This is a genomic window from Microbacterium lushaniae, assembly GCF_008727775.1.
Classification (GTDB): domain Bacteria; phylum Actinomycetota; class Actinomycetes; order Actinomycetales; family Microbacteriaceae; genus Microbacterium; species Microbacterium lushaniae.
In genome coordinates this window covers 2,263,339-2,489,684 of record NZ_CP044232.1, presented here as the reverse complement: position 1 = coordinate 2,489,684, position 226,346 = coordinate 2,263,339, and the positions used below count along the sequence as shown (strand labels likewise).

Below are 226,346 nucleotides of genomic sequence, written 5' to 3'. Positions count from 1 at the left end.
CGAACCAGTCGGCCAGCGCGCCGACCATGCCGCCCTCCGCCGCAGCGCGCACCCACTGCACCCACGGATACCGCTCCTGGAGCGGGAACGACACCGCGAACACGATCGCCATGAACACCAGCGCCCCCAGCGCGACCGCCTTCATGGTGCGCAGGGCGCGGCGCCGCTCCTGGTCGGCCGGGCTCAGCAGAGCGGTCGGTGTGGAGTGCATCCGGTCATCCTCGCACGCGCGTCCTCGTCGCGGGCCGCGCGTCAGCGCTCCTGCGGGCCGAGCCACGCCGTGGCGGCGGCGGCGTGGGCCGACTCGGGGTCGGAGGGGTGGAAGAGGCCGGCGAGGACGTCGCGGTACAACCGGGACAGCTCGTTGCGGGAGAAGTAGGACGAGCCGCCGGCCACGAGCATCGCGTCGTCGACGACGCGCTTGGCCGTCGTCACGGCGCGGTGCTTCACGCCCGCCAGCAGCGAGAACCACCGCCCCCCGTGGTCGACCAGCCCGTCGACGTCCCGCGCGAGCGCCGACAGCTGCGGGGGCAGCGCGTCGTAGGCGATGCCCATGTCGGCCACGCGCCAGCGGATGTCGGGGTCTTGCGCGTACGACGTCCCCGTCTTCTTCGAGCGGCGCGTGGACGCGGCATCCACCGCCAGCTCGAGCGCGCGGCGCGCGACCCCCGTGTAGACCGAGGCCAGCAGGATCTCGAACACGGCGAAGATGCCGAACACGAGCGGGTCGGGCTGTGGCCCCGGATCCACCCGCCGCGCGATGCGGTCGGCCGGGGCGACGGCGCCGTGCAGCTGCGTCGTGCGGCTCTGCGTGCCGCGCATCCCGACGGTGTCCCAGTCCTCGCGCGTGATGACGGCGTCGGTGCGGGGAAGGAAGCCGTAGACGAGCTTCGGCGCGTCGGGGGAGGTGGTGTCCAGGCCGTGGACGCCCAGCTGCGTCCAGACGGGGGCCAGGGAGGTGAAGATCTTCGTGCCGGTGAAGGCGTAGCCGCCGTCCGCGGTGGGCTCGGCGACGGTGTCGCTGCCGAACAGCACGAGGTCGTTGCCGGCCTCGCTGATGCCGAAGGCGAAGACCTCGCCGGCGGCGGCGCCGGTCTGGACGAAGGCGAGGTCGTCGACGCCGCGGTCCTGCAGGACCTTCGCCACGCCCGTCCACACCAGATGCATGTTCACGGCCAGTGCGGTCGCCGGGGCCGCTGTGGCCAGTCGCTGCTGGAGGACGGATGCCTCGGCCAAACGCAGGCCCGATCCACCCCGGTCCTCGGGCACGAGGATCGCGAGGTAGCCGGCGTCGCGCAGGTCGTGGAGGTCGTCGACGGGGAAGGTGTTCTCGCGGTCGTGGACGGCGGCGCGCTCGCGGATGCGCTCCAGGAGCTCGTCGGGAAGGTGCTGGGCGGGGTCGAACGCGGCCGTCATGCCCCCATTGTCGCGCGCGCGGGGATGGGCGGGTCGATCGCGGAGGTTCAGCCCACGGCCGCGAGGAGCGCCGCGATCGTCTCCTCCGGCTTGTCGCGGTGCGGCGAGTGGCCGGCTCCGGCGACCACCGACATCGTCACGACCGGGTTCTGCCGCACCTCCTCGGCCAGCGCGCCGGAGAAGATCGAGTACACGGCGGGGTCGGCGGCGATGATGTGCGTCGGGCACGTCAGTCGCGCGGCGGCGCCGCGGACATCCCACGCCGGATTCTGCAGGCTCGTCTGCTCGACGGCCCACGCGCTGGCCTGCTGGGCGGAGAGGGCCTTCAGCTCGATGTCCTGCGGGTGCCACCCGGGGTGCTCGGCACGCACGGCCGCGGTGGTCGGGTCGGCGAAGGCGCGTTCCTGGCTTTCGCGGACGATCTCCCGGTCGCGGGAAGCGAGGTGGATGGCGGGGTCCACGAGCACGAGGCGCCGCGTCCAGCCGGGGTCCTCTGCCGCCACCACGGTGGCGGCAGCCCCTCCCAGCGAGTGCGCGATGACGAGGTCCCACTGTTCGGCGTCGTCGGGCCGGGTCTGGCGGATGTCGGCGGCGTACGCGTCGATCCGGTAGTCCAGTGCGCGCGGGGCCGTGCCATGACCGCGCAGGTCGACCGCATCCGCCCGCCATCCCGCCTCGGCCAGGGCGACGCCGTAGCGCCACATGAGGGCGCCGTTGGATCCGAGGCCGTGGACGAGGAGGGCGCGGCGGGGGGCCGAGCGGTCGCCCCAGGCGAGGCGGGGGAGGGTCACGGCGAAGGTCATCCCCCCATGCTATTCACGGCCGCCACGGCCCCCATCCGGGGCCGGGCCGACACAATGGAGGGATGATCTCGACCGAGGCGGCCCTCGCCCTGCGTGAGGCAGGGCTGGAGTGGCGGCCGCGCTCGGGCGACCGGTTCCAGCTGGACGAGCCCGAGTTCGACGCCGACGTGTTCACCGTGAGCGACATGACGATCGAGCCCCGGTCCTATCCCACCGGCACGATCCTCGCCTTCAACGGCACGACCGAGTGGGCGCTGGACTCCGTCGCCCTCGAAGACGCCCTGTGGCTGCCCTCCGAGGGGCAGCTGCGCGAGATGCTGCGCGGCTCCTTCCGGCATCTCCGACGGCTCGGCGACACGCACGAGGTGGAGATCGTCTTCGCCGGCGAGCGCCGCACGTTCCAGCATCCCGAGCCGGCCGACGCGTACGCGTTCGCCGTGCTCGCGCTTCTCGCGCGCATGGCGTGAGCGGTCGCCCTCCCGCGAGCCGGCCGGCGGCGTGAGCCGGACCGCCTACGTGATCGTGGAGACCGGCTCGGTGTCGGGGATGGGACTGGCGTCGCGGTCGCGCAGATCGGGGAATCCGCGGACGCACGCGAGCGCCACCAGCACGCCGACCCCGGCGAACCCGGCCGCGGCGACATAGGCGCCCTGCGGGCCGACCCCGTCGATGAGGAAACCGGCCACCGCCGACCCGGCTGCTGCTCCGATGAGCTGGCCCGTGCCGATCCAGCCGTATGCCTCGGCGGTCTCGCTGAACCGCACGCTGGCGGAGGTGATGGCGAAGATGACCGCCAGGGCCGGGGCGATCCCGATGCCGGCGAGGAAGAGCGTTCCGCCGAGCCACCACACGTCCAGCGCGAAGATCGCCAGCGCCAGGCCCACGGCCACGATCGTCAGGCGCCGGGCCATGGCCCACGGCCCGATCGGGATGTGCCCGAACGTCAGGCCGCCGGCCAGGCTCCCGACCGAGAAGACGGCGAGCACGAGGCCGGCCGCGGCCCCGGAGTGACCGAACGTGGCCACGACGCCGACCTCGACCGCCGAGCATGCCGCGATCAGGAGGAACCCGGTGACCGTGGCCAGCAGGACGGGGGCCTTCAGCAGCACCCGTCCGAAGCCGCGGCGGCTGCGCGGGATGCGCACGCGTCCGACCTCGGGGGACAGGATGAACCAGCTCCCGCCGCCCACGAGGATCACCACGATCAGGAGCAGCGCCTCGAGGGTGCCGATCTGGGTGGCCACGAACGTGATGACCACGGGCGCGACGATCCAGATGATCTCCTGCAGTGACGCGTCGAGGGAGAACAGCGGCGTCAGCTGGCGCGAGGTCACCATCTTCGGGTAGATCGTGCGCACGGCCGACTGGACGGGAGGGGTGGACAGCCCGGCGATGAGGCCGAGCGCCATGTAGCCGGGCACGGGGAGGGGCAGCAGCGCGAGCGCGGTGATCGCCAGCGCGCACACCGCGAGGGTCAGCACGAGCACCGGACGCATCCCCCAGCGGCCCATCCAGCGGCTGGTGACGGGGCCCGCGACGGCCTGGCCGATCGAGGTCGCCGCCAGGACCAGGCCCGCGGCGGCGTACGAGCCGGTCACCCGCTCGACGTGCAGCAGCACCGCCAGGCTCGTCATGCCGTTGGGGAATCGGGCGGCCAGCTGTGCGGTCATGATCCGCGCGACGCCGCGCGTGCGCAGGAGATCCCGGTAACCAGCCACGACATCCCACGGTACCCACTCGTCCCGGCTGCGGCGAACGTCCCGGGACCGGCGAGGGGCGTGCGGGCGCGACACGCCGACCGCGCGCATTCCACAGAAGTCCGCATGTCGGAGGTCCGCCCTACCCTGGCGCCTGTGGACAGATCTCGCCGCGGCGGGGGAAACGAGCGGGATTCAGGGCTTTTCCGGTCTCGGAAACCGTGCCGCGCCTGTGGATGAAACGGTGGACAACATGTGTTGTATCTGGGGAGAGCGGTGGAAAACTACACGAATGTAACTACTAGCCCTTGTGGTGCCTTCCAATGTCGGCACCCATATGTAGTATTGAGCTCCCGGGACAGCAGTACTCCGGGAAACCAGGTCCTTGAGGGGAGAAACGGGTAATCATGGCCATCACGGTGTACACCAAGCCTTCGTGCGTGCAGTGCACGGCGACCTATCGCGCGCTGGACTCGAAGGGCATCGAATACGAGGTGCAGGACCTGTCTCAGGATGCCGCCGCCCTCGAGCAGGTCAAGGCCCTCGGCTACCTCCAGGCGCCGGTCGTCATCACGGATGAGGACCACTGGTCCGGCTTCCGCCCCGACAAGATCGACGAACTCGCCTCCCGCCTGGCCTGAGCTTCGACCGGCTCAGGGGCCGCCGTCATGAGTTCTGTCGTGACCGCCACCGAAGTCCCGCTCCTGGTCTACTTCTCGAGCGTGTCGGGCAACACCGCGCGTTTCATCGAGAAGCTCGGGATGCGGGCGGTGCGCATCCCGCTCCACGCCACAGACGCCCCCCTCACCATCGACGAACCGTTCGTGCTCGTGACCCCCACGTATGGCGGGGGTCAGGGGCGCGGCGTCGAGAAGGGCGCCGTCCCCAAGCAGGTCATCCGGTTCCTCAATCACACCGGCAACCGCAGCAACATCCGCGGAGTCATCTCCGCGGGCAACACGAATTTCGGCGAGCATTTCGGTCTCGCCGGCGAAATCATCAGCCGCAAGTGCTCCGTGCCGCACTTGTACAAGCTCGAGCTCTTCGGCACACCCGACGACGTCGCTCGCGTCAGCGAAGGATTGGAACGATGGTGGAATCAGCACTAGAGGCGGCACTGACCGCGAACGACTTCAAGGCCGACCTCCGGTTCGACGGCATGGACTACCACGCCCTCAACGCGATGCTCAACCTGTACGACGCGGACGGCAAGATCCAGTTCGACGCCGACAAGCGCGCCGCGCGGGAGTACTTCCTGCAGCACGTCAACCAGAACACGGTGTTCTTCCACTCGCTCAAGGAGCGCCTGGATTACCTCGTGGAGAAGGAGTACTACGAGCCGGCCGTGCTCGAGAAGTACTCGTTCGAGTTCATCCAGCAGCTCAACGACTTCGCGTACGGGAAGAAGTTCCGCTTCGAGACGTTCCTCGGCGCGTTCAAGTACTACACGAGCTACACGCTGAAGACCTTCGACGGCAAGCGCTACCTGGAGCGCTTCGAAGACCGCGTCGTGATGACCGGTCTCGCCCTCGCCGACGGTGACGAGAAGCTCGCCACCGAGATCGTCGACGAGATCCTCTCCGGCCGGTTCCAGCCGGCGACCCCGACCTTCCTCAACGCGGGCAAGGCCCAGCGCGGCGAGCTCGTCAGCTGCTTCCTGCTGCGCATCGAAGACAACATGGAGTCGATCTCGCGCGGCATCAACTCCTCGCTGCAGCTGTCCAAGCGCGGCGGGGGCGTGGCCCTGCTGCTGTCGAACATCCGCGAGGCGGGTGCGCCGATCAAGCAGATCGAGAACCAGTCCAGCGGCATCATCCCCGTCATGAAGCTCCTCGAAGACAGCTTCAGCTACGCCAACCAGCTCGGCGCACGCCAGGGCGCCGGCGCGGTGTACCTGTCGGCCCACCACCCCGACATCCTGCGCTTCCTCGACACCAAGCGTGAGAACGCCGACGAGAAGATCCGCATCAAGACGCTCTCGCTGGGTGTCGTGGTGCCCGACATCACGTTCGAGCTGGCCAAGAACGACGAGGACATGTACCTGTTCTCGCCGTACGACGTCGAGCGCGTGTACGGCGTGCCCTTCGGTGACATCTCCGTCACGGAGAAGTACCGCGAGATGGTCGATGACCCGCGCATCAAGAAGACCAAGATCAACGCGCGTGAGTTCTTCCAGACCCTCGCGGAGATCCAGTTCGAGTCGGGCTACCCGTACATCATGTTCGAGGACACGGTGAACAAGGCCAACCCGATCAAGGGCCGGATCAACATGTCGAACCTCTGCAGCGAGATCCTGCAGGTGAACACCCCGACGACGTTCAACGAAGACCTGTCCTACGACCAGATCGGCAAGGACATCTCGTGCAACCTCGGTTCGCTCAACATCGCCCTGGCGATGGACGGCGGCGACCTCGCGCGGACCGTGGAGACCAGCATCCGCGCGCTCACCGCGGTCAGCGAGCAGAGCCACATCCGCTCGGTGCGCTCGATCGAGGAGGGCAACGACCGGACGCACGCGATCGGCCTCGGCCAGATGAACCTGCACGGCTACCTCGCCCGCGAGCACGTCTACTACGGCTCGGAGGAGGGTGTCGACTTCACGAACATCTACTTCTACACGGTGCTGTTCCACGCGCTCCGCGCGTCGAACAAGCTCGCCATCGAGCGCGGTCAGGCCTTCGACGGCTTCTGGGACTCGGCCTATGCGTCGGGGGAGTTCTTCGACAAGTACATCGAGCAGGTGTGGGAGCCCGAGACCGACAAGGTCAAGAGCATGTTCGCCGGTCACCACATCCCCACGCAGGACGACTGGCGTGAGCTGAAGGCTTCGATCCAGCAGTTCGGCATCTACAACCAGAACCTGCAGGCCGTGCCCCCGACCGGGTCGATCTCGTACATCAACAACTCCACGAGCTCCATCCACCCCATCGCGGCGAAGGTCGAGATCCGCAAGGAGGGCAAGCTCGGACGCGTGTACTACCCGGCGGCGTTCATGACGAACGACAACCTGGAGTACTACCAGGACGCGTACGAGATCGGCTACGAGAAGGTCATCGACACCTACGCCGCCGCCACGCAGCACGTGGACCAGGGCCTGTCGCTCACGCTGTTCTTCAAGGACACCGCGACCACGCGCGACATCAACAAGGCGCAGATCTACGCCTGGCGCAAGGGCATCAAGACGATCTACTACATCCGGCTGCGCCAGATGGCCCTCGAGGGCACCGACATGAGCGAATGCGTCTCGTGCACGCTGTGACGCGCTGACCAGGATTCGAGAGAAGAAGAAGATATGAGCGAGAAGCTCCAGCTCCTGGATCACGTCCAGGCCATCAACTGGAACCGCATCCAGGACGATAAGGATCTCGAGGTGTGGAACCGCCTCGTGAACAATTTCTGGCTGCCCGAGAAGGTGCCGCTGTCCAACGACATCCAGTCGTGGAACACGCTGACCCCCGACGAGCAGCTCCTCACGATGCGGGTGTTCACCGGACTGACGCTCCTGGACACCATCCAGGGCACCGTCGGCGCGGTGTCGCTCATCCCGGATGCGATCACCCCGCACGAGGAGGCGGTGTACACCAACATCGCTTTCATGGAGTCGGTGCACGCGAAGAGCTATTCGTCGATCTTCTCGACCTTGTGCTCGACGAAGGAGATCGACGAGGCCTTCCGCTGGTCGGTGGAGAACCCGAATCTGCAGAAGAAGGCGCAGATCGTCATGGAGTACTACCGCGGCGACTCGCCCCTGAAGCGGAAGGTCGCCTCGACGCTCCTGGAGTCGTTCCTGTTCTACTCCGGCTTCTACCTGCCGATGCACTGGTCCAGCCGCGCCAAGCTCACCAACACCGCCGACCTCATCCGCCTCATCATCCGCGACGAGGCCGTGCACGGGTACTACATCGGCTACAAGTTCCAGAAGGGCCTCGAGAAGGTCTCCGAGGCCGAGCGCGCGGACATCAAGGACTACACGTTCTCGCTGATGTACGAGCTCTACGACAACGAGGTGCAGTACACGCAAGACCTCTACGACGGCGTCGGGCTGACCGAAGACGTCAAGAAGTTCCTGCACTACAACGCCAACAAGGCGCTCATGAACCTCGGCTACGAGGCCATGTTCCCGGCGAGCGTGACGAACGTGAACCCGGCGATCCTGTCGGCGCTCTCGCCCAACGCCGACGAGAACCACGACTTCTTCAGCGGGTCGGGTTCGTCCTACGTCATCGGCAAGGCCGAGGCCACCGAGGACGACGACTGGGACTTCTAGAGTTCCGCATCCGCACCGTCGGATGATCGCACGAAGGTCGGAGGATCCCACCCGGATCCTCCGACGTTCGTCATTTCCTCCGACGTGGTGATGTCCGCGGTGCGCGGGAGCATGAGGGCATGACCCGTTGATGCCGCCGCCGCCCTCCGGATCCCGTGCGACCGCCTGGCGGATCGCCGCGCAGAACGACTGGGCCGACACCGCCCTCGCGGTGGCGTCCCTTCAGGCGGACGCGCTCATCACGGCCGACCCTGCGCTGGCCGCCGCGGCCGCGGGCATCGTGCGGGTGGCTGACATCGGCGAGCTGATCACGCCCGACGGGACGAGCGTCTGACGCGCCGCGTCGGAAGATCGCGCGAACGTCGGAGGATTCCGCCCGCATCCTCCGACCTTCTTCGCCTTCTCCGACGTCGGTGATGGCAGGGTCAGCGCTTGACGGAGGCGGTCACCGTGAACTTCGGATTGCGGGCGATCTGCCGCGTGGGGCCTACCAGGCGGTTCAGGGCCGGCCGGTACTGCAGGGCCGAGTTCCACACGGTCCACAGCTCACCGCCGGTGCGCAGCACGCGCGCGGCATCGGCGAAAAGGGAGGGCGCGATGCCCTCGTCGATGGCGGCGCCGCGGTGAAACGGCGGGTTCAGGGCGATGAGAGACGCGCTGGCATCCGGGAGCGCCGACAGCGCGTCATCCCGCACCACCGTCATCCGATCGGCCAGACCGTTCGCCTCGGCGGTGGCACGGGCGGATGCGACGGCGGCGGCCGATTCGTCGGAGGCGTAGACCTGCAGGCCGGGGTGCCGCACCGCCATCGCCGCCCCCACGACGCCGCTTCCGCACGCCATGTCGATGAAGGGGTCACGGTCGCCGGGGGAGGGGAGGTGCTCGAGCAGGAGCCGTGTTCCGAGGTCGAGGGATGCGCCGGCGAAGACACCGCCGAAGGCGCACACGATGACGCCGTCGTGGGTGGCACGGGCGGGCACCGGATCCCGTCCGTCGTGGGGGCCACGCGCGATGAGCACGCGTGACTTCTGCCGCGCGTGCGTGACGTCGACGGTCGCGAAGTGCTCGCGGAGGACGTCGTTCATCGAGACGCTCATGTGCTTGATCCGTCCGCCCGCGAAGACGGCGACATCGGATGCGGCGTGCGCGGCGATCAGGCCCGCCATGTCGCGCAGCGCATCCAGCGAGCGCGGCAGTCGCATCAGCACGGCGCGCGCACCGCGGAGGAGCTCGCCGTCCAGGGGCATCGAGCGCACCGAGCCTTCGAGGCCGAACGCGCGGGCATTGGCCTGAAGCGCACGCTCATCCGAGAGCGGATCCTGATGCACGCGCACGGGGGATGCGGCGTGGCCTGCCGCGACCGACAGCGCCAGCGCCCCGCTGGTGTCACCGATCACGACGATGTCGCCCGCGTCGAGAGCGGTCCGCGCGGGCGCGGACTCGTCCAAGAGCAGTCGGTCCGCCGCGTCATGCGCCGCGTCGCCATTGGGGCCGGCATCGCGCCGGAGAGCATCGAGGGAGAAGTCCACCGCCCCACGTTACCTGCGGGCGCCGAGCGCCGCCGCCGGTGGAGCCCAGGGAAGGTCCGTAGGCTGGGGGTTCCCGCACCCGACGAGGAGACCCCGTGTTCCGCGCGCCCCTGACGCTCTTCCGCACCCTCGCCATCGCGGAGGCGGTGTCCTGGACGATTCTCATCGCCGCGCTCATCGTGCGCGCCGTCGCCGGACTGGATGTCGCCGTCACGATCGGCGGGGCCATCCACGGATTCGTGTTCCTCTCCTACGGCGCGACAGCGATCCTGGTGGCGCTGAACCAGCGCTGGCGCGCGTGGCCCACCGTCGTGGCCGTCGCCAGCGCGGTCATCCCGTATGCGACCATCCCGACCGAGATCTGGCTGAACCGATCCGGTCGCCTGACCGGTCAGTGGCGGCTGGAGGAGACCGACGACCCGCGCGACCGCACGGTGCTGGACCGGATGCTGCGCTTCTTCCTGCGCCGGCCCTGGGTGCTCGCGCTGCTGCTGGTCGCGGCGATCGTGGTGCTGTACGTCGTGCTGCTCATCGTCGGCCCGCCCGGCGGGCGCCACTGAGGTCGGAGCATCCGCTCAACGTCGGAGGATGCATCCCGCATCGCCCGACGAAGGCGCGATCATCCGACGCTGATGCGCGCGGGACGGACGGATGGCGCGGGCGCGGGCGGCGGGCGGCGCGGATGCGGCGGGCGGTCAGGCCCGCAGGCTCACGTGCGGTTGCCGAGGTGGATCGGCAGCGCGAATGCCGCCGAGACCAGCAGGATGCCGAGGATGAAGAACAGGGCCTGGAACGGGGCCAGCGCGAAGGAGATGCCGACGAGAAGCACCCCGCCGAGGAACAGGATGAGCGCGATAACGTACATGGGACCTCCTGCATCCAGGCTATCGTGCCCGGCGGCCCTCTCCGTTCCCCACGCGAACAGGAGACAAGACGCCGAGGCCGCGGCAGGATGGTGCGGTGACCACCGTCCAGCGGCAGCGGCCCGGTCCGCACAAGAAGAAGGCCCTGCGCGGCGACCGGCTGTCGGCCGCCCTCATGCTGCTCGGCGTCGCGGTCGCGTTGGCGTGGGCGAACATCCCGGGCGGGTCCTACGACGGCACGTGGGAGCTGCCGCTCACCCTCGGTGCCGGCGACACCGCGATCACCTTCACCCTGCACGCCTTCGTCAACGAAGGCCTCATGACGCTGTTCTTCTTCCTCGTCGGGCTCGAGGTGAAGCACGAGTTCGCCGTCGGCGAGCTGACCGACCGCTCCCGCGCCCTCGTGCCGATCACCGCCGCCGCCGCGGGGCTGATCCTGCCCGCGCTGATCTTCCTCCTGGTCAACCTCGGCGACGGCGAGCCGGATGCGTGGGGGGTGGTCATCTCCACCGACACGGCGTTCCTCCTGGGTGCGCTGGCCATCATCGGGCCGAGGTTCTCCGCGCGGCTGCGGACGTTCCTCCTCACCCTCGCCGTGGTCGATGACATCGGGGCGCTCCTGGCGATCGGGCTGTTCTACAACGACGGCCTGGACATCTGGCCGTTCGTGGTCGCGGTCGTGCTCATCGGGCTGCTCGCCGTCGTGCGGTTCCTGCCGGCGCCGCTGCGTCCGCCGGCGTACGTCCTGCTCGGGGCGGCGCTGTGGGTGGCGGTGTACCTCGCCGGCATCCATCCCACCCTCGCCGGGGTGGCCGTCGCCCTCCTCATCCCCGTCTTCCCGCCGCGTCGCCCGGAGGTGGAACGTGCCGCAGAGCAGGCGCAGGCCTTCCGCGAGTCGCCGAACCCCCGGTACGCGGCGGCCGTCTCACGGAGCCTCCGGGAATCCTTCTCGATCAACGACCGCGTGCAGGACGCGTGGCGTCCCTACATCCTCTACGTGGTGCTTCCGATCTTCGCGGTGGCCAACGCGGGGGTCCACATCACCGGCGCGACCCTGGCCGACGCCCTCGCCTCGCCCGTCGCATGGGGGATCCTCGCGGGGCTCATCGTGGGCAAATCCCTCGGCATCTTCGGCGCGACCTGGCTGGTGTGCGCCGTCGGGCGGGGGCAGCTCGCACCGGGCCTGAGTCTTCACCGCATCGCGGGCGGGGCGGCGCTGTCGGGGATCGGATTCACCATCTCCCTCTTCCTCGTCCCCATCGCCATCAGCGACCCCGAGACGCAGGACATCGCGCGCGTGGCCGTGCTGGCCGCATCCGTGCTGGCCTTCTTCCTGGGATGGGCGATCCTGGCGATCGGCGACCGCCTCAGCCCTCCGCAGGCGATCGGAGCGCGGCTGGCCCGACCGGTGGACCCTACGCGCGACCACGTCAAAGGCAGCATGGCCGCGCCGTACGAGATCGTCGAGTACGGCGATTTCGAGTGCCCCTTCTGCAGCCGCGCGACCGGCTCGGTGGACGCGGTGCGCGAGCACTTCGGCGCCGACGTCCGCTGGGTGTGGCGTCATCTGCCGCTGGATCACGTCCACCCGCACGCGCAGGAGGCCGCTCAGGCCGCGGAGGCGGCGGCCATACAGGGGCAGTTCCTCCAGATGGCGACCAAGCTGTTCGCGCATCAGGGCCACCTCGAGCGCGATGACCTGTTCCGCTACGCCGAGATGCTGGGGCTGGATCCCGACCGCTTCGCCGACGACTTCGCATCGGCGCGCGTGCTGCGCCACATTCAGGACGACCGGCTGGATGCGGAGATCATGGACCTGAACTCCACGCCGTCGTTCTTCGTCAACGGGTACCGGCACGTCGGGCCGTACGACTCCGCGACGCTCATCCGGGCGCTGCAGTCGGGCGCACGGGGGGCCCCGGCACCGCGCTGACGCGCAGCACATCCTGGGCCAGCAGCGTGGCCCCGGCCACGGCTGCGGGCATCACGGCGATCGCGCCGAAGGGGATCAGGAAGCACAGCTGCGTCGCGACGCCGAATCCGAGGGCACGCGCGCGGGAGGTGCGCAGGAGGCGCTTGCGCTCGGCGGGGCCGATGCCCCGCGCGGTGAGGGCGCGGGAGCTGAGCTCGTCCGCCAGCAGGCGGCCGGTCAGGGCCACGCCGAGTGCGGCGCCGGCGACCCCGCCCACCACCGGGACCAACCCCACCAGCCACGCCAGGAGCGCGACGCCGACACCCCGGAGGAACAGCGACAGTGCATCGCCGGCGGCGCGCCAGAAGCCGTAGCCGGCTTCGGGGATGGATCCGGTCACGTCGCGCTCCACGGCGCGCCAGATGCGGTCGTAGAACGGTTCGCCCAGGGTGAGGGTCAGCGCAGTGGTGGTCGACGCGGCCAGGAAGAGCGCCCCGCCGAACGTGGCCACGCCCAGCACGAGGCGCACGGCCCCCGCCCAGAACTCCGGCCATCCTTCCGCGAAGGGAGTGAGCGTGACGACCAATTGCGGCAGCGCCATCCCCAGTGCGATGAGCCCGGCGAGCATCAGCAGCGCCACGATCGCGGCGGGCACGAGCCCCAGCGCCATCGCGCCGGGGATCCGCCGCCACATCCCGAACCCGCGACCCAGCGTGCCCGCCCCGCGCATGAATTCCCGCATGCGCGCAAGTCTCCCAGAACCGTCGCTCGTCGGTGACATGATGGGGCCCCGTCGGACAGGAGCGCCGGATGCAGCTGCGGACCACCTCGACGCAACGGACCTACCGTTACGTGCGCGTCTCACTCGTGGCGGTCGTGCTGCTGGTCGCCGTGGGCGTGGGTGCTCAGGTCGTCGGGGGCGGCCCCCTGGCCTCGCTCAGCGCGTCGTACTACACCCCCGCCCGCAACGTCTTCGTGGGCGCGCTGTGCGCGGTGAGCCTGGCACTGCTGGCCCTGTCGGGCCGCAGTCTCGAGCAGGCGCTGCTGGACCTGGCGGCGGTGCTCGCCCCCGTCATCGCGTTCGTGCCCGCGCCGGTCATGGCCGGGGACGTGCCCGGGATGGATCCGAACTGCCCGGCGATGACGCCGTGCGTCCCCGCGGCGGCCGTTCCGGAGGTCGCGAACGGGATGCTGACGCTCACGGTCGTGGGCGTCGTCGGGGTCGTGGCGGCCGCGGCGCTGGCGCGGGCGCAGCGCACCTTCACCCGGGGAGCGGGCGTCACCATCCTCGCCGCGGCGGTGCTGGTGGCCGCGGCGGCCACGTGGTGGGTGCTCTCTCCCGAGACCTTCCTCCGCCGCGGGCATGATGCCGCGACGCTCGGATTCTTCACGCTGGTCACCGTCGTCGCCGCCGTCGCCGCGATCCGCCCGGTCGCCGACTCGGCGCGGGGGCGGCGCATCCTGCGAGCGGTCTACGCCGTCACTGCGGTGGGGATCCTGTCGACCCTGCTGCTGCTGGGCGTCGTGCTCGCACTTCGCGACCGCGGCGTGGATCTGATCGCCCTCACCGGCTTCCCGCTCATCTTCACCGCAGAAGCGGTGGCGCTGGGCCTGTTCGCGGTGTTCTGGGTGGCGCAGACGGTCGAGTTCTGGGATGCGGCCGATCCCGCCCTTCGCAGCGCACCGGGAATACCGGCGACGACGGAGCGTTGAACTTGATATCACCGCGCTCAAGTCCGAAACTTGATAGCGCACGACTCAAGTATCACAGGAGACGGGAATGCCCGAAGACTTCACCCCCAGCGCCGGCGACGGCGCGAGCTCGTTCGACGAGTTCCTGGCGCGGTATCTCGCCGGTGAGCGCGCCCGCGCCGAGCGCTCGATCGACCTCAGCAGGTTCCTGAGCGCGCGCACGCAGGCGCTGCTCCAGGAGGCCGGACGCTTCGCCCTGGAGCGCGGCCAGCGGGAGCTCGACGCGCTGCACATGCTGCGCGTCCTCATCGACGACGCCCCCGTGCGCGAGGCCGTGACCCGCATCGGCGCCGACCCCGCCGCGATCGCCAAGGCCACCGAAGAGCGCCTGCCCGCCGCATCCGCCCCCGCCGGGGTCGAGGGCGCGGTCATCACGCCGTCGGTTCAGCGCGCGCTGTTCCACGCGTTCCAGGTCGCTCGCTCGGCCGGCTCCACCTATGTCGACCCCGAGCACCTGTTCTTCGCCCTCGTGCTGGCCCAGGATGCGCCCGCCGGGCAGGTTCTCGCCCAGGCCGGTGTCACCGCCGAGGCCCTCACGCAGGGCGTCCGGGAGCCGGTGACCGCCGGGGCCGGGACCCAGGCCGCGCCCGAGACGGCAGGGGAGAGCCAGACGCCGAACCTCGACAAGTTCGGCACCGACCTGACCGCGCGTGCCGCGGCGGGAGAGCTCGACCCCGTGATCGGGCGCCGCGAAGAGATCGAGCAGACGATCGAGATCCTCAGCCGCCGCACGAAGAACAACCCCGTGCTGGTCGGCGAGGCCGGCGTCGGCAAGACCGCCATCATCGAAGGACTCGCATCCGCCATCGTCGCCGGCGACGTGCCCGAGCAGCTGGTCGGCAAGCGCGTCATCGCGCTCGACCTCCCCGCGATGCTCGCCGGAACCCGCTACCGCGGCGACTTCGAGGAGCGCCTCACCCAGACGATGGGGGAGGTCGCCGCTCTCAAGGGCGAGCTGATCCTCTTCATCGACGAGGTGCACACCGTCGTCGGGGCCGGCGGCGCCGGCGAGGGCGGCATGGATGCGGGCAACATCCTCAAGCCGCGCCTGGCGCGCGGCGACCTGCACCTGGTGGGTGCCACGACGCTGAAGGAATACCGCACGATCGAGAAGGACCCGGCGCTGGAGCGCCGCTTCCAGCCCGTCCGTGTGGGCGAGCCCTCGATCGAGGATGCGGTGGAGATCCTGCGGGGCCTGCGCCCCGCGTACCAGGAGCACCACGGCGTCGTCTACACCGACGAGGCGCTGCGTGCCGCGGTGGAACTGGGCGACCGGTACCTGACCGAGCGCGTGCTGCCGGACAAGGCGATCGACCTGATCGACCAGGCCGGTGCGCGCCTGCGGCTGCGCCTGGGAGTCAAGGTCGACGTGTCGGCGCTCATGGAGCGCCTGGCGACGCTGGAAGCCGACAAGAACGCCGCCGTCTCGGCCGAGCACTACGAGGAGGCCTCGCGCATCCGCGACGAGATCGTCAAGGTGCAGGAGCGGATCGAGGCGGCCACCTCCGCCGGCAGCACCGGATCGGATGCCGCCGTCGTGGACGAGCCGGAGATCGCCGCCGTCATCAGCCGGGCCACCGGCATCCCGGTGAACCGGCTGACCGAGAGCGAGCGCGAGCGTCTGGCCGCACTCGAGGACGAACTGCACGGCCGGGTGATCGGCCAGGACGACGCCGTCGCCGCCGTGGCGAAGTCGGTGCGGCGCAACCGCACCGGAATGGGCGACCCCCGCCGGCCGGTGGGATCGTTCCTGTTCCTCGGCCCGACCGGCGTCGGCAAGACCGAGCTGGCCAAGGCCCTGGCCGCCTCGCTGTTCGACGACGAGACGGCGGTCGTCCGCTTCGACATGAGCGAGTTCGGCGAGCGTCACACCGTCTCGCGCCTGGTGGGGGCTCCTCCCGGATACGTCGGCTACGACGAGGCCGGGCAGCTGACCGAGCGCGTGCGGCGCAACCCCTACTCGATCGTCCTGTTCGACGAGATCGAGAAGGCGCACCCCGACGTGTTCAACCTGCTGCTGCAGGTGCTCGACGACGGGCGTCTGACCGACGGTCAGGGCCGCACGGTCGACTTCCGCAACACGGTGGTCGTCATGACGTCGAACCTCGGCAGCGAGTTCCTCGCGTCGCGCTCCGGAGCGATCGGATTCATCGCCGACGGCGGCGGGTCCACCGGGTTCGGCTCGGAGAAGGACCTGCGCGACCGCGTGATGGGGAAGCTCCGCGAGGCGATGCGACCGGAGTTCCTCAACCGGATCGATGAGATCGTGCTGTTCCGCAAGCTCGACCTGCCGCAGCTGCGCCAGATCGTGCGTCTCATGCTGGGGGCCACCGAGGGTCGCCTGGCCAAGCGCGAGATCACGCTGGAGGTCACCGGGGCCGCGGCGGACTGGCTCGCCGAGCACGGCTACGAGCCGGAGTACGGCGCCCGCCCGCTTCGCCGCCTGATCCAGCGCGAGGTGGACGACCGCATCGCGGATCTGTTCGTGACCGGCGCTCTCGCCGACGGGGGAGCCGTCACGGTGGATGCCGCCGACGGCGAACTGTCGGTGCGCGCCGACCGTCCGGTGCTGGCCGCGGCCGCGTAATCGCGATCCGGAACGCCTCCCGAGTCCGCTCGGGAGGCGTTCCGTCGTTTCGTGGCAGGGTGGAGGCCATGACGGTCTCCCTCGGTGTCGCCGGATCGCTCGGACCCGACCTGCTCGCCCGCCTCGCCCCGGCCGTCGAGGATGCCGGTTTCGCGACCCTGTGGGTCAACGACACCCCGGGGGGCGACGCGCTGGCCGGTCTCGCCGCCGCAGCACGGACGACATCCCAGCTGACGCTGGCCACCGGCGTGATCCCCGTCGATCGCCGGCCTGCCACGGCGATCGCCGAAGAGGTCGAGGCGGCCGGTCTGCCGCCCGAGCGTCTCGTGCTCGGCATCGGCTCCGGGTCCGCACGCGAGGGGGCGCTCGCCCGCGTGTCCGACGCCGTCGACGTCCTGCGTGCCCGCGTCGACGCACGCATCGTGGTGGGTGCGCTCGGCCCGCGGATGCGGCGCCTGGGCGCCGAGAGATCGGACGGGATCCTCCTGAACTGGGTGACGGCGGACACCGCGGCCGCACAGGCGGCCGCGGCGCACACGGTCGCGGCGGGCGCATCCGTCGCCGTCTACGTCCGCACGGCGGTGGACCCCGCCGCCCGCTCGCGGCTGGAGGAGGAGGCCGGGCGGTACGCGAAGTTCCCCAACTACGCCGCGAACTTCGCCCGCATGGGTGTGTCGGCGATGGCCACGGCCTTCGCAGACTCCGCCGCGCTGGCTGAAGGCCTGCCCGCCTACGAGCGCGCCGCCGACGAGGTCGTGCTGCGGGCGGTCACGCCCACCGACGATCTCGAGGCCTACCTCGCTTTCGTCGCCGCCACCGCCCCCGGCGCCTGACCCGCAGCGGGAGGAAGCGCAAGGCCGGGCCGTTGTCGCCGCCCGGTGCGAGAATGCCGGGATGCTGCTCGCCGACGTCGTGGACACCGTCACCGCCGTCGCGGCCACGCGCGCCCGGTCGGCGAAGACCGACGCACTCGCCGGGTTGCTGGCCCGGCTCGAGGCGGACGAGATCGTGCCCGCCGTGGGCCTGCTCACGGCCTCGCCGCGGCAGGGACGCCTGGGCGTGGGGTGGCGCACCCTGTCGGGCCTGCCGGCCGGATCCGCCCCCGCCGCCACGGTCACGGTGCGCGACGTGGATGCGGCGTTCACCGCGCTGGCCGAGACCGTCGGCGCGGGGTCGGCGGCCCGCCGCGGTGAGGTGCTCGGCTCCCTCGCCCGGCGGACGACGCCGGGCGAATGGGATCTGCTCGCCCGCGTCATGATGGGCGAGCTGCGCACCGGAGCGCTGGAGGGAGTGCTCCTGGAGGCGATCGCGCGGGCGGCGCACCGCGAGCCCGCCGTGGTCCGCCGGGCCGCGATGCTCTCCGGCGACCTGGGCGAGACGGCCCGGATCGCTCTCACGGAGCCGCCGGCCGCGCTCGGCGAGGTCGGGCTGGTCGTCGGGCGGCCGGTGCTCCCCATGCTCGCGGCCACCGCGGCGACCGCGGGTGAGGCGGTCACGGCCACCGGCACCTCATCGGTCGAATACAAACTCGACGGCGCACGCATCCAGGTGCACCGTCGCGGCGACGAGGTCCGCGTGTTCACCCGCAGCCTCGCCGAGGTCACCGCGCGCGTGCCGGAGATCGTCGAGGTGGTCCGCGGGCTGCCGGCGACCGAGCTCATCCTCGATGGGGAGACCCTCTCGCTCGATGAGAGCGGGGCGCCACGGGCGTTCCAAGACACCATGGCGCGCTTCGGCGCCGAGACGGCACGCCGGATCGCGCTGCGCCCCTGGTTCTTCGATGTGCTGCACGTGGACGGCCGCGACGTGCTCGACGAGCCGCTGGCACTGCGTCAGCAGGAGCTCGAGCGAGTCGCCGGCGCGTGGCGGGTGCCGGCGATCACGACGGACGACCCCGGCGAGGCGGAGGCTTTCGCCGGCGCCGCGCTGGACGCCGGGCACGAGGGCGTCATGGTGAAGGACCTCGCCGCGCCCTACGTCGCGGGCAGGCGCGGCACGGCATGGCTGAAGATCAAGCCGGTGCACACCTTCGACCTCGTCGTCCTGGCGGTGGAGGAGGGATCCGGGCGCCGGGCGGGATGGTTGTCGAACCTGCACCTGGGCGCGTACGACCCCGACGGCGAGTTCGGCGAGGCCGGGGGCTTCGTCATGGTCGGCAAGACCTTCAAGGGTCTCACCGACGACCTGCTGCGCTGGCAGACGGAGCACTTCCCGGCCATCCAGACCCGGCGCACCGCCGGCACCGTCCACGTCGCCCCCGTCACCGTCGTGGAGATCGCCATCGACGGCGTGCAGCGCTCCCCCCGGTACCCCGGCGGGGTCGCGCTGCGCTTCGCACGCGTGAAGGCGTACCGACCCGACAAGCGTGCCGCCGACGCCGACACGATCCAGCGGCTGCGCGGGATGCTGCGGGGCTGACGCCTCGTCGGCTGCGTGCCAGGATGGCGCCATGACGCGCGCGCAAGGACCGGCGTTCGGTATCGAGTACCGCAGCGCGGGGGCACTGGCCGCCCCCCGGTGCGTGCTCGTGGTGCGCAGCGGACCCATCGCCACGATCGACCCCGCTCCGCTGGTGACGGCCGAGCATCACGTGCGTCTGCTGCTCATCGCCGTCGACGCGCCCGAGCTCGACGACCCGCCGACCTTCGGCGGCGAGACGCCCGCCGGTTCGACGGCGGCGGAGGTCCTCGCGCTGCTGCGCGAGGAGGTGCCGGACGGGCCCGTCGGCGTCGTCGGGGAGCGCGCCGCCGCCCTGTTCGCCGTCGCGCTCGCGGCGGCCCTGGGCGAGCGCGCCGACCGGCTGGCGCTGGTCGCGGCGCCGCTGCCGGAGACCGGCCTCGCCCGCGACCTCGTCTCGCAGGCCCTCGCACGGGTGGCCGCCGACACCCTCGTCGTCAACGACTCCGCGGATGAGGCCGCCCCCGCAGACGCGGCGCAGTGGTACGCCGAACGGCTGCCGCACGCCCGGGCCGACGTGCTCAGCCGTGAGGCCGCCGGTGCCCTCGACGGCCGGCTCGGGCTCACGGCGGTGTGGCCGCGCGTGCTCGCCCACGTGGCCCCGGACACGCGGCACTGATGCGCATCGTCGTCCTCACCGGCGCCGGCATCTCCGCCGAGAGCGGCCTGGCCACGTTCCGCGACGCCGGCGGGCTGTGGGAGGGGCACTCCGTCGCCGACGTGGCCACGCCGGAGGGGTTCGCCCGCGACCCCGACACCGTGCTGGCCTTCTACGACGAGCGGCGCCGCATCGCCGCATCCGCTCTCCCCAACGCCGCCCACCACGCGCTCGCCCGTCTGGAGGAGGCGCTGGGCGACGGAGTGCTCGTGGTGACGCAGAACGTCGACGACCTGCACGAGCGGGCCGGCACGCGGCGTCTCGTGCACATGCACGGCGAGCTGTTCCGGGCGCTGTGCACCCGGTGCCTGGCCCGCACGCCCTGGACCGGCGACCTGCGGAACCGTCCGGAGTGCCCGCACTGCGGTGCGCGTGCGCTGCGGCCGGACGTGGTGTGGTTCGGCGAGATGCCGTACGGCCTGGACCGCATCGACGACGCGGTGAGCGCGTGCGACGTCTTCGTCTCGGTGGGCACGTCGGGGGAGGTGTATCCCGCGGCCGGATACGCCGCGCTCGCCGCGGCGCACGGCGCGCGCACGGTCGAACTGAACCTCGCGCCCAGCGACCCCGTGCTCCCTTTCGACGACGTCCGGGCCGGGCCGGCGACCGCCGTCGTCCCCGCGTGGGTGGACGAGGTCCTCGCCGGGGCGTGAGGGCCGCGGGTCAGCTCCTCAGGAACGACCCGCCGGCCCGCAGCCGCGACACGGCGTCGACGGTGGCGGCGAGGATCAGCACGCCGCCGGTGACGAGCAGGTTGATGCCGGCCGGCAGGTTGAGCAGGCCCAGCCCGTTGGTGATGCACGCGATCACGAGCGCGCCGATGGCCGCGTGGATGAGGCGCCCCCGGCCGCCGAACAGGCTCACACCCCCCACGACGGCGGCAGCCACCCCGCTGAGCACGATGTCGCGGCCCACCGTGGCGTCGACGGATCCCACGCGCGAGACGCTGAAGAGGGCGGATGCCACGGCGAGGGTGGAGCAGATCACGAACGCCCACCACTTCACCCAGCGCACCTTGACCCCCGAGCGCCGCGCCGCCTCGGCGTTGCCGCCGATGGCGTAGATGTAACGGCCGAAGCGCGTGCGATCCAGGACGAACGTGCCCAGCCACAGGATCGCGAGCGTCACCGGCACGATGAGGGGCACCCCCTGCACCGCGACGACGGACTGGCCGCGGTCCTGGTTGAGGATGTACACGAAGACGCCGCCGATCACGGCGATGACGGCGAGCTTGATCCACACGAGCGACATCGCCCGGTTGGGAACGCCCGCCTTGGTGCGCCGCGCCCGATCCCAGAACGACGTGCCCGCCGAGACGGCGAGCATGACCGCAAGCATCGCCCAGCCGCCCCACACCGGCAGGTTGCCGTTCTGCAGCGCGAGGAGCTCGGGCACCTGCACGCGGTACAGCCCGCCGTCGCCGATGATGACGAGGGCGAGCCCCTGATAACCGAGGAAGAGGCCGAGGGTCACGACGAACGAGGGGATCCCCACGCGCGCGACGAAGAAGCCGATGAGCGCTCCCGTGATCAAGCCCACCGCGAATCCGACGAGGAGCGCGATGGGCCAGTCGATGCCGAACTGCGTGTTGAGCACGACGAACAGGGCCATCGCGACGCCGCCGGTGACCCCCGCCGACAGGTCGATCTCGCCCAGGAGCAGGACGAACACCAGTGCCATCCCCAGCATCACGAGCGTGGCGGCCTGGTTGAGCAGGTTGGCGAAGTTGCGTTCGGTGAGGAAGAAGGGGCTCAGCGTCGAGAACAGCAGGGTCAGCACGACCAGCCCGCCGATGGCGGGAAGGGCGCCCATGTCGCCGGAGCGGACGCGCTGCCACCACGCCACCACCTGCTCGCGCAGGCCCCCCTCCACGCCACTGCCGATGAGGTCGGTCGCCAGCGGATCCGGCGATGCGTTCGTGCGGGCGACGTTCGTCATGCCGGGTCTCCCTCGGTGGGGATGGTGTCGGTGGTCAGCAGGGGAGCGCCGGTGAGGGTCTTGGTGCCGGTGATGTAGCCCACGACGTCGTCGCGCGTGGTGTCCTGCGCGCGCACCTGGGCCACGAGCTGGCCGAGGTAGAGCACGGCGATGTCGTCGGCGACGGCGAACACGTCGGTGAGGTTGTGGCTGATCAGCACGACGGCCACCCCCTGCTGGGCCAGCCGCTCCACCAGATGCAGCACCTGCTCGGTCTGGGCGACGCCCAGGGCTGCGGTCGGCTCGTCCAGGATCACCACGCGCGCCTTCTTCAGCACGGCCCGCGCGATGGCGACCGTCTGTCGCTGTCCGCCGGAGAGGGACGACACCTTCTGCCGCACGGATCTCACCGTGCGCACCGACAGTGAGCGCAGGGTGTCCGACGCCTCCCGCTCCATCCGCCCCTCGTCGAGGGTGCCGGTGGACAGCTCCTCGCGCCCGAGGAACATGTTCTGCACGATGTCGAGGTTGTCGCACAGGGCGAGGTCCTGGTAGACGACCTCGATGCCCAGCGCCGCCGCATCCCTCGGGGTGTGCAGATCGCGATGCGCGCCGTCTATGCGCACCTCGCCCTCGTCGTAGGGCTGCACGCCCGCGAGTCCTTTGATGAGGGTCGACTTGCCGGCGCCGTTGTCGCCCACGAGGGCGGTGACGGTGCCGGGGAAGACCTGCAGATCCACCCCCTTGAGGACGCTGACGGGGCCGAAGGACTTCTTCACGCCGATGAGTTCGATGATCGGGTCAGTCATTGCCGCTTCCCTGCGCTGTGCCGGACCGAAAAGGGGGCGCCGCGCCGGAACCGACGCGGCGCCCGCAACCCGGCGCTATTGGATGCCGTACTCGGCGCACTTGGCGGCCACGTCGCCGGTGCACACCTCCGCCGCGTCCGCATCACCCGCCTCGATGACCGTGATGACCTCTTCGGGTCCGACCAGCTGCGGCGTCACCGCGATGTAGGGCGTGCCGTCCTCGAGCTCCTGGTCGGCCTCGGGCGTCTCGCCGTTGAGGAGGGCGACGGCCACTTCCACGGCGGCGTCGGCCTCCTCCTTGACCGGCTTGTACACGGTGGCCGTCTGCCACCCCAGGAGGATGTTCTGCAGCCCCGCGACGTTGGCGTCCTGACCCGAGACCGCCACACCGGTGAGGTTGTTGTTCTGCAGGACCTTGATGACGCCGGCGGCGTTGGTGTCGTTGGCCGCCCACACCCCGTCGACCTGTCCGCCGAGCGAGGTCAGCGCCTGCTCGAAGTTGGTCTGCGATTTCGCCTGGTCCCAGATTCCGGGCGGCTCGGCAGCCGCGGTGATGCCTGCGCCCTCCATGACCTCCACGGCACCCTCCTTGAACATCGCGGCGTTGCCGTCGCTGGGGTCGCCGCCCATGTAGACCACGACGGCGCTGGCCGGGTCCTTGCCCGCAGCCTCCAGCCCGTCGAGCACCGCCTGCCCCTCCAGGCGACCCACTTCGACGTTGTCGAAGGAGACGTAGTAGTCGGCGCCCTCGAACGGGCGGTCGTACGCGATGACGGGGATGCCCTCCGCGGTGGCCTTGGCGGCGACGGCTTCGGCAGCGCCCTGGAAGTCGGCGAGCAGCATGACGCCGCAACCCTGCGTGAGCTGCTGGTCGGCGATGGTGGAGTACTTGTTGGTGTCGCCCTGCGCGTTCTGGATGTCGACGTCGAACCCGGCCTCCTCCAGACCCTCCTGGAGGTACTTGCGGTCGAAGTTCTCCCACCGCGGCGACGACACCGCGTCGGGGAGGATCACGCACGCCCGATCGGCCGCCTCTCCGCCGCCCCCCTCCGAGGAGCCGCCGCCCCCGGATCCGGAACAGCCTGCGAGCAGGACCGCCGCAGCTCCTGAGAGCGCTACCACGGCGGACAAGGAGCGTCGGTTCATTTCTCACCCTTCGTCGGTGTGAGGTCTCACCTCGTTCCACGCACGGCCCCGTGCGCGGTGCACCCATGATGCTCGCGTGGCGGGGCGAGCGCACGAGTGGAAGGTCACGTTTCGGTAACCACTTCCACCGGGCCGGGCGTTCCTGCCCGAGGTCGCCCGCGTCAGGAGGGGCGCGGAACGGCCCGGACGAGCACCACGTGCGAGGCCTCGTCCACTTCCACGACGGCCGGATGCGCCTTGACGAAGTCGGAGAAGCCGCGGAATCCGAGGGCCTTCTCGCTGAAGGCGGGGTCCAGCCGCTTCATGAGGTCCTTGACGGCGGATGCGTGCACCCAATCGCCCTCGGCACGCTCCTGCTCCAGCTGCAGGGCCCGCTCGAGGAGGTTCACGGCGGGGTCGCTCGAGCGCTTGCGCGCCCGCGGCCGGCTGGGGGCCGCATCCTTCTTCGCCGTGGGCTCGCGCACCACGCCGGGGAGGGAGTCGTACGCGTCGAAGCGGTCGCACGCCGCCGCGAGCGACTTGGCGGTGGAACCGGCGACGCCGACGCCCACGACATAGCGGCCGAGGCGCTTGCAGCGCTGCGCGAGCGGGACGTAGTCGGAGTCGCCCGCCACGATCACCACGTGCGTGAGGTCGGGCAGGCGGAACATGTCCTCCACCGTGTCGACGGCGAGGCGGATGTCGGCGCCGTTCTTGGCGTACGCGGCGGCGGGGAACAGCTGCACGAGGTCGACGGCGCGCGCCACGAGCTGCGTGCGGTACTCGGCGTTGACCGGCGCCGACCAGTCGGCGTAGGCGCGCGTGAGCACGAGGGTCCCGAAGGACGCGGCGTAGTCGATGATCGCGCCCACATCGATGGTGGCCTGACTCAGTCGCTCGGCGATCTCCGGATCGGTGGGCTTGTCGGCGATGCGCGAGCGGTCGCGCGAATAGGCGTTGCGCCCGTGCACCCGGTCGTACCAGGACATCACGATGTTGTCGAAGTCGAGGTAGACGGCAACGCGGGCGGTGTGAGAATCGGGCATGGTTCCAGTCTGCCGGGTCAGTGCTCGCCCGGATACCGCAGACCGATGTGTCGGCGTACCGCGTCGAGGGTGCGCATGATCTCCACCGACTCCGCCGGCGGCAGAACGTCGCCGCTGAGCCGGCCGGATGCGACGAGGTCTTCGGCGTACTGCGCCTGGAACTGCTTGCCGCCCCCCTCGACGCGATTGTCGTACCGCTCCCGCACGGTGCCGTCTGGCGCGACCACCTGGAACGAGGTGGCCGTGTACCACACGCGATCGATGTCGATGCGGGCCTCGGTGCCGACGATGCTCGCCCGGTTCGGTCCCGCCCCGCGGGAGGAGGACAGCGTCGTGGAGATCGCTCCGGACGCGTGCGTGAAGATCGTCGCGACCTCGGTGTCGGCGCCGGTGTCGGCGAACCGCGCGCGCGCGGTGATCGTCACGGGCGGCCCCAGGATGTCGTGCACGAACGACACCGGGTAGATCCCCAGGTCCAGCAGCGCGCCCCCGCCCAGCGCGAGGTCGTTCAGGCGGTGAGCGGGGTCGGTGGGGAGCTTCTGGGTGTGCTCGGCGGACACGGTGCGGATCTCGCCCAGCGTGCCGGCCGCGACGATCTCGCGGATGCGGGCCATGTGCGGCAGGAACCGGGTCCACATCGCCTCCAGCGCCACGAGACCGCGCTCCGCGGCCCGTTCGCGGATGAGCTCGGCCTCGTCGCCGGTGAGGGTGAAGGGCTTCTCCACCAGCACGTGCTTGCCGTGGTCCAGCGCGAGCAGCGCATTCTCGGCGTGGGCCGGATGCGGCGTCGCGACGTAGACGATGTCGACGTCGGGATCGGAGACGAGGTCCTCGTACGATCCGTGCGCGCGCGGCAGCCCGAATTCCCGGGCGAAGGCCTCCGCCGACTCCGTCCGCCGGGATCCGACCGCCGTGACCGTGTGCCCGGCGGCCTGGAGTTCACGCGTGAAGGAATGGGCGATGCCGCCTGTGGCGAGGATCCCCCAGCGAAGTCTGCTCATGCCCCCGAGCGTATCGACCGCCGTAGGCTCGTCGCGTGAGCCCGACCGACCGCTTCCGCGAGTTGCTGCGCATCCCCACGATCTCCTACGCCGACGCCACGCGGATCGATCCCGACGGCTTCGCGCGCTTCCGCGCGGCGCTGGAGCGCCTGTACCCGCTCGTGCACGCGCGGCTCGAGCGGGAGGTGGTCGGCGACGGCGCCCTGCTGTACCGCTGGCCGGGGGAGACCTCGACCGACCCGCTCGTGCTCATGGCGCACCAGGACGTCGTGCCGGTCGTGCCGGGGGAGTGGCGCCACGCCCCCTTCGACGCCGACATCGTCGGCGAGGGGGAGGATGCGGCCATCCACGCGCGCGGCGCGATCGATGACAAGGGCGCCCTGGTGGCGATCCTCGAGGCGGTCGAGGCGCTGCTGGGTGAGGGGGCGACCCCGCCGCGCGACGTGTATCTCGCCTTCGGTCACGACGAGGAGACGCACGGGACGGGCGCGCAGGCCATCGCGGCGCTCCTGCGCGAGCGCGCCGTGACCCCCGGGCTCGTGCTGGATGAAGGCGGCGCGGTCGTGACGGACGTGCTCCCCGGGCTTTCGGCTCCGGCCGCCATGATCGGGGTCGCCGAGCGCGGCACCGCCACGTTCGTGCTGACGGCCCGCGAAGCCGGCGGCCACGCCTCCACCCCGCCCCGCATGCCCGCCACCGCGCGCCTGGCCCGCGCGATCGACCGCATCCGCCGTCGCCCCTTCCCCGTGCGCCTGGCACCGCCGGTGCGGGCGCTGCTGGCCACCGCCGCACCGCACGTCGCCCAGCCCCTGCGGAGCATCTTCTCCTCCGCCGGCGCGCTTGCCCCCGTGCTCACGCGCGTGCTCGCCGCGCTCGGCCCCGAGACCAACGCGCTCGTGCGCACGACCGCCGTCGCGACCGAGCTCGCCGGTGCGTCGGGGCGCAATGTCCTGGCCACGACGGCCCGGGCCTGGGTCAACGTGCGTCTGCTGACCGGTGACAGCATCGGGGCCGCCGAGCGGCACCTGCGCCGCGCGATCGCCGATCCCCTCGTGGAGATCGCGGTGGAGGACGGCTCCGAGCCCTCGCCGGTGTCGCCCTGGCGCGGGGAGGCCTGGCAGCGGCTCGCCCGCACGGTCGTGGCGACGCTCGGCGAAGAGGTCGTCCCGCTGCCGTACGTGCAGCTGGGTGCCAGCGACAGCCGCTGGTTCACCGGGCTCACCGGCGCCGTCTACCGCTTCACACCCTTCCGCCTCTCGCGCTCCGAACGCGACGCCCTGCACGCCGCGGACGAGCGCATCGGCGTGGCGGTGTGGCTGCGCGGCATCGGCTTCTACCGCGAACTCATCCTCGCCCGGTAGCGGGCCGTCGCGGCGGTTCATCCGAGACCCCGAGGAGGAACGCCGCGATCTGGGCGGAGGTGGCCTCCAGCGGCGGACCGGAGCCGAAGGTCCACGGGGCATCCGTGGCCCGGACGGTGTGCCCGCGCACCGCTGCGCGCCGGTCGGCGGGAGCAGCCGCCGACGCGTACAGCGCGGCCGCGCCCGCGATGAACGGATCCACCCCGGCGTCGGCGGACAGGTCGCGCGCGAGCAGCAGGAGCGCCTTCACACCGGCGGCCAGAGCGCGGATGCTGCGCCGGCGACCGGCGCGGACGCGCTGTGCGACCTCCCGCAGCGGCATCGTGCCGTCGGCAGCCGGTCCTGTCGCCTCCGCCCGAAGACCTGCGACGTCCAGGAACGCGGCGGCGAGGCCGGGAGGGGCGTCCGGCGCGTCGGCGAGGAGGTCGGCGGCGCGGTCGACGACATCGGCGAGCGCACCGCGCCGGTCGGCCGTCACGGACGGGTCGTCGCCCTGACCGCGCTGACTCAGCGGAAGGTGGCGCGCGAAGTCGGACACGCGCACAGTGTAGGCATGTGACAAGCGTGTGACAGAATCCCCCCGAACGTTTCAAGTCGTGTGACTGTCACATCCCGTCACATCGAGTCGGTGCCGGAGGGGACGGTATGAGCGAGGACGCGAGTGGGCGCCGCCCCAGCATCCGCGACGTCGCGCGCTTGGCCGACGTGTCGCACCAGACCGTGTCGCGCGTGCTGAACAACCACCCCAGCATCCGCCCCGAGACCCGCGCCCGCGTGCTCGAGGTGATGGCGCGCCTGCAGTACAGCCCCAATCGCGCGGCTCGTGCGCTCGTGACGGCGCGGTCCCAGACGATCGGGATCCTCGCCGCCTCCAGCACGCAGTACGGCCCCGCCTCCAGCATCGCCGCCATCGAGGCCGCCGCGCGGGCGCGGGGATACTGGGTCAGCACGGTCAACATCGACGCGCGCCAGCCCGACTCGATCGCGCAGGGTCTCCGGCACCTGACGGCCCAGTCGATCGAAGGGCTCGTCGTCATCGCGCCGCAGGTGCGGGTCATCCGGGCGATCGCCGCGCAGCAGCTGGACGTGCCCTACGTGACGCTGCAGTCCACCGGGCTGGACCCCGGCCACGCCCTGTCGGTGGACCAGATCGCCGGGGCGCGCCTGGCCACGCGGCACCTGATCGAACTCGGCCACCGCGAGATCTATCACCTGGCCGGCCCGCAGGACTGGGTCGAGGCCGAAGCGCGGATGCGGGGGTTCCTCGAGGAGATGTCGGCGCAGGACCTCCCCACGACGGCGCCGATCCTGGGCGACTGGACCGCGGACTTCGGCTACTACGCCGGCCGCGAGCTGCTGCGGGTGCGTGATTTCACGGCGATCTTCTCCTCCAACGATCAGATGGCGCTGGGGCTCCTGCACGCCGTGCGGGATGCGGGGCTCGACGTTCCCGGCGACATCAGCATCGTGGGGTTCGACGACATCCCCGAGGCCGCCCATTTTGCGCCGCCCCTCACGACCGTCCGGCAGGATTTCGGTGAACTGGGCCGTCGCTGCGTCGATCTGCTGCTGGGGGCGGCCGACCCCGCCGCGGAGCCGGTGAGCGCGGCGATCGAGCCGGAGCTCATCGTGCGCGCCTCCACGGGGCGTGCCGTCGCGCTCTGACCGCCGTTATCGGAATGAGATCGACGGTTCTGGCCCCGCCCGCCGTAGGTATGGCTATAGTTTCTCGATGTGAACGGTCACATGGCCGTTCGACGGTAGACGAAGGAGTCCGACGGAATGAGCACGACCCACGCCGATGGCCAGGATGCGTACGTCGTGAGTGCGCGCACCGAAGTGGCCGTGGCACGCGCACGCGCCGAGGTGGCAGCGCTGCACGGTGAGCTCGTCCGCTACGGCCTGGTCGTGTGGACCGGCGGCAACGTGTCGGCCCGTGTGCCGGGTGCCGAACTCTTCGTGATCAAGCCGTCGGGGGTGTCGTACGACGAGCTCGCCCCGGAGAACATGATCCTGTGCGACCTGGACGGCACCGCGATCCCGGGAACGCCCGGCAGCGACCGATCGCCCTCGAGTGACACCGCGGCGCACGCGTACGTGTACCGCAACATGCCCGAGGTCGGCGGGGTCGTGCACACGCACTCGACGTTCGCCACGGCGTGGGCCGCGCGCGGTGAGGAGATCCCGTGCGTGATCACCGCGATGGCCGATGAGTTCGGTGGTCCGATCCCCGTCGGTCCCTTCGCGATCATCGGCGACGACTCGATCGGCCGCGGCATCGTCGAGACCCTGCGCGGTCATCGCTCGCGCGCGGTCCTGATGCAGAACCACGGGCCGTTCACGATCGGCTCGAGCGCGCGGGATGCGGTCAAGGCCGCCGTGATGCTCGAAGACGTGGCCCGCACCATCCACTACGCCCGGCAGGGCGGCGAGGTCCTCCCCATCCCGCAGGAGGCCATCGACAGCCTCTTCGACCGTTACCAGAACGTTTACGGCCAGCAGCCACACAACTGAACACCGAACACCAAGACGACGGCGTCCGACAAGACGACGACGTCCCACGAGTCCCACGAAAGGACACCCAGTGAAGGCGAAGAAGGTTCTTCTCGCAACGATCGCCGCCGGCGCGCTCATGCTCTCGGCCTGCAGCGGCGGAGGCAGCGGCAGCGGCGACAGCGGCGGCGACGGCGGCCTCATCGGCGTCGCGATGCCCACCAAGAGCTCCGAGCGGTGGATCCAGGACGGCAACGCCGTCAAGGAGACGCTCGAGGAGCAGGGCTTCACCGTCGACCTGCAGTACGCCGAGGACGACATCCCCACCCAGGTCTCGCAGATCGAGAACATGATCACGAAGGGCGCGGAAGCGCTCATCGTCGCCTCGATCGACGGCACCACGCTGTCGGAGGTGCTGCAGAACGCCGCCGACGCCGACATCCCGGTGATCGCCTACGACCGCCTCATCCGCGACTCCGAGAACGTCGACTACTACGCCTCGTTCGACAACTTCCTCGTCGGGCAGCAGCAGGCGTGGTCGGTGCTCGCGGGGCTCGGCCTGACGGACCTCGAAGGCGAGCCGGCCGCGGATGCGCCGGCCGGACCGTTCAACATCGAGCTGTTCGCCGGGTCGCTCGACGACAACAACGCCGTCTTCTTCTGGGACGGCGCCATGAGCGTGCTCGAGCCGCTCATCGACGACGGCACTCTCGTGGTGCAGTCCGGCCAGACCGACATCAATCAGGCGGCGACGCTGCGCTGGGACGGCGAGACCGCCCAGAGCCGCATGGAGGACATCCTCACGGCGAGCTACTCCGACGGCACGCAGGTCGACGCCGTGCTCTCCCCGTACGACGGCATCTCGCGCGGCATCATCTCCGCTCTCACCGACGCCGGCTACAGCGTCGGCGAGGAATGGCCCGTCATCTCCGGTCAGGACGCCGAGGTCGACTCGGTCAAGGCGATCCTCTCGGGTGAGCAGTACGCGACGATCTTCAAGGACACCCGCGAGCTCGCGAAGGTCGCCGCCGACATGGCGGTCGCCGTCCTCGAGGACGAAGAGCCCGAGGTCAACGACACCGAGCAGTACGACAACGGCGTGAAGGTCGTTCCGTCCTATCTCCTGTCGCCGGTCCCGGTCGTCAAGGACAACGTCGAGCAGTCGCTGGTGGACACCGGCTACTGGACCGCAGAGCAGCTCGGCCTGTAAGGCCCGCGCCGCTCCGGCGGTGGGCGGGGTCCACGGTCCCCGCCCACCGCCGCGGCTCGCACCATCCATCCACGAGGAAGTCGGAGACGTGTCAGAGAACATCCTGGAGATGCGCGGCATCACCAAGACCTTCCCGGGCGTGAAGGCCTTGGCGAATGTCACCCTCGCCGCGCGCGCGGGGGAGATCCACGCGATCTGCGGTGAGAACGGCGCGGGCAAGTCCACGCTCATGAAGGTGCTGTCGGGCGTGTACCCGCACGGCACCTACGACGGCGAGATCGTGTTCGCGGGCGAGGAGGTGCAGTTCCGGAGCCTCCGCGACAGCGAGGCCAAGGGCATCGTCATCATCCACCAGGAGCTGGCGCTGAGCCCGTACCTGTCGATCGCCGAGAACATTTTCCTGGGCAACGAGCGCACCAGCGCCGGGCTCATCGACTGGAACAGGACCAACTTCGAAGCGGCGAAGCTGCTCAAACGCGTCGGGCTGCGCGACAACCCCACGACCAAGATCAGCCAGATCGGCGTCGGCAAGCAGCAGCTCGTGGAGATCGCCAAGGCGCTGTCCAAAGACGTCAAGCTCCTCATCCTCGACGAGCCGACCGCCGCCTTGAACGACGAGGACTCCGCCCACCTGCTGGAGCTCATCCTCCAGCTCAAGGAGGAGGGCGTGACCTCGATCATCATCAGCCACAAGCTCAACGAGATCAAGCGCGTCGCCGACAGCGTCACCGTCCTCCGCGACGGCAAGTCGATCGAGACGATCTCGAAGGCCGACGTCACCGAAGACCGCATCATCAAAGACATGGTGGGCCGCGATCTCGAGCACCGCTACCCCGACCACGAACCGCAGATCGGCGAGGAGCTGCTGCGCGTGGAGGACTGGACGGCGCACCACCCGCAGGACCCGGCGCGCGTGATCGTCGACCGGGTCTCGCTCAGCGTGCGCGCGGGGGAGATCGTGGGGATCGCCGGGCTCATGGGCGCCGGCCGCACCGAGTTCGCGATGAGCCTGTTCGGCCGCAGCTACGGCACGCGCATCTCCGGCCGGGTGTTCATGCGCGGCAAGGAGATCAAGACGCGCACGGTGTCCGAAGCCATCGACCACGGTCTCGCGTACGCCACCGAGGACCGCAAGACCTACGGACTGAACCTCATCGAGGACATCAAGCGCAACATCTCGATGGCGTCGCTGCGCAAGCTGGAGAAGGCCGGGCTCGTCAACGACAACGAGGAGTTCCGCGTCGCGAACGAGTACCGCCGCGACCTGAACATCAAGGCCCCCAGCGTCCTGGCCAAGACCGGCAAGCTCTCCGGCGGCAACCAGCAGAAGGTCGTGCTGTCGAAGTGGATCTACTCCGACCCCGACGTGCTGATCCTGGACGAACCCACGCGCGGCATCGACGTGGGGGCGAAGTACGAGATCTACACGATCATCAACCGCCTGGCGGCCGAGGGGAAGGGCATCATCGTGATCTCCTCCGAGCTGCCCGAACTGCTCGGCATCTCCGACCGCGTGTACGCCCTGTCGGAGGGGCGCATCACCGGCGAGCTGCCCATCGACGAGGCCACGCCCGAATCCGTCCTCAAGCTCATGACCATGGAGAACCCCCGCTGACGGGCGTTCCGGGAGAAGCGAAATGACACTCACCAACAGCACCCCCACCGAGGCCGTCGGCGCGAAGGTCGATCCGCCCGACAACCGGTTCACCCGGTGGCTCACGCACCTGCTCAGCGACCTCGGTCGCAACGGCATCTTCATCGCGCTGATCGCGGTGGTGGCGCTGTTCGCGATCCTGACCGACGGCATCCTGCTGCGCCCGCAGAACATCTCCAACCTGGTGGTGCAGAACGGGTACATCCTGGTGCTGGCCATCGGCATGGTCATGGTGATCATCGCCGGCCACATCGACCTGTCGGTGGGATCGGTCGCCGCCTTCGTCGGCGCGCTCTCGGGCGTTTTCGCGGTGAAGATGGGCATGCCGTGGTGGCTCGCGATCCTGCTGTCCCTCCTCATCGGCGCCCTCGTCGGCGCGTGGCAGGGGTTCTGGATCGCCTACGTCGGGATACCCGCGTTCATCGTGACGCTCGCCGGCATGCTGATCTTCCGCGGACTCGCCCTCGTCGTGCTCGGCAACGCGAACATCGGATCGTTCCCGACGGAGTACCGGGCCCTGGGCAACGGGTTCTTGTCGGGTTTGTTCGGCGAGACCGATCCAGACCTGTTCACCCTGGCCATCGGGGCGGTGGCGATCATCGCGCTGGTCGTCCAGCAGCTGCGCACGCGCGCGGGCCGGGCGAAGTACGGCCAGGAGGTCGAGCCCCTCGTGTGGGTCATCGCCAAGCTCGTGCTGGTGGCCGCGGCGATCGGGTTCTTCACCTACTCCCTCGCGTCGTACAAGGGCATCCCGGTGACGCTCATCGTGCTGGCAGCCCTCGTGATGGTCTACGGCATCGTCATGAACCGCACGGTGTTCGGCCGCCACATCTACGCGATCGGGGGCAACCGTCACGCGGCGGAGCTGTCGGGCATCAAGACCCGCCGCGTGGACTTCTGGCTGTTCGTCAACATGGGCTTCCTCGCGGCGCTGGCCGGCCTCATCTTCACCGCCCGGCTGAACCTCGCCGGTCCGAAGGCCGGTGACGGGTTCGAGCTCGAGGCCATCTCCGCGGCGTTCATCGGCGGCGCGGCCGTGCAGGGCGGTGTCGGCACGATCGGCGGCGCCATCATCGGTGGCCTCATCATCGGCGTGCTCAACAACGGCATGTCGATCCTGGGCATCGGCATCGACTGGCAGCAGGCCGTGAAGGGTCTGGTGCTGCTCCTGGCGGTCGCCTTCGACGTCTACAACAAGCGCCGCTCCGGCAACTGAGCCGCCGAAACCCGTCAGCGCGGGGCGAGCGGGTCAGGGCAGGAGGATGATCTTGCCGTCGGTGCCGCGGGCCACCAGGCGCTGCGCGTCGGCGGCGTCGGAGAGGGGCAGGGCCGGGCCGAGCTCGACGGAGAACGCGCCGGCGGCGAGGAGACCCAGCGTCACGGGGATCGCCTCGCGCCGCCACGCGGCCTCCCGCTCGGTCAGCGGATGCGGGCTGCCGCCGCGGAACGCCCGGATCCCGAGCTCGTCGGCCTCGGCTCCGCGCACGAGGGTCACGATGCGCGAGCGGTCGGCGACGAGGTCCAGTGAGGTCTGGACGGCCTCGTCGGTGCCGACGCAGTCCAAGGCCACCGTGATCCCCTCGGGCGCCGCATCCCGGACGCGCTCGGTCAGCCCCTCGCCGTAGGGCACGGTCGTCGCGCCCAGCTCCCGCACGCCCGGCGCTCGCCGGTCGGAGGAGGTCGCGATGACGCGGGCGCCCCACAGCACGGCGTACTGCACGGCCGCGCGACCCACCGCGCCCGAGCCGCCGTGCACGAGGAGGGTGTCGCCCGGGCCCACCCGGAGCGACCGCAGCGACTGGTAGGCGGTCCCGACCGGAACCCCCAGCGCCGCCGCCTGCACCGCGCTGACGGCGGGTGGGCGGGGGACGACGGATGCGGCGGGCACGACGACCTCGTCGGCATACGTCCCGAGTGTGTCGAAGACGGTGACCGGCAGACCGGGACGGAAGCCGTCGACGTCGTCGCCGACCTCGAGCACGACGCCGGCCCCGTCGGCGCCGGCGCGGCGCGGCGCGTCGATGGGCGGGCTGGCGCGGCGGCCGGAGCGCAGCTTCGCGTCGACCGGGTTGACCCCGGCGGCCTCGATGCGGATGCGCAGCTGCCCGGCGCCCGGACGGCCCGAGGGGATCTCGACCATCCGCAGCACCTCGGGTGCTCCGAACTCGGTGTAGACGACGGCGCGCGGCATGGCGTCCCCTTTCCGCCGCCGAGCCTACCCGCGGGCGGCCGGGGCGCCCGCCTCGCGCAGCGCCTTCGCGATGCGCTGCGGCGAGACCGCCTCGGCGGTGCCCAGGCGCTGCGCGAACAGGCTCACGCGCAGCTCCTCCAGCAGCCACCGGGCGTGCACGAGGCCGGCGGGGGTGCCGGGGGCGGGCGGGATCGTCCCGCCCGCTTCGGCGTACAGGGCGGCGGCTCGTTCGTACTCGTTCTGCCGCTGCCGGTCGCGCCCCGGGTTGTCGGGGAGGGTCTGCAAGCGCTCGAGCGCCCCCGCGAGGTACCGCGGCACGTGCGCCAGGCGCGTGAGGCCGATGGCCGAGACGAACCCGGGGAAGACGAGGCCGCCCAGTTGCGCCCGCACGTCCCCCAGCGCGCCCAGGAGCGCCATGGAGCTCTGCCCCTTGAGCGCGCGGTCGACCTCCCGCGCGGCCGAGAGCACTCGGGCCGCCAGCGACACCGCCGCGAAGGTGTCGTCCACGACGACGGCCGACAGGCGGTCGCGCACCGCCTCGAACGCCGCGCGCGTGCGCACGCCCGCGGGCGCCTCCCGCTCCAGCACCGCATCGGCCACGGCGACGCGCGCGTCTTCGATGAGCGCCTTGGCGTTGGGGTACGGGGATGCGGCGAGGGCGAGCTTCTCCGTCGAGGTGAGGTGCTCGAGCACGTACGCGGCGGGGGAGGCGACGGCCAGGAGGAGCAGGCGACGCACGCCCGCACGAGTGAGGCGCACCGCATCCGCGGGCGTGGTCTCCAGCCGCAGCGACACGCTCGCGCCGTCGTCGACGACGGCGGGGTAGCCGCGCACGACGCCGCCCGCCACCCTGGTGTCTACGACGTCGGGCAGGTCGCCGAAATCCCAGCCGGTGACGCCGGCGCGCGCGGGGAACGCGGCGGCTGACCCGGGAGCCGTCGCCGCCGCGACCCGCGCCGTGCTCCGCTCGATCGTCGCGGCGACGCTCGAGCGCGCGCGGTCCGCCAGGCGCGCCTGCAGGGCGGCCAGGTCACGGTCGCTGCCGGCGGTGCGTCCGCGCGCGTCGACGGCGCGGAAGGTCGGCAGGAGGTGCCCGGGCACGCGCTCGAGGTCGAAGTCGGATGCGCGCACCGGCTGATTCGCGACCCGCTGCACCTGCGCGGCGAGGGCTTCGACGAGGCTCGTCGCCGGCAGCCCGTCGGTGTCTTCGGGGCCCCGGCCGACGAGCTCCGCCGAGAACCGCTCGGCCCAGTCGGCGGCGGGGACGACGTTGCGGCGGATCGCCTTCGGGAGGGCGCGCAGCAGCGCAGTCACGAGCTGGTCGCGCAGACCCGGCACCTGCCAGTCGAACCCGTCCGGCCGCAGCTGGGCGAGGAGGGCCAGCGGCACGAGCACCGTGAGGCCGTCGTCGGGGGCGCCGGGTTCGAAGCGGTACGACAGCGACAGCGTCTGATCGCCCTGCCGCCACCGTGAGGGGAAGCCCCGGTCGTCGGCGCGCGCGGCGTCACCGGTGAGGTCGGCCTCGGTGAGGTCGAGCAGGTGCGGCGTGCGTGCCGCGGCCTCGCGCCACCACCGTTCGAACGAGCGCACGTCGAACACGTCGGCGGGGACGCGGGCGTCGTAGAACGCGAACACCGCCTCGTCCCCGACGAGGATGTCGCGGCGCCGCTCGCGCTCTTCGATCTTCTCCAGCCGCCGGCGCTGCTCGGCGTTGCGGCGCAGGAACGCCGTGAGCCGCTTGTCCAGGGCCGCCGCATCCCATTCGTCCTCGACGAGCGCGTGGCGCAGGAACATCTCGCGCGCGAGCGGCCGGTCGAAGCGGGCCAGCTGCACGCGGCGGCGCGGCACGATCTCCACGCCGAACAGCGTGATCTTCTCGTACGCCGATGCGGCACCGGCGCTCTTGGACCAGTGCGGTTCGCTCAGCGAGCGCTTCGCGAGGTCGCCGGCGAGCTCCTCCGCCCACGCCGGATCGATCGCGGCGACGGTGCGGGCGAACAGCCGTGAGGTCTCCACCAGCTCGGCGGCCATCACCGCGTGCGGCCGCTTCTTGCGCAGGCCCGAACCGGGGAAGATCGCGAAGCGCGCGCCGCGCGCTCCGATGTACTCGCCCTTGGCGGGGCGCCCGTCGGCGGGCGCCTTGGGCGTACGGCGGTCTTTCGGCGGGTTCGCGGTGCGCGGGTCGAGGATGCCGATCTGCGACAGCAGGCCGGCCAGGATCGCCCGGTGGATGGCGTCTCCCGCCTCATGCCCGTCGGGGCCGGCCTCCCGCGAGGAGCGCGGACCGCCGAGCACGGAGCGCAGCTGCCGGTGCACGTCCACCCACTCCCGCACCCGGACGTAGTTGAGGAACTCGCTGCGGCACAGCCGCCGGAAGGCGCTGGAGCCGAGCTCGGCCTGCTTCTCCTGCAGGTGGTTCCACAGGTTCAGCAGCGTGAGGAAGTCGCTCGTGGGATCGGCGAACCGCGCGTGCAGGCGGTCGGCCTCCTCGCGGCGCTCCTCGGGTCGTTCGCGGACGTCCTGGATGGACAGACCCGCCACGATGGGCAGCACCTCGCCGAGCGTGCCGTTCTCGCGGGCCTCCAGCAGCATCCGCGCGAAACGGGGGTCGATCGGCAGGCGCGCGATCTCGCGGCCGATCTTCGTGAGCCTGGGGTTGTCGCCGCTGCGTCCGCCCGGCACGGTGATGGCGCCGAGCTCGGTGAGCAGGTCGCCGGCCGCCTTGACGCCGCGCGAATCGGGCTTGGTGAGGAAGGGGAACGCCGCAATGTCGCCGAACCCGAGGGCGAGCATCTGCAGCAGCACCGACGCCAGCGACGTGCGCAGGACCTCGGGCTCGGTGTACTCCGGCCGGCGGGTGAAGTCCTCCTCGGAGTAGAGGCGGATGGCCACGCCCGGGGCCGTGCGGCCCGCACGGCCCGAGCGCTGCTGCGCGGAGGCCTGCGACACCGCCTCGATCGGCAGGCGCTGGATCTTCGAGCGCGCGCTGTAGCGCGAGATGCGCGCGGTCCCGGTGTCGACGACGTAGCGGATGCCGGGGACGGTCAGACTCGTCTCGGCGACGTTGGTGGCCAGGATGATCCGCCGTCGCACGCCCGCCACGCGGGACGGCTCGAACACGCGGTGCTGTTCGGCCGAGGACAGGCGTCCGTAGAGGGGGAGCACCTCGGTGGGCGCGGCATCCTTCGCATACGCGCCGCGCACGGCGTCGGCGGCATCGCGGATCTCCGCCTCGCCGGGGAGGAAGACGAGCACGTCGCCCGGCGGCTCGCGGTCGAGTTCGCGCAGCGCCGCGACGATGCCGCCCACCTCGTCCGCGTCGTCGTCGGCCGCGCCGTCGGGCACGAGCGGGCGGTAGCGGATGTCGACCGGGTAGGTGCGGCCGGACACCTCCACGATCGGCGCCGGGCGATCCGCCGCATCCGCGAAGTGCTTCGCGAAGCTCTGCGGGTCGATCGTCGCCGACGTCACGATGACCTTCAGCTCCGGCCGCTCGGGCAGGATGCGGCGGAGGTAGCCGAGGAGGAAGTCGATGTTCAGCGACCGCTCGTGGGCCTCGTCGATGATGATCGTGTCGTAGCGGCGCAGCAGCCGGTCGCGGTGGATCTCGTTGAGCAGGATGCCGTCGGTCACGAGCGCGACGCGGGTGTCGGCGGAGACGTTGTCGGTGAAGCGCACCTTGTAGCCGACCGTGGTGCCCAGCGGCACCTGCATCTCTTCCGCGATGCGTTCGGCGATCGTGCGCGCGGCGATCCGGCGGGGCTGGGTGTGGGCGATGCTGGTGCGGCCGAGCTCGAGGCAGATCTTCGGCAGCTGCGTCGTCTTGCCCGAGCCGGTGGCGCCGGCCACGATCACGACCTGGTTCTCGGCGATGGCGCGCGCGATCTCCTCCCGGGCGGCGCTGACGGGCAGCTCCGGCGGGTAGGCGATGACGGGTTCGGGCGCGGACACAGCCTCCGATCGTATCCCGCCGCCGCCGCGCCATTCCCGAGACACCACATTCCGGCTGAGACGCCGCGCGCCGCAGGGTGTCTCAGCCGGAATGTGGTGTCTCGCGTGCGGCGGACCCGTGGGCGAGCAGCGGGCGGCGCGTCAACCCCCGGACGCGGCGGCCGGGGCCGCTCCTAGGCTGGGGGCATGACGATTCCCACAGTTGCGCTCAACGACGGCAACAGCATCCCCCAGCTCGGCTACGGCGTGTTCCTGGTTCCGCCGGATGACACCGAGCGGGCGGTCAGCGAAGCGCTCGAGGTGGGCTACCGCCACATCGACACCGCCGCCATCTACGGCAACGAGAAGGGCGTGGGCGCGGCGATCGCCGCCAGCGGCATCCCGCGCGACGAGCTGTTCATCACGACGAAGCTGTGGAACGACCGTCACGACGGCGACGAGCCGCACAAGGCCATCGCCGAGAGCCTCGAGAAGCTCGGTCTCGAGCAGGTCGACCTCTACCTCGTCCACTGGCCGACGCCGGCGAAGGACAACTACCTGCACGCGTGGGAGAAGATGATCGAGATCCGGGATGCGGGGCACACGCGCTCCATCGGCGTCTCGAACTTCCTCGTGCCGCACCTGGACCGCATCGTCGAGGCCACCGGCGTAACCCCCGTCGTCGACCAGATCGAGCTGCACCCCGCGTACTCGCGTCGCGACATCGTCGAGTGGGGCGCCGCGCACGACATGCACATCGAGTCGTGGGGACCGCTGGGGCAGGGCAAGTACGACCTGTTCGGCATCCGCGCCGTCGCCGAGGCGGCCGCCGCGCACGACAAGACCCCCGCCCAGGCGGTGCTGCGCTGGCACATCCAGCACGGCTTCATCGTGTTCCCCAAGTCGGTGCGCCGCGAGCGCCTCGAGGAGAACTTCGACATCTTCGACTTCGAGCTCACCGACGCCGAGATGGCCGCGATCGATTCGATCGACCCGCAGGACGGGTCGGGGCGCGTCGCGTCGCACTCCGATGAGGTGAACTGAGCTGAACCGCCTCGCGAACGCCTCCAGCCCCTACCTGCGGCTCCACGCGGCCAACCCGGTCGCGTGGTACCCGTGGGGGCCGGAGGCGTTCGCCGAGGCCGAGCGCCGCGACGTGCCGGTGCTCGTGTCGATCGGCTACTCCACGTGCCACTGGTGCCATGTCATGGCGCGGGAGTCCTTCGCCGACGACGCCACCGCCGCGATCATCAACGACGGATTCGTGGCGATCAAGGTCGACCGTGAGGAGCATCCGGACGTGGATGCGGCGTACCTCGACGCCGCCTCCGCCTTCACGCGCAACCTCGGGTGGCCGCTGACGGTGTTCACGACCCCGCGCGGAGCGGTCTTCTACGCGGGAACGTACTGGCCGGACGAGGCCCGCGGCGGGCTGCCGGCCTTCCGCGACGTGCTGGCCGCGGTGCGCGAGGCGTGGACGCAGCGCCGCGAGGAGGTCGAGCGCACCGGCGAGGCGCTGCGTCAGGCGATCGCCGGCGCGGCGGCACCGGGCGCCGACGCGCCGCCGTCGCTGGACGAGCTCGCCGCCGCCGCGCGCGGTGTCGCCGCAGCCGAGGACCGCGAGCACGGCGGTTTCGCCGCCGGGCTCGGGATGGAGAGCCCGAAGTTCCCCAACGTCCCGGTGCTGCGCTTCCTCGCGTGCGAGGCGCTCGCCGAGGCGGCCCCGGATGCCGCGGACGTCGCCCGTCGCGCGTTGCGGGCGATGGCCGACTCCGAACTGCACGATCCCGTCGAGGGCGGATTCTTCCGCTACGCGACGCGGCGCGACTGGACGGTGCCCCACTACGAGCGCATGCTCACCGACAACGCCGGCCTGATCGATGCGGCCCTGGACGTGGGCGAGGACGACATCGCGCGCGACGCGGCGCGCTTCCTCGTCGACGTGCTGCAGCAGCCCAGCGGCGGGATCGCCGCCGCGCAGGACTCCGAGTCGATCATCGACGGCGCCCGCAGCGAGGGCGGCTACTACGCCCGCGACGCCGAGGGACGTGCGGGGCTTCAGCCCCCGGCGCTGGACGGCAAGATCGTCACGGGCTGGAACGGGCACGCGATCGCCGCGCTGGCCCGCGCGGGAGCCGTACTCGGCGACGCCCGATTCCTGGAGGCGGCGCGCTGGGCGGCGGATGCGGTGCTGGAGACCAACCTCGGGGCCGACGGGATGCTCCGCCGTGCGTCGCTGGATGAGATCGTCTCCTCCGCCCCGGCCACCCTCGAAGACTACGGCGGCCTCGCGCGCGGGCTTCTGGCGCTGGCGCTGGCCACCGGCGAGCCGGCCTACGCCGTGCGCGCTCGCGAGCTCGTCGACGCCTGCGTGGAGGAGGACGGCACGATCGAGGCGCCCGGAGGGGGAGACCCCGTGCTGGTGGCGCAGGGGGTGCAGACCGCCGGCGTGCCCAGCGACGGCGCCGCGCCGTCGGGGCCGTCGGCGCTCGCCGCCGCGGCGCTCGCGCTGTGGCAGGCCGGGGCCGGCGACCGCTACCGCTCCGTCGCGGTCACGCTCGTGAAGGCCGCCGCTCCCGCAGCCCTCGCCGCCCCCATCGCGCACGGTGCGCTGCTGCAGGTCGCCGCCGCGCTCGCCGAAGCGCCGCATCAGCTCGTCGTGGTGGGCGACCCCGGCGCCCCGCTGGCACAGCGCGCCCGCCGCATCCGGGCCGACATCGTCGCGCTCGTCTCACCCGAGCAGGCCGAGGCCCTGGCCGCAGCGGGGCTGTCGCTGTTCGAGGGGAAGACGGCGCTGGATGGGCGCACGACTGCGTACGACTGCCGCGGATTCGCGTGCCGGCTCCCGGTGACCGATCCGGATCAGCTCGGTTAGACCCACGTGGGCAGCCAGTTGTGCAGGCGCCAGAAGTCGTACGCCACCGGCAGGCCCGTCCACACGGGGTACCAGAAGGCCGAGACGAGCGTCACCACGACGAGGAACACCACCACCACCCGCTGCCCGCTGAGCCGGCGGGCCAGGGGAGCCGTAGGTGGGCCGGCGATCTCGCGCAGCGCGAAGGTCAGCGCGAGCAGGAGGAACGGCACCATCACGACCGTGTAGAACTGGAAGATCGTGCGGTCGGGGTACAGCAGCCACGGCCCGTACGTGGCGGCCAGGCCGGTCAGGACGAACGCGTACCGCCAGTCGCGCACCATGACGAAGCGCACGGCGAGGAAGACGGCCGCAGCCACCCCCGCCCACCACGCGATGGGGTTGGGCAGGCTCGAGATGGACTCCGTGCACCCGGCCGGCAGCCCGCAGCCGGCGGTGCCGGCGGCATCCTGCTGCCAGTGCATCGACGTCGGCCGCACCAGCAGGGGCCACTGCCACGCGGGGCTCGCATATCCGTGCGGCGTGGTCAGGCCCACATGGAACGCGTAGATGGACTGGTGGTAGGCCCACAGGTTCTGCAGGGCCAGCGGCACCCACGCCCACACCCCGGTGGCGGGGGTGGCGTCCACGGCGTGCCGCGAATAGCCGCCATCGCTGGCGAGCCAGCCGGTCCAGGACGCGACGTACACGACCGCGGCGATGGGCACGAGGAGCAGGAACGACGCCGGCCCCTGCCGCAGCGCGGCGTCGGCGGGCCACATCCGGACGCCGGCACGGCGGCGGGCGAGCGCGTCGGTGACGACGGCATACAGGCCGATCGCGGCCAGGACGTACAGCCCCGACCACTTCACCGCCGTGGCCGCCCCCGCCGCAGCCCCCGCAGCGACCAGCCACGGCCGCGCCCACAGCACCGGCCCCCACCTCAGGCGCCCGTCGGGTGGGTCACCGGCGCGCGCGGTCACCAGCGCGGCGAGACGGTCGAGCGATCCGCGCCGGTCGAGCGCGGCGAACCAGAACGCCAGCAGCACGAAGAAGGTCAGGATGCCATCCAGCAGCGCGATGCGGCTCATCACGATCGCCACCCCGTCGATGGCGAGGAGGAACGCGGCGACCGTGGCGAACAGGCGCGAACGGGTCAGCGCGTGGGCGAGGAAGTACAGCACGAGCACGCTCGCGGTGCCCAGCACCGCCACCGAGAAGCGCCATCCGGTGGAGGAGTCGGGGCCGAACAGGGCCATTCCCGCGGCGATGAGGATGCGGCCCAGCGGCGGATGCACGACGTAGCTGCCGGTGGCGGTGAAGATGTCGGTCTCGCCGGCGACGAACCTCGCGTCGGCGTCGGCGGGCCAGCTCGACGGGTAGCCGAGCACCCACTGGCTCCAGGAGTCCTTCACGTAGTAGGTCTCGTCGAAGACGATGGACTCCGGATGCCCCAGCCCCGCGAACCGCAGCACGCCGGCCAGCAGTGTCACCAGCGCCGGCGCGAGCCAGGCGAAGAGGCGTGATCGGGCGGGGTCGGCGTGCACGCGCGACCGCCATCGCTCCAGCCGCGTCGAGGCCGCTGCGGTGGGCGGATGCTCGGCGGTCGACGTCACGCGCCCAGCCTAAGCTGGGGCCGTGATCATCCTGGGTGCGACGCCGATCGGCAATCTCGGCGACGCCTCTCGCCGCCTGGTCGAGGCGCTGTCGTCGGTCGAGGTCATCGCCGCCGAGGACACCCGCACGACCCAGCGACTGCTCGCCGCCCTCGGGGTGGAGAACCGCCCGCGCCTGATCGCGCTGCACGACCACAACGAGAAGGAGCGCGCCGACGACCTGGTCGCCCTCGCGCGCGAGCGCGACGTGCTCGTCCTCAGCGACGCGGGCATGCCCACCGTGAGCGACCCCGGGTACGGCCTGGTGTCGGCGGCCGCCCGCGCCGGCGTGACGGTCACCGCCCTCCCCGGCCCGAGCGCCGTGCTGATGGCCCTGGCCGTGTCGGGCCTTCCCACCGACCGGTTCGCCTTCGAAGGCTTCCCGCCGCGCAAACCCGGCGAACGGCGGGCGGCGCTGGCCGCGCTCGCCTCGGAGCCCCGCACGCTGGTGTTCTTCGAGGCGCCCTCGCGCCTGGCCGCCACGCTCGACGACCTCGCCGCCGCCTTCGGCGAGGACCGGCCCGCCGCGGTGTGCCGCGAGCTGACCAAGCTGCACGAGGAGATCGTGCGCGGGTCGCTCGGAGAACTGGCGGAATGGGCGCGGGGCGGCGTCCGCGGCGAGATCGCCCTCGTGGTCGGCGGCGCCGCGCCGCGGGAGACGTCGTTCCCCGACGCCGTCGCCCAGGTGCTCGAACTGAAGGCCACCGGCGCGCGGCTGAAGGATGCGGCATCCGAAGTCGCCGCCCACACCGGTCATTCCTCCCGCGAGCTGTACCAGGCGGCGCTGACGGCCCGCACGTAGCCCGGCGCCGGTCGTCACGCCGCGGCGTCACACGACCGATCGCGCGCGCCGGCCCCCGTAGAATCCTCAGGTGAGCACCGGCCGATCCTTCTACATCACGACGCCGATCTACTACCCGAGCGACGTGCCCCACATCGGCCACGGGTACACGACCGTGGCCGTGGACACCCTCGCGCGCTGGCACCGGCAGTCCGGCGACGACACGTGGATGCTCACCGGCACCGACGAGCACGGCCAGAAGATGCTGCGCGCGGCCGCCGCGAACGGCGTGACGCCGCAGCAGTGGGTCGACAAGCTCGTGACCGAGTCGTGGTTCCCGCTGCTGGAGACCCTCGACGTCGCCAACGACGACTTCATCCGCACCACCCAGGAGCGCCACGAGCGCAACGTGCAGGTCTTCTTCCAGACCCTGTACGACGCCGGCTACATCTACGCCGGGGAGTACGAGGCGCTGTACTGCGTGGGGTGCGAGGAGTTCAAGCCGGAGTCGGAGATCGTCGACGGCACGGGGGCGTTCGAGGGCCTGAAGGTCTGCGCCATCCACTCCAAGCCCCTGGAGCTGCTGCAGGAGAAGAACTACTTCTTCAAGCTCAGCGAGTTCCAGGACAAGCTGCTCGAGCTCTACAAGAACGAGCCCGATTTCCTGCGCCCGGACTCGGCGCGCAACGAAGTGATCTCCTTCGTCAAGAACGGCCTGAAAGACCTTTCCATCTCCCGCTCGACCTTCGACTGGGGCATCCGCGTGCCGTGGGACGAGTCGCACGTCATCTACGTGTGGGTCGACGCCCTGCTCAACTACGCCACCGCCGTGGGCTACGGCACCGATCCGGAGCAGTTCGCCCGACGCTGGCCGGCGTACCACGTCGTGGGCAAGGACATCCTCCGCTTCCACGCCGTCATCTGGCCCGCGATGCTGATGGCGGCGGGCCTGGAGGTGCCCCGCGGCGTGTTCGCGCACGGCTGGCTGCTCGTGGGCGGCGAGAAGATGTCGAAGTCCAAGCTCACCGGCATCGCACCCACCGAGATCACCGACGTGTTCGGCTCCGACGCCTACCGGTTCTACTTCCTCTCGGCGATCGCGTTCGGGCAGGACGGATCGTTCTCGTGGGAGGACCTCTCCGCCCGCTACCAGGCAGAGCTCGCCAACGGCTTCGGCAACCTCGCCTCGCGCACGGTGGCGATGATCGAGCGGTACTACGAGGGCATCGTGCCGCCGCCGGGGGAGTACACCGACGCCGACCGCCGCATCCAGACCGTCGTCGCGGATGCCGCGGCCGCCGCCGACGCGGCGATGGAGCGGTTCCGCATCGACGAGGCCATCCACGCGATCTGGACCATCGTGACGGAGCTGAACGGCTACATCACCGAGAACGAGCCCTGGGCCCTCGCCAAGGACGACGCGCAGCGCGCGCGCCTGGGCACGGTGCTGTACACCGCGGCGGAGGGCCTGCGCGCCCTCGCGGTGCTGCTGTCGCCGGTGATGCCCGTCGCCACCGAGAAGCTGTGGATCGCCCTCGGCGCCGCCGAGAGCCTCGGCCGCATCCAGGACCAGCCCCTGCGCGAGGCGGGCGGATGGGGCGTCCTGCGGCCCGGCACGTCGGTCAACGGCCTGTCCCCGCTCTTCCCCCGCGTCGAGCAGCCCGCCTGACCCTCCCGCTCCGCCGATGTCCGCGTCCCGCCCGCCCCTTCCCGCCGACCCGTCGCAGTACGTCCGCCAGCGCGAGAAGGGGGCGCGCGAGGTGAGCTACCCCGAGCCGCCCGAGGCGCTCGCGGTGGCGGTGTACGACAACCACGCGCACCTGGAGATCGAAGACGGCGAGACGGGCCTGTCGCTCGACGAACAGCTCGAGCGTGCGATCGCCGTGGGCGTCCGCGGGGTCGTGCAGGCCGGCGGCGATGTCGCGTCGTCGCGCTGGTCGGCCTGGGCCGCCGCATCCCACCCGCGCGTGCTCGCCGCCGTCGCGATCCATCCGAACGAGGCGCCCGCGTACGCCCAGGCGGGGGAGCTGGATGCGGCGATCGCCGTCATCGACGACCTCGCCGCGCAGCCGCGGGTGCGCGCGATCGGCGAGACGGGGCTGGACTTCTTCCGCACCGGCGAGGACGGCCGCCCGGCGCAGTTCCGCTCCTTCGAGGCGCACATCGCCCTGGCCAAGAAGCACGGCGTGGCGATGCAGATCCACGACCGCGACGCCCACGACGCGGTCCTGGAGACCCTGCAGCGCGTGGGTGCGCCCGAGCGGACGGTCTTCCACTGCTTCTCCGGCGACGAGGCGATGGCGCGCATCGCCGCCGACCGCGGCTACTACCTGTCGTTCGCCGGCAACGTCACGTTCAAGAACGCACAGAACCTGCGCGACGCCCTCGCGGTGACTCCGCGCGATCGCATCCTGGTCGAGACGGATGCTCCGTTCCTCACCCCCACGCCGCTGCGCGGGCGGCCCAACGCCCCGTACCTGATCCCGGTGACGGTGCGGTTCATGGCCGCAGAACTCGGCGTCGACCTCGACGAGTTCTGCGCGCAGCTGGCCGCGAACACCACCGAGGTCTACGGCTCGTTCGACTGACGCGGGCCCCGCCTCCGCGAGACTGCACGCCACCGACGAGACCGCCGCATTGTGTCGCGGTCTCGTCGGTGGGATGCAGTCTCGCGGGTCAGGGACTGCGGTCAGGCGAGGATGCGGGTGACCGCTTCCACCGCGGCGGCCCGCCTCGTGTCGCTGCTGGCACGCCGGTCGACTGCCAGGAGGCCGATCGGCGCGAGCTGCCAGGCTTGGGCGACGGCATAGATGATGACGAGGAGGTCGACGGCGCCGATGGCCGGCGACGCCTGCTGCTGCACGGATTCGACTTTCGCCAGATAAGTCTCGAGCGGCTCGGAGGCAGCCTCCGGCCGTTCGAGCTGAGCCCAGAGGCAGATGCGCAGCACCTCGGGCCGACGCTGATGGAAGTCGAACAGCGCACCGACCCAGGCCGGTAGATCGGACGGCTCAGGGGGCACCTCTTCCGCCATCCGCACGATCGCATCGGAGAGCGCCACGTCGAAAAGGCCGCTCTTGTTGCCGAAGTAGGCGTAGATCATGCGCACATTGCTCCCCGCATCCTTCGCGATGCGGTCGATCCGGCCGCCCGAGTATCCATGCGCCGCGAACTCCGTCACCGCGGCAGAGAGAATCCGCGCCCGAGTCGCCTCCGCGTCCCGCTGCCCCATGCTCACTCCGTTCATGCAGTGCCGCCGTTGACACGACCATCATCTCCCGTCTAGCGTATAAGTAAATAAATACTTACTTGAGGTGTCATGGAACAGAGAATCGAACGGGCCTTGGCCATCACGCCGGCCTCACGCGCACGGGAGCGCACGATCGACATCACCACCACCGGCGCGCGCACCGGCAGGCCGCGGCGCATCGAGGTGTGGTTCTACCGGGTCGACGGGCGGATCTATCTCTCCACCACGCCGGCGAGGCGCAGCTGGTACGCGAACATCGTGGCGAACCCCGACTTCGTGTTCCATCTCAAGAACGGGGTGCGGGCGGATCTGCCGGCAGTGGGCACCCCGGTGCTCGATCGCGCTCAGCGGGAGGCCGTGTTCTCGTCGATCATCGCCGACCTCAATCAGCCGTGGAACCCCGCCGGCATCCGCCAGCCGGTCGCACCCCTCGACGAATGGATGCAGGGAAGCCCGCTCATCAGCGTTGACTTCCCGGAAGGAGACACCGAATGACCGAGAACACCCCTCGAATCGCCGTCGTCACCGGCGCCAACCGCGGCCTGGGGCGAGCGACCGCCCGCGCGCTCGCCCAGCGGGGCTTCGCCGTGGTGCTCACCTATCGGGGCGATGCCGACGAGGCATCCCGCGTCGTGGAAGAGATCCGCGCCGCAGGCGGTGATGCCATCGCCGCGCGACTGGACCTGGCGGATGTCGCCTCCTTCGCCGACTTCACGGTCTCGCTGCGGCGCGACATCGACGAGCGCTGGGGGAGGCCCGGCATCGACGTGCTGGTGAACAATGCCGGGATCGGGCTGTTCGGCCGCCTCGAAGACGCCACCGTCGACGAGTTCGACGCCCTCATCGGCACGAACGTGCGCGGCACGTTCTTCCTCATCCAGGCACTGGCACCCCACATCGGCGCCGGTGGTGGCATCATCAACGTCTCCACCTCTCTCACCCGCCACGTCAGCCCCGGCACCTCGCTCTACGCCGCGTCGAAGAAGGCGGTGGAGGCCATCACCCGCGCCCTCGCCGTGGAGCTCGGGCCCCGCGGCATCCGCATCAACAGCATCGCCCCCGGCCCGACGGCCACCGACTTCAACGGCGGCGCCATGCGCGACGACCCCGAGCTGCGCAGCAGCCTGGCCGCCCACACCGCGCTCGGCCGCGTCGGGCGCCCCGACGAGATCGCCGATGCCATCGCAGCCCTCGCGTCCAGCGAGCTGCGCTGGCTGACGGCCGAACGCGTCGAGGTCTCGGGCGGGACCCTGCTCTAGAGGACCCTGGCCGTCCGCCCGCCAGCTTCCTCTCCGTGAGACTGCACGCCACCGACGAGACCGCCGCATTATGTCGCGGTCTCGTCGGTGGGATGCAGTCTCGCGGGTCAGGGCTTCGCGGGCTTGGGCTGCTTGGGCTTCTGCACGAACAGCGTCTCGGTCTGCTCGAGCTCCATGCCCTTGGTCTCGGGGATCTTCCACCACACGTACAGGAACGACAGCGCCGCGAAGAAGGCGTACATCCCGTACGTCAGCGGCAGCGACCACCCCGACATCGGTGGGAACGACACGGTGATGGCGAAGTTCGCCAGCCACTGCGCGGCGGCGGCCACCCCCAGCGCCTTGCCGCGGATCCGGCTGGGGAAGATCTCGCCGAGCAGCACCCACACCAGCGGGCCCCAGGATGCACCGAATCCGACGACGAACAGGTTCGCCGCGACCAGCGCGATGGGACCCCACGCCCCCGGCAGCGACACGTCTTCGCCCGATCCCTCCGCGAACGAGAACGCCAGGGCCATCGTGCCCAGGGAGAGGGTCATGATGACCGAGCCGGTCATCAGGATCGGCTTGCGTCCGACGCGGTCGACGAGCCAGATCGCGATGAGGGTCACCAGCACGTTCGTCACCGACGTGATCACGCTCACCAGCAGTGCGCTGCTCTCGCCGAAGCCGACGGCCTGCCACAGCGTCGTGGAGTAGTAGAAGATCACGTTGATGCCGACGAACTGCTGGAACACCGACAGGATGATGCCGATCCACACGATCGGCTGCAGGCCCAGCGACTTGCCGCGCAGGCTCACGCCCGAATTGGCGCGGTCGGACTCGATCGCGTGGGTGAGCTCCTTCATCGTCTTCTCGAGGTCGGCGGGCGGCACGAGGCGGGAGAAGATCTCCTTGGCCTCGTCGAAGCGGCCCTTCGCGATGAGGTAGCGCGGTGACTCCGGCACCAGGAACGCCAGGATGCCGTATACCGCGGCCGGCACGACGCCGACGAGGAACATCCACCGCCAGGCCTCCATGCCCAGCCACAGCTGCTGCGACGCCCCGCCGGCCGCGCCTGCCAGCAGGGCATCGGAGAGGAGTGCCGCGAAGATGCCGAGCGTGATGGCCAGCTGCTGAAGTGACGCGAGGCTGCCCCGGATCTGACGCGGCGCGATCTCGGCGATGTAGGCGGGCGCGACGACCGAGGCGATGCCGATGCCGAGACCTCCGATCACGCGCCACACGATCAGGTCGGGGACGCTGAAAGTCAGTCCCGACCCGACGGAGGAGACCAGGAACAGCACCGCGCCGAGCATCATGACCTTCAGCCGCCCGAAGCGGTCCGACAGTGCGCCGGCGAGGATCGCGCCGGCTACACAGCCCAGCAGCGCGACGGCGACGACGAGCCCGGTGAGGAAGTCGGAGAGCCCGAAATTCCCCTCGATGGAGTCCACGGCGCCGTTGATCACCGACGAGTCGAAGCCGAACAGGAACCCGCCCACGGCGGCGGCCACGGACAGTCCGACCGCGCGGCGGCCGAAGGGGCTGCGCAGCGAGAAGGCGTCTGCCGGAATGGTGCCGGTTTTGCTCATGGTGGCCACGGTATACCTCGCGCGCTCGTCGCGGATGAGGCCTTGCACCCGCGGCTGGCTACAGTGAAGGGATGCCCGTCTCCCTCCTCGGCGCGACCGAGATCCGCCGCCTCGCCGCGGACCTCGACGTCGTTCCCACCAAGAAGCTGGGGCAGAACTTCGTCGTCGACGCCAACACCGTCCGCAAGATCGTGCAGGTGGCCGCCGTCACCCCGCAGGATCGCGTCGTGGAGATCGGCCCGGGCCTGGGCTCGCTGACCCTCGCGGTGCTCGAGCAGGGTGCGGAGGTGGTGGCCGTGGAGATCGACCGCCGTCTCGCCGAGCGACTCCCCACCACCGCGCTCGAGCACGGCGTGACCGACGGAGCGCTCACGGTCGTCTGCGCCGACGCCCTGCGCGTCACCGACCTTCCCGGCGACCCCGACGTGCTCGTGGCGAATCTGCCGTACAACGTCTCGGTGCCGGTGCTGCTGCACTTCCTCGAGACGTTCCCGGCTCTCACACGGGGCGTCGTGATGGTCCAGGCCGAGGTGGGGGAGCGCCTGGCCGCTCCGCCCGGATCGAAGGTGTACGGCTCGCCCAGCGCCAAGGCGGCGTGGTACGGGCCGTGGCGGCTGGCCGGCACGGTGTCGCGTCAGGTGTTCTGGCCGGTGCCGAACGTCGACTCGGTGCTGGTGGCGTTCTCCCGCGACGCCCAGCCCCGGGGGAGCGAGGAGGAGCGTCGCCGCACCTTCGCGATCGTGGATGCGGCGTTCCAGCAGCGCCGCAAGATGCTGCGGCAGGCCCTCGCCGCGGTGCTCGGGGGCTCGTCCGCGGCCGCATCCGCGGTGCTGGAGAGTGCCGGGGTGGCGCCGACGGCGCGCGGGGAGGAACTGTCGATCGACGACTTCCTCCGTGTCGCGCGCGCGATGGGCGACGCCGGGCGTTCCTGACGTGTTCACGGCGCGTTCCCGACCGGTTACCAGCCCGGTCCCGAAACATGCCGGTAACATTTGACTCGGAACGCAAGAGCCGAACACCAGATCGCCGCACCCGCCGGCGCGAAGGGGAGTCATGCGGTACGCCGAGTACCCGAAAGCCGAACGCATCCTGCTCCATCTCAGCGACACGCACCTGCGCGCCCTCGGGTCGCGCCTGTACGACGCGGTCGACAGCGACGCCTCCCTCGCCAGGGCGCTGACGGCCATCGAGGCCTCCGGGGTCCGCCCCGACGCGCTGGTGTTCACCGGCGACGTGGCCGATCACGGCGAGGACGAGGCCTACGCGCGCGTGCGGGAGCTGGTCGAACCGCTCGCCGAGCGACTGGACGCGAAGGTCATCTGGGTGATGGGCAACCACGACGACCGCACGGCCTTCCGCGCGCATCTCCTGCCGGAGGAGGCGTCGGCGCCGCCGACCGCCCCCGTGGATCGCGTGGACGAGCTGGACGGCCTGCGGATCGTCACGCTGGACACGACCGTTCCCGGGTACCACCACGGCGAGGTCTCCGACGCGCAGCTGCAGTGGCTCGCCGACGTGCTCGCCACCCCCGCCCCGCACGGCACGATCCTGGCGCTGCACCACCCGCCGGTGCCGAGCGTCCTCGACCTCGCCGCAACGGTCGAGCTTCGCGACCAGGCCCGCCTGGCGCGCGTGCTGCGGGGCACCGACGTGCGCGCCATCATCGGCGGTCATCTGCACTATTCGACGTTCGCCACCTTCGCCGGCATCCCCGTCTCGGTCGCGTCGGCCACGTGCTACACGCAGGATCTGACGGTGCCCGTGGGCGGCACGCGTCCGCACGACGGTGCACAGGGGTTCAACCTCATCCACGTGTACGACCACACGATCGTGCATTCGGTGGTGCCGCTGGTGGATGCGCCGCCGCTGCAGTACGTCGACGCCGCCGCCTCCGCGGTGCGCTTGCGCGAGGCGGGCATCGAAGTGCCCACCTCCTCCGCCGACCTCAGCCGGACAGCACCGCCGACCGCTCCGCTGCCGGTCCTGCACTGACCTCGGGGTGCTCCCACGGGGGGCGCACCGGGAACGCGCGCTCCAGGCACGAGCGCAGGGCGCGCACGCGCATCTCCTCCGGGATCTCGGGCACGCTGCCGTCGTTGAGGCAGAACATGTCGGTGTCGCGGCGGGTCACGAGGCGTTCCATCGTGCGCAGCGAGTCCAGCTGCGTGGTCTGCACGTACTGCACACGGGGCTCGCGGGTGACGACCGCGCGCCCGGTCAGCAGCGCGTAGTAGTGGTACAGGCTGTTGGTCACGGAGATGTCGGTGGCGGCGCGGAAGCGGTTGGCCGCCGTGCGGGCGTAGTCGGCGGCGAACTCGCGCTCCAGTTCGGCCGCGACCGAGCGCCGCATGGGCACCGCGCAGTGCTCCAGGTCGTGCGTGATGACGCGCCCGAAACGCTCCTGCAGCAGGGCGCGGTTCACCCGCAGTCCGTTGTCGTGACCCGAGCGGCCCGGATGTGGCGCGCCCGAGCCGATGCGCACGCCGCTCTCGACGAAACGGCTCACGCCGCCGGCGCTGAAGAAGAGCTCGGGGGCCACGGGGCGACCGAAGAACATGTCGTCGTTGCTGTAGAGGAAGTGTTCGGCGAGCCCGTCGATGCGGTGCAGCTGCGCTTCCACGGCGTGGGAATTGTGCGTGGGCAGCACGGCCGGATCGGCGAAGAACTCCTCGCTGCGCACGAGGGTGACGTTCGGGTGCTCGGCGAGCCACGCCGGGCGCGGGGAGTCGGTCGCGATGAAGATCCGCCGCACCCAGGGCGCGTACATGTGGACGCTGCGCAGGGCGTAACGCAGCTCGTCGATCTGACGGAACCGGGCGGGGGAGTCATCGCCGTCGCCGACGACGTAGCCGTCCATCTGCGCGGCGCGCTGACGCTGGAACTCGGTGGAGGAGCCGTCCACCCACGAGAACACCATGTCGATGTCGACGCGGACCTCGTCGGGGTGCGGGTCGAACATGCCGGCCAGCGTCGTCCACGCGCGGCCGTAGCGCTCGGTGCGCACGAACGCGACGTCCTCCCGTGCCGTCACGCGCCGAGAGAGGACGGTGGGGCGGGGCGCTTCCACGAGGGCCTCACCGAACCGCCAGAACTCCAGGCGCGGAGCCAGCGAGGAGCCGTAGCGGTAGGCGCCGTTCGTGCTCGTGCGTGGCCGGAACACCGCGTACGAGGCGAGGGCGCCGGATTCCACGACCGCTCCGTGCATCGGCACCGGGTCATCCCCGCGGGCCTTGAGGTAGAACGGCTCGCCGGGGCGGGCGGATCGCAGTGCCGCCAGCGCCGCCGGAGCCGTGTGGGCATCGGCGACGAGCTTGGGGCGACGATTGCTGTCGCGGACCAGGAGCACCTCGATCCCGGCCGCCTCCAGGGAGTCGGCGACATCGAGGAGGTCCTGAGACAGCGCCTCGGCGGGGGAGACCTCGTCGGTGACGAGATGGAGCACGCCGTCCAGCAGCCGGACGTCCTCTCGGGCCAGCAGAGCCCGCCACGGATCGATCTCCGTGGGGAGGGGAACGAATCGACGCACTGGGCTCTCCTTCCGAGAACATTGAAGTCGGGATCCTCCGCGGGCGCGGAGTGCGCCCACGGTAGTTCAGTCCCGTTACGACCGGGTTTCACCGAGGGGTCGTTCGTTCCGGGGGTGCGCGCTAGGGTCGGAGGGTGACCGACCGACCGCGCTTCCGCCCGGACGTCTCCGACCTCCATCGCCCATACGCCGCTGCCGGGGATCGCTATGCGATGACGGACTACCGACAGGTGGGTACGTCTGGAGTGTACCTCCCCCCGGTGTCCCTCGGACTGTGGTGGAACTTCGGCGACAACATCCCCTTCGACCGGCAGCGAGAGCTGCTGCGTCACGCCTTCGACCGCGGGGTCACGCACTTCGACCTGGCGAACAACTACGGCCCGCCCTACGGGTCGGCCGAGACGAACTTCGGCCGCGCCATGCGCGAGGACTTCGCCCCGTACCGGGATGAACTCCTCGTGTCGTCCAAGGCCGGGTGGGACATGTGGCCGGGCCCGTACGGCGACCTCGGGTCGCGCAAGTACATCCTCGCCAGCGCCGAGCAGTCCCTGCGCCGCATGGGACTGGACCACGTGGACATCTTCTACTCGCACCGTCCGGATCCGGTCACCCCGATCGAGGAGACGATCGGCGCCCTCGACACCCTCGTCCGGCAGGGGAAGGCCCGTTACGTCGGGATCTCCCAGTACGACGAGAAGCAGACCGTCGTGGCCGCAGCGGTGGCCCGGTCCCTCGGCACGCCGCTGATCATCCACCAGCCGTCGTACTCGATCGTGAACCGCTGGGTCGAAGACGGGCTGACGCGGGTGCTCGCGCAGGAGGGCATGGGGGCGATCGCCTTCACCCCGCTCGCCCAGGGCGTGCTCACCGACAAGTACCTCGGCGACGGCCGCGCCCAGCGCGCCCAGCGCCGCTCCTCCCTCCCGGATGCGCCCCTCCCGCACGGGGCGGTCTCGGCGCTGCGCGGACTCAACCTCGTCGCCAAAGAACGCGGTCAGACGCTCGCGCAGATGGCGATCCAGTGGGTGCTGCGGGAGCCGACCGTCGCATCCGCTCTGATCGGAGCCTCCCGCGTCGAGCAGCTGGACGACAATCTCGCCGCCGTGAACGGCCCGGCCTTCGACACCGAGGAGCTGGAGCGCATCGACGCTCTCGCCGACACGATCGATCTCGATCGCTGGGCGGATTCGGCCCGGTGAGCCTGGCCACCCCCAGCGACGCCGTCCACGTGCGCGCGCCCGGGAAGATCAACGTCTTCCTCGAAGTCGGCGACGTCCAGGACGACGGGTATCACGAGGTCGCCACGGCCTATCAGGCGGTGTCGATCTACGAGGAGCTGTGGGCGAGCCCCGCAGACGGCATCACGGTGGAGGTCTCCGGCCCCACCGGCCTCGACGAGGTGCCCACCGACGACCGCAATCTGGCCGTCCGCGCCGCGCGGCTCCTGGCGAGGGCCACCGGCGTGCAGGCGGGCGTGCACCTGGAGATCCGCAAGGCCGTCCCGGTGGCCGGTGGCATGGGCGGCGGATCTGCGGATGCGGCGGCGGCTCTGGTGGCGTGCGACGCGCTGTGGGAGACGGGGCTGTCCACCGCCGAGCTGCTGCGCCTGGCCGCACGCCTGGGCGCCGATGTGCCGTTCGCGCTGCTGGGGGGCACGGCCGTGGGAACCGGACGCGGCGACGAGCTGAGCTCGGCGCTGGCGCGGGGGCGTTTCGACTGGGTGCTCGTCACGAGCGACGAGGGGATGTCCACCCCCGTGGTGTACCGCGAACTGGACGTGCACCGCGAGCGCCACCTCGCCGACATCGGCCCGGTACCGCGCCGCCCGGCCGTGGACCCGGGAGTGCTGCACGCGCTGCGCCAGGGCGACGCGGGCATGCTGGCGGCCTCGCTGCGCAACGACCTGCAGGCTCCCGCCCTGCACCTGCGCCCCGACCTGGCCGGCGTACTGGAGACCGGCGAGCGCGCCGGAGCGCTCGCCGGCATCGTGTCCGGCTCCGGCCCCACGCTGGCGTTCCTGGCAGCCGACGAGGCCGCCGCGCTGGATCTGCGCGTCAGCCTGACCGGGGCGGGCCTGCATGCCATGCACGTGCACGGTCCGGTGCCCGGGGCCCGCATCATCTGAGCCGCGGGAATTTACCGTGCCCGCCAGGCGCTGACAAGACGAGACCGCATCACGCGCGACGTCGGAGACCTCGGGTAGCGTGACGCCCACCCCACGCCGGCGACGGCGCCCCTGTGTGCAGGAGGACGACATGAAAGCAGTGCTCGACGGCACGGTGATCGCCGAAGCCGACCGGCAGGACCTCATCTCGATCGAGGGCAACTGGTACTTCCCACCCGACAGCGTCCGCGCCGGCGTGCTGTCCGACAGCCCCACGCCGTACACGTGCCCGTGGAAGGGCGCCTGCCAGTACTACACCGTGGCCGTGGGCGATCGTGCCCTCACCGACCGGGCATGGGCCTATCCCGACCCGTACCCGACCGCGATCGAACGGGTCGGCAAAGACTTCTCCGGGTATGTCGCCTTCTGGAAGGAGATCGAGGTCGTCGAATGACGCCTTGACCCCGCAGCCATGATCGAGTTCTCGCATGTGTCGAAGGTCTTCCCCGACGGCACCCACGCCGTGGAGGACTTCAGCCTCGTCATCCCCTCCCGAAGGACCACGGTCCTGGTCGGGTCGTCCGGATGCGGCAAGACGACGCTGCTGCGCATGATCAATCGCATGGTCGACGCCACCTCGGGCACCGTCTCGATCGACGACGAGGACGTCGCCGGACGTGAGCCGGTGCGCCTGCGGCGCCAGATCGGCTACGTCATGCAGAACTCCGGGCTCCTGCCCCACTTCACCGTCGCGGAGAACATCGCCACCGTGCCGGTGCTGGAGGGCGTCAAACGTGGCGCCGCCCGTGCGCGTGCCCTCGAGCTGATGGACACCGTGGGGCTGGACCGCGCGATGGCCGACCGCTATCCCGGTCAGCTCTCCGGCGGACAGCAGCAGCGCGTGGGGGTGGCCCGCGGCCTCGCCGCCGATCCGAACATCCTGCTCATGGACGAGCCCTTCGGCGCGGTGGACCCCATCGTCCGCGCCGAACTGCAGCAGGAACTGCTGCGCCTGCAGCGGGAGATCGGCAAGACGATCGTGTTCGTCACGCACGACGTGGACGAGGCGTTCCTCCTGGGCGATCAGGTGGTGCTGCTGGAGAAGGGCGCCCGCATCGCCCAGCAGGGCACCCCCGACGAGATCCTCGCCGATCCGACGGCCGGATTCGTCGCCGACTTCATCGGCGCCGACCGGGGGAAGCGGGCCCTGCGCCTGCGGCAGACCCCGACCGGCACGATCGTGGTGGACGGCGACGGCCGGACGCAGGGGTCGCTCGTGGAGGAGTCGCCGGGGTGACCTGGGTTTGGAACAACCTCGACCTGATCGGCGAGCTGACCCTGGTGCACCTGCGTCAGAGCGTCGTCGCGATCGCGGTCGGGTTCGTGGTGTCGGTGCCGCTGGGCTGGCTCGCCTTCCGCTACCGGCTGCTGCGCGGCTGGCTCATCAGCATCACGGGCCTGTTGTACACGATCCCCTCCCTCGCGCTGCTCATCCTCCTGCCCGCGCTCTTCGGATACCGCGCGACGAGCGAGCTGAATCTCCTGGTCGCACTGACCATCTACGCCGTGGCGATCCTGGTGCGCTCGGTGGCCGACGGACTCGGCTCCGTCGACGCGGCGGTGCGCGAATCCGCCACCGCGGTCGGATTCGGCGCGTTCCGGCGGTTCTGGGGAGTGGAGTTCCCCCTGGCGGGGCCGGTCGTGCTGGCAGGGCTCCGCGTGGCGGCGGTGTCCACGATCTCCCTGGCGACCGTCGGGGCGCTCGTGGGGGTCACCAACCTCGGCTACCTCTTCACCAACGGCCTGGGCCGGCGCATCCTGAGCGAAGTGTTCGCCGGGGTGGTCGCCGTCGTGGTGGTCGCCCTCGTGGTCGACGTCCTGCTCGTGCTGGCCGGCCGCCTGCTGATGCCGTGGTCGCGGCGCGCCGCCCCCGCGCGCCGAGCCGCGTCACCGGTCGCGGCTCGGAGGATGGCATGAACCTCTTCCTCGACGCGCTCGCGTGGATCTTCTCGCCCGACCGTCTCACCGGCAGCTACTCCCTGCCGGTGCTGTTCGGACAGCAGCTCGGATACACCGCGGTGTCCGTCCTGATCGCCGCCGTGATCGCCGTGCCGGCCGGGTGGGCGATCGGTCACACCGGTAAGGGCCGGGAGATCGCGCTGGCGGTGTCGGGGGCTGCTCGCGCGGTGCCCTCGTTCGGGCTCCTCATCCTCCTGGTGCTGCTGCTGGGTGTCGTGCACCGCGTCGAAGCGGCCGTGATCACCTTCGTGCTGCTGGCGGTGCCGCCGCTGCTGGCCGGTGCGTTCACGGGGTTCGAGGCCATCGACCGCCGCGTCGTGGACTCCGCGCGGGCGGTGGGGATGACCGAGTGGCAGATCCTGTGGCGGGTGGAGGTGCCTCTGGGCCTGCCGCTGCTGGTGGGCGGCCTGCGCTCGGCCGTCCTGCAGGTGGTGGCCACCGTCACGATCGCCGCCTATGTGAACCTCGGCGGACTCGGCTACCCCATCATCCAGGGCATCCCGCTGCAGCGCTTCGACCAAGTGCTCGGAGCGGCGCTGCTGGTGGCGCTTCTGGCGCTGCTGCTGGATCTCGTCCTCGGACTGCTGCAGCGCGCGGCGGTCCCGGCGGGACAGCGTACCGCCCCGGCTCGATCCGCGCTGGCCGGTTCCGCTGCGCGGCCCGTTCCGGCATCCTGAAGAACCCCCACAGAGAGAGAACACCATGTCCACAGCGAAGCACTCGCGCCTCGGCGCCCTCCTCGCGGCCGGCACCGTCAGCACCCTCCTCCTGGCGGGGTGCGCGTCGAGCAACCCCCTCGAAGACGACAATCCCGCCGGCGGGGAGAGCAGCCGCGAGAACGATGACACCACCATCGTCGTCGGGTCGCAGGAGTACTACTCGAACGAGATCATCGCGGAGATCTACGCGCAGGCCCTCGAGGACGCCGGGTTCGACGTCGAGCGCGAATTCAGCATCGGCCAGCGCGACGCGTACATGCCGGCCATCGAGGACGGCGACATCACGGTGTTCCCCGAGTACACCGGCAACCTCCTGGAGTACTTCGACCCTTCGGCGACGGCGACCGCGCCGGACGAGGTCTACGCGGCGCTGCAGGAGGTGCTGCCCGAAGGGCTCACCGTCCTGGAGTACGCGCCGGCGACCGATCAGGACACCTACACGGTGACGACCGAGTTCGCGGATCAGTACGACCTGACCACCATCGCCGACCTGGCGGAGGTGGACGTCCCCCTCACCATCGGTGCGGCGCCGGAGTTCGAGGAGCGTCCGTACGGACCGGCGGGCGCGAAGGAGACCTACGGCGTCGACGTGGCCTTCTCCGCGACCGGCCCGACCACCCTGGAGGACCTGCTGGCCGGCACCGTCAACATCGCCGACATCTACACCGCCGACCCGGCGTTCGAGACCGAGGACATCGTCGCGCTGGAAGACCCGGAGAACCTCATCCTCGCCTCCAACGTCGTGCCGCTCGTGCAGGCCGACATCGCCGATGAGATCGCCGACGTGCTCAACGCCGTCAGCGCCGCGCTGACGCCCGAGGCCCTCGTGGCCCTCAACGTGCAGAGCACGGTCGACCAGGAGTCCACCGAAGACATCGCCGAGGCGTGGCTGGAGGAGAACGGCCTGAACTGAGCCACCGGGGCGGGTCGCGTGCGGCCCGCCCCGCAGCTCACCGGACGCGTCGGTCGGGATACACGTCGCGGATGTGCGCGAGGAAGTGCCGGCCGACGCTCTCGGCCTCGACCAGCCCGCGGTGTCTGGAGGGCGGGACTGCGAAGTACTGGTACACCTCGCCGCTGGTGAACTCGATCTCCAGCACGGCCGTCGCGGGGTCGTAACCGACCGACGTGATCGCACTCGAGCGCACCCGCGTTCGCCTCATGGCGGCCACGCTACGCCCGCCCGCCTAGGCTGGGAGGGACATGGCGCATCTTCTCGGGGCCGAGGCCCTGCACCTGGAATACCCCACCACCGTCGTCTTCGACTCCGTCTCCCTCGGCGTCAACGAAGGAGACCGCATCGGGATCGTGGGTCGCAACGGCGACGGCAAGTCCAGCCTGCTGGCGATGCTGGCCGGGCGTGCGCAACCCGACTCCGGGCGCGTGACGGTCCGCGGCGGGGTGCGCATCGGCGTACTCGATCAGGCCGACGTCCTCGATGACGACGACACGGTGGGGCACGCCGTCGTGGGCGACCTGGCCGACCACGAGTGGGCGGGCGACGCCCGCGTGCGCGACGTGATCGCGGGTCTGCTGACCGACCTGGCGTGGGATGCGCCGCTGGGCACCCTTTCCGGAGGCCAGCGCCGGCGCGTCGCGCTGGCGCGCCTGCTCGTCGGTGACTGGGACGTGCTGTTCCTGGACGAGCCGACGAACCATCTCGACGTCGAGGGCATCACGTGGCTGGCGGAGCACCTCAAGCGGCGGTGGCCGGCGGGGGCCGGCGGCCTTCTGGTCGTCACGCACGACCGGTGGTTCCTCGATGAGGTCTGCACGGTCACGTGGGAGGTGCACGACCGCATCGTCGAGTCCTTCGAGGGCGGGTACGCCGCGTACATCCTGCAGCGGGTGGAACGCGATCGCCAGGCCGCCTCCATCGAGGCGCGCCGCCAGAACCTCGCGCGCAAGGAGCTGGCGTGGCTGCGCCGGGGCGCTCCGGCGCGCACGGCGAAGCCGAAGTTCCGCATCGACGCGGCCAACGCGCTCATCGCCGACGTGCCGGAGATCCGCGACCCCGTCGCGCTGCAATCCCTCGCCGTCTCCCGGCTGGGCAAGGACGTCGTCGACCTGCTGGACGTGTCCGTCGCATACGACGACCGCGAGGTGCTGCGCGGGGTCGAGTGGCGCATCGCGCCGGGGGAGCGCACCGGCATCCTGGGTGTCAACGGCGCGGGCAAGTCCACGCTCCTCGGGCTCATCGACGGCACGGTGCATCCGACGGCCGGTCGCGTCAAGCGCGGCAAGACCGTGCGCGTGGCGACCCTCACGCAGCGTCTCGACGAACTCGAGGACCATCTCGACGACCCGGTGCGCGTCGTGGTCGCGGGCCTGCGGACCAGCTACACGTTCGGCGCCGGCTCCAAGGCGCAGGAGCTCACGCCCGGGCAGCTGCTGGAGCGCCTCGGATTCTCCAGCGCCCAGCTCTCCACCCCGGTCCGAGACCTCTCCGGAGGGCAGAAGCGCCGCCTGCAGCTGCTCATGATCCTCCTGGACCAGCCGAACGTGCTGATCCTGGATGAGCCGACCAACGACCTCGACACCGACATGCTCGCCGCGATGGAGGACCTGCTGGACTCGTGGCCGGGCACCCTCCTGGTGGTCTCGCACGACCGGTACTTCCTGGAGCGGGTGACCGATCAGCAGTACGCGATCTTCGACGGGCACCTGCGCCACCTCCCCGGCGGGGTGGAGGAGTACCTGCGACTGCGCCGGAGCCAGCCGGACACGGCCGCGCGTGCGACCGCCGGCGCCCCGGCGGCGTCGTCCGCACTCTCCGGGGCCGACCTGCGGGCCGCGCAGAAGGAGATCGCCGCGCTCGAGCGGCGGATCGGCAAGCTGGAGAAGGACATCGGATCCGCCCGCATGGCGCTGGCCGAGCACGATCAGGCCGACTACGCGGGCCTGGCCGCCGAGATGCAGCGTATCGCGGTGATGGAGACCGAGCGCGACGACCTCGAGACCCGCTGGTACGAGCTGGGCGAAGCGCTGGGCTGACCCGCCGCATCCCCGGCACAGGCGCGCGGGGATCCGGGAGGCGGAGCGGTCAGGCGTCGAAGCCGAGGCTGAGCTTGCGCAGCAGGCTCGCCAGCCGCTCGCGGTCGCTGCGGGAGAGGCTGTCCAGGAGGATCGCCTCGGCATCCACGAGGCGCGTGATCGCGGCATCCACGCGGGTCCGTCCGTCGGGGGTCAGCGTCACCAGGACGCTGCGGCCGTCGGCGGGGTCGGCCTCGCGGCGCACGAGCCGGCGGCCCACGAGGCGGTCGATGCGGTTGGTCATCGTGCCGCTGGAGACGAGGGTCTGCTGCAGGAGCTGCTTGGGACTCAGCTGGAACGGCTCGCCCGCGCGCCGCAGCGCGGAGAGCACGTCCCATTCCCACGGCTCCAGCTCGCTGCGGCGGAACGCCTCCTTGCGGGCGCGGTCGAGGTGGCGGGAGAGCCGGTCGACGCGGGAGAGGACCTCCAGCGGAGAGAAATCGAGGTCGGGCCGCTGGCGGACCCACGCACCGACGATGCGGTCGACCTCGTCGCTCTCCTGGCTCACCGTCCCATTATGGCCAGGCCCACGCCGGTCTCCAGGCCGGGGGGATGGCAGACTGGAAGGCGCCCTCGCATCACGCGGCGGCGGTCCGCTGTGGTGTAACGGCAGCACGACAGCCTTTGGAGCTGTGAGGTTCAGGTTCGAATCCTGGCGGCGGAGCATGACGAATGATCTGGCCATCGTGATCCTCGCCGCCGGTCAAGGCACGCGCATGCGCTCGCGCCTGCCCAAGGTGCTGCATCCCCTCGGCGGGCGCCCGCTGGTGGCGCACGTGCTCGACAACGCCGCAGCCCTGGACCCGGTGCGGATCGAGGTCGTCGTCCGCCATGACCGCGACCGCGTGGTGGAGACCATCAACGACGTGGCCACCGGCGTGCACATCGTCGACCAGGACGAGATCCCCGGAACCGGCCGGGCCGTGCAGGTGGCCCTGGCCGACCTCGGCGACTTCGCCGGCGACGTCCTGGTGCTCAGCGGCGACGTGCCGCTCCTGGAGGCATCCACCCTCGCCGACCTCCTCGCGACCCACCGGGCGTCGGGGGCGGCGGCCACGATCCTCAGCGCGCGCGTGGACGACCCCACCGGGTACGGCCGCATCATCCGCGACGCCGCCGGCGACGTGCAGCGCATCGTCGAGCAGAAGGACGCCAGCGACGACGAGGCCGCCGTGGCGGAGATCAACGTCGGCGTGTACGTCTTCCAGGCGCCCGCGCTGCGCAGCCACCTCGACCTCGTGGGCACGGCGAACGCGCAGGGCGAGCGGTACCTGACCGACGTCGTGGGGCTGCTGCGGGACTCGCGGCTGCCGGTGGCCGCAGCCCTCGCCCCCGACGCCACCGCGGCGCTGGGCGTGAACGATCGCGTGCAGCTGGCCGAGGCCGCCCGCATCCTCAATGCCCGCACGGTGCGCCGCTGGCAGCTGGAGGGCGTGAGCGTGCAGGATCCGGCGACGACGTGGATCGACGTGGACGCCACCCTCGCCCCGGATGTCACGGTCCTGCCCAACACGCACATCCTGGGCGCGACGACCATCGCCACCGGTGCGACCGTGGGGCCGGACACGAGCCTCGTGGACTGCGAGGTGGGAGAGGACGCCGTCGTGCGGCGCACCGACGCCACCCTCGCCGTGATCGGTGCGCGCACGAACGTCGGGCCGTTCGCGTTCCTCCGCCCCAACACCACGCTCGCCGCCGGCGGCAAGATCGGCACCTTCGTCGAGACGAAGAACTCCTCGATCGGGGAGGGCAGCAAGGTGCCGCACCTGTCCTACATCGGCGACACCACGATCGGGCGCGGGGTGAACCTGGGTGCCGGCGCGATCACGGCGAACTACGACGATCTGACCAAGCACCGCACCGAGATCGGCGACGAGGTGCACACCGGCTCGCACAACGTGTTCGTGGCGCCGGTTAGAATCGAGGCAGGTGCAAAGACCGGGGCCGGCGCGGTGATCCGCAAGGACGTTCCCCCCGGCGCCCTGGCACTGAGCGTGGCCCCCCAGCGCAACGTCGAGGGGTGGGTCGAAAAGAACCGACCGGGCACGGGCGCGGCATCCGCCGCCGCCGGGGCCCGGGCTGCACAGGAAGCTGGCGATGGGTCGCAAGAAGAAGACGGTTGATCTCGATCGGGTCAACGGCATCGCCCCCGGCTTGGTCGCCAAGACGAAGAAGCGTCTCGTCGTCGCCGCCGGGCGCTCGCACCGCGAGCTGGCGGCCCAGGTCGCGGAACAACTGGGCACGGAACTCGCCCCCACCGAGCACCGCACCTTCGCGTCGGGCGAGATCTACACGCGCTTCGAGGTGTCGATCCGCGGATGCGACGTCTTCGTCATCCAGTCCTTCGGCCCGCCGGTCAACGAGTGGCTCATGGAGCTGCTCATCATGCTCGACGCGCTCAAGCGCGCGTCGGCCAAGCGCATCACCGTCGTGGCGCCGTACTTCCCGTACTCGCGCCAGGACAAGAAGGGCCGCGGTCGCGAGCCGATCAGCGCGCGCCTGATCACCGACCTGCTCACCACCGCCGGCGCCGACCGCATCATGAGCGTCGACCTGCACGCCGCGCAGATCCAGGGCTTCTTCAACGGCCCGGTGGATCACCTGTTCGCCAAGCCCGTGCTGCTGGAGTACTTCCGCCAGCACCTCAGCGAGGACGACCGGGCGACGCTGACGGTCGTCTCACCCGACATGGGCCGCGTGCGCGTCGCCGACACCTGGTCGGACAGCCTCGGCGCTCCGCTTGCCATCATCCACAAGCGGCGCGACCCGAAGGTCGCCAACCAGGTCACGGTGCACGAGATCGTCGGTGAGGTCTCCGGCCGCACGTGCCTGCTGGTGGACGACATGATCGACACCGGCGGCACCATCGTCAAGGCCGCGCAGGCGCTCAAGGAGGCCGGCGCGAGGAAGGTCATCGTCGCCGCGACGCACGCGATCTTCAGCCCGCCGGCGATCGAGCGGCTGCAGGACGCCGCGATCGACCAGGTCGTGGTCACCGACACCGTGCCGATCCCCGCCGACGAGCGGTTCGACGGTCTGACCGTGCTCTCCATCGCGCCGCTGCTGGCCCGTGCCATCCGCGAGGTCTTCGAAGACGGCTCCGTGACCAGCATGTTCGGCGGCGAGGCCTGATTCGACGCCTCGCGTAAGGAGGATGCCGTGCTCCACCCCACTGCTGTGCGACGCCCCATCCGGGTCGGTGCTGCCCTTGCCGGGGTCGCCGGCATCGTAGGCCTGACCGGCTGTGCCGGGTCGGGCTCGCAGGAGAACGCCTCGCCGGAGGAGGCCGCCTACACCGACGGCACGTACACGGCCGAGGGCTCGTATCGCACGCCCGAGACGACCGAGACCATCGAGGTCACCCTCACCCTGGCCGACGACGTCATCACGGCCGTGGAGGTGGCCGGCGACCCGCAGGCGCCGCAGTCGGTGCAGTACCAGGGCCGTTTCATCGGCGGGATCTCGGACGAGGTCGTGGGTCGCGACATCGACGAGATCTCGGTGAGCCGCGTGGCCGGGTCCTCCCTCACCAGCGGCGGCTTCAACGAGGCGATCGAGGTCATCAAGGCAGAGGCCGCGGCCTGAGCCGATGCCGCCGGCCCCGCGCGCGGTCTGGGCGTTCGAGGCGATCGGCACGCGCTGGTCGGTCGAGACCGCAGCGCCCCTGGCGCCCGCGGTGCGATCCCGTGTCGAGGGCATCGTGGACGCCTTCGACCGGACGTGGTCGCGCTTCCGTCCCGATTCCCTCGTGACCGGACTGGCGCGCTCGGGCGGCGCGGTGCCCCTTCCCGCGGATGCTCCGGCGATGCTCGACGTGTACACCGCGCTCGACACCGCCACCGGCGGGGCCGTCAACCCGCTCGTCGGCGACGCGCTGGTCCGCCTGGGATACGGCGCCGGGTACCCCCTGTCCTCCGCGGCCGACCCGGTGCCCGCGCCGGCGGGCTGGCGCCGCAGCCTCACGTGGGAGGGCGGCCGGCTCGCCCTCGATGCCCCGGCGATGATCGACGTCGGAGCGGTGGGGAAGGGGCGCCTGGTCGATCTCGTGCTGGCTGCGGTGCAGGAGTCGGGGGCGGCGGACGTGCTGGTGGATGCCTCCGGTGATCTCGCGGTGCGCGGCGCCGCGCACCGCATCGGGCTGGAGCATCCGTTCGATCCCCGCCGTGCGATCGGCGTCATCGAAGTGGCCGACGCCGCCCTGTGCGCCTCCGGCGTCACCCGCCGCGCGTGGGGCGACGGGCTCCATCACGTCCTGGACGCGCGGACCGGAGCGCCGGTGCGCGCGTACGCCGCCACATGGGCGGTGGCCGACACCGCGCTGCGCGCCGACGCACTGGCCACGGCGCTGTTCTTCGAGGGCGGGCCGGAGCTGGCCGCCGCGTGGGGCGGGCAGTGGGTGCGCATGCGCACCGACGGCCGCGTGGAGTGGTCGCCGGGAAGTACGGCAGAGTTGTTCTCGTGATCGGTGCACTCACGGCGGGCTGGACGCGCGTGTTCGGCGTCCTGGGTCGCCTTTCCAGCTACCGCCTCGTGCTGCTGTCGCTGGCGGCTCTCGCCGCGATCGCCGTCGTGCTCTCGCTCGCGGGCCTGGTGGGCCCTGGGCCGCTGGAGCTCATCGTGACGGCGCTCGTGCTGGCCGTGGTGTGCGTGGTCGTCGACGTCGCGCTGCACCGGATGCTGCGGGTGCCGCCGCGGGTGGAATCCTCCCTCATCACCGCCGCCATCTTGCTGTTCGTGCTGTTCCCCACGCTGGATCCGGCGGGGCTGGCCGGCATCGCGCTCGCCGGTGCCGTGGCATCCCTGTCGAAGTACCTGCTCGCGTGGCGCGGACGCCATGTCTTCAACCCCGCCGCGGTGGGTGCGGCCGCGCTGACCCTCGTGGGCATCGCCGTGCCCGCGCTGGGCGCCTCGGCGTGGTGGGTGGGCACTCCCGCGATGGCCGCCCCCGTGCTCGTCCTGGGTGTCGCGGTGCTGTGGCGCACCGAGAAGCTGCGGATGGTCGCGGGGTTCTGGGTCATCGCCGCCGGGGTGGCGTTCCTGCGGGCCGTGGCGCTGGACTCCGCCGCCGGCGTGGAGGTGGATGCCCTCGCCATCCTCACGCAGGTGACGTTGTCATCGCCGTATCTGTTCCTGGGTGCCTTCATGCTGTCCGAACCGCTCACGATGCCCCCGCGCCGCTGGCAGCAGTTCGCCGTCGCCGCGCTGGTGGGTGTGCTCGCCGGCTGGCCGATCGATGTGGGCGCGTTCACCCTCGGGCAGGAGTTCGCCCTGCTCGCGGGCAACGCCTTCGCCTTCGCCTTCACGTGGCGCGCGGCCGTGCGGCTCGTGCTCGAGGGGCGGCGAGACGTGACGCCGACGGTGCGCGAGCTGACCTTCCGTGCCCGGCGCCCATTCGCCTTCCGGCCGGGGCAGTACCTCGAGCTCGAGGTCCCGCACCGCCGCCCGGATGCCCGCGGCACGCGGCGGGAGTTCTCGATCGCCTCCGCTCCGGGGGAGATGCCCGTCGTGCGGATCGCCTTCAAGGAGGGCTCCAAATCCAGCTACAAGCGAGCGCTCGCCGAGGTGCCGGTGGGCGCGACGCTCGCGGTGACCGGCGTGTGGGGCGACTTCCTCCTGCCCACTCGCAGCACCGCGCCGCTGCTGCTGGTGGCCGCCGGCATCGGGGTGACGCCGTTCGTGTCGCAGCTGCGTCATCTCGTCGCCACGGAGGCGGACCGCGACATCGTGCTGATCTACGTCGCCTCGGATGCGTCGGAGCTGGCATACCGCGAGGAGATCGAGCGCTCGGGGATCCCGGTCGTGGTGTACTCCCGTGACGCGCCCCCCGATCTGCCGGCGCAGTGGCGGTGGGCAGGCCGCGGGGTGCGGGTGGACGCGGAAGGGCTCCTGCGCATGGTGCCCGACATCACCGCCCGCCACGCGTACATCTCCGGTCCGCCTGCGCTGCTGGCCGATCTGGCACCGGCGCTGGATCGTGCCCGCTCGCTCACGACCGACGCCTTCTCCGGGTACTGAGCCGCTCAGGCCGTGCCGGCGTGCCGCAGCGGCAGTCGCACCTCGAAGGTCGTGTCGCCCGGTGTGCTGCGCACCCCGATCGTGCCGCCGTGCGCCTCGACGATGGCCCGCGCGATCGACAGCCCCAGGCCCGTGCCCCCGGTCTGCCGCGCCCGTGACGCGTCTCCACGCGAGAACCGCTCGAACAGCCGGTCGGCCACCGCCGGATCCACGCCCGGCCCGTCGTCGTGCACGCTGAGCACGGCCTCCTCGCCCTCCCGGCGCACCGAGACGGTCACGACCGTGCCGGGGGGCGTGTGCGTGCGCGCGTTGGCCAGCAGGTTGTCCGCGACCTGACGCAATCTCGCGGTGTCGCCGGCGAGCGTGACCGGTTCGTCCTCGACGTCGAGCACCCAGCGATGGTCGGGGCCGGCCGGGCGGGCGTCCTCGACGGCTTCGATGGCGAGGCGGGTGAGGTCGACCTCGCCGTAGACGATCTCGGTGCCCTCGTCCAGGCGGGCCAGGAGCAGCAGGTCCTCCACCAGTGCGGTCATCCGCAGCGACTGCGCCTGGATGCGCTCCAGCGCCGCCTGCGTGCCGGGGCTGAGCGACGGATCGCGCAGCGACAGTTCCGAGTATCCCCGGATCGAGGTGAGGGGGGTGCGCAGTTCGTGGCTCGCGTCGGCGACGAAGCTGCGCATGAGCTCCTCGTTGTGCTGGCGGGCCGTGAGCGAGGCATCCACATGGTCCAGCAGGGTGTTCAGGGCCGCGCCCACCTGTCCGATCTCGGTGCTGTCGTCCGCCTGCTGGGCGGGCACCCGCTCGGTGATGGAGACGTCACCGGAGTCCATGCGCACCTTCGCCACGCGCGTGGCGGTGTCGGCGACCGCGCGCAGGGGGCCCAGCCCGATGCGGATGACCACGGCGATGATCGCCGACAGCAGCAGCAGGCCGCCGGTGGTGACGATGGCGACGGTGGCCAGGATCTGCGACAGCGTGCCGGTGATCTCCGTCAGCGGCAGCCCGACGATCGCGAGCACCTGCCGGCCCTCCAGTGTCGCGACCCGGTAGTCGCCCAGGGAGGCCAGCTCGACCGTGTACGACGTGGCCCCGCCCACGGATTCGACGATGTCGGAGATCTGCGACTGATCCAGCACGCGTACGTCGCTGCCGTCGACGTACGCGCCGGTGGTGCCGCCGCCGAGCGTCCGGGTGACCAGAAGCGTCCCGTCTCGGAACCGGCCCGTCGCCAGGACCTCCTCGGCGGTGCTCTGCGGGCTCAGTCGCACATCCTCCGCGGCCTTGCGCACGCTCGTGTCGAGGTTCTCCTGCAGCACCTGGCCGAGGATGGCGGCGGTGGACAGCGCGATGATCGCCAGGATGACCGCGACCATCCCGATGATCGCGGTCATCAGCCGCGCCTGGAGACTCCACGTGTGGTAGTTCGGAAGGCGGCGCCGGGGGCCCGTCACTGCGGCGCTTTGATCATGTAGCCGACGCCGCGCACGGTGTGGATGAGGGGCTCCCGGCCCTGATCGACCTTCTTGCGCAGGTAGGAGATGTACAGCTCCACGACGCTGGAGCGGCCGCCGAAGTCGTAGTGCCACACGCGGTCGAGGATCTGCGCCTTGGAGACGACCCTCCGCTGGTTGCGCATGAGGTAGCGCAGCAGCTCGAACTCCGTCGCGGTCAGCTCGATCTCGTCGTCGCCGCGGAACACCTCATGGCTGTCCTCGTTCAGCGACAGATCGGCCACGCGCAGGATCGGCTCGGCGTCCCCCGCGGTGGCCGTCCCCGCGCGGCGCATGAGACCGCGCAGCCGGGCCACGACCTCCTCCAGGCTGAAGGGCTTGGTGACGTAGTCGTCGCCGCCGGCGGTGAGACCGGCGACGCGGTCGGCCACCGCATCCTTGGCCGTCAGGAACAGCACCGGCACGTCGTTGCCGGAGTGGCGCAGGCGCTGCAGCACCGACATCCCGTCGAGGTCGGGCATCATGATGTCCAGCACCATGGCGTCGGGGGCGAAGTCGCGGGCGGCCTGCAGGGCTTGCAGCCCGGACGAGGCCGTGCGCACGTCCCAGCCCTCCATGCGCAATGCCATCGAGAGGAGGTCGGTGAGCATCTGCTCATCGTCGACGACGAGAACGCGCAGCGGAGTGCCATCGGGTCGGGTCAGGGCGGAGGGAGAAGCAGCCGCGTTCATGAGGCCATTGTGCGCCTTGAACTATGACATTCCTATGGTCCCGGTTATGCGCAGGCTGTGAGTGGGATCCCCATCAGGCGCCGGCGGCGCGCGCGTGGGCGATCATCCGGTCGAAAAGCGCGTCGCGTCGCTCGTTCACCTGCTGCTGTTCGGGGTGCGTGTCGAACCAGGCCAGGATGCGCCGGGCCCCCTCGTCGAACGTGATCGTCGTGGCGAACGCAGGCACCAGGGCCGTGACCTTGGCGTTGTCGAACACCATCGAATGGGCATTGTCTCCGAGGAGCCCCGGACCGAGGTCGGGGTCCCACGCCGCGATCGTCTCGCTGGCGATGTGGACGAGTTGCGGGTCCGCGACGCCGGCCGCCTCGGCGAGCCACGTGTAGATCTGGTTCCACGTGGGCGCGTGCGTGCCGGTGATCGTGAAGGCCTCGCCGAGGGCCGCGCGGTTGCCCAGGAGCCCCGTGAAGGCGACGGCGAAGTCATCGCTGTGCGTCAGCGTCCACTGCGTCGTGCCGTCGCCGTGGACCACGACGGGCTTGCCGGCGCGCAGGCGTGCCACGTCGGTCCACCCGCCCATCGTGGGCAGCAGAGTGGCGTCGTACGTGTGCGATGGGCGCACGATCGTGACCGGAAGGCCGCGGTCCCGGTACGCCGCGACCAGAAGGTCTTCGCACGCGATCTTGTCGCGCGAGTACTGCCAGAACGGATTGCGCAGGGGGGTGGATTCGGTCACGGGTACGCGTGCCGGGGGCTTCTGGTAGGCCGAGGCGGAACTGATGAAGATGTACTGCCCGGCGCGCTCACCGGCGACCGTGAGCGCCGTCTGCACGTGCGCGGGGACGAAGGAGAGGAAATCGGCGACGACGTCGAACTCGGCACCCGCGAGCGCCGCGGTCACCGCCTCGGCGTCGCGCACGTCGACGACGAGCTCCCGCACGTCGCCGGGCAGCGCTCGCGGACTCCGACCGCGGTTGAGGACGGTCACGTCGTGACCTGCCGCGACGGCTGCGCGCACGCAGGACGTGCTGATGACACCGGAACCGCCGAGGAAGAGGATGCGTCGAGAGCTCACACGACGACCCTAGACCTCCCCATCTTCCCTGTGTCGGCGGCTGGGTCTACCGTGTGGCGCATGAATACGACAGAGCTCTCGGCGCGCGTGAACGGCGCGCTCGTCCGGCCCGGCGACGCCGGCTGGGATCAGGCGCGGCTGTTCCACTCGGGCATCGGTGAGCCCGACCTCATCGTGCGCGCCGCCGCGGTGGAGGACGTGCGCGCAGCGGTGGCCTACGCCGCCGCGCACGACCTGCCCATCGGAGTCCGCGGCGGCGGGCACAGTGCGTGGGGCACCGTCCCGGGGGTGTCGTGATCGACCTCGCGGAGCTCCGCGACATCCGCGTCGACCCGGCGACGCGCCGGGTGTCGGTGGGCGGAGGAGCGACCTGGGGCGACGTCGCCCGCACCCTCGCGGGGGAGGGGCTCGGGATCAGCTCGGGCGACACCGCGTCCGTGGGCGTGGGGGGACTGACCCTGGGCGGCGGGATCGGCTGGATGGTGCGGGCGTGGGGGCTCGCGGCCGACCAGCTAGTCGGCGCGCAGGTGGTGACCGCGTCGGGCGAGGTCGTGGAGGCCTCGGCCACGGAGCATCCCGATCTCTTCTGGGCCTTGCGCGGCGGCGGCGGCAACGTCGGCGTCGTCACGCGGTTCGACTTCGTCGCGCATGCACTGAACGACGTCGTCTTCGCCACGCTGCGCGTCTCCGGCGACGCGGCCGCGACCCTTCGGGCGCTGCGCGATCTCATGCGCGACGCGCCGCCGCAGTTCACGGTGACGTACATGGACGTGCCGGCGATGGATCCCAACGCCCCGGCCGGGGCGGGGATCACGGTGTGCGGCATCGACACCGATGTCGCGGCCACGCGATCCTTTTTGGAGCCCGTGCTGGCGGTGCCGGGTGTCTCGGCGGAGGAGATCGCGGTGCGCTCCTATCCCGATGTGCTGATGGAGATGCCCGGCTATGACCCCGACCAACCGCCACCGGGGTTCGTCGGCGGCAACACGCTGCTCGCGGAGCTCGATGACGACGTCGTCGACGCGCTCGTCGGCTTTCGCGCGACGCGGCCGGCAGCGGTGCTGTTCCTGCGCTCGCTGGGAGGCGCCTACGGCGACGTGGCCCCCGCGGATACGCCCTTCCCGGCCCGTTCGGCCACGTGGTTCGCCATGGCCGGGGCCTTCGATGTGCCGGGACTGCTCGATGCGGCGGGTGTCGCCGCGGCCGAACGCGAGTGGGCGGCCATCGAGGCGCACGGGCTGGCGCGGTACGCCAACTTCAGCGTGTCGACCGATCCGGAATGGGCCCGGCGGATGTATCCGGAACCGGTCTGGTCGCGTCTGGCGGCGATCAAGCGGACGTGGGATCCGGGCAATCTGTTCCGCCGCAACCACAACGTGCCGCCCGCGAGCGCGGACGGCACGTCGTGACGGACGGTCAGTGGGTGTCTTCGGCCTCGATCTCGGTGCGGTCGCCCGACCACAGCGTGTGGAAGGTGCCTGCCTTGTCGATGCGCTTGTAGGTGTGCGCGCCGAAGAAGTCGCGCTGCCCCTGGATGAGTGCGGCCGGCAGACGCTCGGCGCGGAGGCCGTCGTAATACGCCAGCGACGACGAGAACGCCGGAGCCGGGATCCCCGCGCGGGCCGAGATGGCCACCACGTCGCGCCAGGCCGCCTGCGCACGCGTGAGCGCGTCGACGAAGTAGGGGGCGGTCAGCAGCACCGGCAGTTCGGGCGTGGCGGCGTACGCCTCGGTGATGCGGTTGAGGAACTGGGCGCGGATGATGCATCCGCCGCGCCAGATGGCCGCGATCCGGCCGAGGTCGATGTGCCAGCCGTACTCGGCCGCCCCCGCGCGGATCTCGTCGAACCCCTGCGAGTAGGCGACGATCTTGGAGGCATAGAGGGCGAGGCGGATCTTCTCGATGAAGGCGTCGACGTCGTCGACCTGCAGCGCCTGGGCTGCCGACTCCGCCGAGGGGCCCGGCAGCGCGCGCGAGACCTCGCGCTGCTCGGGGTGGCTGGAGAGGGATCGGGCGAAGGTGGCCTCGGCGATGCCGGAGACCGGTACGCCCAGGCTCAGTGCCGTCTGGACGGTCCACGCACCCGTGCCCTTGGCGCCGGCCTGATCGACGATGACGTCCACGAGCGGGCGGCCCGTCTCGGCGTCGACCTGCCGCAGCACTTCGGCGGTGATCTCGATGAGGTACGACTCCAGCTCGCCGCGGTTCCACTCGGCGAACACGTCGGCGATCTCGGCGGGGCTCTTGCCGGTCCCGCGGCGGATGAGGTCGTACGCCTCGGCGATCAGCTGCATGTCGGCGTACTCGATGCCGTTGTGCACCATCTTCACGAAGTGCCCGGCACCGTCGTGGCCGACGTGGGTCACGCACGGCTCGCCTTCGGCGACCGCGGCGATCGAGCGGAGGATCGGGCCGAGCGTGGTCCAGGACTCGTCGGATCCGCCGGGCATGAGCGACGGGCCGTTCAGCGCGCCCTCCTCGCCGCCGGAGACGCCCATGCCGACGAAGTTGATGCCCGTCTCGCGGACCGCCTTCTCGCGCCGGATGGTGTCGGTGAACAGGGCGTTGCCCCCGTCGACGATGATGTCGCCGGGTTCGAACACGCGGATGAGCTCTTCGATGACCGCGTCGGTCGCGCCACCGGCCTTGACCATGATGATCGCGGTGCGCGGGCGCTGCAGCGACCCGGCGAAATCCTCGTAGGAGAAGGCGGGGACGAATCCGGCCTCCGGGTGCGCGCCCACCAGTTCATCCGTCTTGGAGCGGGACCGGTTGAGCACGGCCACGGTGTTGCCTTCGCGGCTGGCGAGGTTGCGGGCGAGGTTGGACCCCATCACCGCCAGGCCGACGACGCCGATGTTGGCGTGACCGCTCCCCTCGGCGGGAGCATCCGTGCCCGCATCGGCGGTCGGGCGGGGGACGTCCTCCGGTGCCGGGGCGCCCTCATGCGCACGGGTCGCCTGATGGGGCGCCTGATCCTGATCAGTGGACAGCTGCGTCTGGGCGGGATCGGTTGCGGACACGCGGGCTCCTGGTGATCGAGGGGGGATCGGCGCAGCCCCCGGAGCTCGGGGGCGCGGCGGGGCGTCAGTCGTTGCGGTACCCGGAGCGGCCGAGCGACCAGAACGCCCCGACGGTGCCGATGAGACCGACTGCGGCGATGCCGCCGACGATCCACAGCATCAGGTGCGAGAAGAATTCCGCGGGCATGGGTCCTCCGTATGTCGGCTGCGTCTTCATCGTATCGGGGCCACTGGTAGGCTGGAGACACATACTTCGGCGAGGGATGCGTCCGCCCAGGGCGACGCGTCCGTGATCGACGCGGTGAAGCAGGCCCACGGCTTTCCTCACGCCCTCGCGTTCGAGTCGAAACCAGACCCCACATCGGGCCCGTGCGCCCGCAAGGAGAATCCAACATGTCGGAAGACAACAAGGTCCACGCCGAACTGCGTGAGAACTTCGGCAAGGGCCATGCCCGCCGTCTGCGCGCCACCGGGAAGATCCCGGCCGTCCTGTACGGCCACGGCGCCGACCCCATGCACCTCGCCCTTCCGGGCCACCAGGTGTCGCTGCTCATCCGCCGCGCCAACGCGCTGCTCGACCTCGACGTCGCGGGCACCTCGCAGTACGCCCTGGTCAAGGACGTGCAGAAGGACCCCGTGCACCAGATCATCGAGCACATGGACCTCCTCGTGGTGAAGAAGGGCGAGAAGGTGTCCGTCGACGTCCCGATCATCGTCACCGGTGAGTCGGCCCCCGGCACCATCGCGAACCTCGACGCCACGACGATCCTCATCGAGGCGGAGGCCACGCACCTGCCCGAGTCGATCGAGGTCAGCGTCGAGGGCCTGGAGGATGGCACGCACATCACCGCCGCCGACCTGAAGCTTCCCGCCGGCTCCCTCCTCATCGCCGATCCGGAGACGCTCATCATCGCCGTCTCGGTGCCGTCTGCGACGCTTGCCGCCGAGGACGAGATCGCCGCGGCCGACGCCGCGGTGGCCGAGGAGCAGTCCGAGGAGGCCGCCGAGTCCGAGTGACCGGCTGGTTTCCGATCTTCCCGAAGGGGCGCCTCGAGCGCCCCTTCGGCGTCTGCGCGGGGATCGGGGAGGATGGTGTCGATGACTGAGCCATGGCTGATCGTGGGTCTGGGAAACCCCGGACCGCGATACGAGAGCACCCGGCACAACGTCGGGCAGATGGTGCTGGATGAACTGGCGCGCCGTCGAGGCGAGCGGTTCACGTCGCGCAAGGCCCACGCCGGTGTGGCCGAGTCGTGGCTGCGTCCGGGCGGACCCAAGCTCGTGCTGGCCAAGCCGCACAGCTTCATGAACGTCTCGGGTGGACCCGTGGCCAACCTCGCCAAGTATTACGGGATCGGTGCCGACCACATCGTCGTGGTGCACGATGAGCTCGACATCCCCTTCGACACACTCAAGCTCAAGAGCGGTGGGGGAGCGGGGGGGCACAACGGCGTGCGGGATGTGGCCAAAGCGCTGGGGACCCCGGACTTCGCCCGCGTGCGCGTGGGCATCGGGCGGCCGCCGGGTCGCCAGGATCCGGCCGACTGGGTGCTCGAACCCTTCGGTGCGGGTGAGCGGGCGACTCTGCCCAATCTGATCGTGGATGCGGCGGATGCGGTGGAGCTCGTCGTGGACGAGGGACTGCTGGCCGCGCAGCAGCGGTTCCACGCGCCGCGCTGAACGTGGCGCGTGGAACCGCCGGGAATCACGCCATGTAGGGCGCGAAACCTGCTGCGGCGCCGATGCCGTAGAACATCGAGACGGCCCCGACGCCGATGACGGCGAGCACGATGGCGACGATGCCCCACACGCGTCCGCGGTTCTTGACCGCCGCGACGATGCCCTGGATGAAGCCCCACAGCGCGAGGATGCCCCACACCAGGAACGCCACGATCGACAGCAGCCCCGCGGTCACGGCGATCTGCTCGGCCTCCGGCGGAACCGCACCGGAGACGTTCCCGTTGCTGTCGACGTAGGCGCCGAGGCCGCCGATCTGCATACCGGCGATGAAGGCGATGATCGAGCCGATGATGGCACCGGCCAGCGAGGCGGCGAAGGCGATGATCCCCAGGCGCGCCGGGCCCTTCTGCGTGCCGGTGGGCTGTCCGGCCGCGGGTGCGTACCCGCCGGCGTGGGCGGACGGCGCCGGATAGGCCGGCGGCGGCGTGGGCTGATTGGCGGGGTCGGGTGAGGTGCTGCTCATGAGTACTCCTTTGTTACGGGTCAATGCCGCGGTCAGTCTAGGGGTGGCCCGCCGCGGCAATCGACCGCACCGCCGGTTGTCGGGGCGCGCCGTAGAATCTTTCGGTGACAGTCCCCGGAATCGTGCGCGCCCTCGAACAGGCGGAGTCGTTCCGTGACGCCGCGTCGGCAGCGGTGACCGACCTCGACCTCTCCCTCGTCGACGGCCTCGACGTGCCCGTTCTCGCGGGGCTGCTCGAACGCCGTCGCGAGAACGGCCGACCCGCGTGCGTGCTCGTCATCGCCCCCACCGGGCGGCGCGCCGAATCGCTCGGGCCGGCCCTGGCCGCCGTCATGCCCGGTGCCGAGATGCTGCACTTCCCCGCGTGGGAGACCCTCCCGCATGAACGGCTGAGCCCGAGCCCGGAGACCGTCGGCCGGCGCATCGACGTCCTCCGACGCATCGCGGCGTGGGACGGTGCGGCCCCGCTCGTGGTGACCGCGTCGGTGCGCAGCGCCCTCCAGCCGCTGGCGGAGGGCCTGGGTGACGTCGAGGCGATCGAGCTGACCGTCGGCGGCCGCGGCCATGACCTCGAAGCCGTGGTTGTGCGGTTGGTCGAACTGGCCTACCACCGCGTCGACATGGTCTCGCGGCGAGGGGAGTTCGCCGTGCGCGGCGGCATCCTCGACGTCTTCCCCCCGAACGCCGACCACCCGCTGCGGGTGGACTTCTTCGGCGACGAAGTGGACGAGATCCGCGCCTTCTCGGTCGCCGATCAGCGCTCGCTCCCCGGCGCCGTGCCGAGCCTCACCCTCATCCCCAGCCGTGAGCTCCTCCTCACCGCCGACGTACGTGCGCGGGCGGAGGCGCTGAAGGACGAGCTGCCCGGCCTCGCGACGATGCTCGAGCGCATGAGCGAGGGGATCCCCACCGACGGCATGGAGTCGCTCATGCCGGTCCTGGTCGACCGCCTGGCGCCGCTCGTGGACTTCCTGCCCGCGCAGGCCGCCGTCGCCCTCGTCGACCCCGAGCGCTCGGTGGCCCGGGCGCAGACCCTCGGGGAGACCAACCGCGAGTTCCTGGAGGCCGCGTGGTCGGCGGCGACGGCGGGTGCGCGGGCGCCGATCGACCTGGGCGCCGGCGACTTCCTGACGCTGCCGCAGCTGCGCGAGGCCGCGCACGAGCGCGGGGACGTGTGGTGGACGCTGTCGGCGTTCGACTCCGGAGCCGCCGATGCGTTCGCGGAAGGGCTCGAAACCGATGACGCCACGGTGCGCATCCGCGGCGAGTCGGTGCCGTCCTTCCACGGCAACGTCGAGGGCGCCACGACGCACGTGGGCGAGCTGGTCGCCCAGGGGTGGAGCGTCGTGGTCGCCGCATCCGGCGCCGGGCTGGTCGACCGCGCCCGCGACGTGCTCTCCGAGCGGGGGATCGCCGCCCGTCGCGTGGACGACGTGCTGCACGCGCCGGAGCCCGGCGTCGTGCACGTGGTCGCGGCTCCGCTGGAACGCGGATTCCAGCTGCCCGAAGTGAAGTTCGCCGTGCTCACCGAGTCGGAGTTCTACGGCCGCACCATCGGCGGCGACGCCCGCGTCGTGAAGAAGCTCGCGTCGCGGCGCCGTAACGTCGTCGACCCGCTGCAGCTGAAGCCGGGGGATCACGTCGTGCATGCCACGCACGGCATCGGCCGGTTCGTCGAACTCGCTCAGCGGGAGGTCTCCAGCGGCGGCCGCAACCCGGTCAAGACCACGCGCGAGTACGTGGTCCTGGAGTACGCGCCGTCCAAGCGCGGCTACCCCGGCGACAAGCTCTTCGTGCCGACCGATCAGCTGGACCTGCTCTCCAAGTACGTCGGCGGGGAGGCCCCGACGCTGTCGAAGATGGGCGGCAGCGACTGGGCCCAGGCGAAGGGACGCGCCCGCAAGGCCGTGCGCGACATCGCCGTCGAACTGGTCAAGCTGTACTCGGCGCGCATGGCATCCAAGGGTCACGCATTCGGCCCCGACACCCCGTGGCAGCGCGAACTGGAGGAGGCCTTCCCCTTCGCCGAGACGCCCGACCAGCTGCAGACGATCGACGAGATCAAAGCCGACATGGAAAAGCCCATCCCGATGGACCGGCTGCTGTCGGGGGACGTCGGGTTCGGGAAGACCGAGGTCGCTGTGCGGGCGGCGTTCAAGGCCATCCAGGACGGCAAGCAGGTCGCGATGCTCGTTCCCACCACCCTCCTGGTCAAGCAGCACACCGAGACCTTCACCGAGCGCTTCGCGGGATTCCCCGTCAAGGTGCGCGCCCTGTCCCGCTTCCAAAGCGACAAGGAGGCGCGCGAGATCCTCGCCGGTCTCACCGACGGCACGATCGACATGGTCATCGGGACCCACCGCATCCTCACCGAGAAGGTCATCTTCAAAGACCTCGGGCTCATGATCATCGACGAGGAGCAGCGGTTCGGCGTCGAGCACAAGGATGCGCTGAAGAAGCTCAAGACCAACGTCGACATCCTCGCCATGAGCGCCACGCCCATCCCTCGCACGCTCGAGATGGCGGTGACCGGCATCCGCGAGATGTCCACGCTGCAGACCCCGCCGGAGGACCGGCACCCGATCCTGTCGTACGTGGGGCCGCGCAACGACAAGCAGATCGCCGCGGCGATCCGGCGCGAGCTGCTGCGCGAGGGCCAGGTGTTCTACGTGCACAACCGCGTCAAATCGATCCAGCGCGTCGCCGCCGACCTGGCCGAGCTCGTGCCGGAGGCCCGCATCGCCGTCGCGCACGGCCAGATGGGCGAGCACGCGCTCGAGCACGTCGTGGATGACTTCTGGGAGCGCCGCGCCGACGTCCTGGTGTGCACGACGATCGTGGAGACCGGCCTGGACATCTCCAACGCGAACACGATCATCATCGACCGCGCCGACAAGTACGGCCTGTCGCAGCTGCACCAGCTGCGCGGGCGCGTGGGCCGGGCCCGCGAGCGCGCATACGCCTACTTCCTCTACGACGAGGCCAAGCCGCTGTCGGAGACCGCAGCCGACCGGCTCGAGACGATCGCCGTCAACAACGACCTCGGCAGCGGCATGCAGGTGGCTCTGAAGGACCTCGAGCTGCGCGGCGCGGGCAATCTGCTCGGCGCCGAGCAGGCCGGGCACATCGCCGGAGTCGGCTTCGACCTGTACCTGCGGATGATCGGCGAGGCCGTGGCCACCTTCCGCGGCGAGGACACCGAAGGCCCCACCGAGCTGCGCCTGGAGCTGCCGGTGGATGCGCGCCTGCCGGAGACGTACATCGACAGCGAGCGGCTGCGCCTGGAGGCCTACCAGAAGCTCTCGGCCGCCGCATCCGCCACCGCGAAGGACGACGCCATCGACGCGGTCGTCGACGAGCTGCGCGACCGCTACGGCGAGCCGCCGCGCGAGGTCGAGGGCCTCATCGCGGTGGCGCGCCTGCGCCGGCGCGCCGCACGCGCGGGCCTCACCGACGTCGTGGCGATGGGCCCGAACCTGCGGCTGGCACCGGCGAACCTGCCCGATTCGATGCGGGTGCGCCTGCAGCGGCTGCATCCCAAGGCCAAGGTCGTCGCCGGCGGCGAGGCCCTCGTCGTGCCGCTTCCGACGGCCGATTCGGATGCCGCGCTCATCGCGTGGACGGCGCAGCTGCTCGACCAGCTCTTCCCCGAGCCCGTGCGCGCCGACCCCGCCGCGGCCGCCGCCTCCTGACGCCGAAAGTGCACCAAGCCCGCGAGAGTGCACCAGATCTCGTGCACTCTCGCCGAGTCGATGCACTTTCGGCGCCGCGAGGGCGCGTCAGCCGGTGTTCTGCAGGCCCGCGGCCACGCCGCTGACCGACAGGAGCAGCAGGCGCTCCTGCTCCGGGTCGCGGGGGGCGTCGGCATCCCGCAGCGCCCGAAGCGCACGCAGCTGCAGCAGCGACAGCGCGTCGACGTAGGGGCTGCGCATCTTCACGGCGCGCTGGAGGACGGGCTTGGTGGCCAGCAGCTCGTCGCCGCCGGTCACGCGGATCACCCACGAACGGGTGAGGGCCATCTCCGCCATCACGAGGTCGGCCAGGTCGGCGCGATCGCCCAGGTCGAGGTAGCGCCGCGCGATGCGGGCGTCGGCCTTGGCCAGGCTCATAGCGACGTTGTCGACGAGCGTGCGCAGCAGTGGCCACTCCTGGTAGGCCTCCCGCAGGCGCTCCTCGTCGCCCACGGCCTCCAGGGCGCTGCCGAGGCCGAACCATCCGGCGAGGTTGATGCGCGCCTGCGTCCACGCGAACACCCAGGGGATGGCGCGGAGGTCCTCGAGCGACTCCACCGAGAGTCCGCGGCGCGCGGGCCGGGAGCCGAGGGCGAGCTGGCCGATCTCCTCCATCGGGGTCACGCGCGCGAACCAGGGCGCGAACCCGGGCTCCTTCACGAGTGCGAAGAAGCGCTCGCGGGATGCGGCATCCATCGTGCGCGCGATGTCGGCGTAGCGCTCTGCCGCGGCACGGTTGCGCGACTCGTTCGACGGCGCCGAGGCCATGAGCACCGCGGCGGCCACCTGGTCGATGTGGCGCATCGCGATGGCCGGATCGCCGTACCGGGCGAAGATCACCTCGCCCTGCTCGGTGAGCTTGAACCGGCCGTCGACCGAATGCGGCGGCTGGGCGAGGATCGCGGAGTTCGCCGGCCCGCCGCCGCGCCCGAGCGCCCCACCGCGCCCGTGGAAGAGCGTCAGCTCGATGCCGATGCGCTGGGCCCACTCGGCGATCTCGGCCTGCGCCTCGTACAGCGCCAGATTGGCGGCGACCGGTCCCACGTCCTTGGACGAGTCGGAATACCCCAGCATGACCTCCAGCCGGCGCCCGGTCTGCTCCAGGCGTGCGGCGAAGGCGGGATGCCCGACGATCTCGGCGAGGATTCCGGGGGCCGCCCGCAGGTCGGCGAAGGTCTCGAACAGCGGGATCACATCGAGCACGGGCGGCGTGGCGTCCTCGCCCACCGCGTGCCGCGCCAGGCGGTGCACGGCGGCGAGGTCATCGGCCGAGCGGGTGAACGACACGATGTAGCGCCCGGCCGCCTTCGGGCCGAAGCGCTCCTGGATGTACGCGATCGCGCGGAAGGTGTCGAGCACCTCCTCGGTCTCGTCGTCGGCTTCCCCGGCGTCCAGGCGCGCGAGCACGCGCGCGTGCACGGCGGAGTGCTGACGCACCTCCAGCTCGGCGAGGTGGAAGCCGAAGGTCTCCACCTGCCACACCAGCTGCTGCAGGTGCCCGTACGCCTGGCGCGCGGCACCGGCTGCGGCGAGGGACTCCTGCACCGTGCGGAGGTCGGCCAGCAGGTGCTCGGGGTCGCGGTACGCGAGGTCGGCGTCGCGCGTGCGGGTGGCCGCGATGCGGCGTGCCAGCAGCAGCATGATGCGGCGGTGCGGCTCGTTGGGGGAGCGCTGGGCGATCTCGGCGGCTGCCTCTTCGTCGCCCGCGCGCAGCCGCTGCCACAGGGCCAGCAGAGCATCGCTGGGGGGCGTGGATGCGGCATCCAGCGTGAGTCCTCGGCCCACGCGCAGCGCCGTGCGCTCCAGGCCCCGCAGCACGTGCTCGCTCGCGATCGCCGCAGCCTTGCGCGTGACCGATGCGGTGACGAACGGATTGCCGTCGCGGTCGCCGCCGACCCACGAGCCCAGGCGGACGAACGGGCGCACGATCGGCGCGCGTGCCCCGGCCTCATCGCCCTGCAGGGTGTCGTCGACGCGGCGGTACACGTGCGGCACGGCGGTGTACAGCGTCTCGTCGAAGACGCCCATCACCGACCGGACCTCGTCGGTGGGCGAGGGCTTCTCCGCCCGCAGGGGAGCGGTGCGCCACAGCACGTCGATCTCCTCCAGCATCCGTCGCTCGGCGCGTCGGCGGGCGCTGCCCTCCTCGGCGGCGGTGTCGTAGCCGTCGAGCAGTTCCGACAGGCGGCGGATGCTCGCCGACACCGCGCGGCGGCGGGCCTCGGTGGGGTGGGCCGTGAACACGGGGTGGAAGCGCAGAGCGCGCAGGCGCTCGTGGGCGGCGTCTTCGCCCACCTCCTCCGACAGCCGGGCGAATGCGGTGGCGATCGAGTCCGCCGCATCCGCCGAGACGGCGCGCCCGTCGCGCTCGCGGAGGATGCGCACGCGCTGGTGCTCCTCGGCGAGGTTCACGAGGTGGAAGTAGCACGTGAAGGCACGCGCCACCTCGTCGGCGCGGCCCACCGAGAAGCCGTCGGCGACGCGCGCGGCGCGCGCGAAGGCCTCGGGAGTCTCGTCGGTGTAGGCCTGGATCGTGGCGGTCCGCAGGCGCTCGACGTCCTCGAACAGCCCCGGCGACCCGCTCTCCTGCAGCACGCGTCCCAGGAGCGAGCCGAGCACGCGCACGTCGGCGCGCATCTCCTCGGGGAGTTCCTGGCCGGCCTCGAACCGGCCGACGAGGTCGATGGCTTCCGTGGGGGTCAGTTCTTGCACCCGCCAACGCTACCCGCACGGGACCCGTGCCCTGGCGCGTGCGGCGACGTAGGCTGTGGCTCTGGTGAGCGGGAAACCGGTCGCCGGCGCCGGGTCCGCCGCATCCGGAGGTGCCATGTCCGTACTGCGCTCGGCCCGCCTGCCCGCCGCGATGCTGCTGGGCGCCGCCGCGCTCGGGCTCGTCGTGGCCAACTCCCCGCTGGGCGCGGGCGTGCAGGACGTCCTGCACCGGGAGGTGGGGGTGCCGGGGCTGTTCACCCTGTCCCTGGACCACTGGATCGCCGACGGCCTGCTGGCGCTGTTCTTCTTCGCCGTCGCGGTGGAGCTGCAGGTCGAGCTGACCCGGGGCCAGCTGAACTCCGCCCGCAAGGCCGTGCAGCCGGCGATCGCCGCCGCCGGTGGCGTGATCCTGCCGATCGCCATCTTCCTCGTCATCGCCGCCGGTGGAGAGTCCACGCCCGGATGGCCCGTGCCGACGGCGACCGACATCGCCTTCGCCCTCGGCGTGCTGGCGGTGCTCGGGCGTGATCTGCCCTCATCCGTTCGTGTCTTCCTCCTCGCGCTGGCGATCCTCGACGACATCGTCGGGATCGTGCTGATCGCGGTGCTGTTCACCACCGGCATCGACGTCGTGAGCCTCCTGGCGGCGCTCGCCCTCGTCGTCGTCTTCGGCGTGCTCAGCCGCCAGCTGGGCGGACCGCGGCACGCCCTGGTCTCGGCGGTGCTGGTGGTTCTGGCGCTGGCGACGTGGGTGCTCGTGTCGCGCTCGGGCGTGCACGCCACGATCGCGGGGGTCGCCCTGGGGCTGGCGATGGCCCAAGGGCCGGCACGTCGGACGCGGCATGCGCTGGAGCCGTGGGTGAGCGCGCTGGTCCTGCCGCTGTTCGCTTTCACCGCGGCGCTCGTGGTCATCCCCGCGGTGCCGCTCACGGAGCTGTCCCCGGCGTTCTGGGGCGTCTTCGTCGCCCTCGTGGTGGGCAAGCCCGCCGGTATCACGCTGTTCGGGTGGATCGCTCAGCGCACCGCCGGCCGCGGCGCGGCGCACCTTCCGGTGGGCGACCTCCTCGCGGTGGGTGCGCTGGGCGGGATCGGGTTCACCGTTTCGCTCCTGCTGGCCGAGCTGGCGTTCGCCGATCAGCCCGCCCTCCGCGATCAGGCGACCCTCGGAGTGCTGGCCGGTTCGCTCACCTCGCTCGTGCTGGCCGTGATGCTCGTATCGTGGCGGGCATGGCACTACCGGAAGATCACGCGGACGGCGCACCCGTAGACCCGCTGCGCGAGGCGGCAGAGACGATGCGGGCCGTGCGCGACCGCTGCGTGTGGACCCAGCAGATCGATCACCGCGCCCTCGTGCCGTATCTGGTGGAGGAGAGCGCAGAGGTCATCGACGCGGTGGAGGCCGGATCTGCCGACGAACTGCGTGAGGAGCTCGGCGATCTGCTGTGGCAGGTGCTGTTCCACGCCGAGATCGCCTCGCGGGATGCGGCGCATCCCTTCGGCATCGACGACGTGGCGCGCGGGCTGACGGAGAAGATGGTGCGGCGGCATCCGCACGTCTTCGGCGACGCCGTGGCGACCACGCCCGAGGAGGTGCTCGTGCACTGGAACGCCGCCAAGGCGGCCGAGAAGCGCGAGCGCACGAGCGTGCTGGACGGGGTCTCGTCGCACATGCCGTCGCTCGCGCTCGCGCAGAAGCTGCTCGGCAAGGCCGCGCCGCTGGGCCTCCACCCCGTGAGACACCACTCTCCGGCTGAAACACCGGGCGGCGCCGGGGGTCTCGGCCGGGATGTGGTGTCTCACCCGACGAGCGAGGCGGAGCTCGGCGACGCGCTGCTCGGGCTGGTCGGCCTGGCGCGCGCGCAGGGATGGGACGCGGAGCGGGCGCTGCGCGAACGGCTCCGGATGCTGACGGCCGAGGTGCGCGCGGCCGAGCAGGCGCAGCGCGACCTGGAAGAATGACATCGTGCCCTCCGTCACCCCGCCGCGCGGCATGCGCGACTTCCTGCCCGCCGACAAGGCCCGCCGCGAGCGCGTGCTCGCCGTCATCCGCGAGCGCTACCGCGCGCACGGGTTCGACGAGATCGAGACGCCCGTGCTCGAGGAGTACGCGCGGCTGCACTCCGGCATCGGCGGCGACAACGAGAAGCTCGCCTTCAACGTGCTCAAGCGCGGGCTCGACGCCGACGCCATCCGCGCGGCCGCCGACGACCCCGCCGCCCTCACCGACCTCGGGCTCCGCTACGACCTCACCGTGCCCCTGGCGCGCTTCTACGCCAGCCACCGCGGTGAGCTGCCGACGGTCTTCCGCGCGATCCAGATCGCCCCGGTGTGGCGTGCCGAACGGCCGCAGAAGGGTCGCTACCGGCAGTTCATGCAGTGCGACATCGACATCATCGGCGACGGCACCGGCCGTGCCGAGGCCGAACTGCTGGTGGCGAGCCTGGACACCCTCGACGCCCTGGGCCTGACGGGCGGCACGATCCGCGTCAACGACCGCCGGGCGCTGGAGTGGATGCTGGCCAGCTTCGGGTTCACCGAACAGGAGCGCCCTGGCGTGCTGATCACGATCGACAAGCTCGACAAGATCGGCCCGACCGGGGTCGCCGACGAACTCCGCGAGCGCGGCGCCACCCCCTCCGCCGTCGACGCGTTCGCGGCGTTCCTCCAGCGTCCGCAGACGCTCGAGCACCACCCGTACGGCGAGCGGCAGATCCGCAAAGCCCTTCCGCAGGGCGCGCCCGATGACGTCGTCGCCTCCCTCGTCGCCCTGGGCGATGCGGTCGCCGCCGCGCGAACGGATGCCGAAGTGCCGCTGCAGTTCGACCCGTTCCTGGTGCGCGGCATGGGGTACTACACCGGCACGATCTTCGAGCTCGCCCACCCCTCGGTGTCGTACTCGCTGGGTGGCGGCGGCCGTTACGACGGCATGATCGGCCGGTTCCTCGGCCAGGACGTGCCCGCCGTGGGCTTCTCGATCGGATTCGAGCGCATCGTCGACCTCGTCGCCGGGCGCGAGGAGGCCGCATCCACTGCCATCGTCCTCGTGCACGACCGTGACGTGCCGGTCGCCGAGCTCGTCGCGCTCAAGGCCGCGCTCGTGGCCGACGGGCGGCGCGTGCGCCTGGAGCAGCGCACCAAGAACCTCAAGGCGCTGCTGGAGCGCGCCGCCGCCGACGGCTACACGGCCTTCGCGGCGGTCTCGGCGGGTGCCACCGTGGGCGGGCTGGACATCCGGCCGCTGTCCTGAGCCGCGCTCAGCCGGCCCCGCCCGAGGCGGCCCATTCCGCGACGCGACGGGCGCTCTCCTCCTCGGTGAGGTCTTCCACGCGGCTCAAGATCGACCAGCGCACTCCGAACGGATCGCGGATGCTGGCGAACCGGTCTCCGGAGACGAACGTCGACGGCTCCTCACGGAGGATCGCTCCCGCAGCGCGGGCCCGGGCAACGACCGCGTCGACGTCGGCGACGTAGAGGCCCATCGAATAGCACGCGGCGTCACCGTCGGGCGGAGGCACCGTGCCGTAGTGCGGTGTGGGCTCACCCACCTGGAGCAGGCCGATCCCGAAGTCCAGGCCGGCGTGCGCGACGACCCCGTCGAACTCGGTGACGTCGGTGACACGTGCGCCGAAGACGTCGCGGTAGAACTCCAGCGCGTCCCTGGCGCGCGGCACGGCGAGGAAGGGCGTGAGGGCCGTGGCGGTGTTCGGGCGGCCGTCCGTGGTGTGGGCGCCGGTGACGCCGCGGGTGTCTGTCGTGGTCATGACGCCATCGTCCGCCGGCCGGGGGCGGGCGGTCTTGCATATTCACGACACCTCGCGTGTCGGCGCGGGCCGCTACCGTGTCGGCATGGCCGACCGCACCCGTGGCGTGCTCTTCCCCGAGCGCCTCCCGCGCCTGGATCGCGTGGCGCCCGGAGAAGCCGCGGGGGCGGTGTCGTGGTTCTGGGTGCCGCAGTGGGACCTGCCCCCCGGAGTGGTCTCCCGGCAGCCGCTCCTCGCCTACCCTGCGGCCAACCTCGTGGTCCAGGACGGTCAGGTGCACCTGTGGGGCGCCACCACGCGCGTGGGGGAGCGGGTGCTGCAGGGAAGCGGATGGGCCGTGGGGGCGCTGCTGCGCCCCGCCGCACTCGCCGTGCTCAGCGACGCGCCGAGCGCGCTGGTGGACGATTCCCGGGAAGTGGACGAACCGGACCTCGTGCGCGCGGTCACCATGGCCATGCCGGATGTGCCCGCCGCCTGCTCCGCGATGGCGGCGTGGCTGATCGACCGGGTCGGCGCCCCCGAGGGGGAGCGGGCGCTGGCCAACGACATGGTCGATCTGCTCTCCTCCGATCCCGCCGTCCTGCGCGTGGAGGATGCGGCACGGCGCCTGCGGGTGTCGGTGCGGACCCTGCAGCGGCTGGCGCACCGGACTGTGGGGCTGTCGCCGGCGGCGATCATCCGCCGTCGGCGCCTGCAGGAGGCCGCCGCGCGAATCCGGGAAGACCCCGCCGTGCCGCTCGCGCAGGTCGCCGTCGACGCCGGGTATGCCGATCAGGCCCACCTCGCACGGGACTTCCGCACGGTGCTCGCAATGGCGCCCTCGGACTATCGGCGCACGCGTGCACCGCGGGAGCGCGGTTGACGTCGCGCGGGTGGCCCGGAAGGCTGAGACCATGGCCGAACCCACGCCCGAGGCTTGGCGCGCCCTCGACGCCTACCTCTCCGACACCCTCGTCGGACACGATCCCGACCTGGAAGCAGCCATCGAGACGCAGGAGGATGCCGGCCTGCCCGCCATCGAAGTCGCTCCGCTGAACGGCAAATTCCTGCACCTGCTCGCGCGCATCAGCGGCGCCCGGCGCGTGCTGGAGATCGGCACCCTCGGCGGGTACTCCACGATCTGGCTCGCGCGCGCCCTGCCCGAGGGCGGACGCGTGGTGTCGATCGAGGCCGAGCCCTACAACGCCGGCATCGCGCGCGCCAACCTCCAACGCGCCGGGGTGGACGACCGCGTCGAGATCCGGGAGGGCCGCGCCTCCGACGTGCTGCCCACCCTCGCCGGCGAGGAGCCGTTCGACCTGGTCTTCATCGACGCCGACAAAGAGTCCAACACGATCTACCTCGACTGGGCGGCGCGCCTCGGGCACCCGGGGACGATCGTGGTCGTGGACAACATCGGCCGATCCGGCGAGGTCGCCGACCCGCACAGCACGAATCGGCAGGTGGTCGGCACGCAACGCGGGCTGGAGATGCTGGGGACCGACCCGCGCTTCGACGCGACTGCCCTGCAGACCCTCGATCGCAAAGGCTGGGACGGTGTCGCCCTCGCGATCGTCACGGATGCGGCGCACTGACGGCCCTGTGCCGCGTGAGCCGGATCACTAGACTCGACACGGACCAACGATGCTCCGCTGAACCTCACCCCCAGAACTTAGGGAGTCCTTCGTGGCACTTATCGAGGCTGTCAACGCGCGCGAGATCTTGGACTCGCGTGGAAACCCGACCGTCGAGGTGGAGGTGCTGCTGGATGACGGCATCGTCCAGCGCGCGGCCGTCCCTTCCGGCGCATCCACCGGTGCCTTCGAGGCCTACGAGCTGCGCGACGGGGACAAGAGCCGCTACGGCGGGAAGGGCGTGCTGAAGGCCGTCGCCGCCGTCATCGACGAGCTCGGCCCCGCGATCGAGGGCGTCGAGGCGAGCGAGCAGCGCATCGTCGACGAGATCCTCATCGAGACCGACGGCACCGAGAACAAGTCGCGCGCCGGCGCGAACGCGATCCTGGGCGTGAGCCTCGCGGTGGCCAAGGCCGCCGCCGACAGCGCCGATCTGCCGCTGTTCCGCTACCTGGGCGGACCCAACGCGCATCTGCTGCCCGTGCCCCTGTTCAACGTCATCAACGGCGGCGAGCACGCTGACAACGGCATCGACATGCAGGAGTTCTTCCTCGCCCCCATCGGCGCGTCGAGCTTCGCGGAGTCGCTGCGCTGGGGCGCGGAGGTCTATCACGTGCTCAAGGGCGAGCTGAAGGCCGCCGGCTACGCCACGGGCCTGGGGGATGAGGGCGGCTTCGCCCCCGACCTGCCCAGCAACCGCGAGGGGCTGGAATTCCTCGTCCGCGCGATCGAGAAGGCCGGCTTCACGCCGGGCAGCGAGATCGCGCTGGGCCTGGATGTCGCGGCCACCGAGTTCTTCAACGACGGCGTGTACCGCCTGGACAACCGCGACTGGACCGCCGACCAGCTCACCGACTACTACATCGAGCTCGTCGACGCCTTCCCCATCGTCACGATCGAGGACGCCCTCGCCGAGGACGACTGGGAGAACTGGACCGCGCTGACCGAGAAGCTCGGCAAGCGCGTCCAGCTCGTCGGCGACGACCTGTTCGTCACCAACCCGCAGCGCCTTGCCGACGGCATCGCCCGCGGCGCGGCGAACTCGCTGCTGGTCAAGGTGAACCAGATCGGCACGCTCTCGGAGACCCTGGACGCGATCGACCTGGCCCACCGTTCGGGCTACACCACGATGCTCTCGCACCGCTCCGGCGAGACCGAGGACACCACCATCGCCGACCTGGCGGTCGCCGTGAACTCGGGGCAGATCAAGAGCGGCGCGCCCGCGCGCAGCGAGCGGGTCGCGAAATACAATCAGCTTCTGCGCATCGAAGAGGAGCTGGGCGACGCGGCGGAGTTCGCGGGCAGCTCCGCCTTCCCGCGCTACAGCGCGTAAGCACCACGAAGCCACGACGAGAGGGGGAGGCCGTGCCCGCAGGACCGGCCTCCCCCTCTCGCACGTCCGGACGCGACCGCGTCGACGTCCGCGGATGGCTCGGCGGCATCCGCCTGTCCGGCTTCATGGTCATCATGCTCGGACTGGTCGTGCTGGCGGCCCTCGTCCTGGCGCCCACCGTGGGCACCTACCTCGATCAGCGCCAGCAGATCGCGGCGCTGCAGGAGGCGGTGGCGTTGAGCGAACAGGAGGTCGCCGACCTCGAGGCGCAGCGCGAGCGGTGGACCGACCCCGCGTACATCACGACCCAGGCCCGTGAGCGCCTGTACTACGTGCGCCCGGGCGAAGTGGTGTACCTCGTGGACAATGACCTGCCCGCCGCGCAGGTGCCGCAGGAGGAGGACGAAGTCAGCGACGAGGTCGCCGTGACACGCACCGATTGGATGTCGCAGCTCGTGCGCTCGGTGGCCACGGCCGGGCTCGCCCGCACCGCGGCGCCGACGATCGGCGTCCCCGCGCCGCCGGTTCCGTGACGGCGCGCGACCGTCTCCAGCGCCTTCGCAGTCGCTCGCGATAATCTGGCGAGGATGAGCACGCCGACCCTGCCGCCCGCCAGCGACGCCGATCTCGCGGTCCTGCACGAACAGCTCGGTCGGCCCGCTCGCGACGTCGTCGGCATCGCCGCGCGTTGCGTGTGCGGCAACCCCGTCGTCGTGGCCACGGCGCCGCGCCTGACCGACGGATCGCCGTTCCCGACCTTCTACTACCTCAGCCACCCCGGTGCGACCGCGGCGATGTCGGGGCTGGAGGCGGAGCACGTCATGCGCGAGTTCGCGGAGGAGCTCGACGAGGACGAAGAGCTGCGGGCCGCGTATCAGCGGGCCCACGAGGCCTATCTGCGCGACCGGGCCGCCTACGGCGAACCCGCCGAGATCGCCGGGATCTCGGCGGGCGGCATGCCCACGCGCGTGAAGTGCCTGCACGCCCTCGCCGGCCACGCGCTGGCGGCAGGCCCGGGTGTGAACCCGATCGGAGACAGGGCGCTCGAGCGCGCCGGATGGTCGCTGCAGCGGTGCACGTGCACGAATCCGGGAGCGTCGGGATGAGACGCCTGTGGGCCGCCGCCGCGGCGCTCGCCGTCGCCGGCAGCCTGACGGGGGCGGCCGTCGTCCCCGAAGACCCGACCGATCCGGTGCGGGCGGGGGAGTACTGGCTCGACCAGTACGGCGTGCGCGAAGCGTGGCAGACCACGCGCGGCGCGGGCGTGCGCATCGCCGTGATCGACACCGGGGTGGGCCGGGGCCCCGTCGAGTTCTCCGGGGTCGTGGACGGCACGGACATGTCGGAGCTGGGCAGCCCCGACGGGCGCACGCCCATCGGCGGCATGAACGCCAACCACGGCAGCTGGGTCGCTTCGCTGGCGGGTGCGCGCGGCACCGGCGAAGGGCGGGGGATGATCGGGGTGGCCCCCGAGGCGGAGATCCTGTCGATCTCGATCGACATCGCCGGGCGCGAGGTGCCGGTCCGCGACCAGATCGCGGAGGCGATCCGCTGGTCGGTGGACAACGGCGCGCACGTCATCAACATGTCGCTCACCACCAACACCCTCGATTGGGATCCGTCGTGGGATGAGGCGTTCTCCTACGCGTTCGACAACGACGTCGTGATCGTCGTCGCGGCCGGAAACCGCGGCAGTGGGACGACCCGCGTGGGTGCGCCGGCCACCATTCCCGGCGTGCTCACCGTGGGCGGCGTCGACCCCTCCGGCACCGCCAGCGTGGACGCATCCACGCAGGGCATCACGATCGGGGTCTCCGCTCCCAGCGAGCGGCTCATGGGTGTCTCGGCCGACGGCACGCTCGTGCAGTGGAACGGCACGAGCGGCGCCGCGCCGATCGTCGCGGGCATCGTGGCCCTCGTCCGCGCGGCCCACCCTGGCCTGGACGCGGACAACGTGCTGAACCGCATCATCAGCACCGCCACGCCGGCCGCCGGGGCCACCTCGCGCCCGGATCTGCTGTACGGATACGGCCTCGTCAACGCCGCAGCGGCGGTCACGGCGCCGGTGCCGGCGGTGTCGGCGAATCCGATGGGCGACCTCGCCGAGTGGATCCGGCTCTACCGGCGCGCCGACGCGGATCCCGTGCCCCAGCCCACGAGCGGACCGATCGAGGTGCCCCCGCTGCCGGCCGCGGAGGCGGCCACCGAACCCGCCAATCCGCTCCTGCCGACCGAGGACTCGCTGCGATACGGCAGCCTCCCGCTCGCCGCGGGCACCATCGCGTCTATAATGGTCGTGCTCGGCTTCACCGCTGCTGCCCAGCGCATCCGATTGGCACGCGAGTCTCGCACGCCGAGCCACCCACCCACCTAGGAGTTCCTTCCACCGTGACCAGCACCGTGCCCAGAATCCTCATCGTCGGTGGCGGATACGCGGGTTTCTACACCGCGTGGAAGCTCGAGAAGCAGCTCCGACGCGGCGAAGCAGAGGTCACGATCGTCGACCCGCTGCCGTACATGACGTACCAGCCGTTCCTCCCCGAGGTCGCCGCCGGCTCGATCGAGCCGCGCCATGCCGTCGTGGCCCTGCGCCGCCACTTGCGGCGGACCACCGTGATCGCGGCGAAGGTGACCGGCATCGACCACGCCCACAAGGTCGCCACCATCACGCCGATCGCGGGCGAGCCGTGGCAGCAGGAGTACGACCAGATCGTCGTGACCGCCGGTGCCGTCTCCCGCACCTTCCCGATTCCCGGCATCGCCGAGAACGCCATCGGGCTCAAGACGATCGAAGAGGCCGTCGCCGTCCGCGACCTCCTCCTGTCGAACTTCGACAAGGCATCCGTGCTTCCTCCCGGTCCCGCGCGCGAGCGCCTCCTGACGGTCGTGGTCGTCGGCGGCGGGTTCGCCGGCATCGAGGCGTTCGCCGAACTGCGTTCGTTCGCCTCGGCCCTGCTGAAGCGCTATCCGCAGCTCTCCTTCGACGAGACGCACTTCCACCTCATCGAGGCCATGGGCCGGATCATGCCCGAGGTGTCGCTGAAGACGAGCGAGTGGGTGCTCAAGGACCTCGCCAAGCGCGGCGCCTACGTGCACCTGGACACGCAGGTCACCGGCGCCGTCGGCGGCAACGTCGAGCTCTCCTCGGGTGAGACGATCCCCACCGACATCATCGTGTGGACCGCGGGCGTCATGGCCAACCCCACCGTCGTGCGCGGCGGCGACCTGCCCGTCGAGGAGCGCGGACGCATCCGTACGCGGCCCGACCTGCGCGTGGGCACCGCCGAGGAGATCGTCCACGGCGCCTGGGCGGCCGGCGACGTGTCGGCCGTGCCCGACCTGACCGGCGGGGGAGTGGGCGGATACTGCGTCCCCAACGCCCAGCACGCGGTGCGCCAGGGCAAGCTGCTCGCCAAGAACATCACCGCCGTGCTGCGCGGCGAGGAGCCCAAGGAGTACTACCACAAGAACCTCGGCGCCGTCGCGGGCCTGGGCCTGTACAACGGTGTCTTCCAGTCGGGCAAGATCGCGATCAAGGGCTTCCTCGCGTGGATCGCCCACCGCGGCTACCACGGTCTGGCGATGCCGACGTGGGAACGCAAGTGGCGCGTCCTGTGGGGCTGGTGGAACAACCTCTGGCTCGGCCGCGACATCGTGAACCTCGAGGCCGTGCAGACCCCGCGTCGCGTGTTCGAGGAGTTCGCCGCGCGTCCGCGTCCGGCGCAGGCCCCGGCCGTCGAAGAGAGCAAGCCCGCCGCGAAGTCCGCCGCGAGCGAGAAAGTCGCCGCGCAGGGCTGACCGCTACGGTGGGAACGGTGGCACCGGCCCCCGTAGCCCAATGGCAGAGGCAGGCGACTTAAAATCGCTTCAGTGTGGGTTCGAGTCCCACCGGGGGTACACGCTTCCCGCCCCCACGTCCGCGCCACTTTTGCGCAACCGCGCCACATCTAATCGCAGCGGACGCACGTTTGTGGCGCGAACGTGTGGGCAGAGACCTCCGCGGCCGGGGGAGTGCTCAGCGGGGGAAGCGCAGCTCCATGGTGCCCATCCGCACGACGAGCCCATCGGGCTCCTCGGCGAGGGTCAGGAGCGTGTGCGTGCACGATCGGCACCGCACGAGCGCGGACGCGGGCTCCCGTTCCACCACGGTCTGAGCCAGCACGAACCGGGCACCGCAGTGCCCGCACGTGAGCGGCAGCGACGTCGCATCCACGGCGAGGGCGCCGGCGAGCATTCCGGCCAGGGCGTTGCCGTCCACCACCCGCACGGGGCCCGGGGGATCGGATCCGACCATCATGCACCTCCGAATCGTTCGGTCCGCACGCGGCCCGGGTCGTGGCCGAGCTGCACGAGGGTGGATGCGACGGCCTCGACGAAGCCCGTCGGACCGCACACGAACACCGCGGGCGATTCCGCCACGGGTGCAGCCGCGGCGCGGAGGTCCTCGGCCCCGACGCGGCCCACCCGGCCCGTCCACCCGTCCGGGGCGCTGCGCGTGAAGACCCACGTGAGCGCCACCCCCGCCGCATCCAGCCGCTCCACCTCCGCGCGGTACATCGCATCCGCCGGCGAGCGCACGGAGTACAGCAGGCGGAACGGTGCCGTGGAGTTCGACGCCGCCCGCGCCCTGGCCATGGCCAGGAGCGGGACGATCCCGGAGCCGCCGGCGATCAGCTGCACCGGCGAGGGGTCGTCGGCGTGCCACACGAAGAACCCGCCGAGCGGCCCCTTCACCTCCAGCTCGTCACCGGGGCGGACATCGTGGACGAGATAGGGCGACACCTCACCGTCCGCCACCTCGTCGACGGCCAGCTCGACCTCCTCACCGGGCCCGAACGACGCGATCGAGTACGACCGCACGGCCTGGTAGCCGTCCTCCGCGGTCAGGCGCAGATCCAGGTGCTGCCCCGGCAGGTTCCCCGGCCACCCCGGCACCCGCAGGCGCAGGATGCGCGCGGTGGCGGTCGCGCTTTCCACGTGGGCCACCTGGGCCGGCGACCAGCCCCCGACGATCACCAATAGCGTTCCTCGCGCCACGGATCGCCGTGGAGGTGGTAACCGTTCTGCTCCCAGAACCCCGGATCGTCGTGGTTCTGCATCGTGAGGCCCCGCACCCATTTCGCGCTCTTCCAGAAGTACAGGTGCGGAACGAGCAGGCGGGCAGGGCCGCCGTGCTCGGGATCCAGCGGGGCGCCGTCGAATTCGAACGCGACCCACGCCTTGCCGTCGGTGAGATCCTCCAGCGGCACGTTGGTCGTGTACCCGCCGTACGAGTGGGCCATCGCGTATTCGTACTCGGTCTCCACGTCGGCCAGGAGCGTGTCCAGCGACACCCCGCGCCAGGAGGTGCCGAGCTTGGACCAGCGCGTGACGCAGTGGATGTCGGTGGAGACCTCCTCGATGGGGAGGGCGAGGAACTCCTCCCACGTCCACGTGCGGCCGGGCCCATGCTCGTTGCGGATGGTGAACGACCACTCGTCGGTGGGGACGTGGGGCGTCGGCCCGGCCGAGAGCACGGGGAAGTCTTCGGTGAGGTACTGCCCGGGCGGCAGATCCGGCGCCGATTCGCGGCGCCGTGCGCCGAATCCTCGCGAGAACACAGCCATGCGGACCTCCCGGATCGGGGCGCGGAGACAGCTTCTGCGGCACAGCGTAGGGGATAAGCTGGCGCGGCGGATACCCGTCCGTTCGTTCTGTGGGGGACATCAATGAGCCTGACCAAGACGGCGCCCGTCGTCGGCCCGCATGCGCTCACGCGCACGGTGGAGCGGCTCGCGACCGCCCTGCGGCTGTCGGAGATCACCGAGATCGTCGCGGAAGCGGTGCGCGAACTGACCGGGGCGGATGGCGCGACCTTCGTCTTCCGCGAGGACGGTCAGTGCTTCTACGCCGAGGAGAACGCGATCGGCCCCCTGTGGAAGGGCCACCGGTTCCCGTTGACCTCGTGCGTCAGCGGGTGGGCGATGCTGCACCGCGAGACCGTCGTCATCCCCGACATCTACGCCGACGCCCGCGTGCCGCACGACGCGTACCGCCCGACCTTCGTCGCGAGCCTGGTCATGGCGCCGGTTCGCTCGGCCGATCCGATCGGCGCGCTCGGAGCGTACTGGGCGGAGCAGACCCGGCCCGACCCCGAGGTCGTCCGGCGGCTGGAAGTGCTCGCCGACACCGCTGCCGTCGCGGTGGAGAATCTCGAGCTGCGCGGGGCGATCGGACGCCGCAGCGCCGAGCGCGACCGCTTCGCCGCGCGCGCCGATGACCTCGACGCCGCCATGCACACGCTCGTGCATGATCTGCGCGGGTCGCTCGGGGTGGTCACCGGGTACGCCGAGCTCGTCTCCGAGGGAGCAGACGCCGCCAGCGCCGCCGACTACGCCGCCGCCATCCTGCGGGCGGGGGATCGGATGTCGGCTCAGATCGAGCGGATGCTGTCGATCTATCGCATCACGGGGCAGCCTCTCCTGCCGGAGCGGTGCGACCTCACGCTCATGGCCCGGGCGATCGCCGACGACCTGCGCCGGCACCACCCCGACCGAGACCTCGTGATCGAGGTCGCGGACGACCTCACGGTGTGGGCGGATCCGGTGCTCCTGCACTCGCTGCTGGAGAACCTCCTGGGCAACGCCGTGAAGTTCACGGCGCGCAAGGCGGCTGCGCGCATCACGGTGACCCCGGTCGGCGGCGGCGAGGGCTTGGTCACGTTCGCCGTCAGCGACGACGGCGACGGGTTCGCCCCCGAAGACGCCGAGCGGCTGTTCCGGCCGCTTTCGCGGCTGCACTCCCAGGAGCAGTTCTCCGGCACGGGCCTGGGGCTGGCGTCGGTGGCACGCATCGCCGAGCTCCACGGCGGTTCGGTGCGTGCGGAAGGTCGCCCCGGTTCTGGCGCGACCTTCACCGTCGCCCTGCCCGCCGTGGCCTGACGCGGTCTCGTACGCTGACCCCATGCGTGTGCGAAGGTGCGCCCCATGACGATCGATCTGCTCTCTGGCCCTTCCTCCCCCGCGGGCGGACCCGCGCACTGGCGTGCCGTCGACGCGGCCATGGTGGAGGTGTCGGGGCCGGTCGCCGTCCTCTCGATGGAGGCGCTGCGCTACAACGCCGCCGACCTGCTGGTGCGCGCCGGAGGGGTGCCCGTCCGGGTGGCCAGCAAGTCGGTGCGGGTGCGCGGCGTTCTCGACGCGGTGCTCGCCCTGCCCGGCTACCGCGGCATCCTGGCCTACACCCTCCCCGAAGCGCTGTGGCTCGCGCGGGATCATGACGACATCGTGATGGGCTACCCGAGCGTCCACCGCGATGCGCTGGCGGCTCTGGTCGCGGACGCGAACGCGGCGGCGCGGATCACGCTCATGGTCGACGATCTCGCACAGCTGGACGTGGTCGACGCCGTCGCCGCCCCCGGATCGCGCCCCGAGCTCCGGATCGCGATCGATGTCGACGCGTCGTGGCGGGCGGGTGTCCTCGGGCACATCGGCGTGCGACGCTCACCCGTCCACGATCCCGGCGAGGCCGCCGCGCTGGCCCGCGGCGTGGCCGCCCGGGCCGGGTTCCGTCTGGTGGGGCTCATGATGTACGAGGCGCAGGTGGCGGGGCGCGGCGATGCCGCCGGAGCGGGCGACGCGGTGATCCGGTGGATGCAGCAGCGTTCGGCCGTCGAACTGGCCGAGCGCCGCGCGGCCGTCGTGGACGGTGTGCGGGAGATCGCCGACCTGGAATTCGTCAACGGCGGCGGGACCGGCTCCCTCGAACGCACGACCGCCGAGCGCGCGGTCACGGAGGTCACCGCCGGCAGCGGACTGCTCGCCGGTCACCTCTTCGACGGGTACCGCGCGTTCACCCCGGCCCCGGCCGCCGCCTTCGGACTCGAGGTGGTGCGCAAGCCCCTCCCCGACGTGGTGACCGTGCTCGGCGGCGGGTGGATCGCCTCCGGTCCGCCGGCGGCGTCGCGACAGCCCGCGCCGGTCTGGCCGGCCGGCCTGCGGATGCTGCCGCGCGAGGGAGCGGGCGAGGTGCAGACGCCGCTGCGCGGACGGGCCGCTCGGCCGCTGCGGCCGGGCGAGCGCGTGTGGTTCCGTCACGCCAAGAGCGGCGAACTCGCCGAGCACGTCGACCGGTACCACCTGGTCGAGGACGGGAGCGCCGTGGGGGAGCTGCCGACCTACCGCGGCGAGGGGCGGAGTTTCCTGTGACCCGCCCCGGAGGCACGTGGCGCAACTGGGCGCGCACCCACTCGGCCCGCCCCGCCCGCGTGGAGTATCCCGCCGACGTCGCCGCGGTCCGTCGCGCCGTCACGGCGGCGGCGGCCCGGTCTTTGCGACTGAAGGCCGTCGGGTCCGGCCACAGCTTCTCGGGCATCGCGGTGCCGCAGGACGTGCTCGTGGACCTGTCGGACCTGCGCGGGATCGTCGCCGTCGACATCGAGCGTGCCCGTGTGACGGTGCGGGCCGGGACGCGCCTGTGGGAGATGCCACGTCTGCTCGCGCCGTACGGACTGGCGATGCAGAACCTCGGTGACATCGACCGTCAGACCGTCGCGGGCGCCATCTCCACGGGCACGCACGGCACCGGTGCCCGGTTCCCCGGGCTGTCCGCGCAGGTGGTGGGGGTGACGCTCGTCGCCGGCGACGGCGCGCTGGTCACCGTCGACGAGGACAACGAACCCGAGCTGCTCCCCGCGGTCGCCCTGGGCTTGGGGGCGCTCGGGGTGATCGTCGAGGTCACGCTGCAGTGCGTGCCGGCCTTCCTCCTCGAAGCGGTGGAGCGCCCCGAACCGGTCGCCGAGACCCTCGCCGGCATCGCCGCCCACACCGCCGCCGACCATTTCGAGTTCTACTGGTTCCCCGGCACCGACGTGGCCGTGACCAAGACGAACACGCGCCTGCCCGAGCGGGCCGTGCGGCGACCCCTTCCGCGTGTGCGCCGTTTCGTGGACGAGTCGCTCATGGCCAACGGCGTGTACCGGGTCACGTGCGCCGCCGGCGCGGTGGTCCCCGCGGCCATCCCCCCGGTCTCGCGGCTGGCCGGACGCACGTTCGGCAACCGCACGTACACCGACCACTCCGCGCGCGTGTTCACGCAGCACCGTTCGGTGCGTTTCCGCGAGATGGAGTACGCCGTGCCGGCCGAGCGGCTCGTGATCGTGATGCGGCAGCTGCAGGATCTCATCCTCGAGCGCGGGTGGCGGATCTCCTTCCCCGTGGAGGTGCGCGTGGCTGCCGCCGATGACCGGTGGCTCTCCACCGCGTACGAGCGCGACAGCGCGTACTTCGCCGTGCACCGGTATTGGCGGGAGGATCCGGCGGAGTACTTCGAGGCCGTCGAGGAGCTCATGACCGCGCACGCCGGCCGCCCGCACTGGGGGAAGGAGCACGACCTGGACGCCGACGCACTGCGCGAGCGTTATCCGCGCTTCGACGATTTCGCCGCGGCGCGGGATCGCCTCGATCCCGCGCGCGTGTTCGCCAACGCGTATCTCGACCGGGTTCTGGGTGGGTAAGCACTTGGGAGATGCAGACAGTGCACAGAACGTCGGTTTCGCCCCGTTAGGATGAGTGCACTCATCGAACGGAGACTCGGACATGTGGGAAGTTCTGATCCCTGTCCTGATCGTGGTCGCGATCATCGTGATCGCCGGCATCTACCTGTGGGCGACGTACAACTCGCTCGTGCAGCTGAATGTCCGCGTCGACGAGGCATGGAGCGACATCACGGTGCAGCTCAAACGCCGCGCCGACCTGCTCCCCAACCTCATCGAGACCGTCAAGGGCTACGCCGGACACGAGAAGGCGGTCTTCGAGAACGTCACTCGTGCACGCGCGGAGACCCTGACAGCGGGCGGACCGGCCGAAGCGGGCGTCGCCGAAGGGCACATGCAGCAGGCGCTGAAGTCGATCTTCGCCGTCGCGGAGGCGTACCCCCAGCTGCAGGCGAGCCAGAACTTCCTGCAGCTGCAGCAGGCGGTCGTCGACACCGAGGACAAGATCCAGGCCTCGCGGCGCTTCTACAACGGCGGAGTGCGTGAGCTGAACACCAAGATCAAGGTGTTCCCGAACAATCTGTTCGCGCGCAATCTCGGCTTCACCGAGCGCGAGTTCTTCGAGGTCGTCGACGGCGCTGCCATCTCGGAGCCGCCGCGCGTCCAGTTCTGACGCAACGTCAGCGCACGGCGAGGACGATGTCCTCGCCGGTCACGACGACGTCGCCCCGCAGCGTCCACGCGTCGTCGCGGTAGGTGAACGAGGTCTGCGCACCCGCGCGGTCCACTCCCGTGACCGTTGCCACGACCACCCCTCCGGATGCGACGAAGGTGCGCACATCGGGGGACAGGGCGAGGGTGGGGAGGCGTTCGACGCGGTACGCGAACGCGGATGCCGAGGCCAGGTCGGCCGCCCACGGGATGCGCAGGCCGCACGCCTCCGGCACGGCGGTGCCGCCCGCCGTGCACTCCCGCGCATAGGCGTCGACCTGTTCCTGCAGGCGCGCGGTGGCCTCCGGTGACAGCGAGGCCTCCAGCTGCACGTCGGTCGGGCGGTCGGTGGACACCGCGGCGGTGACGGAGCCGTCGACGAGACCGCGCGGAGCGGCGGAGAACTCGTACACGGCGGGCAGGAGCAGGACCGGCCCGGCCGGGAGGAGCACGTCGCCCACCAGGACCGCGTCACCGACGGTGGTGCCGACTTCCACGGTGGCGAGGAAGTCGCCCGCCACGCGCCACCGCCCGTCGATGAGCCGCAGGCCGAAGGAGATCTCCCGCTCGGCGCCGTCGAAGGCGGCCGTGGCCTGCACGGCGGCGCCCGATCCGGTTTCGGTGAGCTGGTCGATACGGGGCCGCTGGGGGTAGGACGAAGCGGCGGCGAATGCGTCGGCAGGCTCTGCGTCCTCCGACACGATCAGGCCGGCCAGGGCGTCGGCATCGCCCGTTTCCAGCGCCTCCAGGTAGGCGCGTGCAGTGTCCTCCGGGCCGGAGGGGCGCGTCACCACCCACGCCACCGTTCCGGCGGAGATGAGAAGGGCCAGCGTGGCGACGACTCCGGCCACCGCGGTGCGGCGCCTCATCCCGGCTCCTCGGGGGCCAGGGCGACGGTCTCGGCGTCGGCGCGGTCGTGCCGACGCGCCCGGGGGAGGGCCGCGGCGAGGTCGTCCACCGCGTCTCCCCAGCGCGAGACCGACACCTCCTCCAGCCCCTGCCACCGGCCGGCCGCCTCGAGCACCTCCGCGAGGCGCTCGGGGGCGTCGGCGGGGCGGCCGGGCTCCCACCATGCCGACTGGACGAGCAGCGTGCGGCGCGAGCGGTCGGCCTTGAGGTCGACACGTCCCACGACATCGTCGCCGACCAGCACCGGGAGGGAGTAGTACCCGTAGCGGCGACGGGGCGCGGGTGTGTAGATCTCGATGCGGTAGCTGAATCCGAAGAGCCGCTCGGCGCGCTCACGGAACCACACCAGCGGATCGAAGGGCGTGAGCACCGCGGCCGCGTCGACACGTCGCGGCACGACCGCCTCCCGGTGCATCCAGGCCTGCGCGGGCCTGCCGGCCGAGGTCCATCCCTGCACGGTCACCGGACCGAGCTCGCCGGCGTCGACGAGGTCGCGCACGGCGTCGAGGACGGCACGGCGATCGCGGATGCGCCAGTAGTCCGCCAGGTCGCCCGCCGTCGCGACGCCGTACGCCCGTGCGGCCCGCCGCACGAGCTCGCGCACGGCTTCGTCGCGGGGTACGGGAGCTGCGAGCACGTCCGCCGGGATCACGTGCTCGGCCAGCGCGTAGCGGCGTTCGAAGCCGCGGCGCCCGGCGATCGCGACGTCGCCGAAGAGCCAGAGGTACTCCAGCGCATGCTTGACGTCGCTCCACTCCCACCACGAGCCCGCCCGGTCGCGCGCGAGCCCGCCCTCGAGCTCGGCTGGGCGCAGCGGCCCTCGGGCGGCGAGCTCGGCACGCACCCACGCGACCGTGCCGGCGTGCGAGCGCACCCAGGAGTCGGGGGCCGAGGCGTACTTGTCGCGGAGATCGCGCATGCGGAAGTCGAACAGCGCCCAGTCCGCGGCCGGGATGAACGAGGCGACATGCGCCCAGTACTCCACGTACGGGGCGCGGCGGGCGAACAGGAGCCGGTCCAGCGCGCGCGTGTCGTACGCGCCCAGGCGTGAGAACAGCGGCATGTAGTGGGAACGGGCGAACACGTTCACCGAATCGATCTGCAGCGTGCCCATCCGCCGCACCGCTGCCGAGAGCGCGCGGGCGCCGGGCGCACCGGCTGCGAGGCGCCCGAAACCCTGCGCGGAAAGCGCGATACGGCGCGCTTCGGCAGCGCTCAAGGTGGGTCTCATCCGGCCCAGCCTAGCCAGCGCAGCGGACATCACCCGGGCCGCGCGCGACGCCTAGACTGGCGTGATGACCGGCTCCGGACCCGACGCACGCGGTTCGTTCTTCGGTGCCTTCCGGCGCCCCGTCGAGCCCGCGCCACCTGCCGCGACCGAGGATCCCGTCCCGCGCGGACTCCGGGTCGCCACCGCCTACGCGTGGCGACTGCTCGTCCTGGCAGCCGCGGCCGGCGTGACGATCTGGCTCGTCATCCAGCTGAAGCTGCTCATCATCCCGCTGCTCATCGCGATCCTGGTGTCGGCGCTGCTGTCGCCGGCGTTCTCGTGGATGCTGCGGCATCGGTGGCCGCGGTGGCTCGCGATCGTCGTGTCGGTGATCTCGACCCTCGCGATCGTGACCGGCCTGCTGTGGCTGGCCGTGTGGCAGATCACGCGGCAATGGGGCGACGTGCGCGACCGCACCGTGGAGGCCACCGCGCAGCTGCGGCAGTACTTGATCGACGGTCCGCTGCATCTGACCGCGACGCAGATCGACGACGGCCTGAACCAGGCCTTCGCCTTCCTGGAGGAGCAGGCGGAGCTGCTGTGGTCGGGTGCGCTGGCCATCGGCACCACCGTCGGCCACGTCGTGACGGGGATCCTGCTGACCCTGTTCATCCTGCTCTGCCTCCTCGCCGACGGGGGCGGGATCTGGCGCTGGACGACGCGCCTGTTCCCGCGGAAGGCGCGACCGGCGGTGGACGGCGCCGGACGCGCCGGCTGGGTCACCATCGTGAACTACGCCCGCACGCAGCTCCTCGTGGCCTCGATCGACGCCGTGGGCATCGGCCTGGGCGCGTTCTTCCTGGGCGTGCCGCTGGCCATCCCCATCGGCGTCCTGGTGTTCCTCGGCGCCTTCGTGCCCTTCGTCGGCGCGGTCGTCACGGGGGCTGTCGCCGTCTTCGTCGCGCTCGTGTACAACGGGCCGTGGATCGCCTTCTGGATGCTCGTCGTGGTGCTGGGGGTCCAGCAGCTCGAGAGTCACGTCCTGCAGCCGCTGCTGATGGGCTCGGCGGTCAAGGTCCACCCGCTCGCCGTCGTGCTCGTCGTCGCCGGCGGCGCGATGGTCGGCGGCATCCCCGGAGCCCTGTTCGCCGTGCCCCTGGCCGCGTTCGTCAACGTCGTGGCCGTGTACCTGAGCAGACGATCGTGGGAGAGCGGGCAGCCACCGGCCGCCGCCGACCTCATCTGGAGTACCGTGCCGCGCCGACGAGGGAACACCGCATGACCGTATCCGCATCTCCCGCCGTGACCGCTCCCACCCTGGCCGGGTTCGAGGATGCCGCGGCCGTCCTCGACGGCATCATCGCGCGCACGCCGCTGGATGAGTCCCAGCACCTGAGCGAGGTGCTGGGGGTGCCGGTGCATCTGAAGCTGGAGAACCTGCAGCGCACCGGGTCGTTCAAGATCCGCGGCGCCACGTATCGCCTGTCGCGTCTGACGGCCGAGGAGCGCGCCCGCGGCGTCGTGGCCGCGTCGGCGGGGAACCACGCCCAGGGCGTGGCGCTGGCGGCACAGCAGCTCGGCATCCCCGCCACGATCTTCATGCCCCTGGGCGTGCCCGTTCCCAAGCTGCTGGCCACGCGGGGCTACGGCGCGGAGGTCATCCTCGAAGGCGCCACCGTGGAGACGCCGCTGCGCCTGGCCGCCGAGTACGCCGAGCGCACGGGGGCCGTGCTGATCCACCCCTTCGACCACCCCGACATCGTGCTGGGGCAGGGGACCCTCGGCCTGGAGCTGTTCGAGGAACTGCCCGACCTGGCCACCGTCGTGGTCGGGATCGGCGGCGGGGGCCTGGCCGCCGGCGTCGCGGCAGCGGTCAAGCTGCGCGCGGCGGCGGTGGGGCGCACGGTCCGCGTCGTCGGCGTGCAGGCGGAGAACTCCGCGGCCTATCCGTCCTCCCTCCAGGCCGGTCGTCCGCTCGTGGTGCAGACGCGTCCCACGATCGCCGACGGCATCGCGGTGGCCCGCCCGGGTGATCTGACGTTCGCGCTGGTCCAGGAGTACGTCGACGAGGTCGTCACCGTCACCGAGGACGACATCGCGCGCGCCCTGCTGGTGCTGCTGGAGCGTGCCAAGCAGGTGGTCGAGCCCGCCGGTGCGGCCGGGGTGGCCGCCATCCTCGCGGGCAAGGTCGCCGCCATCGGCCCCACGGTGACGGTGCTGTCGGGCGGCAACATCGACCCGCTGCTGCTGCAGCGCGTCGTGGCGCACGGCCTGGCCGCCTCCGGGCGCTACATGACGCTGCGCATCCCACTGCCCGATCGCCCCGGCCAGCTCGCGCGCGTGGCGGAGCTCCTCGCCGAGGCGGGGGCGAACGTCATCGAGGTGCTGCACACCCGGCACGGGCAGGGCCTTCAGATCAGCGAGGTGATCCTGCAGCTGAGCGTCGAGACGCGCGGCGCCGACCACCAGGCCGTGGTGATCGCGACATTGGAGGCCGCGGGGTTCGAGTCGACGATCGTCGCCGACTGACCCCTCACCGGCCGGGCGCGGTCACTGACCCGAGTACGTCTCCACCTTGACGACCTCGACCGGGATCTCCCGGCCGTTCGGCGCCGTGTAGGAGCCCTTGTCGCCCTCGCGCATGCCCATGATCGCGGCGCCCAGGGGGGAGGCCTCGCTGTACACGTCGAGTTCGGAGTCGACGGCGATCTCGCGATTTCCGAGGAGGAAGACCTCTTCCCCGCCGGCCACGAGGGCCGTCACGACGGTGCCGGACTCGACCACGCCCGTGCTCTCGGGAGCCACCCCGACCCTGGCGTTCTTCAGCAGGTGCTGGAGGGTGCGGATGCGCGCCTCCTGCTTGCCCTGCTCGTCCTTGGCGGCGTGGTAGCCGCCGTTCTCCTTGAGGTCGCCCTCTTCGCGGGCGGACTCGATGCGCTTGGCGATCTCCTCGCGCCCCGTGGTGGAGAGGTGCTCGAGCTCGGCGGCGAGCCGATCGTAAGCCTCCTGGGTGAGGAACGTCACCTGTGCGTCGCTGGACACGTCGCTCTCCTTCGTTCGGGTGGCCCGGTGCGAACCGGGCCCGGGATATCGAAACGCCCCGGCTCAGGCCGGGGCGTCGTATCCGGATATGCTACGGGACCCAGCAGCTGTTAACCAAACCGGTCGTGGCCAGCGCGAGGGTGGGGATCGTCTCGGTGAACGCGCGTTCATGCGCGTCGGCGGCGGGATACTCCACGATGCGCCACCCCACGACGCCGTGCTCCTCGTCCTGCGCCTCCAGGGCGCACGCCACCGGGGCGCCGGGGGGAGCGGTGATCTGGAACACCACCGTGACGGTGCGCTCGTCCGCGACGTCGTAACCGGTCCCGACCACGTCGACGGCGTTGAGCGTGCGGGCCACGGTGCTCCACCCGAGGGCGACCACCAGCGCCGAGGCGATGACCCCGACGATCACCCAGCCGACCACGCGCCGGGTGCGAGATCGCCGCCGGCCGTATCGCTCATCGAGCAGCTGCTGCGTGGTCATCGTTCCTCGGGTCGTTCTAGGCTGGTCTTTCCAGGCTATGCGCTCCGGCGCGGAACGAGGACCAATGTACGACCTGCTCATGGCCGCCGCCGCCACTCCGTCGCCTACGCCCCAGGCGCCGCCGGCCGAGCTCGTCACCCCCGGTCCGTGGGGGTTCGTCGTGATCGCCGTGCTCACGCTGGCCGTCGTGCTGCTCGTGATCGACATGCTCCGCCGCATCCGCCGCAGCGGCTACCGCGAGGACGTGCGAGCCGAACTGGACGCCGAGGAGCAGGCACGTGCGTCCACGCGCGCCACCGACACCGACGATGAGGACATCGACCCCGGCGACGATCCCGCGCGGCGGTAGCGTCGTCAGCCGGCGTGGTAGGCCGGATGCAGCGCGATGAGCAGGCTCGCCGCCCAGTGGCACAGGAACGCCAGGACGGTGCACACGTGGAAGATCTCGTGGAAGCCGAAGTGCCCGGGCCACGGATTGGGCCGCTTCAGCGCGTAGACGACCGCACCCGCGGTGTACAGCAGTCCGCCGATGAGGACGAGCGTCATCATGGTCGCGTTGGCGTCGAACAGGTCGAACAGGTACATCACCGCCGCCCATCCCAGGGCCAGATACAGCGCGACGTACAGCCAGCGCGGAGCGTGCAGCCAGAACACCCGGAAGAGGATCCCCACGATGGCCCCACCCCAGACGACCGACAGCAGGATGACGGTCTTCTGCGTGGGCAGGGCCAGCACCGCCAGCGGCGTGTAGGTGCCCGCGATCAGGAGCATGATGTTGGCGTGGTCGATGCGCTTGAGCACGGCCAGCGTCCGGGGCTTCCAGTCGAAGCGGTGATACAGCGCGGAGCTGCCGAACAGCATCATCGAGGTGACCATGAACACCGCCGAGGCCCACTTCGCCGGTGCGCCCTGGGCGACGCTGATCAGCACGATGCCGGCCACGATCGCGATCGGGAAGGTCGCGGCATGGATCCACCCCCGCCACGTGGGCTTGATGTCGCTCTGTGCGCCGACGGCCCCCGCCTCGATCAAAGGCAGCTCGGGGAGGTGGGCGTCCTCGGATTCCACGTCGGGATCGGGCGTGCGTCGGGTCACCTTCCCAGCCTAAAGGTCGCCGTATGCCGGACGGGGAACACACGGGGGCGGGGGGTAGCGTAGACGCGTGAGCGGAGGCGGCGGCAACCAGGGCAGAGGACCGCTGTATCGGCTCTACATCAACCGCCTGCGCCGACGGCTGCGCCCCGAGGCCGTTCCGCACCACGTGGCCATGATGATCGACGGCAACCGGCGGTGGGCGCGGCAGCTGGGCTACGAGACGGCCGCCCACGGCCACAGGGCGGGCGCGGCGAAGATGCGCGAGTTCCTGCGCTGGTGCGACGACCTGGGCATCGAGGTCGTGTCGCTGTACCTGCTCTCGACGGACAACCTCCGCAAGCGCGAGTCGCGCGAGCTCGCCGACCTGATCGACATCATCGCCGAGCTCGCCGACGAGCTCTCCCGCGAGCCGAACTGGCGCGTGCAGCACGTGGGCCGCGCCGACCTCCTGCCGCCCGACCTGGCCCGCGTGCTCGCCGGCGCGCAGGAGCGCACCCGTGAGCACACCGGGCTGCACGTGAACCTGGCCGTCGGCTACGGCGGTCGCAGCGAGATCGTGGACGCCGTGCGCAGCATCATCGCCCAGCACGACCGCGAGGGTGGTTCGCTGGAGGAGCTGGCGGCGAGCCTGACCCCCGAGCAGATCGGCGAGCACCTGTACACCGGGGGTCAGGCCGACCCCGACCTCGTGATCCGCACGTCGGGGGAGCAGCGCCTGAGCGACTTCCTGCTGTGGCAGAGCGCACACAGCGAGTTCTACTTCGTCGAGGCGCTGGGCCCCGACCTGCGTGAGGTCGACTTCCTCCGCGCCATCCGCGACTTCGCCGATCGCGACCGCCGCTACGGCGGCTGACACGGACTATTCACGTGCGCGACATCCTCGCGGGCGTGTCGCGGGCCTCCCCGTCGGGGTGCCGGTCGTACGGTGATCGCACCGGGCACGGAGTCCGGTCGGGTCGGCCTTCCGGATCGCGACTCGCTACCCTGGTCGACTCGTGACTGCCGGGTGACGCACCCGGGTGGGGAGTGGGTTGTGACCGCACGAGCACCGCAGCAGCAGAGCCGGGAATTCACCGACGAGACCACGGAGCAGGATCTCCGTACGTACGTGCTCGACACCTCGGTGCTTCTGAGCGATCCGCGCGCGTTCTTCCGCTTCGCCGAGCATTCCGTCGTGATCCCCGTCGTGGTCGTCACCGAGCTGGAGAGCAAACGGCACGACCCCGAACTGGGCTACTTCGCCCGGCAGGCGCTGCGCCACCTGGACGGGCTGCGCGTCGAGCACGGGCGGCTGGATTTCCCTGTGCCCGTCGGTGACGGCGGCACGCTGCGCGTGGAGTTGAACAACACCGACCCCGCCGTGCTGCCCTCGGGCATGCGGCTGGGCGACAACGACACCCGCATCCTGGCCGTCGCGATGCATCTCGCCCAGGACGGCAGCGAGGTCACGGTCGTCTCCAAAGACCTCCCCATGCGCGTGAAGGCGGCGTCACTCGGCCTGCACGCGGAGGAGTACCTCGCCGAGCAGGCGGTCGATTCGGGGTGGACCGGCATCGCCGACCTCAACGTCGGCGGCGACGACATGAGCGACCTCTACGAATCGGAGGTCGCCTCCAGCGACGACGTGGTGGGGCTGCCGGTGAACACGGGCCTCATCATCCACTCCGAGCGCGGGTCGGCGCTCGGGCGGGTCACCGGCGACGGCGCCTACCGCCTCGTCCGCGGCGACAGGGAGGTGTTCGGCCTGCACGGCCGCTCCGCCGAGCAGCGCATCGCGATCGACCTGCTGCTGGACCCCGAGGTGGGCATCGTCTCCCTCGGCGGCCGGGCGGGCACCGGGAAGTCGGCCCTGGCGCTGTGCGCGGGCCTGGAGTCGGTGCTCGAACGCCAGCAGCAGCGCAAGATCATCGTGTTCCGCCCGCTGTACGCCGTCGGCGGTCAGGAGCTCGGCTATCTGCCGGGGGATGCCGCGGAGAAGATGAATCCGTGGGGCCAGGCGGTCTTCGACACGCTCGGCTCGGTCGTGTCGCCCAACGTCCTGGAGGAGGTGCTCGCACGCGGCCTCCTGGAAGTGCTTCCGCTCACGCACATCCGCGGACGCTCGCTGCACGACGCGTTCGTGATCGTCGACGAGGCCCAGTCGCTGGAGCGCAATGTCCTGCTGACCGTCCTCAGCCGCGTCGGCCTGAACTCCCGGGTCGTCCTCACGCACGACGTCGGTCAGCGCGACAACCTGCGCGTGGGCCGCCACGACGGCATCGCGTCGGTCATCGAGACGCTCAAGGGGCACGCGCTGTTCGGGCACGTGACCCTCACGCGGTCGGAGCGCTCGGCGATCGCCGCCCTGGTCACCGATCTGCTGGAGGCCGGCGAGCTGTCGTAGGTAGACGCCACGGCTTAGATGAGAGCACTCTCACTCCCGGTTCCGCCTGCTCTCACGAATCTGGCCCATGATGGATGCAGCGAGGGAGACCTCGCACCGCCCCTGCGGCGGATACCCCCCAATAGAGAAGAACGGGCCCGACCAGGTCCGTCGTGGAGAAGCATCACCGCGTTTTTTCGGGTAACGCGGTGGATGCGCCCGGAGTTCCCCCCGATTCCGGCCCTCCCATAGCCCCCGGCGTCCCCCAGCGCCGGGGGCTCTCTCTTTGCGGGAGGGCGGATCACTCCCAGCGGTAGCCGGCGCCCCGCACCGTCGAGATGCATTCGTGCCCGAATTTTCCCCGCAGGTAGCGCACGTACACGTCGACCACGTTGGAGCCGGGATCGAAGTCGAGCCCCCACACGCGGCTGAGCAGCTGCTCGCGGCTGAGCACCTGTCCGGGGTGGCGGAGGAACTGCTCCGCCAGGGCGAACTCGCGCGCGCTGAGGTCGATCTCACGGCCGGCCACGGTCGCCCGTCTGGTCAGCACGTCCAGCGACACGTCGCCGTGGACGACGGCGATCGTGCCGGTCTGCACGGTCTCCCGCAGGCGGGAACGCACGCGGGCGAGCAGCTCGTCGAACTTGAACGGCTTCGCGACGTAGTCGTTCGCGCCGGCGTCCAGGCCGTCCACCGTGTCGCGCGTGCTGGAGCGGGCGGTGAGCATGATGACGGGAAGGGTCGACCCCTGTCCCCGCAGGTCGCGCAGCACCTCGAAGCCGTCCATCGTGGGAAGCCCGATGTCCAGGAGCATCAGGTCGACCTCACCCGACAGCGCGGCCTCGAGTGCGTCGCCGCCGTCCTCGACCACCCGGGTGCGGTAGCCGGCGGATTCCAATCCGCGGCTGATGAAGGCCGAGATGCGGTTCTCGTCTTCGGCGATGAGGATGAGCGTCATCCGGAGGCCTCTCGCTGCTGGACCACGTCACCGGCGCGCACGGGCGCCGGCAGGTCGGCCGGTGCCCGCCCGCGTCCGGGCGGGATGTGGATGGTGAAGGTGGCGCCGCCGCCGGGCGTCTCCGTGACCGTGCAGTGGCCGTCGTGGCCTTTCACGATCGCGTCCACGATGGCAAGTCCCAGCCCCGAGCCGCCGACGGTGCGGCGTCCCTCGGCGCGGTCGAAGCGGCGGAAGATGCGATGGCGGGAAGCGGGCGGGATGCCGGGGCCGTGGTCGCGCACCCACAGGTGCGCACCGGCGTCGTCCACGGAGCTGCCGATCTCCACCGGCGTGCCCTCGGGGGTGTACTTCGCGGCGTTGTCGGCAAGCTGCAGCCACGCCTGGAGCAGGCGGTCGTAGTCGCCCTCGACGCGCCCGTAGCCGCGGGATTCGACGCTCCACGTGTGGCCGGGGATCACCGCCACCAGCTCTCCCACACGCGCCGTCAGCGCATCGACGTCGATCATGCTCATCGACAGGGCGCCGTCCTCGACCGCCGCGAGAAGATCGATGTCGTCGACGAGACGGGTCATGCGGTCCAGCTCCGACATGCCGATCTCCCGCGTGGTGGCCACATCCACCGGATCGGTGACGTCCATCGTCTCCAGATGCCCCCGCACGATCGTGATGGGGGTCTTCAGCTCGTGCCGGACGTCGTCCAGCAGCTGGCGCTGCACGTCGACGGAGACCTCGATCCGGTCGAGCATGGAGTTGACGGTGCGCGTGAGGTCGGAGATCTCGTCGTTGCCGTCGGCGGGGAGGCGCGCGCCGAAGTCGCCGATCGTGACGGCGTCGGCGGTGGCGCGGAGATCGCGCAGCGGCAGGAGCAGTCTCCCGATGACGAACCACCCGACCACGCCGATGGCCAGCAGCATCCCGAGCCCGGTCACCGTGTAGGTGAGGATGCCGGTGACCACGAGCTCCATGCGGGCATCCAGCAGCACGGCGTGGGCGATGACAGCGCCGTCTACCGGTACGGCGACGTACCGCAGCGTGCCGTGGTCGCCGCGCACCGTCCCGTACTCCACCGCTGCCGGCGAGGACTCCGCCAGCACCCGCACGAACTCCTCGTCGTCGGCGAGGTGCAGGCCCGTCGCGCTGGGCGCAGCGGCGATCACTTCACCGTCGGCCACCGCGATCGTGCCGTCGGTGCGGTCGGGGACGATGCTGCGTACGACGTCGACGACGGCCGCGCGGTCGGGCATCGGCTCCGCTGCCACGGTCGTGGCGAACGTGCGCAACTGCCCGTCGACGGCACGCAGGACGCTGTCCTGCTGCACCCAGAACGTGATGCCGCCCACCACGACGAGCCCGGCGCACGCGACGGCGAGGACGGCCCCCAGGATCCGCGCGCGCGCCGAGACCGTTCTCGGCGGGCGGTTCATCGTTCGATTATCGCGCGCGCCGGGACCGAACCCGCTACGCGCGGGGCACGGCTCACCCCGGGTGCGTCATGGACAGCAGGTCGAGCTTGGCGTCCAGCGCCTCCTCGGTGAGCTCACCGCGCTCGATGTACCCGAGCTCGATGACGGCCTCGCGCACCGTGATGCCCTTGGCGACGGAGTGCTTGGCGATCTTGGCGGCCGCTTCGTATCCGATGAGCTTGTTCAGTGGGGTCACGATGGAGGGAGACATGCCCGCGTAGGCGGCGGCGCGCTCGACGTTGGCCTCCAGGCCGTCGATCGTCTTGTCCGCCAGCACGCGCATCGTGTTGGCGAGCAGGCGGATGGATTCCAGCAGTGCCGTGCCCATCACCGGGATGGCCACGTTCAGCTCGAAGGATCCGGATGCGCCGGCCCACGCGATCGTGGCGTCGTTGCCGATCACCCGCGCGCACACCATGAGGGTGGCCTCGGGGACGACGGGGTTGACCTTGCCCGGCATGATCGAGGACCCCGGCTGCAGGTCGGGGATGTGCAGCTCGGCGAGGCCGGTGTTCGGCCCAGAGCCCATCCAGCGCAGGTCGTTGTTGATCTTCGTCAGCGACACCGCGATGGTGCGCAGGGCACCGGATGCCTCGACCAGCCCGTCGCGGTTGGCCTGGGCCTCGAAGTGGTCCTTCGCCTCGGTGATCGGCAGCTCCGTCTCGTCCACGATGAGCTGGATGACCTTCTGCGGGAAGCCCGCGGGGGTGTTGATGCCGGTGCCGACGGCCGTGCCGCCGAGGGGGACCTCCGCGACGCGGGGGAGGACGGCCTGGACGCGCTCGATCCCCAGGCGCATCTGGCGCGCGTAACCGCCGAACTCCTGGCCCAGGGTCACGGGCGTGGCATCCATGAGGTGCGTACGGCCGGCCTTCACGACGTCCTTCCACGCCTCCGACTTCTCCTCGAACGCCACGGCGAGGTGGTCCAGCGCGGGGATGAGGTCGTCGATGAGGGCCTGCGTCGCGGCGATGTGCACCGAGGTGGGGAAGACGTCGTTGGAGGACTGCGACGCGTTGACGTGGTCGTTGGGGTGGACGGGCCAGCCGAGGTCGCGCGTGGCGAGGGTGGCGAGCACCTCGTTCATGTTCATGTTCGACGACGTGCCGCTGCCGGTCTGGTAGACGTCGATGGGGAACTGGTCGGCGTGCTCGCCCGCGATGATGCGGTCGGCGGCGCGCGCGATGGCATCCGCGACGGCGCCGTCGAGGGTGCCGAGTTCCTTGTTCGCCAGTGCCGCGGCCTTCTTGATGCGCGCCAGCGCCACGATCTGCGCCGGATCGAGGGCGTCACCGGAGATGGGGAAGTTCTCCACCGCGCGCTGGGTCTGCGCGGCGTACAGCGCGTCCTTGGGAACGCGCACCTCGCCCATGGTGTCGTGCTCGATGCGGTACTCGGTCTCGGTCACGTCGTCGTCCTCCTGTTGCCGATGGGTGGTCTGGATGTCAGGGCAGCGGGTCGCCCGCGTCGCCCACGATCACGACGGGAGCCGCGGTGCCCTCGGCGAGTCGGTAGTTGGCGCCGACGATCGCCAGACGGCCTGCCGCAACGGCCTCGCTGATGAGCTCGGATGCGTGCAGCAGCTGCGTGACGGTGTCGCGCAGGTGCACGCGACCGACCTGTTCCGGGTCGATCGCGTCGTCGGCGGCCGTCGGGTCGGCGCGCTGCACGCGCCGCACGGCCGGCACGATCGAGGCGATCTGGCGCCAGATGAGCGGCGGCAGCAGCGGGGCGTCGGCCTTGACGCTCTCGATCGCGGCGCCCACGGCGCCGCACGCGTCATGGGCCAGCACGACGATGAGCGGCACCTCCAGCACCGCGACGGCGTACTCCAGGCTCCCCACGACCGAGTCGGAGATGATCTGGCCGGCGTTGCGGACGACGAACAGGTCGCCCAGTCCCTCGTCGAAGATGATCTCCGCCGCCAGGCGCGAGTCGGAGCATCCGAACAGCGCCGCGCGGGGCCGTTGTCCGCCGGCCAGTTCGTTGCGGCGTTCGACGTCCTGCCGGGGTGGCGGGGTTCACCCGCCACGAAGCGGGCATTGCCGTGCCGCATCTCATCCCACACCTCGCGGGGCGTGGCGGCGGGGGCGGTCACGGGGCCGCTCGCAGTTCGGTGATCTGAGGCGCGAGCTCCTCGGCGAGCGCGGCGGCGGTCTCGGGGGAGGAGGAGCCGTAGACGAGGATGCGGTCGGCTCCGGCTTCGGTGCCCAGCGCGTACGACACGTTGCCGGCTCGCGACGGGTCGGACACGTGGTACTCCTCCCACACGATCCCCGCGATCGTCACGGTGCCGTCGGGGCGGGTGCCGGCGAGCAGCTCGAGCGGCCACGACTCGTCGGCGTCGAAGCCCTGCGACACGCGGAGGAAGCCGGCGGTGCCGGAGGGGACGGCCACGACCGTCCACGCGTCGACGCTGCCGCCCTCCAGCGATGCGGCGTTCACGCGCCAGTCGTCGGGAAGGTCGGGGTCGAGCACGGGGCGCTGCAGCGTCTCGCTCAGCGCCGCGGCCTCGGCCGTGACATCGATGGGGGGTGGGTCGGGGATCTCGCCACGGGGCACGCCGAAGATCACCACGGCGACCACGGCGAGGATCACCCCGAGGGCGACCAGCAGATTGCGGAAGGTCTTGCTCGATCGGTAGGCCTGCGATGACGCAGCCTTGCGGGCGGCGGTCTCATCCGGAGTCTCGGGGCGGCCGAGCTCCGCCACGACGCGGGCCATCACGACTCCGACGCGTCGGCGCGGGCGGCGTCGAGCCGGCGCTTGGCCCCCAGCAGCCACTCCTCGCAGCGCGCCGCGAGGGCTTCGCCGCGTTCCCACAGCGTCAGGGATTCCTCAAGAGTGGGAGCGCCCTGCTCGAGTTCGGCGACGACGCGGACGAGCTCGTCGCGGGCCTGCTCGAATGAGAGAGCCGCGACATCGGCGGAGCCGGATTGCGACGCGGTCATGGCTTCCATCCTAGTTGTCCCCGCCCTGCGTCGCCGCCGCGCCGGACTCCTGCACCGGGCCTTCGGAGCGGGCTGCGAACGAGCCCTGCGCCACCGTCACGAGCACGTCGGCGCCCGCGGGGGCCTGCGCGGCGTCGCGCACGATGACCCCGTCGCGCAGGTGCGCGATGGCGTAGCCGCGCGACAGGGTCGCCAGCGGCGACAGTGCCCGCAGCGAGGCGCGCAGCTCCCTGGTGCGCCGGTCGTCGGCGGCCACCCGGCGATCGAGGATGTCGCGGCCGCGGTTGACCAGCATCCACGTCTCCTGCGCTCGTCCGGTCAAGAGGGCGTCGGGGGTGCGCAGCACCGGACGCGAGCGCAGCTGCTCCAGCTGGGCGATGTCATGCGAGACACGCTGGGAGAGGCGGCTGCTCAGGCGTGCGCGCAGCTGCGCGACGAGGGCGCGCTGCTCGCTCACGTCCGGCACGACGCGCTTGGCCGCGTCGGTCGGCGTCGACGCGCGCAGATCCGCGACGTCGTCGAGCAGGGGGTGGTCGTTCTCGTGCCCGATCGCGCTGACCACGGGGGTGGATGCGGCGGCCACCGCGCGCAGGAGCCGCTCGTCGCTGAAGCCCAGGAGTGTCTGCGGATCGCCGCCGCCTCGGGCGATCACGATCACGGCGACCTCGGGGTCGGCATCCAGCGCCTTCAGCGCCGCGATCGTCTCCGGAACGCACCGGTCGCCCTGCACGGCGGCGTGCTTGGTGCGGATGCGCACCTGCGGCCAGCGCAGCTCGGCGTTCCGGTGCACGTCCTTCTCGGCGTCGGAGTTCTCGCCCGTGATGAGCCCGATGAGTCCGGGGAGGAACGGCAGGCGCTTCTTGCGCGAGGCGTCGAAGAGCCCCTCGGCCCGCAGCTTCGTCCGCAACTGCTCGAGGCGCTCGAGCTGGTCGCCCAGGCCCACGTGACGCATCGCGGAGACGGCGAAGCTGAAGTCGCCCGATCGGGGGAAGTAGTCGGCCTTCACGCACGCCACGACGTGGTCGCCGGTGGCGAAATCCTTCGGGAGGCGCTGGGCCGTGCTCGACCAGACCCGGAAGGAGATCGTGGCGTCGGTGGTGAGGTCTTTCATCCGTCCGAAGATGTTGCCCCCGCGGAGGTTCCACGACGTGATCTCGCCCTCGACCCACACCGAGCCCCAGCGGTCGACGAAGCCCCGGATGGTGTCGTTCAGGCGCGCGACCGAGGTCGGAGCGTGCACGGTGGAGTCCCGCGGCGGCACGGAATCGGGCGGCGGGGGCTGCCCCGGAACGGTTTCGGGCTGGAACGTGGTCATCGCTTCTCGCAGTATTCGCGGATGGGACGGAATTCGGCCGTCGTCCAGGGGTGCACTCGTAGACTCAGAGGGTGAGCACCCCCGTCGTATCGCTGCCCGTCCCCCGCATCCCGGGGCGTCGCGGGCGGCTCCAGGATATCCCGGTCGACGGACGCAAGAAGGTGCTGCTGGCGGCACCCCGTGGATACTGCGCGGGTGTGGATCGTGCCGTGATCGCGGTGGAGAAGGCGTTGGAGCGCTTCGGATCCCCCGTCTACGTGCGCAAGCAGATCGTGCACAACATCCATGTCGTCACCGAGCTCGAAGCCAAGGGCGCCGTGTTCGTCGAAGAGGTGGATGAGGTCCCGCCCGGGGCGCACGTGGTCTTCAGTGCCCACGGGGTGTCTCCCGCGGTGGTCTCCGCCGCCGCCGATCGCGGCCTGCAGGCCATCGACGCGACGTGTCCGCTGGTGACCAAAGTGCACCGCGAGGCGGTGCGCTTCGCCCGGGACGACCACGAGATCCTCCTGATCGGCCACCTGGGCCACGAGGAGGTCGAGGGCACCGCCGGCGAAGCGCCCGACCACGTCACGATCGTGAACTCCCCGGACGAGGCCGACACCGTGGAGGTGCGCGACCCGTCGAAGGTCGTGTGGCTGTCGCAGACGACGCTGTCGGTCGACGAGACGATGGAGACGGTGCGCCGCCTCCGCGCCCGCTTCCCGCAACTGCAGGATCCGCCTTCGGACGACATCTGCTACGCCACGCAGAACCGGCAGGTGGCGATCAAGAAGGTCGCCCAGAACGCAGACCTCGTCATCGTCGTGGGCTCGGCGAACTCCTCCAACAGCGTGCGGCTGGTGGAGGTGGCGCTCGAGCACGGGGCCAAGGCCGCCTACCGCGTCGACTACGTCGACGAGGTGCAGCAGGAGTGGCTCGACGGCGTCGAGACGGTCGGCGTGACCAGCGGCGCATCCGTGCCCGAAGTGCTGGTGGACGAAGTGCTCGCCGAGCTCGCCGGCGCGGGATACCGCGACGTCGAAGAGGTGCGCACAGCCGAGGAAGACCTCATGTTCTCGCTGCCGAAGGAACTGCGCTCGGATGCGGCCGGCCGCCGTGACGCGCGGGCCCTGGGCGGACGGGGACGGTCGTGAGCGAACCGGACCCCCGCCCGGCACCGCAGTACGGCGAGTACGCCACGCCCGAGGAGCAGCGCGCGCGGATCGCCCGGCCCGACACGACCGACGCCCTCGTCGCGGGCGTGCACCCCGCCCCGCATGCGGCACCGGCGCCCGTGTCGGCCCCCGCGGGGCGGCTCACGAACTGGCGCCTCGCCGACCGCATCGTCACGATCGGTCTGCTGGTCTACGGACTGTTCAACGTGCTCACCACCGCACCGCGGCTCTTCGGCTTCGCCACCTTCGCGGACGACTACCTCGAACTGCTCGGCGTGAAGGAGTCGTTCACGAACTTCGACGCCGCCCGCGTGTGGGGCCCGATCGCCGGCACCGTGCTCATCCTCGGCTGGGCGGTGACGGCGCTGCTGTCCTGGCGGCGCCTGCGGCGCAGGCGCATCGCGTTCTGGATCCCGCTGGTCGGCGCCGTCGTCACGGTCCTCGTCGTCTCGGCGCTGCTGACGGTGCCGTTGTCGGGAGACCCGGCCTTCACCGGATTCGTGGAACGGCTCTCCACCGGCGGATGAGCCGCGCCATGTCATAGCATCGCGGGATGCCTCGCGTCCTCGCCGTGTGCGTCGTCCACCAGCTCCGCCCCGACTCGGGCTTCGTCGGCGTGACCGGCATCGACAAGCGGCCCGTGACCGGCGCGGTGCACGCAGGTCGGTACGGACTGCGCGGCGACGTGCAGGCCAGCCGCAAGCATCATGGCGGGCTCGACAAGGCGGTGTACGCCTACGCGCAGGAGGACGCGCGGTTCTGGGAGGAGCAGCTGGGCCGCGAGCTGCCGCCCGGATGGTTCGGCGAGAACCTGCGCGTGGACGGCCTCGACGTCAACGCCGCGCGCATCGGCGAGGTGTGGCGCATCGGCGAGACCGTGGAGGTCGAGGTCACGATGCCGCGCACGCCGTGCTCGACGTTCGCCCGCTGGGTGGGCGGGGCGGAGGCGCGGGGGTGGGTGCGGCGGTTCGCGCAGGAGCGCCGCCTGGGCCCCTACCTGCGCGTACGCCGGGTCGGTGCCATCCGCGCCGGCGACCCGATCGAGGTGCTGTCGGTACCGGAGGGGGCACCGAGCATCCGCGACGTCTTCCGCGCCCCGGGGTGAGACGACGGATGCCCCGACCGATCGGCCGGGGCATCCGAGGTGGGCGCTTACGCGCCGAGCGACTTGCCGTGCGAGCCCAGCTGCTGCGTGGCCTCCACCACGCGCGCGGCCATCGCCGTCTCGGCGACCTTGCCCCACGCGCGCGGGTCGTACTGCTTCTTGTTGCCGACCTCGCCGTCGACCTTCAGCACGCCGTCGTAGTTGCTGAACATGTAGCCGGCGATCGAGCGCGTGAAGGCGTACTGCGTGTCGGTGTCGATGTTCATCTTCACCACGCCGTTGCGCACCGCCAGGGCGATCTCCTCGTCGGTGGAGCCGCTGCCGCCGTGGAAGACGAGGTCGAGCGGCTTGGGGCCCGTGCCGAAGCGCTGCGCGATGCCCTCCTGGATCTCGCCGAGAAGCTCGGGGCGGAGCTTGACGTTGCCCGGCTTGTAGACGCCGTGGACGTTGCCGAAGGTCAGTGCCGAGATGTAGCGGCCGTTCTCGCCGAGCCCGAGCGCCTCTACGGCCTTCGTCACGTCGGCGACGGTCGTGTAGAGGGCCTCGTTGGACCCCTCGTGCTTGACGCCGTCCTCCTCGCCGCCGACCACGCCGACCTCGATCTCGAGGATCGCGTTGATGGCCTTCATGCGGGGGAGCAGCTCCTGCGCGATCTGGATGTTCTCATCCAGCGGCACCGCCGAGCCGTCCCACATGTGCGACTGGAAGATCGGGTTGCCGCCGGCCTTGACCTCCTCCTCGGAGGCCTCCAGCAGTGGCAGGACGAAGCCGGGGAGTGCGTCCTTGGGGCAGTGGTCGGTGTGCAGGGCGACGGTGATCGGGTAGTTCTTGGCGACCTCGGTGACGAACTTCGCGAACGCGATCGCGCCCGTGGCGCGGCCCTTCACGGTGTGGCCGGCGAAGTAGTCGGCACCGCCCGTGGTGACCTGAAGGATGCCGTCCGAACCCGCCTCGGTGAGGCCCTGCAGCACCGCGTTGATGGTCTGCGAGCTGGAGACGTTGATGGCGGGGTACGCGAAGCCGCCGGCCTTGGCGCGGTCGAGCATTTCGGCGTACTGGTCGGGCGTTGCGACGGGCATAGGGGCTCCTCGGTTGTGGAGTGGGGTTCCCGGTCACTCTAGCGAAGGGCCCTGGGCGCTTGAGAGTCCCGGTGGGACCACCCGGGACCCACCCTTCTTCCCCGCTGTAAAGAAACGCGAATCCTTCGCGGGCGGGGCGGCGGGATTCGGCCGGTTTGTGACAGCCTGCTGGATAGGCTGACCACATGGTGAGTCTGACGGCCGACATGAGCCCCCTGCATCCCGATCGCAACCTCGCACTCGAGTTGGTGCGTGCGACGGAGGCCGCCGCCATCCGTGCGGTTCCCTTCATCGGACGAGGCGACAAGGAGGCCGCCGACGGTGCCGCCGTCGACGCCATGCGGGCGTTCTTCTCCACCGTGAACTTCGACGGCACGATCGTCATCGGGGAGGGCGAGAAGGACTCCGCCCCCATGCTCTACAACGGCGAGCGGGTCGGCAACGGGCGCGGACCGCAGTGCGACGTGGCCGTGGACCCGATCGACGGCACGTCGCTGACCGCCGCCGGCCGCCAGAACGCCCTGTCGGTCATCGCGGTCTCGGACGCCGGGACGATGCTGGATGCCTCGACCGTGTTCTACATGGACAAGCTGGTCACCGGCCCCGCCGGTGTCGGCGTCGTCGACATCCGTCTGCCCATCGGCGAGAACATCCACCGCCTGGCCGCCGCGCTCGGCAAGCCCGTGGACGAGATCGTCGTATCGGTGCTGAACCGTCCCCGCCACGAGCAGCTGATCCGGGACATCCGTGAGGCCGGCGCCGGCACGCGCCTCATGAGCGACGGCGACGTCGCCGGCGGCATCAACGCGGCACGCCACAACGCTCGCACCGACATGTGCGTCGGCATCGGCGGCAGCCCCGAGGGCATCGTGACCGCGTGCGCCATCAAGGCGCTCGGCGGCCACATCCAGGGACGCCTGCGCCCGCAGAGCGACGACGAGAAGCAGAGGGGCATCGACGCCGGCCTGACGTTCGACGACCACGTGTACGAGGCCGACGACCTCGTCAAGGGCAAGAACACGATCTTCGTGGCCACCGGCGTCACCGACGGCCAGCTGGTGGCGGGCGTGCGACGCGACGGTGACTGGGTCTACACCGAGAGCGTCGTGCTGCGCAGCGCCTCCGGCACGCTGCGGCGCGTCACCTCGGAGCACCTCACCTCGAAGTGGCTGTGACCGGCTGAGACCTCAGAAGGGCGGCGGGTCGCCGTCGCGCAGGAACACCACCCGCGGGGTCGGCTCATCCACGTAATCGCGCTGAAGGGGTGAGGTCCAGCGGATCGATCCGTCGGGGAGCTGTTCGGCCGCCCACTCGGTCTCGGTCTTGAGCGTGTGATGTCGTCTGCACAGGCACGCCATGTTGCAGACATCGGTTGTTCCGCCCCGTGCCCAATCGAGGTTGTGGTCGTGGTCGCAGAGCCGCGCGGGCTGGCGACATCCAGGGAATCGGCAGTGGACGTCGCGAGCGGCGAGGAAACGTTCCATCGTGGCCCCGGCGCGATAGCGGTCGACGGCGAGAACCATTCCGGTCACCGGATGCGTGAGGATCCGGTCCCACCCCGGACATCCCGCCATCAGGCGCCGGGCCGTTTCGGCGTCGATGGGCGCCTTTCCTTCGATACTGGCGCCCCGGTCGTCCTGTCCGGCCGCCGTCAGAGCGGGGACCGTCACCTGGATCTCGGCGCGAATGGCGCCCAAACCACCGGGGAGCCTGTCTCTCGTCGGATCGATGGCCGGCTGGCCGGTCAGCAGCAGGTCGCAGAAGAGGTCGGCGCGGATCTGGTCGAGCGTGCGGGTGTCGTGCACGCTCACCCCCTCGCCCGTCGGCTGTGAAGGAGTGCCCTCGTCCGGCTCCGTGGCGATCGCGCGGATCGCTCGGGCCTGCCTGGTCAACCGGTCATGCACCGCGAACGCCTCCGCGGCGGGGAGGATGGCGCGCACCTGGGCCATCCCGTCGTCGATCTCGGTGACCGCGACCATGCGCGCCTGGACCGCGCGCTGGAACCGCGCGGTGATGGACTCCGGCCGCATCCGCTCGGCCAGCGCGACGGCGAACGCCTTCGTGCGGGCGACCGTCTCTCGCTCCGCTCGCTCGAGCACGACCTCTTCGAACGCCGCGCGCTCGCGGGGCTCCTCCACAACGGCCCCGGCGTCGCAGATCGCCATCGCGTGCCGCAGAGTGATCCGTCCCGCCGAGAGGCCGTCGACGGTGGCGGGGAACTTCTCCGTCAGTTCGAGGGCATCGTTCATGCGTCGCTGCACGGTGCGATCGTTCAACCGGAGCGCCAGGCCGATCTCGGCGGCGACCGCGCGCAGCTCCATCTCGCGCGTCTGCTGCGGCCGCGGCCTCGCTGCCATCCGGTCGAGGGCGATGCGCATACCCGCCGCGAAATGCAGGACGGCCTCGGCTTCCAGCGCGGCGACCGCTTCCTGATTCGCGCACAGCCCATCGACGATGCGGGCGAGCTCGCCGCTGTCGTCGATAGGTGCGTAATCCGACGTTCTGGACATGACATGAGCTTCGCACGTACCACCGACATTGCTGCCCGACGCCTCGTTGCGCCGAGGGGCCGGGGCTCACTGCGCCGTCGAAGCGCATCGGCACCGTGACCGAGTCGTGACGAACGCTTCCCAGGTTCGTCTGGCAAAATCGTCAGTGGTGTCGATGGGGATGCTGTTCCCAGAACCGATCATCGAGGGGTACGCCAGATGTCCGCCCAGACGAGCACGTCCGCGCCGAAGACCGGCGCACAGGCCGTCATCGCCAACGCCGTCGACCCTGCACGCCGCCCCGACGTGCTCTTCCGCGTCCGGCGCGAAGAGGGTCAGCAGATCAGCGCGTGGTGGATGGTCGGGGCCTTCGTCCTGGTCTCCGGCGCCGTCATCACACTGCTGAGCTTCGTCCCCGGCGGCGCCTGAACCCCCGGACGGCTTCTCACTCCGTCGAGTCGAGCTCGACGCGCTCCAGGTCGATGCGTTCGCGCACGTGGCCCAGGTCTGCCGCCAGCAGAGGGTCGGGGGACGCGGGAGTGACCAGTTCCGGCGCGCTCCACCGCCGGACGGCCCTTTCGACGGGCGGCCGCGGGGCCACCGCATCCAGCTTCGTGTCGTCGATGCCCGGGAAGCGCCGAGCGCTCGCGAGCACCCGGGTCTCCAGCGACCCGGCGAACCGGTTGTAGCTGTCGACGGTGCGCTCGATCGCACGGCGCAGATCGTCGGCGTGCCCGGCGAGCGTGCCGATGCGCTCGTACAGTTCGCTGCCCAGGGCGAACAGCGCTCGTGCTTCCTGCGTGACGTCCTGCTGCGTCCACGTGTACGCCACCGTCTTCAGCACCGCCCACAGGTTCACCGGCGAAGCCAGCGCCACGCGCTTGGAGAAGGCGAAATCCAGCAGGCCGGGGTCGTCCTCGAGCGCGGCGGCCAGGAGCGACTCGCTCGGGATGAAGCACACGACGAACTCGGGGCTCGAGGGCAGCCCCGCCCAATACGCCTTCTTCGCCAGAGCCTCCACGTGCCCGCGGACGGCTCGCACGTGCTTCTCGAGCAGGACCTTGCGCCGCGCACCCTCCGCGCCGTCGGCGGTCAGCGGAATGGCGCTGGCTTCGAGGAAGGCGTCCAGTGGCACCTTCGCGTCGACGGCGAGCGCTTTGCCGCCGGGAAGGCGCACGACCAGGTCGGGTCGGGCCGTGCCGCCGGAATCGGTCGTGATCGTCGCCTGCGTGTCGAAGTCGACGTAGCGGAGCAGTCCCGCCGCCTCCACGACTCGCCGCAGCTGGGTCTCACCCCACACCCCGCGCGTGCTGCCCGAGCGCAGAGCCGACGCGAGCGATTCGGTCGTCGCCCGGAGCGACTCGTCGGCCTCATGGGCGCGCCGCAGCTGCTCGCTGAGCGTCGCGAACTGACTGCCGCGGTCGCGTTCGAGCTCTTCGACCTTCCGCTGCATCGTGCCGAGGGTCTCGCGCACCGGCTCGAGGGCGCGCAGCACGGTCTGCTCCCGCCGTTCGCGCTCCTCGCGCGCGGCCTGCTCCGCCCTGGTCTGCCCCGCCAGTTCGCGGTACAGCAGCTGCTGGTGGTCCAGCTGCGCCTGCACGCCCGCCCGCGCGGCATCGGTTGCGGCAAGACGGGCGGTCAGCTGGGCACGCTCGCCGATCCCGCGCGCCGCGGCACGGGCCGTGCCCACGGCGAACCCCGCCAGAGCGCCCACGAGCACGCAGGCGATAGCGACGAGGGGGAGTGCCAGTGCGTCCATGCCGTTCATTGTGCGGGGAGCCGCCGACATCGCCTCACGCGACGGCCAGCATCCCCTCGGTGGCAGGGATGGCGGACACGCGCACGCCGGTCGTCTCGGCGAGCGCGGTCACGTCGTCGGCGGCGACGCGGCGTGCGGCGTCGATGACGATGTGCGCGCAGGCCAGCGCATCCGCGAGGGCGTCGTGGTGGGCGAACTCGCCGAACCCCGCCGCGGTGGCCACGAGCGGCAGTTGGTAGGAGGGGAGCTCGTACGTGCGCCGGGCGACCTGGAGGCTGCACAGGTAACGGTAGGGAGGGCACACGTCGCCGGTGGCTTCGCAGGCGCGGCGGAGCACGGCCATGTCGAAGCCGGCGTTGTGCGCGACGAGCACGTCGGAGCCGGCGAACGCCGTCAGGCGGTCCAGCTGCGCGCTCCACCCAGGGGCCGTCGCGACGTCTTCGGGGCGGATGCCGTGGATGCCGATGTTGAAGTCGTAGAACACGTCGTGTCCGGCGGGCGGGCGGATGAGCCATCCCGCCGTCGCCACGACGCGTCCGTCGCGCACGCGGGCCATGCCCACGGCGCACGCCGACGCATTGCTGGAATTCGCCGTCTCGAAGTCGATCGCGGTGAAATCCAGTGCCACGCTCCCAGGTTCCCGGTGGCCGCCGTCCGCGCCCGTCAGGCGCGCCGTGGCCGGCCGCATCCTCGGGCGTGTCGAGCTGCCACGGCGCGGGGGTGGGCGTGCAGAACTCAGGAGATTCCGGCGTTAGGGGGTCCCGCGCATCCGCCTCGGCCCCGGATCTCCTGAGTTCTGCACGACACGCGTGCGGGGCGGGGTCAGCGCAGAGGCGCGCCGGGCGTGTGGCGGGGACGTGAGTCCGGGCGGCGGCAGTGAGGGGTCGGGCCGGGCGCCGCGCAGAACTCAGGAGGATCCGGCGTCGGGGGTCCCGGTGTCCGTCCCGCAACCGGGTTCGTCCTGAGTTATGCGCGGCGTAGGGTCGGGGAATGGCCAGCCGCGAAGAGATGTCCACGTCGTTCGGAGCCGCAGCCGACACCTACGAGGCCGGGCGCCCGTCCTACCCCGCGGAGGCGGTGGAGTGGATGCTGCAGCCCGTGCGCGGCGCGGGACGCTCCCTGCGCGTGGCTGATGTCGGAGCCGGCACGGGCAAGCTCACCCGGGCGATCGTGGAGCACGGCGCGGAGGTCGTGGCGATCGATCCAGACGCCGGCATGCTCGAGAATCTTCGTGCCAACGTCGCCGGCGTCCCCACGTTCGTCGGACGGGCCGAGTCCCTGCCGCTGCCGGATGCGGCGGTGGATGCGGTGCTCCTGGGTCAGGCGTGGCACTGGGTCGACGTGCCTGCTGCCTCGGCGGAGGCGGCCCGCGTGCTGCGCGCGGGGGGAGTGCTGGGCCTCGTGTGGAACGTGCGGGACGAGCGCACGCCGTGGGTGCGGCGGATGACCGCCGCCATGCACGGCAGCCATGCGGAGGAGATGATGGCCGGCGGCGGCCCGAGTGTTGCCGCGCCGTTCGACGGGCTCGAAGACCGCACGTGGCGGTGGAGCCGCCCGATGACCCGCGACGACCTGTTCGCCATGGCCCGATCCCGCAGCTACGTCCTCACCGCCGAACCGGCCGAGCGCGCCCGGATCGAGCAGGCGCTGGCGGCGGTCTGTGACGAGATCGGCGCCGTCGGCGACGCGGTGGTCGACCTTCCCTACGTCACGCGCGCCTTCCGCAGCATCCGCCCCTGACCGGCCCCGCCCTCTCGCGCCCCCGCCTCTCGCGCCTCCTCGCCGTCGAGGCACCACATCCCGTCCGAAACACCCCGCGTCGCCGGGTGTCTCGGACGAATTGTGGTGTCTCAGCGCTGAGGGGCGAGGAGCCGGGCGGCGCGGGGTCGCAGCATCCGCCCACGTAGACTGGACTCCCGTGGCTCTCACCATCGCAATCGTCGGTCTCCCCAACGTCGGCAAGTCGACCCTGTTCAATGCCCTGACCAAGAATCAGGTGCTCGCGGCGAACTACCCGTTCGCGACCATCGAGCCGAACATCGGCGTGGTGAACCTCCCCGACCGGCGGCTCGAGAAGCTCGCCGAGGTCTTCGGATCGGAGCGGGTCGTGCCCGCCGTGGTGTCGTTCGTCGACATCGCCGGCATCGTCCGCGGCGCGAGCGAGGGGGAGGGGCTGGGCAACCAGTTCCTCGCGAACATCCGGGAGGCGGATGCCATCGCGCAGGTGGTGCGCGGATTCGCCGACGACGACGTCGTGCACGTCGAGGGTGCCGTCAACCCGGCGAGTGACATGGAGACGATCAACGCCGAGCTGCAGCTGGCCGACCTCCAGACGCTGGAGAAGGCGATCACCCGGTACGAGAAGGAGGTCAAGGGCCGCAAGCTCGACCCCTCGGTGCTCGAGACCGCGCGTGCCGCCGAGGAAGCCCTGCAGAAGGGCCAGCTCCTGTCGGCGTCGGGCATCGACATCGCGCCGATCAAGGAACTCGGACTGCTGACGGCCAAGCCGTTCATCTTCGTCTTCAACGTGGATGAGGCGGTCTTGACGGATGAGGCGCGCAAGGCCGAGCTCGCCGCCCTGGTCGCTCCCGCGCAGGCGGTGTTCCTCGACGCCAAGATCGAGTCGGAGCTCATCGACCTCGACCCCGAGGATGCCGCGGAGCTGCTCGCTTCAACCGGCCAGGAGGAGTCGGGACTCAGCCAGCTCGCGCGCATCGGGTTCGACACCCTCGGCCTGCAGACGTACCTCACTGCAGGTCCCAAGGAAGCGCGCGCCTGGACGATCGGCAAGGGCTGGAAGGCTCCGCAGGCGGCCGGTGTCATCCACACCGACTTCGAGAAGGGCTTCATCAAGGCCGAGGTCATCTCGTTCGACGACCTCATCGCCGCCGGCTCGGTGCTCGAAGCGCGCGCGAAGGGCAAGGCGCGCCTGGAGGGCAAGGACTACGTGATGCAGGACGGCGACGTCGTGGAGTTCCGCTTCAACAACTGAATGGCCCGTTTGGCCACGGAATTACGCGGAATGTGGCGATTCAGTCCGCACAGAGTCCGCAAAAGTCCGCAGCACGGTTTCAACGAGAGCACCCGCAGCGGCCCTCGTGCGGTCGTCGGCGGTGGGCCAAAGATGGCTGTACGTGTTGAGCGTTGTGGTCGCTTTCGCGTGTCCGAGAGCGCGTTGAACCGTCACCACATCGCACCCCGCAGCAATCAGACCCGAGGCGTAGAAGTGCCGCAGGTCGTGCAACCTGACCCCCTCGACGCCGGCCCGCTGGAGCGTCGTCTTCCACCAGTAATGAACGGTGTTCTGATGCGGTGGCTCGTTGTTCTTGCCATAGAAAAGCCACTTGTCGGCGCCGAACGTCTTCCACTTCGCGAGATGCTCGCTGAGCAGGTTCAGTAACTCCTCGGGAGCGGGGATGTTGCGCTCGGAGCCGTACTTCGGCGGACGCAGGTCGACCAGGCCGCCGGGCTTGCGCTGCACTTGTCGTCGCACACGGATCTGCCGGTGGAGGAAGTCGACATCGGGCAGCTGCATCGCCGCGGCCTCTCCGAGACGGAGGCCGGCGAACGCGCAGAAGGCGATGAAGGGTCGGAACCACTCGTCGGCCGCGGTCATGATCGCCGCGACATCTTCGGGTGTGGGGATGCGCATCGCCATGTCGGCCTTGCGCATGCGGGGGAGGGTCACCCCGAGCGAGGGATCGCTGGCGATGAGCCGGTCCCGCACGGCCGCGCGCAGCACGGAGCGCACGTTGTTGACGCGCGTCTTGATCGTCCCGGACGCGTAGCCGCCGGCGTGCATCTTCTTCACCCACGCCTCGACGTGGGAGCGGCGGATGCTGCGGAGCTCCACGTCGCGGAACGCGCATTTGGCGATCGTGAGCTTCATGGCGACGACGGTCGTCGGCGCCCACACCTGGCGCTGCGACCAATCGGCGAAGTACGCGCCGAGGGAAATGGCGCCAGCCTTCGGGTCGACGTAGGTACCGGTCACAACCTGCGACGTGACCTCGTCTAGCCACCGTTGCGCGTCGCGCTTCGTGCGGAAATGACGCGAGTGTTCCTTGCGGAGTTCGTCACGGTAGCGAGCGCGCCACGTGCCGTCGGGGCGTTGCTTGATGCTGGCCATCGGCTACCTCGTTCCGACCGTCATTATCGTCGTCGACATGCCGAAGGGCCATAGGTGCTGTCTGCAACGTTGCGCCTCCAAAATGCAACGCTGCAGCGTCTGGTTCGGAACTCGTTCTGGGTCTGGTGGGATGCAGGGCGAGTGCCGCTCAGCCTCCTAGATGCAAGTCACAGGAGTGTTCCTTGAACCCGCTCAACAACGCCAACCGAGACGGCCCGCGCCAGCACATCGGCGACTCCGCCATCGTCTTCATTGGTGAAGATACGAACCTCGGATTCCGCCCGGCTGATCGCGAGATACAGCAGGGAGAGCAACCTTCGCTTCTCGTGAGCCGGCATTGAGTTTGTCGCCATGTCTGAGAGCCCCGCGACTAGGACGGAGTCGAACTGCAGCCCAGCCAGGTACTCAGCGCTCCCGACTACCAGCCCCTTCTTGCGATATCCGACGCCCTCAATTTCACTGCGACTTGTGATGCCGCTGACGTGGAACTTGCCGGAACGGCCCATAGTCGCCGCGAGGTCGCTGTAGCGGGGCCAGTGGCGCGTATCGACTACTGCGATCGCTACGCGGCCGCGCGGGTACAAGTCGTGTACCGCGTTGACAAGGTCATTGGTTTCCGAGTCTCGCGTCCCAGATACGACAAGCTTCGGGATTGACCCGCTGCTCTTAACGGATTCCACACGTGAGAAGTCAATATCCCAGTCCTCTCCGAGTTCGAGAGTCGGAAACTCAAGGTGCACGTGCTTAATTAGATCGAGAATTTGGGGAGTGAAGCGGTGGACTGAGGTGAGCTCCAGGTTAGTAACGTCCCCAAACCCATCATCCATCGCGTTGCTTGTCGCTTGGGATTGCGTCTCGTCTGCTGCGCCGCCGATGAACGCCTCTGAGGGCGACTGGCGAGGATCGAGGGCCATGAAGATTCGGGGGTATCGCTCGACGTCTCTCGTGAGGAAATGGAGGACTTGCCGTTCAAGCGGACTGAACAAGTGGAACTCATCCACAAAGACCAAGTCGTAGCCCACCGACCGGCGCCCGCGATTCCACGCATGCCCTGTGAGGTAGCCCAGGAAGTCCGCGAGCACTTGATCAGAGGTGACGAGAGACCGCTGGTCCAGGTTCTCCATGTACCGCTCGTACAACTTGAAGATGACGCGCAGGTCGCCAGGCTCTGAAACAGGCATCATCCACGAGGACCTTGCGGTGTGCATGTAGCGAGCCTCAGAACCGGCGCCAGGGAAGATCCCCGCCGCTCCAATGACCGAGCCGAACTCCACGAGCAAGTCCCAACAAAGCGCTAATTGCGCGGAGGGATCATTGGTATCCAGTCGTGCCCGGAGGCCTTCGCTGGTAGTAGATCGATAGGTGATCCAGTCGGACGCGACGAATTCGCGCACAACCTCAATCACCTGGTCAAGTTGTGCTCGCTTTCCGCTGAAACTGTCATCGCCGATTACAACCAAGTCGCTGCCGGCGTGAGTAGTCTGCGGTGCGAGACTTTGCGCGAGGGCAAGGAGAGGGAACACGTCGATCTCCGGAAGGGTGCCGAGTCCGAGCTTGTCGATGTTATTCGCGATTTGAGTGGCAAGTGCCCAGCTATGTGTCACGATCAGGATCCGTGGTTCGTCGCCTTTCTCGCGACCCAAGACCGCCTCGCGGACCGCTTTTAGCGTGATTGCTAGCGTTTTCCCTGATCCAGCAGGGCCTCGTAGGCGGATCGCTTGCTCGGTTGACGCTTCGATGAACGCCCGCTGCTCTGTGGTGGCAGCCCCCAGCCACCCGTCAAGGGTTTGGTCCTGGGGCCCGCTCGTTTCGATCGCGGGGAGAAACATGTCGACCTGCCCCGAGCTGTCCCGGGCAAGGTGGTCGAAGTAGGTCATCGCCTCGGTAAACGCAGTCCCCCAGCCGGCGAGGACGGTTGAAGGGAGCACCTGCGCCTCGGCGGCGAACTCTTCCAGCTCCGTCTTATTGGCCGCTGTCGTAGCTCGCCAGAAGATCACGGCATTGTTCGCTGATTGAGTCACCTCCGCGATCCAACGGGTAGACCCCTCGTCGGGGTTACCAGAGGCGAAGAACGAAGCAAGGTTGTTCAGTTTGAACGGATGCCAACCACGGGGGAGGGCTAGAGGAAGCGTCCTCGCCCTCTCGGCGAACGAGGCGATGCGTCCAAGAACTTCCCCACGGCGCCCCTTCAAGTGCGATGGGACCAAGGACTCTCCGCGGAAGTCTTGCCGACAGATCACGACTCGCTGGCTATCCTCCCGGTCGCCGGCCGCCACGACATAAAGCGCGTCCTCTCGCTCGATGAGATGTAGCGTCGCTGAGTCGCCGACGGCCTCTAGTGCGATGCCGGACGCTAATTCTCGGAGGGCCGCGGTAGACGCGACGAGATACTTCATGCGACGACTCCTTCGAAAGCGCTTGCATAGCGTCCCCGGGACAATTCGTACTCTGTAGGCAGCCCGATGGGCATGAAGACCATGGCGAACTGCTGCACTAGCGCGTGAGAGTACCGATCGGGGAAGCGAGAAATGCGGTGATACTCGTGCGAGGTTCTGTCCGTGGAGAGGGCTACATCTTGTTCCCAGACTTGCTCGATCTGCCGAAGGTACGCGAAGTATCCTTGCGAATGCCCTGGGGCGATAGAGCTCAGGAACAGGGCGTCGCCCGGCTGCTGCTTGAAAAGATTCGTGACCGTCGAGCGCAACCGCGAGGCAGCGTTCGCGCGCGACTGCGGGTGGTTGTGAAGTAGCTGAGCTTCCAGCAGAGCTGCACTGGCCAACTCGAACGTGTGGTGGACCTCATTTACCGCTCTCAAGCCCCGCGCGAGCCGTTCGACCGTTGCGCTTTGGGTCGGGTCTGCTCCGAGCGCAGCCGGTATGTCCGTTGGGGACTCGACCTCGAGTACCCATTCCATGAGGCGCTCGTCAGTGATTCGCCAGGAGCCAATCTTCGCGACCTCCTCTTGCAGTTCTCGTACGAACCGTTCGCTAGATAGGGCTTGCTGCTTAGGAAGATGCATGGCCAGGAGGTATTCCTCGGCTGTGATGAGTGGCACGCACGTGATCCGGCCTCGATGCTTGTTGTTCGCAAAGTCGCAGTCAGCAGTGATGACCAGAAGATGGCGCTTCCACATGGACGTGGTCGGGTCGAGATGCTCCAGCACGTCTCCCTGTCTCAGCGGTGCTGATGCAGTCGCCGCCGTTGCCTCCGCGAACTCTTGCTCCATGTATCCCCCGATGAGCTGCTCGAACTATACAGAGTTACCGACCAGTGTCCGGAACTCCAGATACTCATTTCACTGCGACGAGCCCGCGGACGACATGCCGATGCCTGAAGGATGAGTAGGAGTCGAAAGCGATAGCGATGCACGCAGGCACCAAGTGGGGGATGGCTCTCGAGGGCTTGAATTCACTGGCATCGCACGTCAACCTGGTTGCATGACGAAAAGGAGACAAAAGAAGCCGATTGTCGGTGCTGAGCGCTCCTCGACCTCCAGCTCGGATGACGAGCGTCAGTCGAATGGAGACGAGGTTCTTGGAGTCAATCAGCAGCGCTTCGACGCGTTCGGGCGCCCGCTCGATGCTCCACGGGTCGAGCAGGCGGCGCGGGGTCCGGTGGCCACCGGACAGACGGGACGATCGCCTTCGCGAATCGGAAGCGGCGTGGCGACACGGATCGATCAGGGCGGAGCATCTCGCTCCGTCGACCTCAGACGCATCGCCGATCTGTCGAAGGAGCTCAGCAAGCTGCACAGACACGAACGGGCGCTGCTCGCCGAACGCGATGTGCTGGTCCAGAGGCTCAGGAGTGAGGGAGAGTCATGGGCATCCCTCTCGTCGCGGACGGGCCTGAGCCGTCAGGCGCTCAGCAAGCGAACCTCCTCGACCGATTGATAAGTCGCTGGCGCGAGCGGTCTGCTGCATGCGGTTCTGATCTTCCCGGACTCGGATGAGGCATTGGACACCCTCGCTGCAGGTGTGACCGGCGCACCTCACCGTTCCACGTTCGATAGCCTCGTAGTCCGCAGAAAGTCCGCAAGACGTATGAATCCGTACGAGTTCAAACGGACGAGAATGCGGCGAAACCCGCGGAAAATCAAGGGTTCTGCAGGGATGTGAAACTCGACGCATCCATCATCAAAGGTCCGCTTCAACAACTGAGCGGCTTGGTTCCTCCGCCGGCAGCGATCCCTATGCTGGCGCGCATGACACGCATCCTGGTCACGGGAATGTCGGGCGCCGGCAAGTCGACGTTGCTCGCCGAGTTGGCGCGGCGAGGACGACTCACGGTGGACACCGACTACGACGGCTGGGAATTGCCGAGCGGACTGTGGGACGAGCACCGTATGAGCGAGCTCCTGGAGCGACACGACGACGTTGTGGTAGCGGGGACGGTCGAGAACCAGGGGCGGTTCTACGACCGGTTCGATCACGTGGTGCTGCTCAGCGCGCCGGTGAATGTGCTGATCGAGCGCGTCGCGACGCGGACGAACAATCCCTATGGGTGTACAGCCGAGCAGCAGACGGAGATCCGCCGATACGTGACGGAGGTCGAACCATTGCTCCGTCGTGGAGCGAGCATCGAGCTCGACGGACGCCGCGGCATCGAAGAGCTGGCTGACGCGATCGAGGCGCTCGCATAGCGAACTCGTCGGTGCACAGGTTGTTCTGTGCCGTAACGGGACCTACCCGGGGCTCGAGGAGGACCTCGTGTCGCTTGACCATCACGATGGCTCGGTCGCGTGCACGAGACCGCAGGTGAGGCACGACCACGCCACGAGGAACCGCTCCTCGTCCAGGATTTCGAAACGCAGCGGATCGCCGCACGTGGGGCAGGTACGGGGATCGGGCGGCGTATCGATCACGTCTCCAGCCTAGGAACGCGCTAGGACCCGAGGGCCGACGCGCCGGTCGTGGGTCCTCGGGCCGGCGAGCGGGTCGCTGGTTCTCACGCCTGCGATGCCGTCCCGAGGGGCGCAGCAGGGGACACGACCCGGGGGCGCAGACCCACGGCGATGAGGTGTACCGCGAACCAGATCTCGAAGGCGAAGACGGGTGCGGCACAGAGGCCCGCGATCGTTCCGCCCTGCGGAATCGCCCCGAACAGCTGCGCCGAGTTGCTCACCAGCACCAGCGTGCCGCCGACGATGCCGAGCACGGCGAGTGCGCGGGGGACGACATGTGCGTCGAGGAGCAGCCAGCCCAGGATGATCGTGTTCACGCTGATCACCAGGCCCTGACCGACAAGGAATGCGGCGGTGTGCAATGCGACGAGAGTCTCGTCCAGCGGCGCGCGCGGCGCCGTCCACAGCAGCACGAGCATCGGCAGCGTGCCGGCGGCGATGACGGAGGCTTCCAGGGCGCGCAGCCCGGCGAAGGTGGCAGCGCGAACCTGGCCGACGTCGCGCAGCAACACCCACAGCAGGATGCCGGTGGCCAGGCACCCCGCGGCGAGCACCAGTTCCAAGGCCACCCCCAGTGGGAAGCCATCCGCCGCGTACGCCGCGACCGCGGTGATCGATGTGATGTGCGTGACCAGATACAGGATGCCGGCGGTGCGGGCGTAGGTGCGCGGGCGTGTGGTCATGGTCTGCCGATCTTCGAAGGTATACGCCGTACACCGACGCACTCACACCATAGGTATACGCTGTACACGTGTCAAGTTCCGCGCCCCGCCGACCGCTCGATCGTGAGCGGGTGCTCGAGGCTGCGAGCGCGCTGGCGGACGAGGTCGGCCTCGAGGGCACGAGCATGCGCCGGCTGGCCGACGCGCTCGGGGTCACCGCCATGGCCCTGTACAAGCACGTCGCCAATCGGGAACAACTGATCGACGGCATGCTCGATCGGCTCGTGGCGAGCATCGAGGTCCCGGCGGACGGCCTTCCCTGGCAGCAGGCGCTGCGCGCCCGCATCCGCTCGGCCCGGGCGGTCATGGGTGCGCACCCGTGGGCGCAGGCCGCGATCGAGACGCGGGCGACGGCGAGCCCCACGGTGCTGGCCTACATGGACTCGCTCATGGCGATCATGTTCGACGGGGGCCTGTCGGCAGACCTCGTGCATCACGCCATGCACGCGCTCAGCACACGGATGTGGGGGATCACGCGCGACGTGCTGCCCACGCCTGCGGTTCCCGACGATCCCGGCGAGCGGGCGCGGGCCATGTCGGAGTTCGCCGCTGCGTACCCGGCGATCGTGCGGATGGCGACGACCGCCCCGCATGCGGCTGCGGCGTGCGACGACGACGCCGAGTTCGCCTTCGCGCTGGACATCCTGATCGACGGATTCACGAGACTGCACCAGCAGGGATGGACATCATGAAGAAGACCGTGACCTCTGGATTCGGTGAGTCGATTTCGCGCGACGCACAGTCGGCGTGGATGCAGGCCTCACGACCGAATACCGCTGCTGGGAGCGACCGTGACTCATGAGCGAATGATCATCACGCCTGGCGGCAGGGACACGGAGCTGCGCGCGCGGCTCCTCGCATGGGACATCCTCGGCGTGTACGCGGATGCCGACAGGCCCGCAGATGATGCGGAGTACGACGACCTGATCCGGCCGATCATGACCTGGTTGGGAGAGGGCGCGGACGCCGACGAGGTGAGCGCGCGGCTCGTTCGATTCCTCCGCGCCGACTATGGCCTCACGGTGAGCGACGAGAAGGCTGAGGTCGAGTTCGCGCGGACACTGGTCGAATGGTGGCGAGCTGCCGCCGGTTGACGGACGACACCCGTGGCATGCGGCACGATGTTCCTGTGATGACCATCGGACGGCCTCGCGCCGTGACAGGCGTACGAGTGTTCCTTGGCGTCGCACTGGCTGTGGCCGCGGCCTGTCTCGTGTGGCTGCTCGTCGCGTGGGAGGTTTCCGGGCCCTGGGCGCCCCAGACCATCCTGCCCGGGGTGATCGGCGCCGTCGCTCTGGTCGCTCTGGGAGCGGGCTCGGCGCTCTCCTCGCGGTTCGCAGACGCCGCCGTCACGAGCGAAGGGCTCTCGATCCGCCCGGCGGTGGGGAGGAGCCGGACGGTGCCGATGACGGGCATCGATGAGGTCGTGGTGCTGCGCTCCCTGCTCCTGCCGACCCGCGTCGCAGCCACGCCGCCGCAGCGGGTGGTGCTCCGCTCGCAGGGGCGCACGGTCGCCGGGTTCACGCCGCGCGATGCCGAGCTCGTCCGGGAGCTTGCGGCCGGGGGTCTCTCGCCGCAGGTCGTCGCGACCCCTCTCACTCCGCTCCAAGCTCATCGCCGTTATCCCGGATCGGTCAGCCTCGCCGAGCGCGGCGCGGTTCCCGCCCTGTGGGCGCTGGTGCTCCTCCCTCTCGTCATCGCCATCGTCGTCATGTGGGACGCGGTCGTGGGCTGAACGACGCGTCCTGCGGTCCGAGCTTCTCGCTGCGGAGATCGCGTCTCCCGGAGCCCGCGGATGATCCGCTAATCTGACTGCGGTGGCACGGCCACCGACACGCTTCCACGTGACGACCACGTGAATCATCGCGGAGAGGCCTGAGTCGCTCAGGACATGTCCGGATGGGGTGCGGCGCACGAGTGCGCCGACTTCATTCGCCGATGCGTGACATCGGCTGACGAAAGGACATGGCATGTCGTCGAAGGACGAGAAGAATCTCGCACAGGTGATCGAGAAGATCGCCCACATGGACGAGCCGAGACGTTCGGTCATGCAGCAGGTGCATGACATCGTCATGGCTGCCGGCCCAAACCTGAAGCCGCGGATCTGGTACGGGATGCCCGCCTACGCGAGGTCGGCGAGCACACCCGCGCTCGTGACCTTGCGCAACGACGAACGACTCAATCTCGCGATCACCGAGAAAGCGGACTTCCGGGCTGCGGGTGGCGTCGACGGGAACCTCATGCCGGCCGCGTGGTACTTCGAGACCGTGGACGCGGTCACCGAGAAGCGCATCGCGGAGATCATCCGATCCGTGGCCGACTGAGCCCTGCGCGCGGCGGCCGCTGAGGCCGCCGCGCGTAGCGCGACAGGCATGCGCGATGAGAGCCGCTGCGCGCGCAGCAGGTCGCTCCCGGACGCGGCGCACTCGGCCGATCACGTGCACCTCACCAGGCTGCGGGGCGTCAGGGGGCAGGCTGGCCGACTCGCCCGCGCCGCGCGACGAGCCGGTTGAGTCGCTCCGACATGAGCAGACCCAGCACCACGAGCACGCCGAGGAAGAGCGGGAAGACCCACATGCCCGCCCACGCCGAGAGCGCGCCGAAGAGGGGCGGAGCGAAGGTGGAGCCGGTGTACGCCGCGGCCATCTGGATGCCGATGATGGCCTGCGAGTTGCGCCGGCCGAAGTTGACCGGGGTGGAGTGGATGATCGCGGGGTAGATCGGGGCGCAGCCGAGCCCCGCGAGCACGAGGCCGGCGAGGGCGAGCGCGTCGGTCTGCACCGGGAGCGCCAGCATCACGACACCGAGCCCCACCGTCGCGAAGCCGCCGCGGATCAGCCGACGATCACCCAACCGATCCGCGAGGAAACCGGCCAGGAACCGCCCGGCGGTGATCCCCAGGAGGAACAGCGAGGCGAACGCGGCCGCCGTCGCGGGGGTGACCCCCCGGTCGGTGACCAGCCAGGTCGATGCCCACAGGATCACGGTGGTCTCCAGCGCGCAGTAGGCGAAGAACGCGATCAGGATCGACACGACCCCCGGGATCCGCAGCGCCCCTGCCAGCGGCACGTGCAGACCGCCCTTGCCCGACGGCTCGGCTTCGGCCGCGTGGTCGTCGGGGATGCGTGGGTTGACCTTCCCCCACAGCGGGAGGCTGACCAGCAGCACGAACGTCAGGGCGGCCTGGATGACGCCGACGATCAGGTAGGCGCTGGACCATCCCAGCTCGGCCGTCAGCACGTAGCTCATGATGAACGGGCTGATCGACGCGCCCAGGCCCCAGAAGCTGTGCAGCCAGTTCATGTGCCGTGCGGCGTAATGCAGGGCCACGTAGTTGTTCAGGGCGGCATCCACGGCACCGGCCCCGAGCCCGAAAGGAATGGCCCACAGGCACAGCATCCAGAACGAATCGGAGACGGAGAATCCCACGAGGGCTGCGGCGGTGAGCCCCACACTGACCGCGGTGACGAGACCGGCTCCGAATCGGCGTGTCACCCGCTCCGACGCGAGGCTCGAGAGGATCGTGCCGCCGGCGATGATCATCGTCACGATGCCCGCGAAGGCCACGGGAACGTCGAGATCCCGGTGCATCACGGGCCAGCCGGCGCCGATGAGCGAATCGGGAAGGCCGAGGCTGACGAAGGCGACGTAGATGATCGCGAGGAGGAGCGAGTACACGGCTCGGCGGTGTGCCTTTCAGGGGAAGTGGCCGCGGCAGGGCGCGGCGGCACACCGTAGACGGTACCGGCTCGCGACTCGCGATCTCGTCCGCGCCCGCGTCGAGGATCAGCTCGGGGCGACGCGGCGGAGTGGAGCCGCACCGGGAAGCCCTGCGCCGGTGCGTTGCCGGAACGGTGACGGGATGACCGCCACTCCCGGTGCGCGTCAGCCCAGCTGTGCCAGCCCGTCGAACAGGCCCAGCTCGTTCGCCGCGGCACGGGCGATGAAGAATCCGACGATGCCGATGATCCAGGCCGTGTTCTCGCGGCCGGTGCGCTCCATCCATGCGGCCAGGCGTGCCAGCGGACGCGCGACCAGCGGCGCAGCGACGATCCGCAGGGCCAGCAGCACGAGGGCGGGCAGCACCATCACCGCGCAGTAGGCCGCCAGAGCGGCGAACCGCACGGGCATGCCCAGTGGCGCCTCGGCCAGCATCCCCATCGCCACGAGGTAGGGCAGCATCGTGGCGACCTCGATGACCCCGGCGCCGACGGCCACCGCCATCACGGCGCCGGGCGATGCGTCGCGGGAGAGCAGCCGATCCCGCCAGCGCGCGAGCCGGGCGCTCCGCACCGGTGCCGTCGCGGTGCCGCCGGCCGATGCGGACGACAGCTCACCGGATCGCCCGGTCCCCTCCGCCCGGGTCTCGGCCTTCTTCGACCCTCCGGCGCCCATGACGATCGCGGTCACCAGGAGCCCTCCGCCCACGACGAGCTGGAGCACCTGACCCGGGGTGGAGGACAGGACGTCTTGCGCGACATCGACGAGGTTCACCAGGCCGAGCGTGAAGAGGACGCCCACGGCCAGGTAGAAGCCCGCGATCGTGACGAGGTAGAGAAGAACGCGTTCTCCTCGCACGCGGCCGGGAGCGAGCAGAAGGAACACGGGGATGAGGAGCGTTCCGATGCTGAGCCCGTCCACGAGGGCGAGCACGGTGAGCGTGATCGGCAGGGGGGCGTCCGAGACGATGTCCATGTCCCCACGCTGGCCCGCCCGGCGGGGGAGCGGATCGGGCGGAAGGGGGAAGCAGTGGCCACGTCGGGTCGTCCTTTCGACGGATATCGCCGCGCAGGGCCGACGTGGTTGCATGAGAGGGTGAGCGAGAGCCCAGCCGTCGTCCGGGCATCCGTGACCGCATGGGTACGGATGCGCCGCGGCGCGGCGGAAGCGCTGGGATACGCCGCGTTCACAATCGTCGCGGCTGCGCTCGGATTCGTCGGGCTGTGGAGCCTGTTCTCGGTGCTTCCCGAACCCGTCTCGCCGTGGTGGTCGCTGCTCACGGGGCTTCCCGCCTGCACGCTGGTGGTGTTCCGCTCGCGGGCACCGCTGGCGCTTCTCGGCGTCGCACTCGCGCTGTTTTTGATCGATCTGCTGACGGTCGGTGGCGTGGTGACCCTCATCGTCGTACTCGATCTCCTCTACGCGGCCACGGTGGCGGCATCGCCGTCTCGCCGGCGCGGCATCCTGGTGGGCATCGCCGTCGCGGTGGCAGGGATGACGGCGGCGGCGCTGACCCGCGTCGACGACTTCCGCGTCGGCATCCTGATCGGACTGCAGCTCGGTGCGCTCGCCGGCATGGACTACTGGTACGCGACGTCGGTCGCACAGGCTCACGAGCTCGTCGCGCTGCATCGTGAACGCGCCGAGGAAGCTGCCAGGCAGGCCGTGCGTGAACGCGGCGAGGTGGTGCGCCGGGAGCGCGAGCAGATGGCGCGCGAGCTGCACGATGTGGTGGCCGGAGACGTGTCGGCGATCGCGATCCGCGCCGAGGCGGCGCTCTCGGTCGACGGCCCACCCGAGTCCGATCGTGCGGCCCTGCGCGCTGTGCGCGACTCCAGCCTTCAGGCGCACGAGGCGCTGCGATCGATGATCGCCGTCCTGCGCAACGGCGACGGTGACGTCGCAGCTCGGGGCCGGGACGCCCTGCCCGGCCTCGTGGCGGAGGCCCGTCGGCGCGGACTGAGGGTCACCGTCGACGACTCGCTGCCGCAGGGGATCCCCTCACCGGTCGATCACGCCGTGACGCGCATCGTCCAGGAGTCGCTGGCGAACTGTGCGCGTCATGCCGCCGGTGCGGACGTCGATGTCGTGCTGAGCGCGGGGAGCGAGGGGGATGTGCACGTGCGAGTGGACTCGCGAGGCGGCGCTGCCGTGACCACCCCGCCCATTCAGGGAAACGGATGGGGGCTGGATCTGCTGCGCGAGCGGGCGCGGGCGCTGGGCGGCCGGCTGGAGGCGGGACCCGACGGCGACGGATGGTCGGTGCGGGCCACGCTGCCGGCCCAGGTGCCGGCATGACCGGCACCCAGCCCCGCGTCCTCCTCGCAGACGATCACGGCGCCATCCGCGAGGCTTTGCGGATCATGCTGGAAGCCCACGGAGTCGCCGTCGTCGGCGAGGCCGCCGACGGCGCGGTCGCCGTCCGCAACGCCGCCGCCCTGCGGCCGGATGTCGTCCTCATGGACCTGCGGATGCCGGGGACGGACGGCGTGTCGGCGACGCGGGAGATCGTGGACGCGGGATGGGCGCACGTGCTCGTGCTCACGAGCTTCGACGAGGACGAGCTCGTGGCCGGAGCCCTCCGCGCCGGCGCCGCCGGTTTCCTGCTGAAGACGGCGGATGCGGTGACCCTCATCGACGCGGTGCGACGCGTCGCGGCGGGGGAGGGGGTGCTCGATCCCCGGGTCACGCGACGGGCGCTGGCCCTGATCCCGCGAGGCGACGACGTTCCGGCCCCGGGCGGCGATCGGCTGAGCATGCTCACCGCCCGGGAGTGCGAGGTGCTCGAGGCGATGCGGGCCGGCCGCTCGAACTCGCAGATCGCTGACGAGCTCGGGATCTCGCTGGCGACGGTCAAGACGCACGTGTCCAACGTGTTGTCCAAGCTCGGCGCGCGCAGCCGATCCCACGCCGTGGCGCTCGCCGCCGGAGCCGCCGACGGGTGAGAGGTGCCACGATGGCTTCATGAGTGTGCATCTCCTCACCGGCGCCGGTTCCGGCATCGGGTCCGCGCTCGCGACGCGTTTGCGCGCCCGCGGCGACGACCTCGTCCTCCTGGCGCGCAGCGCGGCACGCGCCGCGCAGCTCGAGCAGCGGTTCCCGGGCGCGCGGACCGTCGCCGCCGATCTCGCGGCGCCGACCGAGCTCGCGTCCGCGCTGGCGCAGCAGGAGCTCCCCGACCGGCTGGACTCCGTCATCCACGTCGCCGGCGTGGTCGACCTCGGCCCCGTCGCCGACATGCCCGTGGCGCTGTGGACGGCGCAGGTGAACGTGAACCTCGTCGGGCCGGCGGAGCTGACCCGGCTGCTCCTCCCGGCCGTGCGGGCGGCGCAGGGGCAGATCCTGTTCGTCAACTCGGGGGCGGGCCTGCGCGCCGCCCCCGACTGGGCCGCGTACGCGGCATCCAAGCACGGGCTGAAGGCGCTGGCCGATTCCCTGCGGGCGGAGGAAGCCCCGCACGGCGTGCGGGTGTCATCGGTGTTCCCCGGGCGCACGGCGACGGCGATGCAGGAGCGGGTGCACGAGCAGGAGGGCAAGCCCTACGACCCTGCGGCGTTCATCGATCCGGAGTCGGTGGTCACGAGCATGCTCACGGTGCTCGACCTCCCGCGTGACGCGCAGATCCCGGAGCTGACGATCCGACCGGGGGTCTGACCCGGTTCCACGCGGACGGCTGCGGGCGCGCCTATCGTGGAGCTGCCGATGCCGTTCACCCTTGCCGCTCCCGTCCACAGCGAACTGCTCATCAAGAAGAGCAGGTTCCTCGGCTGCGTCGAGCCCGTCGCCGGCCGGGAGGACGCCGTCGCGCGGGTCGGTGAGCTGCGTGCGGAGCATCCCGACGCCCGGCACGTCTGCTGGGCGCTGATGGCCGGCGGGCACTCCGCAGCGAACGATGACGGCGAGCCCGGCGGCACGGCGGGGCGCCCCATGCTCGACGTGCTGCGGCATCAGGAGCTCGAGGGCGTGCTGGCCACTGTCGTGCGTTATTTCGGCGGCGTGAAACTGGGTGCCGGCGGACTCGTCCGCGCGTACACGGATGCGGTGGCTCAGGCCCTCCTCGGCGCCGAGCGCGTGCCGCTCATCCGGATGCAGATGCTCCGGGTGCAGGTCCCGTACGCGTTCGAGGGGGCGCTGCGCCGTGAGCTCGCCGCCCACGACGCGGTGCTGGAGGATGTGCGCCACGGGGCGGACGTCGAGATCGCACTGCAGGTGCCGGCGGATCGGGTAGGCGCGCTCGTCGCCCGCATCGACGACGTGTGCCAGGGTCGTGCCGTGTGGCTCGCGACCGCTTGAGCGTGGTCGTCCGATCGAATCGGACGCGAACTGTCGGGCGCGCGCATCCGCGGGAGACGAACCTTGATCGGGAAGGGAGCCCCCGTGATCGAGATCCTCAACCGTCTGGTCGACGAGGTCGAAGCGCATCTCAACGATGACCTCGACCTCGACGCGCTTGCGCGGGAACTGGGGACCACCGGCTACCACGCGCGCCGTATGTTCGCCTCGCTCGCGGGGATGCCGGTGTCGGAGTACGTCCGCCGTCGACGGATGACCGTCGCGGCGGGCGACGTCATCGGTGGCGAGGATCTCCTCGCCACCGCCGTGCGCTACGGATACGGGTCGACCGAGGCATTCGGTCGCGCATTCCGTGCGGTGCACGGCGTGAGCCACGGTGACGTCCGTCGTGACGGCGGTCCTCTTCGCAGCCAACCGCAACTCAGGTTCCGCCTGACCGTCGAAGGGACCACCCCCATGGACACCCGCATCCTCCCGCGCCCCGCTTTCCGGCTCGTCGGGCACGCCGCCCGTGTGCCGCTTCAGTACGAGGGGGTCAATTCCGCCATCCAGGAGCACATCGCGTCGCTGCCAGCGGCCGAGCACGAGCGGCTGAAGCTGTTGAACAGCACAGAGCCGGCCGGGCTGCTGCAGGTGAGCGCGGACGTCGACCCGGATGACCCAGAAGGCAGCGAGCTGACCTATCTGCACGGCGTCGCCGTCGAGGCGGGGACCGCCGTCCCTGATGACCTCGACGTCATCGACGTGGAAGCGGGGGAGTGGGCGGTCTTCCGGACTTCCGGCGAGCACCCCGCTGCGCTGCAGGCAGCGTGGGCCGCGACGGCCACCGAGTGGTTCCCCTCGAACCCGTGGCGGCTGCGACCGGGACCCGCCCTGGTGGCCGTGCTCGAGCGCGCGCCCGACTTCCGTACCGCCACGTGCGACCTGTGGCTGCCCGTCGAGCACGCCTGAGTCGGGGGACCGTGGGCCTCACACGTAGAAGCGGCTGACGCGGGTCGTCCCGCCGGCATCCGTCCACTCCACCAGGAGCGCGGCGACCGCCGGACCGGCGAGCTGGTCGCGGAGGGCGAAGCCGAACTCTTCGCCCGGGCCGACGCCCGCCGGGAGGGGGGCCGAGAACGTCAGCGTCTTCCCGCCGGAGGGCACGCGGAGGCGATCGAGCCGGATCGTCTCTGCACCGAGGTTGCGCAGGACGCCTCGCCCGCTCCGGACGGTCAGCTCCAGGGAGGCGGGCGCGTCGTCGGCTCGTCTGCCGGCAGGGCTCGGCCGCACCGTGGGTGCCGCATCCGGGGCGAGCGGTGCCCCCATCCGCGGCAGCTCGACCGTCGATCCGGCCGACCCGGCCACCTCCCGCAGACCCGCACGCGTCCGGAGGTCGCGGACGAAGGCGGCGACGGCGACCGCGCTCGCGGCGATCGAACCCAGGGCCCCGAGGTAGGCGGGAAACGTCGTACTCCAGAAGTCCGGCCACGTCATACCTGCACGCTAGTGGCGCCACCGGCGCGCGCAAGGTCGCCGGAGTGCGGGAGGTCCGTCCGTCATCCGGGAGAATGGAAGCATGACAGTCGCAACGCCCCAGACCTTCGAACCCGATGGCCGCGCCATCCCCTTCGTCGATGAGGGCGAGGGGCCGGTGGTGGTCCTGCTGCCCGGTCGTGGGCTGAACATCTCCTACCTCGGCACGCTCGCCCACGTCCTGGTCGAAGAGGGCTTCCGGATCGTGCGGATCGGCTCCCGCACGCCTGCGCCGGACGCTGCGGTCACGATGCACGACCTCGCGCAGGACGTCGTCGACGTGCTGGATCGGCTGAGCCTGGACTCCGCATGGGTCGGCGGTCACGCCTTCGGCGGTGCCGTCGCCCGCACGGTGGCGCTGGATCACCCCGACCGCACCGAGGGGATCCTCCTGATGGGGGTCGAGGGCACCGAGCCGCTTGCAGCCGACGTCGTGCAGGCGCTGCAGGCCGCGTTCACGGAGGCGGCGGGGCCCGCGCCCCTGGATGCCATGCCCGTTCTGGCCGGCGGATCGGTCGACCCGACGTGGGCATGGAACGTCTTCTCCCGTGCGCGCGAGAGCGCCGTCGAGCCGATGCAGACGGCGGCCCTGGCGGCGACCCCGTCGGACGAGTGGATGCGGCTGGCCCCGAGCCTGCCCGTCCTGATCCTGCAGGGCACCGAGGATCGCGTCACCGTTCCGGCCAACGGTGATCAGCTGCAGGCCTCCGCCGCCGATCGCGCCAGTGCCGCGCGCATCGACGGCGGCGGCTACCTGTTCCCGATGACCCACCCGGGGGAGATCGGAATGCAGATCGAGGATTACCTCGCCTGGGACTGACCCCGCGGGGCCGTGTCCGCGGCCCCGTCTACTCTTGCGCCATGGCCACGCTCGAGGATGTGCACGTGATTGCGGGGAAGCTGCCCGGGACCGAGGAGCGCGCCACAGCGGCGGGTGCCGGCTGGCTCGTGCGAGGCAAGCCCTATGCCTGGGAGTGCCGTCCGTGGCCCAGCATCCCAGCCGACATGCGCGAGATCATCGCCGCGGAGCTGGTCGTGGGAGTCAAAGTGGGCGAGCCGATCGACGCGCTTGCCCTGGTCGACATGGCGCCTGATGTCTTCCTGCGGACGACCACGCGCTGGGGCGAGCCCAAGGTCGCCTTCCGGATGGCGGCGATCGACCCGGAGCATCTCGTCGAGCTGGTGACCGAGGCCTGGCGCACCCAGGCTCCCCGGTACCTGCAGCGCGAGCTCGACGCCTCCCACCCGCCTCGTGTACCGCATCCCTGACCAGGAGTGCGCATCCCGCGTTCAGGGGGCAGGATGGAGGAACCGCACGACGGGAAGGTGCACGATGACCAAGACACACACCCGGCTCTCCACCGGCGCCAAGACTGCAGTCCGCCTCTCCGCCGGCGCGAGGGTCGGTATCGCGATCGCGGGCGTCGTGCAGGTGGCGTTCGCGTTCCTGGCGTTCTGGGACCTCGCGTTCCGTGACGCCGACGAGGTGCGCGGGCCCAAGCCGGCATGGATCCCCGTGATCCTGGTGAACTGGATCGGGCCGCTGGCCTACTTCAGCCTCGGCATCCGCCACCGGCGCTGACCGGCGAGTGCCCGCGGACGGCGGGCACTCGGACGGGTGACAGGATCGAAGGATGACCGCAACACTCGTCGCCTCGGGCCTGGCCGGCGGGTACGGCCACCGCACGCTCTTCGATTCCCTGGACCTGACCGTCGCGCCGGGGGACGTGGTGGGAGTCGTCGGTGCGAACGGCGCCGGCAAATCCACCCTGCTGCGCCTACTCGCCGGCATCGACGAGCCGCAGGCCGGCACCGTCACGCTTTCGCCGCCCGATGCGTTCGTGGGCTGGCTGCCGCAGGAGCACGAACGCGTCCCGGGCGAGACGGTCGTCTCCTACATCGCCCGCAGGACGGGGTGCGCGGAGGCGACGCGGGACATGGATGCCGCGGCGGCAGCACTGGGGGATCCGTCGCTCGCGACCCCGGGCGTCGATCCCGCAGACGCGTACTCCAGCGCCCTGGACCGGTGGCTCGCCAGCGGTGCGGCCGACCTGGACGAGCGACTCCCGGTCGTGCTCGCCGAGCTGGGCCTCGACCTCGGCGGTGCGCCGGAGGACGCCCTCATGACCTCGCTCTCGGGCGGGCAGGCCGCCCGCGTGGGTCTGGCGGCGCTCCTGCTCTCACGCTTCGACATCGTGCTGCTGGACGAGCCGACCAACGACCTCGACCTCGACGGGCTCGAGCGCCTCGAGGCCTTCGTGCGCGGGCTGCGCGGCGGTGTCGTACTCGTGAGCCATGACCGGGAATTCCTGGCTCGGTGCGTGACCCGCGTCCTGGAGCTCGACCTCGCGCAGGGCGCGAACCGCGTCTTCGGCGGTGGCTACGACGCCTACCTGGAAGAGCGCGCGACACTCCGGCGGCACGCGCGGGAGAAGTATGACGAGTTCGCCGATAAGAAGGCCGACCTCGTCGCGCGGGCCCGCACCCAGCGGGAATGGTCGAGCCAGGGCGTGCGCAACGCGATGCGCAAGGCCCCCGACAACGACAAGATCCGGCGCAAGGCCGCGACCGAATCCAGCGAGAAGCAGGCCCAGAAGGTCCGGCAGATGGAGAGCCGGATCGCGCGGCTGGACGAGGTCGAGGAGCCCCGGAAGGAGTGGCAGCTCGAGTTCACCATCGGCGCGGCGCCCCGTTCCAGCTCTGTCGTCTCCACTCTCGCCGGAGCCGTCGTCCGGCAGGGGGTGTTCACGCTGGGTCCGGTGTCGCTGCAGGTGAACGCGGGCGAGCGCATCGGCATCACCGGTCCCAACGGTGCGGGGAAGTCCACCCTGCTGCGGCTGCTCCTGGGTAGGCAGGCACCGGACGAGGGAACGGCGAGCCTGGGTGCGAGCGTGCAGATCGGCGAGATCGACCAGGCCCGCTCGCTGCTGGCCGGATCCCGGCCCCTGGCCGCCGCCTTCGAGTCGCTCGTGCCGGAGATGGCCTCCGGCGATGTGCGCACCCTGCTGGCGAAATTCGGGCTCAAGGCCGACCACGTGAACCGCCCGGTCGACGAGCTGTCACCGGGCGAGCGCACGCGCGCCGGTCTCGCGCTGCTCCAGGCGCGAGGCGTCAACGTCCTGGTCCTGGATGAACCCACCAACCATCTCGACCTCCCCGCCATCGAGCAGCTGGAGCAGGCGCTGGAGTCCTACGACGGGACGCTGCTGCTGGTCACCCACGACCGGCGGATGCTGGCGACGGTGCACACCGACCGGCACTGGCGGGTCGAGGGCGGGCGGGTCACCGAGGCATAGACGCGCGGATGCGGCGGCTCAGCGGCCCTGCCGCTTCTTGAACGGCTTCGGCTGACCCTTCACGACCGGCGCGCGGCCCTTGCCCTTGGACGCTTTGGCCTTTCCCCCGGCCGGAGCAGCCGCCTTGGCAGCCGGCGCCGGCGCGGCGGCGATGCGCTCGTTCGCCTCGGTCAGCAGAAGCGCACCGGCCTTGGTCAGCTGCGTCTTCCCCTTACCGCGCGCGAACAGCGGCTGCCCGACCTCCTCCTCCAGCTTGTCGATCGTGGAGTAGAGGGCGGCGAGCGGGATGCCGAGTGACTCCGCCGCGCGCGGGAAATGCAGCTCCTCGGCGACGGCGACGAACCGTCGGAGTGAGGTGATGTTCACGGTGCGCCTTCCCTCGCCCGCCGCGCGGACTCCTCCCAGGCTAGCCGGGCTCCGACGGCGATCCGACGCCGGGTCGGCCGGCGCGGCTCATCCGAGATCGAGATGGCGGCGCATCGCCGCGGCTGCCTCGCCGAGCCGCGTGAGCTGCTGCGGCGTGAACGCGTCGACGAAGACCTCCTTGATCGCCCGGAGGTGGGGGAGGGTGCTCGCCCGGAACGCGCGCGCACCCTCGTCGGTGAGGAAGACGCGCGAGCCACGCGCATCCTCCTCGCAGGGCTCCCGGCGCACCAGTCCGCGCTTTTCCATCCTGCCCAGCTGCCCCGAGAGGCGGCTGCGCTCCCAGTCGATCTGACGGGCGAGTTCCGATGAGCGCAGGGCCTTCGACTCCGCCTCGCTCAACGCGAGGAGCACGCGGTAATCACCGCTCGACAGCTGCGAGTCGTGCTGCAGGCGGGATTCGATGCGGGCGCGGACGATCTCGAATGTCTCGATGTGCGCGCGCCAGATCGCGAGTTCCTCGCTCGTCGGGAGGTGCTGGCCGGTTGCAGTGCCCATCGTTCTCCTAGGTAGTTGACATATGAACAATATCGGTGCATGATTCACATGTCAACTAAACCGGGAGGGTTCCGATGGTCGAGCCGAGCGCGAAGCGCCGCCTGCTGTTCGGATTGAACACGTTCGGCGACGTCGCCAGCGAGGCCGGTCGCCTCCTGGACGACGCCGGCTCTGTGCGCCTGCTCGTCGAGGAGGCGCAAGTGGCGGAGTCGGTGGGCCTGGATGTCTTCAGCGTGGGCGAGCACTACCGGGACGGGCAGGTCGACTCGGCGACGCCGGTGGTGCTGGCCGCGGCGGCGCAGGCGACGAGCACGATCCGGCTGGGGACCTCGGTGACGGTGCTGTCCACCCAGGATCCGGTGCGCCTGTACCAGGAGTTCGCCACCGTCGACGCCATCTCCGAAGGGCGCACCGAGATGGTCCTGGGGCGGGCGTCGGCGACGGAATCGTTCGCGCTGTTCGGATTCGACATCGCCGAGTACGAGGCGCTGTTCGAGGAGAAGCTCGACCTGTTCCTGCGGCTCATGCGTGAAGAGCGCGTGACCTGGTCGGGGCGGTACCGGCCCGCGCTGGCCGACGTGCGCCTGCACCCGCGAATGCCGGCCGGAGGCATCCCCGCATGGATCGGGATCGGCGGGAGCCCCGACTCGGTGCTGCGGGCGGCCCGGAACGGGCTGCCCATGATGATGGCCATCATCGGCGGCAAGCCCGAGCGCTTCGCCGGCCATGCGGAGCTGTATGTGCGAGCGCTCGAGCAGTTCGGGCACGCCGAGCTGCCCATCGGACAGCATTCCCTCGGGTTCATCGCCGACACCGATGAAGAGGCCAGGGACATGCACTGGCGGCACTGGGAACCGGTCGTGACCCAGCTGAGCCGCGAGCGCGGGTTCTACCCGCCCACCCGCGAGCGGTACCTGCAGGAGCTCAGCGAGGGCGCGCTGTATGTCGGCGGTCCGGAGACGGTGGCGCGGAAGATCGCCCGGATCGTTCGCATCAACCACCTGTCCCGCTTCGACCTGAAATACGACCTGCGCCACCTGCCGCGCCAGGCGCGGGAGGACAGCATCCGGCTGTTCGGGGAGCGGGTGGTGCCGCGTGTCCGAGAGCTGCTGGAAGACGGCGACGACACGTGGGAACCGACGGACCGGGAGGTGGCGCGGATCACCGCCGACGGCGGCCCGGCCCGCGCCTCCTCGTGACGCGACCGCAGACGAGACGAAGACCTCACAAGGAGTTGTAGACGATGGATGCATCGCAGATCGAGTTCGGCATCGACAGTTTCGGAGACCGCCCACGTGACGACCGGGGGCAGATCGTCTCGCACGCTCGGGCGATCCGCGCGGCTGTGGCGGAGGCGGTCCTGGCAGACGAGATCGGCATCGACGTGGTCGCGCTGGGGGAGCATCACCGGCCGGAGTACGCGATCTCCAGCCCCGAGACGGTGCTCGCCGGCATCGCGACGGCGACGAAACGGATCCGTCTCGCGTCGGGGGTGACCGTGCTGTCGTCGGACGACCCGGTGCGGGTGTTCCAGCGCTTCGCCACGGTCGACGCGCTCTCCGGCGGGCGCGCCGAGGTGATCCTCGGCCGCGGTTCGTTCACCGAGTCGTTCCCCCTGTTCGGGTACGACCTGAAGGACTACGAGGTGCTCTTCGAGGAGAAGATCGACCTGTTCCACCGGCTCCTGGAGGAGAGGCCCGTGACGTGGCAGGGCACCACTCGCGCCGCGTTGCATGACGCGGATGTGTATCCGAAGACCGAGTCCGGGCGCCTGCACACGTGGGTGGGCGTCGGCGGGTCGCCGCAATCGGTGCTGCGCACCGCGCACTACGGGTTCCGGCTCATGCTCGCCATCATCGGAGGTGCCCCCGATCGCTTCGCGCCGTACGTCGACCTGTACCGGCGAGCGCACGAGCAGCTGGGCACGACCGCGCAGCCGGTGGGGATGCACTCGCCCGGCTTCGTCGCCGCGACCGACGAGGAAGCCAAGGAGCTGTTCCACCCCGGCTACCGGGAGATCCGCGACCGGATCGGCGCGCTGCGCGGCTGGCCGCCTCTGCAGCGCCGGGAGTTCGAGGCCGACGTGGAGCACGGCTCGCTGTACGTGGGTTCGGTGGAGACCGTCGCGGCCAAGATCGCCCGCGCGATCCGCGCTCTGGACGTGGGGCGCTTCGACATGATCTACTCCGCTGCCGGTACGGTGTCGGCCTCGGCGCGGATGCGGTCGGTCGAGTTGTACGGCACTCAGGTGATCCCCCGCGTCCGTGAGCTGCTGGCGGAGCAGCCCGTCGCTGCGGGTGGTGCGTCGCGATGACCTCGCCCCTCCCCACGGTCGGGATCCTCGGGGCCGGCAAGGTCGGCACGGTCCTCGCCCGCCTCGCCGTCGCGGCCGGCTTCCGGGTGCTCGTCTCCGGCTCGGGCGATCCCGCGCGGATCGCGCTGACCACCGAGGTCCTCACCCCCGGCGCGACCGCGGCATGGCCGAGAGAAGTCGCCCAGGCAGCGGACGTGGTGATCCTCGCGCTCCCGCTCGGCAAGCACCGACGCCTCCCCGTGGACGCGCTCGAGGGCAAGCTCGTCGTGGACACCATGAACCACTGGTGGGAGGTCGACGGACCCCGTGACGCCATCGTGCCCGAGGGTGTCTCCTCGAGCGAGATGGTGCAGCGGTTCCTCGACGGTGCGCGTGTCGTGAAGGCCCTGAACCACATGGGTTACCACGACCTCGAGGACGAGGCCCGTCCTCGCGGACGCCCCGGGCGCAAGGCGATCGCGATAGCCGGCGACTCCGCCGACGACGTCACCGCCGTGGCCGAGCTGATCGACGCGCTCGGGTTCGACGCCGTCGCCATCGGGGACCTTGCGGCCGGTTCCCGGCTGGAACCGGGGACCCCGGCATTCGGAGCCGACGTGGAGGCCGCCGAGCTCCGGACCCTCGTCCGCGGGGGTGCTCAAACCGCGGATGCGGCGTAGGCGAGAGGCTCCCTGTCACGGGACTGCCCAGGGGTGCACAATGTGGGCATGAGCGAGGCATCGCCTCCCGTCGACCCGCCGGCCGAATCCGACGCCGTGCTCGGTCGTCGAGCGCAGATCCTGGCGACGGAGCATTGGGGGCTGCTCGCCGCGCGCGGCACGGCGCAGAGCGAGGTGCTCACGCGGATCACGATCTTCCTCACGCTGGTGTCGGCGGGCCTGGTCACGATCGGGCTTCTCGGCCAGGCGTCCGCCTTCTCGGGCGGATTCGCGACGGCGATGGTGGCGATCCTCGCCTTCCTGTGCCTCATCGGGTTCATGACGGCCGTCCGGGTGATGAACGTCGCCGAGGAGGACATGATGTACGTCGTCGCGATGAACCGGCTCCGCGGCGCCTACGTCGACCTCGATCCTGCCGTGCAGGACTATTTCCTCGCTGCGATCGCGGACGATCAGGATGGCATGAAGCAGACGTACTCGTTCCTGCGACGCCGGGGCGCCAGCGTGCTGATCGGAAGTTCGTCCATGCTGCTGTTCGTCGTCGACGGATGCGTCCTGGGTCTCTTCGGGGGCGCCGTGGTCACCGTGAGCGGAGGACCTGTCGGGTCGGCCGTCGCGGTGGGCATCGCGGCCGGCCTCGCCCTCTTCGTCGGGCTCTTGTGGTACTCGGGATTCGGCTACGTGAGCGTATGGCGCAGCTACATCCCGATGCGGCGCAGCCGTGCGCCTCGGCCGTTCCTCCGACGCGATCGCTGATCGCGTCGCCGGCGTCGATGAAGGCGGCTGCCGCGGTCCTGCGTCCGCGCGGCGGAGGAGGTCTGGCGAAGGCCGCATGACGGCATCCGGCCCTTTCCGACGTCGGAGGGTGCCGAGATAATCGCTGCATGCCTCTTGTGGACCATCTCGGCATCACCGTCGAAGACCTCACGCGCGGGATCGCCCAGTTCGACCCCGTGCTGCAGGCGCTCGGCTGTAAGCGGTACGACGCCGACGGCTCGGTGTCGTGGTATCGGGAGGGCGAGACGGAGCTGATCCTCTTCCCCGCCCGAGAGGAAGGCACCGGGCCGCACCGGCACGGACGCGTCGGATGGCAGCACCTGGCGTTCGCGGTCGACTCCCGCGACGAGGTCGACCGACTGCACGCGGTCGCCCTCGCCGCCGGCTGGTCGGCCGTGCGCGATCCGAAGGTGTACCCGCGCTTCTCGGAGCGCTATTACGCTGCGTTCGTCGAAGACGACAACGGCGTCCGGATCGAGTTCATGCACCATCCTCCTCCGGTGGACGGCGAGAGCTGATCAGATCGAGGCGTCGGTCTCGATGTCCTCGGCGAGGTCGTCGATGGCCTCCGGGCGCAAGTGCACGCCCGCCTTGTCCAGGCGATCCTCCAGCACGTGGGTGACATCGTCCTCCACGTGCCCATGCCGGATCTCGTCGCGCACGTCCTCGGCGATGTGCGCGACCACCTCGGTCTCGTCCACCTCCGAAGGCTCGGAGGGATTCGCGTTCGATGTCATGGTTCGAGGGTGCACCCCGTCGTCCCCTCGGGGATGCCCCTTGACGTGGCGGCGACGGCCGGTCCGGCGCTGAGCATGCCGCGTACGGCTCTCGCTGCAGTAAGCCGGCAGGTGAGCCAGCGCTTCGCCGCCGTCACTCCGGGGCCGATGCGGCGTCACCGGGTGCCGCCGCCGCCTCCGAGCGCGCGCTCTCGCGGTCGTCGCCGCGCTTGCGCGTATAACGGGCGACGAGGAAGAGAACCGAGCCGACCGCGACATAGGCCAGAGCGCCCAGCCACACCGTCCACGACTGCTGCGTCAGCAGCGCGATGCTGGCGATGATCGCGAGCACCGGCACGATCCGCGGCACGGTGAAGTGGGGATGGTCGACCTTGTCCTTCTTCTTCAGCACGAGCACGCTGACATTGGCAGACAGGAACACCAGCAGCAGAAGCAGCACGGTCGTCTCGGCCAGCGTCGCGACGTCCCCGATGAGGCTGAGGAGGATGGTCGCACCGGCCACGACGAGGATCGACACCCACGGGGTGCGGCGCTTGGGCAGCACCCGCTCGAACACGCGGGGGAGCAGGCCGGCCGTCGCCAGACCGTAGCTCACGCGGCTGGCCATGACCATGAACAGCAGCGCACCGTTGGCGATCGCGACCAGGGCGATGAGTCCGAACAGCCAGCTGGGAACGCCCAGGCCGCTGGCGGCCACGACATCCAGGAGCGGACCGGACGACTCGGCGAGATCCGCCGGCGGCAGCACGATCACGGCGCCGATGGCGATGAGCAGGTAGACCACGGCGGCCGTGATGATGGCGCCGAACAGCGCGCGGGGGTAGGCCTTCGACGGGTCCTTGACCTCCTCGGCCATGTTGGCGGCGGCCTCGAACCCCAGGAACGAGAAGAACGCGACGATGGATGCGGCGAAGGCGCCCTGCAGCGGCGGCACGTCGGGGGCGAACTCGAAGATGCGCGCCGGCTCACCGTTGCCGCTGCCCAGCACGATGGCGGCGATGACGATGACGATGACCAGTCCGGTCACCTCGATGACGGAGGCGATCAGGTTGGCCGCCAGCGATTCGCGCACGCCGCGCAGGTTGATCAGGGTCAGCAGGATGATGAAGACGATCGCCGCCGGCATCTGCGGAACGTCGATGAGGGCGCCCAGGTAGTCGCCGGCGAACGCGTTCGCCAGGGCCGCGGCCGTCGTGATGCCCGACGCCATCATGAGGAAGCCCACGAGGAACGACAGGTAGGGGATGCTGAACGCGCGGTCGACGTAGCGGGCTGCGCCGCCCGCGTGCGGGTACTTCGTGATGAGTTCCGCGTACGTCCCGGCCGTCAGCAGCGCCACCACGAGCGCGATGATCAACGGCAACCAGATCACACCGCCCACATCGTCGGCCATGGTCCCGACGAGGGTGTAGATGCCCGCTCCGAGAGTGTCGCCGACGATGAAGGCGAAGAGGAGCGGCGCGCCGACGGCGCGTTTCAGCCCGATCTTCCCACCCGGCGCGGGCGGTGCGATGTCTTTGGTCATCGCACCACTCCAGCCCCCGCTGTCGGCATGTGCAAGTCCCTACCGGAACCGTAAGGCCGATCGCCTAAAATGCGCGTTCCGCCATCGTGACGGGGCTGCGGGTCTCGGGCGCCGCAGACGGAAGAAGCGCCCCCGCGGGGGCGCTTCTTCGGTGCGGGCCGTGCAGGGCGCCGACGGCGAGCCCTTTCCACGAAGGGCTCGCGCCAGCGGGGTGTGCTCGCCGATCCCGACGCTCGCTGCTCGTGGCGGCTCGCGCTCGTGTGTGCAATGATCACAACACCCATCGCGCAATCGGTGCAATAGCGACGCAACAGGGTAGTCAATCTGATCAGTCGCCGGGGTGCTCCGAGAAGGAGGTTGGACAGTATGAACGGCCTGGACGAGACCGACCGTCGAATCCTGCTGGCGCTCGACGACGACTCCCGGATCCCCGTCGCCCTCCTGGCGCAACGGCTGTCGTTGGCCCGCGGCACCGTGCATGCACGACTGGAACGACTCTCGACCTCCGGCGTGCTCCGACCCCACAGCGCCCGTGTGCGTCCGGCCGCGCTCGGGCGAGGCGTCGCCGCATCCATCCGCGTCGAGCTCGATCAGCATCAGATCGCCGAGGCCATCGAGGCCCTGCGCGGGGTGCCCGAGGTGCTCGAGTGCTTCGCACCGGCAGGCGACACCGACCTGCTGCTGCGCGTGGTCGCGAAGAGTCCCGATGACCTGTACCGCGTGGCCGAAGTCATCCGGCTGTGCCCGGGCATCCTGCGGACCTCGACGAGCCTGTTCCTGCGGGAAGTGATCCCCTATCGGGTGAGCGAGCTGCTCAAGGCGGAGTGACGCCGGCGCCGCGCGCGCCGGGCAGGTTACGCGGGTATGGCCGGAAGGGCAACGGTGTGCGGGGATCCGGTGCCGCGACCTAGGTTCGCCGCATGAGTGCAGACAATCCAGACCGCCGGGACGCCGTACCGCCGCGAGCCCCGGACTCCGGCGACGGGCCGAGGGTCGCCGCCGATGGGCAGCGCGACACGCTCCGCCAGGACGTGCTCGCCCGGGAGAAGGACCGATTCGGCGGCTTCAAGTTCGGCGCGGCCTTCTTCGGATGGCTCACCGCGATGGGGGCCGCCGTTCTGCTGGCGGCGCTGGTCGCAGCGGTGGGAGCGGCCATCGGGCTCAGCTCCGGCACGTCCGTCGACGAGGCCGCCGACGCCGCCGCAGACAACAGCGATGCGGTCGGCATCGGCAGCGCCATCGTCCTGGCCGTGGTGCTGTTCGTCGCCTACTTCGCCGGCGGTTACGTGGCCGGCCGGATGGCCCGTTTCAGCGGGGCCAAGCAGGGCCTCGCGGTGTGGATCTGGGCGATCGTGATCGCCGTGATCGTCGCCGTGGTGACGGCCATCGCGGGCAGCCAGTGGGACGTCCTGGCCAATCTCGACGGCTTCCCCCGCATTCCGGTCACCCCCGAGTCCGCGACCGCGACCGGCATCCTCACCGCCGTGGGCGCGGCGATCGTGACGCTGGTGGGGGCGATCCTCGGCGGCATGGCGGGCATGCGCTATCACCGCAGGGTCGATCGCGTCGGACTCGAGCGGCCGTAGCGGGCGGGAGGCGCTAGCGTGGCGGCATGACCGCCCCGCCGCCCTACGTCTTCTTCCCCGGCGTCGCCGCCGATGCGCTGCGCTTTTACCGCGGCGTCTTCGGCGGCGAACTGACGCTGCACACGTTCGCCGACTTCGGCCGCGACGACGGACCCGCGGAGGCGATCGCACACGGGATACTGGTGGGTCCGGTCGATCTGTTCGCCGCGGATGCGGCGCAGGACGAGCCGACCGTCGCGGTCGAGGGGCTGCTGCTGTCGCTCTTGGGGGCGGCACCGGCCGCCACGCTGGAGGAATGGTTCGCGGTGCTGTCAGAGGGGGGCACCGTGATCGACCCGCTGCAGGAGCGGCCGTGGGGCGCCAGCGATGGAACGGTGCGGGACCGGTACGGACTGACGTGGCTGATCGGGTACGAGCCGGCGTGAGCCCGGTGGGCAAGCGCTGTGCCCGCAACCGGGGTCAGACCGGGGCGATCTGGGCGCGCTGCTCGACGAGCGGGCAGCTGAACACGTCGCGCTCGCCGAGCCCGACGCGGTTGATGTAGCGCACGACGATCCCGTACGACGCGAACAGTCCGGTCTGCGTGTAAGGCACGCCCTTCTCGCGGCAGTAGGCGGCGATCATCGGTGCCGCTTTGCGCAGATGCACCCGCGGCATCGAGGGGAACAGGTGGTGCTCGATCTGGTAATTGAGCCCGCCCATGACGGTGTCGAGGAACCGGTTGCCCCGGATGTTGCGGCTCATCATCACCTGACGGCGGAGGAAGTCGAAGGTCACATCGCGGGGGACGACCGGCATGCCCTTGTGGTTGGGGGCGAACGCCATCCCCATGTAGACCCCGAAGAGTCCCAGCTGCACGGCGAGGAACACGAATGCGATGCCGGGGGAGAGGACGACGAACACCAGTACGGTGAAGCCGACCAGGCGCACGCCCAGGAACGCGATCTCGATCCAGCGCCGATCGAGCCGTTCGCGAACGCTCACACGCCGGATCCCGGACGCATGCAGGGAGATGCCCTCGAGCAGGAGGATCGGGAAGAAGAACAGTCCCTGATGGGCCCGGAGCCAGCCGACCAGCCGGCTGCGCGGGGCGGGCGCCTCCGCCGTGACCGCGATCACCGGAAGCTCGATGTCGGGGTCGGCGCCGAGCTTGTTCGGATTGGCGTGGTGACGGGTGTGCTTGTGCTGCCACCAGCCGTAGCTCATGCCCACGAAAAGATCGCCGATGATCAGGCAGATCCAGTCGTTCCACTTGCCAGATACGAAGATCTGCCGGTGCGCGGCATCGTGGCCCAGCATGGCGATCTGGGTGAACAGGATCGCCAGACCCACCGCGGTGAACAGCTGCCACCACGTGTCGCCGATCCAGACGAATGCCACCAGCGCCGCGATGAGGGCGAGGGGAAGGCCGATCAGCTTGGTCCAGTAGTAGCCGTACCGCCGGCGCATCAATCCGCTGTCGCGGATCATGTGGGCCAGAGCGGTGAATTCGCTGACGCCCCGGGCACCCGCGCCGCGACCGGTCGTGCCAGGCTTCGTCGCGCGGATGTCAGTGCTCATAGCACGACGTTACCGGGGTAGCCTGGGCGCCTCTCAGGTTGGCCGGGACCCTCGGTCAGACGAGGTCCATCAGCGCCGACCCGAAGACGACGGCGGCGGCGGCGAGGGCGAGCATGCCCGCGGCGAGGATCACGCCCACGACCAGCATGTTGCCCGCGATGGCGAGAAGGCCCGCAGCCAGCGGGGAGAGCTCGCGGCGGCGGGTGGATGCGGTGGGGATGACGTGGGTCATGTCTCCGACGCTACGAACGATCCGCCGGTGGGTCGTCGGCCGGAGGGTTGATCCCGCATCCGCCGTCAGGATGAGGTCGTCGCCGAGCGCCGGGTTCCTCGAAGGACGGGATATTACGTGTCAGAGCGTGCTCTGACAAGGGCACGGACCCGATTCGCGCCGAAGAGTCAGCATCGGGTTAGCTGGACGGGTCACCGCGGGTGCCGTGCACATCGGCCGGCGCCCTCCGACGAAAGAGAGAAAACCACATGCTCTGGACCATCCTCGGCCTCATCCTCGTCGGCCTCATCGCCGGCTTCATCGCTCGTGCCGTCATCCCCGGCAAGCAGAGCATGAGCATCCTGATGACGATCGTCCTCGGAATCGTCGGGTCGTTCGTGGGAGGGTTCCTCGGCTTCCTGATCTTCGGAGCCGACCCCGCCGGCGGCTTCCTGCAGGCAGCCGGCATCATCGGCTCGATCATCGGCGCGATCATCGTGCTCGGGATCTACGTCTTCGCCACTCGCCGCGGTGCCCGCACCCGGTGATCGCGTGAGGTCACGCGGATGAAGGTCCGCTGAGAACGTTCCGACGGGGCTGTGCGAATCGCACAGCCCCGTCGTCGTGCGAGACTTCCTCGGTGGCCGACCTCGAGATGGCGCGCATCCCCGCCGGCAGCGTGGAACTGCACGACGCGCGGCGCCGCACCCACTGGACCGCTCAGCTCGAGCCGTTCGAGATCGGCGTGTTCCCGGTCACGCAGGAGCAGCTGGGCCAGGCGATCGGCGAGCCGGCGCCGCATCCGCGCCGACCGGCGGTCGAGGTGAGCTGGCTGCGGGCCATCCGCTTCTGCAATGCCGTCTCGGAGTGGGAGGGCTTGGACCCGGCCTACACGTTCGACGGTGAAGACGTGACGTGGCACGTGGATGCCGACGGCTACCGCCTGCCGACGGAGGCGGAGTGGGAGTACGCCTGCCGGGCCGGCTCGACCGGACCGCACTACGGGCCCCTCGCCGAGATCGCATGGACGAGCGCCGACGGAGTGAGCGCTCCGCAGGACGTCGGGCTGAAGCTGCCCAACCTCAACGGCCTGTTCGACATGCTCGGCAACGTGTGGGAGTGGTGCTGGGACCTTCTCGACCCCGCGCGCTACGACGATTACCGCGTGTTCCGTGGCGGCGGGTTCGCCGACGACGCGTGGAGCGTCCGCGCCGGCACCCGGCGAGGTGGGCCGCCGCGCGTGCGTCACGACGATGTCGGATTCCGCGTCGCGCGCGGAGGCTTCGCCGCTGAAGGCGCCGCGCAGGGCTGGTCGGCTCGCGTGGACCGTGAACGTGCGGACGGCGCTGAGGGGCCGCTGCCGCCGGGATGGACGCCGCGCCGCTGAGGTGGCGGCAGGGTCAGCGTGCGGCCAGGGCGGAGAGCGCCTCTCCGGTCACCCGCTGCGTGGTCCACTCCTCCATCGGCTCCGCACCCAGGGCGCGGTAGAACGCGATCGAGGGGGCGTTCCAATCCAGCACGGTCCACTCCAGGCGCGAGTACCCGCGCTCGGTGCACACCGCCGCAAGGGATGCCAGGAGCGCTCTGCCGTACCCGTGCCCGCGCCGGTCCGGATCGACGAACAGGTCTTCCAGCCAGATCCCGTGGCGTCCGGTCCATGTGGAGTACGTCAGGAACCACACCGCGATGCCGACGATGTCGCCCTCTCGCTCCACCACATGCGCGAAGACGCGCGGGTCGGCTCCGAACAGGGCCTCGCGCAGTGCCTCGACGGTGTTCTCCACCGCATCCGGCTCGCGTTCGTACACCGCCAACGCCACGATGCACGCGAGGATGCCGGACTCGTCACCCGGTCTGGCCGGCCGCAGCACAGCCCCGTCGGCAAGGGTGCGGGGGTCCATCCGTTCAGCCTAGCGGCGCATCCGCCGCCCTCCGATGCAGCGCGTAGCCCCACGTCGACAGGGCCAGCAGCGGACCCCACAGCCAGAACGGCAGAACCAGGGCGATCGTCCAACTGGCCTCGCCCAGCGGGGGGAGCCCGCGCAGTGAATCCACGGCCAGGCCCACCCCGCCGAAGGTGAACAGCGCGGACACGACGAGGGCGGGCGTCACCGCGAGCCATGCGGGAACCGGCGTGCCCCCCAGCGGCCCCATCCACGCCGGGAACCGCTCGCCCCAGGGCAGGATGAGGCCGAGGGTGAGGATGCCGCCCAGGGCCAGGGCGGCCCCCAGTGCCAGACCCATCACGAACACGCTCGCCCTCTCCTCCGGGGGAAGGAGGCCGGCGAACCCAGGAGCGGCCACGGGGTGAGCCAGCTCAGACGTGAGACGACGTAGGGGAGCGCGCACGCCGCCGCGGCGATCGTGAGGGGGACGCGGTGGCGCAGGACGGCGCGCGCGAACGGGCCGCCCTCCCATCCGCGCACGGCGGCGAGCATCCAGACGCCCGTGAAGGCGATCAGCGAAAGGGCGGAGATGGCCTCGATGCCGCCGTCCTTCAGCGCAGACGCGAACCGGACAGCGACATCGCCGATGGGGAAGAGCCCCGATGCCTGGCCCGCGATCGTCAGCGCCACGATCGCAACCGCGATCCCCGTCGCCGGCCACGGGTGGCGCCGTGCGAGCAGGATCAGGGCGGCGAGCACGCCGAGGGGAAGCATCCCGACGAGCGCGTACCCGGCGAAGGCCAGGCTGGCGAACCCGAGGAAGCCCAGGCCCGCGACGATCGTGACCGCCGCCGCCGCCGCCGACACCAGCCTGCTCGCCCGCAGGCGCGGGATGACCTGCAGCGCGGCGAGGGCCATGCCGGCCACCCCCGCGGCGAGCTCGACGGCGACAGCGACCGACGGGCCCAGCGCCGCGGCGATCGGTGCGGAGGAACCGGCGCGGAAAGGGCTGACCGCAGGGGCGGCCAGCCAGGTCAGGGCTTGCGCGGTCAGCACGGCGCTCGCCGTGAACGTCGCAGCGGTGAGTGCGGCGGAGGCCCGCGCCACCGTGCGGGGCGGAGAAGAGGTGTCCATGCCCACCAGGCTCGCGGATTGCGCGGCGCCGCGCGTCGCTCGCCGGAGCGGGCTGCACTCACCCGCGCGGGTGATCCTCAGCGCCCGGCGACACCGTGCTCGTACGCCCAGATCACCACGTGGATGCGGTCGGCGAGCCCGAGTTTGCCGAGGATCGACTTCACGTGCGTCTTGACCGTGTTCGTGGTCAGATACAGCCGCGCGCCGATCTCGTCGTTCGAGGCGCCTGTGGCCAGGAGAGCCACGACCTCCCGCTCGCGCGGTGACAGCGCGGTCAGCGCTTCGTCGGCCCTGGCCGGGTCGCCCGGTGCTGTGCGCACGTACGACAGCAGAGACCGCGCCGCGCGCGGGGCCACCACCGCGTCACCGTCGGCGACGCGGCACACCGCTTCGACGATCTCCCGGCCCGGGGAGTCCTTCGTCAAGAACCCGGACGCACCGGCGCGGATGGCCGCGAACACGTACTCGTCGAGGTCGAAGGTCGTGAGGATCAGGACGCTCGTGCGGGGGCTGAGCTGCAGGATCGCGCGCGTGGCGTCGATACCGTTCATGCGCGGCATCCGCACGTCCATCACGACGACGTCCACCGCATGCTGCCGGCACGCATCCACCGCCTGCAGCCCGTCGGCCGCCGTGCCGACGACGTCTATTCGAGGGTCGGCGCCCAGCACCGTCTCCAGCGAGGTGCGGATGAGTTCCTGGTCGTCGGCGACGACAACGCGCACCGTCATCCCGCCACCGGCAGCACGGAGAATTCCGCTCGCACCGTCCACGCCGGAGAGCGGGTGACCTCGAGCGTCCCGCCTGCTCTGGTGATCCGCTCCCGCATGCCGATGAGACCCCGCCCGCCACCGGCGCGCGTCGGCTCCGCGGCGCCGCTGCCGCCGTCATCGGTGACCTCGAGGACGAGGGCACGGGGTGTCCACGCGAGGGTGACCTGCACGTGCACGGGCGGACGGACGTGGCGGACGACGTTGGTGAGGGCCTCCTGCACCGTCCGGTGCACGGCCAGTTCGGCATCGCGCGCGAGCGTTCCCCGCGGTCCCGTCTCGGTCAGCGAGATGGCGCGTCCGGGACCGGCTGCGCCCTCGACCAAGGCGGTCAGATCGTCGATGGCGGGGGTGGGGGCCAGGGCGGCGGCATCCCCGCCCTCCCCGAGGACGTTCAGCAGAGCGCGCATGTCGCGCATGGATTCCCGGCCCGCGTCGGCGATCCGGCCGAGCGCCTGCGCCGACGCGGCCGGGTCGCGCCGGCCGGCCACGATGCCGGCCTCCGCCTGTGCGATCATCACCGTCATCGAGTGCGCCACGATGTCGTGCAGGTCGCGCGAGATGCTGCGACGCTCGGCAGCGATGGCCTCCCGGATGTGCTCGGCGGCGCGCTCCCGCTCGCGTGCGTCCCGCGCGCGCAGGAGACGCCCCACCGCCCACACCGCCACCACGGCAGCGGTCAGGCCCGCGAACGCGAACACGTCGACGAGGAGGTCGTCGTGCAGCGGACCCGACGTCGCCACGACCCGATGCGCCGCCACGATCAGGAGGGCGCCGGCCACCCCCAGTGCCAGCGCCGCCTTGCCCAGGCCGGGACGGGGATCGCGTGCCGCGCCGAACACGATCAGCAGGTACGCCAGGCTCGAGGGCAGCATGGCTGCGCTGGTCGTGGCATCCAGCGGAAGGAAGGCCAGGGTGAGCATGATCGCCGAGCCCGCCACGAGCGCGGCGGCGGTGCGGCGCGACCAGAAGAGGGAGGCGGTGTGCACTCCCGCGAAGAGCGCGATCGCTGCGCCATCCGTCCACGCCCACGCGCCGTCCGCGGCCTGCACGACCGCCGCCACGGTGACGGGGAGCAGGAACACCGCCAGGGCGAGGCTGCCGAGCACGTCCGGGCGCACGCGCCCGAGGCTCGAGGTCGCCGCGCCCGTGTGCGTCATGCCAGCAGTGTCGCAAGCGATCGCGGTCGCCGCATCCCCCACGGGAGTGGCCTCCCGCGCCGTCTCCGGGGCCGGCACGGACGGATGCTGGCGCCGGCCGGCGGCTTGTCCGTAGCATCGGGGCAGCATCCATCGTCGGGCGAGCACCACGATCCCCGACCGAGCCGGAGGACGACGTCGTGCCCGAATCCCCCGAGGTCGATGCGCTCGCCGCATTCCTCCGCGACACCCTGCACGGCGCTCGGGTCGGTGACACCGACCTCGCCGAGTTCCGGACGCTGAAGACCCGGGCGCGACCGCCGGCGGAACTCAGCGGGCACGTCGTGACCGACGTCCGCCGCTACGGCAAGCACATCGCACTCGTCACCGACGCAGCAGTGCTGGTCATCAGCTTCGGTCGGGCGGGGTGGGCGCGGTGGCTCCCCGTCGGCGCCGGGGCCCCGGCCGATCCGGTCGCGGACGCACCGCCGGCGATCGCCACGATCGACTTCCCCGAGCGTGGCGCGCTCGCCCTCACCGACGCGGGCCAGTGGCTTTCGATCGGGGTGTCGATCGTCGACGAGCCCGCCGACGTGCCCGCGATCGCCAAGCTCGGCCCCGACCCCACCGCCGACGACTGGTCGCGCACCGACCTCGAGCGCGTTCTCGGCACGAGGCGCAAACAGGTCAAGGCTCTGCTGCAGGAGCAGGAGAGCCTCGCCGGAATCGGCAACGCCTATTCTGACGAGATCCTCTTCGTGGCGCGCATCTCCCCGCTCGCACACGCCGCCGACCTCACGCCGGCCGAACGCGATCGTCTGTACGACGCCATCCGTTCGGTGCTCGGCGAGGCGTTCGCCGCCCGACGCGGCGTGCCGCCGGAGCGGCAGAAGGCCGACAAGGTCGCGTCGATGCGAGTGCACGGGCGCACCGGACAGCCCTGCCCGACGTGCGGGGGCGAGGTGGCGGACGTGCCCGGCTCCAAGGGGACGGCCCAGTACTGCCCCGCGTGTCAGACCGGCGGCGTGCCGCAGACCGGCTGAGCCCGGGTGGGCGCTCAGCCGGCCAGGGCGCGGTGCACCGACGCGACCGCGCTGGAACCCTCGCCGACGGCGGCGGCCACGCGCTTCATCGAGCCGCGACGCACGTCGCCGGCGGCGAACACGCGCGGCACCGAGGTCTCGAAGGGCAGTGGCTCGCGGCCCAGGCGCAGCCACGGGCCGTCCAGGCGCTCCTGGGGGATGTCGGTGCCCGTGCGCAGGAATCCGCCGGCATCGCGGTCCAGTTCGGCGAGCCATCCCGTGGCGGGGTCGGCGCCGATGAAGCAGAACAGTCCGCGCGCCTCGACGTCGCCGGCGGCATCGATGCGCACCCGCTGGAGCGATCCGTCGCCCTCGAGGGCGGTGATGTTGGCGCCGGTGAGCACCTCGACGCCGGGATCCTCCTGCAGGCGGTCGACGAGATACGCCGACATGCGCCGGCCGAGGTCGGCGCCGCGCACGACCAGGCGCACCGGCGATCCGTGCGACGACAGGTACAGTGCCGCCTGGCCCGCGGAGTTCGCGCCGCCGACGACCACGACGGGCGCATCGACGACGTGACGCAGCTCGAACTGCGTCGCCGCGTAGTAGATGCCCGCCCCCTCGAATTCGTCCCACCGTGGCAGCGGGAGACGCCGGTAGGCGGCGCCGGAGGTGACGATGGCGGTGCGGGCGTGGATGACACGGCCGTCGGTCAGGGTCACCTCCAGGCCGTCCTCGCTCGAGCGCAGCCGGGCCGCCTCGCAGGGGGCGTACACGCGCACCCCGAACTTCAGCGCCTGGAGGGACGCCTGGCCGATGAGCTCGCCGCCGCTGACACCGAACGGGAAGCCGAGGAAGTTCTCGATGCGGGACGTCGCGGCGGCCTGTCCGCCGGGGGCGACAGCGTCCAGCAGGACCGTGCTGAGGCCCTCCGATGCGCCGTAGATCGCCGCGGCGAGGCCGGCCGGGCCACCGCCGATCACGACGAGGTCGACGACCTCATCGGCATCACCGCTGTAGCTGAGCCCGAGGCGATCGGCGACCAGCCCCGGGGTCGCGCGCAGGATGGGCTCGCCCTGGATGAACGCGATCGGAAGGTCTTCCGGCGCCACGTTGTGGTGCTCGAAGGCGTAGGGGTCGCCGGGGTCGATCTCGAAGGCGGTGTGCACGAGGTCCAGCCGCTCCGCGAAGCGGCGCAGCGACTCGAAGTCCTTCGACGTGGGTGGCCCGACGAGCTTCAGAGTGAGGGCGGCGGGGCCTTTCCGCAGCCCTTCCCGCCGCTGCCACAGGGTGCGCAGGAGCAGGTCGCACAGTTCGTCGTCCTCGCTCATGAGCTTGCGCAGCGCCGCGCGGGGAACCCGGTACACGCGTCCGGGCCGGGATGCCCGGGCCGAGAGGAACGCCCCCTGGCCGTTGAGCAGCCCGAGCTCACCGGCGAACGTGCGCGCGCCGTTGACGGCGAGCACCGACTCGTCCAGCCACCACAGGCTGTCGCGCACGACCTCGACCTCCGCCGTGTCGACGAGGATCAGGTCGTAGTCGCGATCGCCCGACCGGAAGAGGTAGTCGCCGGTTGCCACCTCCTCCGGTGTGCCGAAAAGGACGATGCGCCGCCACTGTTCGTCCGTCAGCGGCTGCGGCCCCGGCAGCGGCTGACCGACCGGTTCCGTCGATCCCACGGGGGAAGATTACGCCTCCGTGGGATCGACGGGGCCGGAATCCTCAGGTCGTCTGCCCGGAGTGTTCGCCCTCGGCGATCTCCTCCACGAGCTTGTCGTTGAAGGCGGGCAGGTCGTCGGGCGTACGGCTGGAGACCAGGCCCGCATCGACGACCACCTCTTCGTCGACCCACGTGGCGCCGGCGTTGCGGAGATCGGTCTGCAGGCTCGGGTAGCTCGTGATCGTCCGGTCGTGCAGCACGTCGGCTTCGGTGAGGATCCACGCGCCGTGGCAGATGACGCCCACCGGCTTGTGCTGGGCGAAGAAGTCGCGGGCGAAGCCCACCGACGCGGTGTCCATGCGGAGGTGATCGGCGTTCACCACGCCGCCGGGGAGCACGAGCGCGTCGAATGCGGCCGCATCCGCCTCGCCGGCGGACAGGTCCACCGGCTGCTCGTGCCCGTTCTTGCCGGTCACGCTGCCCTCGCTGGGGGAGACCAGGACAGCCGTCGCGCCGGCGCCGGTCACGGCCTCCCAGGGAGAGGTCAGTTCACTGTCTTCGAAACCGTCGGTCAGCAGGAAGGCGACGCGCTTGCCGTTGAGGTCTTCGGTCATGGTGCACTCCTCACGTGTTCGGTCTGTCCACGCTAGGAAGGCCCACCGCCCCGCCGGCGGGGGTTGCTTCCGCGACGCGACCGCGCTACCCGGTCGTCAGTGCGCGAGCGCGGCGTCACCGCTCGGTGCGGCGGGATCGTCGGCCGGCTTGCGGATGAGGAAGGCGCCGAGGATGGTCGGCAGCGACAGCAGCGCGGCGATCAGGTACGCCGTCTGCGTGCCCCGCTCATCCACCGCTCCGGCGTCCGAGGCGGCGCTGGCGGAGGACATCACGGTGATCAGCAGCGCGATGCCGGCGGCCCCGGCGACCTGCTGCACGGTGCCGACCACGGCCGATCCGTACGAGTAGAAGCGGGGCTGGAGCGAGGCCAGCGACGCCGTGAACAGCGGGGTGAACGACATCGCCAGGCCCAGCGACAGGATCGACTGCAGCACGACGATCAGCCAGATGGGGGTCGTCGCCCCGACCGTGGTGTACATCCACAGCATCCCGCTCGTGACGATGGAACCGGGGATGAGGAGCACGCGAGTGCCCCACCGGTCGTAGATGCGACCGATGAAGGGACCCGCGAAGCCCATCGCGAGCGAGCCGGGCAGGATGATCAGCCCCGTCTCCAGCGCCGAGACTCCCCGCACGTCCTGCAGGTACAGCGGCAGCAGCGTGATCGCGCCGAAGAAGGCCATCGACATGATGCCCAGGTGGGCCACCGAGATCGAGAAGTTCCGCGATCGGAACACCCGCAGATCCAGCAGGGCCGCGTCGGAGCGCTGCTTCACCAGCTGGCGCCAGACGAACAGGGCGAGACCGACGACACCGATGACGAGGGAGGCCACGAACGTCGTGGTGGACATCGCATCCGCTGCCGCCGCGCCGGGTCCGGAATGACCACCGCCGCCGATCTGGCTGAGGCCGAAGACGAGACCGCCGAATCCGAACGCCGACAGGATCACCGAGGGCACGTCGATCGGCGCTCTGCGGGTCTCCCCGAGGTTCGTGATCCACCGCGCGCCCACGAACAGCGCGACGAGGGCGATGGGCAGCATGATGCCGAAGTTCCAGTGCCACCCGAGGGTGTCCAGGATGATTCCCGACATGGTGGGCCCGATCGCGGGGGCCAGCGCCATCACGATGCTGACGCGGCCCATCATCCGGCCGCGCTGATGCGGCGGCACGATCGTCATGAGCGTCGTCATGAGCAACGGCATCATGATCGCCGTGCCGGAGGCCTGGATGACGCGCGCCCCCACGAGGGCGGGGAAGCCGGGGGAGAGGAAGGCGGCGAGCGTTCCGATGGAGAACAGCGTCATCGCGGCGATGAACACCTGCCGTGTGGTGAACCGCTGCAGGAGGAACCCGGTGATCGGGATGACCACCGCCATCGTCAGCATGAAGGCGGTCGTCAACCACTGCGCGGCGACCGCCGTGATGTTCAGGTCGATGATGAGGCTGGGGATCGCCACACCCATCGTCGTCTCGTTGAGGATCGCGACGAACGCGGCCACGAGCAGGAGCCAGATGACGCGGCTCTGCTGGGGCGTGATCTCCGCGGGTGCCGCGGAGCTGGTGGGAAGGCGGATGCTGTCGGTGTCAGTGGCGGCCACGCGTGCTCCTCGATGGTTCTTGGGGATGCCAGGTCGCCAGCCCCGGCGGTGACGAGCAACGGTAACGGTGGCCCACGACGTGGCATTCCCGATCCGCCCGCATTCGTGCGGGTCCCGGCCTCCGGCCCCGACCTCCCACCCTAACCCGGGCCGCCCGCGCACCGACATAGGCTGGCTCGCATGAGTATGGGTGGCCGGGCCGGAGGTGGCGCCGCGTTCCGCGGGGTCGACATCCAGGCCCAGCGCCGCTTGAATGCGCAGGCCCCGCGCGTGGCGCACCTGGGCAGCCGCGTGGTGGAGCTGTTCCGCCCGTACCGGGGGCGCATCCTCGTCACGGCCGTCCTCGTGATCGCCGGCGCCGCGGTCGCGGTCATCCCCCCGCTGCTGGTCCAGCGGATCTTCGACGACGCCCTCTTCCCCGTCGAGGGCGGCTCGCCCGACCTCGCGCTGCTGCTGCGTCTCGTGGCGATCATGATCGGGTTGTTCCTGCTCTCGGCCGCGCTGGGGGTCGTGCAGACGTGGCTCACCTCCACGGTCGGCAACCGCGTCACCGGCGACCTGCGCGTGCGCCTGTTCGACCACCTGCAGGCGATGGAGCTGGGTTTTTTCACCCGCACCAAGACCGGCGTCATCCAGTCGCGCCTGCAGAACGACGTGGGCGGGGTGTCGGGGGTGCTCACCAACACCGTCACCAGCATCCTGGGCAACGCCGTCACGGTGGTCGCCTCGCTCGTGGCGATGATCCTCATCGACTGGCGGCTGACGATCATCGCGGTGGTGATGATGCCGGTGCTGATCCTCGTGCAGCGCCGCGTCGGCCAGGTGCGGGCGCGCATCGCGGGCGAGACGCAGGAGTCGCTGTCGGAGCTCACCTCGATCACGCAGGAGACCCTCAGCGTGTCGGGCATCCTGCTGTCCAAGTCGTTCAACCGCCAGCGCACCGAGTCGGAGCGGTTCGCGACCGAGAACGTCAACCAGGTGCGCCTGCAGGTGCGCCGAGCGATGAGCGGCCAGGGGTTCTTCGCCGTCGTGCAGGTGATCATGTCGAGCGTGCCGGCGCTGATCTACCTGGTCGCGGGGTACCTCGTGACCGGCGGTGTCGACACGATCACGGCCGGCACGATCGTGGCGTTCACGACCGTGCAGGCGCGACTGCTGATGCCGCTCATGGGTCTCATGCGCGTCTCGCTGGATCTGCAGACCTCCGCCGCCCTGTTCGCCCGCATCTTCGAGTATCTCGATCTGGTGCCCGCGATCAGCGACGCTCCCGACGCCGTCACGGTGGCGGAGGCGCCCGGTCCGCTCGGCCGCATCGAGTTCCGCGACGTGGTGTTCCGCTACCCGGATGCGTCGGCGGCGACCCGCGCGACCCTGCAGGGCGTCTCGTTCGTCGCCGACCCCGGCTCCCACGTCGCCTTCGTCGGACCTTCGGGGGCGGGGAAGACGACGATCCTGTACCTCACGCCGCGGTTGTACGAGGCATCCGAGGGATCCGTGCTGTTCGCCGGCGAGGACGTGCGGCGACTGCAGCAGGCCTCGATCGTCGATGAGATCGGCATCGTGTCGCAGGAGACCTACCTCTTCCACGCCACGATCCGCGACAACCTCCGCTACGCCAAGCCCGACGCGACCCACGCCCAGATCGAGGACGCCTGCCGGGCGGCGAACATCCACCACGTGATCGCCGGCTTCGAGCACGGCTACGACACGATCGTGGGGGAGCGCGGCTACCGCCTGTCCGGCGGCGAGAAGCAGCGCATCGCGATCGCCCGCGTGCTGCTGAAGGACCCGCCCGTCCTCCTGCTGGATGAGGCCACCAGCGCCCTGGACACCGTCTCGGAGCGTGTCGTCCAGGAGGCGCTGGATGCCGCGGCGCGCGGTCGCACGACCCTCACGATCGCCCACCGGCTGTCCACCGTGATCGGCGCCGACGTCATCCACGTCGTGGACGCCGGGCGCATCGTGGAGTCCGGCACGCACGCCGAGCTGCTCGCGCGCGAGGGCCTGTACGCGAGCCTGGCCGCCGAGCAGCTCGCGGCCAGCCGCATCCTGACCGAGGAATCCGCCGCCGACTCCTGATGCACTCTCGGCGAAGAGGGGAAGGGGCGGGCTACCAGAGCAGGGCGGCGGCGACCGGAGGCGGCGGGGGCGCGGAAGGTGCGGAGAAGGTGTGGATGTCGCGGACGAACGCGCCGAGCGCCCGCCGGTAGGCGTCGTCGGGGTGCGTGCGGGCGATCTCCACGAGCGGCGGGACGTCCATAGCGAGGATGAGGCGGACGCGATGCTGCACCGCGGCGTGCAGCCCCGCGTCGGCGAGCACGTCGATCCCGCCGCGCATCGCCGCGAGGTACTCCTGCAGCACGGGGAGGGCGTGCCGCCCCTGCGTGATGGAGGTGCCGTCCGCGCGCTCGCGCCACTCCACGACCACGTCGGGCACGACGTCGAACGCGCGGGCGCGCGCGTACATCTGCTGCGCGACGATCTGGTCTTCGTACAGCCGCCCGTCGGGGAACCGCAGGCCGGCGCGATGCCAGAACTCCGTGCGGCTCACCTTCGACCAGGCCACGATGTTGGCGGATGCGCCGGGGTGCTCGGTGAGCGTGGTCGCGGCGCGCGCCGGGCTCATCGCCGCCGCCACCCACGGCTGCACGGCGCCGGCGGCGTACCCGCCGACCCCGTCGGGGCGCAGGCGCACGTACGCCCCCACCGCGAAGTCACTCCCGGATGCGTCCAGCGCCCCGATGAGCCGCTCCAACGCCCGCGGACGCAGCCTGTCGTCGGCGTCGAGGAAGCCCAGGAGGGGCGTGTCCACGAGGTCGAGGCCCGTGTTGCGGGCGGCGGCGAGCCCGCGGCGGGTCTCGTGCCGGACCACGCGGAATCGCGGGTCGGCGGCCGCGGCCGCGGCGAACAGCTCGCCCGTGGCATCCGTGGAGGCGTCATCCACCAGCACCGCCGTCCAGTCGGTGCGGGTCTGCGCGAGGAGGGAGTCCAGCGCCTCATGCGCATAGGCCTGAACGTCGTGCCCCGGCACGATGACGGTGATCGCGCTCACGCGCCCGATCGTACCGCCGCCACCGATGCCGCCAGCGCGTCGGCCACCGGCGCGAGGAGATCGGCTTCCGGCTTCGCCGTCGGGGTCCTCCCAGGGTGTCGTCCTAGCGTGATCCCGTGCTGCTCGTGGACGTCCTGCTGATCGTGCTGCTCGTGATCGCGGTCGTCGTGGGACTGCGCCGCGGGCTGCTCGCGAGCGTCGGGCTGTTCGCGGGGCTGGCCGCCGGCGCCCTCGCCGCGTACTGGCTCATGCCGGTCGTGGGGCGGTGGGTTCCCGTGGCCGGGTGGCGCACGCTCGCGGTGGCCGCGACCGGCATCTTCCTCCTGCTGGTGGGCGCGGCGATCGGGTCGGCCGTCGGGCGGATGCTGCGCCGCGGAGCCGACCGCATCCGCCTGCGCATCCCCGAACGGCTCCTGGGCGCGGCGGTGAACCTCGTGGCGGCAGTGCTGGCGATCTCGTTCGTCGGCGGGGCGCTCGTGTCCACCGGAACCCCGGTCGTCTCCAGCGCGCTGGCATCCTCCACGGTGCTGCGCACGATCGACGCCGGGACTCCGGCACCCGTGCGTGCGGCGCTGGCGCAGCTGCGCGGGTCGGTGTTCGATGAAGGCCTGCCCACCCTCGGCCGGCTCCTCGAACCGGTCGTGACGCCCGAGACCCCCGACGTCGCCCTCGACGACCCCTCCCTGACCCGTGCGGCGCAGTCGGTGGCGAAGATCACCGGCGTGGCATACGCGTGCGGCATCACCGCCAGCGGCACCGGCTTCGCCGTCGCGCCCGATCTCGTCGTGACCAACGCGCACGTGGTGGCGGGGGTGACCCAGCCGGTCGTGGAACTTCCCGGCGAGGCGGCCCGCGACGGGCGCGTGGTGTACTTCGACCCCATCGACGACCTGGCCGTCGTCGCGGTGGACGATCTGGGCGCCGAGCCGCTCACCGTGGCCCCGACGCTGGCGGTGGGCGACGCCGCGGTCGTGCAGGGCTACCCGCACGGCGGCCCGTTCACCTCCGGCCCGGCGCAGGTGGTCTCGGTCGGCACGGTCGCCGTCCCCGACATCTCCGACTCCTCCGCCGCGCTGCGGGAGATCTACGCGCTGGCCGCCACCGTGCAGCCCGGCAATTCCGGTGGTCCCGTGCTCACCACCGACGGCCGCGTGGCAGGTGTCGTCTTCGCCCGCTCCGACGTCGGCGACGACCTCGGGTACGCGATGACCCCGGCGGAGCTGAATCCCGTGCTCGCCCAACTCGACGCGTTCGACGCGGCAGTCCCATCCGGCTCCTGCCGGCGCTGAGCGGGCACCGTCAGCCCTTCACTGCTCCGGCCATGACGCCGGAGACCGGTGGGCCCCCGCACCCCGACGCGCCCATGTCGCCCGGCGACGCCGCGCGCTATGCTGGCCCGGCGTCCCGCCCTCGGGTGGCCGCCGGCTCCGGCTGACAATCGAACATCGGCCACGACCCTCGCGGGAGAGCCCCGGTCTCCGGGCACCGAAGGAGCAAGCCTCCCCGCCAATCTCTCAGGTCCGCGTACCGCGCGGGTCAGGCCACTCTGGAAAGCGACCGGGATGCACTGCCCCGGTCCGCCGACGGTGAAAGCCGCCGCATCCGCTGGATGAGGCGACGAAACTCTCAGGCTCAAGACAGAGGGGGAGTTCCCAGACACCACCGGGTGTCTACCCGCACGCGAACGGGAGAACTCATGCCAGGCCCCCGCACGACGCCGCTGCACGACCGCCACGTGGCGCTGGGCGCTTCCTTCACGGATTTCGGTGGCTGGCTCATGCCGGTCCGCTACAGTTCCGACCTCGCAGAGCATCACGCCGTGCGGGATGCGGCGGGACTGTTCGACATCTCCCACATGGCCGAGTTCGACGTGCGCGGTGCCGAGGCCGCCGCGTTCCTGGACTACGCGCTCGCGGGACGGCTGTCGGGATTGACCTACGACCAGGCGAAGTACTCCCTCGTCCTCACGCCGGAGGGCGGCATCATCGACGATGTCATCGTCTACCGGCACTGCGGTGACCGCTTCCTCGTCATCGCCAACGCCGGCAACCGCGACGCGGTCGCCGGGGCTCTCGCCGAGCGCAGCGGAGGGTTCGACGTCGCCGTCACCGACGAGACCGATCGCACCGCCCTGATCGCCGTGCAGGGGCCACGTGCCGCGGACATCGTCGCGGCCGTCTCCGGGCTGTCGGAGCACTCCGCGCCGATCGCGGAGCAACGGTTTTACCGGATGGCGCACGCGGTCTTCACCCCGGCCGGCGGCGGCCCCGTCACCGTCCACCTCGCCCGCACGGGATACACCGGGGAGGACGGGTTCGAGCTGATCGTGCCCGCCGACGCCGCCGGAGCGCTGTGGGACGCGCTGATGACGGCGGGGGTGCCCCTGGGTCTCGTGCCGGCGGGCCTGGCCGCCCGCGACACCCTGCGCCTGGAGGCGGGCATGCCCCTGTACGGGCACGAGCTCGGCCGCCACATCCTGCCCGCGCAGGCAGGACTCGGTCGCGTCGTGGCCGCCGGCAAGGAGGACTTCGTCGGGCGGGCGGGTCTCGGCGCCGTCGTCTCGCCCCAAGCGCGTGTGCTCGTCGGGCTCGTCTCGGACGGCCGCCGGGCCGGCCGCGCCGGCTATGCCGTGTACGCCGGCGACAGTGTCGTCGGCGAGGTCACCAGCGGAGCACTCAGCCCGACGCTCGGGCATCCCATCGCGATGGCCTTCGTCGCGCCGACGGCCGCCGCATCCGGCACCGAACTCACCCTCGATGTCCGGGGGACCCGCGTACCCGCCACCGTGACCACCCTGCCGTTCTACCGGAGGAAGCAATGACAGATCTCGATGCCCTCATGTACACCGCCGAGCACGAGTGGATCGCCGTGGACGGCGACGTCGCCACCGTGGGGATCACCGACTACGCCGCCGACCAGCTCGGCGACGTCGTCTTCGTCGACCTGCCCTCCGTCGACGCCGCCGTCAGCGCGGGGGACGTGTGCGGCGAGATCGAGTCGACGAAGTCGGTCGGTGAGCTGTACGCCCCCCTGAGCGGCGCGGTCGTCGCCGTCAACGACGCCGTCGTCGAGGACCCCTCGATCGTGAACAACGACCCGTACGGACGCGGATGGCTCGTGAAGATCCGGATCGACGCCGAGCCGACCGGGACCCTGGACCGCGCCGCCTACGTCGCACTCACCGGCGGCGACGCGTGACCGGCGCAGCCCCCCGCATCGCCGCGTTCGCCGACCGGCACATCGGCACCGACGCCGCCGCCCAGCGGCGCATGCTCGACGTGCTCGGCTACGACAGCGTCGACGCCCTCGTGCGCACCGCCGTGCCCGCCGGCATCCAGGTGCACGAGCGACCCACGAGTGACATCCCCGCCGCCGCGAGCGAGGCGGAGGCGCTCGCCGAGCTGCGCGAACTCGCAGGCCGGAACCGGCCCGGCCGGCCCATGATCGGGCTGGGCTACTACGACACGCTCACGCCGTCGGTCATCGCGCGCAACGTGCTGGAGAACCCGTCGTGGTACACCGCGTACACGCCCTACCAGCCGGAGATCTCGCAGGGGCGCCTGGAGGCGCTCATCAACTTCCAGACCATGGTGGCCGACCTCACCGGGCTCGCCACCGCCAACGCGTCGATGCTGGATGAGGCCACCGCCGTCGTGGAGGGCATGCTGCTGGTACGGCGGGCGACGCGGTCGGCCTCGAACGTCTTCCTCGTCGACGCCGACGCGCTGCCCCAGACGAAGGCCCTGCTGCGCCATCGTGCGGCGGCGGTGGGGATCGAGCTGCGCGAGGTCGACTTCGCCGCCGGAGCCGTGGAGCCTGTCGAAGCGTTCGGAGCCTTCCTCCAGTACCCGGGCGCCTCGGGGCGCGTGTGGGATCCGTCGGCGACGATCGAGGCCGTGCACGGGCAGGGTGGGCTCGTCGTCGTGGCCGCCGACCTCCTCGCCCTCGCCCTGCTGCGCTCGCCGGGATCGCTCGGCGCCGACGTGGCGGTGGGGACGACGCAGCGCTTCGGCGTGCCGCTGGGGTTCGGCGGCCCCCACGCCGGCTACCTCGCCGTCCGATCAGGGCTGGAGCGTCAGCTCCCCGGGCGCCTGGTAGGGGTGTCACAGGATGCCGCGGGCCATCCCGCCTATCGGCTGTCGCTGCAGACGCGCGAGCAGCACATCCGCCGGGAGAAGGCCACGTCGAACATCTGCACCGCCCAGGTGCTGCTGGCCGTCATGGCCGCGATGTACGCGGTGTATCACGGCGCCGACGGGCTGCGCGCGATCGCCGCCGACGTCGCGCGCAAGGCCGAGGTCCTCGCCGACGCGCTGCGCGGATACGAGCTCCCACTGGTCGCGGACGCCTTCTTCGACACGATCCGCGTCTCGGTGCCCGGGCGCGCCGAAGACGTCGTGCACCGTGCCCGCGAGCGCGGCTACCAGCTGCTGTGGGTCGACGAGGCCACCGTGGGGGTCTCAGTCGACGAGACGACCACCGCCGCGGACCTCGCCGCCGTCGCCGCCGCGTTCGGGCTGCCCGAGACCGGTGACCGCCGCATCGAATACGCCGGCGCGGAGCCGGTTCGGGCCGTGCCCGCCGCGCTCCGCCGCGACGACGCCTACCTGACGCATCCGGTCTTCTCCTCCCACCGCAGCGAGACGGCGATGATGCGCTACCTCACGCAGCTGGCCGACCGCGACTATGCGCTGGATCGCGGGATGATCCCGCTGGGCTCGTGCACGATGAAGCTCAACGCGGCCACCGAGATGGCGGCGGTGTCGTGGCCGGAGTTCTCCCGCGTGCACCCCTTCGCCCCCGAAGAGGACGTGCGGGGATACCTCGTGCTCATCGAGCAGCTCGAGCGGTGGCTGGCCGAGGTCACCGGCTACGACGCGGTGTCGCTGCAGCCCAACGCCGGCTCGCAGGGGGAGCTCGCCGGGCTGCTCGCGATCCGCGGATACCACCGCGCCAACGGCGACCTCGACCGGGTGGTGTGTCTCATCCCGTCGTCCGCGCACGGTACGAACGCCGCATCCGCCGTGCTCGCAGGCATGCGCGTCGTCGTGGTGGCGTGCGACGAGGCCGGGAACGTCGACCTCGGCGACCTGCGCGAGAAGATCGCCGCCCATGCCGACGAACTGGCGGCGCTCATGATCACCTACCCGTCCACGCACGGCGTCTACGAGCATGACGTGCTGGAGATCACGCAGGCCGTGCATGACGCCGGTGGCCAGGTGTACGTCGACGGCGCGAACCTCAACGCCCTGCTCGGATACGCGCGGTTCGGCGATCTCGGCGGCGACGTGTCGCACCTGAACCTGCACAAGACCTTCGCGATCCCGCACGGCGGGGGCGGCCCGGGCGTCGGGCCGGTCGCCGCGAAGGCGCACCTGGCGCCGCACCTGCCGTCGCATCCGTTCTCCCAGCGCGCCGATCATGCGGGTGGCGTCTTCGACGGCGGTCCGATCTCGGCGGCACCGCACGGATCGGCCGGCATCCTGCCGATCTCGTGGGCCTATGTGCGGATGATGGGCACCGAGGGGCTCCGGGATGCCACCGCCGCCGCGGTGCTCGGCGCGAACTACATCGCCGCGCGCCTGCGCGACCACTTCCCGGTGCTGTACGCGGGGGAGGGCGGGCTCGTCGCACACGAGTGCATCCTCGACCTCCGGCCGCTGCGGGAGAAGACCGGGATCACGGTCGACGACGTGGCCAAGCGGCTCGTCGACTACGGCTTCCACGCGCCGACGATGTCGTTCCCCGTCGCCGGGACGCTCATGGTCGAGCCCACCGAGTCGGAGGACATCGGCGAGCTCGACCGGTTCGTCGAGGCGATGATCGCGATCCACGCCGAGGCGCACGCCGTGGCCGCAGGGGAGTGGCCCGCCGACGACAATCCGCTGACCAACGCTCCGCATACGGCCGAGTCGGTCGTGGCCGGCGAGTGGACGCATCCGTACTCCCGCGAGGTCGCGGTCTACCCCGTGCGCTCGCTCGTGCGGACGAAGTACTGGCCCCCCGTGCGCCGCATCGACCAGGCCTACGGCGACCGCAACCTCGTGTGCGCCTGCCCCCCGCCCGAGGCCTTCGCCTGACCCCCGCCCCGCCCGACCCCGCGCGCGGCCCCGGCCCGGCCCTCACCATCCGCGAGACTGCACGCAGCTGACGAGAGCGCGACATTCTGTCGTTGTCTCGCCGGTGGCATGCAGTCTCGCGGGTAGGGGCCGGTCCGGACGGCGGCGGCGGCGGGCGGCGCGGCCCGCTCGCGGGTGGGGGAGGTCAACGGGGGCGGGTCAGGGCGCGCTGAAGGGCGAAGAGCGGCGCGTGCTCCCGGGGGCGGATGATGCGCAGGCCCGCCGAGCGGAGGAGAGACTCGAGCGGATCGGCGGCCAGCGCCTCCGACCAGCCCCAGTGCGGTACGGCGCGGACGCCGTGGCGGAACAGCCGCGCGTCGCGCCGATGTCGTTCACGCAACGCGGTGAGCGGGTCGCCGAACCGGCCGTCGTACTTGAGGTCGCCGTCGCTCTCGCCGGCGACGGCGTGGTCCGCCCACCACTTGTCGACGCGGTCGTCGCCGATGCGCACCTGCAGTTCCGGCTCGGGGAACCCCAGCCATTCGACCACCGCGCGGTCGATGGACTCCAACGGAGACTCCGGCAGCGCGGACGCCCGGTGTAGCGCCCAGCGGGCATGGCGGCGACCGCGGGCGGACGAGCGGGACTCGTTGGCCGCGACAAGGGCCTCCACGGTGAGCGACGGGTCGCGGCGCAGGGCCGCATCCGCCGTCGCGAGGGCGATCGCGGGGTGGCGGACCCGCGCGATGTCGACCACCGTGTCCACCAGTCCGGTCAGGAGCGCGCCGCCGACGGTGCCGATCTCGCGCGCATCCCGCGTGGTGTGCGTCTGCACCCCGCCGACGAGCCGCGACGTGGCGTCGTCGGATGCGATCACGTGGACGGTCCCCGGATCGCCGAAGATCGGCAGACCGTGCAGCGCCGCCGCCGACTCCAGGCACGCCGGGTCATCGGGCCGCAGCAGCACCAGCGCGTGGACGCGGACCAGGTGCCGCTCCCACGGGGCCAGGCGCGCCCAATCCGCCGCAGGCGCGTACACGCCCCGCAGCACCGGCACGAGCTCACCGGCCCGAACGGCTCGAGTGGTGTGCGGAGCATCCCGAGCGTGGATGAGCGGAATCGGGCTCGTGAGGAGGGGGATGACGTCTGTCATCCCGCCAGCCTCCGCTCCCGGGTCCTTCCCGACCGGTGCCGCGGTCGTTCTGTGGACAGCCCCCCGCGCCGCCCGGCCTGTGGAGAGCAGCATCCCACCCCCGCGAGACTGCACGCCACCGGCGAAACCCCGACATAATGTCGCTCTCTCGTCGGTGGCGTGCAGTCTCGCCGCTGAACGCCGGGCCGGGCCGGGCGGGCGGGCGGGGTCAGGCGGGCGGGGCGAAGACCGCGGGCCACAGGGCGGCGGCGAGTGGATAGCCGACGAAGGCGACGATGTCGATCAGGGTGTGGGCGACCACGAGCGGCATGACGCGACCCCACCGCCGGTAGCACCAGCCGAAGACCAGGCCCATGGCGAAGTTGCCCACGATCGCGCCCACACCCTGGTACGCGTGATAGGCACCCCGCAGCGCGGCGGTGGCGAGGATGATGCCCCACCACGACCACCCCAGCCGGCGCAGCCGGTCGAACAGGTAGCCGAGGAAGATGACCTCCTCCGTCAGCCCCGCACGCAGCGCCGAGAGCACCAGCAGCGGCACGACCCACCACGCCGAATCCAGCGGGGAGGCGACGACCGCCACGTTCAGGCCGAGAACGCGGGATGCGGCGTACAGGGCGAGCCCGGGGACGCCGATGATCGCCATGAGCACCGCCGCGCGGCCGAGGTCGCCGCCGAACCGGCGGAAGTCCAGTCCGATCCGATCCAGGGCGCTGCGACCCGGCTCCCACAGCAGGTACACGACGAGCCCGACGATCGCGAGCGAGAAGGCGATGTCGAGGAAGCGGTACAGCGCATCCCACAGCGCCTCGGCGTCGCGAGCGGGGTTCAGCTGCGTCTGCTGCTGACCGATCGGGGTCGTCCGAAGCGACGCGCGGCTGAGGGACAGCACCGAGTACAGCGCCGACTGGCCGACGCTCACGGCGAGGACGAGGACGACCTCCCAGCGCAGCCGCACACGGTCTGCGCGCGCCGACAGTGCCAGCGGCGAAGGGAATCCCGCGGCCATCCCGGCATCGGACATCCGCACCTTGTCAGATTGCCACACTTCGTTCCTCGCGAATTAAGGGTATGTAACGTTTTCCACAGGAGTTTTGACCAACCCTGCACCCGTCCTTATCGTTTCCCTATCCGCGCCCCCCGGAAAGGGCATCGCTGCCTGGGCGGGCGCATCACCCTTTGCACAGGAGGAAATGTGTCAGGAATGACATGGCGCAAGCGCGCTTTGACGGCAGGGGCAGGTGTCGCAGTCGCGGCTCTCGCGCTCGCCGGCTGCACCACCAGCGGCGGCACGGACGACGAGACGACGTCCGACGGCGGCACCATCACGATCGCCACGACGAACGCCTTCACGTCGTTCAACGGCGACACCCCCGACGCCAACCTCGACACGAACGGCATGATCGGGTACCTCACCGGCGTCAGCGGAGACCTCGGTCTCGGCGGATTCCAGCGTCTGGACTCCGACTACACCGTCCTGCCCAACGAGGACTTCGGAACCTTCGAGAAGATCTCCGACGACCCCCTGACGGTCGAGTACACCCTCAACGAGGGCCTCACCTGGAGCGACGGCGAGCCCATCACCGCCGATGACATGCTCGTGAACTGGGTCATCGACTCCGGATGGTTCGACGACGCGATCATCGACCCCGCGACGGGCGACTCGACCAACGGCGGCACGCAGTACTTCACCCTCGCCGGCAGCACGGCGGGTCTGGACACCACGTCGTTCCCCGAGATCAGCGAAGACAACATGTCGATGACGCTGACCTACGCGACGCCGTTCGTGGACTGGGAGCTGGTCAACCCGATCGGCAAGCCCGCCCACGTCATCGCCGAGAAGGCGGGCGTGTCGCTCGAGGAGTTCATCGAGCTCATCAACACCCTCCCCGAGGGCAACCCGGAGGCCCCGGTCGCGCCGAACCCGACGCTGCAGGCTGCCGCCGAGTTCTGGAACACCGGCTACGACGTCACCGCGATGCCCGAGGATGAGAGCCTCCTCGTCGCGAGCGGCCCGTTCATCGTGACCGACTTCGTCCCGGAGTCCAGCATCACGCTGGAGAAGAACCCCGAGTACAAGGGCGACATGTCGCCGGCGTACGACCAGCTCATCGTCCGCTTCATCGGCGACGCCAACGCTCAGGTCACGGCTCTTCAGAACGGCGAGGTCAACGCGATCCAGCCCCAGCCCTCGGCCGACACGCTGACGGCGCTCGAGAACGCCAACGCCACGGTGATCCCGGGTGACCAGCTCGCCTACGACCACCTCGACCTGAACTTCACCGGTGTCTTCGCCGACCCGGCCGTTCGTGAGGCGTTCCTCAAGACGATCCCGCGTCAGCAGATCCTCGAGTCGATGGTCACCCCCGTCAACCCCGAGGCTGAGGTCCTCAACTCGCAGATCTTCCTGCCCACCGACGCCGAGTACGGCGACGCGGTGGCCGCGAGCGGGTACGACCAGTACACCGAGCCCGACATCGACGGCGCCAAGGCGCTGCTCGCCGGTGCGACCCCGACGGTTCGCATCCTCTACAACACCAACAACCCGAACCGCGTGGACAGCTTCCGGGCCATCCAGCAGTCGGCTCAGGAGGCGGGCTTCATCATCGAGGACGCCGGCTCGCCCGACTGGAGCGCGCTCCTGGGCAGCGGCGCGTACGACGCGTCGATCTTCGGATGGGTCTCGCCGGGTGCCGGCAACGCCGCCCTGCCGCAGATCTTCCAGACCAACGGTGGTGGAAACTACAACTTCTACTCCAACCCCGAGGTCGACACGCTCGTGGACGAGAGCCAGGTGACCCTCGAGGAGGACCGCCTGTCGGAGATCAAGATCGAGATCGACGCGGCCACCGCCGCCGACTTCTACGGTCTGCCCCTCTTCCAGTCGCCGGGTCTGTTCGCAGACAACGGCACGGTCGAAGGCATCGAGTACTTCGGTGGCCAGACCGGCATCGTCTGGAACGCGCAGGAGTGGACCCTCGCGGGCTGATCCCCGCAAGGTGACACCCGGGCGCACACGCGCCCACGGGGCGCCGGAGTCCACGGGCTCCGGCGCCCCACACGTTCGTGCCACGAGCGCGACTATCCTGTCCGAAGCGCGCACAACGCGTGACTCGGCCCGATCGAAAGAAGTGACAACGCGATGGTCGGATTCGTCCTCAGGCGCATCGCCGTCTCGATCCTGGTGCTGCTGGCAGCCTCGTTCCTCATGTACGTGCTGTCCGCCAACGCCGGCAACCCGCTCCAGGACCTCGAAGGCAGCAACGCTCCCAACCGCGAGCAGCTGATCGCCGCCCGCATCGCCGCCCTCGATCTCGACGTGCCGCCGGTGCTGCGCTACTTCCTGTGGCTCGGTGGTGCCGCGCAGTGTCTCGTGCCGTTCGTGGGCACGTGCGACCTGGGCACCACGATCTCCAACGCGCAGGTCACCGCCATCCTTCCCATGGCGATGACCTCGACCCTGCAGCTGGTGACGATCGCCTTCTTCGTCGCGATCGTCCTCGGCGTCGCCGTCGGCGTCGTCACCGCTCTGCGCCAGTACAGCGGATTCGACTTCGGCGTCACGCTGCTGAGCTTCTTCCTCTACTCCCTGCCTGCGTTCCTGGTGGCCGTGCTCCTGAAGGAGTTCCTGGCCATCGGCTTCAACAACTTCCTGCAGTCCGAGACGACGATCCCGATCTGGCTGATCGCCGTGGTCACCGTCGTCAGCGCCATCGTCTGGCAGGCCATGATCGGCGGCCCGATGCGTCGCCGGCTCGCGATCGCGGGAATTTCCGGCGCGGCCACCGCGGCACTGCTGGTCTATTTCGACGTGACCGACTGGTTCCGTCAGCCGGGCCTGGGCCCGATCGGCCTCCTGCTGATCATCGGCGGAACGGTCTTCCTGACCACAGCCCTGCTGGCCGGACTCGAGAACCGGCGCGCGCTGCTGGTGGCCGGCCTGAACGGCGCGATCGCGTACATCTGCTACTTCGTGCTGCAGGGTCTGTTCGACGTCTCCAGCTTCGCCACGCTCGTGATCCTCGGACTCGTCGCCCTCGCCGTCGGCATCGCGTCGGGAATGATCCTCGGGGGAACCGACCGCGGGCTCGCGGCCCGCGTAGGCGGCATCGTCGCCGTCATCTCCTCCGGGTTCGTCGTCCTGGACCGGTTCATGCAGGCCTGGCCGGTGTACATGGACAACCCCCGGATCAACGGCCGGCCGATCGCGACCGTCGGTGCGAGCACCCCGGGCTTCTCCGGTGACCTGTGGCTGTCGGGAATCGACTCGTTCACCCACCTGCTCCTGCCCACGATCGCGCTGCTGCTGATCTCCTTCGCCAGCTACACCCGGTATGCCCGCGCGGGGATGCTCGACGTGATGAACCAGGACTACATCCGCACCGCGCGCGCCAAGGGCGTCTCCGAGCGCACCGTCGTCATGCGTCACGCACTGCGGAACATGCTCATCCCCATCGTCACCCTCATCGCCACCGACGTGGGCACGCTCCTGGGCGGCGCGGTCATCACCGAGCGCGTCTTCGCCATCAGCGGGATGGGGTCGCTGTTCGTCGCCTCCATCGAGAGGGTCGATGTGAACCCCGTCATGGGGTACTTCCTCGTGATCGCCATCACCGCGATCGTGTTCAACTTCCTCGCCGATCTCGCGTACGCCGTGCTCGATCCCCGCGTTCGGGTCGTCGCATGATCGCCGTCCCCCGACCTGCGGAGGTCACCCGATGACCCAGATGATGCCCGAACCGGCGCTGACCCCGGCGCCGCCCTCCGCGGAGGAGGAGCACACCGTCGGCGTCAGCCAGGGGCGCCTGATCCTCCGGCGCTTCCTCGCGAACAAGGTCGCCGTCGTCTCCGGCATCCTGTTCCTCCTCATCGCCGTCTTCTCGATCTCGGCGGTGGGCCTCGGTCCCATTCCCGGATGGTGGAAGCACAACTACACCTCCCTCAACCCGCAGCTCGACGGCGGCGCACCGACGCTCTCGCTCATCCCGCAGTGGCTCGGCGGCTCCGGGATCTCCTTCGGCGAGCACCCCTTCGGCCAGGACCGGATCGGCATCGACTACTTCGCGATGACGATGCGCGGCATCCAGAACTCCATCGTCGTGATGTTCGTGATCAGCATCGTGGGCACCGTCATCGGCACGGTCGTGGGCGCGATCGCCGGTTATTACCGCGGCATCGTGGATTCGATCCTGATGCGCATCACCGATGTCGTCATCGTCATCCCGATCATCGTCATCGGCGCCGTCGTGGGTCGGGCCACCGGCGGCCTGGGTGTGTGGCCGCTCGCCTTCTTCCTCGCGCTGATCTCGTGGACGACGATCGCGCGCCTGGTGCGGGCGGAGTTCCTCAGCCTCCGCGAGCGCGAGTTCGTGGAGGCCGCACGCGTGGCCGGGGCCAGCGATGCGCGCATCATCTTCAAGCACATCCTCCCCAACGCCATCGGCGTCGTGATCGTAGCGGCGACCCTCCTCGCCGCCGCCGCGATCCTCCTGGAGACGGCGCTGAGCTTCCTCCGCCTGGGCGTGCAGCCGCCGGATGTGTCGCTGGGCCTGATCATCTCCGACAACCAGTCGGCCTTCCAGACCCGCCCGTGGCTGTTCTGGTGGCCGGCGACCTTCATCGTGCTGCTGGCGCTGCTGGTCAACTTCGTCGGAGACGGTCTGCGCGACGCGTTCGACCCGCGGCAGAAGCGGTTCTCGCTGCGGCGGACGAAGGAGCCGGTGTCCAAGGACTCCGACGCCCCGGCGACGTCGCCCGCGGGACCGGCGGCATCCTCCCCGACTCCGCCGTCGCCATGATCCTGACCTTCAGCTCACGCCAGGAGGATCGCGCCCACCAGTCCGGTCACTCCCACGACGATCGCCACGATCGCCGTGAGTCGCGGACGCACCTGCAGCGGGATGCGGTCGGCCACGCCGGTTTCGATGCGGCCGCTGTCGCGCAGGTGGTGCCAGCGTTCACGGACCAGTTGCGCGGCCCGGCCGGAGTCGGTCGTGGGCAGCTCGCCCGGGCGCACGCCCGGCTGGGTGGGCGCCTCGGAACGCCGGTGGGCGCGCGCGGCGCGGACGGACGTCATGGCGCCCGGCGCCGGTGCCGCGGTGGCGCTGATGCGGCGCTGGGGCGTGTGCAGGACCAGGGCGTAGCGGGTGTCGACGTGGATGAGCGCGGCCCACGGGACGCGGTACTCCATCAGCACGTTGGCGACTTCGGCGCCGTCGTCGTCGACCGCCACGTACGGCGACCACAGCAGCGCCCACACGAGGGCGGCACCGCTCACGGCCCCCAGGACGATGCCGGGCGCGGCTGTGAAGGCACCGGGCGTGAGCAGCGTGCCCAGGGCCACGGCTCCCAGCGCGACCCACGCGACGATGCTCAGCACCTGATTGAACCTCGAACGGAACACGACACGTGGCATCCGTTCATTCTCCCATCCCCCGATGTCTCGCTCCCGCCGCGCGGGACGGGAAGGACCCTCTCATGACCTCGACCGCACAGCCGGCGACCCCGGCGCTGGAGATGACCGACGTCAGCGTCGACTTCGCCGTCGACGACGTGTGGGTTCCCGCCGCCAAGAACCTGACCTACTCGATCCAGCGCGGCCAGGTGGTCGCCGTCGTGGGGGAGTCGGGCTCGGGCAAGAGCGCCAGCTCCATGTCGATCCTCGGCCTGCTGCCCCGTAACAGCCGCGTGCGCGGCAGCATCAGGGTCAACGGGCGGGAGATCCTCGATCTGTCCCCGCGGGCGCTGCGCCAGCTGCGCGGCACCGAGGTCGCCGCGATCTTCCAGGAGCCGATGACGGCGCTGAACCCCGTCCTGACGGTGGGCTTCCAGGTCGTGGAGGCCATCCGCGCGCACACCGCCAAGAGCCCCGCCGAGGCGGAGGCGCGCGCCCTCGAACTGCTCGGGATGGTCGGGCTGCCCGACCCGCAGAAGGCCTTCGCGTCCTACCCGCACCAGCTCTCCGGCGGACAGCGGCAGCGCGCCATGATCGCCCAGTCCATCAGCCTCGACCCCGCGCTGCTGATCGCGGACGAGCCCACCACGGCGCTGGATGTCACGGTGCAGGCCGAGATCCTGGATCTGCTGCGCGACCTCCGCGACCGCCTCGAGTCGGCGATCCTCCTCATCACCCACGACATGGGCGTGGTCGCCGACCTGGCCGACTGGATCGTCGTGATGAAGGACGGCGACATCGTCGAGCAGGGCGCAGTGGGGGAGGTGCTCAACAACCCCCAGCAGGAGTACACGCGCGAGCTGCTGGCCGCTGTGCCGCGCCTGGGTGACAAGTCGGCCGAGCACGGCGCCGTGGACGTGGTGGAAAGCCTCGCGCACGTCGTGGAAGAGGTCGAGGCGGGCGTCGACGCGAAGGTGATCGCCGCCGCCGCGGAAGCGCCCGTCATCGCCAAGCCCGTCTTGGAGCTGGACCACGTGTCGGTCGAATACGGCAAGCGGCGCCGCGTCGCGGCGTTCCGGGCCGTGGATGACGTGACGCTCGGGATCGCCGAGGGAGAGATCGTCGGCCTCGTGGGCGAATCCGGCTCCGGCAAGTCGACGATCGGCCGCGCGGCGATCGGCCTCCAGCCCATCGCAGAGGGACGCCTCGTCGTGGACGGCATCGACATCAGCGCCGGCTCCCGGAAGATCGTGTCGTCGCTGCGGCGCAAGGTCGGCATCGTGTTCCAGGACCCGTCGTCGTCGCTGAACCCCCGCATGCCGATCGGGGAGAGCATCGGCGAGCCGATCATGCTGGCCGGCGAGGCCAAGGGCAAGGACCTCGATCGCCGGGTGGAAGCGCTCCTGGACGAAGTGCGGCTGCCGCGCAACTACCGCAACCGCTACCCGCACGAGCTCTCCGGCGGGCAGAAGCAGCGCGTCGGCATCGCGCGCGCCCTGGCGCTGAAGCCCCGCCTGCTCGTGGCCGACGAGCCGACCAGCGCGCTGGATGTGTCGGTGCAGGCGCGCGTGCTGGAGCTCCTGAGCGAACTGCAGCGCGAATACCGCTTCGCGTGCCTGTTCATCAGCCACGACCTGGCCGTCGTGGACGCGCTGGCCGATCGCATCGTGGTGCTGCACCGCGGCCGGATCGCGGAGCAGGGAACGCGCGACGAGATCCTCCGCGCCCCCAAGGAGCCGTACACGCAACGGCTCATCGCGGCCATCCCCGTGCCCGATCCGGAGGTCCAGGCCGCCCGCCGCGAACTCCGCCACCAGCTGCTGCTGGCGGAGCGCGACGCGTCCTGATTTCTCGGTGCAGCCGGTTCGCAGCACCGTCCCGGTAGAATGGGGCGGCCCGATTCCGGGCGCACCCCGAACTTTCAAGGATTCCTTCATGGCGCATGCCCTCCGTTCCGATCTGCGCAACGTCGCGATCGTCGCTCACGTCGACCACGGCAAGACGACGCTCGTAGACGCCATGCTGCGCCAGACGGGCTCCTTCGGCTCTCACGAGCACATGGAGGAGCGCGCCATGGACTCCAACGATCTGGAGCGCGAAAAGGGCATCACGATCCTCGCCAAGAACACGGCGATCACCTACAACGGCGCCCACACCGACGTGCCCGTCACCATCAACGTCATCGACACCCCCGGCCACGCCGACTTCGGCGGCGAGGTCGAGCGCGGCTTGTCGATGGTCGACGGGGTCGTACTGCTGGTGGATGCGTCGGAGGGCCCGCTGCCCCAGACGCGGTTCGTGCTGCGCAAGGCGCTCGAGGCCAAGCTTCCCGTCATCCTGCTGGTGAACAAGACCGACCGCCCCGACGCCCGCATCGCCGAGGTCGAGACCGAGAGCCACGACCTTCTCCTCGGGCTGGCCTCCGATCTCTCCGATGACGTGCCCGACCTGGACGTGGACGCACTGCTGGACGTGCCGGTGGTGTACGCCTCCGGACGCGCGGGCGCCGCATCCCGCAACCGGCCCGCCAACGGCTCCCTGCCCGACAACGACGACCTCGAGCCCCTGTTCGAGGCGATCCTCGAGCACGTGCCGGCCCCCTCGTACGACGACGAGGCGCCGCTGCAGGCGTGGGTCACCAACCTCGACTCGAGCCCGTTCCTCGGACGCCTGGCGCTGCTGCGCGTCTTCAACGGCACGCTCAAGAAGGGCCAGACGGTCGCCTGGGTGCGCGCGGACGGCAGCACCAGCAACGCCCGCATCACGGAGCTGCTCAAGACCCGGGCGCTCGAGCGCTATCCCGCCGAGAGCGCCGGCCCCGGCGACATCGTCGCGATCGCCGGATTCCCCGACATCACGATCGGCGAGACGATCGCCGATCCCGACGACGTCCGCCCGCTGCCGCAGATCCACGTCGACGAGCCGGCCATCTCCATGACGATCGGCACCAACACCTCGCCGCTGGCCGGCAAGGTCAAGGGCCACAAGCTCACCGCGCGCCTGGTGAAGGACCGCCTCGACCGTGAGCTGATCGGCAACGTCTCGCTCAAGGTCGTCGACATCGGCCGGCCGGATGCGTGGGAGGTGCAGGGCCGCGGCGAGCTGGCGCTGGCGATCCTCGTCGAAAACATGCGCCGTGAGGGCTTCGAGCTCACCGTCGGCAAGCCCCAGGTGGTCACCAAGAAGGTCGACGGCAAGACCTACGAGCCGTTCGAGCACCTCACCGTGGACGCCCCCGAGGAGTACCTCGGCGCGATCACGCAGCTGCTGGCCAGCCGCAAGGGACGCATGGAGTCGATGACCAACCATGGCACCGGCTGGGTGCGCATGGAGTTCGTCGTGCCCTCGCGCGGCCTCATCGGCTTCCGCACCGAGTTCCTCACGACCACCCGTGGCACCGGCATCGCCAACGCGATCTCGCACGGTTACGAGCCCTGGGCGGGCCAGATCGTCACGCGGCAGAACGGCTCGATCGTGGCCGACCGCTCCGGCGTGGTCACCCCGTTCGCCATCATCGCCCTGCAGGAGCGCATGTCGTTCTTCGTGCAGCCGACCGAAGAGGTCTACGAGGGCATGGTCATCGGCGAGAACTCGCGCAACGACGACATGGACGTGAACATCACCAAGGAGAAGAAGCTGACGAACATGCGTCAGTCCACCTCCGACACGTTCGAGTCGATGACCCCGCCGCGCCAGCTGTCGCTGGAGGAGAGCCTCGAATTCGCCCGCGAGGACGAGTGCGTCGAGGTGACGCCGGAGAAGGTGCGCATCCGCAAGGTCGTGCTCGACGCGACCGAGCGCGGGCGCGCCACCGCGCGGCTCAAGCGCCAGGACGCCAACGTCTGATCCTCCGTCGCGCCGGAGTGGCGGCGGGTGGTGGCGCCGACGTCGCCGGGCGTCGGTATGCTCCCACGGGTGACCGCAACCGAACCCGCCGACGAACGCCGCCGGGCGACGCGGCAGGGCCTCGCGGTGGCGCTGGCCACGAGCGCGTACGGAGTGTCGTTCGGGGCACTGGCCGTCGCATCCGGGCTGGACGTGTGGCAGACCTGCGTGCTGAGCGCACTCATGTTCACGGGCGGATCGCAGTTCGCCTTCGTGGGCGTCGTGGGTGCGGGGGGAGTGGCCGCGACGCCGGCGGCCATCGCCTCCTCGGCGCTCCTCGGAGTACGCAACGCCGCCTACGCGATGCGCATGTCGCCGGTGATCGGGCGCGGCTTCTGGCGCCGCGCGGGCGCCGCGCAGTTCACGATCGACGAGTCCACGGCGGTGTCGCTGGCCCAGACCGACCCGCGCGCACGCACGCTCGGCTTCTGGGTCACCGGCATCGGCATCTACATCGGCTGGAACGTCTCGACGCTCCTGGGCGCTCTGGCGGGCGACGTGCTCGGCGACCCCCGGCAGTATGGGCTGGATGCGGCGGCCGCCGCGGCGTTCCTCGCGCTGCTGTGGCCGCGCCTGCGCGGACGCCAGGCGCTGGCGGTGGGGGCGGCAGCCGCCGTGATCGCCACTGTCCTCACTCCGGGCCTCATGCCCGGTCTCCCCGTCATCGTCGCGGCGGCCGTGGCCGTGGCGGTCGGCTGGTTCAACTGGCTGGGACGATCCGAGCGTCCGGCGCCCGAGCCACCCGACGTCCCCGAGCGAGAGGGGCTCCCGTGACCCTGTGGAACGCCGTCCTGCTGGCCTCCGTCATCTGCGTCGCGCTGAAAGCGGTCGGATACCTCCTGCCGGCGCGCTGGGTCGAGGCGCCGCGCCCCGCGCGCATCGCCGACCTGCTCACCGTCGCGCTGCTGGCCGCGCTCGTCGCGGTGCAGACCCTGGGCGCCGGTCAGGCCGTCGTCGTGGATGCGCGCATCCCGGCGGTGCTCGTGGCCGGCGGCCTGCTCGCGCTGCGTGCGCCGTTCCTGGTCGTCGTCGTGGCCGCCGCCGTCACCGCCGCGCTGCTGCGCCTGTGGGGCTGGGCGGCATGATCTCGGCGCCTAGACTGTCGCGGTGACCTCCCCGGCGTTCCCCGTGCTTGCGGCACGCGTCCTCACATGGATGCTGTCGCTGGTCATCGGCGCCGTCTACGGCACTGCCGCGACCGTCGCGCACGCCTACACCGTGGCGGGCCTGCCGCTCGGCCTCGTGCTGGCGATCGTGGGGACGGGGGCGCTGCTGGTGGCCTTCCGCACGCTGACGGGGGATCGGTGGACCGCACTGGCGGGCGGCCTGGGCGTCGTGGGGGCCACCCTGCTGTTCAGCAACGTCGGACCCGGCGGATCGGCGATCGTGGCCCCTGCCTCCCCGGCGACCGAGTGGATCCCGCTCACCTGGACGCTCGCCGTCCCGCTCCTGGTGGCGGTCGTGGTGGCATGGCCCGACCTCTCCCACCTGCGCGCCGAGGAGCCGCCGCCCCCCGCGAGCCCACGTAGACTGGATCCGTGACGTATGTGATCGCCCTCCCGTGCGTGGATGTCAAAGACCGTGCGTGCATCGACGAGTGCCCCGTGGACTGCATCTACGAGGGTGATCGCTCGCTCTACATCCACCCGGACGAATGCGTCGACTGCGGTGCGTGCGAGCCGGTCTGCCCCGTCGAGGCCATCTACTACGAGGACGACCTTCCCGAGGAGTGGTCGGACTACTACAAGGCCAACGTGGAGTTCTTCGACGACATCGGCTCGCCCGGAGGCGCGGCGAAGGTGGGGGTCATCCACAAGGATCACCCGGTCATCTCGGCGCTCCCGCCCCAGGGCGAGTGAGCCGCCGCTGATGGGGGTCTCCGAGCTGGCGGACTACCCGTGGGACGCCGTGGCGCCGTATGCCGAGAAGGCCCGCCGTCATCCGGGCGGCATCGTCGATCTGTCGATCGGGTCTCCCGTCGACCCCACTCCTGAGGTCGTCGCGGCGGCGCTGACGCGCGCCACCGACGCCCACTCGTACCCGCTCACTTCGGGCACACCTGCCCTCCGCGACGCGATCGCGGCGTGGTACGCACGGCGCAGGTCGGTGCCCTCGCTCACCGCCGCGCACGTCATCCCCACGGTGGGCTCCAAAGAGCTCGTGGCACTGCTGCCGCTGCTGCTGGATCTCGGACCCGGGGATGTCGTGGTGCATCCACGCGCCGCGTACCCGACGTACGACGTGGGGGCGCGCGTGGTGGGGGCCACCCCGGTCGCCGCGGACGATCCGGACGAGTGGCCGGCGGCCACGCGCCTGGTGTGGCTGAATTCCCCCGGCAACCCCGACGGGCGGGTGCTCGATGTGCCGGCACTCCGCCGCGCCGCAGAGCGTGCGCGCGAGCGCGGGATCGTGCTGGCCTGCGACGAGTGCTACGCCGAACTGGGCTGGGAGGGGCCGTGGCGGGATCAGCCCGTCCCGAGCGTCCTGGACCCGCGCGTGACCGGCGGTGACCTGACCGGGCTGCTGTCGGTGTACTCGCTGAGCAAGCAGTCGAACCTCGCCGGGTACCGTGCCGCCTTCGTCGCGGGCGACCCGGCCCTCGTGGAGCGCCTGCTCACCGCCCGGCGTCACCTGGGGCTCATGCCGCCGGCGCCCGTGCAGGCCGCCATGGCGGCCGCACTGGCCGACGACACGCACGTGCAGGCGCAGAAGGAGCGCTACCGGGTGCGCCGCGCGCTGCTCAGACCGGCCCTGGAGGCCGCGGGCTTCCGGATCGATGCGAGCGAGGGCGGGCTGTACCTGTGGACCACCGAGGGCCGCGACGCGTGGGAGAGCATGGACCGGCTCGCAGACCTCGGCATCCTCGCCGGGCCGGGGCACTTCTACGGGCCGCACTTCCCCCAGCACGTGCGAGTGTCCCTCACCGCCTCCGATGAGCGCGTCTCAGCGGCCGCAGAGCGCCTCCGCGCGGGGTAGCGTTGACGACCCCCACCATGGGAACGCGCGTTCCTTTGGCGGTGTCCGCAGTACCCGCGCGGGCACATTAGGCTGTACGAGCACGGGGATGAGGTGACCTTCCGCGTCGTCCGTGCCGGCCCGGCGAGCACCGACCCGCCTCCGGGGCGACCTGATGGACGCGACCAGAAATCGCAAGGAGGCGCAGTGAGCGACGCGGGAACCCAGGATCAGAAGGCCATCTTCACGGTGGGCGATCGGACGGCCGAATTCCCGGTGCTGAACGGCACCGACGGCACCGCGAGTGTCGACATCTCGACGTTCATGCGGCAGACCGGCCACACGACGCTGGACTACGGCTTCGTCAACACCGCGGCCACGAAGTCATCGATCACCTTCATCGACGGCGATCAGGGGATCCTCCGCTACCGCGGCTATCCGATCGAGCAGCTGGCGAAGAACAGCACGTACCTCGAGGTGGCGTGGCTGCTCATCTACGGCGAGCTGCCCACCGCCGACGAGCTCGCCGCCTTCGACGAGCGCATCCGCCGTCACACGCTCCTGCATGAAGACCTCAAGCGCTTCTTCTCGGCCCTCCCGCACACCGCGCACCCGATGTCGGTGCTCTCGGCGGCCACCGCGGCCCTCTCGACGTACTACGAGAACGAGTCCGACCCCCACAACCCCGAGCATGTCGAACTGAACACCGTGCGGATGCTGGCCAAGCTCCCGGTGATCGCCGCCTACGCCCACAAGAAGAGCGTCGGCCAGGCCTTCCTGTACCCCGACAACTCCCTGGGTTTCGTGGACAACTTCCTCAAGCTCAACTTCGGCGTGCTCAGCGAGGTCTACGACGTCAACCCCGTCATGTCGCGCGCCCTGGAGCGCCTCCTCATCCTGCACGAAGACCACGAGCAGAATGCGTCCACCTCCACGGTGCGGCTGGTCGGGTCGACGGGGGCGAATCAGTTCTCCTCCATCTCGGCCGGCATCAACGCCCTGTACGGCCCCTTGCACGGTGGCGCCAATGAGGCGGTGCTCGACATGCTCGGACGCATCCGCGACTCCGGCGAGAGCGTCGAGCGTTTCGTGGAGCGCGTGAAGAACAAGGAGGACGGGGTCAAGCTCATGGGCTTCGGCCACCGCGTCTACAAGAACTACGACCCGCGCGCCAAGCTCGTCAAGGAGTCCGCCGACGAGGTGCTCGAGGCCCTCGGCGTGAGCGACCCGCTGCTGGATCTGGCGAAGGAGCTCGAGGATATCGCCCTCAACGACGACTACTTCAAGGAGCGTCGCCTCTACCCGAACGTGGACTTCTACACGGGCGTCATCTACAAGGCGATGGGTTTCCCCACCCGCATGTTCACGGTGCTCTTCGCCATCGGCCGCCTCCCCGGCTGGCTCGCGCACTGGCGCGAGATGCAGGGCGACCCGCAGACCAAGATCGGCCGCCCGCAGCAGCTGTACACGGGGGCCACGGAGCGCCAGTACCCCGGAGCCTGATCCGGGTCGTTCGTCCCTCCCGCACCCCCAGGGGGTGACCGCGGCGGTCGGCGCGGGTACGTTGTGGACCGCGGGACCATTCCGCACGAGCGGAGGCGGCGATGTGGGAGCAGACGACCGACCCCTTCGGGAGCCTGTGGGTGTCGGCCCTCGTGGCGGCGATCCCGATCCTGCTGTTCCTCTTCTGCCTGGTGGTGCTCAAACTCAAGGGCGTCATCGCAGCGGTCATCGCGCTGGTCGCTGAGATCATCGTCGCCCTGTGGGCGTTCGGGATGCCGGGATCCGCCGTGGCCGGCGCGGGCCTGATCGGCGTGCTGACGGCCATCTGGCCGATCGCGTACATCATCGTCATGGCGGTGTGGCTGTACCGTCTCGCCGTCGCCAGCGGCAGGTTCGATGTCATCCGCTCGTCGATCGGCGGGATCTCACCCGACCAGCGCATCCAGGTGCTGCTCATCAGCTTCGCCTTCGGGGCCTTCCTCGAGGGCGCCGCCGGGTTCGGGGTGCCCATCGCCATCTGCGCCGCCCTGCTCGTGCAGTTGGGGTTCCGCCCGGTCAAGGCGGCCATGATCTGCCTCGTCGCCAACGCCGCCGCCGGTGCGTACGGGGCCATCGGCATCCCGGTGATCGTGGCGTCGCAGGTCACCGGCATCGACATCACGATCCTGTCGCGGTCGATGGTCGTCATCCTCCAGCCGTTGACTATCCTCATCCCTTTCCTGCTCGTGATGATCCTCGACGGATGGCGTGGTTTGAAGGAGACCCTGCCGGCGACCCTCACGGTCACGATCGTCTTCAGCGGCATCCAGGGCGGTGTGCTGTGGTTCCTCGGGCCCGAGCTCGCCGACATCGGCGCGGGTCTGGGCGCCATGGTCGCCCTGTTCGCCCTCGGACGGGTGTGGCAGCCCCGCAGCCACTTCCGCGAGGGGGCGGGGCGGTGCCGGTGATCGAGCGGCACAGCGTCCGAGACATCGCCGTGGCGTGGAGCCCGTTCTACATCCTCACCGCGTTCGTCCTGATCTGGAGCCTCCCGGTCTTCAAAGGCTTGTTCACGGCGGGTGGCGCCCTCGCGGGGGCCGTCTTCCCCGTGGCGATCCCCGGCCTCACCGGGGAGATCGCGAACGCCGCGGGCGACCCGGTGACGGCCACGTGGGATTTCACGCCGCTGAACGCCACCGGCACGGCGATCCTCCTGGCGGTCATCGTGTCCACCCTCACGACGCCGAACATCGACGCGAAGGTCCTGTTCCGCGAGCTCGGGGCGACGCTGCGCACACTGTGGCAGGCGCTCGTGCTCATCGCGCTCATCCTGGCGCTGGCCAACATCGCGAACTACTCGGGCGGGTCGAGCTCGATGGGATCGGCGCTGGCCGCCCTCGGTCCCCTCGTGCCGCTGCTGGCCCCCATCATCGGCTGGATCGGGGTGTTCCTCACCGGCTCCGTCGTCAACAACAACACCCTGTTCGCGCCGCTGCAGGTGGTCACCGCGGAGGGGATCGGCGCCGATCCGGCGCTCACCGTGGCGGGCAACACGGCAGGCGGGAACACCGGCAAGGTGATCTCGCCGCAGTCCATCGCGATCGCCGCCGGGGCGGTGGGGCTGTCGGGCAGGGAGAGCGAGATCCTGCGCGCGTCGATCCTCTACAGCCTCGGCATGCTCGCGGTGATCTGCGTCTGGAGCTTCACGCTCTACCTGGTGTTCTGACGCTCAGGCGTGCAGCGCTTCGTTGAGGACCACGCCGACGCCCTGGCGCCGGACGGCCTCGACGGCACCCGTGAGGGAGTTGCGGCGGAAGAGCAGGCCGGGCCGGCCGGAGAGCTCCGCGCCCTTGACCACGGGGTGCGTCCCGTCGGGTCGCTCGCCCTCACCGGGCAGGCTGATCTTCGTGCCGGCGGTGACGTACAGACCCGCCTCCACGACGCAGTCGTCGCCGAGGGAGATGCCGATGCCGGCGTTCGCACCCAGCAGCGTCCGTGCGCCGATCGACACGCGGTGCGTGCCGCCGCCCGAGAGGGTGCCCATGACCGACGCGCCGCCGCCGATGTCGCTGCCGTCGCCGACCACGACGCCCTGCGAGATGCGACCTTCGACCATCGAGGCGCCGAGAGTGCCGGCGTTGAAGTTGACGAAACCCTCGTGCATGACGGTCGTGCCGGGGGAGAGGTAGGCGCCCAGCCGCACGCGCGACGCGTCCGCGATCCGCACGCCGGGAGGCGTGACGTAGTCCAGCAGGCGCGGGAACTTGTCCAGACCCTGCACCTGCACGCCCTCGCGCAGCAGGACCGGGCGCAGCCGCGTCGCGTCGTCGGGATGCATCGGCCCTGCCGTCGTCCACGCCACGTTCGGGAGGTGCCCGAACACGCCGTCGAGGTTGAGCTCGTTGGGACGCACGAGGCGATGCGACAGTGCGTGCAGACGGAGATAGGCGTCGGAGGTGGAGGTGGGCGGCGCATCCAGGTCGATCTCGAGCGTCACGACCTCCACCGACACCGCGCGACGGGCGTCGTCCACGGCGAACTGCTCGAGCGCGGCAGGCGCCATCGCGGGGTTGAAGCCCATCGGCCGGCGTCCGAGAGCCGGCTCCGGAAACCACGTGTCCAGCACCGTGCCGTCGCCGGCAGCCGTGGCCAGCCCGACACCCCACATCCACCGCTCATCACTCATCCCTCCACGCTACCGCCCGCCCTCCGCGGCCCCGACCCGCCTCGGTAGGATCGGGTGGTGCCCGACCTCGACCTCACTGCATCCTCCGTCGACCTCACCCGCGCGATCTGCGACATCCCGAGCGTGTCAGGGGAGGAGACGACGCTCGCCGACGCCATCGAGGCCGCCGTCGGTGCCCTGCCGCACCTCGAGGTCGTGCGTGAGGGCGACACGATCATCGCGCGCACGAACCTGGGCCGCGCCCAGCGGGTCGTCATCGCCGGGCACATCGACACCGTGCCGATCAACGACAACCTGCCCACGCGCGACGTCGACGTGGACGGTGAGCCGCACCTGTGGGGGCGTGGGACGGTCGACATGAAGGCGGGCGTCGCGGTGCAGCTGCGCCTGGCGGCCGAGCTCGTCGCCCCGCGCGTGGACATCACATGGATGTGGTACGACCACGAGGAGGTCGACGCCGACCTGAACGGCCTCACGCGCCTCTCACGCACGCGGCCGGAGCTGTTCGCCGGCGACTTCGCGATCCTGGGCGAGCCCTCCAACGGTCAGGTCGAAGGCGGATGCAACGGGAATCTGCGCGCGCTCGTGCGCACGACCGGCGTCCGCGCGCACAGCGCCCGCGCGTGGGTCGGGGAGAACGCCATCCACCGGGCCGCCCCCCTCCTCGCGCGCCTTGCGGAATACCGGCCGCGCGACGTCGAGGTCGAGGGCCTGGTCTACCGCGAGGGACTGAACGCCGTGCGGATCTCCGGCGGCGTCGCGGGCAACGTCATCCCCGACGCGTGCGAGGTGGAGGTGAACTACCGCTTCGCCCCCAGCCGCAGCGCCGAGGACGCCACCCAGCACGTGCGCGATGTGTTCGCCGGCTTCGAGGTCGAGGTGGTCGACCTCGCCCCCGGCGCCCGTCCGGGCCTGGACGCGCCGCTGGCGAAGGAGTTCGTCGCCGCCGTGGGCGCCGAGCCCAAGCCCAAGTACGGCTGGACCGACGTGGCGCGCTTCTCGGCGATGGGCGTGCCGGCCGTCAACTACGGACCCGGCGACCCGCATCTGGCCCACCACGACCAGGAGCGCGTGCCGCTGGCGCAGATCGTGTCGGTCGAGCGCGGCCTGCGGGCGTGGCTGAGCGCGTCCTGACGCTGGGCCGCCGACTGCCGGACGCGGCAGTCGTCGGTGTCGTCTACGTCGCGGCGAGGGTCGTCACGACGGCGTTCTTCCTCCTCGCCGCAGCACTGTCTGGCCAAGGGTCGCGTTTCGGCGCGGATGCCACGATCGCCGAGCTGGCCATCGGCTGGGACGGGCAGTGGTACTGGTACGCCGCCGTCAACGGGTACCCCGCCGAGTTGCCCCTGACCGCATCCGGTGCGGTCGCCGAGAACGCGTGGGCGTTCATGCCGCTGTACGCCTACTTCTCGGCGGGCCTGGGCGCGGTGCTCGGCTCATGGGGAGCGGGGGCCGTGGTGATCTCCCTGATCGCCGGGTACGGCGCATGCTGGGCGCTGCACCGGCTCCTGCGAGCGCGACTGGGGCCGGCAGCATCCGTGTGGGCGGTCGCCTTCTTCGCCGCAGGGCCGCTCGGTGCGCTGTTCCAGATCGCCTATGCCGAGGCGCTGTTCGTGTTCCTGCTGCTGCTGGCCCTCACGTGCGTCGTGCAACGGCGCTACGCGTGGCTGTATGCGCTCGTGCCGGTGATGGGCTTCACGCGGCCCGGGATCCTCGCGTTCGCCCTGTTCCTCGGACTGTTCGGCCTCTGGCGATGGATCCGCCGGCGCGCGGAGCCGTTGCCGGTGACGGAGATCGTCCACATCGTCGCCCTCGGGGCCCTCGCCACGGCGGTGGGGTTCGCCTGGCAGGGGATCGCCGCGATCGTCACCGGCGACCCGGGCGCCTACCTCGCGACCGAGCTGGCGTGGCGGCGCAACTGGATCCCCGATGCATCCGGGGTCTTCGTCCCGTTCGAGGGATTCCCCGCCGCCGCCGCCTTCTGGTTCCAGGCGTGGGGGCTGAACACGGTCGCCGGGTACGTGGTGCTCGCTGTGCTCGTGGTGGCGGTGGCCGCCGTCCTGCTGTTCGAGCCGCACGTGCGCCGTCTGGGCGTGGAGGTGCGGCTGTGGTCGGCGGCCTATCTCGTGTACCTGCTGGCGGTGTTCTTCCCGCAGTCGAGCATCTTCCGGCTGCTCTTCCCCCTGGCGCCACTGGTCGGCGCCCTCGCCGTCCCCCGCTCCCTGGCCTGGCGGATCGGTGTCCTGGCGGCGGGCCTGGTGGGGCAGTGGTGGTGGATCTACAACATGTACGCGTTGGGTAACGCGTACTGGCAGATCCCCTGAGGCCGCCGCGCCCGAGTACAACGTGCCCACCGGACGCGGCTCGCACGATAAACTAGGAGCGACCTATGACGAAAGGGAGCCCGCAATGGCAGCCATGAAGCCGAGAACCGGTGACGGACCGATGGAGGCTGTGAAGGAGGGGCGCCTCATCATCGTCCGCGTCCCGCTCGAGGGCGGGGGCCGTCTCGTCGTTTCGGTGAACGACGCCGAAGCCAAAGAACTCTACGACGTGCTGGGCGGTGTCGTCGGCGCGTGACGCCTGACATCCCCACTGCGTGCGAACGGCCGGTTCCTTCGGGAGCCGGCCGTTTCTGCGTCAGCGGCCCTCTGCGATCGTGGTCAGCTGCAGCAGGCCTTCGGCGGAGGTGGAGAGCGCGCCGATGACGGCGGGCGAGGACTGCGTCTCCTGGATGAGCGACCGGTAGGCCGTCGTGATGGGGTCGCGACGCACCGGGTCGGCCACGGCGCCGCCGGCCAGGACGCGCGGCACGAGCACGGTCCCCCCGGCGCGGATGAGTCGCAGCCCGTGCTCGACGTACTCGATGACGCCCTCGGGCTCGGCATCGACGAAGACGATGTCGTAGGACGCCTCGTTCATCCGGGGGAGCACGTCTGAGGCCCGCCCGGTGATGAAGCGCGCTCGCGCCGCCGGGATGCGGGCCTCGGCGAACGCCGCGCGCGCGGCACCGAGGTGCTCGGGCTCGCTGTCGATGGTGGTGAGCGTCGCACGGGGCGAACCGTGCAGGAGCCACAGGCCTGAGACGCCGCCGCCGGTGCCGATCTCCACGATGTTCAGAGCCCGGGACGCGGCGGCCAGGACGGCGATCTGCGCGCCGATGGGCGGGCTGATCGGGTCGGCGCCCAGTTCGAGGGCGTGCGCGCGCGCCCGGGCGATGTGCTCGGGCTCCACCGTCGCCTCGAGAACGAACCGCTGATTCGCCTCTGTTCCGCTCATGCCGACCTCCCCGGACAGCCTACGCGGCGACTTCCCGCCGATCGCCGAGGCGCGGCGGGTAACCTGAAGACATGTTCTTCGGGCTCACGATCGAGAAGCTGCTGCTGATCGGCCTGATCGCAGCAATGCTCATCGGGCCCGAGCGCCTGCCTCGGTATGCCGAGAGCCTCGCGCGGTTCGCGGTGCGGGCGCGTGACATGGCGCAGGGGGCCCGCTCGCGCATGCGGGAGGAGATGGGCCCGGAGTTCGACGAGGTCGACTGGCGCAAACTCGACCCCCGCCAGTACGACCCTCGGCGCATCATCCGCGAGGCCCTCCTCGAGGACGCACCGGTGGCGACCGTACGGACCGCCGCGGTGGCCGGAGCGGCCGCATCCGCCGCGGCGCCGCCGGCTTCGCCCCCTGCTTTCCGCGCCGGCGAAGCACCGCCGTTCGACTCCGAAGCCACCTGACCCCTCGGATCGCTAGGCACGCCTGCCGCTGCGCGTCTCCGGGGGGCCTGGGCCCCGCCGGCCCGAACTCCTCAAGGATGCGGACTGCAACCGGTTCCCTCGGCCGTTTCGCGCTCGTCCGGGGTGTTTTTGCGGAGTTCGGGCGTGCGGGGGTGGCGTGCCGACGCCGGAGTCCGCACCGGGCGCGTAGGAGGCCCGAGGCGCCCCGCCCTACTTCGGGGTGCGTCGCGCGGCCCGCACAGTGGGCCGCCGCTGCCGCCTCCGGTGGGCCGGGCCCGGCCCGAACTCCTCAAGGATGCGGGTTGCAACCGGTTCCCTCGGCTGTTTCGCGCTCGTCCGGGGTGTTTTTGCGGAGTTCGGGCGTGCGGGGGTGGCCAGCCGACGCCGGAGTCCGCACCGGGTGCGCAGGAGGCCCGACGCGCCCGTCCGTCGCGGCGGGGGACGGTCAGCGCGGGCTGAAGGGAAGCGGGCGCCCGGCCAGTCCGCGACGGCCCGCGGCGACGGAGGCGGCCAGCGCGTCGATGGCGCGGGCGGCGGGATCGGCCGGATGCGCGACGACGACGGGGACGCCCACGTCTCCGCCCGTGCGCAGCGCCGGGCTGAGGGGAACGGAGGCCAGGAGCGGCACGGTCCCGCCGGAGTCCTCCGAGAGCGCCTGGGCGACCTGTTCGCCGCCGCCGGCGCCGAACAGGTCGAGCGTCGAGCCGTCGGGGAGGGTCATCGCGGACATGTTCTCGACGACACCGATGATGCGCTGACCGGTCTGGCGGGCGACCAGGCCGCTGCGCACCGCGATGTCGGATGCGGCGGCCTGGGGAGTGGTGACCACCAGCACCTCGGCGTGCGGGAGCAGCTGGCCCACCGAGATCGCGATGTCACCGGTTCCCGGCGGCATGTCCAGCAGCAGGATGTCGAGGTCGCCGAAGTACACGTCGGTGAGGAACTGCTGCACCGTGCGGTGCAGCATCGGTCCCCGCCACGCGACCGCCCCGGCCGCAGAGTCGCCCGGGCGGCGAAGGAACATGCCGATCGAGATGACTTTGACGTCGTATGCGACGGGGGGAAGCATCAGGTCGTCCAGACGCGTGGGTGCAGGCGGCAGTCCGTCGTCATCGACCAGGCCGAGCAGTCCGGGGATGGAGAACCCGTGCACATCGGCGTCGACGAGCCCGACGCGCAGGCCCCGGCGGGCGAGGGCGACGGCGAGGTTGGCCGTCACCGTGGACTTTCCCACCCCGCCCTTGCCGCTGGTGACCGCGATCACGCGAGTGAGCGAGTCCGGTCCGAACGGCATCGTGCGGGCGGGGCGCCCGCCGCGCAGCCGTTCGGTGAGGGCGCGACGCTGCTCGGGCGTCATGACGCCCACCGTCAGGTCGACCGCGGTGATGCCGGGCACCATCGCCGCCGCCGAACGCACGTCGCGCTCGATCCGATCCGCGGCAGGGCACCCCACGATCGTCAGGGCGATCTCCACGTGTGCGACGTCGCCGGCCACCGACACGGCGCGCACCATGTCGAGCTCACCCAGGGGCCGGCGCAGCTCGGGATCGCTCACGGCCGACACCGCCGAACGCACCGCGTCGGTCTGTGCGGCGTCGGTCACTGCGCGGTCGCCTCGCGCTCGGGGTGATCGAGTTCCTTCAGGAGGGAGCGCAGCTCGGCGCGCAGCGTGTCCTTCGTGAGTACGTCCTGGGTCATGTCGTGCACCGCCATCCGCAGCGCCACGATCTCGCGCGCGAGGTACTCCGTGTCGGCGAGGTTGCGTTCGGCGCGCTGCCGGTCCTGCTCGATCTGCACCCGGTCGCGGTCATCCTGGCGGTTCTGGGCGAGCAGGATCAGCGGGGCGGCGTAGGAGGCCTGCAGCGAGAGGATCAGGGTGAGCAGGGTGAAGTTCATCGACGACGGGTCGAACTGCCACTCGCGCGGGGCGGTGCTGTTCCACACCAGCCACACCACGACGAACGCGGTCATGCCGAGGAGGAACGCGGACGTGCCCATCGCTCGCGCGAACGACTCGGAGAACCGGCCGAAGCGATCGCGGGAGGGGCGCGGGGTGCGCGGTGGCAGCACGCCACCGCGGCCCAGCGGCGCGTCGAGGGCGGCGGATTGCCGTGGGGAGCGGGCCATCAGCGCCTCCTCGGGGTGGTCGTGGGGATGCCCGCGGTCGCGGGCGGGGGACGGGTGGCGGTCCGCTGTCTCGGATCGTTGTCGTCGTGCGAGCGCCAGTCCTCCGGCAGGAGGTAGTCCAGCATGTCGTCGACGCTGACGGCGCCCACCAGCCGGTGGGCCGGGTCCACCACCGGCAGCGAGACGAGGTCGTAGCTGGCGAGCAGGCGCGCCACCTCGGCGGCAGACGCGGTCGCCGGCACCGGCTCGAGCGTGTCGTCGATGATCGCGCCCAGCCGCTCGTGCGGCGGGTAGCGCAGCATCCGCTGGAAGTGGACGGTGCCCAGCAGCCGGCCCGTGGGGGTCTCGTACGGCGGCAGCGTGACGAAGACGGATGCGGCGAGGGCGGGGTGCAGCTCGTGCCGGCGGATGAGGGCCAGCGCCTCGGCGACCGTGGAATCGGCGGAGAGCACGATGGGCTCGGGCGTCATGAGACCGCCGGCGGTGTCGGGGCCGTACTTCAGCAGCGCACGGACGTCGTCCGCTTCCTCGGGCTCCATGAGCTCCAGCAGCTGCTGCAGGCGCTTCTCGGGGAGCTGGCCGAGGAGGTCGGCGGCGTCGTCGGGCTCCATCGCATCGAGGATGTCGGCGGCCCGCTCGTCGCCCAGACGCTCCAGGATGCGCACCTGCTCGTCTTCGGGCATCTCCTCCAGCGCGTCGGCGAGGCGCTCGTCGGGGAGCTCCTCGGCGACGTCGAGGAGGCGCTCCTCGGGCAGGTCCAGCAGAGTGTTGGCGAGGTCGGCGGGTTTGAGGTCGGCGTAGGTGGCCACGAGCTGCTCCGCCGACTGCGCCTGCCCGGCCGTCTGCTGCTCGCGCACTTCGCTCCACGTCGCGAAGGTCGTCGGGCCCTTGGCGAACGGGGAGGCGCTGGTCTTTGGGCGGCGCAGGAACAGCTGGCCGACGTCCCAGTCGCCCAGCCGGCTGCGTTCGATCGCGACGTCCTCGATGACGGCGGTCCCCGATCCGTCGTTGAGGTAGACCCGTCGGCCCACCAGCTCGGCGAGGACGCGCACCTCGCCGCCGCGCTGCTGGAAGCGGCGCACGTTGATCAGGCCCGTCGTGATCACCTGACCGCTGGCGATGGAGGTGACCCGGCCGATGGAGAGGAAGACATGGCGCCGGCCGGGGATCTCCACGACCAGTCCGACGACGCGAGGCGGATCGGCAGCGCGATAGATGACCACGACATCGCGCACCTTGCCCAGCCGATCGCCGGCGGGGTCGAAGACCGCGCAGCCGGCCAGCCGTGCGACGAAAACCCTCTGCGTGCTCACGCTAACAGCGTAGTCCCGGGGCGTCGTGGGGCAGGGGGTGCCCGGATGTGCCCGTGACAAGATGGACCAATGAGCATGCTCGGCGGACGAGTCCCCGCCGGCCGCGAGGCGGTCGGAGAGACCCTGGCGTCCTATCCCACGTACGAGGCCGCGCAGAAGGCCGTCTCGACGCTGATCGCGGCCGAGATCCCCGCCCGAGACATCGCGATCGTCGGTCAGGGGCTGCGCTCGATCGAGCGCGTGACGGGCCGGCTCGGCTATGCCACGGCGGCCCGCTCCGGCGCGCTGAACGGGCTGCTGCTGGGTCTGCTGTTCTCCTTCATCTTCGTGCTGGGCACGCCCACCGTGCCGATCTCGGTCTTCCTCGGAGTGCTGCTGGTGGGTGTGGCGATCGGGATGCTGTTCAGCCTCGTGACCTACTCCATCGTGCGCCGTCGCCGTGACTTCGCCTCGGTCATGCAGGTGACCGCCGACCGGTACGAGGTGTGCATCGTGCCGGCGAGCCTGGCCAAGGCACGTCAGACCCTCGGCGCGGCCGCCCCCGCCGCGACCACCGCCGCGTCGCCGCCACCGCCTCCGGCCACCGGCGGGGAGCCCCCGCGCTACGGGGAGCGCCTCCCCGATCCCGTGGGCCCGCCCGTGGCCGGCCCGCCCGCGGCGCCGCCGGCCGATGCCGCGCCGGGTCCGCAGGAGCCGGGGCAGGCGCCGCCCGAGCCCCCTCGGTACGGCGAGCGCACCCAGGGGTGACCGCCGCCGCGGGTGTGGACCGCATCCCCGTCGAGCTTCCGGCGGGGACCGTCACCGTGTCGGCCGATCACGTCCGGCCGCCCTCGGCATGGGCCACGATCGCCGTCGCGCACGGTGCCGGCGCCGGGCGCACGCATCCCTTCCTCACCGGATTCGCCGAGGGGATGCAGCGGGCCGGGGTCGCGACGGTGCTGTTCGACTTCCCGTACCGCGAGGCGGGGAGGCGGATGCCGGGACCGGCCGCCCACGCCGTCGCGACGTGGCGCGCCGTGCTGGCGCGGCTGGCCGAGCGCGGATCACCGGGCCCGACGTGGGCGGCGGGCAAGTCGTACGGCGGCCGCATGGCGTCCATGGCCGCCGCGGAGGGGGTCATCGACCCTGCCGGCCTGGTTTACCTCGGCTACCCGCTGCATCCGCCCGGCGACCCGGCCAAGGCACGCGTCGCACACCTTCCGGACGTGCGGCAGCCGCAGCTGTTCGTCTCCGGGACCCGCGACCCGTTCGTCGATCCGCATGTCCAGCTCGAGCAGGCCGTGGCGTCGTGCCAGGATGCGCGCCTGGTGTGGATCGAGGGGGTTGCGCACTCCTTCGAGGGGGCGGGGCGCCCGCGCGACCCGGCCCGCCTGGGCGCCGACCTCGCACCCCTGGTCGCCGAGTTCCTCCGCGAACGCGCCTGAGCGGACCGGAACGCCGCCGCACCCTCGCGCAGAACTCCGGTCCTTCGGCCATGCGCCGGGCGGCCTAGGCGGGCGGGTCAGCGGGCGCGCGCGACCCAGGCCTCGACCTCGTCGGCCGTGCGCGGAAGGGCCGCGGAGAGATTGACCGCGCCGTCGGCGGTCATCAGGACGTCGTCCTCGATCCGCACGCCGATGCCGCGATACTCCTCCGGCACCGTCAGGTCGTCGGCCTGGAAGTACAGCCCCGGTTCGATGGTGAACACCATGCCGGGTTCCAGGATCCCGTCGTAGTACATCTCCCGCCGCGCCTGAGCGCAATCGTGCACATCGAGACCGAGGTGATGGCTCGTGCCGTGCACCATGTAGCGGCGGTGCTGGCCGCCGGCATCGGCATCCAGCGCCTCCTCGGCGGTGACGGGGAGCAGTCCCCACTCGGCCACCCGCTGCGCGATCACGGTCATGGCCGCCTCGTGGACGCTGCGGAACTTCACGCCGGGGCGTGCGGCGCGGAAGGCGGCATCGGCGGCCTCGCGCACCGTCTCGTAGATCTTCCGCTGGATGGGGGAGAACCGCCCGCTGACCGGGATCGTGCGGGTGATGTCGGCGGTGTAGAGGGTGTCGATCTCGACGCCGGCGTCCACCAGGATGAGGTCGCCGGGTCGTACGGCGCCGTCGTTGCGGGTCCAGTGCAGATAGCACGCGTGATGGCCGGCGGCGGCGATCGTGTCGTAGCCCTCGGTGTTGCCGTCGGCGCGGGCACGCGTGTGGAACACGCCCTCGACCAGCCGCTCGCCGCGCGGGTGGTCGATGATGCGGGGCAGGTCGGCGACGATGTCGTCGAACCCGCGTGCGGTGACCTCGACGGCCAGGCGCATCTGCGAGATCTCGAACTCGTCCTTGATCAGGCGCAGCTCCGACACGAAGCGCGTCAGGTCAGGGTCCTCGTCCACGACGAGGTCTCCGTCGCGCCGGTCGAGCTCGTCGATGTGGGCGGTGGCGAGGCCGAGCTCGGCGGCCACGCCCGCCAGAGCGGGGCGCGGGCCGATCCAGAACTCGCCGATGGAGGCGTCGCTGTAGAACTCCGCCGACGTGCGGTCTGCCCGCTCGCGGAAGTACAGGGTCGCGTCGTGGCCGGCGCGACCGGTCGGCTCGAGCACCAGAACCGAGTCGGGTTCGGCGTCCGATCCCCACCCGGTCAGGTGGGCGAACGCGGAGTGGGCGCGGAAGGGGTAGTCGGTGTCGTTGCTGCGCTGCTTCAGCCCGCCGGCGGGTACGACGACGCGTCGGCCGGGGAAGGCGCGCGAGACCGTGTCGCGGCGCGCGGCGGCCCACGTGGCGGCCTCGCGGCGCGGCGGGATGATTTCGGGGCGGTCGGCCCAGCCGGTGGAGATGGTCTCGAGGAAGCCGCGGGGGAAAGGCTGACGGCGGTTCGTGGTGGTCGATTCCGTCGCGTCCGCCGGAGTCATCGTGTCGCTCTCGCCTGTCGTGTCCATGACTCCCAGTCTCTCACCGACGCCCCGGATTCAGCTGGAGGGCTCCAACTGCACGACCAGCGGCCGGTGGTCGCCGCCCTGCCCGTCCAGCGAGGTCAGTACGGCGGAGCCGGTGGCGGTCCAGTCGGGGGTCGCGAGGATGTGGTCGATGGGCGCGCCCAGCAGCGCCGGCAGCGCCGTGGGCCAGGTTCCCACCGCGCCGTTCCCGGTCTCGGCCGCCGTTGCGTGGCACCGCCCGAGCGCGCCGCCGTCCAAGCCCATCCCCTGCATGTGATCGAGGGTGGCGTTGAAATCCCCCGCGAGGATGACGTTGTCGCTCGCGCACTGATCGGCGAGCCACTGGAGGTCATCCCGCCACGCCTGCATGTACTCCTCGCGCGGGGCGACGGCGTGGGCGGCCACGACGGTCGGGCCGTCGCCGTCCACGGGCATGGCCACGGCGCTGGGCACCGTGGAGGTGTTGCTCGTTCCGTCCTGCGAGGAAGCGATCACGGAGTAGTCGCCCAGGTCGGGGGAGATGAGCATCGTCGTGGAGGTGGCATCCCACCCGTCCACGCCGTACTCGCCGTACTCGGCGTGGTGCGCCCACATGGGAGCCCCCAGCTCGCGCATCGCCACCGCCACCTGCTCGCCCGTGTGGATGGTCGTCTCCGGCAGGGTCACGATGTCGGCGCGCATCGCGACGGCGATCTGGGCGATCGTGTCGGCGGTGGTCGCCGACCCGGCAGTGTTCCACGTGAGCACGCGGATGCTGGTCTCGGTCTTCTCCGGCAGGGTGTCGCTGCCCAGACCGCGCTGTGTCAGGACGGCTGCGTTGACGACGGCGGCGGCGCCGAAGACGAGGGCGAGCGTGAGCGCGAACGCGCGGAGCGGGCGGGCCAGGGCGACGAGCAGGCAGATGACGGCGAGGGCGCCGAAGACGGCCGCGATGGGGCCGCGGAAGGCGATGACCTGCGCGACCGGCAGGTTGCGTTCGAGTTGGAAGAACTGCGGCCACGTGAGCACCGCGGCGCCCAGGATGCATGCCGCAACTCCGAGCAGACCCAGGATGCGACGCACGTCGGGAACTCTATGGCAGCACCCTGGGAGGTGGGCGGACGCGACACCCCGTCGGACGATACTCCCGCGCTACGCTCGGAGGTGTGGAGCAAGCGCGCAGGTTCGAGGGCCCGAGCGACCTGCACCTTCATTCCACGCACTCCGACGGCACCGAGCCGCCCGCGCTCGTGATGGCCGCCGCCCACCGCCACGGCCTGCGCACCGTCGCCCTGACCGACCACGACACGACCTCCGGATGGGCCGAGGCCGCCGACGCGGCGACCTCCCTGGGGATGACGTTCGTGCCGGGGATGGAGCTGTCGGCCCAGCACCAGTGGCGCAGCGTGCACCTGCTGGCCTACCTCGTCGACCCCGATGACCCCGGGCTGCGCGCCATGACCGACCGCATCCGCTCGTCCCGCCTGGAGCGGGCGCAGGTGATGGCCGATCGCATCTCACGCGATTACGACCTGGGCTGGGACGACATCGTGGCCCAGACGACCGACGGGGCGACGGTGGGACGACCGCACATCGCCGACGCGCTGGTCGCGCGCGGTGTCGTGCGCGACCGGGCGGAGGCGTTCCGGGGCATCCTCAGCCCGGGCGGGGACTACTACGTCGCGCTGTACGCGCCCGACCCGGTGACGGCCGTGCGGCTGATCGCCGAGGCCGGCGGCGTGCCCATCATCGCGCATCCGGCCGCGCGCGCGGGTCTGCTGCCCTCAGGGCTGCTGGCGGAGATGCTCTCGGCGGGACTGGCGGGATTCGAGCTCGGCCACCGGGAGAACCTGCCTGCCCCCACTCGCACACTGCGCCGGATCGCGGCCGAGCACGACCTGATCGTCACCGGCTCCAGCGACTACCACGGGCTGGGAAAGCCCAACGAACCGGGTGAGAACACCACATCCGACGACTCGGTCGCCCGCATCCTCGCCGCCGGCTCGGGGAGTGCTCCGGTCTTCCCGTAGCACTCCCCGTCGCGGTGGTGCGGGTCAGGCCGCGGGGGTGCCGTCGGCGCGCGAACCGCCCCGCCGACGACGACGCCGGCGCGGCGCCGAGTTGCCGTCGTGGTGCTCCTTGCCGCCGCCGTCGTGGGTGCCGCCACCGCCGGGCGAACGGTCGCCGGCGGTCTCGGTGACCGCCCCCTCGTCCCCGGCCGTGCGGCGGCGACGCCGGCGCGGCGCATCCGAGGATCCTTCGGCGGGCTTGTCGGCGTGTCGGCGCTCGGCCGGCTTCTTCTCCACCGACGCCTTGGGCGCCGTCACGAGGCGGCCCTTGGTGCCCTCCGGAATGCCGAGCTCGGTGTACAGGTGCGGGCTGGAGGAGTAGGTCTCGACGGGATCGGGCTGGCCGAACTCGAGCGCGCGGTTGATGAGCGCCCACTTGTGCAGGTCGTCCCAGTCGACGAAGGTGACCGCGATGCCCGTCTTGCCGGCGCGGCCGGTGCGTCCGACGCGGTGCAGGTACGCCTTCTCGTCGTCGGGGATGGTGTGGTTGATGACGTGGGTGACATCGTCGACGTCGATGCCGCGCGCGGCCACGTCGGTGGCGATGAGCACGTCGCGCTTGCCGGCCTTGAACGCTGCCATGGAGCGCTCGCGCGACTCCTGGCTCATGTCGCCGTGCACCGCGGCCGCGTTGAACCCGCGGTCGCTCAGCTCGTCGACGAGCTTCTGCGCGGCGCGCTTGGTGCGCGTGAAGATCACGGTCTTGCCGCGGCCCTCCGCCTGCAGGATGCGGGCGATGATCTCGTCCTTGTCGAGCGAGTGCGCGCGGTAGACGAGGTGCTCGATGTTGGCCTGGGTGAGGCCTTCGTCGGGATCGTTGGCGCGGATGTGGATGGGGTTGGACATGAACCGCCGCGCCAGAGCGACGATCGGCCCCGGCATCGTCGCCGAGAACAGCTGCGTGTGGCGGACGGCCGGGAGCTTGGTGAAGATCTTCTCGATGTCGGGGAGGAACCCGAGGTCGAGCATCTTGTCGGCCTCGTCCAGGACGACCTCGGTGGCGTGCGAGAGGTCCAGGAGGCGCTGGTTGGACAGGTCGATGAGGCGCCCGGGTGTACCCACGACGATCTGCGCGCCGGCCTTGAGCTGCTCGATCTGGCCCTCGTACGCCTTGCCCCCGTAGATCGCCACGACGCTGGTCGAGCGGTTCTGGGTGAGCATGTCCATGTCTTCGTACACCTGCACCGCGAGCTCGCGCGTGGGCACCACGATGAGCGCCTTCACACCGTGCTCCGGGTTCAGACCCAGGCGCTGGACGACGGGGATGCCGAAGCCGAAGGTCTTGCCGGTGCCGGTCTTGGCCTGGCCGATGATGTCCTGACCGGGAAGGCCCAGCGGAATGGTCTGCTCCTGGATCGGGAACGCATCGACGATGCCCTTGGACGCGAGTGCGTCGACGATGTCCTGGTCCACGCCGAGCTCGGCGAAGGTCGTCACGATAGATGCCTGTCCGGCGGACGAGAGCCGCCTTTGTGTCGAGGGGTCCACGCCCTTCCTCAGCCACAGGCGCGGGGCCCCGATCCGATGCCGGGGCACATCCAGGATACCGGTCCCGCGGCGCGGCCCCGGTCACGCCTAGGCTGTACCCCGTGTTCGAGTGGTTCCGTCGTCGCAACCGCCCCGAAGGGCGCCCCCTCACCCTGCGGTCCCGCGGCGATGCGGGGGATGCCACGCGCGTGGACTTCGAGGAGCTCGCGCCCGACGTCGACACCTACCTCGGCCAGGCGGCGTACCTGCAGCTCGGATTCTTCGAGACGCTGAGCGAGCTGATCGCCTCCACCCCGGAGCTGGCACAGAAGGAGGCGCTCTCCCGCGCCGCCGGTGCTGCGCTGCGCAAGCACGAGGAGCTCGTGGCCCTCATCCGCGAACGCGGCGACGACCCGACGGCGCTCATGCTTCCCTTCCGCGAGCAGCTGGATGCCTTCCGCCGTGCCACGCACGGCCTGCGCCCGCAGGAGACGATGCTCTCCGTGCACATCACGGCGGGCATGCTGGATGACTTCTACCTCGCCCTGTCGGTGAGCTACGGCGAGACGGGGCGTCGCGTCGCGCGCATCCTGCGCGCGGACGATGACCGTCAGGCGATCGTCGAGATCACGGTGCAGACGATCGCGAGCGACCCCGAGTGGGCGTCGCTGCTGGCCCTGTGGGGGCGCCGTCTGGTGGGGGACACGCTCCTGGTGGCGCGCTCGGCGCTGCGGACCCGCGCGCTGGATGCGGCCGACGAGGCCAAGGTCGAACCGGTCTTCACCGACCTCATGCGCGGTCATGCGCGTCGGATGGACGCGATGGGCCTGGCGGCCTGAGGCGCGGGCGCTGCGGTCGGAGCGTCGCTGAGGGCGCGGGCGCCGCGGTCCGGCCGTCGCTAGAGGCGCAGGCGCTCGCGTTCGGCGGCGTCGCTGCGCACGCGCGCGGCCGACAGGCCCGCGACGACGGGCACGGTCACCAGCGCCGGGACGGCCAGTGCGGCGAGCCAGATCAGCGGATTCTCCGGACCCAGCCCCACCCACGTCAGCGCGGTCCATGCCACGGCGCCGGAGGCCGCAGCGATCAGCGGGGCCAGCACGACTCCCCGTGTCGGCCGCTGCGGCAGAGCGAAGTGCGCGGCGACGCCGACCACGGCAGCGACGAGGATGCCGAGGAGGATCTGCATGGGATCAGGCCACGAAGCCGACGCGGCGGGTGTCCTCCGTGCCGATCTCCACGAACGCGAGTCCGGCGGTGGGGACGAGGTAGGCGTTGCCCTTGCTGTCGGTGAAGGTCACGTGCGTCGCGGAGGCGTCCAGCGCGTCGGCGACGGCCTTCTTCACGACCTCGGGCGACTCGTTGGTCTCGAAGGTGAGTTCGCGGCCGGTGTTCGCGATTCCGATACGGATCTCCACGGTGACTGCCTTCCTGCCGGGGACGGTCCGGCACCACGAAAGACTCTACGACAGCCCTCCGGCCTCCCCGTCCGGCAGCGCAACGCTCTGGGCGAACGATGTCGGAAACCGGAGGTAGCGTAGCCGCATGGTTCGGGGCGAGGCGTTCGTTGCGGATGCCGCCCTGGACGAGTCCCAGCGTGCGGTGATCGCACTGCCGGCCGACGCATCCGCCGTCGTGGTCGGCGCTCCCGGGTCGGGGAAGACCGCGTCGCTGGTGGCCCGCGTGCGTGCCCTCGTGGCCGCCGGCCTCGACCCTGACGATCTGCTCGTGCTCACTCCGACGCGCCCGAACGCGACCGCGCTGCGCGATCCGCTGGGCCTTGCCGTGGGGCGCGCGACGGCGGGCCCGATGGCGCGATCGGTGGCTTCGTTCGCCTACCACCTCGTCCGCGGCGCCGAGGTGCACGCCGGCGGCGAACCACCCCAGCTGCTCACCGGCCGCGACGAAGACCAGATCATCCAGGACCTCCTCGCCGGCGATGCCGAGGACGAAGCCGCCGGCCTGCGCCGCTGGCCCGACGACCTGGGCGCGGGCATCCGCGCGACGCGCGGCTTCCGCAGCGACGTGCGGGCGTTCCTGGCCGAATGCACGACGCTCGGGATCCAGCCCGACGACCTCGACGTCCTCGCCGCGCGGTGCGATGTCCCCGCGTGGGCGGCGCTGGCCTCCTTCGCCCGCGACTACCATCGCGTCCGCTCCGACATGCGCGGCGCCTACCGCGACGCGGCAGGCCTCGTGCGCGAGGCCATCGGCATCGTCCGCACCGCCCCGGCCGGGGTCCTGGGCCGCTTCGCGGGGCTGCGCTGCATCCTCGTCGACGACGCGCAGGAGCTCACCGCCGGAGGCGTGGAGCTGCTCGCGGCGTGCCGCGCGCGCGGGATCGGCGTCGTCGCGTGGGGTGACCCCGACGTGGGCTCGGGGGCCTTCCGCGGTGCGACGCCGGAGAACTTCGCCCGCCTGGCTTACGTGCTGGGCCACGTCGAGGTGCTCGGCACGGTCCACCGGGGCACGCCCGTGCAGATCGATCTGGTCCGCTCGGTGACCGCCCGCATCGGTGCGGCCGGCGTGGTCGCGCACCGCCGCGCCCCCGAGGGAGCGGCGCCCGACGGCTCGGTGCGGGCCTACCTGCTGCGCTCGCCCGGCGAGGAGCTCGACGCCATCGCCCGCCTCCTGCGCGAACGGCACGTCCTGGACGGCATCCCCTGGCGGGAGTGCGCCGTCATCGCCCACGACTCGCGCCAGGTCTCCGCGCTGGAGACCGAGCTGGCCGCGCGCGAAGTGCCGGCCAGGGCGAGCGGACCGGGCCGCCCCCTCGGCGCCCAGCGTCCCGTCCGCGACCTCCTCGCCGTGGTCGAACTGGCCGGGCAGGATCCGCAGGAGTGGACCGCACCCGCCCTCACCGACGCGCTGCTGGGGGTGTGCGGCGGACTCGACCCCATCGAGGTGCGGCGGCTGCGGATGCTGCTGCGCTCGGCCGAGATCGCCGAGGGCGGGGAGCGCACGGCGGGCGACCTTCTCGTGTCCGGCCTCCGCCACCCGCTCGAGCTCGAAGCGCTCGACACGCGCGAGGCCCGCCGGGCCGCCCGCCTGGGCGTCACGCTGGCGGCCGTGCGTGCGCAGGCGGACGAGCACGCCACCGCCCACGAGCTGCTGTGGACGGTGTGGGAGCGCAGCGGACTGCAGCGGGCGTGGCGCGAAGCGGCCAGGGGCAATGGGCCGGTCGCCGACCAGGCCAACCGCGACCTGGACGCGGTGGTCGCCCTGTTCCAGGCCGCGAAGCGTTTCGGCGAACGTCAGCCGGGTGAGCCCGCCGCCACCTTCGTGCGGGCGGTGCGCGACAGCGATGTCGCAGAAGACCGCCTCGACGACGTCGAGCGGGCCGACGCCGTGCACGTGCTGACGCCGGCAGCGGCAGCGGCGCGGTCGTTCGACACCGTGGTCGTGGCAGGGGTCCAGGACGGCATCTGGCCCAACACGCGCGTGCGCGGCGGCCTCCTCGAGACCTGGCGGCTCACCGATGCGGTGCTGCGTCCCGATGCACCGGCGGCGGGCATCCTCGACCGCCGGCGACAGGCGATGCACGACGAGCTGCGCCTGTTCGCCCGCGCGATCTCGCGCGCGCGTGAGCGAGTCGTCGTCACCGCCGTCGACGACGACGACCAGGGACCGAGCGTGTTCTTCGAGATGCTGCCGGCGCCAGAGCCGGCCGGCTCGCTGGCCGAGCATCCGCTGTCGCTGCGGGGCCTGGTCGCCCAGCACCGGCGCACCCTGACCTCCGTGCGGTCCACCGCGGCCCAGCGGCGCGCGGCGGCGGGGCAGCTGGCCGTGCTGGCAGGAACGGGCGTGGCGGGGGCTGCCCCCCAGTCGTGGTACGGGATGCTGCCGCCCACCTCCACCGCGCCGCTGCGCGACCTCGATCGCGAGCCGGTGCGCGTGTCGCCTTCGCGGCTGCACGCCCTCGAGGAGTGTCAGCTCGACTGGGTCATCTCAGACCTGGGCGGAGACCGCCAGGGCATGACCGCCGGTATCGGCACGGTCCTGCACGCGGCCCTGGAGACGGCGACGTCGCCGGATGAGGAGGCGCTGTGGGCGGCGGTGGAGGCACGCTGGGGCGAGCTGGAGTTCGAAGCGGCGTGGCGTGAGCGCGCCGAGCGCACGCGGGCGCGAGACCTCGTCCGCCGCCTCGCGCTGTACCTCGCACGGTTCGCCGCCGACGGCGGCCGACTTCTCGGCGCCGAGCGTCACTTCGAGGTGCCGATCCCGCTGGAAGACACCGGCACGCACGGTGCCGTGCTCAGCGGCGACATCGACCGCGTCGAGGTCGCCCCCGACGGCTCGGTGGTGATCGTGGACCTGAAGACCGGCAAGAGCGAGCCGCAGACCGACGCGAAGGTGGCCGAGAACCCCCAGCTGGCGGCGTACCAGCTCGCCCACGCCGCGGGGGCGATCGAGGCCGTCGCCGGCATGCCGTCCGGCGGCGCGAAACTGCTGGTGCTGCGGCCCACCGCCGCGTCGGCGGACTACGTCACACCCCGGCAGCCGCCCTTCGACGACGACCAGCGCGCCGCGTTCGTCGCGCGCGTGGCCGGCGCCGTCGAGGTCATGCGCGGCACGAGCTTCGCGGCGGCGTACGAGGAGCACTGCCGCGACGAGTACGCGTACGGCGTGTGCCGCATCCACACGATCGCGGCGGTGAGCGCGTCGTGAGCGGCATGATCCCGGCCGCGACCATCGCGGCCGCCCTGGGCCAGTTCGCGCCCACACCCGAGCAGGCCGCCGTCATCGAGGCGCCCCTGGAGCCGGCGCTCGTGGTGGCCGGGGCCGGCAGCGGAAAGACCGAGACGATGGCCGGGCGCGTGGTGTGGCTCGTGGCCAACGGCCTGGTCCGCCGCGACGAGGTGCTGGGACTCACCTTCACCCGCAAAGCCGCGGGCGAGCTCGCCGAGCGCATCGCCCGGCGCCTGCACCGGCTGAGCGAGTACGAGCGGCGCGGCCTGCTGCCGCTGCTGCCCGACCTGCACCGCGCGGGGGATCTGGCGCCCCTCATGGGCCTGGGGGAGGGGGCGCGCGCCGACGCCGAGCGCGCCGCGATCCTCGACACCCTCGCGCGCCGCGCCGAGGCCACGCCCGCCCAGGGCGAGGGCGACGAGCTGCTGCACCGCCCCACTGTGGCGACGTACAACAGCTTCGCCGACGCGCTCGTGCGCGAGCACGGCCTGCGCATCGGCCGCGACGCCGAGGCGGCGATCCTGTCCGAATCGGCCGCGTGGCTGCTGATGCGCCGCGTCGTGTTCGCCTCCGACGACCCGCGCCTGGAGCTGCGTCCGGAGGCGCCGCGCACGATCATCGACGCGGCCCTGCGGATCGCGCGCGACGGCGTCGACAACCTCGTCGACCTCGACGCTCTGGCGGCGTTCCCCGCGGCCTTCGCCGATGTGCTGAACCGCCCCTCCACGTCAGCGCGCGTGGGGGTCTACGCCGACGTCACCAAGGCCGTCTCCCGCGTGGAGGCGCTCGGCCTGCTCGCCGAGCTCGCGCGCGAATACGCACGGGAGAAGGAGCGGCTGGGGGTCATGGACTTCGCCGACCAGGTCGCGGGGGCGCTGCAGATCGTCCGCGGTCATCCGGCCGTCGTCGACGAGGTGCGCGGGCGTTACCGCGTCGTTCTCCTGGACGAATACCAGGACACCTCGGTGGTGCAGACCGACCTCCTCTCGGCACTGTTCGCCGGCACCGGCGTGATGGCCGTGGGCGATCCGCACCAGGCCATCTACGCCTGGCGCGGTGCCAGCGCCGGCAACCTCGCCGGCTTCCCGGCAGCCTTCGGAGGCGATTGCCTGCGCTTCTCGCTGCTGACCAGCTGGCGCAACAGCGCTCGCGTCCTGACGGCGGCCAACGCGGTGCTCCAGCCGCTCGCCCGCGGCGCCGCCGTGGAGGTGGAAGAACTCCGTGCGCGGCCCGGCGCCCCCGAGGGGGAGATCACCGCGGTGTTCGAGCGCGACCTCGACGCCGAGGCCGACCGCGTGGCGGCGTGGTTCGCCGGTGTCCGCGCGGCGCGCGCGGCGGATGGTCTGCCCACCACGGGCGCGGTGCTGTTCCGCAGCAAGAAGCACATGGTGCGCTTCGGCGACGCGCTCGGGCGCCGTGGCATCCCGCACCGCATCCTGGGGCTGGGCGGGCTCCTCACCACTCCCGAGGTCGTGGATGTGGTGGCCGCGCTGCGGGTGCTGAGCGACCCCGACGCGGGGTCGTCGCTCCTGCGGCTGCTGTCGGGCCCGCGCTGGGCGGTGGGCCTGGCTGACCTCCGGCGTCTCGCCCTGCTGGCGCGACGTCTGGCCACCTCCGACGCCGCACTGCAGCCGCTGGATGCCGCCGTGACCGAACGCCTGCGCTCGATCCCGGGCGCCGATCGCGCCTCCCTCGTGGACGCACTCGACTTCGTCGCGCGCCAGAGAGACGACCACGGGTGGCTCGCCGAGTTCACCCCCGCCGCGCGGGAGCGCCTCCGGGAGGCCGGTGCGGTGTTCGCGGGTCTGCGACGGGCGATCGGCGCGCCGATCCCCGAGCTCGTCCGCCTCATCGAACTCGAGCTGCGCCTGGACATCGAGCTCGCCGCGAACGAGACGCGCGGTCCGGCTCGCATCGCCTCGGCCCAGCTGCGCGCGTTCGTGGACGAGATCTCCGGCTTCCTCGCCGCCGACGAGTCCGGCTCCGTGCCGAACCTGCTGGCGTGGCTGGACCACGCCGAGAAGCTCGACGAGTTCGCCCCGCGCACCGAACCGCCCGAGGACGATGTCGTCCAGCTGCTCACGATCCACGGCTCGAAGGGGCTGGAATGGGACGCCGTCGCGGTGGTGCGGCTGGTCACCGATGAGCTTCCGTCGCTGCCGCGTGACACCGCGGGATGGCTGGGCTTCGGGGTGCTCCCCACCGCCTTCCGCGGTGATGCGCCGTGGCTGCCCGAGCTGGCGTGGCGCTCGGCGGCCACGCAGCAGGAGCTCAAGGCGGCGATCGACGACTATGTGGCAGCCAACCGCGCGCGGCAGCTGAACGAGGACCGGCGCCTGGCGTACGTGGCGATCACGCGCGCCCGCGACCACCTCCTGCTGACCGGATCCAGCTGGTCGGGGACCAAACGTCCCCGTGCGCGCAGCCCGTTCCTCACCGAGGTGGTGGCGGCGCTCGGGATGGAGCTGCCCGAGGACGACCCTGGCGACAACCCGTACGGCGATGAGCGGCGACTGCTGCACTGGCCGATGGATCCGCTCGGGGTGCGTCGGCCCGCCGTCTCCGCGGCTGCCGCAGAGGTGGAACGCGCTCGGCGGGAAGCCCTTCCGGAGCCCGACGAGGAGGCCCGATTGCTTCTGGCCGAGCGGGCGGAGCGCATGCGGCCTCTGCAGCGCGCCGCGCCGGTGCGCATCCCGGCATCCCGCTACAAGGACTACGTCGCCGACTACGCCGGCGCCGTCGAGGCGCTGGACCGGCCCATGCCCGAGCGCCCCTACCGGCAGACACGGCTGGGCACGCTGTTCCACGCGTGGGTCGAGCGGCGCTCAGGCCTGGTGGGCGCGGGCGGCGGCCTGGACGACGCGCTGTGGGACGACGGACTGTGGGATGACGACGTGTCCGACGCGCTCCCCGCCGACGCGGCCGACCTGGCCGTCCTGCAGGAGAACTTCGAGCGGTCGGAGTGGGCGCCGCTGCGACCGCTGGAGGTGGAGACCGAGATCGACTACGTCGCGACCGACCTCGACGGCCGCCCGCACATCGTGATCTGCAAGCTCGACGCCGTGTACCGCCGGGGAGAGCGCATCGAGATCGTCGACTGGAAGACCGGGCGTCCGCCGGTCACCGAGGCGGAGCGACGCGAGCGGATGCTGCAGCTCGAGCTGTACCGCGAGGCATACGCGCAGCGGCACGGGGTGGCTCGAGACCGGATCGACGTGGCGCTGTTCTACGTCGCGGACGGACTCATCCTCCGGAACTGAGACGCGTCGAGCCGTCACGTCCCCACCACCGCAGCGCCGCGCGCGTCGCGCGGGCCGCTTCCTCCTCGAGCGGGCCGTCGTGATCGGCGGCCTCGGCTTCCGCAGGGGCGTCGGTGCCGGCGGGAGCCTGCACGTCGTCGTCTGCGCGGTCGTGCGCCCACCCGGTGATGTCGATGGGGGCCGTCGCCGTCTCCTCCGGGTGGCGCAGGCCGTCCAACCCGAAGTCGGGGCGGGCTTGGCGTCGGTGCGGTCGCGTTCGGTGGCGATGAACAGCGAGAGCATCTCGGGGTCGTACGTGTCGGTCTGCATCGACGTGTCCGCCGCTGCGGTGCCCGGCTCGGGCATGCGCTCCACGAACGCCATGGCGCTCTCCAGATCGACCGGCGCATCCGGCACGATCCGATCCCCGCGCACGCCGTCGGCGAGGGCGTCCAGGAGGGCGACGGCGTCGGCGATGACCGTGTCGTCGCCGGTGTCGACGCCGTGCACGAGCCAGCGGGCGAACTCCAGCTCGGCGTACAGCCGGGCGCGTTCGCGCAGGAGCGCGTCGGGGGCCCGCGCGGCGTCGGCGGTGTACCCGTCCATGACGGCGTCCGCGGCCTCGGGCGCCGACGCGAGCCACCGCAGGTCGGTCGCGGGGTCGCCCACGCTCAGACCCGCCCACTCGAGTGCACCCACGACGCGGACGCCGTCGCCGTCGTCGGAGAGCAGGAAGGTGGACGATGTGGCCCCGCCGAGCACGACGGCCGACTCGAACCGCCACAGGTCATCGGCTTCGACCGCCCTGCGCCAGCGTTCGGCGAGCACGTCGGGGGCCCGATGCGTCGCCTCGACGCGGTCCAGGAGCCGCACCACGTCGTCGCGAACCTGCGCGGGAGTGCGCACCGGCAGGCCGTCGGTCCGCACGATCGAGGGTGGCAGCGCGTGCACGGCGGCCAGAGCGGCGCCGACGGCCGTGGCGATGCCCGGCCCCTTCGGCAGGTGCGCCGGGTCGACGCGGTAGCCGGGAAGGAAGTCCACGACCAGGACCCGGGCCGCTCCCGATCCGGATTCGCCGAGCACCTCCGGCGCGCGGAAGGGCAGCAGTGCGCGCACGCCGGGGGTGAGGGCGATCAGCGCGCGGGACTCGGCGGCCAGGTCGGCGGCGGAGTCCTCGCCGGCGGGCATGCGCACGACCGCTTCCCGGCCGTCCTCGAAGCGAACGAACGCGGCGTCGAAACGGCCCGCCGCGTGCTCCGTGAGGGGACCGGCTCCCACCACGGCGATGCGCGGCAGGGCCGCCGTCGCCGACGCGGCTAGAGTGAGTGGTGAGCGTGCCATGCGCCCAGGGTAGGCCGGGCCCGCCGCCCCGACCCCGCGCCACGCCTGTGAGAGAGGTACTCGATGACGGTTCCCGTCACGTCTTCTCCGCGTTTCGGTCCGGTCGACAGATCGCCCACCGAACGCATGACGGACGACCTGATCGCCCAGGCGCAGGCCGATCCGCGGACGATGGTGCTCGTCGTGCGCGGGGATGCCGTCCCGCTCGCGGACGACGGCGGATTGGCCGCCGTCACGGTCGCCGACGTCCCGGAGGACGCCGTGTGGGCGTTCCTGGGTCGCCGGCCCGACGGCGCTGCGGTGCTCGCCGCCGCGTTCCCGCCCGATCGCGACGAGCCGGTCGCCGCTCCCGGCGGCTGGGGCGCGCTCCGGGCGATCGGCGGCGACCTCCCCGCCGACGACACGGCCGTGCTGATGCCCGCGGTCGCGCTCGGGCGATGGCTCGTGGATGCGCCGTTCTGCCCCGCGTGCGGAACGCGCACCGACCTCCGGCACGCAGGCTGGGCCAGGCACTGCCCGCAGTGCGGGCGCGAGCACTTCCCCCGCACCGACCCGGCCGTCATCGTCGCCGTCACGCGGGCCGATGACCCCGACCTGCTGCTGCTGGGCTCCAACGCGCTGTGGGGCGCCGACCGCTACTCGTGCTTCGCGGGCTTCGCCGAGGCGGGCGAGTCCCTCGAGGACGCCGTCGTGCGGGAGGTGCGCGAGGAGGCCGGCGTCACCGTCGGAGACCTCCGGTACCGCGGCTCCCAGGGGTGGCCGTACCCGCGCTCGCTGATGCTCGGCTTCACGGCCGCGGCCACCGCCCCCGAGGTCGCTCGGGCTGACGGTGAGGAGATCGTCGCGGTGCGGTGGTTCACGCGGACCGAGATCGGCGACGCGCTGGCCGGCCGCAGCGCCCTCCAGCTGCCGGGCCCCGCCTCCATCGCGTCCCGCCTCATCCGTGAATGGCACGACGACCGACCGTGAGCGCACTGGACAACCTCGACGATCATCAGCGGGCCGCCGCATCCGCCCTCCGCGGCCCGGTGTGCGTGCTCGCCGGAGCAGGCACCGGCAAGACGCGCGTCATCACGCACCGCATCGCCCACGGGGTGGACACCGGGGCGTACTCGCCCGGGCGGGTGATGGCGGTGACCTTCACCGCGAAGGCTGCCGGGGAGATGCGCGGGCGGCTGCGGGCGCTGGGGATCGACGGCGTGGCGGCCCGCACGTTCCACGCCGCGGCTCTGGCGCAGCTGAACTACTTCTGGCCCTCCCTCACCGGCGACGGGGCGCCGGCCCTGGTGAGCAACAAGGTCAAGCTCCTGGCGCACGCGGCGGACGGGATCGGGCTCTCGCCCGACACCCCCACCCTGCGTGACGTGGCGAGCGCCATCGAATGGCGCAAGATCACGATGCGCAGCGTCGACGCCTTCGTGGCCGCACGACCCTCCGGAATCGGGCGCCTGGACGTGCAGCAGGTGGCCGACCTGCAGCGCGCGTACGAGAAGCTCAAGGACGAGCGGCGTCAGATGGACTTCGAGGACGTGCTGCTCACGTGCGCGGGGATGCTGGAGGCCGAACCGCGCGTCACGCAGGAGGTGCGCGAGCAGTACCGCCACTTCACCGTCGACGAGTTCCAGGATGTCTCGCCCCTGCAGTACCGTCTGCTGCAGCTGTGGCTGGGCGACCGGCGCGACCTGTGCGTCGTGGGCGATGCCAGCCAGACGATCTACTCGTTCGCCGGCGCCGACGCGCGGTATCTGCTCGATTTCCCCCGCACGCACGAAGACGCCCAGCTGTTCCGGCTGGAGACGAACTACCGGTCGGCCGCGCCCGTGCTCGAGGTGGCCAACGCCCTCATGCGGGGTCGCCCCGGCGCGCTCGAACTCGTGCCCGCCCGCCCCGGCGGCGCCGCGCCCACGCCGGTGGTCCGCGCGTTCGAGGACGACGAGGCGGAGGCCGCGGCCGTGGCACGCTCGATCGCCGACGCGATCGCCGGCGGCGTCGAACCCTCCGCGATCGCGGTGCTGTACCGCTCGCACGCGCAGTCCGCGGCCCTCCTCGCCGCCCTGGCCGCAGCGGGCGTTGCCACCACTGTGCTCGGCGGCCGGCGCTTCTTCGATCAGCCCGAGGTGCGCCAGGCGGTCCTCGCCCTGCGGGCCGCCTCGGTCGCACCCATCGAAACCGACTTCGTCACCACGGTGCGCGACGTGCTGCGCTCGCTCGGACTCACGGATGAGCCGCCGCCGGCCGGCGGCGCACTGCGGGACTCATGGGAGGCGCGGGCGGCGATCCTGCGACTGGCCGAGAACGCCGAACCCGGAACCAGCCTGCGCGCCTTCACCGACGGTCTGGTCGCACGTGCGAAGGATCAGCACGAGCCCACGACACGGACGGTCACCCTCGCCACGCTGCATGCGGCGAAGGGCCTGGAGTGGGACCACGTGCATCTGGTGGGCCTGAGCGAAGGGCTGCTGCCGATCTCCTACGCCACCTCCTTCGAGGACATCGACGAAGAACGCCGTCTCGCCTACGTCGGCATCACGCGGGCCGGGCGAACCCTGTCGGTGAGCTGGTCGCGCGGGCGCGGGCGGATGGCGCGTAATCCGTCGCGGTTCCTGCAAGAGATCGGCACGCGCAGTCTTCGTGCGGCGGATGCACCCGCCACACGCGGTTCGGTGCGTCCGCGCGCAGACGTACGGAGCGCGCGGGAGTCGCCGTCGGGATGGTGACCAGCTGCGCCGCCACGCGTGCCGCCTCCACCGCCAGATCGGCGTCGACGGTGCACGTGCGGCCCATGAGCTGACTGGCCACGACCGGCCACGCCGGGTCGGCGTCGCGGGCGTGCGCTGCATCGCAGGCCAGGCACGCGGTGATCCCGGGCTCGATGACGGGGCCGACGACGGCGCCGGCGCCGTCGAACACCAGCGGGGCATGGCGGGTGTCTGCGGAGACGAGGGCGGCCGCCCGGCGCGGCTCGACCAGGTGCGCAGCCAGCACCACGGCGGTCCATCCCGGGGGCACGTCCGTGGTGGCGAACGGCGACCAGCGGGCCTCGCGCACGTGCGCGCCCGTGCGTGCCAGCGCGCCGGCCACCGCCGCCCTGAGGCCGGGGTCGGACTCGTCGGTGGTCTGCAGCACGATCCGCGCTGGGGGGCGCGTACGCTCGAGCACCGGCTGCAGTTCCGCGAAGAAAGCCTCGGCCTCGGCCGGACGGATCCGCCGCGTCTTCAGCAGCCCCGGGAGGGCGGAATCGGGGATGCCACGGGCCAGATCCGCCAGCAGCACCTCCTCCCACGGCTGCGGTTCCTCCAGCCGCGCGACGTCGTCGACGCCGAACTGCACGGTGGTGGCATCCCGCCACAGCGGGGGATGAGCGGGGTTCAAGCGCAGCATCCCCCGATTGTGCTCGTCGCCCCCTGCCCGCGCGTCGTGCTGTCCACACCCGTCCGCGGACTGCGGACGGGTGGGCGCCTGGGGAGGAGAGGTCAGACGGGGCGGGGGCCCTCCGGACCCGGCTCGTCCGCGCCGCCGTCGCCGGGGTCGGCGCCGTCGGCATCGGGGGAGGCGGCGCCATCGGAAGCGCCGCTCTCCGCCTCCTCGGCGAGCAGCCGGGCGAGGGCGTCGTCGAGTTCATCGTGCTGTGGCGCCTCGCCGCGGGCCTGCGCCGACACCCGGGCGACCAGTGCCGCCGGGTCGTCGATGTCGTCGGCGCCGGGCATGAGGTCGGGGTAGTCCCACAGGGCATCGCGGCCGGCCGAGCCCACGGCGTCGGTCACGGCACGCCACATCGCCGCCGCCTCCCGCATGCGCCGGGGGCGCAGCTCGAGGCCGACGAGCGATCCCAGCGCCTGCTCTGCGGGCCCGCCCACGGCGCGGCGGCGGCGCACGGCCTCCGCGATCCGGTCGGCTGAGGGAAGCCGCGTCGTGGCCTCGGCGGTGACGACATCCACCCAGCCCTCGATCGTCGCGAGGAGATTCTCGAGCCTGGTCAGGGCGGCGGTCTGCTCCTCGGAGCGCGCGGGCAGCAGCGCGCCGCTCTCCAGCGCGCGGCGCAGTTCCTCGGGCTCGGACGGGTCGAAGCGGCCGGCCAGATCCTCCAGCGCGTCGGTGTCGACGTGGATGCCGGCGGCGAAGTCGCGCACCTGCGAGATGACGTGCAGGCGCAGCCACCGGGCGTGGCGGAACAGCCGAGCGTGTGCCAGCTCGCGCGTGGCGAGGTAGAGGGCCAGCTGATCGTCGGGGATCTCCAGATCCCGGCCGAAATCGGCGAAGTTCTGCGGCAGGATCGCGGCGTCTCCGTCGGGCATGACCGGGATGCCCACGTCACCGCCGCTGACCACCTCGGTGGAGAGGCGTCCCACGACGTGGCCGAGCTGGGTTGCGAAGAGCGATCCGCCCACCGTGCGCATGAGGCGCCCGGCGCCGGCGATGAGATCCTGCATGTCGTCGGGGGCCTGCGAGCCCAGCGCGCTCGTCAGTGCGTCGGCGATGCTCGTGGCCACCGGCTCGGCGAGTTCCTGCCACACCGGAAGGGTCTCCTCCACCCACGCACCGCGCGTGATGACCCGTGGCGGGGTGGGGAGTTCGGAGATCGTCGTCGCCTCGCTGAGCCACAGGGCGGCGAGGGAGAAGGCGGCGTCGAGGTCGGTGCGCTGACCCGAGGTGATGGCCAGGCTGCTCTGATTCGCGATGTGCAGCGCCTGCCGCTTGGCCAGATCCCAGGAGATGCCCTCGTCGCCGGAGGCGAACGCGCCCTGCAGATGACGCATCATGGTCTGCATCGTCGCGGGATCGATGGGCATCCCCGACAGCCGGGACAGCTGCTCCGGGTCGATCGCCCCGCCCTCGCCGGCCAAGAGCTTGCGCAGAAGCTCCTGAAACTCCTCCTCGGGACTGCGGTCGTCGTCCGCCACTTCAGCCGCCTTTCAGCCGGGTCTACTCCTGGCGCTCTACGCTAGTCGCACGCATCACTCGCACTCCCCGGCTGCCCCTCGCTTCCTTACGCCGGTCGCGAACGACCAGGCGAAGGAAGGTTCCCCGTGGCGCTGTTCGACCAGGACACCACGATCGTGCCGCCCGCGCGCCCCCGGTTCAGCCGAGGCACCGTCACGGGGCTGTGGGCACTGGTCATCGCCCTGGTCGTGCTCCTGGTGATCACCTTCCTGCCCACCGCCTACGTCATCCAGCAGCCCGGCCCCGTCTACAACACCCTGGGCACGGTGAAGACCGCCGACGGCGACGAGGTGCCGCTGATCTCCGTCGAGGACGCCGAGACCTATCCGCCGGAAGGGGCGCTGGATCTGCTGACGGTCCAGGTGGTCGGCAACCCCGAGCGCCGCCCGTCCTGGTTCGAGCTCGCCGTGGCGTGGTTCGATCCGTCCCGTGCGGTGCTGCCCCTGGAGGCGATCTTCCCGCCGGGGCAGACCACCGAGCAGCGCAACGAGCAGAACGCCGCGCTCATGGTCGACTCGCAGCAGGAGGCCGCCGCGGCAGCGCTGTCGGAGCTGGGCTACGAGGTGACCTCTCACATCGCGGTGCACTCGCTCACCGACGACTCCGCCGCCGAGGGCCTCCTGGAACCGGGCGATGTCATCCTCACCGTCGACGGCATCCCCGCCACCGACGCCCAGCAGGTGCGTGACGCCGTCGTGGCCGGCGAGGGAGAACCCGTCACCCTCGTGATCGACCGCGAGGGGCAGCGCCAGGAGGTCTCGGTCACGCCTCGCGAGATCGAGTCCGAGGGTGAGGCGACGTGGCTCATCGGCGTGCAGCTGATGGCGCAGTTCGACCTTCCCGTCGATGTCACCATCCAGCTCGATGATGTCGGCGGACCCAGCGCCGGGATGATGTTCGCGCTCGGGATCATCGATGTGCTGAGCCCGGGAGACCTCACCGGTGGTGAGCGCATAGCCGGCACCGGGACGATCGATGCCGAGGGGGAGGTCGGGCGGATCGGGGGCATCCGGCAGAAGCTGTACGGCGCCCGCGACGCCGGCGCCGAGTATTTCCTGGCACCGGAGGGCAACTGCGACGAGGTGGTCGGCCACATCCCCTCGGGCGTGCAGGTGTTCGCCGTCGCCGATCTGGACGACGCCCTCGACGTGCTCGAGGCGGTCCGGACCGACGGCGACCTGGGCGCGCTGCCCTCCTGCGGCAGCTGAGCCGGCGGCGCGACCCCGTGCCCCGGCCGGGATGCGGTCGCCGGCTGTCCTGACGCACGGCGAACCTGCACAGCCAGCCGCCTAGGATGGAGGGGTGACCACGACCTCGACACCGAAGCCGGCCACTCCCAACCGCTCCCGCCGCATCATCGCGATCAGCCTCGCGATCATCGCGGCACTGGTGGTGGGGTTCTTCGTCTTCGCGAGCCTGTACGCCGACTGGCTGTGGTTCGCGCAGCTCGGATTCACGGGGGTGCTCACGACGCAGTGGATCGCCCGCGTGGTGATGTTCGTGGTGGGCTTCCTCGCCATGGCCGTGCCGGTGTGGGGTGCGATCCAGCTCGCGTACCGTCTGCGGCCGGTCTACGCGCGGCTGAGCTCGCAGCTGGACCGCTACCAGGAGGTCGTGGAGCCGCTGCGGCGCCTGGCGATGTGGGGCATCCCGATCTTCTTCGGCTTCTTCGCCGGATTCGCCGCATCCGCTCAGTGGGAGACCACCTGGCTGTGGTTCAACGGCGTGGCCACCGAGGTCGTCGACCCGCAGTTCGGCCTGGACACCGGGTTCTATCTGTTCGCCCTGCCCTTCTACAGCGCCGCACTCGGGTTCGCCTCCGCCGTCGTCCTGGTCTGCCTCCTGGTCACGGCGCTGGTGTCCTACCTGTACGGCTCGGTGCGCGTGGGGCAGCGGGAGCTGCGGATCTCCAAGTCCGCCCGCATCCAGCTCGCCGTCCTGGCGGGGCTCTACGTGCTGCTGCAGGGCGCCAGCCTGTACCTGGACCGGTACCGCACGCTCGTCGAGGCCGGCGATCGCATCACCGGCCCCGGCTACACCGGTGTGAACGCCACGATCCCCGGGCAGACGATCCTCGCGATCATCGCAGCGCTGGTGGCCGTGCTCTTCTTCGTCACCGCCGTGATCGGCCGCTGGCGCTACCCGCTCATCGCGACGGCCCTCCTGGTCGTCTCGGCCATCGTGCTGGGGGCGGGCTACCCGTGGGTGGTCAACACGTTCCAGGTGCGGCCGAACCAGCTGGCGTTGGAGAGCGAGTTCTACCAGCGCAACATCGACATGACCAAGCAGGCCTACGGCGTCAACGAGCTGGAGAAGCAGAACTTCACCGCTGAGACCACCGCCGAGGCCGGGCAGCTCCGCGAGGATGCCGCCACCACGACCCAGATCCGCATCATGGACCCCGCGATCATCGGGCCCACGGTGCGCCAGCTCGAGCAGTACCGCGCCTACTACCAGTTCCCCGACGTCCTGGACGTCGACCGGTACGACATCGACGGGCAGCCGCAGGACACGATCGTGGCCGTGCGCGAGCTCAACATGGAGCAGCTCTCCGACGCCGCGTCGTGGCAGAACACCACGCTCGTGTACACGCACGGCTACGGCCTGGTGGCGGCAGCCGGCAACGAGCGCACCACCGACGGCGACCCCGTGTTCCTGGAGCAGGCGATCCCCGCCAGCGGATTCCTGACCGAGCGCGGGAATTTCCAGCCGCGCGTGTACTTCGGCGAGTACTCGCCCGAGTACTCCATCGTCGGGGCGCCCGAGGGCACCGACCCCATCGAGCTGGACTACCCGATCGGCAGCGACGGCGACAGCGACACCCGCACGACGTTCGAGGGTGAGGGCGGCCCGAGCGTCGGCAGCATCTTCAACCGCCTGATCTACGCGCTGAAGTTCCAGTCGGAGCAGATCCTCTTCTCCGACTACGTCAACGAGGACTCGCAGATCCTCTACGACCGTGACCCGCGCGAGCGCGTGGCGAAGGTCGCGCCGTACCTGACGCTGGACAGCGACCCGTACCCCACGGTCGTGGACGGCCGCATCAAGTGGGTCATCGACGGGTACACCACGAGCGCGAACTACCCGTACTCCTCGGGGGTCAGCCTGTCGCAGGCGATCGCCGACTCCAACAACGTCGCACCGCGCTACGCGCTGGATGAGATCAACTACATCCGCAACTCCGTCAAGGCGACCGTCGACGCATACGACGGCAGCGTGACCCTGTACGCGTGGGACGACGAGGATCCCGTGCTGCAGTCGTGGCAGAACGTGTACCCGACGACGCTGAAGCCGTACAGCGAGATGTCGGCCGACCTCATGGCGCACGTGCGCTACCCGACCGATCTGTTCAAGGTGCAGCGGGCGATGCTCGGGGTCTACCACGTCGACGACGCGCGCTCGTTCTACCAGCGCGACAACGCGTGGGCGACGCCGGATGACCCGCAGGACGGCGACCGCCTCCAGCCGCCGTACTACCTGACCATGCAGATGCCCGGTCAGGACGTGCCGACGTACTCGATGTTCACGACCTTCATCCCGTCGTCCCAGGGTGCCAGCCGCAACGTGCTCACGGGCTATCTCGCGGTCGACTCCAACGCCGGCGCCGAGGCCGGGGTCAAGGGTGAGGGCTACGGCAAGCTGCGGATGCTGGTCATCGACTCCGCCACGACCGTCCCCGGGCCCGGCCAGGTGCAGAACACCTTCGACTCCGACACCGCGGTCTCGTCGCAGATCAACATCCTGCAGCAGGGCCAGTCCGAAGTGCTCAACGGGAACCTGCTGACCCTCCCCGTCGGCGGCGGTCTGCTCTACGTCCAACCGGTGTTCGTGCAGTCCTCCGGTGGTACGCAGCTGCCCCAGCTGCGGCGCGTCCTGGTGGCCTTCGGCGACCAGATCGCCTTCGAGGACACCCTCAGCGAAGCGCTCGACGTGCTCTTCGGCGGCGATTCCGGTGCCGACACCGGCGACGGCGAAGTCATCCCGACCGAGCCCGACCAGGCTCCCACGGAGCCTGGCGAAGACACCGGCGAGGAGCCGGAGACCCCGTCGGTCCCGGCGGACGAGTACGAGGCAGCGCTCGAGGAGGCCCGCACGGCCCTGACCGAGCGTCAGGCCGCACTGCAGGCCGGCGACTTCGCCGCCTTCGGCGAGGCCGACGCCCGTCTGACCGCCGCCGTCGAGCGTCTGCTCGCCCTCGAGGAGTCGCAGGGCGAGGAGTGAGGTCGCGCTGCTGCAGGTTCTGATCCCTCAGGACCTGCAGCAGCCGCCCGGCCGCACCGCCGTCAGCGTGTTCTACGGTGCCCACCGGGTCAAGTCGGGCACCTCACCGAGAATGGGGTCGGCACCCGACGAGATCGCACACGCGTACCGCTGGTGCTTCCTGGCATTCGCCGGATCCGTGGCGGTCAGCGTCGCGGTGTGGATGCTCCTCGGGTGGCAATTCGGACTCAGTGCCGTCTTCGTCACGACGCTTGCCATGACCTGGGCATACGAGCGGGTCGTGTATCCCCGCGCTGTCCGGCAAGTCCGGGACCGACTGGCGTGAGCTCGCCCCTGACCGACCTGGATGCGGTCATCCACGCCCCGAAGCGGCTCGCGGCGATGGCTATCCTCGCCGCCAGCAATGGCACGGACTTCGCCTTCCTGCGTGACCACCTCCACCTGTCGGATTCAGACTTGTCCAAACAGATGTCAGCGCTGCGTATCGTCGACACCGGCAGGCGCTCGAGGCCCTGCTGCACGACGGCCCCGGGAGCGGCGGCTCAGCCGGGCGTGCGGATGAGTGACCACCAGATGAGCAGCATCGTGGCCCCGAATCCGGCCAGCTGATTCACCCACAGGAAGCGGCGCCATCCGGCCGTCGCCCGCTCCGCCGTCGCATCCGTCACGGTGCGGTAGGGCCACACCACGACGAGGTAGGGCAGCACGAGCAGTGCCGCCAGCGGTCCGGGCCAGGCCGTGACGAGCATCGTCAGGCCCGCCAGCGTGTAGCACGCCATCGCGAACCACACCGTCCACCGCGCGCCCCGCGCCGTGGCGATCGAGGAGATGCCGGCAGATCGGTCGGCGGCCACGTCCTGCACGGCGCCGAACGCGTGCGAGGCGACCCCCCACAGGGCGAACGCCGCGATGATCGCCGCCAGCTGCCACGTCCACGTCGCCCCGGCGAGCACGAGACCGTACACCGCGGGGGAGAAGAAGTGGATGCTGCTGGTGACCGAGTCGGCGAACGGCCGCTCCTTCAGCCGCAGGGGCGGCGCGGAGTAGAACACGACGAAGAACAGACTCGCCGCCAGGACGAGCCACGACAGCGGATCGCCCAGGACCACGAGGACCACGAGGAACGGCAGGCACGACACCGCCGCCGCCCACAGCGTGATCCCGTGCATCCGGCGATCCAGCACCGCCCCGTGCGCGCCGCCCTTGCGGGGATTGCGCAGGTCGGATTCGTAGTCGAAGACGTCGTTGATGCCGTACATCGCAAGGTTGTAGGGCACGAGGAAGAAGATCGTCCCGAC

Annotated in this window: 217 protein-coding genes, 2 tRNA genes, 1 pseudogene and 2 riboswitches (2 of these 222 only partly in view); of the genes and pseudogenes, 134 read left to right on the top strand and 86 right to left on the bottom strand. The window is 71.0% G+C overall.

From position 1 onward, the window contains the following. The 3 genes in view from F6J85_RS11905 to F6J85_RS11895 are tightly spaced (at most 47 nt apart) and all read right to left on the bottom strand, a layout consistent with a single transcriptional unit that may run on beyond the window. Positions 1–211, bottom strand: the beginning of a protein-coding gene (locus tag F6J85_RS11905) for a DUF445 domain-containing protein (RefSeq protein WP_150921203.1). The gene continues 1,061 nt to the left of window position 1, outside the view; the window shows 211 of its 1,272 coding nt (coding positions 1–211); its start codon is at positions 209–211; its stop codon lies beyond the left edge, outside the window. A gap of 41 nt (positions 212–252) precedes the next feature. Next, on the bottom strand, positions 253–1,416 hold the full coding sequence (locus F6J85_RS11900) for an acyl-CoA dehydrogenase family protein (protein ID WP_150925249.1): 1,164 nt from the start codon (positions 1,414–1,416) through the stop codon (positions 253–255). Positions 1,417–1,463: 47 nt separating this feature from the next. Continuing rightward, a complete protein-coding gene (locus F6J85_RS11895) occupies positions 1,464–2,219 on the bottom strand; it encodes an alpha/beta fold hydrolase (protein WP_150925247.1) in 756 nt (251 codons plus the stop codon). Positions 2,220–2,281: 62 nt separating this feature from the next. On the opposite strand from F6J85_RS11895, the gene F6J85_RS11890 reads away from it, so the two are divergent. Further along, positions 2,282–2,686, top strand: coding sequence for a pilus assembly protein CpaE (locus F6J85_RS11890; RefSeq protein WP_150925245.1), 405 nt, complete (start codon positions 2,282–2,284; stop codon positions 2,684–2,686). 45 nt (positions 2,687–2,731) lie between these two features. Here F6J85_RS11890 and F6J85_RS11885 read toward each other — a convergent pair whose 3' ends face one another. Further along, positions 2,732–3,937 (bottom strand): MFS transporter, encoded by a 1,206-nt coding sequence (locus F6J85_RS11885; protein WP_150921207.1) that lies wholly within the window; start codon positions 3,935–3,937, stop codon positions 2,732–2,734. 386 nt (positions 3,938–4,323) lie between these two features. On the opposite strand from F6J85_RS11885, the gene nrdH reads away from it, so the two are divergent. The 5 genes from nrdH (at position 4,324) to F6J85_RS11860 (ending at position 8,517) form a co-directional block, all read left to right on the top strand. Beyond that, entirely contained in the window at positions 4,324–4,557 is a 234-nt protein-coding gene (gene nrdH, locus F6J85_RS11880) for a glutaredoxin-like protein NrdH (protein ID WP_135067905.1), read from the top strand. 27 nt (positions 4,558–4,584) lie between these two features. Beyond that, positions 4,585–5,025 (top strand): class Ib ribonucleoside-diphosphate reductase assembly flavoprotein NrdI, encoded by a 441-nt coding sequence (gene nrdI, locus F6J85_RS11875; RefSeq protein WP_150925243.1) that lies wholly within the window; start codon positions 4,585–4,587, stop codon positions 5,023–5,025. 50 nt (positions 5,026–5,075) lie between these two features. Then, complete coding sequence (gene nrdE / locus F6J85_RS11870) at positions 5,076–7,175, top strand: class 1b ribonucleoside-diphosphate reductase subunit alpha (protein WP_150927405.1); 2,100 nt, start codon at positions 5,076–5,078, stop codon at positions 7,173–7,175. Between the two features lie 33 nt (positions 7,176–7,208). Then, the gene (nrdF, locus tag F6J85_RS11865; RefSeq protein WP_150925241.1) at positions 7,209–8,183 is read left to right on the top strand and encodes a class 1b ribonucleoside-diphosphate reductase subunit beta; all 975 of its coding nucleotides are present in this window, start codon (positions 7,209–7,211) and stop codon (positions 8,181–8,183) included. Between the two features lie 130 nt (positions 8,184–8,313). Beyond that, positions 8,314–8,517, top strand: a complete 204-nt coding sequence (locus F6J85_RS11860) for a pyruvate ferredoxin oxidoreductase (protein ID WP_150925239.1) — start codon at positions 8,314–8,316, stop codon at positions 8,515–8,517. A 91-nt stretch (positions 8,518–8,608) separates the two neighbouring features. Here F6J85_RS11860 and F6J85_RS11855 read toward each other — a convergent pair whose 3' ends face one another. Beyond that, positions 8,609–9,712 carry a class I SAM-dependent methyltransferase gene (locus F6J85_RS11855; RefSeq protein ID WP_150925237.1) on the bottom strand — a complete coding sequence of 368 codons (1,104 nt, stop codon included), beginning with the start codon at positions 9,710–9,712 and terminating at the stop codon, positions 8,609–8,611. 95 nt (positions 9,713–9,807) lie between these two features. Between F6J85_RS11855 and F6J85_RS11850 the strand changes: the two genes are divergently transcribed. Then, positions 9,808–10,272, top strand: a complete 465-nt coding sequence (locus tag F6J85_RS11850; protein WP_150925235.1) for a DUF3817 domain-containing protein — start codon at positions 9,808–9,810, stop codon at positions 10,270–10,272. A gap of 149 nt (positions 10,273–10,421) precedes the next feature. Here F6J85_RS11850 and F6J85_RS17710 read toward each other — a convergent pair whose 3' ends face one another. After that, on the bottom strand, positions 10,422–10,577 hold the full coding sequence (locus F6J85_RS17710) for a hypothetical protein (RefSeq protein ID WP_167747785.1): 156 nt from the start codon (positions 10,575–10,577) through the stop codon (positions 10,422–10,424). Positions 10,578–10,672: 95 nt separating this feature from the next. On the opposite strand from F6J85_RS17710, the gene nhaA (F6J85_RS11845) reads away from it, so the two are divergent. Next, entirely contained in the window at positions 10,673–12,508 is a 1,836-nt protein-coding gene (gene nhaA / locus F6J85_RS11845) for a Na+/H+ antiporter NhaA (protein WP_238706945.1), read from the top strand. On the opposite strand, the gene F6J85_RS11840 is transcribed toward nhaA (F6J85_RS11845), so the two are convergent. Then, a complete protein-coding gene (locus F6J85_RS11840) occupies positions 12,459–13,229 on the bottom strand; it encodes an EI24 domain-containing protein (protein ID WP_150925233.1) in 771 nt (256 codons plus the stop codon). The genes nhaA (F6J85_RS11845) and F6J85_RS11840 overlap by 50 nt on opposite strands. A gap of 68 nt (positions 13,230–13,297) precedes the next feature. On the opposite strand from F6J85_RS11840, the gene F6J85_RS11835 reads away from it, so the two are divergent. From F6J85_RS11835 to F6J85_RS11810, 6 genes are all read left to right on the top strand, one after another. Continuing rightward, entirely contained in the window at positions 13,298–14,200 is a 903-nt protein-coding gene (locus tag F6J85_RS11835; RefSeq protein WP_150925231.1) for a hypothetical protein, read from the top strand. 67 nt (positions 14,201–14,267) lie between these two features. After that, positions 14,268–16,826, top strand: a complete 2,559-nt coding sequence (locus F6J85_RS11830) for an ATP-dependent Clp protease ATP-binding subunit (protein ID WP_150925229.1) — start codon at positions 14,268–14,270, stop codon at positions 16,824–16,826. 68 nt (positions 16,827–16,894) lie between these two features. Then, complete coding sequence (locus tag F6J85_RS11825; protein ID WP_150925227.1) at positions 16,895–17,659, top strand: LLM class flavin-dependent oxidoreductase; 765 nt, start codon at positions 16,895–16,897, stop codon at positions 17,657–17,659. Between the two features lie 61 nt (positions 17,660–17,720). Beyond that, a complete protein-coding gene (locus tag F6J85_RS11820) occupies positions 17,721–19,244 on the top strand; it encodes an ATP-dependent DNA ligase (protein WP_150925225.1) in 1,524 nt (507 codons plus the stop codon). 31 nt (positions 19,245–19,275) lie between these two features. Beyond that, on the top strand, positions 19,276–19,902 hold the full coding sequence (locus F6J85_RS11815) for a hypothetical protein (protein WP_150925223.1): 627 nt from the start codon (positions 19,276–19,278) through the stop codon (positions 19,900–19,902). Then, complete coding sequence (locus F6J85_RS11810) at positions 19,902–20,594, top strand: NAD-dependent deacylase (protein ID WP_150925221.1); 693 nt, start codon at positions 19,902–19,904, stop codon at positions 20,592–20,594. Before F6J85_RS11815 ends, F6J85_RS11810 begins: the two co-directional genes overlap by 1 nt. Before the next feature lie 10 nt (positions 20,595–20,604). On the opposite strand, the gene F6J85_RS11805 is transcribed toward F6J85_RS11810, so the two are convergent. The 5 genes from F6J85_RS11805 to F6J85_RS11785 all read right to left on the bottom strand — a co-directional run bounded on the left by F6J85_RS11805 (position 20,605) and on the right by F6J85_RS11785 (position 25,839). Further along, positions 20,605–21,879 carry a sugar ABC transporter permease gene (locus F6J85_RS11805; protein WP_150925219.1) on the bottom strand — a complete coding sequence of 425 codons (1,275 nt, stop codon included), beginning with the start codon at positions 21,877–21,879 and terminating at the stop codon, positions 20,605–20,607. Next, on the bottom strand, positions 21,876–22,667 hold the full coding sequence (locus F6J85_RS11800; protein ID WP_150925217.1) for an ATP-binding cassette domain-containing protein: 792 nt from the start codon (positions 22,665–22,667) through the stop codon (positions 21,876–21,878). Before F6J85_RS11800 ends, F6J85_RS11805 begins: the two co-directional genes overlap by 4 nt. Before the next feature lie 75 nt (positions 22,668–22,742). Beyond that, positions 22,743–23,681, bottom strand: coding sequence for a substrate-binding domain-containing protein (locus tag F6J85_RS11795; protein WP_238706944.1), 939 nt, complete (start codon positions 23,679–23,681; stop codon positions 22,743–22,745). A gap of 293 nt (positions 23,682–23,974) precedes the next feature. After that, on the bottom strand, positions 23,975–24,838 hold the full coding sequence (locus F6J85_RS11790; protein ID WP_150925213.1) for an NYN domain-containing protein: 864 nt from the start codon (positions 24,836–24,838) through the stop codon (positions 23,975–23,977). A gap of 17 nt (positions 24,839–24,855) precedes the next feature. Then, positions 24,856–25,839: a Gfo/Idh/MocA family protein gene (locus tag F6J85_RS11785; RefSeq protein WP_150925210.1), complete on the bottom strand. Its 984-nt coding sequence runs from the start codon at positions 25,837–25,839 to the stop codon at positions 24,856–24,858. A gap of 35 nt (positions 25,840–25,874) precedes the next feature. On the opposite strand from F6J85_RS11785, the gene F6J85_RS11780 reads away from it, so the two are divergent. After that, positions 25,875–27,200, top strand: a complete 1,326-nt coding sequence (locus F6J85_RS11780; protein ID WP_150925208.1) for a M20/M25/M40 family metallo-hydrolase — start codon at positions 25,875–25,877, stop codon at positions 27,198–27,200. Here the strand turns inward: F6J85_RS11780 and F6J85_RS11775 are convergent. Beyond that, entirely contained in the window at positions 27,184–27,738 is a 555-nt protein-coding gene (locus tag F6J85_RS11775) for a hypothetical protein (RefSeq protein WP_150925206.1), read from the bottom strand. The genes F6J85_RS11780 and F6J85_RS11775 overlap by 17 nt on opposite strands. A 107-nt stretch (positions 27,739–27,845) precedes the next feature. On the opposite strand from F6J85_RS11775, the gene F6J85_RS11770 reads away from it, so the two are divergent. The 5 genes from F6J85_RS11770 to mmsB all read left to right on the top strand — a co-directional run bounded on the left by F6J85_RS11770 (position 27,846) and on the right by mmsB (position 33,773). Next, complete coding sequence (locus F6J85_RS11770) at positions 27,846–28,865, top strand: LacI family DNA-binding transcriptional regulator (RefSeq protein WP_150925204.1); 1,020 nt, start codon at positions 27,846–27,848, stop codon at positions 28,863–28,865. Positions 28,866–28,982: 117 nt separating this feature from the next. After that, positions 28,983–29,714 (top strand): L-ribulose-5-phosphate 4-epimerase, encoded by a 732-nt coding sequence (locus tag F6J85_RS11765; RefSeq protein WP_150925202.1) that lies wholly within the window; start codon positions 28,983–28,985, stop codon positions 29,712–29,714. A 70-nt stretch (positions 29,715–29,784) separates the two neighbouring features. Then, a complete protein-coding gene (chvE, locus tag F6J85_RS11760) occupies positions 29,785–30,903 on the top strand; it encodes a multiple monosaccharide ABC transporter substrate-binding protein (protein ID WP_150925200.1) in 1,119 nt (372 codons plus the stop codon). Positions 30,904–30,991: 88 nt separating this feature from the next. After that, positions 30,992–32,518 (top strand): multiple monosaccharide ABC transporter ATP-binding protein, encoded by a 1,527-nt coding sequence (gene mmsA, locus F6J85_RS11755; RefSeq protein ID WP_150920532.1) that lies wholly within the window; start codon positions 30,992–30,994, stop codon positions 32,516–32,518. Positions 32,519–32,540: 22 nt separating this feature from the next. Next, positions 32,541–33,773, top strand: a complete 1,233-nt coding sequence (mmsB, locus tag F6J85_RS11750; protein WP_150920531.1) for a multiple monosaccharide ABC transporter permease — start codon at positions 32,541–32,543, stop codon at positions 33,771–33,773. Between the two features lie 33 nt (positions 33,774–33,806). On the opposite strand, the gene F6J85_RS11745 is transcribed toward mmsB, so the two are convergent. Together F6J85_RS11745 and hrpA are read right to left on the bottom strand one after the other, a co-directional pair. Further along, complete coding sequence (locus F6J85_RS11745; protein WP_150925198.1) at positions 33,807–34,748, bottom strand: quinone oxidoreductase family protein; 942 nt, start codon at positions 34,746–34,748, stop codon at positions 33,807–33,809. A 24-nt stretch (positions 34,749–34,772) separates the two neighbouring features. Beyond that, on the bottom strand, positions 34,773–38,699 hold the full coding sequence (gene hrpA / locus F6J85_RS11740; protein ID WP_150925196.1) for an ATP-dependent RNA helicase HrpA: 3,927 nt from the start codon (positions 38,697–38,699) through the stop codon (positions 34,773–34,775). A 186-nt stretch (positions 38,700–38,885) separates the two neighbouring features. Here hrpA and F6J85_RS11735 point away from each other — a divergent pair, with 186 nt between their 5' ends. Together F6J85_RS11735 and F6J85_RS11730 are read left to right on the top strand one after the other, a co-directional pair. Then, entirely contained in the window at positions 38,886–39,722 is an 837-nt protein-coding gene (locus tag F6J85_RS11735) for an aldo/keto reductase (protein WP_150925193.1), read from the top strand. A gap of 1 nt (position 39,723) precedes the next feature. Continuing rightward, a complete protein-coding gene (locus F6J85_RS11730) occupies positions 39,724–41,553 on the top strand; it encodes a thioredoxin domain-containing protein (RefSeq protein ID WP_150925192.1) in 1,830 nt (609 codons plus the stop codon). On the opposite strand, the gene F6J85_RS11725 is transcribed toward F6J85_RS11730, so the two are convergent. Then, positions 41,550–43,148: a dolichyl-phosphate-mannose--protein mannosyltransferase gene (locus tag F6J85_RS11725; protein ID WP_238706943.1), complete on the bottom strand. Its 1,599-nt coding sequence runs from the start codon at positions 43,146–43,148 to the stop codon at positions 41,550–41,552. The two genes, F6J85_RS11730 and F6J85_RS11725, sit on opposite strands and share 4 nt — an antisense overlap. 22 nt (positions 43,149–43,170) lie before the next feature. Between F6J85_RS11725 and rsmI the strand changes: the two genes are divergently transcribed. The 3 genes from rsmI to F6J85_RS11710 all read left to right on the top strand — a co-directional run bounded on the left by rsmI (position 43,171) and on the right by F6J85_RS11710 (position 46,556). Then, positions 43,171–43,989 (top strand): 16S rRNA (cytidine(1402)-2'-O)-methyltransferase, encoded by an 819-nt coding sequence (rsmI, locus tag F6J85_RS11720; protein WP_150925190.1) that lies wholly within the window; start codon positions 43,171–43,173, stop codon positions 43,987–43,989. Positions 43,990–44,059: 70 nt separating this feature from the next. Then, the gene (gene metG, locus F6J85_RS11715) at positions 44,060–45,637 is read left to right on the top strand and encodes a methionine--tRNA ligase (RefSeq protein WP_150925188.1); all 1,578 of its coding nucleotides are present in this window, start codon (positions 44,060–44,062) and stop codon (positions 45,635–45,637) included. A gap of 16 nt (positions 45,638–45,653) precedes the next feature. Further along, on the top strand, positions 45,654–46,556 hold the full coding sequence (locus F6J85_RS11710; RefSeq protein WP_150925186.1) for a TatD family hydrolase: 903 nt from the start codon (positions 45,654–45,656) through the stop codon (positions 46,554–46,556). Positions 46,557–46,657: 101 nt separating this feature from the next. Here the strand turns inward: F6J85_RS11710 and F6J85_RS11705 are convergent, their stop codons facing one another. After that, complete coding sequence (locus tag F6J85_RS11705) at positions 46,658–47,200, bottom strand: TetR/AcrR family transcriptional regulator (RefSeq protein ID WP_150925184.1); 543 nt, start codon at positions 47,198–47,200, stop codon at positions 46,658–46,660. 87 nt (positions 47,201–47,287) lie between these two features. On the opposite strand from F6J85_RS11705, the gene F6J85_RS11700 reads away from it, so the two are divergent. Then, on the top strand, positions 47,288–47,713 hold the full coding sequence (locus F6J85_RS11700) for a nitroreductase/quinone reductase family protein (protein WP_150925182.1): 426 nt from the start codon (positions 47,288–47,290) through the stop codon (positions 47,711–47,713). Continuing rightward, positions 47,710–48,477 (top strand): SDR family NAD(P)-dependent oxidoreductase, encoded by a 768-nt coding sequence (locus tag F6J85_RS11695; protein ID WP_150925180.1) that lies wholly within the window; start codon positions 47,710–47,712, stop codon positions 48,475–48,477. The genes F6J85_RS11700 and F6J85_RS11695 overlap by 4 nt, the downstream gene beginning before the upstream one ends. A 107-nt stretch (positions 48,478–48,584) precedes the next feature. On the opposite strand, the gene F6J85_RS11690 is transcribed toward F6J85_RS11695, so the two are convergent. Beyond that, positions 48,585–50,051 carry a sugar porter family MFS transporter gene (locus tag F6J85_RS11690; RefSeq protein ID WP_150925178.1) on the bottom strand — a complete coding sequence of 489 codons (1,467 nt, stop codon included), beginning with the start codon at positions 50,049–50,051 and terminating at the stop codon, positions 48,585–48,587. Between the two features lie 71 nt (positions 50,052–50,122). On the opposite strand from F6J85_RS11690, the gene rsmA reads away from it, so the two are divergent. After that, on the top strand, positions 50,123–50,983 hold the full coding sequence (rsmA, locus tag F6J85_RS11685) for a 16S rRNA (adenine(1518)-N(6)/adenine(1519)-N(6))-dimethyltransferase RsmA (RefSeq protein WP_150925176.1): 861 nt from the start codon (positions 50,123–50,125) through the stop codon (positions 50,981–50,983). A gap of 121 nt (positions 50,984–51,104) precedes the next feature. Then, positions 51,105–52,043, top strand: a complete 939-nt coding sequence (locus F6J85_RS11680; RefSeq protein WP_150925174.1) for a phosphodiesterase — start codon at positions 51,105–51,107, stop codon at positions 52,041–52,043. On the opposite strand, the gene F6J85_RS11675 is transcribed toward F6J85_RS11680, so the two are convergent. Beyond that, positions 51,997–53,577 carry a stealth conserved region 3 domain-containing protein gene (locus tag F6J85_RS11675; RefSeq protein WP_150925171.1) on the bottom strand — a complete coding sequence of 527 codons (1,581 nt, stop codon included), beginning with the start codon at positions 53,575–53,577 and terminating at the stop codon, positions 51,997–51,999. The two genes, F6J85_RS11680 and F6J85_RS11675, sit on opposite strands and share 47 nt — an antisense overlap. 134 nt (positions 53,578–53,711) lie before the next feature. Here F6J85_RS11675 and F6J85_RS11670 point away from each other — a divergent pair, with 134 nt between their 5' ends. From F6J85_RS11670 to F6J85_RS11640, 7 genes are all read left to right on the top strand, one after another. Then, positions 53,712–54,776, top strand: a complete 1,065-nt coding sequence (locus F6J85_RS11670; protein WP_275094041.1) for an aldo/keto reductase — start codon at positions 53,712–53,714, stop codon at positions 54,774–54,776. After that, on the top strand, positions 54,773–55,702 hold the full coding sequence (locus tag F6J85_RS11665) for a 4-(cytidine 5'-diphospho)-2-C-methyl-D-erythritol kinase (protein ID WP_191906593.1): 930 nt from the start codon (positions 54,773–54,775) through the stop codon (positions 55,700–55,702). The genes F6J85_RS11670 and F6J85_RS11665 overlap by 4 nt, the downstream gene beginning before the upstream one ends. 130 nt (positions 55,703–55,832) lie before the next feature. Then, entirely contained in the window at positions 55,833–56,135 is a 303-nt protein-coding gene (locus tag F6J85_RS11660; RefSeq protein WP_150920519.1) for a DUF427 domain-containing protein, read from the top strand. 18 nt (positions 56,136–56,153) lie between these two features. Then, positions 56,154–56,978 (top strand): ABC transporter ATP-binding protein, encoded by an 825-nt coding sequence (locus tag F6J85_RS11655; RefSeq protein ID WP_150925170.1) that lies wholly within the window; start codon positions 56,154–56,156, stop codon positions 56,976–56,978. Further along, positions 56,975–57,658, top strand: coding sequence for an ABC transporter permease (locus F6J85_RS11650; protein WP_150925168.1), 684 nt, complete (start codon positions 56,975–56,977; stop codon positions 57,656–57,658). Before F6J85_RS11655 ends, F6J85_RS11650 begins: the two co-directional genes overlap by 4 nt. Beyond that, positions 57,655–58,377: an ABC transporter permease gene (locus F6J85_RS11645; RefSeq protein WP_150925166.1), complete on the top strand. Its 723-nt coding sequence runs from the start codon at positions 57,655–57,657 to the stop codon at positions 58,375–58,377. Before F6J85_RS11650 ends, F6J85_RS11645 begins: the two co-directional genes overlap by 4 nt. A 25-nt stretch (positions 58,378–58,402) precedes the next feature. Then, entirely contained in the window at positions 58,403–59,332 is a 930-nt protein-coding gene (locus F6J85_RS11640; RefSeq protein ID WP_150925164.1) for an ABC transporter substrate-binding protein, read from the top strand. Between the two features lie 37 nt (positions 59,333–59,369). Here F6J85_RS11640 and F6J85_RS11635 read toward each other — a convergent pair whose 3' ends face one another. Beyond that, the gene (locus tag F6J85_RS11635) at positions 59,370–59,582 is read right to left on the bottom strand and encodes a KTSC domain-containing protein (protein WP_150920513.1); all 213 of its coding nucleotides are present in this window, start codon (positions 59,580–59,582) and stop codon (positions 59,370–59,372) included. A 40-nt stretch (positions 59,583–59,622) separates the two neighbouring features. Here F6J85_RS11635 and F6J85_RS11630 point away from each other — a divergent pair, with 40 nt between their 5' ends. Continuing rightward, positions 59,623–61,413: an ABC-F family ATP-binding cassette domain-containing protein gene (locus tag F6J85_RS11630; protein ID WP_150925162.1), complete on the top strand. Its 1,791-nt coding sequence runs from the start codon at positions 59,623–59,625 to the stop codon at positions 61,411–61,413. Between the two features lie 49 nt (positions 61,414–61,462). On the opposite strand, the gene F6J85_RS11625 is transcribed toward F6J85_RS11630, so the two are convergent. Further along, positions 61,463–61,960: a MarR family winged helix-turn-helix transcriptional regulator gene (locus F6J85_RS11625; RefSeq protein WP_150920509.1), complete on the bottom strand. Its 498-nt coding sequence runs from the start codon at positions 61,958–61,960 to the stop codon at positions 61,463–61,465. A gap of 84 nt (positions 61,961–62,044) precedes the next feature. Between F6J85_RS11625 and F6J85_RS11620 the strand changes: the two genes are divergently transcribed. From F6J85_RS11620 to F6J85_RS11595, 6 genes are all read left to right on the top strand, one after another. Continuing rightward, positions 62,045–62,116: transfer RNA gene (locus F6J85_RS11620), tRNA-Gln, on the top strand. 1 nt (position 62,117) lies between these two features. After that, a complete protein-coding gene (glmU, locus tag F6J85_RS11615; RefSeq protein WP_150925160.1) occupies positions 62,118–63,575 on the top strand; it encodes a bifunctional UDP-N-acetylglucosamine diphosphorylase/glucosamine-1-phosphate N-acetyltransferase GlmU in 1,458 nt (485 codons plus the stop codon). Continuing rightward, entirely contained in the window at positions 63,550–64,584 is a 1,035-nt protein-coding gene (locus tag F6J85_RS11610; protein WP_150925158.1) for a ribose-phosphate diphosphokinase, read from the top strand. Before glmU ends, F6J85_RS11610 begins: the two co-directional genes overlap by 26 nt. A gap of 27 nt (positions 64,585–64,611) precedes the next feature. Then, complete coding sequence (locus F6J85_RS11605) at positions 64,612–65,037, top strand: FMN-binding protein (RefSeq protein WP_150925156.1); 426 nt, start codon at positions 64,612–64,614, stop codon at positions 65,035–65,037. A gap of 4 nt (positions 65,038–65,041) precedes the next feature. Next, positions 65,042–65,914 (top strand): FAD:protein FMN transferase, encoded by an 873-nt coding sequence (locus tag F6J85_RS11600; protein WP_150925154.1) that lies wholly within the window; start codon positions 65,042–65,044, stop codon positions 65,912–65,914. After that, positions 65,911–67,467 carry an FAD-dependent oxidoreductase gene (locus F6J85_RS11595; RefSeq protein ID WP_150925152.1) on the top strand — a complete coding sequence of 519 codons (1,557 nt, stop codon included), beginning with the start codon at positions 65,911–65,913 and terminating at the stop codon, positions 67,465–67,467. The genes F6J85_RS11600 and F6J85_RS11595 overlap by 4 nt, the downstream gene beginning before the upstream one ends. Positions 67,468–67,472: 5 nt before the next feature. Here F6J85_RS11595 and F6J85_RS11590 read toward each other — a convergent pair whose 3' ends face one another. From F6J85_RS11590 to F6J85_RS11580, 3 genes are all read right to left on the bottom strand, one after another. Next, on the bottom strand, positions 67,473–68,858 hold the full coding sequence (locus tag F6J85_RS11590; protein WP_238706942.1) for a sensor histidine kinase: 1,386 nt from the start codon (positions 68,856–68,858) through the stop codon (positions 67,473–67,475). Positions 68,859–68,914: 56 nt separating this feature from the next. Next, positions 68,915–69,649: a response regulator transcription factor gene (locus tag F6J85_RS11585; RefSeq protein ID WP_150920497.1), complete on the bottom strand. Its 735-nt coding sequence runs from the start codon at positions 69,647–69,649 to the stop codon at positions 68,915–68,917. Positions 69,650–69,722: 73 nt separating this feature from the next. Beyond that, positions 69,723–70,721 carry an NAD-dependent epimerase/dehydratase family protein gene (locus F6J85_RS11580; protein ID WP_150925150.1) on the bottom strand — a complete coding sequence of 333 codons (999 nt, stop codon included), beginning with the start codon at positions 70,719–70,721 and terminating at the stop codon, positions 69,723–69,725. Between the two features lie 60 nt (positions 70,722–70,781). Here F6J85_RS11580 and F6J85_RS18015 point away from each other — a divergent pair, with 60 nt between their 5' ends. Both F6J85_RS18015 and F6J85_RS11575 read left to right on the top strand, forming a co-directional pair. Further along, complete coding sequence (locus F6J85_RS18015; protein WP_238706941.1) at positions 70,782–71,018, top strand: FAD-binding protein; 237 nt, start codon at positions 70,782–70,784, stop codon at positions 71,016–71,018. Next, entirely contained in the window at positions 71,015–72,130 is a 1,116-nt protein-coding gene (locus tag F6J85_RS11575) for an FAD-binding oxidoreductase (RefSeq protein WP_238706940.1), read from the top strand. Before F6J85_RS18015 ends, F6J85_RS11575 begins: the two co-directional genes overlap by 4 nt. A gap of 7 nt (positions 72,131–72,137) precedes the next feature. On the opposite strand, the gene gndA is transcribed toward F6J85_RS11575, so the two are convergent. Together gndA and F6J85_RS18170 are read right to left on the bottom strand one after the other, a co-directional pair. Then, positions 72,138–73,745 (bottom strand): NADP-dependent phosphogluconate dehydrogenase, encoded by a 1,608-nt coding sequence (gene gndA / locus F6J85_RS11570; protein ID WP_150925148.1) that lies wholly within the window; start codon positions 73,743–73,745, stop codon positions 72,138–72,140. 64 nt (positions 73,746–73,809) lie between these two features. Continuing rightward, a complete protein-coding gene (locus F6J85_RS18170; RefSeq protein WP_275094040.1) occupies positions 73,810–73,932 on the bottom strand; it encodes a hypothetical protein in 123 nt (40 codons plus the stop codon). A 206-nt stretch (positions 73,933–74,138) separates the two neighbouring features. On the opposite strand from F6J85_RS18170, the gene F6J85_RS11565 reads away from it, so the two are divergent. Together F6J85_RS11565 and pth are read left to right on the top strand one after the other, a co-directional pair. Further along, positions 74,139–74,762 carry a 50S ribosomal protein L25/general stress protein Ctc gene (locus F6J85_RS11565; RefSeq protein WP_150920491.1) on the top strand — a complete coding sequence of 208 codons (624 nt, stop codon included), beginning with the start codon at positions 74,139–74,141 and terminating at the stop codon, positions 74,760–74,762. Positions 74,763–74,843: 81 nt separating this feature from the next. Beyond that, positions 74,844–75,425 carry an aminoacyl-tRNA hydrolase gene (gene pth, locus F6J85_RS11560; protein ID WP_150925145.1) on the top strand — a complete coding sequence of 194 codons (582 nt, stop codon included), beginning with the start codon at positions 74,844–74,846 and terminating at the stop codon, positions 75,423–75,425. A 25-nt stretch (positions 75,426–75,450) separates the two neighbouring features. Here pth and F6J85_RS11555 read toward each other — a convergent pair whose 3' ends face one another. Continuing rightward, entirely contained in the window at positions 75,451–75,948 is a 498-nt protein-coding gene (locus F6J85_RS11555; protein WP_150925143.1) for a hypothetical protein, read from the bottom strand. A gap of 104 nt (positions 75,949–76,052) precedes the next feature. Here F6J85_RS11555 and mfd point away from each other — a divergent pair, with 104 nt between their 5' ends. Further along, positions 76,053–79,640 carry a transcription-repair coupling factor gene (gene mfd / locus F6J85_RS11550; RefSeq protein ID WP_191906592.1) on the top strand — a complete coding sequence of 1,196 codons (3,588 nt, stop codon included), beginning with the start codon at positions 76,053–76,055 and terminating at the stop codon, positions 79,638–79,640. A gap of 87 nt (positions 79,641–79,727) precedes the next feature. Here mfd and F6J85_RS11545 read toward each other — a convergent pair whose 3' ends face one another. Further along, positions 79,728–82,391, bottom strand: coding sequence for a phosphoenolpyruvate carboxylase (locus tag F6J85_RS11545; protein WP_150925141.1), 2,664 nt, complete (start codon positions 82,389–82,391; stop codon positions 79,728–79,730). A gap of 64 nt (positions 82,392–82,455) precedes the next feature. Between F6J85_RS11545 and nhaA (F6J85_RS11540) the strand changes: the two genes are divergently transcribed. The 3 genes from nhaA (F6J85_RS11540) to hisS are packed head-to-tail and all read left to right on the top strand — an operon-like array spanning position 82,456 to position 85,638. Beyond that, entirely contained in the window at positions 82,456–83,658 is a 1,203-nt protein-coding gene (gene nhaA, locus F6J85_RS11540) for a Na+/H+ antiporter NhaA (RefSeq protein WP_338037087.1), read from the top strand. Beyond that, positions 83,619–84,350, top strand: a complete 732-nt coding sequence (locus tag F6J85_RS11535; protein WP_150925139.1) for a nucleoside triphosphate pyrophosphohydrolase — start codon at positions 83,619–83,621, stop codon at positions 84,348–84,350. The genes nhaA (F6J85_RS11540) and F6J85_RS11535 overlap by 40 nt, the downstream gene beginning before the upstream one ends. 31 nt (positions 84,351–84,381) lie before the next feature. Next, a complete protein-coding gene (gene hisS / locus F6J85_RS11530; RefSeq protein ID WP_238707117.1) occupies positions 84,382–85,638 on the top strand; it encodes a histidine--tRNA ligase in 1,257 nt (418 codons plus the stop codon). A 7-nt stretch (positions 85,639–85,645) separates the two neighbouring features. Here hisS and F6J85_RS11525 read toward each other — a convergent pair whose 3' ends face one another. Next, the gene (locus F6J85_RS11525; protein WP_150925135.1) at positions 85,646–86,152 is read right to left on the bottom strand and encodes a VOC family protein; all 507 of its coding nucleotides are present in this window, start codon (positions 86,150–86,152) and stop codon (positions 85,646–85,648) included. An 85-nt stretch (positions 86,153–86,237) separates the two neighbouring features. Between F6J85_RS11525 and F6J85_RS11520 the strand changes: the two genes are divergently transcribed. The 8 genes from F6J85_RS11520 (at position 86,238) to F6J85_RS11485 (ending at position 92,995) form a co-directional block, all read left to right on the top strand. Next, complete coding sequence (locus F6J85_RS11520; RefSeq protein ID WP_150925134.1) at positions 86,238–87,014, top strand: AraC family transcriptional regulator; 777 nt, start codon at positions 86,238–86,240, stop codon at positions 87,012–87,014. Between the two features lie 31 nt (positions 87,015–87,045). Next, positions 87,046–87,726, top strand: coding sequence for an O-methyltransferase (locus F6J85_RS11515; RefSeq protein WP_150925133.1), 681 nt, complete (start codon positions 87,046–87,048; stop codon positions 87,724–87,726). Between the two features lie 91 nt (positions 87,727–87,817). Continuing rightward, complete coding sequence (gene eno, locus F6J85_RS11510; protein ID WP_150921866.1) at positions 87,818–89,098, top strand: phosphopyruvate hydratase; 1,281 nt, start codon at positions 87,818–87,820, stop codon at positions 89,096–89,098. A 32-nt stretch (positions 89,099–89,130) separates the two neighbouring features. Continuing rightward, positions 89,131–89,631, top strand: a complete 501-nt coding sequence (locus F6J85_RS11505) for a septum formation initiator family protein (protein ID WP_238706939.1) — start codon at positions 89,131–89,133, stop codon at positions 89,629–89,631. Positions 89,632–89,685: 54 nt separating this feature from the next. After that, positions 89,686–90,204, top strand: a complete 519-nt coding sequence (locus F6J85_RS11500; protein ID WP_191906591.1) for a DUF501 domain-containing protein — start codon at positions 89,686–89,688, stop codon at positions 90,202–90,204. Beyond that, positions 90,201–91,472, top strand: a complete 1,272-nt coding sequence (locus F6J85_RS11495; RefSeq protein WP_150925130.1) for a S8 family serine peptidase — start codon at positions 90,201–90,203, stop codon at positions 91,470–91,472. Before F6J85_RS11500 ends, F6J85_RS11495 begins: the two co-directional genes overlap by 4 nt. A gap of 26 nt (positions 91,473–91,498) precedes the next feature. Next, on the top strand, positions 91,499–92,896 hold the full coding sequence (locus tag F6J85_RS11490; protein ID WP_150927384.1) for an NAD(P)/FAD-dependent oxidoreductase: 1,398 nt from the start codon (positions 91,499–91,501) through the stop codon (positions 92,894–92,896). Between the two features lie 26 nt (positions 92,897–92,922). Further along, a tRNA-Leu gene (locus F6J85_RS11485) sits at positions 92,923–92,995 on the top strand. Positions 92,996–93,113: 118 nt separating this feature from the next. Here the strand turns inward: F6J85_RS11485 and F6J85_RS11480 are convergent. The 3 genes from F6J85_RS11480 to F6J85_RS11470 are packed head-to-tail and all read right to left on the bottom strand — an operon-like array spanning position 93,114 to position 94,704. Further along, a complete protein-coding gene (locus tag F6J85_RS11480) occupies positions 93,114–93,395 on the bottom strand; it encodes a DUF6510 family protein (RefSeq protein ID WP_238706938.1) in 282 nt (93 codons plus the stop codon). After that, entirely contained in the window at positions 93,392–94,075 is a 684-nt protein-coding gene (locus F6J85_RS11475; RefSeq protein ID WP_238706937.1) for an FAD-binding oxidoreductase, read from the bottom strand. The genes F6J85_RS11480 and F6J85_RS11475 overlap by 4 nt, the downstream gene beginning before the upstream one ends. A 35-nt stretch (positions 94,076–94,110) precedes the next feature. Next, positions 94,111–94,704: a sulfite oxidase-like oxidoreductase gene (locus F6J85_RS11470; protein ID WP_150925126.1), complete on the bottom strand. Its 594-nt coding sequence runs from the start codon at positions 94,702–94,704 to the stop codon at positions 94,111–94,113. A 102-nt stretch (positions 94,705–94,806) separates the two neighbouring features. Between F6J85_RS11470 and F6J85_RS11465 the strand changes: the two genes are divergently transcribed. The 4 genes from F6J85_RS11465 (at position 94,807) to F6J85_RS11450 (ending at position 99,243) form a co-directional block, all read left to right on the top strand. After that, a complete protein-coding gene (locus F6J85_RS11465; protein ID WP_150925124.1) occupies positions 94,807–96,018 on the top strand; it encodes a sensor histidine kinase in 1,212 nt (403 codons plus the stop codon). A gap of 45 nt (positions 96,019–96,063) precedes the next feature. Further along, the gene (locus F6J85_RS11460; protein ID WP_150925122.1) at positions 96,064–97,284 is read left to right on the top strand and encodes an alanine racemase; all 1,221 of its coding nucleotides are present in this window, start codon (positions 96,064–96,066) and stop codon (positions 97,282–97,284) included. Next, on the top strand, positions 97,281–98,591 hold the full coding sequence (locus F6J85_RS11455) for a D-arabinono-1,4-lactone oxidase (RefSeq protein ID WP_150925120.1): 1,311 nt from the start codon (positions 97,281–97,283) through the stop codon (positions 98,589–98,591). The genes F6J85_RS11460 and F6J85_RS11455 overlap by 4 nt, the downstream gene beginning before the upstream one ends. A gap of 82 nt (positions 98,592–98,673) precedes the next feature. After that, the gene (locus F6J85_RS11450) at positions 98,674–99,243 is read left to right on the top strand and encodes a LemA family protein (protein WP_150925118.1); all 570 of its coding nucleotides are present in this window, start codon (positions 98,674–98,676) and stop codon (positions 99,241–99,243) included. A gap of 7 nt (positions 99,244–99,250) precedes the next feature. Here F6J85_RS11450 and F6J85_RS11445 read toward each other — a convergent pair whose 3' ends face one another. Continuing rightward, complete coding sequence (locus tag F6J85_RS11445) at positions 99,251–100,150, bottom strand: hypothetical protein (RefSeq protein ID WP_150925116.1); 900 nt, start codon at positions 100,148–100,150, stop codon at positions 99,251–99,253. After that, positions 100,147–101,421 (bottom strand): winged helix-turn-helix domain-containing protein, encoded by a 1,275-nt coding sequence (locus F6J85_RS11440; RefSeq protein ID WP_150925114.1) that lies wholly within the window; start codon positions 101,419–101,421, stop codon positions 100,147–100,149. The genes F6J85_RS11445 and F6J85_RS11440 overlap by 4 nt, the downstream gene beginning before the upstream one ends. A gap of 64 nt (positions 101,422–101,485) precedes the next feature. On the opposite strand from F6J85_RS11440, the gene F6J85_RS11435 reads away from it, so the two are divergent. Beyond that, positions 101,486–102,682, top strand: a complete 1,197-nt coding sequence (locus F6J85_RS11435; RefSeq protein ID WP_150925112.1) for an AI-2E family transporter — start codon at positions 101,486–101,488, stop codon at positions 102,680–102,682. Further along, complete coding sequence (ilvA, locus tag F6J85_RS11430; RefSeq protein WP_150920601.1) at positions 102,679–103,929, top strand: threonine ammonia-lyase; 1,251 nt, start codon at positions 102,679–102,681, stop codon at positions 103,927–103,929. The genes F6J85_RS11435 and ilvA overlap by 4 nt, the downstream gene beginning before the upstream one ends. A gap of 21 nt (positions 103,930–103,950) precedes the next feature. Here the strand turns inward: ilvA and greA are convergent, their stop codons facing one another. Together greA and F6J85_RS11420 are read right to left on the bottom strand one after the other, a co-directional pair. Further along, positions 103,951–104,442, bottom strand: a complete 492-nt coding sequence (gene greA, locus F6J85_RS11425) for a transcription elongation factor GreA (protein ID WP_150925110.1) — start codon at positions 104,440–104,442, stop codon at positions 103,951–103,953. A gap of 91 nt (positions 104,443–104,533) precedes the next feature. Next, a complete protein-coding gene (locus tag F6J85_RS11420; RefSeq protein WP_150925109.1) occupies positions 104,534–104,929 on the bottom strand; it encodes a DUF4307 domain-containing protein in 396 nt (131 codons plus the stop codon). Between the two features lie 64 nt (positions 104,930–104,993). On the opposite strand from F6J85_RS11420, the gene F6J85_RS11415 reads away from it, so the two are divergent. Next, positions 104,994–105,278 carry a hypothetical protein gene (locus tag F6J85_RS11415; protein ID WP_150920604.1) on the top strand — a complete coding sequence of 95 codons (285 nt, stop codon included), beginning with the start codon at positions 104,994–104,996 and terminating at the stop codon, positions 105,276–105,278. Positions 105,279–105,283: 5 nt separating this feature from the next. Here the strand turns inward: F6J85_RS11415 and trhA are convergent, their stop codons facing one another. Then, positions 105,284–106,024 carry a PAQR family membrane homeostasis protein TrhA gene (gene trhA / locus F6J85_RS11410; protein WP_238706936.1) on the bottom strand — a complete coding sequence of 247 codons (741 nt, stop codon included), beginning with the start codon at positions 106,022–106,024 and terminating at the stop codon, positions 105,284–105,286. 67 nt (positions 106,025–106,091) lie between these two features. On the opposite strand from trhA, the gene F6J85_RS11405 reads away from it, so the two are divergent. Together F6J85_RS11405 and F6J85_RS11400 are read left to right on the top strand one after the other, a co-directional pair. Then, complete coding sequence (locus F6J85_RS11405; RefSeq protein ID WP_150925107.1) at positions 106,092–106,877, top strand: isoprenyl transferase; 786 nt, start codon at positions 106,092–106,094, stop codon at positions 106,875–106,877. 180 nt (positions 106,878–107,057) lie between these two features. Continuing rightward, on the top strand, positions 107,058–108,407 hold the full coding sequence (locus F6J85_RS11400) for a PhoH family protein (RefSeq protein ID WP_150925105.1): 1,350 nt from the start codon (positions 107,058–107,060) through the stop codon (positions 108,405–108,407). 280 nt (positions 108,408–108,687) lie between these two features. Here F6J85_RS11400 and F6J85_RS11395 read toward each other — a convergent pair whose 3' ends face one another. The 7 genes and pseudogenes from F6J85_RS11395 to xseA all read right to left on the bottom strand — a co-directional run bounded on the left by F6J85_RS11395 (position 108,688) and on the right by xseA (position 115,073). After that, positions 108,688–109,344, bottom strand: coding sequence for a response regulator transcription factor (locus tag F6J85_RS11395; RefSeq protein ID WP_150920607.1), 657 nt, complete (start codon positions 109,342–109,344; stop codon positions 108,688–108,690). Continuing rightward, entirely contained in the window at positions 109,341–110,768 is a 1,428-nt protein-coding gene (locus tag F6J85_RS11390; RefSeq protein ID WP_150925103.1) for a sensor histidine kinase, read from the bottom strand. The genes F6J85_RS11395 and F6J85_RS11390 overlap by 4 nt, the downstream gene beginning before the upstream one ends. Positions 110,769–110,820: 52 nt before the next feature. After that, positions 110,821–112,215 (bottom strand): class II fumarate hydratase, encoded by a 1,395-nt coding sequence (locus F6J85_RS11385; protein ID WP_150925101.1) that lies wholly within the window; start codon positions 112,213–112,215, stop codon positions 110,821–110,823. Positions 112,216–112,252: 37 nt separating this feature from the next. Then, positions 112,253–112,863, bottom strand: a pseudogene (locus tag F6J85_RS11380) (carbonic anhydrase). A 38-nt stretch (positions 112,864–112,901) separates the two neighbouring features. Continuing rightward, positions 112,902–113,531, bottom strand: a complete 630-nt coding sequence (locus tag F6J85_RS11375; RefSeq protein WP_150925099.1) for a DUF4245 family protein — start codon at positions 113,529–113,531, stop codon at positions 112,902–112,904. After that, on the bottom strand, positions 113,531–113,767 hold the full coding sequence (locus F6J85_RS11370) for an exodeoxyribonuclease VII small subunit (RefSeq protein ID WP_150925097.1): 237 nt from the start codon (positions 113,765–113,767) through the stop codon (positions 113,531–113,533). The genes F6J85_RS11375 and F6J85_RS11370 overlap by 1 nt, the downstream gene beginning before the upstream one ends. Position 113,768: 1 nt before the next feature. Continuing rightward, positions 113,769–115,073 (bottom strand): exodeoxyribonuclease VII large subunit, encoded by a 1,305-nt coding sequence (gene xseA / locus F6J85_RS11365; protein WP_150921080.1) that lies wholly within the window; start codon positions 115,071–115,073, stop codon positions 113,769–113,771. A 71-nt stretch (positions 115,074–115,144) separates the two neighbouring features. Here xseA and F6J85_RS11360 point away from each other — a divergent pair, with 71 nt between their 5' ends. Genes F6J85_RS11360 through F6J85_RS11350 form a run of 3 tightly spaced genes read left to right on the top strand, consistent with a single transcriptional unit; the run spans position 115,145 to position 117,332 of the window. Further along, positions 115,145–116,206: a 4-hydroxy-3-methylbut-2-enyl diphosphate reductase gene (locus F6J85_RS11360; protein WP_191639977.1), complete on the top strand. Its 1,062-nt coding sequence runs from the start codon at positions 115,145–115,147 to the stop codon at positions 116,204–116,206. Next, positions 116,203–116,754, top strand: a complete 552-nt coding sequence (locus tag F6J85_RS11355) for a DUF6264 family protein (protein WP_150925095.1) — start codon at positions 116,203–116,205, stop codon at positions 116,752–116,754. Before F6J85_RS11360 ends, F6J85_RS11355 begins: the two co-directional genes overlap by 4 nt. Before the next feature lie 26 nt (positions 116,755–116,780). Further along, positions 116,781–117,332: an MOSC domain-containing protein gene (locus F6J85_RS11350; protein ID WP_150921078.1), complete on the top strand. Its 552-nt coding sequence runs from the start codon at positions 116,781–116,783 to the stop codon at positions 117,330–117,332. A gap of 47 nt (positions 117,333–117,379) precedes the next feature. On the opposite strand, the gene fbaA is transcribed toward F6J85_RS11350, so the two are convergent. Next, positions 117,380–118,411, bottom strand: coding sequence for a class II fructose-bisphosphate aldolase (fbaA, locus tag F6J85_RS11345; protein ID WP_150925092.1), 1,032 nt, complete (start codon positions 118,409–118,411; stop codon positions 117,380–117,382). Between the two features lie 185 nt (positions 118,412–118,596). Here fbaA and glpX point away from each other — a divergent pair, with 185 nt between their 5' ends. Continuing rightward, positions 118,597–119,586, top strand: coding sequence for a class II fructose-bisphosphatase (glpX, locus tag F6J85_RS11340; protein ID WP_150921928.1), 990 nt, complete (start codon positions 118,597–118,599; stop codon positions 119,584–119,586). 12 nt (positions 119,587–119,598) lie between these two features. On the opposite strand, the gene F6J85_RS11335 is transcribed toward glpX, so the two are convergent. After that, positions 119,599–120,921: an HNH endonuclease signature motif containing protein gene (locus F6J85_RS11335; protein WP_150925090.1), complete on the bottom strand. Its 1,323-nt coding sequence runs from the start codon at positions 120,919–120,921 to the stop codon at positions 119,599–119,601. Positions 120,922–121,119: 198 nt separating this feature from the next. On the opposite strand from F6J85_RS11335, the gene F6J85_RS11330 reads away from it, so the two are divergent. Further along, positions 121,120–121,329 (top strand): UDP-N-acetylmuramyl pentapeptide phosphotransferase, encoded by a 210-nt coding sequence (locus F6J85_RS11330; protein ID WP_135067702.1) that lies wholly within the window; start codon positions 121,120–121,122, stop codon positions 121,327–121,329. A 16-nt stretch (positions 121,330–121,345) separates the two neighbouring features. Here F6J85_RS11330 and F6J85_RS11325 read toward each other — a convergent pair whose 3' ends face one another. Both F6J85_RS11325 and F6J85_RS11320 read right to left on the bottom strand, forming a co-directional pair. Next, on the bottom strand, positions 121,346–122,659 hold the full coding sequence (locus tag F6J85_RS11325) for a DNA recombination protein RmuC (protein WP_191906590.1): 1,314 nt from the start codon (positions 122,657–122,659) through the stop codon (positions 121,346–121,348). A gap of 34 nt (positions 122,660–122,693) precedes the next feature. Next, positions 122,694–123,287: an exonuclease domain-containing protein gene (locus F6J85_RS11320; protein ID WP_150925086.1), complete on the bottom strand. Its 594-nt coding sequence runs from the start codon at positions 123,285–123,287 to the stop codon at positions 122,694–122,696. Positions 123,288–123,649: 362 nt separating this feature from the next. Between F6J85_RS11320 and F6J85_RS11315 the strand changes: the two genes are divergently transcribed. Continuing rightward, positions 123,650–124,399 (top strand): class I SAM-dependent methyltransferase, encoded by a 750-nt coding sequence (locus F6J85_RS11315; protein ID WP_150925084.1) that lies wholly within the window; start codon positions 123,650–123,652, stop codon positions 124,397–124,399. Between the two features lie 178 nt (positions 124,400–124,577). Continuing rightward, positions 124,578–125,651 carry a redox-regulated ATPase YchF gene (gene ychF / locus F6J85_RS11310; protein WP_150925082.1) on the top strand — a complete coding sequence of 358 codons (1,074 nt, stop codon included), beginning with the start codon at positions 124,578–124,580 and terminating at the stop codon, positions 125,649–125,651. Between the two features lie 21 nt (positions 125,652–125,672). Here the strand turns inward: ychF and F6J85_RS11305 are convergent, their stop codons facing one another. From F6J85_RS11305 to F6J85_RS11295, 3 genes are all read right to left on the bottom strand, one after another. Then, on the bottom strand, positions 125,673–126,788 hold the full coding sequence (locus F6J85_RS11305; RefSeq protein WP_191906589.1) for a tyrosine-type recombinase/integrase: 1,116 nt from the start codon (positions 126,786–126,788) through the stop codon (positions 125,673–125,675). A gap of 167 nt (positions 126,789–126,955) precedes the next feature. Next, a complete protein-coding gene (locus F6J85_RS11300) occupies positions 126,956–129,184 on the bottom strand; it encodes a UvrD-helicase domain-containing protein (RefSeq protein WP_150925080.1) in 2,229 nt (742 codons plus the stop codon). Next, complete coding sequence (locus F6J85_RS11295; RefSeq protein ID WP_150925078.1) at positions 129,181–129,951, bottom strand: hypothetical protein; 771 nt, start codon at positions 129,949–129,951, stop codon at positions 129,181–129,183. The genes F6J85_RS11300 and F6J85_RS11295 overlap by 4 nt, the downstream gene beginning before the upstream one ends. A gap of 274 nt (positions 129,952–130,225) precedes the next feature. Here F6J85_RS11295 and F6J85_RS11290 point away from each other — a divergent pair, with 274 nt between their 5' ends. Together F6J85_RS11290 and F6J85_RS11285 are read left to right on the top strand one after the other, a co-directional pair. Next, positions 130,226–130,681 (top strand): hypothetical protein, encoded by a 456-nt coding sequence (locus tag F6J85_RS11290; RefSeq protein WP_150925075.1) that lies wholly within the window; start codon positions 130,226–130,228, stop codon positions 130,679–130,681. Positions 130,682–130,992: 311 nt separating this feature from the next. Then, entirely contained in the window at positions 130,993–131,430 is a 438-nt protein-coding gene (locus F6J85_RS11285) for an AAA family ATPase (RefSeq protein ID WP_150925074.1), read from the top strand. Positions 131,431–131,511: 81 nt separating this feature from the next. On the opposite strand, the gene F6J85_RS17705 is transcribed toward F6J85_RS11285, so the two are convergent. Together F6J85_RS17705 and F6J85_RS11280 are read right to left on the bottom strand one after the other, a co-directional pair. Then, positions 131,512–131,652: a hypothetical protein gene (locus tag F6J85_RS17705; RefSeq protein ID WP_191639997.1), complete on the bottom strand. Its 141-nt coding sequence runs from the start codon at positions 131,650–131,652 to the stop codon at positions 131,512–131,514. A gap of 83 nt (positions 131,653–131,735) precedes the next feature. Continuing rightward, positions 131,736–132,374: a DUF4386 domain-containing protein gene (locus tag F6J85_RS11280; RefSeq protein WP_150925072.1), complete on the bottom strand. Its 639-nt coding sequence runs from the start codon at positions 132,372–132,374 to the stop codon at positions 131,736–131,738. A 68-nt stretch (positions 132,375–132,442) separates the two neighbouring features. Here F6J85_RS11280 and F6J85_RS11275 point away from each other — a divergent pair, with 68 nt between their 5' ends. From F6J85_RS11275 to F6J85_RS11260, 4 genes are all read left to right on the top strand, one after another. After that, positions 132,443–133,105: a TetR/AcrR family transcriptional regulator gene (locus F6J85_RS11275; RefSeq protein WP_150925069.1), complete on the top strand. Its 663-nt coding sequence runs from the start codon at positions 132,443–132,445 to the stop codon at positions 133,103–133,105. Positions 133,106–133,219: 114 nt separating this feature from the next. Beyond that, positions 133,220–133,507: a hypothetical protein gene (locus tag F6J85_RS11270; protein WP_150925067.1), complete on the top strand. Its 288-nt coding sequence runs from the start codon at positions 133,220–133,222 to the stop codon at positions 133,505–133,507. Positions 133,508–133,545: 38 nt separating this feature from the next. After that, complete coding sequence (locus F6J85_RS11265; protein WP_150925065.1) at positions 133,546–134,148, top strand: hypothetical protein; 603 nt, start codon at positions 133,546–133,548, stop codon at positions 134,146–134,148. 235 nt (positions 134,149–134,383) lie between these two features. Beyond that, positions 134,384–134,737 (top strand): DUF1801 domain-containing protein, encoded by a 354-nt coding sequence (locus tag F6J85_RS11260; RefSeq protein WP_150925063.1) that lies wholly within the window; start codon positions 134,384–134,386, stop codon positions 134,735–134,737. Positions 134,738–134,876: 139 nt separating this feature from the next. On the opposite strand, the gene F6J85_RS11255 is transcribed toward F6J85_RS11260, so the two are convergent. Continuing rightward, positions 134,877–136,091 carry an MFS transporter gene (locus F6J85_RS11255; RefSeq protein ID WP_150925061.1) on the bottom strand — a complete coding sequence of 405 codons (1,215 nt, stop codon included), beginning with the start codon at positions 136,089–136,091 and terminating at the stop codon, positions 134,877–134,879. 207 nt (positions 136,092–136,298) lie between these two features. Next, entirely contained in the window at positions 136,299–137,108 is an 810-nt protein-coding gene (locus tag F6J85_RS11250; RefSeq protein ID WP_150925059.1) for a GAP family protein, read from the bottom strand. Positions 137,109–137,228: 120 nt separating this feature from the next. Between F6J85_RS11250 and F6J85_RS11245 the strand changes: the two genes are divergently transcribed. The 5 genes from F6J85_RS11245 to F6J85_RS11225 all read left to right on the top strand — a co-directional run bounded on the left by F6J85_RS11245 (position 137,229) and on the right by F6J85_RS11225 (position 141,377). Beyond that, entirely contained in the window at positions 137,229–138,431 is a 1,203-nt protein-coding gene (locus F6J85_RS11245; protein ID WP_238706935.1) for a sensor histidine kinase, read from the top strand. Continuing rightward, complete coding sequence (locus F6J85_RS11240; RefSeq protein ID WP_150925057.1) at positions 138,428–139,078, top strand: response regulator; 651 nt, start codon at positions 138,428–138,430, stop codon at positions 139,076–139,078. Before F6J85_RS11245 ends, F6J85_RS11240 begins: the two co-directional genes overlap by 4 nt. Positions 139,079–139,097: 19 nt before the next feature. Continuing rightward, on the top strand, positions 139,098–139,787 hold the full coding sequence (locus tag F6J85_RS11235) for an SDR family oxidoreductase (protein WP_150925055.1): 690 nt from the start codon (positions 139,098–139,100) through the stop codon (positions 139,785–139,787). 48 nt (positions 139,788–139,835) lie between these two features. Continuing rightward, positions 139,836–140,426, top strand: a complete 591-nt coding sequence (locus F6J85_RS11230) for an IMPACT family protein (RefSeq protein WP_150925053.1) — start codon at positions 139,836–139,838, stop codon at positions 140,424–140,426. An 84-nt stretch (positions 140,427–140,510) separates the two neighbouring features. Continuing rightward, on the top strand, positions 140,511–141,377 hold the full coding sequence (locus F6J85_RS11225; protein WP_191906588.1) for an AraC family transcriptional regulator: 867 nt from the start codon (positions 140,511–140,513) through the stop codon (positions 141,375–141,377). Between the two features lie 18 nt (positions 141,378–141,395). Here F6J85_RS11225 and F6J85_RS11220 read toward each other — a convergent pair whose 3' ends face one another. Continuing rightward, the gene (locus F6J85_RS11220; protein ID WP_150925051.1) at positions 141,396–141,902 is read right to left on the bottom strand and encodes a hypothetical protein; all 507 of its coding nucleotides are present in this window, start codon (positions 141,900–141,902) and stop codon (positions 141,396–141,398) included. An 82-nt stretch (positions 141,903–141,984) separates the two neighbouring features. Between F6J85_RS11220 and F6J85_RS11215 the strand changes: the two genes are divergently transcribed. The 4 genes from F6J85_RS11215 (at position 141,985) to F6J85_RS11200 (ending at position 145,237) form a co-directional block, all read left to right on the top strand. Then, complete coding sequence (locus F6J85_RS11215; protein ID WP_150925049.1) at positions 141,985–142,761, top strand: alpha/beta fold hydrolase; 777 nt, start codon at positions 141,985–141,987, stop codon at positions 142,759–142,761. Between the two features lie 41 nt (positions 142,762–142,802). Next, positions 142,803–143,210 carry a hypothetical protein gene (locus F6J85_RS11210; protein ID WP_150925047.1) on the top strand — a complete coding sequence of 136 codons (408 nt, stop codon included), beginning with the start codon at positions 142,803–142,805 and terminating at the stop codon, positions 143,208–143,210. A gap of 64 nt (positions 143,211–143,274) precedes the next feature. Beyond that, positions 143,275–143,523: a PLDc N-terminal domain-containing protein gene (locus tag F6J85_RS11205; protein WP_150925045.1), complete on the top strand. Its 249-nt coding sequence runs from the start codon at positions 143,275–143,277 to the stop codon at positions 143,521–143,523. A gap of 52 nt (positions 143,524–143,575) precedes the next feature. Continuing rightward, complete coding sequence (locus F6J85_RS11200; protein WP_150925043.1) at positions 143,576–145,237, top strand: ABC-F family ATP-binding cassette domain-containing protein; 1,662 nt, start codon at positions 143,576–143,578, stop codon at positions 145,235–145,237. 18 nt (positions 145,238–145,255) lie between these two features. Here the strand turns inward: F6J85_RS11200 and F6J85_RS11195 are convergent, their stop codons facing one another. Continuing rightward, entirely contained in the window at positions 145,256–145,603 is a 348-nt protein-coding gene (locus F6J85_RS11195) for a LysR family transcriptional regulator (RefSeq protein ID WP_150921939.1), read from the bottom strand. Between the two features lie 87 nt (positions 145,604–145,690). Further along, positions 145,691–146,158 (bottom strand): MarR family winged helix-turn-helix transcriptional regulator, encoded by a 468-nt coding sequence (locus F6J85_RS11190; RefSeq protein WP_150925042.1) that lies wholly within the window; start codon positions 146,156–146,158, stop codon positions 145,691–145,693. Positions 146,159–146,232: 74 nt separating this feature from the next. Here F6J85_RS11190 and F6J85_RS11185 point away from each other — a divergent pair, with 74 nt between their 5' ends. From F6J85_RS11185 to F6J85_RS11165, 5 genes are all read left to right on the top strand, one after another. After that, positions 146,233–147,357: an LLM class flavin-dependent oxidoreductase gene (locus tag F6J85_RS11185; protein WP_150925040.1), complete on the top strand. Its 1,125-nt coding sequence runs from the start codon at positions 146,233–146,235 to the stop codon at positions 147,355–147,357. A 44-nt stretch (positions 147,358–147,401) separates the two neighbouring features. Beyond that, positions 147,402–148,472 (top strand): LLM class flavin-dependent oxidoreductase, encoded by a 1,071-nt coding sequence (locus F6J85_RS11180; protein WP_150925038.1) that lies wholly within the window; start codon positions 147,402–147,404, stop codon positions 148,470–148,472. Beyond that, complete coding sequence (locus F6J85_RS11175; RefSeq protein WP_150925036.1) at positions 148,469–149,131, top strand: NADPH-dependent F420 reductase; 663 nt, start codon at positions 148,469–148,471, stop codon at positions 149,129–149,131. The genes F6J85_RS11180 and F6J85_RS11175 overlap by 4 nt, the downstream gene beginning before the upstream one ends. 48 nt (positions 149,132–149,179) lie before the next feature. Beyond that, positions 149,180–149,887 (top strand): hypothetical protein, encoded by a 708-nt coding sequence (locus F6J85_RS11170; protein WP_150925034.1) that lies wholly within the window; start codon positions 149,180–149,182, stop codon positions 149,885–149,887. Positions 149,888–150,015: 128 nt separating this feature from the next. Beyond that, positions 150,016–150,426 (top strand): VOC family protein, encoded by a 411-nt coding sequence (locus F6J85_RS11165; protein WP_150925032.1) that lies wholly within the window; start codon positions 150,016–150,018, stop codon positions 150,424–150,426. Here the strand turns inward: F6J85_RS11165 and F6J85_RS11160 are convergent, their stop codons facing one another. Together F6J85_RS11160 and F6J85_RS11155 are read right to left on the bottom strand one after the other, a co-directional pair. Then, complete coding sequence (locus F6J85_RS11160) at positions 150,427–150,645, bottom strand: hypothetical protein (protein WP_238706934.1); 219 nt, start codon at positions 150,643–150,645, stop codon at positions 150,427–150,429. It abuts the gene before it with no gap. A 133-nt stretch (positions 150,646–150,778) separates the two neighbouring features. Beyond that, on the bottom strand, positions 150,779–152,170 hold the full coding sequence (locus F6J85_RS11155; protein ID WP_150925031.1) for an APC family permease: 1,392 nt from the start codon (positions 152,168–152,170) through the stop codon (positions 150,779–150,781). Between the two features lie 366 nt (positions 152,171–152,536). Here F6J85_RS11155 and F6J85_RS11150 point away from each other — a divergent pair, with 366 nt between their 5' ends. The 3 genes from F6J85_RS11150 to F6J85_RS11140 all read left to right on the top strand — a co-directional run bounded on the left by F6J85_RS11150 (position 152,537) and on the right by F6J85_RS11140 (position 154,181). After that, positions 152,537–152,998, top strand: a complete 462-nt coding sequence (locus F6J85_RS11150; RefSeq protein WP_150925030.1) for an Lrp/AsnC family transcriptional regulator — start codon at positions 152,537–152,539, stop codon at positions 152,996–152,998. Between the two features lie 92 nt (positions 152,999–153,090). After that, a complete protein-coding gene (locus F6J85_RS11145) occupies positions 153,091–153,756 on the top strand; it encodes a hypothetical protein (RefSeq protein WP_150925029.1) in 666 nt (221 codons plus the stop codon). A 26-nt stretch (positions 153,757–153,782) separates the two neighbouring features. Further along, on the top strand, positions 153,783–154,181 hold the full coding sequence (locus tag F6J85_RS11140) for a VOC family protein (protein ID WP_150925028.1): 399 nt from the start codon (positions 153,783–153,785) through the stop codon (positions 154,179–154,181). Between the two features lie 34 nt (positions 154,182–154,215). On the opposite strand, the gene F6J85_RS11135 is transcribed toward F6J85_RS11140, so the two are convergent. Further along, positions 154,216–155,316 carry a fatty acid desaturase family protein gene (locus tag F6J85_RS11135; protein ID WP_150925027.1) on the bottom strand — a complete coding sequence of 367 codons (1,101 nt, stop codon included), beginning with the start codon at positions 155,314–155,316 and terminating at the stop codon, positions 154,216–154,218. Positions 155,317–155,371: 55 nt separating this feature from the next. Then, positions 155,372–155,548, bottom strand: coding sequence for a hypothetical protein (locus tag F6J85_RS17700; protein WP_191906587.1), 177 nt, complete (start codon positions 155,546–155,548; stop codon positions 155,372–155,374). Positions 155,549–155,796: 248 nt separating this feature from the next. On the opposite strand from F6J85_RS17700, the gene F6J85_RS11130 reads away from it, so the two are divergent. Both F6J85_RS11130 and F6J85_RS11125 read left to right on the top strand, forming a co-directional pair. Further along, positions 155,797–156,075, top strand: coding sequence for a GlsB/YeaQ/YmgE family stress response membrane protein (locus F6J85_RS11130; protein ID WP_150925026.1), 279 nt, complete (start codon positions 155,797–155,799; stop codon positions 156,073–156,075). Between the two features lie 92 nt (positions 156,076–156,167). Next, entirely contained in the window at positions 156,168–156,914 is a 747-nt protein-coding gene (locus tag F6J85_RS11125; protein WP_150925025.1) for a formylglycine-generating enzyme family protein, read from the top strand. A gap of 13 nt (positions 156,915–156,927) precedes the next feature. Here F6J85_RS11125 and F6J85_RS11120 read toward each other — a convergent pair whose 3' ends face one another. The 5 genes from F6J85_RS11120 to F6J85_RS11100 all read right to left on the bottom strand — a co-directional run bounded on the left by F6J85_RS11120 (position 156,928) and on the right by F6J85_RS11100 (position 160,477). Then, entirely contained in the window at positions 156,928–157,428 is a 501-nt protein-coding gene (locus F6J85_RS11120) for a GNAT family N-acetyltransferase (protein WP_191906586.1), read from the bottom strand. A gap of 4 nt (positions 157,429–157,432) precedes the next feature. Beyond that, positions 157,433–157,771, bottom strand: a complete 339-nt coding sequence (locus F6J85_RS11115) for a hypothetical protein (RefSeq protein ID WP_150925024.1) — start codon at positions 157,769–157,771, stop codon at positions 157,433–157,435. Then, positions 157,771–158,547, bottom strand: coding sequence for a hypothetical protein (locus F6J85_RS11110; RefSeq protein WP_150925023.1), 777 nt, complete (start codon positions 158,545–158,547; stop codon positions 157,771–157,773). Before F6J85_RS11110 ends, F6J85_RS11115 begins: the two co-directional genes overlap by 1 nt. A 77-nt stretch (positions 158,548–158,624) precedes the next feature. Then, complete coding sequence (locus tag F6J85_RS11105) at positions 158,625–159,278, bottom strand: response regulator transcription factor (protein WP_150921953.1); 654 nt, start codon at positions 159,276–159,278, stop codon at positions 158,625–158,627. Next, positions 159,275–160,477 (bottom strand): sensor histidine kinase, encoded by a 1,203-nt coding sequence (locus F6J85_RS11100; protein ID WP_150921954.1) that lies wholly within the window; start codon positions 160,475–160,477, stop codon positions 159,275–159,277. Before F6J85_RS11100 ends, F6J85_RS11105 begins: the two co-directional genes overlap by 4 nt. Positions 160,478–160,656: 179 nt before the next feature. Between F6J85_RS11100 and F6J85_RS11095 the strand changes: the two genes are divergently transcribed. Next, positions 160,657–161,499: a DNA-formamidopyrimidine glycosylase family protein gene (locus tag F6J85_RS11095; RefSeq protein WP_150925021.1), complete on the top strand. Its 843-nt coding sequence runs from the start codon at positions 160,657–160,659 to the stop codon at positions 161,497–161,499. 14 nt (positions 161,500–161,513) lie between these two features. On the opposite strand, the gene F6J85_RS11090 is transcribed toward F6J85_RS11095, so the two are convergent. The 3 genes from F6J85_RS11090 to F6J85_RS11080 form a co-directional block, all read right to left on the bottom strand. Beyond that, on the bottom strand, positions 161,514–163,157 hold the full coding sequence (locus tag F6J85_RS11090) for an FAD-dependent oxidoreductase (protein WP_238706933.1): 1,644 nt from the start codon (positions 163,155–163,157) through the stop codon (positions 161,514–161,516). A 43-nt stretch (positions 163,158–163,200) separates the two neighbouring features. Continuing rightward, positions 163,201–163,752: a type 1 glutamine amidotransferase domain-containing protein gene (locus F6J85_RS11085; RefSeq protein WP_150925020.1), complete on the bottom strand. Its 552-nt coding sequence runs from the start codon at positions 163,750–163,752 to the stop codon at positions 163,201–163,203. A gap of 96 nt (positions 163,753–163,848) precedes the next feature. Further along, on the bottom strand, positions 163,849–165,354 hold the full coding sequence (locus tag F6J85_RS11080; RefSeq protein ID WP_238706932.1) for a DHA2 family efflux MFS transporter permease subunit: 1,506 nt from the start codon (positions 165,352–165,354) through the stop codon (positions 163,849–163,851). 186 nt (positions 165,355–165,540) lie between these two features. Here F6J85_RS11080 and F6J85_RS11075 point away from each other — a divergent pair, with 186 nt between their 5' ends. After that, positions 165,541–167,433 carry an ABC transporter ATP-binding protein gene (locus F6J85_RS11075; RefSeq protein WP_150927367.1) on the top strand — a complete coding sequence of 631 codons (1,893 nt, stop codon included), beginning with the start codon at positions 165,541–165,543 and terminating at the stop codon, positions 167,431–167,433. A 31-nt stretch (positions 167,434–167,464) separates the two neighbouring features. Here the strand turns inward: F6J85_RS11075 and F6J85_RS11070 are convergent, their stop codons facing one another. Continuing rightward, complete coding sequence (locus F6J85_RS11070) at positions 167,465–168,406, bottom strand: glycosyltransferase family 2 protein (protein ID WP_150925018.1); 942 nt, start codon at positions 168,404–168,406, stop codon at positions 167,465–167,467. Between the two features lie 116 nt (positions 168,407–168,522). On the opposite strand from F6J85_RS11070, the gene F6J85_RS11065 reads away from it, so the two are divergent. The 4 genes from F6J85_RS11065 (at position 168,523) to gcvP (ending at position 174,486) form a co-directional block, all read left to right on the top strand. After that, a complete protein-coding gene (locus F6J85_RS11065) occupies positions 168,523–169,695 on the top strand; it encodes a MarP family serine protease (RefSeq protein WP_150925017.1) in 1,173 nt (390 codons plus the stop codon). 162 nt (positions 169,696–169,857) lie between these two features. Further along, positions 169,858–169,946, top strand: a riboswitch (glycine riboswitch). Next, positions 169,947–170,057: riboswitch (glycine riboswitch) on the top strand. It abuts the riboswitch before it with no gap. 45 nt (positions 170,058–170,102) lie between these two features. Continuing rightward, a complete protein-coding gene (gene gcvT / locus F6J85_RS11060) occupies positions 170,103–171,227 on the top strand; it encodes a glycine cleavage system aminomethyltransferase GcvT (RefSeq protein ID WP_150925016.1) in 1,125 nt (374 codons plus the stop codon). Continuing rightward, positions 171,224–171,604: a glycine cleavage system protein GcvH gene (gcvH, locus tag F6J85_RS11055; RefSeq protein ID WP_150925015.1), complete on the top strand. Its 381-nt coding sequence runs from the start codon at positions 171,224–171,226 to the stop codon at positions 171,602–171,604. The genes gcvT and gcvH overlap by 4 nt, the downstream gene beginning before the upstream one ends. Before the next feature lie 71 nt (positions 171,605–171,675). Then, a complete protein-coding gene (gene gcvP, locus F6J85_RS11050) occupies positions 171,676–174,486 on the top strand; it encodes an aminomethyl-transferring glycine dehydrogenase (RefSeq protein WP_238707114.1) in 2,811 nt (936 codons plus the stop codon). 184 nt (positions 174,487–174,670) lie between these two features. Here gcvP and F6J85_RS11045 read toward each other — a convergent pair whose 3' ends face one another. Beyond that, positions 174,671–175,618 (bottom strand): hypothetical protein, encoded by a 948-nt coding sequence (locus F6J85_RS11045; protein WP_150925013.1) that lies wholly within the window; start codon positions 175,616–175,618, stop codon positions 174,671–174,673. 208 nt (positions 175,619–175,826) lie between these two features. After that, positions 175,827–176,627, bottom strand: a complete 801-nt coding sequence (locus tag F6J85_RS11040) for a CPBP family intramembrane glutamic endopeptidase (RefSeq protein ID WP_150927364.1) — start codon at positions 176,625–176,627, stop codon at positions 175,827–175,829. 195 nt (positions 176,628–176,822) lie between these two features. On the opposite strand from F6J85_RS11040, the gene F6J85_RS11035 reads away from it, so the two are divergent. From F6J85_RS11035 to F6J85_RS11025, 3 genes are all read left to right on the top strand, one after another. Then, positions 176,823–178,607 carry an ABC transporter family substrate-binding protein gene (locus tag F6J85_RS11035; RefSeq protein ID WP_150925012.1) on the top strand — a complete coding sequence of 595 codons (1,785 nt, stop codon included), beginning with the start codon at positions 176,823–176,825 and terminating at the stop codon, positions 178,605–178,607. A gap of 153 nt (positions 178,608–178,760) precedes the next feature. Further along, positions 178,761–180,305, top strand: a complete 1,545-nt coding sequence (locus F6J85_RS11030; RefSeq protein WP_150925011.1) for an ABC transporter permease — start codon at positions 178,761–178,763, stop codon at positions 180,303–180,305. A gap of 31 nt (positions 180,306–180,336) precedes the next feature. After that, on the top strand, positions 180,337–181,416 hold the full coding sequence (locus tag F6J85_RS11025) for an ABC transporter permease (RefSeq protein ID WP_150925010.1): 1,080 nt from the start codon (positions 180,337–180,339) through the stop codon (positions 181,414–181,416). A 14-nt stretch (positions 181,417–181,430) separates the two neighbouring features. Here F6J85_RS11025 and F6J85_RS11020 read toward each other — a convergent pair whose 3' ends face one another. After that, the gene (locus F6J85_RS11020; RefSeq protein ID WP_150925009.1) at positions 181,431–182,033 is read right to left on the bottom strand and encodes a PH domain-containing protein; all 603 of its coding nucleotides are present in this window, start codon (positions 182,031–182,033) and stop codon (positions 181,431–181,433) included. Between the two features lie 62 nt (positions 182,034–182,095). On the opposite strand from F6J85_RS11020, the gene F6J85_RS11015 reads away from it, so the two are divergent. From F6J85_RS11015 to F6J85_RS18210, 10 genes are all read left to right on the top strand, one after another. Next, positions 182,096–183,859 (top strand): dipeptide ABC transporter ATP-binding protein, encoded by a 1,764-nt coding sequence (locus F6J85_RS11015; RefSeq protein WP_150925008.1) that lies wholly within the window; start codon positions 182,096–182,098, stop codon positions 183,857–183,859. Positions 183,860–183,947: 88 nt separating this feature from the next. Continuing rightward, the gene (typA, locus tag F6J85_RS11010; RefSeq protein WP_150925007.1) at positions 183,948–185,858 is read left to right on the top strand and encodes a translational GTPase TypA; all 1,911 of its coding nucleotides are present in this window, start codon (positions 183,948–183,950) and stop codon (positions 185,856–185,858) included. Positions 185,859–185,927: 69 nt separating this feature from the next. Continuing rightward, positions 185,928–186,671 carry an AzlC family ABC transporter permease gene (locus F6J85_RS11005; protein ID WP_238706931.1) on the top strand — a complete coding sequence of 248 codons (744 nt, stop codon included), beginning with the start codon at positions 185,928–185,930 and terminating at the stop codon, positions 186,669–186,671. Next, positions 186,668–186,982 (top strand): AzlD domain-containing protein, encoded by a 315-nt coding sequence (locus F6J85_RS11000; protein ID WP_150925006.1) that lies wholly within the window; start codon positions 186,668–186,670, stop codon positions 186,980–186,982. Before F6J85_RS11005 ends, F6J85_RS11000 begins: the two co-directional genes overlap by 4 nt. A gap of 22 nt (positions 186,983–187,004) precedes the next feature. After that, positions 187,005–187,439 carry a histidinol dehydrogenase gene (locus tag F6J85_RS10995; RefSeq protein ID WP_224793638.1) on the top strand — a complete coding sequence of 145 codons (435 nt, stop codon included), beginning with the start codon at positions 187,005–187,007 and terminating at the stop codon, positions 187,437–187,439. After that, positions 187,436–187,756, top strand: coding sequence for a ferredoxin (gene fdxA / locus F6J85_RS10990; RefSeq protein ID WP_150925005.1), 321 nt, complete (start codon positions 187,436–187,438; stop codon positions 187,754–187,756). Before F6J85_RS10995 ends, fdxA begins: the two co-directional genes overlap by 4 nt. A gap of 10 nt (positions 187,757–187,766) precedes the next feature. Further along, positions 187,767–188,873 (top strand): succinyldiaminopimelate transaminase, encoded by a 1,107-nt coding sequence (gene dapC / locus F6J85_RS10985; protein WP_150925004.1) that lies wholly within the window; start codon positions 187,767–187,769, stop codon positions 188,871–188,873. A gap of 186 nt (positions 188,874–189,059) precedes the next feature. Then, positions 189,060–190,355: a citrate synthase gene (locus tag F6J85_RS10980; protein WP_150925003.1), complete on the top strand. Its 1,296-nt coding sequence runs from the start codon at positions 189,060–189,062 to the stop codon at positions 190,353–190,355. A gap of 101 nt (positions 190,356–190,456) precedes the next feature. Further along, positions 190,457–191,302 (top strand): L-lactate permease, encoded by an 846-nt coding sequence (locus tag F6J85_RS18215; RefSeq protein WP_338037086.1) that lies wholly within the window; start codon positions 190,457–190,459, stop codon positions 191,300–191,302. Continuing rightward, a complete protein-coding gene (locus tag F6J85_RS18210) occupies positions 191,293–192,060 on the top strand; it encodes an L-lactate permease (RefSeq protein ID WP_338037085.1) in 768 nt (255 codons plus the stop codon). The genes F6J85_RS18215 and F6J85_RS18210 overlap by 10 nt, the downstream gene beginning before the upstream one ends. A 3-nt stretch (positions 192,061–192,063) precedes the next feature. On the opposite strand, the gene dapD is transcribed toward F6J85_RS18210, so the two are convergent. Then, complete coding sequence (gene dapD / locus F6J85_RS10970; RefSeq protein ID WP_150925002.1) at positions 192,064–193,020, bottom strand: 2,3,4,5-tetrahydropyridine-2,6-dicarboxylate N-succinyltransferase; 957 nt, start codon at positions 193,018–193,020, stop codon at positions 192,064–192,066. A 57-nt stretch (positions 193,021–193,077) separates the two neighbouring features. Between dapD and dapE the strand changes: the two genes are divergently transcribed. The 3 genes from dapE to F6J85_RS10955 all read left to right on the top strand — a co-directional run bounded on the left by dapE (position 193,078) and on the right by F6J85_RS10955 (position 195,600). Beyond that, complete coding sequence (gene dapE, locus F6J85_RS10965) at positions 193,078–194,154, top strand: succinyl-diaminopimelate desuccinylase (protein ID WP_150925001.1); 1,077 nt, start codon at positions 193,078–193,080, stop codon at positions 194,152–194,154. Further along, positions 194,136–195,344, top strand: coding sequence for a hypothetical protein (locus F6J85_RS10960; RefSeq protein ID WP_150925000.1), 1,209 nt, complete (start codon positions 194,136–194,138; stop codon positions 195,342–195,344). The genes dapE and F6J85_RS10960 overlap by 19 nt, the downstream gene beginning before the upstream one ends. Positions 195,345–195,429: 85 nt before the next feature. Further along, on the top strand, positions 195,430–195,600 hold the full coding sequence (locus F6J85_RS10955; protein ID WP_135067559.1) for a DUF3117 domain-containing protein: 171 nt from the start codon (positions 195,430–195,432) through the stop codon (positions 195,598–195,600). Between the two features lie 60 nt (positions 195,601–195,660). Here F6J85_RS10955 and F6J85_RS10950 read toward each other — a convergent pair whose 3' ends face one another. After that, positions 195,661–196,299: an O-methyltransferase gene (locus F6J85_RS10950; protein ID WP_150921801.1), complete on the bottom strand. Its 639-nt coding sequence runs from the start codon at positions 196,297–196,299 to the stop codon at positions 195,661–195,663. Between the two features lie 71 nt (positions 196,300–196,370). Here F6J85_RS10950 and F6J85_RS10945 point away from each other — a divergent pair, with 71 nt between their 5' ends. Next, positions 196,371–196,751 carry a twin-arginine translocase TatA/TatE family subunit gene (locus tag F6J85_RS10945; protein WP_150924999.1) on the top strand — a complete coding sequence of 127 codons (381 nt, stop codon included), beginning with the start codon at positions 196,371–196,373 and terminating at the stop codon, positions 196,749–196,751. A gap of 445 nt (positions 196,752–197,196) precedes the next feature. Here the strand turns inward: F6J85_RS10945 and F6J85_RS10940 are convergent, their stop codons facing one another. From F6J85_RS10940 to F6J85_RS10930, 3 genes are read right to left on the bottom strand one after another with little or no spacing between them, the layout of a single operon-like run. Next, the gene (locus tag F6J85_RS10940; RefSeq protein WP_238706930.1) at positions 197,197–198,354 is read right to left on the bottom strand and encodes an Mrp/NBP35 family ATP-binding protein; all 1,158 of its coding nucleotides are present in this window, start codon (positions 198,352–198,354) and stop codon (positions 197,197–197,199) included. Further along, positions 198,351–198,878: a DUF1003 domain-containing protein gene (locus F6J85_RS10935; RefSeq protein ID WP_150924998.1), complete on the bottom strand. Its 528-nt coding sequence runs from the start codon at positions 198,876–198,878 to the stop codon at positions 198,351–198,353. Before F6J85_RS10935 ends, F6J85_RS10940 begins: the two co-directional genes overlap by 4 nt. Next, on the bottom strand, positions 198,878–200,191 hold the full coding sequence (locus F6J85_RS10930; RefSeq protein WP_150924997.1) for a magnesium transporter MgtE N-terminal domain-containing protein: 1,314 nt from the start codon (positions 200,189–200,191) through the stop codon (positions 198,878–198,880). Before F6J85_RS10930 ends, F6J85_RS10935 begins: the two co-directional genes overlap by 1 nt. Positions 200,192–200,260: 69 nt before the next feature. On the opposite strand from F6J85_RS10930, the gene F6J85_RS10925 reads away from it, so the two are divergent. After that, positions 200,261–200,938, top strand: a complete 678-nt coding sequence (locus F6J85_RS10925) for a YflT domain-containing protein (protein ID WP_238706929.1) — start codon at positions 200,261–200,263, stop codon at positions 200,936–200,938. After that, positions 200,935–201,615, top strand: coding sequence for an alpha/beta hydrolase family protein (locus F6J85_RS10920; RefSeq protein ID WP_238706928.1), 681 nt, complete (start codon positions 200,935–200,937; stop codon positions 201,613–201,615). The genes F6J85_RS10925 and F6J85_RS10920 overlap by 4 nt, the downstream gene beginning before the upstream one ends. 77 nt (positions 201,616–201,692) lie before the next feature. Here the strand turns inward: F6J85_RS10920 and F6J85_RS10915 are convergent, their stop codons facing one another. Both F6J85_RS10915 and F6J85_RS10910 read right to left on the bottom strand, forming a co-directional pair. Continuing rightward, positions 201,693–203,108 (bottom strand): aminopeptidase P family protein, encoded by a 1,416-nt coding sequence (locus tag F6J85_RS10915; RefSeq protein WP_150924996.1) that lies wholly within the window; start codon positions 203,106–203,108, stop codon positions 201,693–201,695. A 30-nt stretch (positions 203,109–203,138) separates the two neighbouring features. Further along, positions 203,139–204,167, bottom strand: coding sequence for an endonuclease/exonuclease/phosphatase family protein (locus F6J85_RS10910; RefSeq protein WP_150924995.1), 1,029 nt, complete (start codon positions 204,165–204,167; stop codon positions 203,139–203,141). A gap of 83 nt (positions 204,168–204,250) precedes the next feature. Between F6J85_RS10910 and F6J85_RS10905 the strand changes: the two genes are divergently transcribed. Then, positions 204,251–205,114: a PHP domain-containing protein gene (locus F6J85_RS10905; protein ID WP_238706927.1), complete on the top strand. Its 864-nt coding sequence runs from the start codon at positions 204,251–204,253 to the stop codon at positions 205,112–205,114. Between the two features lie 24 nt (positions 205,115–205,138). Here F6J85_RS10905 and F6J85_RS10900 read toward each other — a convergent pair whose 3' ends face one another. Continuing rightward, positions 205,139–206,590 carry a DEAD/DEAH box helicase gene (locus tag F6J85_RS10900; protein WP_150924993.1) on the bottom strand — a complete coding sequence of 484 codons (1,452 nt, stop codon included), beginning with the start codon at positions 206,588–206,590 and terminating at the stop codon, positions 205,139–205,141. A 152-nt stretch (positions 206,591–206,742) separates the two neighbouring features. Here F6J85_RS10900 and F6J85_RS10895 point away from each other — a divergent pair, with 152 nt between their 5' ends. After that, positions 206,743–207,459 (top strand): ferritin-like fold-containing protein, encoded by a 717-nt coding sequence (locus F6J85_RS10895; protein WP_150924992.1) that lies wholly within the window; start codon positions 206,743–206,745, stop codon positions 207,457–207,459. A 59-nt stretch (positions 207,460–207,518) separates the two neighbouring features. Here the strand turns inward: F6J85_RS10895 and F6J85_RS10890 are convergent, their stop codons facing one another. Next, positions 207,519–207,806: a hypothetical protein gene (locus F6J85_RS10890; RefSeq protein ID WP_150924991.1), complete on the bottom strand. Its 288-nt coding sequence runs from the start codon at positions 207,804–207,806 to the stop codon at positions 207,519–207,521. 4 nt (positions 207,807–207,810) lie between these two features. After that, positions 207,811–208,035, bottom strand: coding sequence for a DUF3107 domain-containing protein (locus F6J85_RS10885; protein WP_135067543.1), 225 nt, complete (start codon positions 208,033–208,035; stop codon positions 207,811–207,813). A gap of 127 nt (positions 208,036–208,162) precedes the next feature. Between F6J85_RS10885 and F6J85_RS10880 the strand changes: the two genes are divergently transcribed. The 4 genes from F6J85_RS10880 to F6J85_RS10865 all read left to right on the top strand — a co-directional run bounded on the left by F6J85_RS10880 (position 208,163) and on the right by F6J85_RS10865 (position 218,603). Beyond that, positions 208,163–211,285: an ATP-dependent helicase gene (locus tag F6J85_RS10880; RefSeq protein WP_150924990.1), complete on the top strand. Its 3,123-nt coding sequence runs from the start codon at positions 208,163–208,165 to the stop codon at positions 211,283–211,285. A gap of 5 nt (positions 211,286–211,290) precedes the next feature. Beyond that, on the top strand, positions 211,291–214,566 hold the full coding sequence (locus F6J85_RS10875) for an ATP-dependent DNA helicase (protein ID WP_150927358.1): 3,276 nt from the start codon (positions 211,291–211,293) through the stop codon (positions 214,564–214,566). 1,383 nt (positions 214,567–215,949) lie between these two features. Further along, a complete protein-coding gene (nudC, locus tag F6J85_RS10870) occupies positions 215,950–216,855 on the top strand; it encodes an NAD(+) diphosphatase (protein ID WP_150924989.1) in 906 nt (301 codons plus the stop codon). After that, the gene (locus tag F6J85_RS10865) at positions 216,834–218,603 is read left to right on the top strand and encodes an ATP-dependent helicase (RefSeq protein WP_150924988.1); all 1,770 of its coding nucleotides are present in this window, start codon (positions 216,834–216,836) and stop codon (positions 218,601–218,603) included. Before nudC ends, F6J85_RS10865 begins: the two co-directional genes overlap by 22 nt. Before the next feature lie 756 nt (positions 218,604–219,359). Here the strand turns inward: F6J85_RS10865 and F6J85_RS10860 are convergent. Next, the gene (locus tag F6J85_RS10860; RefSeq protein ID WP_150924987.1) at positions 219,360–220,787 is read right to left on the bottom strand and encodes a zinc-dependent metalloprotease; all 1,428 of its coding nucleotides are present in this window, start codon (positions 220,785–220,787) and stop codon (positions 219,360–219,362) included. Between the two features lie 126 nt (positions 220,788–220,913). Here F6J85_RS10860 and F6J85_RS10855 point away from each other — a divergent pair, with 126 nt between their 5' ends. The 3 genes from F6J85_RS10855 to F6J85_RS10845 all read left to right on the top strand — a co-directional run bounded on the left by F6J85_RS10855 (position 220,914) and on the right by F6J85_RS10845 (position 225,657). Beyond that, positions 220,914–222,035: a YlbL family protein gene (locus tag F6J85_RS10855; RefSeq protein WP_150924986.1), complete on the top strand. Its 1,122-nt coding sequence runs from the start codon at positions 220,914–220,916 to the stop codon at positions 222,033–222,035. Positions 222,036–222,129: 94 nt separating this feature from the next. Then, a complete protein-coding gene (locus F6J85_RS10850; RefSeq protein ID WP_150924985.1) occupies positions 222,130–225,048 on the top strand; it encodes a UPF0182 family membrane protein in 2,919 nt (972 codons plus the stop codon). Positions 225,049–225,429: 381 nt separating this feature from the next. After that, the gene (locus F6J85_RS10845) at positions 225,430–225,657 is read left to right on the top strand and encodes a helix-turn-helix domain-containing protein (protein WP_150927356.1); all 228 of its coding nucleotides are present in this window, start codon (positions 225,430–225,432) and stop codon (positions 225,655–225,657) included. On the opposite strand, the gene F6J85_RS10840 is transcribed toward F6J85_RS10845, so the two are convergent. After that, on the bottom strand, positions 225,591–226,346 hold the 3' portion of the coding sequence (locus tag F6J85_RS10840; protein WP_150924984.1) for a prenyltransferase. The gene runs 141 nt beyond the window's last position; the window shows 756 of its 897 coding nt (coding positions 142–897); its start codon lies beyond the right edge, outside the window — the gene reads right to left on this strand; the stop codon is at positions 225,591–225,593. The genes F6J85_RS10845 and F6J85_RS10840 overlap by 67 nt on opposite strands.

Excerpts from the sequence above, each read along its gene's own strand:
- F6J85_RS11895 (WP_150925247.1), bottom strand. The coding sequence starts at position 2,219 with ATGACCTTCGCCGTGACCCTCCCCCGCCTCGCCTGGGGCGACCGCTCG.
- F6J85_RS10955 (WP_135067559.1), top strand. The coding sequence starts at position 195,430 with ATGGCAGCCATGAAGCCGAGAACCGGTGACGGACCGATGGAGGCTGTG.
- F6J85_RS10945 (WP_150924999.1), top strand. The coding sequence starts at position 196,371 with ATGTTCTTCGGGCTCACGATCGAGAAGCTGCTGCTGATCGGCCTGATC.
- gcvT (WP_150925016.1), top strand. The coding sequence starts at position 170,103 with ATGCCAGGCCCCCGCACGACGCCGCTGCACGACCGCCACGTGGCGCTG.
- dapC (WP_150925004.1), top strand. The coding sequence starts at position 187,767 with ATGGGGGTCTCCGAGCTGGCGGACTACCCGTGGGACGCCGTGGCGCCG.
- F6J85_RS11130 (WP_150925026.1), top strand. The coding sequence starts at position 155,797 with ATGCTCTGGACCATCCTCGGCCTCATCCTCGTCGGCCTCATCGCCGGC.
- F6J85_RS11205 (WP_150925045.1), top strand. The coding sequence starts at position 143,275 with ATGACCAAGACACACACCCGGCTCTCCACCGGCGCCAAGACTGCAGTC.
- xseA (WP_150921080.1), bottom strand. The coding sequence starts at position 115,073 with ATGACCACGTTCCAGCCCGAAACCGTTCCGGGGCAGCCCCCGCCGCCC.
- F6J85_RS11035 (WP_150925012.1), top strand. The coding sequence starts at position 176,823 with ATGACATGGCGCAAGCGCGCTTTGACGGCAGGGGCAGGTGTCGCAGTC.
- F6J85_RS11270 (WP_150925067.1), top strand. The coding sequence starts at position 133,220 with ATGATCATCACGCCTGGCGGCAGGGACACGGAGCTGCGCGCGCGGCTC.
- F6J85_RS11160 (WP_238706934.1), bottom strand. The coding sequence starts at position 150,645 with ATGACATCGAACGCGAATCCCTCCGAGCCTTCGGAGGTGGACGAGACC.
- F6J85_RS11030 (WP_150925011.1), top strand. The coding sequence starts at position 178,761 with ATGGTCGGATTCGTCCTCAGGCGCATCGCCGTCTCGATCCTGGTGCTG.
- F6J85_RS18215 (WP_338037086.1), top strand. The coding sequence starts at position 190,457 with ATGTGGGAGCAGACGACCGACCCCTTCGGGAGCCTGTGGGTGTCGGCC.
- F6J85_RS11690 (WP_150925178.1), bottom strand. The coding sequence starts at position 50,051 with ATGAGCAAAACCGGCACCATTCCGGCAGACGCCTTCTCGCTGCGCAGC.
- F6J85_RS11040 (WP_150927364.1), bottom strand. The coding sequence starts at position 176,627 with ATGGCCGCGGGATTCCCTTCGCCGCTGGCACTGTCGGCGCGCGCAGAC.
- F6J85_RS11635 (WP_150920513.1), bottom strand. The coding sequence starts at position 59,582 with ATGAGGCGAACGCGGGTGCGCTCGAGTGCGATCACGTCGGTCGGTTAC.
- F6J85_RS11630 (WP_150925162.1), top strand. The coding sequence starts at position 59,623 with ATGGCGCATCTTCTCGGGGCCGAGGCCCTGCACCTGGAATACCCCACC.
- F6J85_RS11110 (WP_150925023.1), bottom strand. The coding sequence starts at position 158,547 with ATGGACACCTCTTCTCCGCCCCGCACGGTGGCGCGGGCCTCCGCCGCA.
- F6J85_RS11315 (WP_150925084.1), top strand. The coding sequence starts at position 123,650 with ATGGCCAGCCGCGAAGAGATGTCCACGTCGTTCGGAGCCGCAGCCGAC.
- F6J85_RS11140 (WP_150925028.1), top strand. The coding sequence starts at position 153,783 with ATGACCGCCCCGCCGCCCTACGTCTTCTTCCCCGGCGTCGCCGCCGAT.
- F6J85_RS11840 (WP_150925233.1), bottom strand. The coding sequence starts at position 13,229 with ATGCGGGAATTCATGCGCGGGGCGGGCACGCTGGGTCGCGGGTTCGGG.
- nrdH (WP_135067905.1), top strand. The coding sequence starts at position 4,324 with ATGGCCATCACGGTGTACACCAAGCCTTCGTGCGTGCAGTGCACGGCG.
- F6J85_RS11705 (WP_150925184.1), bottom strand. The coding sequence starts at position 47,200 with ATGGGGCAGCGGGACGCGGAGGCGACTCGGGCGCGGATTCTCTCTGCC.
- F6J85_RS11585 (WP_150920497.1), bottom strand. The coding sequence starts at position 69,649 with ATGAACGCGGCTGCTTCTCCCTCCGCCCTGACCCGACCCGATGGCACT.
- nudC (WP_150924989.1), top strand. The coding sequence starts at position 215,950 with ATGACGGTTCCCGTCACGTCTTCTCCGCGTTTCGGTCCGGTCGACAGA.
- F6J85_RS11470 (WP_150925126.1), bottom strand. The coding sequence starts at position 94,704 with ATGGCTGTGTTCTCGCGAGGATTCGGCGCACGGCGCCGCGAATCGGCG.
- glmU (WP_150925160.1), top strand. The coding sequence starts at position 62,118 with ATGACGAATGATCTGGCCATCGTGATCCTCGCCGCCGGTCAAGGCACG.
- F6J85_RS10950 (WP_150921801.1), bottom strand. The coding sequence starts at position 196,299 with ATGAGCGGAACAGAGGCGAATCAGCGGTTCGTTCTCGAGGCGACGGTG.
- F6J85_RS11520 (WP_150925134.1), top strand. The coding sequence starts at position 86,238 with ATGGCCGACCGCACCCGTGGCGTGCTCTTCCCCGAGCGCCTCCCGCGC.
- F6J85_RS11420 (WP_150925109.1), bottom strand. The coding sequence starts at position 104,929 with ATGACCACGCAGCAGCTGCTCGATGAGCGATACGGCCGGCGGCGATCT.
- F6J85_RS11790 (WP_150925213.1), bottom strand. The coding sequence starts at position 24,838 with ATGCCCGATTCTCACACCGCCCGCGTTGCCGTCTACCTCGACTTCGAC.
- F6J85_RS11375 (WP_150925099.1), bottom strand. The coding sequence starts at position 113,531 with ATGGCCCGCGTCGTGGCGGAGCTCGGCCGCCCCGAGACTCCGGATGAG.
- F6J85_RS11645 (WP_150925166.1), top strand. The coding sequence starts at position 57,655 with ATGAACCTCTTCCTCGACGCGCTCGCGTGGATCTTCTCGCCCGACCGT.
- F6J85_RS11200 (WP_150925043.1), top strand. The coding sequence starts at position 143,576 with ATGACCGCAACACTCGTCGCCTCGGGCCTGGCCGGCGGGTACGGCCAC.
- F6J85_RS11240 (WP_150925057.1), top strand. The coding sequence starts at position 138,428 with ATGACCGGCACCCAGCCCCGCGTCCTCCTCGCAGACGATCACGGCGCC.
- F6J85_RS11680 (WP_150925174.1), top strand. The coding sequence starts at position 51,105 with ATGCGGTACGCCGAGTACCCGAAAGCCGAACGCATCCTGCTCCATCTC.
- F6J85_RS11235 (WP_150925055.1), top strand. The coding sequence starts at position 139,098 with ATGAGTGTGCATCTCCTCACCGGCGCCGGTTCCGGCATCGGGTCCGCG.
- F6J85_RS11075 (WP_150927367.1), top strand. The coding sequence starts at position 165,541 with ATGGGTGGCCGGGCCGGAGGTGGCGCCGCGTTCCGCGGGGTCGACATC.
- F6J85_RS11285 (WP_150925074.1), top strand. The coding sequence starts at position 130,993 with ATGACACGCATCCTGGTCACGGGAATGTCGGGCGCCGGCAAGTCGACG.
- F6J85_RS11120 (WP_191906586.1), bottom strand. The coding sequence starts at position 157,428 with ATGGACCCCCGCACCCTTGCCGACGGGGCTGTGCTGCGGCCGGCCAGA.
- F6J85_RS11535 (WP_150925139.1), top strand. The coding sequence starts at position 83,619 with ATGGCACTACCGGAAGATCACGCGGACGGCGCACCCGTAGACCCGCTG.
- fbaA (WP_150925092.1), bottom strand. The coding sequence starts at position 118,411 with ATGCCCGTCGCAACGCCCGACCAGTACGCCGAAATGCTCGACCGCGCC.
- F6J85_RS11600 (WP_150925154.1), top strand. The coding sequence starts at position 65,042 with ATGCCGCCGGCCCCGCGCGCGGTCTGGGCGTTCGAGGCGATCGGCACG.
- F6J85_RS11655 (WP_150925170.1), top strand. The coding sequence starts at position 56,154 with ATGATCGAGTTCTCGCATGTGTCGAAGGTCTTCCCCGACGGCACCCAC.
- hisS (WP_238707117.1), top strand. The coding sequence starts at position 84,382 with ATGCGCGACTTCCTGCCCGCCGACAAGGCCCGCCGCGAGCGCGTGCTC.
- F6J85_RS11745 (WP_150925198.1), bottom strand. The coding sequence starts at position 34,748 with ATGCCGCGCGCCGTCGTCTACACCGAGTTCGGAGCACCCGAGGTGCTG.
- F6J85_RS11735 (WP_150925193.1), top strand. The coding sequence starts at position 38,886 with ATGACGATTCCCACAGTTGCGCTCAACGACGGCAACAGCATCCCCCAG.
- F6J85_RS18170 (WP_275094040.1), bottom strand. The coding sequence starts at position 73,932 with ATGCCCGCGGAATTCTTCTCGCACCTGATGCTGTGGATCGTCGGCGGC.
- F6J85_RS11785 (WP_150925210.1), bottom strand. The coding sequence starts at position 25,839 with ATGAGCAGACTTCGCTGGGGGATCCTCGCCACAGGCGGCATCGCCCAT.
- mmsB (WP_150920531.1), top strand. The coding sequence starts at position 32,541 with ATGACACTCACCAACAGCACCCCCACCGAGGCCGTCGGCGCGAAGGTC.
- nrdI (WP_150925243.1), top strand. The coding sequence starts at position 4,585 with ATGAGTTCTGTCGTGACCGCCACCGAAGTCCCGCTCCTGGTCTACTTC.
- F6J85_RS11350 (WP_150921078.1), top strand. The coding sequence starts at position 116,781 with ATGCCTCGCGTCCTCGCCGTGTGCGTCGTCCACCAGCTCCGCCCCGAC.
- F6J85_RS11300 (WP_150925080.1), bottom strand. The coding sequence starts at position 129,184 with ATGAAGTATCTCGTCGCGTCTACCGCGGCCCTCCGAGAATTAGCGTCC.
- F6J85_RS11280 (WP_150925072.1), bottom strand. The coding sequence starts at position 132,374 with ATGACCACACGCCCGCGCACCTACGCCCGCACCGCCGGCATCCTGTAT.
- F6J85_RS11700 (WP_150925182.1), top strand. The coding sequence starts at position 47,288 with ATGGAACAGAGAATCGAACGGGCCTTGGCCATCACGCCGGCCTCACGC.
- F6J85_RS11415 (WP_150920604.1), top strand. The coding sequence starts at position 104,994 with ATGTACGACCTGCTCATGGCCGCCGCCGCCACTCCGTCGCCTACGCCC.
- F6J85_RS11305 (WP_191906589.1), bottom strand. The coding sequence starts at position 126,788 with ATGGCCAGCATCAAGCAACGCCCCGACGGCACGTGGCGCGCTCGCTAC.
- F6J85_RS11480 (WP_238706938.1), bottom strand. The coding sequence starts at position 93,395 with ATGATGGTCGGATCCGATCCCCCGGGCCCCGTGCGGGTGGTGGACGGC.
- F6J85_RS11185 (WP_150925040.1), top strand. The coding sequence starts at position 146,233 with ATGGTCGAGCCGAGCGCGAAGCGCCGCCTGCTGTTCGGATTGAACACG.
- F6J85_RS11150 (WP_150925030.1), top strand. The coding sequence starts at position 152,537 with ATGAACGGCCTGGACGAGACCGACCGTCGAATCCTGCTGGCGCTCGAC.
- F6J85_RS11155 (WP_150925031.1), bottom strand. The coding sequence starts at position 152,170 with ATGACCAAAGACATCGCACCGCCCGCGCCGGGTGGGAAGATCGGGCTG.
- F6J85_RS11020 (WP_150925009.1), bottom strand. The coding sequence starts at position 182,033 with ATGCCACGTGTCGTGTTCCGTTCGAGGTTCAATCAGGTGCTGAGCATC.
- nrdF (WP_150925241.1), top strand. The coding sequence starts at position 7,209 with ATGAGCGAGAAGCTCCAGCTCCTGGATCACGTCCAGGCCATCAACTGG.
- F6J85_RS11590 (WP_238706942.1), bottom strand. The coding sequence starts at position 68,858 with ATGACCGCGATCATCGGGATGGTCGCGGTCATCCTGGCGATCATCGCG.
- rsmA (WP_150925176.1), top strand. The coding sequence starts at position 50,123 with ATGCCCGTCTCCCTCCTCGGCGCGACCGAGATCCGCCGCCTCGCCGCG.
- F6J85_RS11515 (WP_150925133.1), top strand. The coding sequence starts at position 87,046 with ATGGCCGAACCCACGCCCGAGGCTTGGCGCGCCCTCGACGCCTACCTC.
- F6J85_RS10875 (WP_150927358.1), top strand. The coding sequence starts at position 211,291 with ATGATCCCGGCCGCGACCATCGCGGCCGCCCTGGGCCAGTTCGCGCCC.
- F6J85_RS11765 (WP_150925202.1), top strand. The coding sequence starts at position 28,983 with ATGAGCACGACCCACGCCGATGGCCAGGATGCGTACGTCGTGAGTGCG.
- ilvA (WP_150920601.1), top strand. The coding sequence starts at position 102,679 with ATGACCGTATCCGCATCTCCCGCCGTGACCGCTCCCACCCTGGCCGGG.
- F6J85_RS11830 (WP_150925229.1), top strand. The coding sequence starts at position 14,268 with ATGCCCGAAGACTTCACCCCCAGCGCCGGCGACGGCGCGAGCTCGTTC.
- F6J85_RS11260 (WP_150925063.1), top strand. The coding sequence starts at position 134,384 with ATGTCGTCGAAGGACGAGAAGAATCTCGCACAGGTGATCGAGAAGATC.
- F6J85_RS11770 (WP_150925204.1), top strand. The coding sequence starts at position 27,846 with ATGAGCGAGGACGCGAGTGGGCGCCGCCCCAGCATCCGCGACGTCGCG.
- F6J85_RS10890 (WP_150924991.1), bottom strand. The coding sequence starts at position 207,806 with ATGCAGATCCTCCTCGGCATCCTCGTCGCTGCCGTGGTCGGCGTCGCC.
- pth (WP_150925145.1), top strand. The coding sequence starts at position 74,844 with ATGACTGAGCCATGGCTGATCGTGGGTCTGGGAAACCCCGGACCGCGA.
- F6J85_RS11660 (WP_150920519.1), top strand. The coding sequence starts at position 55,833 with ATGAAAGCAGTGCTCGACGGCACGGTGATCGCCGAAGCCGACCGGCAG.
- typA (WP_150925007.1), top strand. The coding sequence starts at position 183,948 with ATGGCGCATGCCCTCCGTTCCGATCTGCGCAACGTCGCGATCGTCGCT.
- F6J85_RS11335 (WP_150925090.1), bottom strand. The coding sequence starts at position 120,921 with ATGTCCAGAACGTCGGATTACGCACCTATCGACGACAGCGGCGAGCTC.
- glpX (WP_150921928.1), top strand. The coding sequence starts at position 118,597 with ATGGTGAGTCTGACGGCCGACATGAGCCCCCTGCATCCCGATCGCAAC.
- F6J85_RS11465 (WP_150925124.1), top strand. The coding sequence starts at position 94,807 with ATGAGCCTGACCAAGACGGCGCCCGTCGTCGGCCCGCATGCGCTCACG.
- F6J85_RS10865 (WP_150924988.1), top strand. The coding sequence starts at position 216,834 with ATGGCACGACGACCGACCGTGAGCGCACTGGACAACCTCGACGATCAT.
- F6J85_RS11800 (WP_150925217.1), bottom strand. The coding sequence starts at position 22,667 with ATGACTGACCCGATCATCGAACTCATCGGCGTGAAGAAGTCCTTCGGC.
- F6J85_RS17710 (WP_167747785.1), bottom strand. The coding sequence starts at position 10,577 with ATGTACGTTATCGCGCTCATCCTGTTCCTCGGCGGGGTGCTTCTCGTC.
- dapD (WP_150925002.1), bottom strand. The coding sequence starts at position 193,020 with ATGAGTGATGAGCGGTGGATGTGGGGTGTCGGGCTGGCCACGGCTGCC.
- F6J85_RS11695 (WP_150925180.1), top strand. The coding sequence starts at position 47,710 with ATGACCGAGAACACCCCTCGAATCGCCGTCGTCACCGGCGCCAACCGC.
- F6J85_RS11100 (WP_150921954.1), bottom strand. The coding sequence starts at position 160,477 with ATGACGCACACGGGCGCGGCGACCTCGAGCCTCGGGCGCGTGCGCCCG.
- F6J85_RS18015 (WP_238706941.1), top strand. The coding sequence starts at position 70,782 with ATGAATACGACAGAGCTCTCGGCGCGCGTGAACGGCGCGCTCGTCCGG.
- F6J85_RS11525 (WP_150925135.1), bottom strand. The coding sequence starts at position 86,152 with ATGACCACGACAGACACCCGCGGCGTCACCGGCGCCCACACCACGGAC.
- F6J85_RS10915 (WP_150924996.1), bottom strand. The coding sequence starts at position 203,108 with ATGGACACGACAGGCGAGAGCGACACGATGACTCCGGCGGACGCGACG.
- F6J85_RS11610 (WP_150925158.1), top strand. The coding sequence starts at position 63,550 with ATGGGTCGCAAGAAGAAGACGGTTGATCTCGATCGGGTCAACGGCATC.
- F6J85_RS11115 (WP_150925024.1), bottom strand. The coding sequence starts at position 157,771 with ATGGGTCTGGCACTGGGGGCCGCCCTGGCCCTGGGCGGCATCCTCACC.
- F6J85_RS11265 (WP_150925065.1), top strand. The coding sequence starts at position 133,546 with ATGACCATCGGACGGCCTCGCGCCGTGACAGGCGTACGAGTGTTCCTT.
- F6J85_RS11710 (WP_150925186.1), top strand. The coding sequence starts at position 45,654 with ATGTCCGCGTCCCGCCCGCCCCTTCCCGCCGACCCGTCGCAGTACGTC.
- F6J85_RS10880 (WP_150924990.1), top strand. The coding sequence starts at position 208,163 with ATGGTTCGGGGCGAGGCGTTCGTTGCGGATGCCGCCCTGGACGAGTCC.
- nrdE (WP_150927405.1), top strand. The coding sequence starts at position 5,076 with ATGGACTACCACGCCCTCAACGCGATGCTCAACCTGTACGACGCGGAC.
- F6J85_RS11450 (WP_150925118.1), top strand. The coding sequence starts at position 98,674 with ATGTGGGAAGTTCTGATCCCTGTCCTGATCGTGGTCGCGATCATCGTG.
- F6J85_RS11215 (WP_150925049.1), top strand. The coding sequence starts at position 141,985 with ATGACAGTCGCAACGCCCCAGACCTTCGAACCCGATGGCCGCGCCATC.
- F6J85_RS11640 (WP_150925164.1), top strand. The coding sequence starts at position 58,403 with ATGTCCACAGCGAAGCACTCGCGCCTCGGCGCCCTCCTCGCGGCCGGC.
- gcvP (WP_238707114.1), top strand. The coding sequence starts at position 171,676 with ATGCTCGACGTGCTCGGCTACGACAGCGTCGACGCCCTCGTGCGCACC.
- F6J85_RS11025 (WP_150925010.1), top strand. The coding sequence starts at position 180,337 with ATGACCCAGATGATGCCCGAACCGGCGCTGACCCCGGCGCCGCCCTCC.
- F6J85_RS11230 (WP_150925053.1), top strand. The coding sequence starts at position 139,836 with ATGCCGTTCACCCTTGCCGCTCCCGTCCACAGCGAACTGCTCATCAAG.
- F6J85_RS11815 (WP_150925223.1), top strand. The coding sequence starts at position 19,276 with ATGACGCGCGCGCAAGGACCGGCGTTCGGTATCGAGTACCGCAGCGCG.
- F6J85_RS11395 (WP_150920607.1), bottom strand. The coding sequence starts at position 109,344 with ATGACGCTCATCCTCATCGCCGAAGACGAGAACCGCATCTCGGCCTTC.
- F6J85_RS11220 (WP_150925051.1), bottom strand. The coding sequence starts at position 141,902 with ATGACGTGGCCGGACTTCTGGAGTACGACGTTTCCCGCCTACCTCGGG.
- F6J85_RS11445 (WP_150925116.1), bottom strand. The coding sequence starts at position 100,150 with ATGAGGCGCCGCACCGCGGTGGCCGGAGTCGTCGCCACGCTGGCCCTT.
- F6J85_RS11835 (WP_150925231.1), top strand. The coding sequence starts at position 13,298 with ATGCAGCTGCGGACCACCTCGACGCAACGGACCTACCGTTACGTGCGC.
- F6J85_RS11440 (WP_150925114.1), bottom strand. The coding sequence starts at position 101,421 with ATGAGACCCACCTTGAGCGCTGCCGAAGCGCGCCGTATCGCGCTTTCC.
- F6J85_RS11370 (WP_150925097.1), bottom strand. The coding sequence starts at position 113,767 with ATGGAAGCCATGACCGCGTCGCAATCCGGCTCCGCCGATGTCGCGGCT.
- F6J85_RS11165 (WP_150925032.1), top strand. The coding sequence starts at position 150,016 with ATGCCTCTTGTGGACCATCTCGGCATCACCGTCGAAGACCTCACGCGC.
- F6J85_RS11105 (WP_150921953.1), bottom strand. The coding sequence starts at position 159,278 with ATGACGGTGCGCGTTGTCGTCGCCGACGACCAGGAACTCATCCGCACC.
- F6J85_RS11250 (WP_150925059.1), bottom strand. The coding sequence starts at position 137,108 with ATGGACATCGTCTCGGACGCCCCCCTGCCGATCACGCTCACCGTGCTC.
- F6J85_RS11330 (WP_135067702.1), top strand. The coding sequence starts at position 121,120 with ATGTCCGCCCAGACGAGCACGTCCGCGCCGAAGACCGGCGCACAGGCC.
- F6J85_RS11175 (WP_150925036.1), top strand. The coding sequence starts at position 148,469 with ATGACCTCGCCCCTCCCCACGGTCGGGATCCTCGGGGCCGGCAAGGTC.
- gcvH (WP_150925015.1), top strand. The coding sequence starts at position 171,224 with ATGACAGATCTCGATGCCCTCATGTACACCGCCGAGCACGAGTGGATC.
- F6J85_RS11820 (WP_150925225.1), top strand. The coding sequence starts at position 17,721 with ATGCTGCTCGCCGACGTCGTGGACACCGTCACCGCCGTCGCGGCCACG.
- F6J85_RS11390 (WP_150925103.1), bottom strand. The coding sequence starts at position 110,768 with ATGAACCGCCCGCCGAGAACGGTCTCGGCGCGCGCGCGGATCCTGGGG.
- F6J85_RS11805 (WP_150925219.1), bottom strand. The coding sequence starts at position 21,879 with ATGACGAACGTCGCCCGCACGAACGCATCGCCGGATCCGCTGGCGACC.
- F6J85_RS11860 (WP_150925239.1), top strand. The coding sequence starts at position 8,314 with ATGCCGCCGCCGCCCTCCGGATCCCGTGCGACCGCCTGGCGGATCGCC.
- F6J85_RS11145 (WP_150925029.1), top strand. The coding sequence starts at position 153,091 with ATGAGTGCAGACAATCCAGACCGCCGGGACGCCGTACCGCCGCGAGCC.
- F6J85_RS11495 (WP_150925130.1), top strand. The coding sequence starts at position 90,201 with ATGAGACGCCTGTGGGCCGCCGCCGCGGCGCTCGCCGTCGCCGGCAGC.
- F6J85_RS11190 (WP_150925042.1), bottom strand. The coding sequence starts at position 146,158 with ATGGGCACTGCAACCGGCCAGCACCTCCCGACGAGCGAGGAACTCGCG.
- F6J85_RS10925 (WP_238706929.1), top strand. The coding sequence starts at position 200,261 with ATGAGCATGCTCGGCGGACGAGTCCCCGCCGGCCGCGAGGCGGTCGGA.
- F6J85_RS11290 (WP_150925075.1), top strand. The coding sequence starts at position 130,226 with ATGACGAAAAGGAGACAAAAGAAGCCGATTGTCGGTGCTGAGCGCTCC.
- F6J85_RS11460 (WP_150925122.1), top strand. The coding sequence starts at position 96,064 with ATGACGATCGATCTGCTCTCTGGCCCTTCCTCCCCCGCGGGCGGACCC.
- F6J85_RS11900 (WP_150925249.1), bottom strand. The coding sequence starts at position 1,416 with ATGACGGCCGCGTTCGACCCCGCCCAGCACCTTCCCGACGAGCTCCTG.
- F6J85_RS17700 (WP_191906587.1), bottom strand. The coding sequence starts at position 155,548 with ATGACCCACGTCATCCCCACCGCATCCACCCGCCGCCGCGAGCTCTCC.
- F6J85_RS11045 (WP_150925013.1), bottom strand. The coding sequence starts at position 175,618 with ATGACAGACGTCATCCCCCTCCTCACGAGCCCGATTCCGCTCATCCAC.
- F6J85_RS11170 (WP_150925034.1), top strand. The coding sequence starts at position 149,180 with ATGAGCGAGGCATCGCCTCCCGTCGACCCGCCGGCCGAATCCGACGCC.
- F6J85_RS10845 (WP_150927356.1), top strand. The coding sequence starts at position 225,430 with ATGGCTATCCTCGCCGCCAGCAATGGCACGGACTTCGCCTTCCTGCGT.
- F6J85_RS10935 (WP_150924998.1), bottom strand. The coding sequence starts at position 198,878 with ATGGCCCGCTCCCCACGGCAATCCGCCGCCCTCGACGCGCCGCTGGGC.
- F6J85_RS11135 (WP_150925027.1), bottom strand. The coding sequence starts at position 155,316 with ATGAGCACTGACATCCGCGCGACGAAGCCTGGCACGACCGGTCGCGGC.
- F6J85_RS11180 (WP_150925038.1), top strand. The coding sequence starts at position 147,402 with ATGGATGCATCGCAGATCGAGTTCGGCATCGACAGTTTCGGAGACCGC.
- F6J85_RS11810 (WP_150925221.1), top strand. The coding sequence starts at position 19,902 with ATGCGCATCGTCGTCCTCACCGGCGCCGGCATCTCCGCCGAGAGCGGC.
- F6J85_RS11825 (WP_150925227.1), top strand. The coding sequence starts at position 16,895 with ATGACGGTCTCCCTCGGTGTCGCCGGATCGCTCGGACCCGACCTGCTC.
- F6J85_RS11015 (WP_150925008.1), top strand. The coding sequence starts at position 182,096 with ATGACCTCGACCGCACAGCCGGCGACCCCGGCGCTGGAGATGACCGAC.
- F6J85_RS11500 (WP_191906591.1), top strand. The coding sequence starts at position 89,686 with ATGAGCACGCCGACCCTGCCGCCCGCCAGCGACGCCGATCTCGCGGTC.
- F6J85_RS11085 (WP_150925020.1), bottom strand. The coding sequence starts at position 163,752 with ATGACCGAAGACCTCAACGGCAAGCGCGTCGCCTTCCTGCTGACCGAC.
- F6J85_RS11435 (WP_150925112.1), top strand. The coding sequence starts at position 101,486 with ATGACCGGCTCCGGACCCGACGCACGCGGTTCGTTCTTCGGTGCCTTC.
- F6J85_RS11565 (WP_150920491.1), top strand. The coding sequence starts at position 74,139 with ATGTCGGAAGACAACAAGGTCCACGCCGAACTGCGTGAGAACTTCGGC.
- F6J85_RS11210 (WP_150925047.1), top strand. The coding sequence starts at position 142,803 with ATGGCCACGCTCGAGGATGTGCACGTGATTGCGGGGAAGCTGCCCGGG.
- F6J85_RS11325 (WP_191906590.1), bottom strand. The coding sequence starts at position 122,659 with ATGGACGCACTGGCACTCCCCCTCGTCGCTATCGCCTGCGTGCTCGTG.
- F6J85_RS11890 (WP_150925245.1), top strand. The coding sequence starts at position 2,282 with ATGATCTCGACCGAGGCGGCCCTCGCCCTGCGTGAGGCAGGGCTGGAG.
- F6J85_RS11555 (WP_150925143.1), bottom strand. The coding sequence starts at position 75,948 with ATGAGCAGCACCTCACCCGACCCCGCCAATCAGCCCACGCCGCCGCCG.